The following is a 230,686-nucleotide window of genomic DNA, read 5'->3' as shown; positions in this document are numbered from 1 at the left end:
TACCTGAGAAGTGGCAAGTCAGGGCGGTGACTTATGAAGTGGATGGAAAAGAGAAGACCGTGTTTACTTCACTGCCACGAGAGAAGTACAGCGCTGAGCAAGTGGCCACGCTCTATCATGAGCGGTGGGAGATAGAGTTGGGATATCGAGACATCAAAAGCTCTATGCAGCACAATGCCATGACGTTGAGAAGTAAGACAGTCGAGCTTGTTTATCAGGAGTTATGGGGACTGCTTCTTGGATACAACCTGGTGAGACGAGAGGCCAGCCAAGCCGCGGTAGCTCATGGTCGTGCACCAAATGAAATAAGCTTCAAATACGCTTGCCAGTATATTGCGAGTCAACTAAGGATAATGAGCAAAGCTTTATCTCCGGGCAATACGCCTAAGAGGCTTAAGGCATTGAGAGGAGACTTATCTGTCCTGTTCATAGAAAAACGCCCCAGACCATCAAGACCTAGGGCAGTTAAAATGTCAAAGACCCGTTATCCGATTAATCGCAAAGCGGCTCCGCTTAAGTGAACTGCATTGCCCAAAATGGGAGGTTTTTTAGTATCCGTCCACTCTCTCATTGCGCATCTAGTGCGAGAGATTACTGAACTATCTGTTCTGGTTGGTGTTTAGGTCAGTCAGCGGTGCTTGGGCTGATACGAGTGTTGAGCTCACGGCGAAATCTCTGTAATCAGACTCCTATATCGTTAATGAGGTTATTGCGGTGGTGTTTCACGATAAATGAACGTTACGCAAGCTTCCGAGAAACCGGCTGACGATGTCATAGAAACCTCATAATTTGTGTGATTATTTGGATTAAAGTCAGAATCGCTAGGATTTGTCGTGTCCAGGATAGTTGTTTGTTGTTAACCGAGTGACATATCTCTCTTGGGTTTTCACTGTGAAAGGTTTACACATGAACACGGAAATGGAAAAACTTGAAGCAGCCGCTGTTGCGGTGGCGAATAACGGCTACTTGGTCAATGTTTCAGAAAACATGAAGGACTTCACGCCAGAGGATTACCAAACATTCTATTCCAATATGGTAGCCTGGCTTGAGCCGACCAAAACACGTCTACAGGTGGGGTTGGAGCGGTTGAGGAGGGAAAATGACCGCTCATTGGATCCGGTGATTGCGGCATTTGAACACAACATCCTCGACGAATCTGGGGAAGGGTGTGTGAAAAGCGATTCGCATGCTGTGCTCTTCAATAAGTCATGTCATACCTATTTTGAGCAGGTTTACTCTGCGCCGCTTAGCTGTTATGCGCCCAGCTTCGAAACTCTCCACCTCAGGGATGCGTCACTGTTGCTGTTTTCTAAAGACAGTTTCGAGATGATGGGAGCCTGTTTCGCCCAGGAGGTCCATGCCTTGCCCCAGTTACAGCGGATGTATCAAGGGCACCTCGCGCTCAGGGACAAATGCCATAATGACTGGGCGCAGGTCAGCCGGTTTTACGACGTTCACTTTGACGGGACGGAAGCCCGGCATGCGGAAGACCTGCGGCAAACCCTGTTTGGTGTGGTGGACACCAAGCCCAGGATGACCCTGTTCAAGTCCGGCTTTATATCCATGATTTGCCTGCTCACCCAATTCTGGAAGTCATTGGAGGTACGTACTGCGTGAATACCGCTTACCTTCCCTATTTTCTATTTGCGTTCCTGGGGGGCTGTATCATCCCGGTCCAGGCTGTCATGACCAATGCCCTCAAAAGCAAACTGGCAATCGATCAGGTTGATGCGACCTTCATCCTGTACTTGGGCGGGGCTGTCACCTCGCTCTTTTTTTCCCTGGTTATCAACAAACACAACGTCCTGTTGAAGTTTGAACTGTCCGACTGGTGGATGTGGGCGTCAGGCTGTATAGGGGCGTTTTACATCTTCTTTATGTTTATTGCCTTTCCCAAACTGGGGGTGTCGGTGTCCATCCTGTTTGTGTTCCTGGGGCAGGTGGTGCTGTCTGTGGTGATTGACCACTTCGGGTTGTTTGGGATGCCTCGCCACTCCATTTCGGTGACAAAAGCAGTGGCTTTGGCTCTTATTCTGACAGGTGCGGTGCTCATCATGTATGACAGCCAGAAAGGGGTGTAGGTGTAAGAGTTTAATAGGGATTGATGAGGCATTACAGTGGAGAATATGAGGTGATACTTGAATTTGACTAAAGTATGAGTCGCCGCGGAAATTGCTGGGACAATGCACCGATGGAAAGGGCTTTGATATTCGAGTGATGCACCGAACGATTATCAAGCTACAGCGTGAAGGGATTTTGACTAGCAGAAAGGTTTTCTATTACGGTATTTCATGGCTTCGCTATGAACTCACCGACGCAGGGAGGGCACTAGATGTTAGTCATTCCTGATTCTGAACTGGCGAAAGTTGATTGGGATGATAGGGCGTTCGTAAAAGAGCGCCTTTCCTGTTTGCCAGCGAAAGCGCAAAAAAAACTGTTCAGCCGTTACACAGCGATTCCAGACAAGTTCGCCAGAAATACTTATCTTCGTGAGCTGGTCGATAGCCTTGTTTCAAAACTTACCGTTTCTCCCGAAAAACTTAGCCTCAGCACGTCAGAAGATGAATTACAGGAAGAAGCCGAACATTTGGTGGATTCCGCATTGTCAATTCGTCGAACTATGATGGGTAACGAGGAAGAAGCCTTATCATTACTTTCTGCCATTTGCCGTGGCTACGGTGTTACCCCACCAGATGAGAACAAATACAAGCAGGAAGGGCGATTAAGGCGTCTGTCAGACAAGTCTTGGTGGTTGCGTAACCTTCGCAAGGCACAGCGGAAAAACATAGAAACCACCATGCGCCACATTGGGGAAGTGAACCGCTGCAAAGCTATTTATTGCTCAGACGAAACGCTTAACGCCAGAGCGGCACAGAAATTCCAGCATACGGGATATCTGTCAAAGACAATGATGACCAACCAATACGGACAACGCTTTAGCCTGCTGGAGCTTTCCAAAAAAGGCGTATCTGATCCAAAAATACGCAAAACCGAATTGATGGTTCGTGCGCGTGGCTTTGAAGATCTCGCCAACGAGCTAGGCCATGTTGCCACCTTTCTCACCATTACTTGCCCGTCAAAGTATCACCGCAGCTATGCCACTACCGGCGACGATAACCCCAAATGGCAAGGTTATACGCCAGTAGAAGCACAAACCTATCTCAACGAGAACTGGAAACTGGTTCGCGCCAAGTTGCAGCGAGAAGACGTGCGTTTCTATGGTTTTCGCGTCGTAGAGCCGCAACATGATGGCACACCGCATTGGCATTTACTGTTGTTTGTCGAACCTCGACACTATGACACTTTGATAAACATCATGCGTGATTACGCCATGCGCGAAGATGGCGACGAGAACGGCGCAGATAAGCACCGTTTCACCGAAGTGAAGATAGACCCAAATAAGGGTTCAGCAACGGGCTATATCGCTAAATACATCTCCAAAAACATTGATGGTGAGAATCTTGAAGCAGGTGTTTACGGTGAAGACCCAAAATGCGCAGCGGCAAGGGTGGATGCATGGGCGGCCTGTTGGAGCATTCGCCAGTTTCAGCAACTTGGCGGCTGTTCGGTAACGGTTTGGCGCGAATTACGCCGTTTAAAGGCCATGATGGGTGAAAGTAAGCTGGTGACAGAAATCCATGCAGCAGCGGATAAAGGTTGTTGGAAGACGTTTACAGACTTAATGGGCGGTGTGTTCTGTAAACGCACTGAACAGGCTATCGCGCCGCATTATGAACTCGCCGTGGATACGGCAACGGGCGTTGTGAAAACCTCGATGTATAGCGAAGAGGAGCTTTTGAAGGTACTGAAAGGCATCTCCGCAGCTGGGAAGACCATTATCACTCGAACTAACGAGTGGCATCTGTCTTAAAGACAGATGCGCTTTTACTTGGAGTTCTGTGAATAACTGTATTTTTGTATTGGAACTCTTAAAACATGGTTTGCATCTCGTAAGGAAAGCTATGTACTTGTATCTGGTTACTCTGTCTACTAGGTTGACTCCAAAGGAATTATCAATAACATGCCTTCCGGTTCGGGGAAGGGGAATGTATGAACGATATTGATGTAAGAACTACTGTTCATAATCGGCTCTTGAAAAAATACCACGAAGATGCAGACTCTATCGTTGTGGACGAGTTTGGTTTAGGGCAAGGAGTTGTAAGAGCTGATATCGTTGTTGTTAACGGTATTCTTCACGGTTACGAGCTGAAAAGTGCCAAAGATAATTTGAAGCGCTTACCTCAACAAGTAGCCCTATATTCTGCAACGTTAGACAAAGCAACTCTTGTCGTATCAAACAATCACTTGCAGGAGTCACTCCAAATAATCCCTAGTTGGTGGGGAGTGAAAGTTATTGAGCCAATGGCTAGAGGTGGGTTCAAGCTTAGAACTGCTCGTAGAGACAAGAAGAATCCATCAGTTGATTTGCATTCGTTAGCCCAGTTGCTCTGGCGAGATGAAACTCTCAAGGCTCTCGAAATGTGTGGTATTACGACTGGAGTACAATCAAAACCAAGATGGGCTTTATGGGAAAAGTTGGTTGAGGCGATGCCCTATGACCAACTTCACCAGTATGTCAGGGTTTCACTTAAATCTCGGACTGATTGGAAAGGTGTTTCACGATCATAGTTGCGTGGTGATTGACCCCTGCCTGTCGCCATGTAGAGCCTGTGCCACTTGATACTTTGTTCTCGCTTCTGTCAGATATGTGTTTATCTCCCCAGCTATATTTGTTGCCAAAGCTCCTATATTCAACGGTATCGATAAGTATCTTACAAAGTGCTTGAGTTTGACTCCAGCCCGCCCCTTTCTTACCACCGCGCCCCTTAACTTGCTCTCCTTTTACATATATCCAATGTAGTGGTGAAGAGTATCGGATGGTCGCTGAAGGGTTCATAAATTCCACAGGAGTATCGTAAGACAATGTTGCGGCAGAGAGGCAATAATCGCCATAGTTGGGGGACGCTACTATATTGAGGCTTGATAGGTTCTTCCAAAGTTGAACTTCAAGTAAAGGTTCTCTCAGAACTTTGTGTTTTTCTGCTCCACTCATAGAGTCACGGTATGAGCTAGAGGCTATTGATGTATTTTTCCAGCCTTCTAACGAGGTCATATTTTGAAGTAGAGAAACAATGGAACTTTGTCTTTTGGAAAAGTTCTTCTCGTTGACTCCCTTTAAGTCAAATATCAATCTTATCTGAGCCTGTTCTAGGCCTAGTGCTTTGTAGAGGCGGTTGTTTTCTGATTTGATGGCTTTATATTCTCTATCGTCGGCGTTAACGCGGATGCATACTGACTTGCATTTGCAATCTACGATCGCTTGGATGAGATCGTCGCTGCTTGTATCCGTTACTACTGGTTCAAGCTGGATGTTATGCCTGGTGCATAGATTATTAAGGTAAGTAATGGTGTGCACTAAATCACCAGCGTCACTTTCAAACACTGTGTCATACAGGCTTACATCCACTGCCAAGGCTTGGCCATTGAGTGTTGTAAGCATTAACTTTTCGAAAGTATTTTTTAAATGTTCCTCTAGAGTAATCTTATCTCCCCCTCCATCTCGAACTGACCTTTGCGGGATTTGTGTCAGTTCCCATGTAGGATAGACATTTTCTCTGACACCCGGTGATAACTCTTTGATCGCGTCGCACTCGCCGCGCTGAACTCGCAGTAGAGGGAAATATATAGACATGTAAACCTATTAGCCGTATGGATTAATAGTCAAAGCTATCGAATGTCGCTTGTTATGCAATCGGATTTTTATGGTTTTGCGACAAGGTAGATATGTGATGGGAGGAGAGGGCTAATCAATCTGCTACATATATGCTACACAGAAGCTGAAAAGCAAAAGGCCTGAGTGGTTACTAACCTCTCAGGCCTTTAAATATGGTGGCCCCTATGTGACTTGAACACATGACCAATCGATTATGAGTCGACTGCTCTAACCACTGAGCTAAGGGGCCGTTTAGGCGGTCGATTATAAGGGTTGGTGGCGGGGGTGTCTAGATGTAAGCATTCCTGATCGGTATGGATTTTAATCACTTGAACGGATTCTTAAATATAAAAAAGGCGAGCTGTATGCTCGCCTTTCCATTATGCCGGTTAAACCGCGTTTGGATTATTCATCCAGGAAGCTGCGCAGTACTTCTGAGCGGCTTGGGTGACGCAGTTTACGCAGTGCTTTTGCTTCAATTTGACGGATACGCTCACGTGTTACGTCAAACTGTTTACCCACTTCTTCCAATGTGTGGTCGGTGTTCATGTCGATACCGAAACGCATACGCAGCACTTTCGCCTCACGTGGCGTCAGGCCTGCCAGTACTTCGCTGGTTGCCATTTTTAGGTTATTCATGGTGGCAGAATCCATTGGCAGTTCGAGGGTGGTATCCTCGATAAAGTCGCCCAGATGTGAATCTTCATCGTCACCGATAGGGGTTTCCATGGAGATTGGCTCTTTGGCGATCTTCAGCACTTTGCGGATCTTGTCTTCTGGCATTTGCATGCGTTCTGCCAGCTCTTCCGGCAGTGGTTCACGGCCCATTTCCTGAAGCATCTGGCGTGAGATGCGGTTCAGTTTGTTGATGGTTTCAATCATGTGAACAGGGATACGGATAGTACGCGCCTGATCAGCGATTGAACGGGTGATTGCCTGACGGATCCACCATGTTGCGTACGTCGAGAACTTGTAACCACGACGGTATTCGAACTTGTCTACCGCTTTCATCAGACCGATGTTACCTTCCTGAATCAAATCCAGGAATTGCAGGCCACGGTTGGTGTATTTCTTGGCGATAGAAATAACCAGACGCAAGTTTGCTTCAACCATCTCTTTCTTCGCACGGCGGGCTTTCGCTTCACCGATGGACATGCGACGGCTGATGTCTTTTACGCGCTCAACAGAAAGACCGGTTTCGTCTTCAACGATTTTCAGCTTCTGGATGCAACGGCGAAGATCTTCTTCGTGCTGCTTGAGGCGTTCTGCGTATGGTTTATCAGAGGCCAACGCCTTATCCAGCCATGCGTCTGATGATTCATTGCCGGCAAACAATTGTACGAAGGTTTTCTTCGGCATTTTTGCTTGGTCGACACACAGGCGCATGATGATGCGCTCTTGAGTGCGTACACGATCCATGGTGTCGCGCATTTCGTTGACTAGGCGGTCGAACTGTTTTGGTACCAGACGGAACTGCTTGAACACTTCAGACAACTCGGCGATGGCGACGGTGGTCTGTTCGTGGAAGCGGCCGTATTTCTGGATTGACTGTTGCATGCCTTCGTAAGCGACGCGCAGTTCATTGAACTTTTCACGCGCCAGCTCTGGATCGATGCCAGTATCTTCTTCCGCTTCGTCTTCGCTATCTTCGTCGTCATCGTCGTCTACGTCGTCGTCTTCATCGTCCAATTGCTCGTCGGTGAGCTCTGAGCCGATGTGGGTCGCAGTAGGGGCGATGTCGTCTTGGTTAGGATCAACGAATCCGGAGATGATGTCAGTCAGGCGAAGCTCTTCAGCTTCCACTTTGTCAAATTGGTCCAGCAGTGATGAGATAGAACCTGGGTACTCGGCAACCGATACCTGTACTTGGTTTATCCCATCTTCGATGCGTTTGGCGATGTCGATTTCGCCTTCACGGGTAAGCAGTTCTACTGTCCCCATTTCACGCATGTACATGCGTACAGGGTCAGTGGTACGACCTATTTCAGATTCAACGCTGGAAAGTGCTGCTGCGGCGGCTTCAACGGCATCTTCGTCTGCGACAGTTTCAGACATCATCAGCTCATCGGCATCCGGCGCTGTTTCCACCACCTGGATACCCATGTCGTTGATCATTTGAATGATGTCTTCTATCTGATCAGAATCGACAATGTCTTCCGGTAGGTGGTCATTTACTTCTGAATAGGTTAGATAGCCTTGTTCCTTACCTTTGGCGACAAGCAACTTTAGCTGTGACTGCGGATTTTGATCCATAGACGATATCCAACTTCGGGTCTGAGTGAAGAATTTAGTATGCGGAAACGCAAACTGCCAATTTTAGCAAAATACAAGTATGCTGGCTAGTTTCTAGTCGGGCCGGTTGAGGATTAACAACTGCAATTCCCGCTTCTCTTCGACTGATAAGCCGACGGTATTCGATTTAGCTTGCAACTTGGCTATTTGTTGTTTGACACACTGGTCCAAAATTTTGTCCAGTGAGTCTAAAAATATATCTAACGCATTGTTTTCGTTGATAGGTAGTTCCCAACTTGCCAATTTGGCCAACAATGCTTCTTGATCTGTGCCGCGCCAGTATTCGAGCAGCTGTCCTGTCGTAATATTGGGACGGGACCGGCAAAGTTCAAGCATCGAGGTGAATAAATTTAAGCCAGGGATCTCAAGTTCTTCCACCCCCTCTAAGGGGGGCACATTCTCGACAAACCCTGGGTTTTGTAATAACAGGGTTATCACCTCTCTCATGGGAGTACGTTTTATTTCCGGCAATGGCTTACGCGTTTGCGCCTGTCCTTGCCGGCTGATGAGTTTTTCCAGTTGTTGCTCATCAGGTAGACCGAGTTTTTGCCCCAACATGTTACGCAGATACAGTCGAAGTGTGCCGCCGGGCACTTTATCAATCAGTGGCACCGCCAGTGTGGTCAGTTTGGCTTTACCTTCCTGACTGCTGGTATCGACCTGTTCCATCAGGGTATTAAACAGGAATTCGGACAGTGACATGGCACTGGCAAGGCGCTGTTCAAAGCCGTCTTTGCCTTCTTTCCGCACCATGGAATCCGGATCTTCACCGTCGGGCAGGAACATAAATTTGAGCTGCCGGCCGTCCACAAGGTGGGGGAGCGCCTGCTCCATAGCACGCCATGCGGCGTCACGTCCTGCGCGGTCGCCGTCGTAACAGCAGATCACGTTGGAAGTCTGGCGGAACAGGGTTTGAATGTGTTCCGCTGTGGTAGATGTGCCAAGTGAGGCAACAGCATAGTCGATGCCAAATTGCGCCAGTGCCACCACGTCCATATACCCTTCGACCACGAGCAGTTGTTTCGGCTCACGGTGGGCCTGCAACACTTCGTACAGACCGTATAACTCGCGCCCTTTATGGAATATTGGAGTTTCCGGCGAGTTGAGGTATTTGGGTGTACCATCGCCCAGCACCCGGCCACCAAAACCAATCACTCGTCCACGGCGATCACGGATGGGGAACATCACACGACCACGGAAGCGGTCGTAACGGCGTCCGTTGTCGTTTTCAATCAGCATGCCGGTGGAAACCAGTGCCTGCTGGCTGGTGTTATCCCGGCCAAAGCGGGAACGTACCTGATCCCATTCGTCAGCGACGTAACCAATGCCGAATTTTTTGACGATTTCACCAGACAGGCCACGGCCTTTCAGGTAGTCAATCGCTGTTTTCCCGGCATCGCTGCGCAGCCCTGATTGGTAGAATTGGGCAATCTGGCCCATCATCTGGTACAGGTCGCGTTTCTGGTCACTGCGTGCATACGGCCCTTTGGGGGCACCGCCGGATTGTTCCCGGGGCACGTCCAGACCAAGGGTTGATGCCAGCTCTTCAATTGCTTCGACAAACTCGAGACGGTCATACTCCATAACAAAATCGATGGCATTGCCATGGGCACCACAACCGAAACAGTGATAGAACTGTTTTTCCTGGCTGACGGAGAATGACGGGGTTTTTTCGTTATGGAAGGGGCAGCAGGCACCGTAGTTTTTGCCTTGCTTTTTAAGTTTCACCCGCGCGTCTATCAGCTCGACAATATCTAGTCGTGCCAGCAGATCATCAATAAATGAGCGGGGGATCTTTCCTGCCATAAACCTTCAGAATTCGGTAGTTAAGAGCGTTAAATACCCAAGCTATCCGCTATTTCGGTTAGCTTGGGTATCATCAGTATTTGTTACTGAGCGAATACGAACAAGCCGCGCACTCCAAAATTGGATAGCACGGCTTGTTTGCAGGTTGGGTAAACGTTAAGCCAGATTGGCTTTAACCAATTGGCTGATTTTACCCATGTCAGCTCGGCCCTGAACCTGAAGTTTCAGGACGGCCATGACTTTACCCATGTCTTGCATGGAGCCTGCACCGGAAGTTGCGATGGCTTCTTTCACCAGAGCATCAACTTCTTCGTCGCTGAGTGGCTTTGGCATGAACTCTTCCAAAACGGCGATTTCAGCCAGTTCCACATCAGCCAGGTCATCACGGCCTGCGGACTGATATTGCGCTACGGAATCACGGCGTTGTTTCACCATTTTGGTCAGCACTGCCAGCACGTCATCTTCGGTCAATGTTTTCTGACCGTCGATTTCCTGCTGTTTAATGGCAGCCATGATCAAACGGATGGTGCCAAGACGTGCTTTGTCTTTGGCTTTCATTGCCGTTTTTTGTTCGTCTTTCAGACGTTCAATCAATTCCATGCCGCAATCCTGTATTAATCGTAATTAGTACAGGCGAACGCGACGTGCGTTTTCGCGAGCCAGCTTTTTCAGGTGGCGCTTAACTGCAGCGGCTTTAGCGCGTTTGCGAACGGTAGTTGGCTTTTCGAAGTGCTCACGACGGCGAACTTCAGAAAGGATACCTGCTTTTTCACAAGAGCGCTTGAAGCGACGCAGTGCTACGTCGAATGGTTCGTTTTCACGTACTTTAACTACTGGCATGTGCCTTTCACCTCGGGGGTTAGTCAGTTATCGCTGGAGACAGTTTGACCAGCTTTGATTAAAAATGGTGCGGAATTCTAATCCGATACTAGGGTGCTTGTAAAGCATAACTGGTGAATTTGATGCCGCCCATGTAATATTGCCACCTGTTTTGAAAACTGGCAGATCGAAAGCGGATCGATCTGGGATCCAAGCAAGCTGAGGTGTTATGCGAATTCTGGGCATCGAGACGTCATGCGACGAGACTGGCGTGGCAATTTATGATGATGAAAAAGGTCTGTTGGCGCATCAGCTATACAGCCAGGTCAAATTGCATGCCGACTACGGCGGTGTCGTGCCAGAGCTGGCATCTCGCGATCATGTGAAAAAGACGATTCCGCTGGTAAAGGCGGCGCTGGAAGAGGCCGGCCTGACGCCGGAAGATCTTGATGGCGTGGCATATACCGCAGGCCCGGGCTTGGTGGGTGCACTGCTGGTCGGTGCAACCATTGGCCGCAGCCTGGCGTACGCATGGGGCATTCCTGCTGTTCCCGTTCATCATATGGAAGGGCACCTGCTGGCGCCGATGCTGGAAGATAACCCGCCGCCGTTTCCGTTTATTGCCTTGCTGGTTTCTGGCGGCCATTCGATGATTGTTGAAGTGAAGGGGATTGGTGAATACCAGATCCTCGGTGAATCGATTGATGATGCGGCCGGTGAAGCATTTGACAAAACAGCCAAGTTGATGGGATTGGACTATCCGGGCGGCCCGCTGCTTTCTAAACTGGCCGAAAAAGGTGACAGTAGCCGTTTTATTTTCCCGCGTCCGATGACCAATGTGCCGGGTCTGGACATGAGTTTCTCTGGCCTGAAAACGTTCACGGCGAACACCATTGCTGCCCATGGCAATGATGACCAAACCCGCGCAGATATCGCCCGTGCGTTTGAGGATGCGGTCGTGGATACGCTGGTGATCAAGTGTAAGCGCGCGTTGAAGCAGTGCGGCATGAAACGGGTGGTTATTGCGGGAGGCGTGAGCGCAAACCGTCACTTGCGTGCCAAGCTGGAAGAGCTGGCGAAAAACATTGGCGGTGAGGTTTACTACCCGCGCACTGAGTTTTGTACCGATAACGGTGCCATGATCGCATTCGCTGGTATGCAGCGCCTGAAAAACGGTGAGCATAACGACCTGGGTGTGAAAGCCTTCCCGCGTTGGCCCATTGATACGCTTAAGCCGATTGAAGGGTAAGAGCGAAGAGCAGGGCCTAGGAAAAGAAGGACCTAGGAAAAGCGAAGAGCGGTCCTGGGAATTTAAAAAGCGGTCCTAGGTCCTAGGAAGAACGAAAAGTAGAGCTCAAGAACAGAACAAAGCGGCGACTGATTTTCAGTGCCGCTTTTTTGTTTCTTAGTAATGTGGAATCCTGTCTGCAGTACCCAGTACCCAGTACCCAGTACCCAGTACCTAGGTCCTAGGACCTGCTCTTCCTTCCTTCCTGCTCTTCGCTTTCCGCCAGCTTCTTCTTGTTATGCCAGACTTTCTGCTCTTTCCCTCGCAGTAAGCGTTTTATGTTTTCCTGATGACGGAAAATGATCAGGCAAGAGAGCATAGCAACCGGCATAGTGAACTGGGGTTTGACCACCCAGGTAAAAAGTGGGGCGAAGAGAGAGGCAAACAGGGCGCCTGCCGATGAATAGCCTGTCACCAATACCGCAGCGGCCCAGGTTCCCAGCATCATGCCGGTAAGATCCAGACCAATAGGGGCAATAGCACCCAGTGCCGTAGCAACGCCTTTCCCGCCGCGGAAGTGAAAGAAAATCGGGTAGATATGGCCAAGACAGGCGGCGATACCAATCAGGCCAAGCAGGAAGGGATTGATGCCTATCAGGTAGCTGACCCAGACCGGGATAGTGCCCTTGAGCATGTCACACAGCAGAACTAACGCGGCAGCCAGACGTCCGCCAAGGCGAAAGACATTGGTTGCTCCGGGATTGCCTGAGCCCTGTTCCCGTGGGTCTGGCAGACTGTAAAGACGACAGATCAATACCGCACTGGAGACAGAACCCAGTAAGTAGGCAATCACGATCATCAGTAGGCCAATCGCTGTCATTCGGTCATCCACGTTGAACATTCGCTAGGGCGACAAGAACTTGTTATAGTTCGCGCAACAGACACAAAGTATCCATTTTTTATCGGGTAATGTGTAGATACAACGCGTTTTATAGATAATGATCCCAACTGCGTTGATTCAACGATGTTACGTGCTTTTGCGCATAATAGGTATCCGACCTCTGATATTTTTAAATGAACATGGATTTAGTATTTATCGAGCAGCTTGAAGTCGTGACCACCATTGGTGTATACGACTGGGAACAGCAAATCAAACAGAAGCTGGTGTTTGATATAGAAATGGCACATGACAATAAGCCCGCCGCAGACAGTGATGACGTGACCCTCGCGCTGGACTATGCGGCAGTCAGTGGTGCTGTGATCGATCTGGTCGAAAATGGCCGGTTCCTTTTGGTTGAACGAGTTGCAGAAGAGATTGCCGCCCTGATCCAATCACGGTTCTCCGTTCCCTGGGTTCGTGTAAAAGTCAGTAAACCGGGCGCTGTGCCTCAGGCGCGCACTGTCGGTGTGGTGATTGAGCGGGGCACAAAGTGACACAGGTGTTAGTGAGTGTTGGCTCGAATATTGATCGTGAGCATCATATCGCAGAAGGGGTTGCGGCACTGAGAGAGCTGGATCCGCAGTGTCGCTGCTCGCGGATTTTTGAAGCTGAGCCTGTTGGCTTCGACGGCCCCAATTTCTATAACCTTGTCGTGGAACTCCATACTGACCTTAGCCTTGAAGGCATTATGGCTGCGTTGCGTGATATTGAATCGCGATGGGGCCGTGAGCGTGATGCGATCAAGTTCCGTGACCGTACGCTGGATATTGACCTGCTGACATACGGCGAGCTGTCGCAACCTTCCGGCCCGACCCTGCCCCGCAATGATATCTATAAGTTTGCATTTACCCTATGGCCGCTGGCAGAGCTTTGCCCTGATCAGATCATTCCAGGTGACTCGCAAACCTATAAACAGGCTTGGGAGGCTTTCACCGAAAAACAACCTCTCTGGCCTGCAACGGATTTCTCCCTTTAATCACAGGTAGTTTAACGCTAATGAGTATGTTTGAAGCCTTTGCGCTGGCGCTGATTCAGGGTTTGACGGAATTCCTTCCGGTTTCAAGCTCTGCGCATTTAATTCTTCCGTCAGAAATTCTCGGTTGGCAGGATCAAGGGTTGGCCTTTGATGTTGCCGTACACGTGGGCACCTTGCTTGCGGTTATTGGCTACTTCCGTAAAGAAGTGACGCAACTTTTGGGCGCCTTCTTCCGTTCTATTTTTAAAGGCGAACGCTCTTCTGATGCCAGTCTGGCATGGATGATTGCACTGGCAACGATCCCGGCCTGTCTGTTTGGCCTGTTTATGAAAGACATTATTGAGCTTTACCTGCGCTCAGCGTGGGTGATTGCCATAACCTGTATTGTCTTTGGCCTGTTGCTGTGGTGGGTAGACGTGAAAGCCAAGTGTGAGTTTGACGAATACAACACCACGCCGAAAATGGCGCTGTGGATTGGTATTGCACAGGCGCTGGCGATGATCCCGGGTACCTCCCGTTCTGGTGCGACCATGACCATGGCGTTGTATCTGGGCTACACCCGTGAAGCAGCAGCGCGTTTTTCTTTCCTGATGTCAATTCCAATCATCGTACTGGCTGGCTCTTATCTTGGCCTTGGTTTGGTGAAAAGTGATGTGCCTGTGATGTGGGGCCCCATTCTGACTGGCGTACTGGTGTCTTTTATCAGTGCGTATGCGTGTATTCACTGGTTTTTGAAGCTCGTTACCCGAATGGGCATGAAGCCTTTTGTTATCTACCGAATCGCGTTGGGCCTCGGTCTGGCGGTATTCCTGGCGACGAGATAAAGAATAAAGGTCCTAGGAAGAGCAGGTCCTAGATTCTGGGAAAAACAGGTCCTAGGCCCTGGGAAGAGCAAGAGCAGATCCTAGGAATAGAAAAAGCGGCGACTGTTAACAGTGCCGCTTTTTTGTTTTTATTATCTTGAATAATTCCTACAGGACCCAGGACCCAGGACCCAGGACCCAGGACCCAGGACCCAGGACCCAGGACCTAAGCTCTATGTCCTTCAAGATACCCCTTCACAGCCTCAATCCTCTGTCTTGTCAGCTCTTCACGGATTGCCGGGCCTTTAAACCCTGCGGCAACGATCGGTTTTACTTCTACCGCATTGGCGGCATCAAAGGCGCCAGCCAGCCAATCAGCCTGCGGATAATCCCGTTGTTCAAACCCGGTGCGGCCTTGATGATCTGCTTTGCTTGCCGTGGCGAGTTGTGGGATTTTTTCGGGTTTTCGCCAGCAGTCATTGCGGTCGAATATCTTCACGAAAGTGGTAGCTTTTAGCTCGCCGGCGTTGTGCACATTGGTGTGTTCGGCGCAGACCAACAGGGCCGCATCACGGTAGGCGTTGGGTACGCGGATCCGTTCACACAGCGCTTTTATCGGCGCCAATCCAAGTCTGGTGTGACGTTTATGGCTTGGCCACTCCTCTTTCGGCGTCAGGCCTTTGCCCAAATCGTGAACCTGTGCCGCAAAGCGGATCACTGGATCTTCGGTGAGCTGTGCGGCTTGTCTTGCCACCATCAGGGTGTGAATACCGGTGTCGATTTCCGGGTGCCACTGTTCAGGTTGCGGGACACCAAACAGGGCGTCGATTTCCGGCAGCACCACCGCCAGAGCGCCGCAGTCGCGCAGCACACTGAGGAATACGTCAGGGTGTTGGGAGGAGAGTGACTTTTCCCACTCTTTCCAGACCCGCTCGGCAGTCAGCGCTTCCAGCTCACCACTGTCGACAATGTGTTTCATCAGTGTCAGGGTTTCATCGGCTACCCGGAAACCCAGATGGTGGAAACGCGCTGCAAAGCGGGCAACACGTAACACGCGCAGAGGATCTTCAACAAACGCCGGTGATACATGGCGCAGCAGGCGATTGCTCAAGTCTTGCTGGCCGCCGTAAGGGTCAACCAGAGTGCCATCTTCTGCCTTGGCAATGGCGTTGATGGTGAGATCGCGGCGCTGTAAGTCTTCTTCCAGTGTCACCTGTGGTGTGAAATCGCAGACAAAACCGGTGTAACCTTTGCCGGATTTGCGTTCAGTACGCGCCAGTGCATGCTCTTCGTGGGTTTTAGGATGCAGGAACACCGGGAAATCGGCACCGACTTGTTGATAACCTGCACGTAGCATGGTGTCGATGTCAGCACCGACCACCACCCAGTCCCTGTCTTTTACGTTCAGGCCGAGCAGTTCGTCGCGCACGGCGCCGCCAACGAGGTAGGTTTTCACATTACAGTCCGAAATTTAGGTAATAATGAGGGCATCATATACTGAAATACTGCATACCCAAACATTGGCGCCGTTAAGGGAGTATGAATAGCAGGAGGGAGGCTAAAAGCTGCGAACCTGCCCTTGAATACACGGTCTTACGGGCGTGTCTGTCTTTACAACGCTTATGGGCCGCGATACCTTGCAACCCATTGAGGGAACAGAGAACTATTCATGTACCAAGACTTTTTCCGGTTAACTGAATCGCCCTTTGCGATTGTGCCTAACCCCAGGTTTTACTTTTTAAGTGAGCGGCACAAAGAAGCGTTGAGCCATGTCCTGAATGGTATTGAGGACGGTGGCGGTCTTGCGCTGTTAACCGGTGAGGTGGGCACGGGGAAAACCACCACCATGAAAGCCTTGCTTGAACGTCTGCCGGAAAAGACCCAGGTAGCGATGATCCTCAACCCGAGTATTTCTGTGCTCGAGCTGCTCCAGACGCTTTGTGACGAGCTGGGCGTGGCATACAGCGAGGATGACAGCTTTAAACGCCTTTATGATGCGATTGCTGATAAGCTGTTCAACAACGAATCCAAGGGTATCCAGACGGTGTTACTGGTCGATGAAGCTCAACACCTGATGCCGGATGTGCTTGAGCAGCTTCGCCTTCTCACCAATATTGAAACCTCTTACCGCAAGCTGTTGAAAGTCATTTTGATTGGCCAGCCTGAGCTGCAACAGATGTTACGTCAGCCGAACCTGCGCCAGCTTGCCCAGCGTATTACCGCACGCTACCACCTGATCCCGCTTACGCCGGATGAAGTTCACCAGTATATTACCCACCGTATCAGCTGTGCCGGAGGGCTTGAGCCGCTGTTTGATGGCGCGGCAATCAAGCTTATTGCCAAGGAAACTGGCGGTGTGCCGCGGCTGGTGAATCTGGTGTGCGATAAATCGCTTAAGATGGCGTTTAAAGTGTCCCGCCAGAAAGTTAACAAAGAGATTGCTGCTAAGGCCTGTCAGGATGTACTGGCGTGGCAGGGGATGACTCAAACTAAGCCAGCTAGCGGGCATAAGCGTTACTGGCCGATGTATGTCGGTGTTATCGGCGGCGCAGCATTGCTGGCAGTGGCTGTCCGTGTTGGGCTGTGGGGAGGCAATAGGGAAAACGTGGCTGTGATTGCCAACGATCCCGCTCCGGCCACGGTAACAACCAAGCAGAAAGAGGAGACGCCAGTGGTCGCCGTTACCCAGCCTGAGCCCGTGGTGGCGCAGAAAGCAACGGCAAAGCCGCAGAAGCCGGTTGTTACCCTGCTATTGGGTGAGGTAGCGAGAGAAAGCCTGAGTGCGGGCACGGCGATGCAGTCCTTGTACAAGCTCTGGGGCTTTGATGCCGATGTGCTGGCAGCAGGATGCTCTACCGACGTGCGTGGTGAACTGGCCTGTTTTAAAGGCAGGCTGCCTTTTTCCCAGCTCCTGACGATTGACCGTCCTGCGGTGTTGCAAATGAACGGGCCTGAAGGGCAAAGCTGGTTTGCTGTGTTGTATGGCAAAGGTGAAAATCAGTTTGAGCTGCTGGCGGCGGACAAGCGCCTGCTGGTGAGCGGGGATTTTCTCAAGCAGCACTGGAGTGGGGAAGTGCTTGTGCTGTGGCGCCCGCCGCTCGGTAACCCGAATCACATCAAGTTTGGCCAGCGTGGTGAGCGTGTACGCTGGCTTGACCAGCGCCTGAACCTGGTGCTGGGCGACACTACACCGGTTTCCGATATATTCGGGCAGGCGCAGCGCGTTAAAGTGCGGGAGTTCCAGCGCAGCAAAGGGCTGGATGCTGATGGTATTCCGGGAGCAATGACCTTTATGGTGCTGGATGCTGTGTTGCAGATGCCTGGGCCGGTTCTGGTTACCAGTATTGATGCCACACCGGGTGAAGTGCAGGCGATGCAAGGGGGTGACATTGTCATGATGCCGCAATCTGATGTCTTTGAGCTTGCCCTTGAACCGTTGCCGTCACCAGTAACAGAGGCGATAACGGTGGAAGAGGACGAGGAGCAGACCGCGCCTGCTGACAAGGCAGTGGAAGTGGGCAGCACCTCGTTTACGGCACCGAACCAAACTCAGTTGAAAGGTAATGATGAACTGACGCTGGAAGATCTGGACTTGTCTGGATTGTCACCGGAGCTTGCCAAGAAAGTGGAAGCCGCATTGGGAAGCGATAAAAGCCGTACGTTGGATGCCAAGCTTGATCGAGCCAAGCCGCAAAGCAACGTCGTGCCGATTGCCGAGTTGCCCGATGCGCAGTTAACCCGTTTACCGCCAATGGATTTCCAGACCCATATTTATGCTTCCGATGAAAACGCACGTTGGGTGAAGGTGAATGGCAAAGAAGCCCGGGAGGGAGAGTTTGTGGCGGAGGGAGTTTTGCTGCGGGGTATTGAACCACAACAGGTCGTTGTGCAGTTTGAAGACATGCTGATTGCGATTCCTGCACTGACGACTTGGTAATTCAATCTCGTGTCTAGAATCTTATCCCAGGACCCAGGACCCAGGACCCAGGACCCAGGACCTGGGAGGAGCAGTGAGAGCCAGGCGCTATCACCTTGTGTGCTGACTCAAGACATTAAAAAAGCCGCTTCCGCGGCTTTTTTGGTCGTTCGATTATTGCCTACGCCCAACCGCTGTTGCGTTTCTTACGGCGTGGGATCAGGTGAGGTAAAATCAGGCCAAACAGCAGGCCACCACCGGCCACTATGCCACCGTAGGTGAAGTAGCGCATCAGCAGATCATCTTTCTGGGTGTCGATACGGGCACGTAATTCGCGGATTTCGGTTTGTGCATCAATCAGCTTCTGGTTCAGTTCACTGGTGTGCTGTTCAAGCTCTTTCACTTGGGCATTACGCTGTTCTAAGGAGGTAATCAAACCTTTGGTTTTGGCTTCCGTGTCACCCTGTGCCCTAGCCAGTGCTTCTTTTACCTGCTTCAGCTCTTCTTCCAGCGCTGGGACACGGATTTTCAGACCGGGTTGGTTGGAGACATATTTGGTTTCCACCCATCCCTTGCGGCCTCGATCATCAATGATTTGGCTGTAACCAGCGTTACGGTTACTGTCCACAACAGTTACTTTTGTGCCCGCATCCACGCTGCCAATAATACGGTATTGGGTACCTGGGCCAGAATGCATGTAGGTGAATAGCTCATCAGAAATGTAGTTGTCCTTTGCATACGCAGCAGGGACCGCCAACATCATCAATACAGCCAGGGCAGAGAAAAGTTGCTTCACGGAGTATTCCTTTGTTTTGATCGTGAGTATCTGTTTGTGTCAGATACTAAAAAATTTTGTGGTTCAGGTACAACAAAAGGGAGGTATAACCTCCCTTTTTTAACCGAAGACTGACATCACTGCACAAAAACGTGACTTAAATGCCTTTTTCGGATGGCATTATACGCCAAGCATAAACTGCATAACGTAGAAGAAGATCACAGCAAGCAGTGCGCCAGCAGGCAAGGTGACGACCCAGGATGCGACGATATTGCGCACGACGCCGAGGTTCAGTGCTGCAATGCCACGGGCAAAACCTACACCCAGCACCGCACCTACCAGGGTCTGTGTGGTGGAGATAGGCAGGCCAGTACCGGAAGCCAGTACAACCGTTGATGCGGTCGCCAACTGCGCAGCAAAACCACGGCTTGGCGTCAGCTCGGTGATACCTGTGCCTACGGTTGCCATCACTTTGTGGCCAAGGGTCGCCAGACCGACAACAATGCCGATACCGCCCAGTGGCAGGATCCACCAGGCAATCTGACTTTTCTCGCTGATTTGGCCCATGTGTTCAACGGTAGAAACAATGGCTGAAAGGGGACCAATTGCGTTAGCTACGTCGTTTGAACCATGTGCAAACGCCATCGCACACGCGGTAACGACCATCAGGAGACTGAACACGCGCTCTACGCCCTGATAGCCATTTTCGCTGGCCGAGTTGTCTTTGTACTTACGGCGGATGTAAAAATAACCAAACACCATCACAAGCGTGGAAAGGGCGATAGATACTGTTACCGCTTCACCGGTAGTCAGGTGCAGGCCCACGTGTTTCAGACCTTTTTTGATCGTCACCAAGGTGATAATCATCGCGGTCAAAAACATGTAAACAGGCACGAAACGTTTGGCATTGATCAGGGGAGTGTCGGTATCAAAGATCAGGCGTTGGGCGCTGACAAAAATGGCATACGCAAACACACCTGAGATAAGTGGAGTGACAATCCAGCTGCCGACAATACCCTGTACGGAGCTCCAGTCGACGGCTTCAGTGCCTACAGATACGCAGGCAAAGCCGATGATGGCACCAATAATAGAATGGGTGGTAGAGACGGGCCAGCCCATGTAAGACGCGACCAGCAACCAGGAGCCGGCAGCCAGTAGAGCGGACATCATACCGTAAACCAACACGTCAGGTTGAGAGGCGTAAAGTGAGGTTTCAATCACCCCTTTACGGATGGTGTCTGTGACTTCACCACCGGCAAGATAAGCGCCGGCAAATTCGAAGATCATCGCGATGATGATCGCTTGTTTAACCGTCAGTGCCTTGGAGCCCACTGACGTACCCATGGCGTTGGCAACGTCGTTTGCGCCGATACCGATAGCCATCATGAAACCAAAGACTGCGGCCACCACAATAATGATGGAACCGTAATTCGCTAGGATTTCCATTGTTTTACCTTGTTATCTATTCGGAAAACGGGACACTTATGAACGTGACAGCATCAGCTCCAGACGTGATCCTACACGCTGAGCCTGATCAGCAATTTCACCAATCCATTCAAGGATCTTGTACAGGAACATCACATCAACAGGGTTGTATTCATTTTCGATGGACATCAATTTCTGGCGAAGGTGGATCTGCATGGAGTCTGTATCACCCTCAATGGTATCTAGCTGGTGGATCATCTCTTCAACCAGTGTGACTTCACGACCTTTAAAACCCGTTTCCAGCAATTCATCCAATTCACTGATCACGCGACGTGCCTGTTCGGCAGCATCAAGGCAACGTTGCACATAGGCGACGAAGTCGGTGTAGAGCAAGGAAGGGATTTGGAGTTGTCGGCCAATAACACGGCCAGCAATGTCTTTAGCGAGGTTTGCCAGTTTGTCCTGCTGGATAAGCAGATCCAGCATGTCGGTACGGTCTACCGGAAGGAACAGACCGCGGGGCAATTTGAGGCGGATTTCACGTTTGAGCGCATCAGCATCTTTTTCAATCGTTGAAATCTCATGGCGCAGTTGTTCTGCACGTTCCCAATCGCCCTTTTCGCATGCTTCGAAGAAAGGGACCAACAATGAGCAGCAGTCATTGACGCGACTCACATGGCGTTGCAAAGGTTTTAGGGGGCTCTTTGCAAACAGCCCAACAATTGTATTTACAGGCATAGCCGTATCTACCTAAAAAACCTGTCCAAAGGATCAGGCTAAATATTACACCCAAACACCCACCAATGCAGGTTTCACAAGTCCGGGTAGACCAATAGTTATTTAGGCGGCGAATGTTAGCGCAATCACATTTGCATTGATACCATTTCAGATCAATGAAAGTCTCTTGCCCGCATCCACGAATATTCATATCCTTGTCTGGCTATTGGTTATGGGTCCCTTTATGGAAACTGAGATAGAGCTAAAGTTTTTTGTTTCTGGTGATTTTTACCGTCAACTCAGAGACAAAATTACTGATCTTAAAGTATTGCAACAGCGTCAGAAAAAACTGGGCAATATTTACTATGACACCCCGGACTTCCTGCTGCGACACCATGATATTGGTTTGCGAGTCAGGCGTTATGATGACGTCTATGTCCAGACATTGAAGACCGCGGGACGTGTTGTTGCCGGCCTTCACCAGCGTCCAGAATATAACGCTGAACTGGACTCCCCGGTGCCTGATCTCTCCCTTATCCCGGCAGATGCCTGGCCAGAAAGTATCGATGTTGATGCACTTGCCGCCAACCTGACCCCTTTATTTTCTACCGATTTTGAACGCCAACAATGGTTGGTCGCCATGCCTGACAGCAGTCAGGTCGAACTGGCATTTGACAGCGGAGAAGTGACGACCACAGAAGGGGGCTACGATCCGGTTTGTGAGGTGGAGTTGGAGTTGAAATCCGGTCAGACGGATGCCCTGTTTGTGCTGGCGCGTGAGCTGGCGGAGCATGGTGGCCTGCGTCTGGGCAACCTGAGTAAAGCAGCGCGGGGCTACCGGCTGGCAACGGGGTACGAAGGCGATCCGGTCAAACCGCTGACTATCGTGCCGGTTAACAGCCAGATGCATGTCGAGGATGCGTTTGTGAAGGCTCTGGAACATGCGCTGGCACATTGGCATTACCACGAGCAGATTTATGTTGAGCGTCCAGAGCAGGAAGCCATTTTTGAAATCTGTAATGCTGTTGCGCTGATCCGCCAAGCACTGGTGCTCTACGGCGGATTGATCCCACGCCGCGCCAGTGCACTGCTGCGTCAGGAACTGCAATGGTTGGAGGGGGAGTTCGAATGGGTCTATGAAGGGCGGGCGATTGAGCGTCTTCTTGGTGACAAAGGCCATTTTCTGCGAAAACTCAACGCGCAAAAGCCACTGATGGCAAAACTCTCCGAGCGCTACGATAAACTGCCTGAACGTGCACAGGTGCTGGAATTGCTGCACTCAAGCCGCTATTGCAACCTGCTGCTTGATTTGAGCCGTTGGATCCTAACCCGGGGCTGGCAACCCTTCCTGGATGATAAAGCACGTGAGAAACTGGATGAGCCTGTTCGCCAGTTTGCTGTCCGTTCTCTGGCACAATCCTGGGAGGAGCTGCTGGGCGTATTTGCTGAAAACAACACGCTGGACCGTTTCGGGTACCTCGATCAACAACCTCGCCTGACCCGTAACCTGATGTCGGGATGTTGTGTGGCGGCGCTGTTTGACAGTGAAGAACGTGAAATCTTCCGTCTGCCCTGGCTGGATTTGCTGCAAGGGATTGAAGATATCCAGTTGCTTGAGCCGGTACGACGCCTGGCTGGTGATGAAGATTTGGATGAAGAAGATCGGCACCAGATTGAAAAATGGCTGAGCCGTAAGGAAGAATCCCTACTGCATGCCATGATGCAATCGCGCCAGATTGGGGTGACACTAACACCTTACTGGGAACTGTAATAGTACGCAGAGTCTATTGATCGTAAAAGGTCAGTAGACTCTGGCACTTGGGGGCGTTACTTTTGGGTTTGTGAAGACGCCTCAGGTGATATTTGCTCCAGTTTTTTCTCAATTGCTGTAAGGCGCGTCATCATCTCATTTTGCTGGTTCAAAAGTTGTTCCAATATTTCCCGGCTGCGTGCTTTCTTTTCCTGCTCTTTCTTCTGGGGCTTAGTGATATAAGAGGCCACCAAACCGGTGATTGCACCGAAAATTCCCACACCACAAATGATCACAATGATGGCGACTGCCCGGCCGGCTGACGTGACCGGGTAATGATCTCCGTATCCCACGGTCGAGATAGTGACAAATACCCACCACATCGCATCCATCAAGCTGGTGATATTGGCTTCATCGGCCGGACTTTCCAGGACAAATATCGTTGCTGACCCTGTCGATACGATGACCGTAAGCAACAATAAGATGGTTGCCATGGTGGTCTCGTTGCGGTTTTCGTTCATATGGATGAGCAGGGAATGATTCTGCTGGATTAACCGGATGACCCGGAATATCTGGAAAATGCGGGCAAAACGCAGGGCTTCTATTACAGGAATGCTGGCAAGAATATCAATCCAATGTTTTTTCAAATAAGTGAGCTTTCTATTACTTTTGAGAAAATGTGTCGTGATTTGGAGCAAAAATATCAGGCAGATCAGCGTGTCTATGTTCAGCAATAAGGTATAAAGGGGCATGTTTTTTGGCAGTAATAACAAGGTGGTGACGATGCACAGTGAGACAAAAGAAAGCAGCAGACTTAATAATCCCATCGGACTCAGATCTAAGTTTTTTGAATCATTTTCACTCATTGCTCAATAAAATACCTGTTTTGCCGTTAATGAACGAAGGCAGGTTATCTTCACCGGCATTGATGATCGGCAGATACCCAGCGTCTGTTTTCGCTTGCATTATCTCTACTGTATCGCAGTTTACGCGATGCAACTATCAAGGAGTCTTCACGAATGTCACAGATGATATTCAGGCCTTGGGAAAAGGCCGCCGCTAACATCAAGCTTGTCCCCAAACTCATACTGTTAATGGTTTTCAGTACGTTGCTGCTGGTGGTAAAACAACTGTGGGATGCTAATACGTTTCGTGACTCTGTTAAAGAGATGACTGAAGCCCAAAGCCATAGCCTGGCGCTTCGCAGCGCGGAGCTGGCGCAGACATTGTTGGCCAAGGAGGACGGCGTTGCATTGCTTGAACACGTGGTTAAGCAAGAGAATGCAACCAGCACCATTGATCAATACATCTACCTGGTAAACCGTCAATCCGGCCAGGTATTGGCGCACCCGACGATCAAGAGGCTCGATGGCTTGAACCTGCCACTGGAAAATGGGCGCCTGCTAACAGAAGTATTCCGCAGCACCCCAAGTGGCTTTGCTTACCATCTGGCTGACGAAGCCCGTCATGGCATTGCTGTGCCTGTGGGTAACACCGATTGGATGGCGGTGTCATCACAACCTGATTCTGCTGCTGAGCAGTATTACAACGCGTATCTGATGCAGATGGCCTGGCAAACCGCCCTGATGATTGTGGCATTTATGGTGATTCTGTTTGGTGCTTCCAGCCTGATGCTACGCCAAATCAAATGCCTGACCAATGGCATGCGTAACATGGCACAGAAGAACCTGAGTATCCCTGTGGTGATGGATTGTAAAGACGAATTTGGTGCGCTTGCCCGTGAACTGGAAAAGAGCCGCATTCAGCTTGCCAGCGTGATCAAAACCCAGCGCAGTTCTTCTGAAGAGTTGTACACCATAGCGGAAGTGATGAGCGTCAGCATGGATGAAACCCGCGAGTCAGCCAAAGAACAGTTTAGTGAGATTGACCAGCTGGCATCAGCGATGAGTGAAATGACCTCGACGGTGCAGGATGTTGCCAGTCATGCACGTGCAGCATCGCAGGCAACCGAAGTGTCGCGCCAGCAGGTCGCGAACGGCCAGCAGTATGTGAGTAACACCATTTCCACCATCAACAAACTGTCTGAAGATATACGGGAATCTGCGAGTGTGGTGAATCAGGTCGAAGAGCGAGTGGAGAAAATCAGCTCGGTGGTGGTCACCATTCAGGGCATTTCGGAACAAACCAACCTGCTGGCATTGAACGCGGCGATTGAAGCGGCACGTGCCGGTGAAGCGGGCCGGGGATTTGCGGTGGTTGCTGATGAAGTACGTAACCTGGCGCAGAATACCCAGAAAGCGACCGTAGAAATCCAGGACATGATCACCCAGCTGCAATCGTCAGCACAGAAGGCCGTTGGCCTGATGGAGCAAAGCGTGGTAGAAGCAGTAGCAAGCGTCGAGTCTGTCAGCAACGCCGGAGAGGAACTGAACCTGATTGTCGAGCAAATCTGCCAAATTAATGACATGAACTTCCATATTGCGACGGCGGCTGAGCAGCAGGCCTCGGTGGCGGATGAAATGAACCAGAATCTGACCAATGTGCGTGAGCTGGTTGAAGCTTCAGTGACAGTAGTCACAGAGCTTGCCAATACATCAGAGAGCATGCAGGGCAATGCGGAACAACTGGATCTGAAAATCAAAGAATTTGCTGTTTGATGTCCGCTTAGGAATGAAGAAGCCCACCGGTTGTGTGGGCTTTTTTATGATAAATTGTCAGACATTGAAAGCGTAAAGGAAAGAACACCGATGTCGTTGCCTAGGGAACTGGAAGCGTGCGCAACCTGCGCGATAGATGTACTGGCTGAAAAACAGCCAGATAACCTTGCCAAATGGCAAGGCCGGGAGCGGGATACACTTGCCCGCACACTGGCACTGAGTGATTTTGTCACCGACTCGGTTTTACATGACGAAACCTTGTTGCCGTGGCTGAAAGCGCACCTGGATAGTGGCCAGCGCCTGACTCAGTACCGCAACGCGCTGAAAGAAAAGCTCGATAGCCAGCAGGATGAAAATGGCCTGCTCCGCGAGCTTCGGCGCTTCCGTCGCCGAGAAATGGTCTGGCTGGCCTGGCATGACTTCAACGACTCCCTCTCGCTGGATGACAGTCTGGCGCACCTCTCCAAACTGGCAGAAGCCATGATCATGGAAGCCTATGGCTGGCTGTACCGTTTCTGTTGCAACGAATGGGGAACGCCTTGCGATGTAGAAGGAAATCCACAGCCTATGCTGATCCTTGGCATGGGTAAACTGGGTGGCGGAGAGCTGAATTTTTCCTCTGATATCGACCTTATCTTCACCTATCCGGAAAACGGCGAAACCCAGGGCGCGCGCCGCAGTATTGCCAATGCCCAGTTTTTTACCCGCCTCGGTCAGCGCTTGATTAAAGCACTCGACCAGCAAACCTATGACGGCTTCTGTTACCGCGTCGATATGCGTCTGCGTCCGTTTGGTGACAGTGGCCCGTTGGTGATGAGCTTCGCGGCACTTGAGGATTACTATCAGGAGCAGGGGCGTGACTGGGAGCGCTACGCCATGATCAAAGCGCGGGTGATGGGCAAAGAACAGTTTTCCTGTTACCAGAGCTTGCGCCAGATGCTGCGTCCATTTGTATTCCGCCGCTATATCGATTTCAGTGCTATCCAGTCCCTGCGCCGTATGAAAGCGATGATCCGCAGTGAGGTACGTCGCCGTGGGCTGACAGACAACATCAAGCTTGGGGCAGGCGGGATCCGTGAAATTGAGTTTATTGTCCAGGCTTTCCAACTGATCCGGGGTGGCCGTGATCCTATCCTTCGCAAGCGTGGCTTGTTTATCACCTTACATGCTATTCGTGAGCTGGAACTATTGCCTGTACAGGATGCAGATACACTGGAAGCGGCTTACCGTTACCTGCGCCGGGTGGAAAACCTGTTGCAGGCGATAGGTGATAAGCAAACCCAGACCCTGCCGGATAACGAGCGCGACAGGTTGCGCCTTGCTGTCGCGATGGGTGAAGAAAACTGGGATCTTCTTCGTGGGAAAATCGCGTCTCACATGCAGGGCGTGCATGACATCTTCGATAACCTGATCGGTGATGAAGAAGAGGGTGAAGAAGAAAAGATCGCGACTGAATTCAGCGAGATCTGGGATGCGGCGCGCGATCCGGAGCTGGTTGCGAAGATCCTGACTGATATGACGGCGCAACATGCCGAAGAGCAAGCCAAAGCGCTGCTGCGTTTCAAGGAAGAGCTGGCAAAGCGCACTTTAGGGCCGCGTGGCCGGGAGGTGGTAAACCGTCTGATGCCGGTGATGCTCAGCCACATTGTCTGCCGGCAGGACGCCATCGCGGTGTTGGAGCGGGTGCTGAAGCTGCTTATCTGTATTGCTACCCGCACCACCTATCTGGAACTTCTGGACGAGCACCACGGCGCCATTACACAACTGGTTAGACTTTGCGGTGCCAGCCCTATGGTGGCAGAGAAGTTGGCAAGCTACCCCATCCTGCTGGATGAATTGCTGGATTTGCAACATCTCTATAACCCAACCCCGCTCGATCAATACCGTAACGAACTGTTTGATTTTCTTGCCCGCATTCCGGAAGAGGATATGGAGCAGCAGATGGAGCACATTCGCCAGTTCAAGCAGACCCAGTTGCTGCGCATCGCGGCAGCAGACATTGCCGGTGTGTTGCCTGTGATGAAGGTGAGTGACCACCTGACCTATCTGGCTGAAGCGATTGTAGAAGCGGTAGTGAATCAGGCCTGGTTCCAGATGACAGAAAAATATGGCCAGCCCTCCCACCTTGCCGGGCGTGATGGACGGGGATTTGCGGTGATTGGCTATGGCAAGGTTGGCGGTATCGAGCTGGGGTATAACTCGGATTTGGATGTAGTGTTTGTGCATGATTGCCCCGTTGACAGCTATACTGATGGCCCAAAAGAGATAGACGGTCGCCAGTTCTACCTTCGCCTTGCTCAGCGCATTGTCCACCTGTTCTCAACCCGCACGGCATCCGGTGTGCTGTATGACATTGACACCCGCCTGCGTCCATCCGGTGCTTCCGGCATGCTAGTGACCACACTGGAATCGTTCGAGGAATACCAGAACACCGAAGCCTGGACATGGGAGCATCAGGCGTTAGTGCGCACCCGTATGATCTATGGCGATGCATTGCTGGCAAAAGGCTTTTCGGACGTGCGTAAGCGTGTACTGACTAACGTGCGTGACAGGGATGCTCTTCGCAAGGATGTGGTTGAGATGCGCCATAAAATGCGCGACCACCTGGGCAGCAAAGAAAAAGGTAAATTTCACATCAAACAGGATCCCGGCGGGATCACCGACATTGAGTTTATGACCCAGTTCTTTGTGCTGGCCAATGCCCACGAGGAGCCTGCGTTAACACGCTGGAGTGACAATGTCCGTATTCTGGAAGACATGGCCCAGGCAGGCATTTTAAGCACGCCACAGGCGCTGACCCTGCGCGATGCCTATGTGGCGATGCGCGATGAAATTCACCGCCTGAACCTGCTGGACGCCCCTGTGGAAGTCGATGATGCGGCGTTCACTGCAGAGCGCGAAGCGGTGAAAGCAGCATGGGCTGAATGGATGGAGCACTAAGCTCAGGCGTGAAATGCGCTCAGTCATGAAAGAAAAAAGGCGTGAAGCGAAAATACTGCTTCACGCCTTTTTTCATTGCGATATGTTTAATCGTACAGTGAAGGCTCACCGTCAGGGCGACTTTTAAAACGGCGATGCAGCCACATATATTGCTCTGGTGCCCGCATAATAGATCGTTCAATAAACATGTTGGTGTATGCGGCGGAGGCGTTTGCATCATCATAGGGAAAAGCGTCCATTGGCGGATCCAGCGTCAAAGTGTAACTGGTACCTTCCCTGTCGCGGGTAATGGTAAATGTCGCCAAATCACATCCGCTGGCAGACGCAAGAAGATGGGTGCCTGTCGTTGTGCAAGCGTTTTCTACGGCAAATAAGGGGGCCCATGCGTACCGGTGACGGCCATAGTCGTGGTCCGGCGCGTACCAGACTAATTCCCCTTGCTTTAATCGTCTGATCATCTGTTTAACGTCGCAGCGGTCGATCAGTTTGTTTTCGCGACACCTTCCTCTGTATTGAAACCAATCATAAACGGGATTGGTGTTTGGCCGGTATACACCAAACCCGGGTGTGTGCAGGCCAAACGCACGCGCACCCAGTTCCAGGTTGAAAGAGTGCACGGCAACAATCAGCACCCCTTTTTTGCGTGCTTTGAAATCGGCAATCTGTTCAAAACCTTCATATTTTATATGCTTTCTAATTCGCCAGGCTGGCCAAAACCACGCCATACAGGTTTCAAAAAATGCCAAGCCCATATGCTCGAAGTTTTCTTTGAGCAGGGCTTCACGCTCGCCCCCTGTCATTTCTGGAAAGCAAAGCTCAAGGTTGCGTGCGGCAATTTTCTTACGACTTTTGAAAAGCTTCATGATCAGCAGGCCAAGTTTCCGTCCAAGGAAGCGTTGCACACGGTATGGTAACCAACTGATCAAAAACATCACCCCGACACCCATCCAGGTATGCCAGTACCTGGGGTGAAGGAAAGAGAATTGGAAAGTTGGTGCTTCAGAATGGCTGCTCATAGCGTGGTCGTATTTCCTGAATCAAACGGTAAAAATGAGGCGCCATTGTATACCGAAATGTTTGCAATAGTCAGGGTTCGTCGGCAGATCCTGTCAGTGGCAATGAAAGTAATGTGCCCAAGTTGCCTGAAGGTACTGGATTGCGGTGGCGCGGGTATAGACGTCGTGAGTTGTTGTCGGTATGGCTGTTGCTGTGAAGGCTTTATGATAATATCGCCGACGTTCCTTTTTCCTTGGAGAAAACAATGAAACTGACTTTGCCTGACTATCAGCAAGCTAATGTTCTGGTTGTTGGAGACGTGATGCTTGATCGCTACTGGTATGGCCCAACGGGACGTATCTCCCCGGAAGCGCCGGTACCTGTGGTGAAAATCAACCAAACAGAAGAACGTCCGGGCGGTGCAGCAAACGTGGCAATGAACATTGCAGCGTTGGGCGGGAAGGCACAACTGATTGGTCTTGTAGGTCAGGATGAGCAGGCGCAGGTGCTAAAAGACACCCTGGGATCGTTGAACGTGGCGTGTGATTTTGTGGAGCTGCTGGACTACCCAACTATCACCAAACTGCGCGTTATGAGTCGTAACCAGCAGCTGATCCGCTTGGACTTTGAAGAAGGTTTTCACGATGTGGATGTGCAGCCAATCTTGTCCCGTATTGAAGCGGCGCTGTCAAACACCAAAGTGATGATCCTGTCAGATTATGCCAAAGGCGCATTGGCAAATGTTCAGCCAATGATCCAGTTGGCCCGCAAGGCGGGTGTGGCGACGTTGGTCGATCCTAAAGGTACAGATTTTGAACGCTATCGTGGTGCGACCATGTTGACGCCAAACATGAGTGAGTTTGAAGCGGTAGTAGGGGCCTGTCGTACGGAAGAAGAGATTGTTGAGCGTGGCCTGGCGCTGATTGAGAAGTTTGAGTTTAACGCATTGCTGGTGACCCGCAGTGAAAATGGCATGACACTGATTCGTGCTGGCCACGAGCCGCTGAACCTGCCCACACTGGCCAAAGAGGTGTATGACGTGACCGGTGCCGGTGATACGGTGATTTCGGTTGTGGCAGCGTCTTTGGCGGCGGGTAAGCCGTTTGAAGATGCGTGTGCGCTGGCGAATGCAGCAGCCGGCGTGGTGGTCGGTAAACTGGGAACGTCCACGCTGTCGACGATTGAACTGACGGAAGCGGTGTATGGCAGCCACCATTCCGGTTACGGTGTCGTGACTGAAGATCAACTGAAAGCCGCGGTACAGATGGCACAGTCCCGTGGCGAGAAAGTGGTGATGACCAACGGGTGTTTCGACATTTTACATGCCGGTCATGTGGCGTATCTTAATGAAGCCGCGAAACTGGGCGATCGCCTGATTGTGGCAGTGAATACCGATGAGTCTGTTCGTGGACTGAAAGGACCGGGTCGTCCGGTAAATCCGACTGATCGCCGCATGGCTGTGCTGGCGGGGTTGGGCGCTGTAGATTGGGTGGTGCCATTCAGTGAAGAAACGCCACAGCGCCTTATCAGCGAAGTGTTGCCAAACATGTTGGTAAAAGGTGGAGACTATAAACCGGAAGAGATTGCTGGTGGTAAAGAAGTGATTGCCGCAGGCGGTGAAGTTCGTGTGTTGAATTTTGAAGAAGGTTGTTCAACCTCTGAGATCATCAATTCTATTCTGGGTGGCCACAATAAAGCGTAATGCTTATTGATGGCTGATTGAACAGAAAAAAGGCGCCCTTTCAACAGGCGCCTTTTTCATGTTTTTCAACCATTACTTTTTCGGTGGCAACAGACCGTTGTTAATATCAACCAGGTCTTGTTCACTCAGTGTCCCGATAGCCTGACGCAATTGCAGCACATTCAGGATGTAGTCATAACGTGCGTTGGACAGGTTGCGGTTGGCATCATACAGGCGGCGGGTTGCATCCAGTACGTCAACAATGGTTCGGGTACCCACTTCAAAACCGGCTTCGGTGGCTTCCAATGCTGACCGTTGTGAAATCACGGTTTGCTCATAGGCACGCAGTGCACCAATGCTGGCGTTGATGTTGTTGTAGAACGCACGCACATCTTTCACGGTTGTACGGTACGTCCCTTCCAACTGCTCAGAGGCAGCCACATACCTGAACTGCGCTTCTTTTACGCCAGCACTGATAGAACCACCGCTGTACAGAGGCATATTGAAGTTAATGCCTCCCGCTAGCTCATTATTATTGATATCACGGGATGAGTCTGTCTTGTTTTCCTGATCGGTATAGCCATAGCCTACATCAAGCGTCAATGATGGCAGGTGTCCAGATTCTGCCAAGCTGATACGTTCTTTTGCCGCATCACGGGAAATACGTTGTGCCAGCAGGTTCAGGTTGCCTTCTTCTGCGCGTTTGACCAGCTCCTCAACCGTTTGTTGGGGGCGGGTTGCCGAGAAGGTTTTGGTATTCAGGATATACAGGTCTGAATGACGGGTACCAGTGATTTCACGCAGTGCTTCGTAGCTGTTGGAGACTTCGTTTTCTGACAGGATTTCCTGTGCCAGTACAGCGTCATATTGTGCCTGCGCGTCATGCACATCGGTGATGGCAGAAAGACCCACTTCAAAACGTTGTTTGGTTTGTTCCAGTTGACGACCCACTGCCGCTTTTTCGGCGCGGACAAAAATCAGATCGTCAATAGCACGCAACACATTGAAGTACGCTTGGGAAACACGAAGAATGAGCCCCTGCTGCTCCGCCGCGTAAACCGCATCTGCCTGGCGGGCAGTGATTTCAGCGATATCCAAGTTGATCCAACTGTTTTGCTCAAACAACTCCTGCTTCAGGGTTACACCCGCCGTGAGGGTGTTTGTATCACTCACAATGTTGTCGCTGTTGCGGGAGAGATTGTAACCCGCTTGCAGATTGATTTGTGGCAGCAGTGTACCACGGTTGGTATCCACCGCCGCAAAGGCTGCATCCTTAGTGGCTGCTGCTTGCAGAAGTTGAGGGTCGCTTTGCTTCGCCTGCTCGTAAACCTGAATCAGATCATCAGCGCTTGCCAGGGGAGCGGCGGTACCCAGCGCAACCCCGATAAAAAAGGGGAGCAATTTTTTCATAGTCAGTAATCCCTGAACGTATAATTATTTGGTCAGTTATCAAAAGGTATCCGGACCTTACGGCTAGCCTTAGTTTAAACCATGGAGGCTTGCTTGGAACTGACAATGTGATGGTTTCTTGAGAAAAATTCATTGTAAAACTGTCAGAACCATAAAGGCATTCAAATAATTCTGCAATCTATACCAAAAAAGTCGGGGTATAACGTTGCAGTCTCGTCTTTTGACCATTTATTATTTGCCTCCTGATTACAGGAGTAGAGGGATACGCTGTGCCGCAGCCAAATAGCCCATCCCAGTTTGGACAGGATGATGTCACCATTGAGGCCAATGACGTTGTCTATAATGGTTACTTCAAGATGGTGAAATACCGCTTCCGGCACCGACTTTTTTCCGGTGGCTGGAGTGGACCGATTGAACGCGAGCTTTTTGAGCGTGGACATGCCGTAGCGATGCTGCCTTACGACCCTGTTTCAGACAAGGTGGTGATGGTCGAGCAAATTCGTGTCGGCGCGATGGTGGCAAGTGATTCTCCCTGGCAACTCGAGATTGTCGCTGGGATCATCGATAAAGATGAAACCCCGGAAGCGGTGGCTGTGCGTGAAGCCGAAGAAGAAGCCGGTCTTAACGTGCAAAAGCTGCTGCCGATGACCCGTTACCTGTCAAGCTCGGGTGGTTGCTCGGAGCGCATTCATCTTTACCTTGGTATTGTGGACGCTTCGCAGGCAGGTGGCGTACATGGGTTGGCCGAAGAGGATGAAGATATCCTTGTCCATGTGGTGCCGTTTATGACGGCCATGCAATGGATGAATGAGGGCAAAATTGAAAATGCCGCTTCGATCATTGCGCTGCAATGGCTGGCCATGAACAGGGAAAGGTTACGCGCCGTAGACGTATAAGCGGGCTTGTCAGGTTGTGCTGGAATGGAGGTAGGTTGAAGCAAAAGTACAGGGTTAATTTGAATGCGCTGATGCGTATGTATGAGACCAACTATGCCAAATTGCTTAGACTGATGCCGCGTGACGATGATGTGGGGATGTCCTGTGTCTACGACATCCAGGGCAATGAATACCAGATGGATATTTTAGAATCGACACGTTACACCACCTTACTGGATATCTGGCTACGTGGAGATGCCCCTCACTATTTGCGCCCCAGACTGACAGTGCGTATGTATCACGATGCACGTGTCGCTGAAGTGTGTACCACTCAGCAGATTTCTCGCATTAAGCCGCGTTATGATTATCCCAACCCGCGCATGCACCAGAGAGATGAAAAGCACCAGGTAAATGCTTTCCTTGCTGACTGGCTTGCGCATTGCCTGCGAAACGGTATCACAAAACAGAATATAATTTATTAGTTTGACGTGCATAGGCACGCATTTACGATCAAGGTTTTCAAGACGTTGCGGATAAGCCATCAACCTAGCCAATACAGCCAGACCGTCCGGTTGTTACAAATTACAGATACCCACCTGTTTGCTGATCCCTATGGCAGTCTGCTGGGGGTGAAGACTGCTGCAAGCTTTCAGGCTGTGGTCGAAAATATTCAATCCTTGGGGGTTGAATTCGATGCCATGATAGCGACCGGTGACATTTCACAGGACCATACTGCTGAATCCTACCAACGTTTTGTTGATGGTATTTCCCACTGGACGCAACCCTGTTTTTGGTTGCCGGGTAACCATGATTTCCAGCCTGAAATGCAAGCTGTTTTGGCACAATCTCCCCTTCAGCGCAGCGACGTTGTTCTGATGGGGGAACATTGGCAACTGGTCATTCTGGATAGTCAGGTAAAGGGCGTCCCGCACGGAAGACTCTCTGAGGCGCAACTGGCTCTTCTGGATCTAGCTCTGGTAACCCACTCTGAGCGCTATACTCTAGTGCTGCTTCACCATCATCCACTTCCCGCCGGCAGTGCCTGGCTGGACCAACATCAATTACATAATCGGGATGAATTCTGGACTGTGGTGGACAGACACACTAATGTGAAAGGTGTGGTTTGTGGACATATCCATCAGGCGCTGGATACACACTACAAAGGCTGTCGCGTGATGGCAGCGCCGTCTACCTGCATCCAGTTCAAGCCAGATTCCGATGACTTTGCGCTCGATACGACCAATCCAGGCTGGCGTGAGATTGAACTGCACCATGACGGTACGATTTCCAGTTATGTAGGTCGACTGAAAGGCACGGATTTTCAGCCAGACATGAATTCATCCGGTTACTAGGTCCTGATATGCCTTCCTTGCTTCTCTATATTCACGGTTTCAACAGCTCGCCCTTGTCGGCAAAAGCACAACAAATGCAGACTTGGTGTAGGTTGCATCGTCCGGACATAAAGCTGGAAGTTCCCCGTCTCGCCTGCTACCCTGCCGAAGCTGCAGCTCAACTCCAGCAAGTTGTTGAGACCTATAAAAACGACTATTGCATTGGTTTGGTGGGGAGTTCTCTCGGTGGTTATTTCTCGACTTGGTTAAACGCCAACTACGGCTTTCGGGCCGCCTTGATCAATCCGGCAGTTAAGCCTTACGAATTGCTGGCCGGTTACCTTGGCGCGCAGCAAAATCCCTATACCGGTGAACATTATTTGCTTGAGCCACACCATATGGATGAGCTTAAAGCGTTGGACGTGGCATCCATTGCCAAACCGGAAACCCTGTGGCTGCTGCAGCAAGAAGGCGATGAGGTACTTGATTTCAGAGATGCCGTCACCAAGTATCAAGGGTGCAAGCAGACGGTTGAGCCCGGTGGCGATCACGCTTTTGTCGGGTTCGACAGATACCCCGCTGACATCATTCAATTCCTGGGACTGTGATCACAACTCACAGAATAACCCCGTCAGCCGTGGCAATATTTGACAAGCTGGCGGGGCATCACTGACCATGTGACAAAATTTAGAAAACCAATCATCTATGACAGAGCAAGTTTATAACGCGGGATCCATTGAGGTTCTCAATGGTCTTGAACCGGTGCGTCGTCGTCCCGGTATGTATACAGACACGACCCGTCCGAACCATCTCGGTCAAGAAGTTATCGACAACAGTGTTGATGAGGCATTGGCAGGGCATGCACGGAAAGTGGAAGTTATCCTTCATGCGGATCAGTCCCTTGAGGTTATCGATGACGGCCGGGGCATGCCGGTGGATATCCACCCGGAAGAAGGGGTGTCCGGGGTGGAGCTGATCCTGTGTAAACTCCACGCCGGGGGTAAGTTCTCCAACAAGAACTATCAGTTCAGCGGTGGTTTGCATGGCGTAGGTATTTCAGTGGTCAATGCCCTGTCAAAACGCGTGGAAGTCTCGGTAAAACGTGACGGACAGGTATATGACATTGCCTTCGAACATGGCGAAAAAGTGCAGGAGCTGACCGTCACCGGTACCTGTGGCCGACGGGCTAAGGGCACCCGTGTCCATTTCTGGCCTGATTCCTCTTATTTTGATTCGCCGAAATTCTCTGTTTCCCGCCTGAAAAATATCCTGAAAGCCAAAGCGGTATTGTGTCCTGGTCTTGAGATTGTTTTCACCGACAAAAATACCGATGAAACCATTACGTGGTGCTATGAAAGTGGTTTGAAAGAGTACCTGGCGGAAGGCGTTAGAGGGTATGAATTGCTGCCGGAAGAGCCTTTTGTCGGAGAGTTCAGCGCGTCGAATGAAGCGGCGGACTGGGCGGTGATCTGGCTGCCGGAAGGGGGCGAGCTCATCACCGAGAGTTACGTTAACCTGATCCCAACGGCGCAAGGCGGCACCCACGTCAATGGCTTGCGCCAGGGGCTTCTGGATGCCATGCGTGAGTTCTGTGAATTCCGCAACCTGCTGCCACGCGGTGTGAAGCTGACGGCAGATGATATCTGGGATCGCTGTGCGTACGTGCTGTCAGTGAAAATGCAGGATCCACAGTTTGCCGGTCAGACTAAAGAGCGCCTCTCTTCACGCCAGTGCGCGGCGTTTGTCTCCGGGGTGGTAAAAGATTCCTTTAGCCTGTGGTTGAATGAGCGTCCACAGCTTGCAGAGCAACTGGCAGAAGTCTGTATTGCCAACGCGCACCGCCGCATGCGCGCGGCAAAAAAAGTGGTGCGTAAGAAAGTGGCCTCAGGCCCGGCATTGCCCGGCAAGCTGACCGACTGCGCCATGCAGGACCTGTCACGCACTGAATTGTTCCTCGTTGAGGGGGACTCGGCAGGCGGTTCGGCCAAACAGGCCCGTGACCGTGAATTCCAGGCCATCATGCCGCTTCGCGGTAAGATCCTTAACACCTGGGAAGTCTCCGCCGATCAGGTGCTGGCCTCTCAGGAAGTGCATGATATTTCTGTGGCACTCGGTATTGATCCTGACAGCGACGATCTGAGCGGCCTGCGTTACGGCAAGATCTGTATCCTCGCCGATGCGGACTCCGACGGCCTGCATATCGCGACCCTGCTTTGCGCCCTGTTTGTCAAACATTTCCGCGCGCTGGTAAAAGCTGGCCATGTGTATGTTGCAATGCCGCCATTGTACCGCATCGACTGCGGCAAAGAGGTCTATTACGCGCTGGATGACGAAGAGAAAGCCGGCATCCTTGAACGGTTGAGCCAGAAGCGCGCCAAAATTGATGTGCAGCGATTTAAAGGTCTGGGTGAAATGAACCCACTGCAGCTGCGCGAGACCACCATGGACCCGAATACCCGCCGTCTGGTACAGCTGACTATCGACGATCAGGAAGAAACTGACCGTATGATGGACATGCTGCTGGGTAAAAAACGCGCAGAAGATCGTCGCCACTGGTTGCAAGATAAAGGCGACATGGCTGAGCTGGTTGAGATTTTATAAGATTCTAAGATCGGACGTTTTCAATGACTGATATCACTTATGACGGTGTCGAACAGCTTCCATTAAGGAAGTTTACTGAGGATGCATACCTCAACTATTCGATGTACGTCATCATGGACCGTGCGCTGCCTTTTATCGGTGACGGCCTGAAACCGGTACAACGCCGCATCATTTATGCGATGTCTGAGCTGGGGCTGTCAGCCACAGCCAAATACAAGAAATCAGCCCGCACCGTGGGTGACGTGCTGGGTAAGTATCACCCGCACGGTGATTCTGCCTGTTATGAAGCCATGGTACTGATGGCGCAACCATTCTCCTACCGCTACCCGCTGGTTGATGGTCAGGGCAACTGGGGTGCGCCGGACGATCCCAAATCCTTCGCGGCGATGCGTTACACCGAATCGCGTCTGTCCCGCTTCTCTGAAGTGCTGCTGTCTGAATTAGGGCAGGGCACTGTCGACTGGCAGCCAAACTTTGATGGCACCATGAAGGAGCCGAAAGCGTTGCCTTCACGCCTGCCGCATATCCTGCTGAACGGCGTGACCGGTATCGCGGTGGGTATGGCGACCGATATTCCACCACATAATGCCCGAGAAGTGGCGAATGCGCTGGTGGCATTGATTGATTCACCCACGCTGGATTTAGATGGCCTGCTTGAGCACGTCAAAGGACCGGACTATCCGACCGAAGCGGAAATCATTACCCCACAGGTTGAGCTTAAAAAGCTGTACCGTGATGGTCGCGGCTCAATCAAAATGCGTGCCCGTTGGCATAAAGACAATGGCGATATCGTGATCACCGCACTGCCGCATCAGGTATCCGGTGCGAAGCTTCTGGAGCAAATTGCCAACCAGATGCGCGCGAAGAAGCTGCCGATGGTGGATGACCTGCGTGATGAATCGGATCATGAGAACCCCACCCGGATCGTGATCGTGCCGCGTTCAAACCGTGTGGATTGTGAGCAGTTGATGAACCACCTGTTTGTGTCGACCGATCTGGAAAAGAGCTATCGCGTTAACCTGAATATGATTGGCCTTGATGGCCGTCCTCAGGTGAAAGGCTTGCTGAAAATCCTGACCGAATGGCTGGAGTTCCGCCGTGAAACCGTGCGTCGCCGCCTGCAATACCGTCTGGATAAAGTGCTGGCACGCCTGCACATCCTGGAAGGTTTACTGGTTGCCTATCTCAACATTGATGAAGTGATTGAGATTATCCGCACCGAAGATGAGCCGAAAAAAGAGCTGATGAGCCGTTTTGGCCTCAGCGAGAAACAGGCTGAAGCGATCCTTGAAATCAAACTGCGCCAGTTGGCGAAGCTTGAAGAGATCAAGATCCGCGGTGAGCAGGATGAACTGAACAAAGAGCGCGAGCAGCTGGAAAAAGTGCTGGGCTCTGAGCGTCGCATGAACACCCTGCTGAAAAAAGAGATCCTCGCCGATGCAGAAAAATACGGTGATGAGCGCCGCTCACCACTGGTTGAGCGTGCAGAAGCAAAAGCGATGACGGAACGTGACCTGATCCCGAGTGAGCCGATCACTGTGGTGTTGTCAGAAAAAGGGTGGATCCGTCATGCCAAAGGCCATGATGTTGACCCAACCTCACTGAGCTATAAATCCGGCGACAGCTATCTGGCTTCTGCCCGGGGTAAAAGCAACCAGCCCGTGGTGTTTATCGGCAGTGATGGCCGCAGCTATGCGCTGGAGTCCCATACACTGCCATCGGCACGTAGCCAGGGTGAGCCAATTACCGGCCGCCTGAACATCACCGCAGGAACGGCAGTACGCCACGTGATGATGGGAGAGAATGACAATCTGGTACTGATGGCATCCGATGCCGGTTACGGGTTTGTTTGTAAGCAAGACGATTTGCTGTCGAAAAACCGCAGCGGTAAAGCCTTGTTGAGCCTGCCTCAGGCGGCAGAAGTAATGCCGCCGCAGCGTGTGGCGGATATCGAGACTGACGATATCGTGGCCATTACCAACGAAGGCCGTATGCTGGTCTTCCCGGTGAAAGAGCTGCCACAGCTGGGTAAAGGTAAAGGGAATAAGATCATCAATATTCCTTCGGCGCGGGCAAAGGCGCGTGAAGAGCTGTTGACGCAACTGTTCGTGATCCCGCAGGGGGCGTCAGTCACCTTGCATGCCGGTAAGCGCAAGCTGTCACTCAAGCCAACAGACATCGATAACTTCCGTGGAGAGCGTGGCCGACGGGGTTCAATGTTGCCGCGAGGCTTGCAGCGTGTCACCGCCATTGAGATCGCCAAGCCAGAAAGCGCCGAGCCGGAGACGACGGACGCTGAATGATAGAAAGCCCTCTCCGGAGGGCTTTTTCTGGTGTGTTAGCCAAGGTTGTTTGTATATACTAGGCGCATCCTCGTTTAGCGAACATGTGTACGCTGTAATTTTTACCTGACCGCAGGGCTGGAAGCCCGACTTTTTGCGGCTAAATGGTGTTAGGAGAATGTGAATGTACTTTATACTGCGACTGTTGGCTGTCGCGCTGTTTGCGATTGTCATGTTTGTATTCGGTTGTGGTTACTGCCTGTTCAGCCCGAGAAATCCAAAGCACGTTTATACTTTTGGCCGTTTATTCGGCAAATTGTCATCCCTGTTCGGGATCAAACTTCACCTGCGTCAGAGTGAAGCATCAAAAGCCGTGGGAACCTGTGTGTATATTGCCAACCACCAGAGCAACTGGGATTTGGTGACGGTGTCTAATGCTGTGCGCCCCCGGGCAGTGACAGTGGGTAAGAAAAGCCTGGCGTATATCCCTATCTTTGGCACCCTGTACTGGCTAACCGGCAACATTCTGATTGACCGCAACAACCGCAGCAAGGCGGTGGGTACCATTGGCCAGGTGGTTGACCAAATCAAGGACAATGATGTGTCGGTATGGCTGTTCCCGGAAGGTACGCGCTCGCGTGGACGTGGCCTTCTGCCGTTTAAAACTGGCGCATTCCATGCTGCTGTGGGGGCAGGGGTTCCAATCGTGCCTATCGTGTGCAGTTCAACCAATCACCTGAGTGCATCACGGGGTGATAACGGCCATATTATTGTTGAAGTGATGGATCCGATTTCAATTGAAGGCTACAGCAAAGAGAACGTGCGCGAATTGGCACAAAAATGCCATGACATCATGGCGGCTAAGCTGGCAGAGTTGGATGCAGAAGTAGCCGAACTGAACAAGAAGTAATAAACTACTCAACAGATTGAGTAGTGAAAAGCCTAAAGGATACGCAGCGCGTATCCTTTTGTTGTTTTTGGCGCGTTTGGTTTGTATGAGAAGTAATACACTATGCTGAGAGATCAGGTCGTTTTGGTAACAGAAAGTGGCGAGCCGACGGGGCTGGCAGAAAAACTGGCTGCGCACCAGCAAGGGTTGTTGCATCTGGCATTTTCTGTGATGATTTACCGTGAAACACCTGCAGGACGTGAGTATCTTCTGCAGCAGCGCGCACTGGGCAAGTATCACAGTGGTGGGCTTTGGACCAACACCTGTTGTTCTCACCCTATGCAGGGTGAGCCGGTTGATGTGGCGGCCAGGCGCCGCCTGAATGAAGAGCTCGGTATTGTTGCCCCGCTGGATTTGGCGCTGGGTGACAGGTTTCGCTATCGCGCTGAGCTTGATAATGGACTGACCGAACATGAGCTGGATCAGATCATGGTCAGTTGTGTGGATGATGTCGACGTGGTGCCGGACCCGGAAGAGGTGATGGACTGGCGCTGGTGGACAGAGCGCGAGATCAGCGAAGCGCTTCAGGAAAAGCCGGAGCAGTTTACCGCCTGGTTTCGTCAGGTGCTGGACAGAGTGTCTTTACAGCTCGCCGCATAGCGGTGCTCAGAAAAACAAAAAGCGACCGTATGTGGTCGCTTTTTCAATCTTGGTGTTTAGCGTTTATTTGCGTACAGCAATCGCTTCGATTTCAATACCCACATCTTTTGGCAGACGAGCTACTTCAACACATGAACGTGCTGGGTAGTGTTCAACACCGTGTTCATCGAAGAACTTGCCGTACACCTCGTTAACGGTGCCGAAGTCGTTCAGATCTTTGACGAATACAGTCAGCTTGACAATGTCGCCAACGGTCAGGCCTGAAGACTCAACCACTGCTTTCACGTTTTCCAGGGATTGGCGTGCTTGAACGGCGATATCTGGGGACACTTCACCGGTCTCAGGGTTGACCGGGATCTGTCCTGAAGTCAGTACCATGTTGCCCAGATCAACGCCTTGAATATATGGGCCAATTGCAGCAGGCGCCTTTTCAGTGTGAAGCACTTTAGTCATTAATTTATCCTTAATCTAAACAATCATGTTGGATGTGGGCTTAGTCTGCACTGAGCCAGCGCTGTCGTAAACCCAATCCATCACATTTTATCCCTGAAATAGTCGGTGATGGCGCTCATCGACAGGAAAAGCCAACAACAAGGCTGGCTTTTCAACGGGATGAAGGGCAGGAAAAGCTGCTGCCCTTAGAGGGGCGAAACCCTAGTGGTTTTCTGTCATGATCTCCCGGGAGAACACTTTCTCGCAGTATTTGCACTTCAGATACACATCGTCGGCCTTTTCGATGACATTAAAGCTGCTTTCTACGGCTTTTTCATCGTGGGTAATGCAGTTACTGTTCGGACAACAGTATATACCTTGAATGCTTTTGGGCAGTGTCAGTGGCAGTTTGGCAACCACTTCATAGTTTTCGATTTGGTTGACGGTGGCATTGGGAGCATACAGTGCCAGCTGCTGTGCCTGCTCTTCGCTGACGAAGATATTTTCAATCTTGATAAGATCTTTGGCGCCAAGGGCGGATGAAGGCAGGTTAAGACCAACCGTTACACGCTCATTGGTCTTATGCAGTTTGAACAGCTTCATCACTTTAAAGCCGATATTGGCAGGGATGTGGTCGATAACGGTGCCGTTCTTGATGGCTTCAACCTGTAGTTTGTGATCTTTTCCCATGATGTTTCTCCTGCCTTAAATGCTTCCGTTAATGACCAGTGCCAGCAATGCCTGGCGTGCATACACCCCATTTTCCGCCTGCTCGAAATAGTAAGCGTAAGGGGTTTTATCGACTGCCACGGTGATTTCATCTACCCGTGGCAATGGGTGGAGAACTTTTAGGTTGTCGCGGGCGTTGGTAAGTTGCGGGGTATCCAAAATAAAAGCGGCTTTGATGTGCTGGTATTCTGACTCGTCAAGACGCTCTTTTTGTACCCGGGTCATATAAAGGATATCGAGCTCTGGCACCACCTCTTCGATACTGGTGTGCAGACTGTAAGGAATACCTTGATCGTCGAGCTCTTCCAGAATGTAGTCCGGCATTGCCAGTGCTTCCGGCGCGATAAAGTAGAATTGGTTGTTATTGAATTTTGACAGCGCTTGGGTCAGGGAATGGACAGTGCGTCCGTATTTTAGGTCGCCCACCATCGCCACTTTCAGGTTATCCAGACGGCCCTGGGTTTCGTAGATACTGAAAAGATCCAGCAGGGTTTGGGTTGGATGCTGGTTTGCGCCATCGCCACCATTGATAACGGGAACTCCCCTTGAAAATTCTGAGGCCAGTCGTGCCGCCCCTTCTTTTGGGTGGCGCATGACAAAGGCGTCGACGTAAGAAGAGATCACCTGCACTGAGTCAGACAGGGTTTCGCCTTTTTTTCCTGAAGAGGTGTTGCCGCCGTCTGGGAAACCAATCACGGTGCCGCCAAGACGCTGAACCGCGGTTTCGAAAGACAGGCGGGTTCGGGTGGACGCCTCGAAGAAGCAGCTTGCCACGACCTTGTTTTTCAGCAAGGTAGGGTTGGGCTCAGCTTTGAGTTTACCGGCAGTATCGACGATAAGTTCCAGCTCTTCACGGGATAACTCCGGGATGGAGATGATGTGTTTGTTGTGCAGCGAGGTCGCCATGTCTTCTCTCCCTTAACAGATTCCATGTGCTGTTATTTTTGGGCAATTAACAGCCGCAGTGGTGGTACATTTTGGTCAAAAAAAAGCCTCCCGATAAGGAGGCTTTTTTGAATCCAGTAAAAACGAAAAAGGGGGCCAATGCCGGGAGTCGGCAGGTTTTAGCGGTCAACAATGTCACTAAATTTGGCATTCCGGTTCGTTTTTTTGACAAATTGCGGAGGATTATACGCCCATTTTTGTCCGGTGCAAGGCAGGAAAAGTGATATGGCTCTGTTGGGAAATATAAACCGCGCAGCTGCGCGGTTTAGTCTGTTCGATAAAAGAAGGCAGGGGTTAATGTCCCAGTGTAGCGACCATCACGGCTTTGATGGTGTGCATGCGGTTTTCCGCCTCATCAAAAACGATGGAGTACTCAGATTCAAAGACCTCTTCGGTGACTTCGAGCCCTTTCATGCCATATTTTTTTGCCACTTCTGCGCCAAGGGTGGTTTCATCATTGTGGAATGCAGGCAGGCAGTGCATAAATTTGACGTTTGGGTTACCGGTCGCTTTAATCACGTCCATGTTGACCTGATAGGGTTTCATCATCGCAACGCGCTCGTCCCAGGCTTCTTTGGACTCACCCATAGAGACCCAGACATCAGTATAAAGGAAGTCACAGCCCTGCACGCCTTCTTCCACGTTTTCTGTCAGGGTGATTTGTGCGCCGGTTTTTTCGGCTATCGCCTGGCATTCTTCTACCAGCGTTTCTTCAGGCCAAAACTGGCTGGGGGCCACCAGGCGGATATCCATGCCCATTTTTGCCGCCCCCACCATCAGGGAATTGCCCATATTGTTGCGGGCATCACCCAGGTAGGCAAATTTGATGTCAGACAGCTTCTTGCCCTGCCCATGTTCAAGCATGGTCAGGAAGTCTGCCAGGATCTGGGTGGGGTGAAATTCGTCTGTCAGGCCATTCCATACCGGGACACCAGCATATTGTCCCAGCTCTTCAACGATATCCTGGCCAAAACCACGGTACTGAATACCGTCATACATACGGCCAAGCACACGGGCAGTGTCTTTCATCGATTCTTTGTGGCCAATCTGGGAGCCAGACGGGCCGATATAGGAAACCTTTGCGCCTTGGTCAAATGCCGCGACTTCAAAAGCACATCGCGTGCGGGTGGAGGCTTTCTCAAAGATCAGGGCGATGTTTTTTCCTGTCAGGCGCGGCTGCTCATAGCCACCATATTTGGCTTTTTTTAGCTCGGCAGACAAGTCTAACAGGTGTGCAATCTCCTGCGGCGTGAAATCCAGCAGCTTGAGAAAGTTCCGGTTACGCAGATTAAATGCCATGTTTGAGGTCCCTTTCTAAAATCCTACTTGTGACCTGTTTTATGTCACGCTGATATCAGTCATGATTCTGACTCATTTTTGATTATTGATTCAACCCCTTTGAATAAATATTTATTTGTATTTGATCGCTACTTTCTTCAGGCGAGAGAAAAAATCCCGGTTGAGATGACGGTATCAGTTTGTGTGTGGGGCTGGTGCCTTAGACATCTTCATGCTCAATAGGGCAGGTCAAACAGCGCATTCTCCATCACTTGGCCTGTGTGGGTTGTCTGGAGGCTTATTGTATAGGAGAGGGAGTGAATTTGGCGTGGCAAACCACACCAATCCGTGCCATAGTGCTGCCGTTAATAAAGAGCTGGAGTGAGCCGATGTCTTACGCTGACATTATTGAAGAACAAAAAGCGGAAACCCGTGAAATTATTGAAGCGTTGCTGGAAGATGGCAGCGATCCTGATGCACTTTATACCATCGAACACCACCTTTCTGCAGACAGTTTTGCTGAACTGGAAAGCGCTGCTGTGGAAGCGTTTAAAATGGGCTTTGAAGTGTTGGAAGCGGAAGAGCTTGAGCTGGAAGATGGCAGCACAGTGATTTGCTTTGACGCTGTGATGGAATCAGCATTGGACGCTGACCGCATTGATGAGCAGGTAGAAAAGCTGGTGAAACTGGCTGAAAAGTACAACATCGATTATGACGGTTGGGGCACCTATTTTGAATCGGACGAAGAAGACGCCGAAGAAGAAGGTGAATTAGAAGAAGACGATTAACCGTCGCTGACTGAAAAAGCTGGAGCCGAAATGCTCCGGCTTTTTTTCCGCCGGGCCTCAGAGTTTTTTCAGCATCACGATTTCACAATCCGTGTGTCCGGTGTTGCCAAGTGGCGCATCGAGCCGCTCAAAGCCCATAGATTCGTAAAGATGAATCGCTTCCTTCAGGCAGGCGGTTGTCTCTAGATAGCAGGCGGAATAGCCTTGTTGGCGGGCAAACTTCATGCCTTGGGCAGCCAGACGCCTTGCAAAACCACGGCCACGCAATTCTGGGCGGAAATACATTTTCTGTAATTCGCATATGCCTTTTTCGCCGGGCAAGGGCGCAATACCGCCGCCACCAAGAATTTTACCGTGTTGCTCAATCACCCAGTAGGCCGCATTGTCGGCTTTGTAATTTTCGCTTAACACATCAAGTGTGGGGTCGGCGACACCATAGCCTCTATCGGCTGTCAGGCCATACTCTTCCGACACGCTACGGATCACCGCAGCCATAGCGGCATTGTCAGCAGGCTCTAACAGGCGAAGGGTAAATCCTTTTTGGCGTTCGCTTTGCGCCATGGCGCGGTTATAGCGGTGCAGCGAGCGGGACAGGGCTTCGATTTCATCAGTATCAAGCTGCTCAAGATACAGGGCGATTTGCTGGTTGATACCGTGGTGGTGTTCATCCAGCCGTGCTTTTCCTGCATCAGACAGGCTATATTTCGGCTGATTACTCTGGACATCAATGTGGGAAGTGACGTTGTCGTTGTTGATAAGGATGGCAAGCGTCCGGTTGGCGTTGGCCACATCTATGTTTAGCCGCTCAGCCAGTTCAGTGGCACTCATCGCTTCCTGTTCGAGCTCGATCATCACGTGGCATTGCACGGTGGTAAGGCCTGCAGTGCCGTATATGTTATCCAACAAGCCACGGTGGCGAAGAAGTTGGCGGACGAGGGATCTGATTTCAACCGGACCTGTAGGCATTGCATCTCCATTTTATACTGAGTGTGTCACTTTCCTGCGTGGTTTACTGCTATTGAGTAAGCAGACATGCGACACCGAAGCGTTCCGTATCGCACTAAATTCAGCCGTTTGATTCATTTACCCGGTATCACCCTGAACAGGGCAGGCGAAGCGATTATGATGACAGAAACGGCATCATGAACATCATACGGAAACTGCACAATAAATCAGTTAATGAAGTATTGGCTATGGAAAATAAAATCACCGAGAGTTTGAGTGACGCCTGAAATGAAAACAGGTCAGCCAAGGCTGCCCTGTTTCGTGAGGAATGCTGTGGGTGGTTATAGCACCATCGTATGGTGGTGGCATTGCATTTTCAAGCGTGATTTATGCTGCCAGACTCGTTCGTGGACATAGTACGCCATGGTGTTAATGCATGGCTCAATCATTGCCATTACGCTGCCAATCAGGATATCACCGGTCAACAGATACACGACACCGAATGCCACACTGAAGTGGACGATCGCGAAACTGATGGTTTTGCGGCCAGGATCGCTGGCAAAAGTGCGTTTCAGCCAGTTGCTTTCCCAGGCTTTTTCGTGGAAGAAAAATGCCACAGTATTGACCATAGGTTCGATCATGGCAATCAAGCTACCCAGTAGAATGTCACCGGTCAACACGTACGCAACGGTAAAAGCAACGGTAAAGTGGATTGTTGCAAAGCTGATGGTCTTTTTCATAACGAACTCCTCACTGGATGATGGATTCATTATTGCAAATAATTCTCATTTGTAAATACGGTTTCTGTGAATTGATTTGATAGGTTTAAGCTATTAAAGTGGTCGGGGTAGAAATACCAAGAAGGAGAGGAAATGGGGGCGAAAGGGAAGGCGATTGGAATGTACAAAAAAAGCTGATGGTTTCCCATCAGCTTTTGAATCATCACCTTACAGGAGGAAATTACAGTGCAGCGATCACAGCTTTCTGTTCTTCCAACTTGGTCAGGGTTTCTGCGTAACCTTCGAGTTTCGCACGCTCGGCAGCAACAACCGCTTCCGGTGCTTTCGCAACAAAGCCCTGGTTGTTCAGCTTGCCTTCAACGCGTTTGATTTCGCCCTGAGTCTTGGCGATTTCTTTGTCCAGACGTGCCAGCTCAGCATCTTTGTCAATCAGGCCTGCCATTGGGATCATCAGGGTTGATTTACCAACCAGTGCAGTCGCGCACGCCGGAGTTTCTTCACCGGCTGCCAGGATACGGATGCCTTCCAGCTTTGCCAGCGACATCAGTACCTGCTTGCTTGCTTCAACACGCGCCGCGTCTTTTTCATCAGCCGCTTTCAGCATCACATCCAGAGGCTTGCTTGGTGCGATATCGTACTCGGCACGCAGGTTGCGGATAGCGGTAATGAAACCTTTCACCCATTCGATGTCAGCCAGCGCAGTGTCGTTGAACTGCGCGTCGTCATACTGCGGCAATGCCTGCAGCATAATGGTGTCGCCTTCCACGCCGTCTACCAGCGGCTTCACGCTCTGCCAGATAGATTCCGTAATATATGGGATCACTGGATGTGCCAGACGCAGGGTCTTTTCAAGCACAGTGATCAGCGTGTGACGGGTCGCGCGCTGTTGTGCTTCCGTGCCTTTCCACAGCACCGGTTTGGTCAGCTCAAGGTACCAGTCACAGAATTGGTTCCAGATAAACTCGTACAGGGTGTTCGCGGCCATATCCAGACGGAAGTTCTCGATATGGGCATTGAACTCTTTCGCTGCCAGCTGGAACTGGGATTCAATCCACTTGTCGGCCAGTGAGAATGCCATCTCGCCGCCCTTCATGCCGCAATCCTGATCTTCGGTGTTCATCAGCACATAACGGCTTGCATTCCACAGCTTGTTACAGAAGTTGCGGTAACCCTCGAGACGCTTCATGTCCCAGTTGATGTCACGGCCAGTAGATGCCATCGCTGCCAGGGTGAAACGCAGCGCGTCAGTACCGTACGCTTCGATACCGTTTTCGAAGGTCTTACGGGTATTCTTTTCGATCTTGGCGGCCAGTTGTGGCTGCATCATGTTGCCGGTACGTTTTTCTACCAGTGATTCCAGATCAATACCGTCAATCATGTCGATAGGGTCAAGTACGTTACCCTTGGACTTTGACATCTTGTCGCCGTTTTCATCACGGATAAGGCCGGTGACGTAAACGGTCTTGAACGGAACCTGTGGCTTGCCGTCTTCATCTTTGATGAAGTGCATGGTCATCATGATCATGCGCGCCACCCAGAAGAAGATGATGTCGAAACCGGTCACCAGAACGTCAGTCGGGTGGAAGGTTTTCAGCTCAGGGGTTTGTTGTGGCCAGCCCAGTGTTCCGAACGTCCATAGCGCAGATGAGAACCAGGTATCCAGTACGTCTTCGTCCTGACGCAGGACAACGACGGGTGCCAGACCGTGTTTCGCACGGACTTCTTCTTCATTGCGGCCTACGTAGACGTTGCCGTCGTTGTCGTACCATGCAGGAATGCGGTGACCCCACCACAGCTGACGGGAGATACACCAGTCCTGGATGTCCCGCATCCACGCGAAGTACATGTTTTCGTACTGTTTAGGTACGAACTGGATATCGCCGTTTTCAACCGCTTCAACCGCAGGTTTTGCCAGCGTTGCTGTACGCACGTACCACTGGTCAGTCAGCATTGGCTCGATTACCACGCCGCCACGGTCGCCGTAAGGCACGGTCAGGTCGTGATCTTTGATCTCATCCAGCAGGCCCAGTTCTTCGAATTCCGCCACGATCGCTTTACGTGCAGCGAAACGCTCCATGCCACGGTATTTTTCTGGCAATTCGCTGCTGTAGACATCGCTTGGTTCACCATTGGTGGTGAACACTTCCGCTGCATCACGGATGTCAGCGTTGAAGGTCAGGATGTTGATCATCGGCAGCTGGTGGCGTTTACCCACTTCGTAGTCATTGAAGTCGTGCGCAGGGGTGATCTTGACACAGCCTGTGCCTTTCTCCATGTCTGCATGCTCGTCGCCCACGATAGGAATGCGGCGGTTGACGATAGGCAGGATGATCTCTTTTCCAATCAGATCTTTATAGCGTGGGTCTTCAGGGTTAACCGCCACGCCGGTATCACCCAGCATGGTTTCTGGACGGGTGGTTGCTACTACAATGTAGTCTTTGCCGTCAGCGGTTTTTACACCGTCAGCCAGTGGGTAGCGGAAGTGCCACATGTGGCCTTTCACGTCTTTGTTTTCTACTTCCAGATCGGAAATGGCTGTGTGCAGTTTCGGGTCCCAGTTAACCAGACGCTTACCACGGTAGATAAGGTCGTCTTCGTACAGGCGTACAAACACTTCCTGAACGGCTGCGTAGAAACCATCATCCATGGTGAAGCGCTCACGATCCCAGTCTACAGACGCACCCAGACGGCGCAGCTGTTTGGTGATCGTGCCACCGGATTCGTTTTTCCACTCCCAAATCTTGTCGATGAAGGCATCACGGCCGTAGTCGTGCTTGGTCTTGCCTTCTTCTGCCGCGATCTTGCGCTCAACAACCATTTGAGTCGCGATACCGGCGTGGTCAGTACCAACCTGCCACAGGGTGTTTTTGCCCTTCATGCGCTCGCAGCGGATCAGGGTGTCCATGATGGTATCCTGGAACGCATGGCCCATGTGCAGGCTGCCCGTGACGTTGGGTGGTGGGATCATAATGCTGTAGGCAGCTTTCGATGTGTCACCGTGAGGCTTGAAGTAGCCGGCCTCTTCCCAGCGCTGGTACAGCGCTTTTTCGATTGATGTTGGGTTGTATGTCTTTTCCATAGCGCTCTTGATGGACTGATTTAATGGGACATTTCTTCAATGGCGAGCGTGCGCATTTGGCGCCCCGCCATGCGGTAAATTTTGTAGCGTTCCCGAGCCTGTTGCTTGAGAGCGTCTTCGCAAGGCACGAAGTCTACCACTTGTGCAAAGGAAGGCGCAAAAGTTGCTGCTTCTTGCGCCAGATTTATCAGCACATGCCGGTGGCCGGAATGACGTACGCCGGGCCAGCCAATTTCAACCTGTGCTCCCCCCCGGGGGCCTTCGCCAACCAGATTATGCGGTACAAAACCCTCCGCAGGTTGTTGCCATAATGCTTCATCAATGGCTTCTGCCTGGGGCTTGTCTGCCGCAGTGATAAACACTTTCATACCCTGTTGGCAAAAAAGGGCAGACAACTGACAGACTTTTTCCAACATCCGCAGGGAAGGATTGTTGTGCGATTCATCCAGTAGGTAGAAGGTCGCCATGCCTGTCATTGGTTTTTCCTCTTGTGCCGTTTGGTGTGGCGGTATTTTGCTCGCTCAGTGTGCGTTGTGTTGACGGTTGACGCAACAAAAAGCCAGCAATAAAAAAGGAGGCCGAGGCCTCCTTTTCTCTATGTGCAGGTTTATTCTGCAACTTCAAGGCCGGAGCGGTTCAACAGGAATTGGACCAGTAGTGGGACAGGACGGCCTGTTGCCCCTTTATTCTGACCGCCTTTGAAAGAGGTGCCGGCCACATCCAGATGTGCCCAGTTGTACTTCTTGGCAAAGCGTGACAGGAAGCAGCCTGCGGTAATAGTGCCGCCGCCTGGACCACCGATATTTGCCATATCTGCGAATGGGCTCTTCAGCTGTTCTTGATACTCTTCGGTCATTGGCAAGCGCCATGCGCGGTCGCCAGCTTGTTCAGACGCATTCACGATTTCGTGTGCCAGTGGGTTGTGGTTAGAAATCAAACCACTGATATGGTGGCTGAGTGCCACGATACACGCACCGGTGAGGGTCGCCACATCAATCACACATTCCGGCTCGTAACGCTCGACATAGGTCAGGGCATCACAAAGAACCAGACGACCTTCTGCGTCTGTGTTCAGCACTTCAACCGTCTGACCAGACATGGTGGTCAAAATATCACCGGGGCGATAGGCGTGGCCATCGGGCATGTTTTCACACCCTGCCAACACTCCCACCACGTTGATCGGCAAGTCGAGTTTTGCCAGTGCTTTCATGGCACCGAACACTGCCGCTGCGCCGCACATGTCGTATTTCATTTCGTCCATGTTGGCAGCCGGTTTCAGCGAAATCCCGCCAGCGTCAAACGTCAGGCCTTTACCGACCAGAACAATCGGTTTTGCGTCTGGGTCTGGATGGCCCTTATATTCCATGATAGACATCATGGATTCATTTTTTGAACCTTGGCCCACAGCAAGGTATGAGGTCATACCCAACTCTTTCATTTCCTGCTCACCAATGATCTTGGTGCTGACTTTCTCGAAGTCATCTGCCAGACGGCGAGCCTGGGAAGCCAGATAAGCAGGGTTTGCCACGTTAGGTGGCATATTACCGAGGTCTTTACAGGCATTCACACCGGATGCTACTGCCAGACCATGTGATATAGCACGTTCACCCAGATTCAGTTCACGACGGGTAGGTACGTTAAAGACCAGTTTTCGCAGTGGACGGCGTGTTTCCGGTTTTACGCTCTTGAATTGGTTGAAGGTGTAGAGTGTGTCTTTGGTGCTTTCAACCGCCTGACGCACTTTCCAGTAGGTATCTCGGCCTTTAACGTGCAATTCGGTCAGGAAACACACCGCTTCCATTGAACCGGTTTCGTTCAGGGTGTTAATGGTGTTTTTGATGATTTCTTTGTATTGGCGCTCACCCAGCTCACGCTCTTTACCGCAACCGACCAGAAGCACACGCTCAGACAGCACATTAGGAACGTGATGCAACAGCAGCATCTGGCCAGGCTTGCCTTCGAGGTCCCCACGGCGCAGCAGGCTACTGATGTAACCGTCGCTGATCTTGTCCAGTTGCTCTGCAACCGGTGACAGGCGGCGTGGTTCAAATACACCGACAACGATACATGCACTGCGCTGTTTCTCGGGGCTCCCGCTTTTTACACTGAACTCCATGCGTACTCCTACATCCTAAAGACAAGTGGGGCTAAATGTTGGATAATGCCCGCTTTATCGGAACTCGAAACACTGTTCGACGTAAATTTCATTAAGCAGGTCAACACTTGGCCGAAAGATTAAAAAACAACTGATTTACCGAAAAACTATAGCGATTCGAGTAAAAAAACAAGTTTTCTAAAGGTAAAACGCCGTGATTATTGTTCGGTATTTGATCCGAGAAACAGTAAAAACGCAACTTGCGGTGCTTTTTGTGCTGTTTCTGGTCTTTTTTAGCCAAAAATTTATCCGGGTGCTGGCGAATGCGACAGATGGCTCAATTCCGGGCGGTGATGTGTTAACCCTGGTGGGGTTGTATATGCCTTCAATGGGCATGTTGATGCTGCCACTCAGTCTATATATCGGCATTTTGATCACTTTTGGCCGTCTGTACGCAGAAAGCGAAATTACCGTGATGAATGCAACAGGGATCGGAAACAAATTCCTGATCCGTGCGGCGTTATATCTGGCAATCATTACCGGCAGTGTAGCGGCGTTTAACGCGTTATGGCTGACACCTTGGGCTAACGACAAAGAAGTCAAAGTGATGGAAAGTTTGGAAGCCGATACCGGTTTGGAACTTTTAGTTCAGGGAAAAATCCAGACCACTCCGGATGGGCAGGCGGTAGTGTATGTCAATGATATTACCGGAGACGGTAAAGATTTGCATAAAGTTTTTATTGCCCAGCCAGTTCCCCGTGGCACTTTGCGCCCGAATGTCGTGGTGGCTGAGAAAGGCTTTATTTCTGAGTTGCCAGATGGTCGTCAGGTGCTGGATTTGAATAACGGTATCCGTTATGAAGGTGTACCGACCCTGCTCGACTATACCGTTACGGATTATGAAAATTATCAAGTGTTGATTGGCCAGCGTGAAGTTCGCCAGAAAAACCGGGACTGGGATGCGATGCCCACCCAGATACTCGTCAATGAATCTTCTCCCCGCGCACAGGCCGAGTTGCAGTGGCGTATTTCTCTGGTGCTCTGTATTCCACTGATGACCATGATTGTGGTGCCACTTTCTGCCGTGAATCCCCGTCAGGGACGTTTTGCCAAGCTGTTCCCGGCAGTGTTGATTTACCTTGCGTATTTCCTTTCTATCAGCGCGGCGAAATCGGCGGTTGAAGAAGGGAAGTTACCGGCCGAAATCGGCCTTTGGAGTGTCAACCTGATTGCCTTGCTGGTCGCCCTGATGCTCATCAGCTGGGATACCATGCCTGTGCGTAAAATGAGATACCGTTTGAGGAGAGCAGCCTGATGTTCAAAATCCTCGACCTTTATATCGGCCGCACCATTATTGCCACCACATCACTTTGTCTGGCAACACTGGTAGGGCTTTCTGCCATCATCAAGTTTGTTGAGCAGCTTCGTTCTGTGGGTGAGGGCTCCTTTACCATGATGACAGCGGTGCAGTATGTACTTTTGAGTATGCCCCGTGATATCGAGATGTTCTTCCCGATGGCTGTGCTCCTTGGGGCATTGATTGGTCTGGGTACCCTGGCCTCAAGCTCTGAGCTGGTGGTGATGCAGGCGGCCGGTTTCTCCAAGCTGGATATTGGCCTTTCTGTACTGAAAACTGCGATGCCGTTGATGTTGGTCGTTTTGGCGCTTGGGCAATGGGGCGCGCCGGATGCGCAAAAAGCGGCGCGTGAACTGCGTGCATTTGCGAAATCCGGTGGCAATGTCATGTCTGTCAGACGTGGCGTCTGGGCAAAAGACGGCAGTGATTTCATTTATATTGCCCGGACTGACCAGCAAGAATCACTGGTTGGTGTGAACATCTGGAAGTTTGATGACACTCAGACGCTGAAAGCCCAAGTGTTTGCCGAACAGGCAAGGTATTTAGATAAAGATAGCTGGATGTTGGAAAATGTCACCGTCACTCACTTTGATGGTCCGGTGAAGATCAATGAAACCACCGAGAAACAACTGGCCTGGAAGACCACGCTGACGCCTGAAAAACTCTCTATCGTCACGGTGAAACCGGAGGAGCTTTCCCTCAGTGGCGTATACAGTTATGTGGATTACCTGAAAGCGTCGGAGCAGGATGCTTCCCGCTATGAATTGGCGTTATGGCGTAAAGTGCTTCAGCCGCTCTCTATTGGTGTCATGATGCTACTGGCGCTGAGCTTTGTTTTTGGCCCACTTCGTTCTGTGACGATGGGGGCGAGGGTGTTGTCCGGGGTGATTTTCGGCTTTGCCTTCTATATTTCCAACGAAGTGTTTGGCCCGATGACCTTGGTCTACAACCTGCCACCATTTGTGGGTGCTATTGCGCCTAGCCTGGCTTTTATCGGGGTAACGCTTTACCTGCTAAACAGAAAGCTTTAGCGCTTTACCTAAAAAGAAGAGGGAGCCAATGGGCTCCCTCTTTACTTGACTTGAACTACTTCGTTTTCACTGTCTCGATTTTAATCACCTGACTGTTTGAGAAGTGATCCTGAAACGCCCGGTTATTCCTGTCAAACAACGCCAACAGGTTACCGATGCCAAGGCAAGATGTCGTCATGCGGATCAGTGCTTGGGTAAACGTGATATTGCCACCAAACTCACTGACGACTTTGAGTTTCCATGCCCTCATGCCAACAGTCTGACCTGCCCGGGTCCAGAAATAACCATAAAACCCTGCAGCAATGGCAAAGACATAGATAGTGAAGAAGGGACTGATTACAGGGTCTCGGGTCAGGTAGTCGCTGACATCTGCATAGCCTTCAATCGAGAAACCCAACTGCACCGCTACCGCAACTGCACCAACAACCAGCGCAATGGCTAGCATCTCAACAGCGATAAGCACGAGAAAATCATAAAGCCAGGCGCCAAAGCGTCTGAAAAAGCTGGCGCCCTTAGGTACGCTGTATTGTGGGGAGGAGTTAGCCATTGTATTGTCCTAGAAATGAGTGCTTTGTGTAGTTTACCAGCCTTACAGACCGTGTTGAATGCGTAAAAACAGGCCAGATAGTACGTGTTTATAGCAGTGTGGTGAAAAAAGAAACGATCGGAAGGGTTTTGTGAATTAGACGCTTGCTTCGATACGTTGCTTGCGTATAATTGCTCGCACTTGCCCGGGTGGCGAAATTGGTAGACGCAGCGGATTCAAAATCCGCCGGTGGTGACACTGTGCCGGTTCAAGTCCGGCCCCGGGCACCAATTTCCGGAAAGCCCCAGTCGAAAGACTGGGGCTTTTTTCGTTTTAGGTCTTTGCATATCCACCCTAAAACACTCTCTTTGTTACGATCTTTCCTTCTAAGCCTTATTTATTGAAGTGTTAACTTATTGCTCTTACCCTCCTAATTATCTTCAATATGAAAACGCCCCATAACAATTGGATTCTTTGGAGCGAACTTGGAGAGTATCAATAACTTCTTGCTGGGGGGTAAAGTGTGCTTCATTTCATTTTTCTTAGTATATCTGAGCTGAATATTGATGGAGAACTATTCATTTTTGTATTTTTTGATGGATTTATGACCGTTTGATTCGGTTTTTCGAAATTATTTGTTTTTGGCTATTGCCAATGAAAATGAACGCCCTATAATGCGCTGCATCGACACGGCGAGCCTCTAACGAGGCAGGTGAGCCGGTCAATGTTCTTTAACAATTTGACCTATGCAATCTGTGTGGGCACTCGTCATTGATAGACAAAAGATTTATCAACGAACTGAGTGACCAATTCAAATTGGTACAGCCTTGAGCTGTTTTGATTTCACGTTTTCAAACGTGAAAACCAATAAGAGCACAGTCAATTTATATCAGTATTCGTTGAGCCGCCTTTGTTCACTTTTTCAAAGTGAGGAAGGGCAGAAAAGATTCTAATTGAAGAGTTTGATCATGGCTCAGATTGAACGCTGGCGGCAGGCCTAACACATGCAAGTCGAGCGGCAGCGACATGAGCAATCCTTCGGGTGCGTTCATGGGCGGCGAGCGGCGGACGGGTGAGTAAAGGCTGGGAACCTGCCCTGACGAGGGGGATAACCACTGGAAACGGTGGCTAATACCGCATAATGTCTTCGGACCAAAGAGGGGGACTTTCGGGCCTCTCGCGTCAGGATGGGCCCAGTTGGGATTAGCTGGTTGGTGAGGTAAAGGCTCACCAAGGCGACGATCCCTAGCTGGTTTGAGAGGATGATCAGCCACACTGGAACTGAGACACGGTCCAGACTCCTACGGGAGGCAGCAGTGGGGAATATTGCACAATGGGCGCAAGCCTGATGCAGCCATGCCGCGTGTGTGAAGAAGGCCTTCGGGTTGTAAAGCACTTTCAGCCGTGAGGAAGGTAGCGTAGTTAATACCTGCGTTACTTGACGTTAGCGGCAGAAGAAGCACCGGCTAACTCCGTGCCAGCAGCCGCGGTAATACGGAGGGTGCGAGCGTTAATCGGAATTACTGGGCGTAAAGCGCATGCAGGCGGTCTGTTAAGCAAGATGTGAAAGCCCCGGGCTTAACCTGGGAGTGGCATTTTGAACTGGCAGGCTAGAGTCTTGTAGAGGGGGGTAGAATTTCAGGTGTAGCGGTGAAATGCGTAGAGATCTGAAGGAATACCGGTGGCGAAGGCGGCCCCCTGGACAAAGACTGACGCTCAGATGCGAAAGCGTGGGGAGCAAACAGGATTAGATACCCTGGTAGTCCACGCTGTAAACGATGTCTACTTGGAGGCTGTGGTCTAGAACCGTGGCTTTCGGAGCTAACGCGTTAAGTAGACCGCCTGGGGAGTACGGTCGCAAGATTAAAACTCAAATGAATTGACGGGGGCCCGCACAAGCGGTGGAGCATGTGGTTTAATTCGATGCAACGCGAAGAACCTTACCTACTCTTGACATCCTCAGAAGCCGGAAGAGATTCTGGTGTGCCTTCGGGAACTGAGAGACAGGTGCTGCATGGCTGTCGTCAGCTCGTGTTGTGAAATGTTGGGTTAAGTCCCGCAACGAGCGCAACCCTTATCCTTGTTTGCCAGCACTTCGGGTGGGAACTCCAGGGAGACTGCCGGTGATAAACCGGAGGAAGGTGGGGACGACGTCAAGTCATCATGGCCCTTACGAGTAGGGCTACACACGTGCTACAATGGTGCATACAGAGGGCAGCGAGACCGCGAGGTGGAGCGAATCCCAGAAAGTGCATCGTAGTCCGGATTGGAGTCTGCAACTCGACTCCATGAAGTCGGAATCGCTAGTAATCGTGGATCAGAATGCCACGGTGAATACGTTCCCGGGCCTTGTACACACCGCCCGTCACACCATGGGAGTGGGCTGCACCAGAAGTAGATAGCTTAACCTTCGGGAGGGCGTTTACCACGGTGTGGTTCATGACTGGGGTGAAGTCGTAACAAGGTAGCCCTAGGGGAACCTGGGGCTGGATCACCTCCTTACTGATACTATGAATGAGAGTGTCCACACAGATTGTATAGGTTGAAAATGTAAAGAGTGGTTGAGGTACCCAAACCTCAACAAAGGTTGTGTCCCATTCGTCTAGAGGCCTAGGACACCGCCCTTTCACGGCGGTAACAGGGGTTCGACTCCCCTATGGGACGCCATTGGGTCGTTAGCTCAGTTGGTAGAGCAGTTGACTTTTAATCAATTGGTCGCAGGTTCGAATCCTGCACGACCCACCATCTTCACCACTGGGGATGTAAAACAAACAATGTGGGCGATTAGCTCAGTTGGGAGAGCACCTCCCTTACAAGGAGGGGGTCACTGGTTCGAGCCCGGTATCGCCCACCACTTTTGGGGCTATAGCTCAGCTGGGAGAGCGCTTGATTTGCATTCAAGAGGTCTGCGGTTCGATCCCGCATAGCTCCACCACGCTTTAAGTGTTCTTACGAGAATATTTAAAAAGTGGTTGTTCGACAGAACACATCACATGCTCTTTAACAATCTGGAAAGCTGACTAAACAACTTTGTTTCTACGGAAATAAAGATTGTTTGTAAAAGTTCTCAAAGGTTAACTCTTAGGAGTTAACACCAAACACATTCACGTGTTCTTGGAATTTGAGTCCGGCGAAATCGTTCATGTAAATGAACACCTTGGTTGTTTGAACCTACGAAACCTCTTGGGGTTGTAGGGTTAAGTGACTAAGCGTACACGGTGGATGCCTGGGCAGTCAGAGGCGATGAAGGACGTAGTAACTTGCGATAAGCCCAGATAAGGCAGTAACAGCCACTTGAGTCTGGGATTTCCGAATGGGGAAACCCACTGGCATAAGCCAGTATCATTAACTGAATACATAGGTTAATGAGGCGAACTCGGGGAACTGAAACATCTAAGTACCCGAAGGAAAAGAAATCAATTGAGATTCCGGCAGTAGCGGCGAGCGACCCCGGACCAGCCCTTAAGCTGATTGTGAGTTAGTGGAAGCCACTGGAAAGTGGCGCGATACAGGGTGATAGCCCCGTACACGACAACGCACAGTGAGTGAAAACGAGTAAGACGGGACACGTGTTATCTTGTCTGAAGATGGGGGGACCATCCTCCAAGGCTAAATACTCCTGACTGACCGATAGTGAACCAGTACCGTGAGGGAAAGGCGAAAAGAACCCCTGTGAGGGGAGTGAAATAGAACCTGAAACCGTGTACGTACAAGCAGTGGGAGCCCTATCACCAAAGTGCTTATCCGAGCATGAAGGTGACAGCGTGAAGTGAATTCACACTGTTGTCGTTGCGTTGTTTGCAACGACAAACCTCAAAAATCAAGCAGTAGGCTTGAGTGCTTTGGGATAGGGTGACTGCGTACCTTTTGTATAATGGGTCAGCGACTTACGTTATGTAGCAAGGTTAACCGTATAGGGGAGCCGTAGGGAAACCGAGTCTTAACTGGGCGATGTAGTTGCATGACGTAGACCCGAAACCGGGTGATCTAGCCATGGGCAGGTTGAAGATTGAGTAACATCAATTGGAGGACCGAACCGACTAATGTTGAAAAATTAGCGGATGACTTGTGGCTAGGGGTGAAAGGCCAATCAAACCCGGAGATAGCTGGTTCTCCCCGAAAGCTATTTAGGTAGCGCCTCGGACGAATACTACTGGGGGTAGAGCACTGTTAAGGCTAGGGGGTCATCCCGACTTACCAACCCTTTGCAAACTCCGAATACCAGTAAGTAGTATCCGGGAGACACACGGCGGGTGCTAACGTCCGTCGTGGAGAGGGAAACAACCCAGACCGCCAGCTAAGGTCCCCAAGTTATCGCTAAGTGGGAAACGATGTGGGAAGGCTCAGACAGCCAGGATGTTGGCTTAGAAGCAGCCATCATTTAAAGAAAGCGTAATAGCTCACTGGTCGAGTCGGCCTGCGCGGAAGATGTAACGGGGCTAAGCGATACACCGAAGCTGCGGCAGTGTGTTTAGGCACATTGGGTAGGGGAGCGTTCTGTAAGCCGTAGAAGGTGTGCTGTAAGGCATGCTGGAGGTATCAGAAGTGCGAATGCTGACATGAGTAACGATAAAGGGGGTGAAAAACCTCCTCGCCGGAAGACCAAGGGTTCCTGTCCAACGTTAATCGGGGCAGGGTAAGTCGGCCCCTAAGGCGAGGCCGAAAGGCGTAGTCGATGGGAAACGGGTTAATATTCCCGTACTGCTGATAACTGCGATGGGGGGACGGAGAAGGCTAGGTGGGCCTCGCGACGGTTGTCGAGGTTCAAGTGCGTAGGTAGGTGAGTTAGGCAAATCCGGCTTGCTATATACTGAGACACGATGTCGAGACACCACGGTGTTGAAGTCATTGATGCCCTGCTTCCGGGAAAAGCCTCTAAGCTTCAGGTTATCAGTAACCGTACCCCAAACCGACACAGGTGGTCGGGTAGAGAATACCAAGGCGCTTGAGAGAACTCGGGTGAAGGAACTAGGCAAAATGGTACCGTAACTTCGGGAGAAGGTACGCTGCCCGCGGTGAAGTCCCTGGCGGATGGAGCTATGGGCAGTCGCAGATACCAGGTGGCTGCAACTGTTTATTAAAAACATAGCACTGTGCAAACTCGAAAGAGGACGTATACGGTGTGACGCCTGCCCGGTGCTGGAAGGTTAATTGATGGGGTTATCCTTAGGGAGAAGCTCTTGATCGAAGCCCCAGTAAACGGCGGCCGTAACTATAACGGTCCTAAGGTAGCGAAATTCCTTGTCGGGTAAGTTCCGACCTGCACGAATGGCGTAATGATGGCCACGCTGTCTCCACCCGAGACTCAGTGAAATTGAAATCGCAGTGAAGATGCTGTGTACCCGCGGCTAGACGGAAAGACCCCGTGAACCTTTACTACAGCTTGGCACTGAACATTGAGCCTACATGTGTAGGATAGGTGGGAGGCTTGGAAGCGGTGACGCCAGTTGCCGTGGAGCCATCCTTGAAATACCACCCTTGTATGTTTGATGTTCTAACTTGGCCCCATAATCTGGGGTGAGGACAGTGTCTGGTGGGTAGTTTGACTGGGGCGGTCTCCTCCCAAAGCGTAACGGAGGAGCACGAAGGTGGGCTAATCACGGTCGGACATCGTGAGGTTAGTGCAATGGCAAAAGCCCGCTTGACTGCGAGAATGACGGTTCGAGCAGGTGCGAAAGCAGGTCATAGTGATCCGGTGGTTCTGAATGGAAGGGCCATCGCTCAACGGATAAAAGGTACTCCGGGGATAACAGGCTGATACCGCCCAAGAGTTCATATCGACGGCGGTGTTTGGCACCTCGATGTCGGCTCATCACATCCTGGGGCTGAAGTCGGTCCCAAGGGTATGGCTGTTCGCCATTTAAAGTGGTACGCGAGCTGGGTTTAGAACGTCGTGAGACAGTTCGGTCCCTATCTGCCGTGGGCGTTGGAGAATTGAGAGGGGCTGCTCCTAGTACGAGAGGACCGGAGTGGACGAACCTCTGGTGTTCGGGTTGTCACGCCAGTGGCATTGCCCGGTAGCTAAGTTCGGAATTGATAACCGCTGAAAGCATCTAAGCGGGAAGCGAGCCTCGAGATGAGTTCTCCCTAAGGCTAAAAGCCTTCTAAAGGGTTGTTGGAGACGACGACGTAGATAGGTCAGGTGTGTAAGTGCTGTGAGGCATTGAGCTAACTGATACTAATTGCCCGTGAGGCTTAACCCTACAACACCCAAGGGGTTTTGACGGACTCAAGTAAGAACACAAAGAGTGTGTAAAGAGAGAGAGCGGTTGCTAGGACCTAGGAAGAGCAACCGCGGTCAGTTTTCCAAGATTTTAATGGGGAGTTCCCAGGGCCTAGTCACCTAGGACCGAGAACCCCGATACAGAATTTGCTTGGCGACCATAGCGCTTTGGACCCACCTGACTCCATGCCGAACTCAGAAGTGAAACAGAGCAGCGCCGATGGTAGTGTGGGGTCTCCCCATGTGAGAGTAGGACATCGCCAGGCTTCTAATTTTCTTTCGCTTTTTAAAAAAGTGAAGACAAAAAGTACGACGAGAAGGCCATCCGCAAGGATGGCCTTTTTGCGTTGCCTTGACTAACTAATCACAAATTCAAGGTATAGTTTGTAGCAATCCCTTACCTGAGATAAAGCCTGAATAAAATAATATGACTTAGAACTCATATTGGCATCGGGTTTCATGCTGAGATGATGGGAAGAGTGAGGCCATGGAGAGAAGTAATGAAAACAAAATTGGTTTTAGCGATGCCAGTTTTACTGCTAAGTGCATGTACATCCCCATTGCCATACCACTATGCCTGTGATGACGGACAGACATTTGGCGCGATGATGATGTCAGATTATGCCGTTGTTCATGTTGATGGTACTGAATACGAGCTTTCACGCATTCGTTCGGCGTCTGGCGTGTTATATGAGTCAGAAAATGGTTCAGTCAAGCTTCATACCAAAGGTGATGAGGCGTTGCTGGTTGTCGGAGAGCGATCATTGCAGGCATGCACACTGAGCAGATAAAAGCAAGGGTAGCCAAGCAGCTACCCTTGTTGCGAAAACCTTTCGGTTTGCATGAATGAACAGCACTGTTGCCAATCATTGCCCAATGATAGTTAAACGTACAGGAACTCTTTGATCTGGTGTACCAGCGCCTCGGCAGTCTCTTTGTCTTCCCACTCTACGAAAATACGCAGCAGGGGTTCTGTGCCTGAAAAGCGTGCCAAGGCCCAGCCGCCATTTTTGAAGTAAACCTTCAAGCCGTCGGCATAGCTGACTTTTTCAATTTCGTAAGCAAATTCAGGCAGGGCTTTTTCTACATAAATCTTGTTGTAAAGCACTTCACGCTGGGATGCCTTGAAGGTGCAATCGCCTTCTGCGGTATAGGCGTAGCCGTACTTTCCGTAGATTTCGTCAAGCAGCTCTGACAGTTTCTTACCTGTCACGCTGATCATTTCCACCAGCAAGCTTGAAGCAAATACCCCGTCTTTACCCTTGATATGACCTCGGATTGTCAGCCCACCAGAGCTTTCGCCCCCGATGAGTGAATCATCTGCTTCCATTTGTGAGCTGATATGCTTGAAGCCAACCGGTACTTCGAAGCTTTTTTCATTATGATCAGCGGCAACCTTATCCAGCAGGTGAGTTGTAGCAATGTTACGCACCACTGAACCTTTCCAGCCTTTGTATTCAAGCAGGTAGTAATAAAGCAGAAGCAATACTTCGTTCGGGTGAATAAAGTTGCCTTTTTCGTCGATGATGCCGAGGCGGTCTGCGTCGCCATCAGTACCAATACCAATATCATACCCTTCATGGGCAACCAGGTGCTTCAGGCGATAAAGCGTCGCGGCACTCGGTGATGGCATCAGACCACCAAAGCCTGGGTTTGCTCCGTCGTTGATGACGTCAACATCACAGCGGCCAGAGATCAGAACCGTTTGCAGGGCGTTTTTCGCCACACCGAACATAGGGTCGATCAGTACACGCAGGTTGGCTTTTTTGATCGCTTCAATGTCGATGAAATTGATGATCGAATCCACGAACTCGTTCATCGGGTTGATTATCTTGATCAATCCCGCTTCAACGGCCTCTTCAAAATCGATGATTTTGATATCGCTTGGCTGAAGTTGACTGATCTGTGTTTCAATCTTTGCCGTGATCACTTCATCGGCATCGCGGCCCCCTTTTATGAAGACTTTTATGCCGTTGTAGTCTGCAGGGTTGTGAGAAGCCGTGATGCAGGCAGAGTAGTGGGTTTCCATTTCTTTTGCCTTGAACATCACAATGGGTGTTGGCACATATTTGTCGATAAAGCTGACGGTAACGCCGTTTGCCGCCAAGACTTCTGCAAACCAGGCCGCGGCCTTGTCAGACAGGAAACGGCGGTCGTAACCAATCACAAAGCCAGGTTCAACAGCATTCTCGTTCAGCATGATGTTGGCAAGGCTCTGGGCAACAAGGCGCACGTTGTCACGGGTAAACTCTTCGCCAATCAGGGCACGCCAGCCGCCGGTACCAAATTGAATCATGGTGGAACTCCTTTAAACCGAGAAAAGGGGGCGCAAAGGCCCCGGCTTTTTGATTAACCCAGAACAACAATCACTTCGTTTACAGAACCTTCTGCCTGTGCAGGAATTGCGCCTTCAACAGGTTGACCGTTCAGGGTGACGGATTTCACGCCTTTGCTGACACCATTTGGGTTCTGTACCTTAATTTGGTACATCGCGCCGCGCCACTCACGGTTCACTTCAAAACCTGGCCAGCTGGTTGGGATACACGGATTCACGGTCAGGCCATCAAAACCGGTTTGCACACCCAAAATGAAGTTGGTAACGGCGAAGTATGCCCAGCCCGAGGTGCCTGTCAGCCAAGGGTGGTTAGCACGGCCATGGTTTACATGGTCACGGCCCATAATGAACTGGACGTAAGAATAAGGTTCAGCGACACGCGTCTCGATGATGTCGTTTTGGTTGTAGGGGTTCAGCGCATCGTAGAACTTCATGGCACGGTCACCGCGTCCCAGTTTGGCTTCAGCAACCCATGCCCATGGGTTTGGATGTGAGAAGATCGCACCGTTTTCTTTTACACCCTGATAAACACGGGTGACGAAGCCGATATCGTCATTGGGTGTCGCAAACGAAGGGGAGTTCAGGTGCAGGCCATATTCAGAGAACAGGTTCTCATCGACAGCATCCATCGCTTTCTCACCACGGTCCTGGGAGGCGAGGCCTGAGAGAACCGCCAAGGTGTTTGACTCAAGGTGGATTCGCCCTTCGGTTTGCTGTGCAGTACCAATCTTTTCGCCGTCTTTGGTCAGGCCACGGATATACCAGCCGCCCTCTTCATCCCAAAGATGGGTTTCACAGGCTTCACGCACGTTGGCAGCCATCACGGTATATTTCTGGACGTCATCGTGGTTGCCTTTGTACTTCGCCAGCTCGATAAACTCTTGCAGCGCCCAGAAGTGCAGGAAAGACACCATGGCTGACTCACCGCCGCCCAGGTTCAGGCAGTCGTTCCAGTCCGCGCGCAACCCTTTACAGATACCGGTTTGGCCGACGTATTCTGCAGAGAAATCCAGTGCCGCTTTCATGTGCTCATAAACAGTGGCGCTTCCGCCGTCTGCGTATGGGATCACTTCATCAAGGAAACCTTCCTCACCGGTTTCAGTGATGTAATTAATGATGGTGGGTACGATCCACAGGTGATCATCAGAACAGGTGTCCTCGATTCCGTGGATCTTGTCTTCGTCACTTGGGGTAGGCACAACGGTCGGTGACTTGGACGGTTTAACGTCCGCTTTCTCTGGATCGAACCAGTCTGGATCGAAAAGGTGCAGACCATAACCTGCTTTTACCTGGCCGCGCAGCAGGTCAACCAGACGCTTGCGGGTCATTGCCGGGTTTGAATGCGGTACAGAGATCGCATCCTGCGCAGTGTCGCGATAACCAAGGCCGGTACGTCCACCCACTTCAATGAAAGAAGCAAAGCGTGACCACACCACACAGGTTTCTGCCTGATACAGGGTCCATGCGTTGATCATGGTGTCCAGACCTTCGTTGGGTGATTTCACCTGGAACTTGCTGCAACGGCTGTCCCAGTGGGCTTTGATATCGGCAAATGCCGCATCTACGTTGGCGAAATCCTGATATTTCGTGCGCAGGCGCTGACCTTCACCTTTGCCAATACCCAGAATAAAGATGAAGCGCACTTCTTCACCCGGTTGGATAACGAATTGCTTGTGCAACGAACCGCAGTGGTTGTAGCAGGTTTGTACGTGGTTAGAACAATGGCCACGCTCAACAGCAACAGGGTTGGCTTCATCACGGTACAGACCGAGGAAACTGTCGCGCTGGCCATCATAGCTGTCAGGATCGAAGCTTGATGCCAGGTAGTAGAAGCCTTCGTAGTCGTTGGTGTTGTAGTACAGGTCGTATTCAATCACGCCATCGTTGTACGAAGTCCCTGCAGAATACAGGCTCATCTGGTGGTTCTGGTTATCTGACTGGATGTGGCTGAATGAGAACTCGACAAAGGAGAATGCGCTGATGGTACGTGGTTTGTCGTCGTCATTCTTGATCTTCACATCCCAGATCTGTGCGTCTTCACCTTTCGGTACGAACAGGGTTTTCTGGGCGGTAATGCCGTTGTACTCACACTTGAATTTGGAATAAGACAAGCCATGACGTACTTCGTATTTCGCTTCTTTCAGGCTCTTTGCCACGGGTTGCCAGGAGATTGACCAGTAATCGCCGGTTTCGTCATCACGCAGGTAGACATAATGCCCCGGACGGTCGAAGGTGGCGTTTGGGCGAAATTTGGTTACGCGGTTGTACTCAGGGCTGTTATAGAACGAGTAACCACCTGCGTTGTGTGAAATGACGGTGCAGAATTTCTCTGTACCCAGATAGTTGGTCCATGGCGCCGGTACATCAGGACGGGTAATGACATATTCCCGGTTGTCGTTATCAAAGAAGCCGTAATTCATGGCGTATTTCCTTCTACAAATCTCAAAAATTGAAGTAATTACCGACGATAGTTAATACCCAGACGATCCAGGTATTGCAGTTGTCCGCTAAGACGGGCCTGAAAATCAGCCCAGTCTCGCTGTTCTTTGGCGCTCCAGCACACTTCTGCAATCGCCAGAAGGCGAGGGTAGATCATGTACTCGAAGCGGCTTTGGCTGTTGATCATCTCGCACCAGAGTGCGCATTGAATGCCTTTCACCTGGGTAAATTCCTCGGGGGTGACGTCAGAATTGGCGAAAGGCTCATAGTGGTAGGCTTTCTCCAGAGGTACTTTGCAGGCCCAGTCTGTGCCTGGCTCACAGGCTGAATAGTCCTGTGCCATGTCCAGATAAGTTTCCTGACCGGGTTGGAGCACAACCGGGTATCCGTTGCGAACGCAGTCGATACCGGATTGTTCGCTTACCCAGGAGAAGATCACGGTGTCTTTGCTGACCTTGTCGCCAAACACTGCTTCCTCCCAGCCAAACATTTGCTTGCCTTTGGTGCTGAGGAAGTTCTCAGCATGGCGAAGCAGATGTCCTTGTAGATCTTTAAAATCTTTGTAGCCGTGGGTTTTCATTAATGCCCGGCAGGCTGGGCTATTCGTCCAGACACCTTCGGGGACTTCGTCGGCACCGATATGAACGTACGGTGCAGGGAAGAGTTCACACACTTCCTTCAGTACCGTTTCAATAAAGGTGTACGTGCCTTTAAGGCCCGGATTGAGGACGTTATCGGTGTAGTTCTGAATACTGCGATACACGGAGGTATCAGCGTCCTCTACCAGTAACTGCGGCAGCGACTTGATGGCGGCACGGCAGTGCCCCGGAATATCAATCTCGGGCACCACAGTAATGCCGCGCTGCGCGGCATAGGCGATAACCTCACGGATGTCATCTTTGGTGTAAAACCCGCCGTGAATTTTTGAAAGCGAGGTGTATTGAGGCTCGAGTGTTTCAAACGGACCCCGCCACGCACCGATTTCTGTGAGCTCAGGATAGGCATCAATCTGGATGCGCCAGCCTTCATCATCGGTCAAGTGCCAGTGGAAGTGGTTGAACTTGAAACGGGCCAGTTGGTTTATCAAGTCTTTTACGCGGTTCACTGGATGGAAGTGGCGCACACAATCCAGCATCATGCCGCGGTAACCGAAGCGTGGATGATCTTCAATCTCGACACAAGGCAGAGCGTAATCGAAATAGTGGCGGTGTGATGCCTGCACCGGCAATAATTGAAGCACTGTTGCAACACCATAGGTGAAACCGTTGCTGTCGGAAGCAGAAATCACCACACCTTGCAGTGTTACGCTGACACGGTAGTGAGCGGGTTTCAGTTTGGTATCCTGAAGCAGGCGGATCTGACCCTCCTGTTTAATGCTCACGTCGCGGCGCAGGTGCTTGGACATTTCATCGGCCAGCCACAGAGCGGCCGGTTTGCTGATGTCACAGCCAGAGACAATGGCCACGTCATCCGTCAGTGCAAACTGCCCTTGTTTGACTATCAGAGCTTTGGGCTGTGGGATCAGGTTGATGGCGTTGGGCGCTGGCAGTGTCAATGGGACACGTTCCGGCGTTTGCCGACCAAGGTTAATCACCGTGGTTTCTACCGGTATGGCGTTGACCCCTTCGTCTGTCGTGACCAGCAGGCAGGCGTCACCAATACCTTCATCATGGAGCGAGAACGGTTTGGTGGTATGGCTGAATTCCAGATAGAGATGGTCGTTAGCGTTTAGTGGCTCGCCCGTTTCAAAAATACACAAACTGCCAATTTGTTTTAAATTACCGTGTGACACACTGGCAGGTATCACATAACGGCTGACGGTGAAAGTCAGTTGCCAGTTTTGAATGTTGGTTTCAGACAGGTTATGAAGCACCAGCGCGAAACGACTCTCTTCGGGCTGTATATCAATAACATTGAGGTCTAGGCGAAAGTTCATGGCTTACCTCGGAAAAGGAAAAAGGTTGTGATCGCCGCGCGCCATCAAAATAGCGCCGGCCATGGCATCTGCCTGTGGGGGAACCAGCAAAGACTGAACGGCCGGGGATAGCCAGGGCACAATGCGTTCTCCAATGCTGCCCATCAGTGCGATCTGTTGGGCGCCTTTTCGATTGAGACCAAGGATCAGGCGTTCAATATCGGCGGCAGAGCCTTGCAGCAGCGCCATGGCGAGTGTGTCGCGCGCCATGGCCAGCTCGAAGATTTTCGGACTGAATTGACCGTAATCCCGGGGGGTAGCGGTTTTTGACCATGCAACAATGGCATCAATATCGTGGTTGAAATGCGCAAGGACATGATCAGACATCGCTGAAGGAGCACGAAGGCCATCGTACGCCAGCAAGGTCTCCTGGATCAGCCGAAGACCCATTACCGCGCCACCGCCTTGATCAGAGATAGGGAATTCACGGCCACCTACCACGTGCTGGTGGCCGTTTTCCAGATAGAGACCAACAGAGCCGGTTCCTGCAATCACGATCGCCCCGTTACCGCTACCAAATGCGCCCATACAGGCGCCATATCCATCCGTGTTGAGGGTCATGTGCATGTAAGGGTGAGGCAGCGCCATAAAGGCATACCAGGCTGACTTTTGCTCGGCAGCAGCAAGCGCAAGGCCGACCGACAGGGTAGATAAATCAAGGATGCCCGCTTGCTCAGCCGCCTGGGATATCGCACGTTGGATGTTTTCCATGGCGAGCTCTACTCCCAAGAGGATATTGGCGCTGCCGGTTTTGGCTTCACCCAAAAACTGACCGTTTCCGTCTACGATACGAGCTCGGCAGGATGTGCCGCCACCATCGACACCACAGTAGTAATTAGCCATAGGCGGCATCCTTCTTCTGCATCGCAATGGCTAACAGGTACCAGGCGGCGTGTGGGATCCATTGTTCCCCCCAGCGCCAGTTCTGTAGCATGTCGTCTTTTTGTCCCTGCGGGTTGAAAGCGATGTCATACTCGTTGTCAAAACCGGCGGTGATACCGTTGCAGATGCCACCTTTGGCATTGAAAAAGCCCAGATGGGGCAGGTAATCCGGGTTATTGTGGCCGTGACCGTCAAGCATACACATGTCGTAAGGGTTGAGACCCACAATCCAGTTCAGGGCATGCTGACCATATTCGCGGAGTCTGGCTTTTTGCGCGTCATCAGACACATAACCGGTGGCCATAAAGGCCATGGCGGCCAGTGAACCTAAGCGGGCATTCTCTCCTTGCCACCAGTAGCCGGTTTCATTGCGCTGGGCGATAAAGAAGCTGGTACGCTTTTCCTCATCGACATTCTTGATGTACTGGCGCGGATAGCCGAAAGGATTGTTCACTTCGGCAGTAATGTGGAGCTCAAAATCCAGCGCATGGAGAAGAATGCCTGTGAATTTTGCTTTCAGTGTGCTGTCACTTTCCACCTGAAGGTATTGCATCAATGAAATAGCGGGTAAGCCTGCTTCGGCCGCATGAAAATACGGGCGGGAGCCGTCACCATTGGCTGACCAGAAGTGATTAACGCGATCATCACTCTGTTGTTGCTCGCCAAGGCGGGTTGCCCAATAACGTGCTTCTTCAAGGTAGCGTTCACTGGCGGTGAGCGTGAACAGTTCGGTGGCTGCCAGCAGCGCGCAGTAAAAATCGATGGTGTTTTCCTGACCATCGTCCAGATAGGAAGGGTTGTTTTCCTTCAGGTGCCAGTAGCCGGTTTCTGCTGTTTGCTGGTAAGTCTCGACATCGTATTCGCCGTTCACACCGAAGCGTGCTGCAGCGGCAAGTGCGGCTATGGCAACGCCAGCCCCCTGACGAAAACCCGCCTGGTAGGCGCTGGTTTTATGGCCTTGCTGCGTCTCATAGGCACAGACTTCACGCTGGGTGGTGTCTTTGCTCCACTTATCAAAAATGGTCAGGTAGAAGAAACCTTCGGCGTCCTGCATACGAACCAGAAAATCTGCGCCAAACAGTGCTTCGTCATGCAGACGGGTTTTGGAAAATGGAGCCAGTTCTGAAGAAAGGGTATCCAGGGTAGTCAGCATATTCCAGACAACCATGGGAATTTGCTGGGGGTTTAGATAATTGGCATAAGAGAGGTGGCTGAGGTATTTACTGACGTCACCTGACGCATCATACCACCCACCATGAACATCAACGAGACGGTCGGTGCCGAAGATCGGCGTGGCGCGATCGCGTTGATCAAACGTGCCTGTACAACGCTGGGATTTAAAGTAGTGGATCACATCTGAAAAGGTGCGATCAAACAGGATACCGTCTGCGATAGAAAAAGCCGGAGACGACACGTCCCCGACTCTGACAAAGAAATCCCCACACATCTGGAGCGCAGAGAAATCAATACGGTAAACATCGCCGGTATGCCATTGGTCTACTGAACCACAAGCACAAACAGGCAGCTGCATCACTGATTGCCCTGTGTGGCAATCTACGATATCGGCGTGTGTTGCCGTTACTTCTTGCCTGGCAAGAATCAGCGCTTGCTTATTACCCAAGCGCTCGTAACCGATATGGTTGGTCAACAGCTGCATCTTACCTCCTAAAACGCTTGACGAGGATCACTCGTACAAGTAGCAGCGAACAAAGTGGTTATCGGCCAGTTTGGTGACGCCGGGCAGTGCTTCACGACATTTCTCTGTCGCATGCAGGCAGCGGCCCGCGAATGGGCAACCCACAGAATCAGGAGTCCAAAGCGGGATCTCACCTTTGTTGCCTTCCAGCTCGGTATGGATGGATTTCGACGGATCTGGCACGGCTGACACCAATAGGCGTGTGTATGGGTGCTGGGGACGGTGAATGATATCTTCGCAATCCCCCCACTCCACCATGTGACCGACGTACATCACCGCCAGATCTTCTGCGATATAACGGGCAGTGGCGATGTCGTGCGTGATGTACAGCAGGGCCATTTCTTTCTCGAATTTCATCTCCTCCATCAGGTTCAGAACACCTGCGCGGATAGAGACGTCAAGCATCGAGGTAGGTTCGTCAGCCAAAACAACTTCAGCACCCACAGCAATGTTACGTGCCAGGTTAACGCGCTGGCGCTGGCCGCCGGAAAGCTGGTGGGGATACTTCTGTGCGGTTTCTTTTGGCGGCGTCAGGCCGACCTGATCCAACAGGTCATACACCTGCTCTTCCAATTCCTTCGGGTTACTGCTCGCCTTTTTGTGAATATGCAGCGGGCGGGCAATGTGATGGAAAATAGTATGTGTGGGGTTTAGGGAACCGAATGGGTCTTGCCATACCATTTGAACGCCTTCACGGTAAGACATTAGGTCGTTCTTTTTGGTGATGGTCGCAATATCACGGCCTTTGTACTCGATAGAACCTGCTGTTGGCGCATACATCTTGGCAATCATTTTCGCGGTGGTAGATTTTCCTGAGCCGGATTCACCTACTACCGACAGACCGCGGCTTTTATACAGTTTGAATGACACGTCATTCAGTGCGCGCATCATTGGCTTGTTGAGCGCGTTACTGCTGATCGGGAAGTCCTTTACCAGGTTTTTCCCTTCAACAATCGGTTGGCCTAATTCTTTAGTCATGCTCACTCCTACAAGTCGCGAAAGCCAATTACTTGCCTGTAAACAGGTGGCAGTTGGTGAATCGGTTTGGCTCAATCTGGGTCAGGGTTGTTGCGTCCTTAAAACAGGTATCCTTGGCTTTGCTACAGCGTGTCTGGAAACGGCATCCCTGCGGAATTTCAAGCAGGTTCAATGGGTTACCAGGAATGCCTGAAAGGTGCGTCTTAGGCCCTGTCAGTGGAGGGAATGAACTTGCCAGGCCTTCGGTGTAAGGGTGATACGGGGTTTTCAGGATCTCTTTTGACGGTGCAACTTCAATCAACTGGCCGGCATACATGATGCCGATGCGATCAGTGAACTCGACCATCAAGGATAAATCGTGGGTAATGAACAGAATTGAGAAACCGAACTCTTCTTTTAGCGCATAGATCTTTTGCAGGATCTCACGTTGTACCACCACATCGAGGGCAGTCGTCGGCTCGTCCATGATGATCATCTTCGGATTCAGTGCCAGAGCAATGGCGATCACCAGACGTTGACGCATGCCACCGGAGAACTGGTGCGGGTAATCCGTCAAACGGCTTGGGTGGATATCTACGATTTCCAGTAAACCTTCGGCACGGCGTTTTGCCTGATCACGTGTCATATTGGTATGGCGCATGATTACGTCACAGAACTGCTCTTCCATGGTCAGGACCGGGTTCAGGGCGTTCATGGCAGACTGGAACACCATGGAAACCTCATTCCAGCGGAAGCGGCTCATGCGTTCATCGCTATATCGCATGATGTCTTCACCGTTGAAGAACACTTCACCCCCACTGATGTAGGCAGGCGGCTTGTGAAGGCGCATCAGCGAGAAGGCGACAGTCGATTTGCCACAGCCGGATTCGCCAGCCAGACCAAACACTTCACCTTTGCCAATGTCAAAGCTCACGTTGTCCACTGCGCGAACATCGCCCGCGTCAGTAATGTAGTCAACACATAGGTTGCGGATAGAAAGTTGTGTGTCAGTCATTATTTTTCTCCGCTCAAAACTGTAGTTTGTGGTGCAACGTCAGCCTGTTCGCGGGCTTTCTTTTCTTCCTGCTGGACCTTCTTCCAGCGCTTAAGGCCTTTCTGGGCACGTAGCTGCGGGTTCGCGATTTCATCAACAGCGAAGTTAACCAGTGCCAGTGCAAATGACAGCAGACTCAGGGCCAGGCATGGCGCCAGTACTTCCCACCAGATACCGAGCTGCATGGCAGAAGAGGTACGCACGTTATAGAGCATCGACCCCCAGCTCACGGCATTCGGGCTACCCATGCCGATGAACGACAGCACAGACTCTGTCAAGATGGCGTACATCACTGAACCGATGAAGCTTGCGCCGACCAGGGGGATAAGGTTTGGCAGGATTTCAACAAACAGGATGCGGGGGCGAGATTCGCCCAGGACTTCTGCGGCTTTTACAAATTCTTTTTCACGGATGGCCAGTGTCTGAGAGCGGATTACCCTGGCTCCCCATGCCCAGGAGGTTAAGGCAATGACCAGGGCGATGGTAAGCGGCCCTGCCTGACCGACGAAAGCGGCAACGACCATGACAATGGGAAGCTGTGGCATCACCAACATCACGTTCATCGCACCGGACAACACGTTATCGACACGTCCACCGAAATAACCGGCAGAGATCCCCATGATGGTCGCAACCACACATACAAAGATACCGGCAGTGAAACCGACAAACAGAGAGGTCCGGGCGCCGTGAACCACTTGAGACCAGATATCGCGGCCCAGACGGGTCGTTCCCATTACGTGTTCAGCATCTTTCGAAATGCGAAGACGACGTGGGTTGTCAGCCAGGTTTTCCGCTACCCAGCCATCTGGATTTGCTTGCGCTATCTTTACGACAGCGGCAGGGTACTCATGCGGGTTACCTGTACGTTTTTGTGGATCATACTTCGACAAAAAAGGGGCAAATACTGCTGCGATAATGAACATAAAAATGAGGCTGACACCAACAAGCGCTTTTGGGTTGCCCCGGATAATTGAAAAGATACCGTTCATGATTATTTGCCTCCTTTACGCAGGCGTGGGTCGAGCAATACGATGAGAACATCAGCAATGAAGTTGAAGCACAGCATGACCAGCGTCAGGATAATCAGTAGTCCTTGCAGCACCTGGTAATCGCGACCATTAACGGCGTTCAGCATTGCGGTGCCGAGACCCGGATACTGGAAAATCATTTCAACCACCAGCTGGCCGGCAACCGCCATACCGAGCGCCATAGACAGTGCAGTCACTGTTGGCAGCAGTGCGTTACGTGCGGCGTAGTTGAAAACCACGCGGTTCTCTGTCAGGCCTTTGCCCTTGGCCATGGTGATGTAGTCTTCTGCCAACAGGTTGATCATGTTGTTACGCATGTTGATCAGGAAGCCACCGATTTGGGCGATGGTTGCGCAAAACAGGGGAAGTACAGCGTGGTACATGATACCGGTGTAAGTGTCCCAGCTTGACCAGTCAAGGATGGCACCCTCGGGCATACCGTAAGAAGTCGGGAACCATTTCAGGGTGATACCGAAAACGAAAAGGATCAGCATACCGATAACCACAGGTGGTATTGCCTGCAGCGCCATAAAACCCGGGGAGACAAAAGAGTCGAAGCGGCTCCCGCGACGCCAGGCCGCAAAGATACCCACAACAGAACCGATGCAGAAAGCCATGACGACAGAGGTGCCCGCCAAGAATAGGGTCCAGCCCAGTGACTTCGCGATTAACTCATTCACTGTCATTGGGTAGAAAGTGGTGGAAACACCCAATTCCCAGGTGAAGATGCTTTTTAAGTAAGTCAGGAATTGAATATGGATGGGACCGTCTACAAAGCCGAGCAGCTCTTTCATCGCTGCAATACGCTCAGGAGTGACCTGTACGCTGGCATTGGCAAACATCATGGTCACAGGGTCACCAGGCATGGCGCGTGGCAAAATAAAGTTCAGCGTAATTGCGATAAGCAACGCGCCAAAGTAAAACAGTAATCTATTAAGAAAAAATCCCATAACTCACACCTTACGTGGCACGACAAAGCCGCAACCAAAGAATTAAAGCTCCAAGGTCAAAAGTACCGATTGTCTATCTTTGGAAAGAGGCGGCGCGGGTGCGCCGCCAGATTTAGAGATTAAGATTTAGGCTTCAGATCAAGGATGTGCAGCAGACGCTCATTGATACCTTGCCAAACCATTGGACGGCCTTTTGGATTCTCTGCATCCCACCAGCCAGTGAAGCGTGTTTCGTTGAACTGGTAGGTAGACGCCGCAGACAGTACTGGGATGACGACTTGATTGTCAGACAGGATCTTCTCGATTCTGTGTGCCATCTCCAGTTGCTCAGAGCGATCCGCTGTTGAGTAGAATTTCTCCAGCAGTCTGTCTACTTCCGCGTTCTTGAAGCGGTGCATCGCGAAACGAGGGTTACCTTCTTTCGCCATGAAGCGAGAGTGGAAGCCGGTGTCCCAAGTCTGGTGTGGATCGGGACCTGTGAAGTAGTTAGTCAGCGCGACATCAAACGTACCACCCGCCATCTCTTGGTTGTATACAGAGAAGTCAGGGGTGACGGCTTTCGCTTTGATACCTACATCAGCCAGGTTTTCAGCAGCCAGTTGTGCGGTGTTGTTCCAGTCAGTCCAGCCAGATGGTGTCTGGATAGCCAGTTCAAAGCTCTTACCTGATGGGGTTTCTACGAAACCGTCACCATTGGTGTCTTTAAAGCCTGCTTTCTTCAGAAGCTCTTTAGAGAATTCAACGTTATAGGTGTTGTATTTCTTCGCTGCTTCGTAGGTGTCTTTGTCTGACCAGCTTTGGTACAGCTCAGCAAGGCCTGCAGCAGAGTGGTTTTGAGAGCCGGCACCGTAGAATGCGATGTCAATGATGGATTGACGGTCGATAGCGGTGGACATTGCGCGACGGAAGTCAAGGTTAGTCAAGGCTTCGTTTTTCGCTGCATCTGGGTGTTCGAAGTTAACCAGCAGGTTAACCGCACTACCTACAGGCGCTGGCCAGTACTTGTGGTTTTTGTTCACAGAGGCGTAAACCGCATCGATGTCTGGGATGAACGATGACGTCCAGTCCAGCTCAGAAGCAACAATCTTAGACAGCAAACCGTCGTTGTTGTTGATCAGAGGCATGCGCAGGCAGTCGATTGCGATGCTGTCCGCGTCCCAGTAATTTGGGTTTTCACACTGAACGTACAGGTTACTGGTAAACGTGTCGATTTCGGTGAACGGGCCAGAACCTACAGGGTTTTCGTTTGCGAAAGCCTCAGGCTTGTCAATCTTGCTCCAGATGTGCTTAGGAACAGGATGCGTTTGAACCAGTTTGAAAGGTGCAGAAGAGTTCGCTTCTTTCAGGGAAATTTCAACGCTGTTGCCTTTCACTTTAACGTCAGTGATCAGAGCTGCGTTACCCGCCAGGTCAAGTGCTGAGTTTTCGCGGATCAGGTTGTAAGTGAAGGCCACGTCTTCTGCAGTGAAAGGTGTGCCGTCAGACCACTTCACACCGTCACGGATTTCGAAGGTCACTTTTTTCAGGTCATCTGAAATGGTGTAGTCCTTCGCCAGACGCATAACAGGTGTATTGCCGTCCAGCTGGTTGAAGATAACCAGTGGCTCGTAAACAAAGTCCAGAGTCGTCTTCAGGTTGTTCTGCAGGAACGGGTTGAAGTTACGGGTAAGCTGTGGGTAGAAGTCAGGTACAATAGTCAGTTCAGTTCTTTCTGCAGCGCTGACAACCGGTGCTGTCAGTACCGACGCTGCGGCCGCAACGACGGCTACTGCAAGTTTTGTTTTCTTAAGATTGGCAAGCATAGCTGTTCCTTACTAGTTGCTTTGTTCCACTTGGTTCTGACCGTTAATCAATGAGGTCAGGCCGGAACCCGCTATGAATAAACAGACAAGTGATCCTGTGTATTCACATGGCCGTGCAGGCTCAGTGCAATGTAAGGAAACTCCGGTTCCACTTTGGGGTCAATTCGGTCGCCCGTCAAAACCGTTAAATATAAAAACAGAGGCGTCAAAAACGTCAATATTAACGTTTTTAACACCACATGTTGCTTATTGATGCAGATCAAAAAACACACGTTATCAATGCGCTGCAATAGATAATGTTAGTGCTTACTTTCATTTTTCGCCTTTCAATGTAAAGGGCTAATTGAGGGTTGATGTTTGGGTGATCTCGATCGCTGTTTGTTTTCTCCGTTAATTTTTTGCTGAAAATTTGAGGCGTGAGTTTGTTGTGATTCTGTTCTCATAAACAGAAAATCAATCTGAACACGTTTGAAGATGGTTAAAAATGGTGCAGTTTTTCCGGTGGAAAGAGCAGGTGACCTGGCAGGAGTAAGAGCAAGCATATGTTGAATTTCATGCAAAAAAATAAGTGGATAATCGTGCCCTAAAGCAGCGCTATAAACGGAGTGGGGAATGTGGCAAGGTAAAGTGTGTTAATACCTTCAGGGAAGATAAAACTGCCCCCTGAAAGGGGCAGTGAGGGCTAGCGGGCAATCAGTTTTTGGAGACGCTCCCTGAGTATTTCGAGTTCGCTTCGCTCTTTGTTCTTATCGCTGCAGCGTTCCAACACAAAGTCAATCGTGCTGATCACCGTGCGCCAGCGCGGGGATTTGGGTACTGTCTCGACGTGCAGGTATTTATCCAGTGTCCGGGTTTGTAGGGTGCTTCGGTCCAGATACACACGCCACAAGCCGCTTTCTTCTGCAAGATCAAACTTGGTCTTTCCGGTTGAGTGGCTCCAGTAGCTCAGTGTCATGGTCATGACCTTTACTAAGGTTTCACGCAGTATACTGGCTTTGTCCGGCTTGTTACCTGAGAAACGGTCTGCCATACGGGTAAACTCCCCACCCAGTTCCCTGAGTTGTTGCAGTTTCTCCAGATCGCCGTCATAAGCATAATCGGCAAGGGCTGATACCGCATTCTCCAGCAGGTGTACCCGGTGTGATGAGGCTTTTTTACCGGTGTTCAGGATAAGCATCATCTGCAGGCCTGATGACTCTGGCAACGTGATGAGATCGGTCTCAATATTGACAATGTCGCCTTCTACCTTGAACCTGAACTGACCACTGTAATGACCCCGGCTTGCTTCTGGCTCAGGTAGTGCCATGGCGAGGAAATCATCCAACTGGTGGCGCTCAATCTGTTCAGCGCTTAAATGGAAAATCTCACTGCAGGCATCGTTGGCATAGGTTATACGGCCTCCTTCCTGAACGCAGATAATGCCTTCAGAGGCTGCATCTAGCATGCCGAGCAGACGGTTTTGTACTTCCCGGAGTCCCGCTTCCACTTGCTCCCTGAAATGGATTTCTTTCTGTAGAGCACGGTTTTGTGCCCGTTCCTGTTCAGTCAGAGAGGCATTGATATACGCACGGATGCGGGCACTGAGCTCATCTTTATTAAATGGCTTGGTCAGGTAATCATTCGCCCCGGCATCAAACCCTTTCACTTTGTCCTGAACCTGTCCCAGTGCGGAAAGCATGATGATCGGCAGCTCTGCCCGGCTATAGCGTTCACGAAGGTGAGTACATACTTCATAGCCGCTGAGTTCTGGCATCATCACATCGAGCAGCATCAGCGCTGGCTTTTCCATGGTGACTGACTCAATCGCTTGCCGACCATTTTCTACGGCCTTGACACGATACCCTTCCAGACGCAGGAAGTTGTTGAGAATTTGCAGGTTCACTGGTTCATCGTCGACAACCAGAATAAGGGGGCCGTCCGGATTTTCCGGCAACTGGGTGTAATCAACCGGCTCAAGCTCGGCATGTGGGGCAGCAAAGTGCACGTTGTTGGCAAGACGTGTTTTTGCTTTATCTTCTTCGGTGGCTAGGGGCAAGGTGAAGCTGAATGTTGTGCCGACCATAGGCTGGCTGGAGACATACAACTGGCCGCCCATGATATCAATCAATTGACGACTGATTGAAAGGCCGAGTCCGGCGCCCTGGCGATACTGGGTGTTGGATTCTCTGGCCTGCGTCAGTGGTTCAAAGATGTATTCCAACTGATCGGAAGGAATGCCCTGACCGGTATCCACCACCTGGATCCGTAACTGCCCTTGCAGTACCGTCGCGGAAATGATGATTTTCCCTTCGTCAGTATACTTAATGGCATTGCCTATCAGGTTGTAAAGCACTTGTTCGAGCCGCTGTCCATCAGCCCTGACAAGTGGCAGGTCAATGGGAACCTGGTTGATGATGCGTACCGGTTTTCCGCCCAACAGGCGGCTGGAAAGTTCAATCACCAGACGTACGGCATTGGCAGTGTCAACGGCTTGTGGGGAGATCTCCACATCGCCATAGCGCATCTTATGGTAATCGAGCAGATCATCTACCAGGTTAGACAGGCGTTCACCGCTGTTGATGATCATACGAAGCTGGTGCTTCTGGCGCTCCGGTAGTGGCCCTTCAGCCCCGGCAAGCATCGATTCAGCAATCCCTACCATGCCGTGAAGCGGTGTGCGAAGCTCATGGGATGTAGTGGCAAGGAAGTCATCCTTCATTCGATCTGCTTGCTGTAACTCTTCATTCTTTTGCTTGATAAGCTGAATGTTTTGCTCAAGCTCCTTATTTTGCTCGCGAATAAGCGCCAGTTTGTCACGTACTGAGCGCTGCATACGGGCAAAGCTGACCGCAAGCCGGCCAATTTCATCTTCACGATCGGTATTGTTTATCTTCTGGTCCAGATCGCCTGCTGAGACTTGCTCTGCAGCCCAGGTGAGCTTCAACAGTGGTGCGGTAATAGAATGAGACAGAAGGTGTGAGCCGATGACGACCAGTAAGATAGCGATCACCATGACGACCACAAAAATTTTTTCCAGCTGATAGATGCGGGCGAATGCCTCCTCTTCCGGTAATTCGAGAATAAGTGCCCAGGTTTTATCCTGTATCTGAACCGGTGCGTAAGCGCCGAGTACACGCTCATTGTTGGGGCTGAGGAAACTGCCGACATCACGAAGCCCGGATAGCGCCGCTTCAATGGCGTTGCTATTGATTGGGGTGAGCCTTTCTGTGCTGACAATATTTCGCGGGATCATGTCGCTTCCCACCAGGAGGGTGCTGATATACCCCTTTTCCTGCGGGGACGTTTTTAGCATCTTATCCAGTGTTGTATTTGTCAGCCGGAACAACACATAGCTGTGTAGATATCCCTGCTGGATGATGGGGGCAGCAAACCAGGCCACCATCTCGCCGTTTTCCTGCTGGGAAAAATCGCTGAAAACGATAGGCATATCGTCGTCATCAACCAACGGGGTATTGGCAATATCATGGAGTTCAGCAAAGGTTTTGCCGATGGCGGTATCACGCCATTGTTCAGACAACAGGTTGGCGGCAAACACATCATCTTTCAATGCGGAATACGCCACATTGCCGTGGATATCGACAAGCAGGATGTCAGAAAAATCCGAACGCTTCAGGTGCTCCTTGTAGGCCCAGTCATAGCGTTTGTGAAGCAGGCGATAGCGTTCGCTACCAATGAAGTTGGCATCTTGGGGTGTTTGGGCCTGGTTCTGGGGTGGGGAAACCGCGTATCGTTCACGTGCCGCTTTGCGTGCTTCTTTTTCCGTATCGCCAAGCTGATGGAAAGCGGCGATCAAACCATAAAAACGGCCACCGCTGGCAGTAGCCAGTTCAGAACGGCTGAAGGATTTTACTTCGGACTGACGCGCCGCAAAATAACTGATGATTTGCTCTTTCTTATTGTCACGAAGGAAGGAAAGGTGCGTGGTGCTCTGTTGTTCGAGATCGCTGCTGTGAGATTCCAAAAAGAAGATCGCCAGCAGGGTGAGAGGCGTAATACTCAGCACCAGAAAAGCGAGCATCAGCGTGTGCTTCAATCGCTTGAATTTCTGTTTTTTTTGCATGTTTCTGCCTGACAAATGAAAAGGCGCTATAAGTCAGCCGGGCTTGTGGAAATTGACGACGGGAGGACGACAGCGCATCTGTATGAAAGAAATCGATCTTTTGTCCTTATACTGGCTTAATTTTTGTTGGCAAGTAAGTCAATAATGAACTTCGTGTCAGTGCGCAAAATTAACGTTTTTAACGAGGGTGTATAGGTTTCTTCAAGAAGGGAGCCTTCCAGCTCCCCTCCGATTTAGCCGTTTTTAACAGCATGATAAATAGTGAATTTGTGGTTTTTCGCGGGTGTATGACAGTGTCCGAATGCGCTTTCGATAAAGGGCGGATAACGAAGGAAGCGATTAGCCACAATCATCAGTTGCCCCTGGGGATGTAAATGCGCTGGGGCTTCGCTCAGGAAGGTTTCTGTTGCCGCATAATGGGTTTTCAACCCGGCATGAAACGGTGGGTTGCTGACGATGTTATTAAACGGGGTGTTAATGTCACTGTATACATCGGAAGCGAAAACCTCGCCATCAAGGTGGTTAAAACGCAGTGTTTCCCGGGCGGAAGCGACAGCCAGGGCGCTGATATCGACCAAGGTGATATGGGTCTCCGGATAGCGTTGTTTGATGACGGCGCCAATCACACCTGCGCCGCAGCCAAAATCCAGCACACTGCCGGTCAATGTTGGCAGCGTATTTAGTAACAGTTGAGTTCCTTCATCCAATTCACCGTGACTGAAAACACCCGGTAACGAGCGGATAGTCAGTGATTGCTCACCCACATTCAACGGATAACTCTTATACCAGTCGTCCAGGGAGAAGGGAGCGGGTTCATTGTCGCATTGCCCCCAATAGAAGCTGCAACGGCGGGCGGAATCGAACTTGGTAACCTTGCCATAGGGAGCAAAAATTTTCTCGATGCTTTTTACGCCACTGCGGTTTTCGCCGACCACGACAATTTCAGTGCCTTTACCGAGGGCGGCCATCAACATCGCCAACAGGAACTCAGCTTCAGCTTTGGCTTTCGGCCAGTACAGCATCACCATATCAACGTGAGGTAATGCCTGATAGACCTCACCAAACTGGACAGCAATGCCGTCAAAGCGGCGCATCTGGTTAGCGTATGCCAGATTGGTGGTAAAAATGCTGACACTTTCTGCCGTACCCAACAATTCTGTCGCAAAAGTATCTTCCAGCTCGCCGGCAAGCAGTACATGTTTGCCTTCAAAGTAGGCGAGTTGACGGGCCGCGATTTGACTGGGGGCAGTGTAGGGCATGAATACCTCTGGCTATAAAACTAAGAGGCGCGGATTCTCCCACAAACCGGGGTGGGAGGGAATACAGCTGCGCCATTGCGGTCAGGAGTTGTCCTGCTTCTCCAAAAAGCTGTGGAATTCAGTTTCGTACATACGGAACAGCACCAGCGTCAGTGAGAAGATAATTGGCCCATAAATCAATCCCATCAGGCCATAAACATGAAGGCCTCCAATTAAGGAGAAGAAAATCAGCAGGGTATTCATGCCCGAATTACCCTGCATCAGAAGCGGACGCAGGAGATTATCAATTGAGCCAACAACAATCACACCCCAGCCGGCCAGAAACGCTGCCCATTCCCACTGGCCAATCAAGAACAGGTAGGTGGCAGCCGGGACCCAGATAAGCGCGGTGCCAACGACGGGAATAAAAGAGGCAAATGCCATCATGGTGCCCCAGAAAAGGCCGGCAAAGCCTGCCAGCCACATGGCAAAGCCCCCGACAAGCCCCTGTGCCAATGCGGTGAGAAAAGAACCCAGCACAGCAGACTTGGCGACCTTTTCTGCTTCATCCAGCAGGGTATCTTCCTGGCTGCGGGAAAGCGGACTGACATGGCGCAATGTGTTGATGATCTTTTCATGGTCGCGTAACAGGAAAAAGAGTACAAACAACATCAACAGGAAGTTGACGAAGACACCGGTTACATCGCCCAGGATCTTTGAACTCATGCCTATCATCTGTGAACTGAGAGCCGAAACGGTGGAGGCGGCTTTGGCGACCAGCTCCTGCGGATTAATAGATTCCGTGGGCAGCCATTTGTCTACCAGAGCCAGTACGGATTTGACCCAAGGCGCATCGAGTATTGCCTTGGCGCCTCCTTGTGTCAGCCATTCGTAGGCACCAGTGAAAAATGTCACCCCCTGGCCCAGGATAGCGGCGGCAACGAAAATCATCGGGATGATAATCATCACCGTCAGCAAGATGCAGGAGAGGGCGGCGGCAACGTTGGGGTGTGAGGGCAGTTTCTGCTCAATGCGGTCATGCAAGGGGAAAAACAACAAGGAGACGATGAAGGCCAGCACAATCGAGCCTATGTAGGGGGCGATCAACATATAGCAGGCATAAGCGGCCAGGGCTAATGCGCCAATCAGTATCCAGTGTCTCGGTTCGGCTTTGAATGATGCCACAGCTCAGCTCCTCAGTTTCTCGCTAAAAGGTCTGGAGAACAGTGTAGTGTGACGCTTATGATACGTTGTGACGATTCAACGAGAAAGGATAAAAATCATGCCGTGTTGTGATGGCAACTGTGAGCCTAAAAAACGACGCAGGGTGAGCCTGCCGTTGTTATGCCTTGCGGTAATTGTTGTGCTGGTGGCGTTGAACTGGCAATAAAAAACGGAGCCGGGGCTCCGTTTTCCTACACCTTTAAGGTTTATTCTGCTGCCAGTCTGGCAAACGCGCGGTCTGCCGCAGCCAGCGTTGCTTCCAGCTCTTTTTCACCGTGGGCCAGTGATGTAAAGCTGGCTTCAAAGGCCGATGGCGCAAGATACACGCCTTCTTCCAGCATCAGGTGGAAGAAACGTTTGAACTTTTCAATATCACACTGCTGCACGTCAGCAAAACAGGTGATACGCGCTTTGTCGGTAAAGAAGAAACCGAACATGCCGCCGACCTGGTTGGTGGTCAGGGCAACGCCGTGTTTGTCTGCTGCGGCTTTGAAGCCCTCAGCCAGGCGTTTGGTCAGCTCTGCCAGACGTGCTTCATTGCCTTCTTTGGCAAGTTCAGTCAGTGCCGCTTCACCGGCAGCCATGGCAACAGGATTGCCTGACAGCGTACCCGCCTGGTAAACCGGGCCTGTTGGCGCAATGTATTCCATCACATCACGGCGGCCACCAAAGGCACCGACCGGCATACCACCACCGATAACTTTACCCAGCGTCGTGAGATCCGGCTTGATGTTGTAATGTGCCTGCGCGCCGCCCAGTGCAACACGGAAGCCTGTCATCACCTCATCAAAAATCAGCAGCGCACCAAATTCATCACACAGTGCGCGAAGCCCTTCAAGGAAACCTTCCTGTGGCGGGATACAGTTCATATTGCCCGCTACCGGCTCAACGATAATGCACGCGATCTCTTCTGGATACTGCTCGAAAGCCGCACGGACAGACGCGAGATCGTTGAAGGTGCAGGTCAGGGTGTGTTTGGCAAAATCAGCAGGGACACCCGGAGATGTCGGTTCACCCAGCGTCAGGGCTCCAGAGCCCGCTTTCACCAGTAGGCAGTCCGCATGGCCGTGATAGCAACCTTCAAATTTGATGAATTTGTCGCGGCGGGTAAAACCACGTGCCAGACGGATAGCGCTCATGGTGGCTTCAGTCCCAGAGCTTACCATGCGTACCATTTCCATCGACGGCACCAGCTTGCTGACCAGTTCTGCCAGGGTAATTTCGCGCGCGGTCGGAGCGCCAAAACTCAGGCCGTTTTCCGCTGCTGCAATCACAGCATCACGGATGCTTGGATGATTATGACCCAGAATCATCGGGCCCCACGAGCCGACATAGTCGATATAAGCTTTGCCGTCGGCATCGTAAATGTAAGCGCCGTCAGCACGCTCGATAAAAATAGGGTCGCCCCCTACACCAGCAAAAGCGCGAACCGGGGAGTTCACACCACCAGGGATGGTTTTTCGGGCTTGTTGAAATAGCTCGGCTGATTTTGTCATGGTTCTTTCCTAGGGCCTGTTGACCTTGGGCCATTGATTATGAATTCACGGTTGTTACGTATTGTACGGGATACGTTTACTGGGTGCGAGATAGATGATGAGGTAGGCATCACATCCGCCCCAAACATGGTGTATATTGCGGGTTAAATTTCCATTTGATGACCAATACTTGAACGTTTTAGTCAGGTACTGGATAATGCAATCAAATAAAAAGACGTTTTGTGAGGTAGAAATGAGCGATACCACGTTGCCGTTGCAGTTTACTGAGACCGCGGCGAATAAGGTAAAAACGCTGATCCAGGAAGAGGAAAACCCGAACCTGAAGCTGCGTGTGTATATCACCGGCGGCGGCTGCAGTGGCTTCCAATATGGTTTTACGTTTGATGAAAACGTAAACGATGGCGACATGACCATTGAAAAATGTGGCGTTACTCTAGTGGTTGACCCAATGAGCCTGCAATATTTGATTGGTGGTGAAGTCGATTACACCGAAGGGTTAGAAGGTTCACGTTTCTTCGTCAATAACCCGAATGCAACCACGACTTGTGGTTGTGGCGCATCTTTCAGCGTATAAACTGTATAACACGTACAAACATCCGGTGCACTTTGACGCCGGATAGTCATCAAACGGGCTTGATGGATATGTGCCCGTTTTCTTCTCACTGCAGTAACCACGTCAGGATGAATTACTATGGCGAATGCAGGCACGAAAACGTCTTTTCTATCCCAGCGTCCCTGGATCATTTCCCTTGTGCTATTGTGCGCCCTGCTGTTTTGGGTAGGTACAGGACACAGCGATGATGGCCCGCCACCGGCAAGCAAAGAGACAGTTACTCCTCTCACTAAAGTGTCGGTCGAAACCTTTTTTTCTGAGCCTGTTACGCGCTCGATTTCATTATATGGCCGTACCGAACCTGACCGGGATGCCACCATTTCTGCCGAAGCATCAGGGCGGGTTATCAAGGTGAGTGTCAGGAAAGGTGCGGCAGTGAAAAAGGGCGATCTGCTGATTTTTATCGACAAAGGGGATCGTGAAGCCCAGATTAAGCGCGCGAAAGCCCTGTTGCAGGTTCGCCAAAAAGAATACAACGCAGCCAGTTCTTTGAGTCAAAAAGGTCTGCAGGGTGAAGTGGCCTTCTCGCAGGCACAAGCTAATCTGGCTGAGGCTCGGGCGACGGTGGAAAACCTTGAACTGGCGCTGTCGAACACGGCAGTCCGTGCACCGTTTGATGGCATCGTGGATGATATGACTGTGGAAGTGGGCGATTATCTGGGGGTTGGCGACCCGGTTGCAACATTGCTTGACCTCGATCCCCTGATCGTGACCGCAGATGTCAGTGAGCGCCATATCCGCAATATTGATGCATCGCTGCCAGCCAAGGTGTTGCTCGTTGATGGCACCGCAAAAGAAGGGCGTCTGCGTTATCAGTCGAGTATCTCATCGCCGGAGACCCATACCTTCACGATTGAGCTGGAAATTCCTAACCCAGACCAAACCCTGCCAGCGGGGATCAGTGCCGAAGTGGATTTGGCACTGGAGCAAAAACGTGCCGTCAAACTTAGCCCATCCATGCTGGCGCTCGATGAAAAAGGGAACCTTGGTGTGAAAACCCTGCGGGAAAGCAACGTTGCCTTTGTGCCTGCCAATGTGGTGAAAGCTGAGCAAAACGGTGTCTGGTTATCTGGGTTGGGGGATGAGGTAGATATAATCACCAAAGGACAAGGTTTCGTGCGCGATGGTGATGCCGTCGATGTGGTGCGCCAGTCCCCAGCACAGTACACGATAACAGGAGCATCAGATGAGAAACTTGATTGATGCTTCACTGGCACGCACACGCACCATGATCACTCTGTTGCTGGTGCTTCTGGTCGCAGGCTTTTATACCTATCAAACCATTCCTAAAGAATCTGATCCTGACATCACCATTCCAGTTATCTACGTTTCTGTCAGCCATGAAGGGATTTCCCCAGAAGATGCAGAACGTCTTCTGGTGCGTCCTGTTGAGCAAGAACTTCGGTCTATTGAAGGCATTAAGGAGATGACAGCCATCGCTTCGGAAGGGCATGCGTCTGTCACCCTGGAGTTCAATGTCGGTGTCGATCTGGATGAAGCGATGGCGGATGTGCGTGAAGCCGTGGATTTGGTCAAACCGCGTCTGCCGGATGACAGCGACGAGCCGACGGTGAATGAAGTCACTTTCGCCAACATGCAGCCGGTACTTTCTATTGCCCTGTATGGTGATGTCTCCGAGCGGGCGATTGTCAACGTGGCCCGTGAGCTTCAAGAGAAGCTTGAGGGCTTCAAACAGATTCTAGAAGTCGATATTGCCGGCGACCGGGAGGATGTGGTCGAGATCATTGTCGAGCCACTGCTGCTCGAAAGCTATGGCCTTGACCAGCAAGATATCTTCAACCTGATTTCAAGGAATAACCGTGTTGTCGCCGCCGGTTATGTTGATACCGGCTATGGACGCTTTTCAGTTAAAGTGCCATCGGTATTTGAAACCGCCAAGGATATCCTGACTCTGCCGATTAAAATTGATGGCAATCAGGTGGTGACGTTTGGCGATGTTGCCAAGGTGCGCCGTGCATTCAAGGATCCCGAAAGCTTTGCCCGACTGGATGGCAAGCCTGCCGTGGTGCTGGATGTCAAAAAACGCGCTGGTGAGAATATTATTGAAACCGTTGAGCTTGCCAAAGCGGTGATGGAAGAAGCGCGGGCATCATCGCTTTGGCCCGCCGCTCTCCAGGTCAAATACACCTGGGATGGTTCTGACGATGTGCGCTCGATGTTGACCGATCTTCAAAACAACATCCTGTCCGCTATCCTGCTGGTGGTGATCGTTATTATCGCTATTCTGGGGGCCCGCACGGCGCTGTTGGTCGGGGTATCGATTCCGGGTTCTTTCCTGACAGGGTTGGTGGTGCTCGCGCTGAGTGGCCTGACGGTAAATATAGTTGTGTTGTTCTCGCTAATTATGGCGGTGGGCCTTCTGGTGGACGGCGCGATTGTCGTCACGGAATATGCCGATCGCCGGATGCGGGAAGGCGTCGATCGTAAAATGGCATACCGCGAAGCAGCACACCGGATGGCATGGCCAATCATTGCTTCAACGGCGACAACGCTTGCAGCCTTTGCCCCGCTTCTGTTTTGGCCGGGGATCACCGGTGAGTTTATGGGATATATGCCGCTGACACTGATCGCTACGCTGTCAGCGTCACTGGCGATGGCACTGCTGTTTGTGCCAGTGCTGGGCAGCATGATGGGTAGGCCCTTGCCGCTGACTGCAGAACAACAGGCTCGCACCTATGCGCTTGAACAAGGTGACTTCTCCCAGGCCCGCGGTATTACCAGGGCATACATAAAAACACTGTCGGTCGCGATCAGACACCCGATCAAAATCCTCATTGCTGCCTTGATTGTGGCGGGTGGCGTCTTCTTTGCTTACGGCAAGTCCGGATTAGGCTCTGAATTCTTCCCGGACGTCGACCCGCCGTTTTTCAATATCAAAGTCCGCTCACACGGCGATTTATCCATCTTCGAAAAAGACGCGCTGATGAAAGAAGTAGAGCAGCGTGTGATGGGTATGGACGAAATCGAAAGTGTCTATACCAAAACCGGCGGGCAGGATGAGATTGGCATCATCCAGATGAAGCCGGTGGACTGGCAACAGCGGCGTAAGGTGAAAGAGATCATTGAAGAGTTGCGTGATAAAACCGCCGATCTTGCCGGTCTGGAGCTGGAATTCAAAAAGCCGGATGCCGGACCACCCAGTGATCATGACTTGTCGATTGAAGTCAGTGCGGCTGACAACAGCTTGATTGCGCCTGCCGCCAAACAGATCCGTGCCTTGCTTGAGCAGGATCCTGCATTCACCAACTACAGTGATACCCTGACCAAACCGGGGATTGACTGGGCCATTGATATTGATCGTGAAGATGCCGCCCGTTTTGGTGCCGATGCCCTGTTGGTGGGAAATACCGTCCAGTTCGTGACTAATGGCCTCAAGATTGGCGACTATCTGCCAGATGATGCTAACGAAGAAGTCGATATTCTGGTGCGGTACCCCGAAGAAAAACGTGATATTGGCCGTTTTGATGAACTGAGGGTGAAAACACCATACGGATTGGTGCCTATCACCAACTTTGCCCGGATCAAGCCAGAGCCAAAGCAGGGCAACATTGACCGCGTTGATGGACGTCGGGTGATCAAGGTAATGGCAGACATGGCGGAAGGTTACAACCTCAGTCTCTCCTTACCGGGCCTGAACGAGAAGATTGAAGCGCTGGGCTTGCCACCGGAAGTGATCATTACTCTGCGTGGCCAGAACGAAGCGCAGGATGAGAGTTCAGCGTTTTTGGTGACCGCCTTTATAGCGGCACTGGCAGCGATGGCATTGATCCTTATCACCCAATTCAACAGCTTCTATCAGGCATTTTTGATCCTGAGTGCTGTGCTGTTCTCCACGGTCGGCGTTTTCCTTGGCCTTCTGATCTTCCAGCGCCCGTTTGGCGTGATCATGTCCGGAGTCGGTGTGATTACACTGGCGGGGATTGTGGTAAACAATAATATTGTGTTGATTGATACTTACAATGTGTTGCGCCGCCGTGGACTGGAAAAAGTCGATGCTATCTTGCGTACTGGGGCTCAGCGTCTGCGTCCGGTACTGCTGACGACGGTAACGACGGTTCTTGGTCTGATGCCCATGGTGCTTGAGATGAACGTCGATTTGGTTAACCGTGGCGTCGAATTTGGTGCGCCAAGTACCCAGTGGTGGTCGCAACTTGCGACGGCTGTTGCTGGTGGTCTTACCTTTTCTACCTTGCTGACCTTGGTGCTGACACCGTGTCTTTTGATGCTGGCGAGAGAGCCTAAAGGAGCAAGTAAAAAAGACAAGCAGGGCAACTGGCAAGTGGAAGAGAGGGAAAGCGATTTCCCAATGCCGCTACGGGACGTTGATCCTCAGTTCTGAGGTTGCTATGCAATAACAAAAAAGCAGCGTGAGAAACGCTGCTTTTTTGTGTTGTAACGGGTGATTTTATGAAACCCCTCGCTCCAGCGTGCCAATCGATGCCAATAACTGCGCTAACTTGTTAAGCTGTGTCATCCGGTCTTTGGCCAGTGCCATAAACGCAGTTTTTTCTTTTCCTGCCAGCGATTTGGCTTCGGGTAACTGAACTGTCCGTGGGTTTTTGTGAACGCCGTTTACCAGAAACTCATAATGCAGATGAGGGCCGGTGACACGTCCTGTTCCTCCGAGGGTACCGATGGTTTGTCCCTGTTTTACCCGCTGTCCTGTTTTCACTTTGCGCTTGGTCAAATGCAGGTACTTGGTAATGTAAGTTGAGCTGTGGCGGATAAACACATAATGGCCGTTAAATTTGTTGTAGGCCGATTTCATCACAATACCGTCACCTGCCGCCCAAATAGGTGTACCTACCGGAGCCACATAGTCAGTACCACGGTGTGCCCTTACCCTGCCTGTGACTGGGTGCAGGCGACGTGGATTGAAGTTTGAACTTACGTAACGGAAGTTGACAGGCGAGCGCAGGAAGGCTTTTCTCATCGCACGCCCTTTCTCGTCATAGTATTTTCCGTTTTCAGCGCGAATCGCGGTGAAGGTTTCTCCCTGGTTGGTGAAAGTGGCGGCCAATATGTTGCCACGGCCGATTAATTCACCTTCTACCAGCTGCTCTTCGAACAACACGGAAAACTTGTCACCTTGGCGGATATCAAGGGCAAAGTCGATATCCCAGCCGAAAATACCTGCCAACTCCATTATTTGGTTGGCGTTGAGCCCCGCGCTGACACCGGCATTCCAAAAGCTGGACGTGATTGTGGCAGAGGCGAAGTTTACCTGGGTATCAATTTGTATTGATTCCGTTTTGGAAAAGAACTTGTCACCGATGCGGGTCACAATCAGCTTTTCGTTGGCACTTTTAGGTTGTATCAACTGGGTAAACAGGCCATTTTCATCAAACCCCAAATGGATTTCATCTCCCACCTTTAAAGAGGCTAAAGACTTGGTGCCCTTATCGCTGTTGATCAGGCGGTAAAGGGTGGTAGGGCTGATCCCAACGCGGTCAAAGATAACCGCCAGGCTATCACCAGCCTGTACTTTGAATTTGTGCCATTCCAGCGGCGCAAAAGCGGTCATCGGTTGCTGCTCGCTTTCGGGCGGCAGTAATGACAGGGTATCTAAGGGGATGGGATATTGTTTACCTACTTCAAACCTGGCTTCCGGGTGTGGAGCCGGTGTTTCTGAGGGGAGCAAAATCAGCAGTACTATAAAAGCACTGATCGCCATAATCGAGACTTGGTGTAGTCTGGGTAGCGCAACAATATGTTTAACAGGCATTAAAAAAATAGTCGTTAAGAAAATGGATTGTGTTGGGATGTGCCAATTCCCTTTAAAAATAGATATGGCGTCGTCACCCCTTTGGCTTCGATATCCTGAAACGTCAGGGAGTTCTGATATAACAAGTCTAACTGGTTTCAAAAACCATCGCTATTCAAGTAGTATGTCTGCTTACGAAAAAATGCCGATTCTGTGGGAGCGTTAAAATATGGCAAGCATTGAAGCCGCGCTGGCTGAAATTAAGCGTGGTGTTGAGGAGTTGATTCCTGAAGAGGAACTGATTGCAAAACTGAAAGAAAACCGACCTCTTCGTATCAAGTTGGGCGCGGATCCAACTGCACCGGACATTCACCTGGGTCACACTGTGATCATGAATAAACTGCGTGCTTTCCAGGAGCTGGGCCATGAAGTGATTTTCCTGATCGGCGATTATACCGCGATGGTGGGTGATCCAAGTGGTAAGAACACAACACGTCCACCGCTGACCCGCGAACAGGTTCTGGCAAATGCTGAAACCTATAAAGAGCAGATCTTCAAGATTCTGGACCCGAATAAAACCCGCGTCGAGTTTAACTCAAGCTGGCTGGGTGAACTGGGTACAGATGGCATGATCCGTCTGGCAGCAAGCTCAACCGTTGCCCGTATGCTTGAGCGCGACGACTTTAAGAAGCGTTACAGCAACAACCAACCTATCGCGATCCACGAGTTCATTTATCCGCTCCTGCAAGGTTATGACTCTGTCGCGCTGGAAGCGGATGTTGAGCTTGGCGGTACTGACCAGAAATTCAACCTGCTGATGGGCCGTGAATTGCAAAAACAAAACGGTCAGCCACAACAGGTGGTGATCACTATGCCTCTGCTGGTGGGTCTGGATGGCGTGAAGAAGATGTCGAAATCGGCGAACAACTATATCGGTATCAGTGACGCGCCAAATGAAATGTTCGGCAAAATCATGTCGATTTCTGACGATCTGATGTGGAACTACTACGAGCTGCTGTCTTTCCGTCCACTGGAAGAGATTGAAGGTCTGAAACAAGAGATCGCCAATGGTCGTAACCCACGTGACGTGAAGATCCTGCTGGCAAAAGAAATCATTGCACGCTTCCACTCTGAAGCTGATGCTGACGCCGCAGAAGCTGACTTTATCAACCGTTTCCAGAAAGGCGCGATGCCTGACGAAATGCCAGAGTTCTCATTTGCACAGGGTGTAGCAATCGCCAACCTGTTAAAAGACGCTGATCTGGTAGGCTCAACCTCTGATGCCATGCGTATGATCCGCCAGGGTGCGGTGAAAATTGATGGTGAGAAAGTGGATGACACCAAGCTTGTACCGGCAGCAGGTACAGCGGTTTACCAAGTCGGTAAACGTAAATTTGCCCGTATTACGCTGGCATAATCCCCAAAAAGGCGTCGATTTGGCGCCTTTTTTCTCTCTTCCCTTTAGTTTCCTCTTGAAGCTGTTAAAGCAAATAGTCGTTACGGCTTGCAATGGTATCGGTCAGGTACTCTATAAATTCCCATTCGTTACCGTCGCTATCGAGAAAATAAGCCCGCTTGCGGGCAGGGTGGGTTTTATCAAAAGAGACCTCCTGATAGCCGGCTTCACGTAAACGGCTTGCTGCTTTTTCTGCATCTGTCACCACAAAACCGATGTGATTGACGCCAAGCTGGCGGAAAGGGATACGCTCGACCGCTTTGTTGATCACCACTTCCTGCAGGGCAATGTAAGAGGTATTAGTACCAAGGTGGCACCAACCGTGATCGTCACTATAACCTTTCCCCCGGACGACAAACTCAGGCATGGCGGTTTGTAAAAACAGGATCGCATTGTCCAGATTGGTGACGGTGATGTTGGCGTGTTCGACATAACTGTTCATAGAGTGCTCCCGATTGTTTATATGATGAGGTAAGTAAAGTTATTTGTTTACATAATAGCTGTCGCACCCATTAAATAAATTAAAAACTTTACTTAATGAGTGGAAAGGAAGATGGCATTTGAAAATCTGGAAGCAATATTGTTTTTTAGTGAAACAGTATGAAAGTTTGATGAGGGAATGAAAAGCGCACCAGTCAATGCGCCTAAACGTCAGTAGTGGTTTATTTGCCCGAGCTGAAGACGGGCAAAGAGAGGTGCCAGCGAATAGCCGCGAGGCGGATAAGCAGTGTGGTGATCATTCCGGCGACGGAAGCGAGCTCAATATCAATATTGGCCGCCAGCATCAGGGTATGCATTATGCCGCCCACAATACAGGCAGTCGCATACACTTCGGTACGGAATATCATTGGAATTTCACGGGCAAGGACATCACGGATAATACCGCCACCACACCCGGTGACAACCCCCATGATGACAGCGACCATCGGGGATGCGCCGTAACTCAGTGCCTTATCGACGCCAATAGCAACAAAAACCGCCAGGCCAATGGCATCTGCCACTGGCAACACGTACCAGGGAAGGCGGCGGGGCTGCCGGATTAATAACATGGAAAGGGCACAGGTCGCGAGTATCACCCACAGGTATTGCGGTTGGTTGACCCAAAATACCGGCGTGGCTCCCAGCGCCATATCGCGGATAGTGCCACCGCCAATCGCCGTTACCATTGCCAGCACGACCATGCCGAAGGGATCCATCCGCAGTTTACTGGCCAGCAATATGCCTGATATCGCGAAAACAACTGTGCCAAACATGTCCAAGATATACAGAAGCATAATGCGCAATGTCATCCATAAAAAACAAAGGGCGGCGCGATTCTACGTGAAAGCCGCAGCCGGGCAATCCTGCGTTTGGGAATAGTGTTATTAATCGTGAACCGGATCGTTTCTGACCTTATCCAAGGCGGCGCAGATCTGCTTCACTGCTTTCAGGGCGCGTGGGGTGGGGCGGTTCAACCAATCTCCTGTCACTGCGAAAATGGCGTTGTTTTTCACCGCAGGAATAAACGCTTGCCATTTTTGCCAGCTTTCCAGCGGCCTGGCGCTGTCTGCGGGATAGAAAATGGCTTCAGGTTTTCTGACCACAATCTGCTCCATGCCCACTTGTGGGTAAGGGGCGGTGCTGTCAGCAAAAATATTCTCTCCCCCACACAGGCTAAACAGCGGCTGCGGCCAGTGTTCCCCGTTATTGGTTAACATCGGGGTCACACTGAGCTGGTAGAAATAAGGCACTTTGCTTTTTCCCTGCTGACTGGCCTCAATGCTCGCAAGTTCCTGCCTCACGGCGTCTGCACGGGCTTTGGCAAGCGCCGGATTGTCTGACCACGCGCCCAGCTTCTCTATGTTGTCAGCGGCATCATAAAGGGAATGCGGATTGGAATAGAACACCTTGATGCCGAGCTTTTCCAGCTTTGTGAGCTCCTTATCCGGATTGCCTCCTTTCCAGGCAAGCACCAGATCCGGTTTCAGCGTTACTACCCGCTCTATATTAATTCCGCGGTAGTTGGCTACTTGCTCCAGTTTCAGCGCTTCAGGTGGATAGTCACTGTGTGCGCTGACTGCGATCAGGTTGTCGCCAAGACCCGCTTCGAAGGCAAGCTCTGTGGTATGCGGAGAAAGACTGATCACCCGAAGTGGGGCAGCAGACGCCAATGTGGGCAGCAAAAGAAGCAGGAAAAAAAATCGGAACATCATAATAATCCGTGGGCAAACCACATCAGAAAACTTTGGATCACAATCCAGAGCAGGGCTTTTTGCCTGAGCGTCTGGTTCAACAGGGCAAGATGCAGGGAGGATGGTGCAATTTCGCCACCGACGTTGGGACGGACGCATTTTTCATCGTCATAAATCGCAGGTCCTCCAAGGGCAAGCTGGAACTTGGCGCCAGATGCAGCGAGCAGCCAACCGGCCCCGTTTACTGACCAGTTTTGTCCTTGCTCCCGAATGGCGGTGAGTGCAGGCTGGAAGCGGTGCCCGGCAGCGATCAGTAAGGCAAAGAGCCGTGAAGGTAGCCAGTCCAGCAGACTGAGCATGGCAGACGTCGGCAGACCAAATTGCGCGTATTCCTGCTTTCTTGGTGGCCAGGTACGGGTAAGCTGGGCAACCAAGGCATAAAGAAATGCCCCAATACCGCCGGCTACGGCATACCAGAACAGGATACCAATCAGGCCTCTTACATATCCCACCAGTAGGGTTTCGCAGCCAGCTTTGGCAATGCCAACCGGGGAGAGTGAATAGGTTTGCCGGTTAAGGGCAGTCGCGAGCAGGGTACGGGCCTGCGGTTTGTCGTCGCGGGACAGGGCGCGCTCTACCTCTAGTGCCAGATTAGTTACCGGTTTCCAGCCAAGTGCAAGCCAGAGCAGCAGCAATTCAAACAGCCAGTCTATCCAGACCAGTTGTTTTAAGGCAACCAGCAACACAGCAACCGTCAACCACATGATGGCGAGTGATAACGCGCCGGCAAGCCGCTGCTGCTCGGGGGTATCTTCGGCATGATTGACTTTGTCGGAAATGGCATCGGCCACGCGGCGCCACAGGGTGAGGGGGCTGATATCACTGGGTACGGGAAAAAACCAGTGCAAAAGAATGGCTCCCCACATCGCCAGCAAGGTGGTATGTGCCAGTAAGGCATCCAGTGGAGTGAGGAGCACTTTCATGACATTATGCGTTCAGCAGGTCGACCATCTTCTCCACCATCGCGCTTGAGCTTTTCGCTGCCAGTGGCAGGAACTCGTCAAACGTCATCGGTGATTCTTTATCAGCCACATCAGAAATGGCACGGACAACCACAAACGGCACCTTGAACTGGTGACACGCCTGGGCAATCGCTGCCGCTTCCATTTCAACTGCAATCACTGACGGGAAGTGCTCGCGGATGTAGTTCTGGCGCTCTGCGGTGCAGACAAAGGTATCTCCGGTGCAGATAAGGCCGCGGACGGCATGTAGCGCGGGATCCATCGCTGCCAGTGCCTGTTCTGCTACGTCCATCAGTTTTTCATCAGAGGTGAAGGTTGCTGGCTGGCCTGCCATCTGGCCCATGGTGTAACCAAACGCGGTCACGTCTGCATCGTGGTAAGCCACATCAGTAGAAATGACCACATCACCTAAGTTCAAGCTGCTATCAAAACCGCCGGCAGAGCCGGTATTGATAACAGCAGTAGGCTTGAAGCGTTCAAGCAGGATGGAGGTGCCCACCGCTGCGGCGACTTTCCCAATGCCTGATTGCAGCAGCACCACATTCACGCCATTGAGATCACCTGTATAGAATTTATTGCCACCGATTTCCTGAAGTTGGCAGTTGTTCATTTTGTTTTTTAGCAGGGCCACTTCCTGCTCCATGGCACCGATAATACCGATCTTCATCTTGTCGCTCTTAAACAATCAGGGAATAGCCAGAGTGTATCACGGGCAAGAAATGGGGCGAAAAAAAAGTGCCTTTGCAGGCACTTTTCTGTCGGTTTGGAGACGGCTTAGACTTTAAGATAATCGAGGATACCTTCCGCCGCCTTACGGCCTTCATCAATGGCAGTGACCACCAGATCAGACCCGCGTACCGCATCACCACCCGCGAAAATTTTGTTGTTGGTGGTCTGGTAGGCGTACTCTGATTGTGCTGGCGCTTTGATGCGTCCCCATGGGTCGAGCTCAACACCAAATGGTTCTAACCACGCCATTTTGTGTGGTTGGAAACCGAACGCCATGATCACCGCATCAGCGGGCAAGACATGCTCACTGCCTTCGATGGGCTGTGGGCGGCGGCGACCGGCTTCATCCGGCTCACCCAGTGCTGTTTTCACCACCTTGACGCCGCTGACCTTGCCGCTGCTATCCACTTCTATGCCAAGAGGCTGCAGGTTGAACATAAAGTTCACCCCTTCCTCACGCGCGTTTTTCACTTCGCGGCGGCTGCCCGGCATGTTGGCTTCGTCGCGGCGATAAGCACAAACGACGTGCTTGGCGTTCTGGCGGATAGAGGTGCGGACACAGTCCATGGCGGTGTCACCACCACCCAGTACAACCACCTTCTTGCCTGCCATGTCGATGTATTCCGGCGGATTTTCCTTCAAATCCATCACGCGGTAGGTATTGGCCACCAAAAACGGCAGGGCATCAAACACACCCGGCGCATCTTCATTTTCCAGACCTGCACGCATGGACTGGTAGGTGCCGACACCGAGGAATACCGCATCGTACTCATCAAGCAAAGACTGTAATTCGACATCTTTACCCACTTCGGTATTGAGGCAGAACTCGACCCCCATTTCAGTAAACACGCGCTGTCGGTTACGCATCACCTCCTTTTCCAGCTTGAAGGAGGGGATGCCGAAGGTCAGCAGGCCGCCGATTTCCGGGTAGCGGTCAAACACCACTGGTTTGACGCCGTTGCGCACCAAGATGTCTGCACAGGCAAGCCCGGCAGGGCCCGCACCGATGATAGCGACTTTCTTATCGGTCCAGGTGACGCCTGACATATCCGGCTTCCAGCCCATCTCGAATGCTTTGTCGGTGATGTATTTTTCCACATTACCAATGGTTACCGCGCCAAAGTCTTCATTCAGGGTACAGGAGCCTTCACAGAGCCTGTCCTGCGGGCAGACCCGGCCACATACTTCCGGCAAGCTATTGGTCTGGTGAGACAGCTCAACAGCCTCCAGAATGCGCCCTTCCTGTGCAAGCTTCAGCCACTGTGGGATGTAGTTGTGTACCGGGCACTTCCACTCACAGTAGGGGTTACCGCAATCGAGGCAGCGGTCAGCCTGTGCTGAGGCCTGCTTGTGGGTGAACGGTTCGTAGATTTCCACGAACTGGTTTTTACGCGTTTTGATCGGCTTTTTTCGCGGATCGATACGCTGCACGTCAATAAACTGGTATACGTTCTGGCTCATAGGGTCCTCCGTTACTGCGCCTGGACACGCAGCTCTGCTGCGCTCCGGCTTTGGTGGCCCAGTAGGGAACGCACGTCCGCCGCTTTGGGTTTCACCAGGTAGAATTTACAGATCCATTGTTCAAAGTCGGCGAGGATCTCCTGCGCACGGCACGAGCCTGTCAGCTCGAAATGTTGATCAATCAGACCACGGAGGTGTTCCTGATGAATCGGCAGCTTGTCGAGTGACAGTGCCTCCACCAGTTCTGGGTTGACGCGGCCGGCAAAATCGCCCGCTTCGTCGAGAACATAGGCAAAACCACCGGTCATGCCGGCACCAAAGTTAACCCCGGTGCGACCAAGGATCGCCACAATACCGCCTGTCATATATTCACAGGCGTTGTCGCCGGCGCCTTCGACCACGGCCTGTGCCCCGGAGTTACGTACTGCAAAACGCTCACCGGCCTTACCGGCCGCAAACAGCTTGCCGCCCGTTGCACCATACAGACAGGTGTTACCGATAATGGTGGACTCTTCAGGTTTGAAGGCCGATCCCACTGGCGGTTTGATCACGATATTGCCGCCAGCCATGCCCTTTCCGACATAGTCGTTGGCATCCCCGGTCAGGGTCAGGTTCACGCCGCCTGCGTTCCACACACCAAAAGACTGGCCTGCAGTACCTTGCAGGTGAATATCAAGTGGCGACGCAACCATGCCCTGGTTGCCATAGCGTTTGGCGATTGCCCCTGAAAGTGATGCGCCCACAGAGCGATCCGTGTTGCGGATGTCGAGGTAACAGCTTGCGGGGCTGCGCGCTTCAATGGCGCTTTCGAAGGTTTCCAGCAGTTTCCTGTTGAGCTCTGCCTTATCAAACGGCACATTCGGCTCGCTCCAGAACACGGTTTTCCCCGGTTTTGGTTGCGGGCTTTCCAGAATGCCGGAAAGGTCGAGCTTTAGCTGCTTGGCCGTGAAGCCTTCCACCGCTTCCAGCAAATCGGTGCGGCCAATCAGGTCGGTGAGCTTTTCAACGCCAAGCTGTGCCATGAGTTCACGGACTTCTTCGCCAAGGCCCTTGAAGAAGTTCATTACCTGCTCTGGCAACCCTTTAAAGTACTCACGGCGCAGGGTGTCATCCTGGGTAGCAACACCGGTGGCGCAGTTATTGAGGTGGCAGATGCGCAGGTATTTACAGCCCAGCGCGACCATGGGTGCAGTACCGAAACCAAAGCTTTCTGCGCCCAGAATCGTGGCTTTGATGATATCGAGGCCAGTTTTCAGGCCGCCATCCACCTGCAGGCGGATTTTGTGGCGAAGGCCATTGGTCACCAGCGCCTGCTGGGTTTCCGCCAAGCCAAGCTCCCACGGGCTACCAGCATATTTTACTGATGTCAGTGGGCTTGCGCCTGTACCACCGTCGTAACCTGAAATGGTGATAAGGTCGGCGTACGCTTTCGCAACACCGACGGCGATGGTGCCTACGCCTGGCTCGGAAACCAGCTTCACAGAAACCAGTGCATCCGGATTCACTTGTTTCAAATCGAAAATCAGCTGCGCCAAATCTTCAATGGAGTAGATATCGTGGTGCGGAGGCGGTGAAATCAGAGTCACGCCCTGCACCGAGTGGCGAAGACGTGCAATTTCAGCCGTGACTTTGTGCCCCGGCAACTGACCGCCTTCACCCGGTTTCGCGCCCTGTGCGACTTTGATTTGCAGCACATCAGCGTTAGTCAGGTAGTGCGGAGTGACACCAAAACGGCCTGAAGCAATCTGTTTGATGCGCGAGTTACGCTCGGAATTGAAACGGCGTGGGTCTTCACCGCCTTCTCCGGAGTTGGAGTTACCGCCAAGGCGGTTCATCGCAATCGCCAGTGCTTCGTGCGCTTCGGGGCTCAGGGCGCCGATTGACATGGCCGCAGAGTCAAAACGTTTGAAGAGCTCCGTGGCCGCTTCTACTTTCTCAAGAGAAATAGGCTTATCGGCGGGTTTCAGTTTCATCAGGTCGCGCAGTGACGAGACCGGACGCTTGTTCACGGTGTCAGCGTAGGTTTTATAGTCCATGGCATCGCCGGAACGGACAGCCGATTGCAGCGTGCTGACCACATCCGGGTTGTATGCATGGTATTCGCCGCCATGGACATATTTCAGCAACCCGCCATGTTCGACAGGCTTGCGTTTTAGCCATGCACGGCGGGCAAGATTGATAAGATCTTGCTGGAAATCATCAAAATCTGCCCCCTGGATCCGGCTTGCCACACCTTTAAAACAGAGGTCGACAACCTTGTCGCTCAGGCCAACCGCTTCAAACAGCTGGGCACAACGGTAAGAGGCAATGGTCGAAATGCCCATTTTGGACATGATCTTGAACAGGCCTTTGTTGATCCCGTTGCGGAAATTCAGCATGGCATCAGGCATCGATTGCTGGATGACGCCTTTTTCCACCATCTTGGCAATGGATTCGTACGCCAGATACGGATAAACCGCCGTGGCACCAAAGCCAAGCAATACTGCAAACTGGTGCGGATCCCGGGCGGATGCGGTTTCTACCACAATGTTGGCGTCGCAGCGAAGCTGGGCATCGACCAGACGTTTCTGCACAGCACCGACGGCCATGGCCGCAGGAATGGGGAGCTTGCCTTTGGCGATACCACGGTCAGACAACACCACCAGCACGGTCCCGTCACGTACCACACGCTCAACCTGATCGCAGACATCTAAAATCGCCTGTTCGAGATGTTTTTCGTCCGGATTGAAGTTGATGTCGATGATGCTGTTGCGGTAGTGCTCATCGTCCAACTCCAGAAGCTGAACCATGTCGGAGTACAGCAATACCGGGCTCTTGAATGCGACGCGCTGCGCGTGACCGTCGGTTTCCGAGAACACGTTCATCTCGCGGCCAATACAGGTTGCCAGTGACATGACGTGATTTTCGCGCAGCGGATCGATAGGTGGGTTGGTGACCTGGGCAAATTTCTGGCGGAAATAATCGGCGATATGGCGCTCTTTTGACGAAAGTACCGCCATCGGAGTGTCATCTCCCATAGAGCCTGTGGCTTCCTGCCCGATATCGCCCAGTACCCGCAGCACCTGATCCTGCTCTTCGTTGGAAATGCCGAACAGTTTTTGGTAAACCAGCAGCTCGTCATCATCCATGCTGCGTTGGCCGGCGTTGTCATCGGTCTTACGCTCTTCGAATGGTGTCAGCCGCTTCACGTTGTTTTCGAGCCACTGTTTGTAAGGGTGGCGGCATTTTAGTTCATTGTCGATATCTGCCGAATGCCACACTTCGCCTTCGAATGTGTCGATAACCAACAGCTCGCCGGGCCCGACACGGCCTTTTTCTGCCACTTCATCCGGGGCGTAGTCCCAGATCCCGACTTCAGAGGCCAGGGTGATGAGTTTGTCTTTGGTCACCACATAGCGGGCAGGGCGTAGGCCGTTGCGGTCAAGGTTACAGGCGGCGTAGCGGCCATCTGACATCACGATGCCGGCAGGGCCATCCCACGGTTCCATGTGCATGGAGTTAAAATCGTAAAAGGCGCGTAGGTCCGGGTCCATGTCCGGATGATTTTGCCAGGCAGGCGGCACCAGCATGCGCATCGCACGGAAGAGATCCATGCCACCGGCGAGAAACACTTCCAGCATGTTATCCAGACTTGAGCTGTCAGAGCCGGTTTCATTCACAAAAGGTGCCGCCTCTTTTAGATCGGGCAGCAGGGGTGAATTGAATTTGTAAGCACGGGCCCGCGCCCACTGGCGGTTTCCTTCAATGGTGTTGATTTCACCGTTGTGGGCGAGATAGCGGAACGGCTGTGCCAGCGGCCATTTTGGCGTGGTATTGGTGGAAAAACGCTGGTGGAACAGACAGATAGACGCTTCCAGCCTCAGATCTGCCAGATCCAGGTAAAAGCGTGGCAGGTCGGCCGGCATGCACAGGCCTTTATAGACTATGGTGCGCGTCGACAGACTGGTGATGTAGAAATCGCTATCTTCAGCGAGCGCTTTCTCAGCGCGGCGGCGGGCGATATACAGGCGGCGCTCGAGATCGCGAGCCCGCCAGCCCGCAGGGCCGTTGATAAATACCTGCTCGATATGCGGGACGCTGCTGGCGGCGATTTCGCCCAGCACGTCCTCGTTAGTGGGAACTTCACGCCAGCCCACAATAGACAGGGTTTCAGCGGCAATTTCCTTTTCAAACACCGCTTTGGCATGTTGCGCTTTCGCGGGGTCTTTACTGAGGAAAATCATCCCTACGCCATAGAGTTTACTGAGGGTCCAGTTATTCTCTTCAGCGATGATTCGGAAAAAGTTATCGGGCTTTTGAAGTAATAAGCCGCACCCGTCACCGGTTTTCCCATCGGCGTTAATCGCGCCGCGATGGGTCATTCGGTCAAGTGCGGAAATCGCGGTCCGGACAAGCTTGTGGCTGGCCTCACCCTCGGTATGGGCAATAAGGCCAAAGCCGCAGTTGTCTTTCTCCAGCGTCGGATCATACAGCGACATTGCAATTCTCCCTTGCGACTGCCCCAGGCAGTGACTGCAGTTTTTCTTGCCTTCTTGGCCCCCGATCATCCGTGTCCTCCCTTCCTGGAAGTGTGCTTTACCGGAAAATCAGGTTCGAGTTAGCTCGGTTAATTTATACCGACCTTTCACGTTATCGGTTAATGGCGAAGAGGTCAAACTTTGTCATATTGCATTAACTTTGCGGACTAATAGGTATATATGTCGAAAACTCTGTCTGCATACAGCATTTTGTGGCGGTTCTTTTCACTCAGTCGCAAAGATTAATGGGGTTCTTCTGAAGGGTTATTTGAAAAAAGTTGTTAATTTTTGGTCGGCGAGGCTTTGATGTGAGTTCAAAGCGAAAAAAGCCAGCCGCAGAGGGCTGGCAAAACGGGAAGATCACACTTGTTATTGTTATGCGGAAAGCATCAGTGAATCTGCTTTGGCTTCAAGATTGGTGCTGCCCATCAAGTAAGCATCGATAGCGCGGGCACATTCACGGCCTTCATTGATACAACGCACTACCAGTGACTGACCGGTACGCATATCACCGGCAGCGAATACTCCTTTCTGGTTAGTCTGGAAGTCCTGGGTAGCCACATTGCCACGATCATCCAGCACCACATCCAGTTGTGCCAACACACCATGCGGCTCAGGATGAAGGAAGCCCATCGCCAGAAAGGCCAGATCACAAGGGATGTCACGCTCAGAGCCCGGCACTTCTTCAAACGTTGGACGTTCTCCTGGGGCGGCATCTTTCCAGACGATGTCAGCCATGCGCAGCGCTTTTACATTGCCGCTGTCGTCGCTGATAAACGCTTTGGTCAGGATATTCCAGTGACGCTCACAGCCTTCTTCGTGAGAGGTTGAGGTGCGCAGGATCATCGGGTATTGCGGCCAGGGCATGTTGGCCGGGCGCTTCTCCGGTGGCATCGGCATGATTTCCACCTGAGTAATGCTGGCTGCACCGTGACGGTTTGACGTGCCCACACAGTCAGAGCCGGTATCACCACCACCAATTACCACCACATGTTTGCCTTTGGCATGGATCTCCTCGGTTTTCAGAGCCATGTTATTAGCTCGGCGGTTATTCTGACCCAGAAATTCCATCGCAAAATGGACACCTTTCAGCTCGCGGCCCGGGATAGGCAAGTCGCGTGGCACGGTAGACCCTCCAGTGAGCAGCACCACGTCATAGTCCTGACGGATTTGCTGGGCGTTCATGTCGACACCTACATGGGCGTTAACCTTAAATTCGATCCCCGCTTCTGCCATCAGGCTGATTTTGCGATCAATCACATCCATGCCGAGTTTGAAGTCCGGAATACCAAAGCGCAAAAGGCCACCGACTTTTTCATCACGCTCAAACACGGTCACGGTATGACCTGCGCTATTGAGTTGTTCGGCTGCAGCAAGACCGGCAGGACCTGAGCCGATGATCGCCACCTTTTTGCCCGTGCGGGAGGTGGGGGTTTTCGGCTTGGCATAGCCTTCACGGTATGCGGTTTCGACGATGGTTTTTTCAATGTTACAGATAGTGATTGGATCCTGGTTAATACCCAGGACACAGGCACTTTCACAGGGAGCCGGACAAACCCGGCCTGTGAATTCCGGGAAGTTGTTGGTCGAACTCAGGATGTTCCACGCTTCTTCCCAGCTGTCGCGGTAAACTGCGTCGTTAAACTCAGGGATGATGTTCCCGATTGGACAGCCGTTGTGACAGAAAGGTACACCGCAGTCCATACAACGGGCAGATTGTTGGTTAATTTTCTCACCGAACTCGTCATTCAGCACAAATTCCTTGTTGTCCTGAATTCGAACGGCGGGGTCTTTCTTGGCCGGCAATTCGCGGCCAAATTCGAGAAATCCGGTTGGCTTACCCATTTACAGCCTCCACTTCTTCCTTGTTAGCGGCTTCTTCTTTGCGCTGTAACAGCACGGCTTTGTAATCACGCGGCATGACTTTGACAATGGACTTGAGGTTCTCCTCAAGGTTTGCCAAAAACGTTTCCGCCACGGTACTGCCTGTTAACGTATGATGCTTGGTGATCATCGCTTTCAGTAAAGTGACGTCTTCTTCATCCAATGGATCCAGGTCCACCAGCTCAGGGTTGAGCTTGGATTCGAAATCGTTGAATTGATCCCAGACGTAAGCCACACCACCACTCATGCCAGCGGCAAAGTTTCGGCCAGTTTGGCCGAGTATTACTGCCACGCCCCCGGTCATGTATTCGCAGCCGTGGTCACCGATGCCTTCAACTACCACGTTGGCGCCAGAGTTCCGCACACAGAAACGCTCGCCGGCCACACCACGGATGTAAGATTCGCCCGAGGTGGCACCGTAGAAACAGACGTTACCGACAACAATGTTGTCTTCGGCGATGATGTCGCTCTTCGCATCGGGGTAAAGCACCAGCGTACCACCAGAGAGACCTTTACCCCAGTAGTCATTCGCATCACCTTCAACCGTGAACTTCACGCCTTTTGCGAGGAAGGCACCAAAGCTTTGACCGGCAGAGCCTTTGAACTTCACGCTCATTTCTTCCGGCAGACCTTGGTCTTTATACACTTTCGAAATTTCGTTCGACAGCATGGTACCGGCGCTACGGTCGGTGTTCACAATCGCGAATTCAGCGTCGACCTTGCGGCCCTCTTTGAGTGCGCTGGAAGCCGCTTCAATCAGACGGCGGTCAAGGACAGTTTCCAGACCGTGGTTTTGCTCGCGCTGGCAATACATCGCATCGCCTTCGCGTGGCTCTTCCTTGTGAAGTACCACGTTAAGATCCAGGTTCTGGTATTTCCAGTGCCCGACATCAGAGCGCACTTTCAGATGCTGAGACTGACCCACCATCTCGTTGATAGTGCGATAGCCCAGCTCCGCCATGATTTCACGCAGGCCTTCAGCCATGTAAGTGAAGAAAGTTACAATGTCTTCCACGCGGCCATCGAAACGCTCACGCAGGGTCTTGTTTTGCGTAGCGATACCGACAGGGCAGGTATTGAGGTGACACTTACGCATCATGATACAGCCTTCAACCACCAGTGCTGCTGTTGCCACACCCCATTCCTCTGCTCCCAGCAAGGTTGCGACAGCGAGATCGCGCGGGGTTTTCATCTGACCATCAGACTGAACCACGATGCGGTTGCGCAAGCCGTTTTTCAGCAGCGTCTGGTGTGTTTCCGCCAGACCCAGCTCCCACGGCAGACCTGCGTGCTTGATAGAAGACAGTGGGGAGGCACCGGTGCCGCCGTCGAAGCCGGCAATCAGAACCACGTCGGCTTTTGCCTTGGCAACGCCGGAGGCGATGGTGCCGACACCCGCTTCAGAGACCAGCTTCACGTTGACACGCGCTTTGCGGTTGGCGTTTTTCAGATCGTAAATCAGCTGCGCCAAGTCCTCGATAGAGTAGATATCGTGGTGCGGCGGTGGCGAAATCAGGCCCACTCCCGGGGTGGAGTGACGGGTACGGCCAATCCAGTCATCCACTTTGTGACCTGGAAGCTGACCACCTTCACCCGGCTTCGCGCCCTGAGCCATCTTGATCTGAATTTCATCGGCATTCGTCAGATAATAAGAGGTGACACCGAAACGGCCAGACGCCACCTGCTTGATGGCAGAGCGTTCCCAATCGCCGTTTTCTTTCTTCTCGAAACGTTCTGGATCTTCACCACCTTCACCGGAGTTTGATTTCGCACCAATACGGTTCATGGCAACCGCCAGTGTAGAGTGCGCCTCGTAAGAGATAGAGCCAAAGCTCATTGCGCCGGTTGCGAAGCGTTTCAGAATGCTCTCTACGGGTTCAACCTCTTCCAGAGGAATGCTACCGGCAGGGTTTTTTACAAAGTCGAACTGGCTGCGCAGGGTCGCGGCGTTGTCACCCTGACTGTCTACTGCATGGCAGTATTCTTTAAACTGCTTTTTGTTCTTGTTACGGGTTGAGTTTTGCAGCAGATGGATAGTTTCAGGGTTGAAAAGGTGTTTCTCGCCACGCTGTTTCCACTGGTAGACACCACCGACATCCAGCATCTGAACCGGGATTTCACGCGTCGGGTAACCCAGACGGTGACGGATCAGCACTTCTTTGGCGATGTCATCAATCGACAGGCCCTGGATACGGGAAACCGTGCCGGTAAAGTATTTATCCACCACAGCTTTGCTGATACCCAGCGCCTCGAAGATTTGTGCACCGTGATAAGACTGCAGGGTAGAAATCCCCATCTTCGAGAAAATTTTCAACAGCCCGGCGTTGATGGACTTGCGGTAGTTTTCAAACAGTGCGTCTACATTGGCTTCTGGATCCAGCTTCCTGGTGCGCTGTAAATCGACCAGAGTTTCGTAGACCAGGTACGGGTTAACAGCATTCGCACCGTAGCCAACGAGAGTGGCAAAGTGATGGGTCTCACGCGCGTCACCGGTTTCGATGACGATATCGGCTTTTGCACGCAGGCCTTTGCGGATCAGGTGATGGTGAACCGCACCTACAGCCAGCATTGCAGGGATAGCGGCGTGGTTCGAGTTCACGGCACGGTCGGTCAGCAGAATAATGGAGTAACCATCAACAACGGCATCTTCCGCGTACTGACAAATGCGCTTCAGCGCACGCTCCAGCTTGCCAGGCTCGCCACTGGCTCGGAACACGATATCCAGGGTTTTGGCCTGAAGATGATCGTTGTCGATTGCGCGCAGTTTTTCCAGCTCGCCGTTGCTCAGAACCGGTGACTCCAGCTCAACCTTGCGGCAATGCTCCGGCGATTCGGCCAACAGGTTCTGATCTTTACCCAGATAGGTTTTCAGCGACATCACCATGCGCTCACGGATCGGGTCGATTGGCGGGTTGGTGACCTGGGCAAACAGTTGCTTGAAATAGTTAGACAGGTGTTGTGACTGGTGTGAAAGCACCGCCAGTGGCCAGTCTGCCCCCATAGCGCCGAGCGGCTCTTTACCGTCTTTAGCCATAGGTACAATAATTTCGTTCACTTCCTCTGAGGTGACGCCAAATGCCTGTTGGTGATGCAGCAGGCGTTCAGGAGAAGGTTGCTGGTGCTTGGAGTCAGCTTCTGGCAGCTTGTCCAGTTGCAGCAGGTTCTTTTCTACCCATTCCTGATAAGGCTGTGCAGAGGCGATCTCGTTTTTCACTTCTTCATCAGAAATGATGCGGCCCTGCTCAAGGTCAGCAATGAAGATACGACCGGGTTGCAGGCGGCCACGGAACTGGATGTTTTCCGGCTCGATGTCTACGACGCCGGATTCCGATGCCATGATGAGGTAATCATCTTTCGTCACGGTGTAGCGGCTGGGACGCAAGCCGTTGCGGTCCAGGGTTGCACCGACTTTCACACCATCGGTGAAACAAACAGACGCAGGGCCGTCCCAAGGCTCCATGATGTTGGCATGGTATTGATAGAATGCGCGCAGTTTCGGATCCAGCTTGGCATTTTCCTGCCATGCTTCCGGCACCATCATCATCAGTACATGCGGAAGGCTACGGCCACTGAGTACCAAGAGTTCCAGCGCCATGTCGAAGTTTGCTGAGTCTGATGCCCCTTCCTGACAAACCGGCAGCAGCATCTTCAGCTCCTGCTCAGAAAACAGCTTGGATTCAAGCAGGGCTTCACGTGCCTTCATCCAGTTCAGGTTGCCACGCACGGTGTTAATTTCGCCGTTGTGCGCGATATAACGGAAAGGCTGGGCTAAACGCCAGCGTGGGAAAGTGTTGGTCGAGAAACGTGAGTGAACCAGAGCCAGTGCTGTGACCATTGATGGGTTTTGCAGGTCAAGAAAGTATTGTGGCACCTGCTCTGTGGTCAATTGGCCTTTATAGACCAGTGTCTTGGCAGAGAAAGAGTTGATGTAGAAATCGTCGCCGATATTGGAAACACTTTCCAGACACACGCGGACAGTGTAGTTACGCAGTACAAACAGTTTGCGCTCAAGCTCGTCAAGAGACAGGTGGTCGCCACCGGTCACAAACGCATGCTCGAATTGTGGCTCAGTGCTGAGCGGGTCTGCGCCAATCATGGAATTGTCGGTTGGTAATACACGATAACCAATCACTTCCAGATCCAGGCGCTTGGCATTGCGCTCGAAGATGTCACGGCATTGGTGGCGTTTGTTCTCATCTTTTGGGAACAACATGACGCCGACACCGTATTTATCAGCAGATGGCAGCTGAATCCCCAGTTTGCGGGTCTCTTCGAGTAAAAATTCGTGGGGTTTTTGTAACAGAATCCCGGCACCGTCACCACTGCATGGGTCACAGCCCTGACCACCGCGGTGCTCCATGCGGGCCAGCATATCAAGTGCCTGGGTCACAATCGCATGGGACTTTCTGTTCTTCAGGTGGGCGACGAAGCCGATACCGCAGGCGTCGTGTTCCATTTCGGGCACATAAAGCCCATCGGTGCGTAGCACTGAATCAGTCATGTTTACGTCCTTCCAGTTGACACAAATGCCTGGGAGGCATTTGTCTTCCCTTGTTGTGCCTGTTGCGGGCACAACTGAGCGGTCGCCAAGTTTAAATCAACAAAAATGTATGTATTCGCGGCAACCAAACCCGGCTGCTGTTTCACAACAGCAACCCTCTCTTCTTTGCAATCCTATGCAAAAATGCTGCACTTTCTTTTATTGACCAGATAACACACTAAAAAAGAGGGTTATATGGCAAATATTATTGCTCACAATTTAGACGCAGCTGTTGCTATCCTACATATTCGGAAAATTAATTACCATAAAAAGTTAACATTAGCGGCATGGTCTCCAAGCCTTAAAAGACTTGTTTTGCGTTTATTGTGAATATAAATGCAAATATTGGCGTTTGTAATGAATGGTTGAAAAATCCTTTATGGACAACAGGTTTATATTTGTGAAGGAAATGTAATTTACTTTCAGTGGGGTGATGAAAACTTAAACCAACATTGATTTAGACGAGGTTTTCTCTGTGGGTTTGATGCTAATATCGCGCGCTTTTTTCTTTTACCCAGAACTTCAGGCGGTCGATGATGGAACTTCATCAATTGGTGAATACCTTTGGTCAGGATCTACAACGCAGGTATGGCGAAAAAGTACATAAACTGACATTGCATGGCGGTTTCAGTTGTCCAAACCGGGATGGCACATTGGGGCGGGGTGGCTGTACCTTTTGCAATGTGTCGTCGTTTGCTGATGAGAGTGCACAGCAGCTCTCGGTGACCTCCCAGCTGGTGCAACGGGCATCAGAGGTGAACCGCGCCAAGCGCTATCTGGCGTATTTTCAGGCTTACACCAGTACCTATGCGGAAGTGGAAAAGTTGCGTGTCATGTATGAAGATGCGTTGAAACATGCGGATATCGTTGGCCTTTGCGTCGGCACCCGTCCGGATTGTGTGCCGGATGCCGTGCTTGAACTGCTGGCGGGGTATCAGCAACAAGGCTACGAGATCTGGCTGGAACTGGGACTTCAGACTGCCAATGATAAAACCCTGCAACGCATCAACCGTGGGCATGATTTTGCCTGTTATGACGCCATCACCCGAAAAGCCCGGGCGCTGGGGCTGAACGTCTGTACCCACCTTATTGTTGGCCTGCCGGGCGATACCAAGGCTGATCACATTACTACCATTGAACGAGTGATTGAGACAGGCACGGATGGTATTAAGCTTCATCCACTGCATATTGTCGAAGGCTCTGTCATGGCGAAAGCGTGGCGGGCCGGAAGACTGGATGCGATGTCACTTGAAGCTTACGTAGACAGTGCGTCAGAGATGATCATTCGCACGCCGGCAGAAGTGGTTTTCCATCGGGTATCAGCCAATGCCCGTAAGCCAACCTTGCTTGCGCCAGAGTGGTGTGAAAACCGCTGGCTGGCAATGACCGCGATCGCAAAGGCACTGAATGAGAAAGGGCCGCAAGGTAGCCTGACTGAGCGTTGTTTTTATTTCCATCAATAATGTGACCCACGTTTGATACCTCGAAAAATCAATGAGGTCTGTTCGTTTTCTTTCATAACCGTGTGGCAAGATGAAGCGTGATGTTTATGCAAAAAATGATTGCTTCTTCAAGGATGTCGGGCAAAAGGTGGAAGGATGAATGAGTGGTTACCAATCGCAGCATTATTGCTTTTGGTAGGGTGTCTGTTGGGGATGGTTTGGGTGTTTCATCGCCGTGTCATATCGATGAAAACCTGGCAGCTTTACTTATCGAACCTTCATTCCCCCAAGGCGATAATCAACCACAGTGATGGCAGCATTCTTTATGCTAACAGAAGCTTTGTACGTTTGTTTAATGTCGATGTACAAGGTTCACGCTACCGTATCCGTGGCAATCGCGAGAAGGAAACCATTGGTGCATTGCTGGCCTCGCGCCAATGGCCACACCCATTTGTTGAAATGACAGCAGACTTCCGAGCGGTTTCTGATCACCGTACCCCACGGCATGCACGTTTTTCCGGTTTGCCAGTCTGGTCGAGTGGAAAGCGGGTCTGGATTGTGTCGCTTGAGCCAAAATCTGAAGCCGTTTATAGCGAACCCTTTGCAAACGATGACAGCCAAATCTTTCGCAGCGTGATTAACTCTCTGGCCGAACTTGTCTGCTTTCAAGACAAGGAAGGGAGGATCGTTGGGACAAACCTTGCCTATGATCGCTTTTGGAAAGGCCGAGAGCAGGAAGGGCTGATTTTTTCTGCCGATGAACATGCCCGTGGCAGGCGCACCCAACAAAGCTGGACCACCAACCCTAATGGCGACAGTTGTTTGCTGGAAACCAATCAAACGGTTTTGCTGGATGATGAGAGCGAGGTTTTCGGTACCCTGAGTATCAGCCATGATGTGACTAACTGGCACATGATGCGCCAGTCGCTCGAACAGGAGATTAGAGCGCGCCAGGATGTTGAGCAACAACTGAAAAAACACAGCAATGTGCTGACCTCGATTTTCAAAGCCAGCGTGGATCCTATTGGTATCTATAACAAAGATTATGAGTTTCTGGGCGGCAATGCTGCGTTTGCCGAAGCCATGGGGGTGCCCCATGATGATTTGGAGGGGGAGCTTGCCGATGATCTGATGGAGCCGGAAGTACTGGCACAACACAAGAAGACTGATTTGCCGGTGTTGGAAAAGGGTGACACCATCAAATACGAAGATTTGGTGATGAAACGAGATGGGTCCATGGTGTGGTACGAGCTGACCAAAACCCAGTTCAGCGATTCCACGGACGATACTATCGGGGTTTTGGTCATCGCCCGCGATGTGACAGAGCGTAAGGCAACACAGCAACAATTGGCTGATGCGATCATGGAGCTGGAAGAGCTCAGTTTCGTTGATGGCCTGACGAAGGTGGCAAACCGCCGTAGTTTTGATGAACAACTGGTCAAAATGTGGCACGCCCATATCCGTGAGAAAGAGCCGCTTTCTTTGATTTTCTGCGACATTGACTATTTCAAGCCTTACAACGACAACTATGGGCATCAACAAGGTGATGAAGCATTGAGACAGGTTGCAGATGTGTTCCAACGCGTGACTCGCCGCCCCCTGGATGCAGTGGCCCGCTATGGCGGTGAAGAGTTTGCTATTCTGCTGCCAAATACAACCGAAGAGGGTGTATTGGTGGTTGCGCAGAATATTGCGGAAGAATTGCAAAAGGCGGCTATTCCACACGCGTTTTCAAAGGTGGCTGACCGGATTACCCTCAGCCAGGGTATTGCCACCTTGCGTCCGGTAGCGGGCCAGGATTACGGCGATCTGGTGTCACTGGCGGATCAGGCACTCTATTGCGCGAAAAACGCAGGGCGGAACCAGATAGTATCGGGTGGAACCCTCATCGAAGCATAAAAGGCAGGCATCGGGTGGCGGTGTCGAAATACTTTGTCGGGGGGCAGGGGAATGTGCCCCTTTTTCTTTAGCTTCCTTTGCGGCAACGTTATTATTTTGCCTGACTGACCCGCTGTAGCAGGAAACGATACAGCCTCCTTCTACTCACGTTGATCTGGAAGTTCAATGAAGCAAATAAAACTCTTAGCGCAGTACTACGTCGATCTGCTGGTCAAGCTTGGCTTGGTACGTTTCAGTATGCTGCTTGCGCTGGCATTGGTCGCGCTGGCAGTGATCGTTCAGGTTGGCATTACACTGGTATTAAATGGCACCGTGCATGATGCAGATATCGTCCGCTCTGTCTTCTTTGGTCTGTTGATTACTCCTTGGGCAGTGTACTTCCTTTCTGTGGTGGTAGATCAGTTGGAAGAATCCCGCCAGCGTTTGACGAAACTGGTTGTCAAGCTGGAAGAAATGCGGGCCCGTGATATGGAGCTGAACCGCCAGCTTACCGAAAACATTAACCAGTTGAACCTTGAGATTGAAGAGCGTAAGCGAGCAGAAGAAGCGCGTGAAGAAGCCATGGTCGATCTGGAAAATGAAGTCTACCAGCGTGAAAAAGCCCAGGTTGAACTGGCAGAGCAGACAGCTCTATTGCGGTCCTTTATTGATGCATCTCCTGATCTGATTTACTACCGCAACGAAAAAGGCCAGTTTTCCGGCTGTAACCGGGCCATGGAGGATTTGACCGGCAAGAAAGAAAAAGAGCTGGTGGGGCTGACACCGTGGGATGTTTATCGTGAAGACATCGCCAGTAAGGTGGTAGAAACTGACCAGCAGGTGTTTGATAACAATGTATCGCTGACATACGAACAGTGGCTGGAATACCAAGATGGCCGCAAGGCGTACTTTGAACTGCGTAAGCTGCCTTTTTATTCTAGGGACGGCCGACGCTTGGGACTGGTCGGTTTTGGCCGAGAGATCACTGAACGCAAGCGTTATCAGGATGCCTTGGAGAAAGCCAGCCGTGATAAAACAGCCTTTATTTCCACCATCAGCCATGAGCTTCGTACTCCACTGAATGGGATTGTTGGGCTGAGCCGTATGCTGCTGGAAACCCGCCTGTCAGAAGAGCAATTGGGTCATCTCAGGACCATCCATGTCAGTGCCATTACCCTTGGAAATATTTTCAACGACATTATTGATTTGGATAAGTCTGACCGGCGCCGGTTAGAACTGATGCCACAGCCAGTCGATTTGCCTGACTTTGTTTCTGAAATTGAAAGTATCAGTGCCCTGATGGCGCAGCAAAAAGGCCTGCGGTTTACCCTGGACCGGCTTACTGACCTGCCGCCAGCAGTCAAAGTCGATGCCACCCGCCTTCGCCAAATCCTCTGGAACCTGGTGGGTAATGCGGTGAAATTCACTAAGCAGGGGGCGGTGAACGTCACGGTCAGCTGTGATGTGGAAGAGGACACTGCGCACCTGCAATTCGAGGTGGAAGACAGCGGTATCGGTATCCCGCTGGAAGAGCAGGACAAGATTTTTGCCATGTATTACCAGGTAAAACAGGGAGAAGATAACCTCCATGCTGTGGGTACAGGGATTGGTCTGGCTGTGTCGCGCAAGCTGGCGCGGCTGATGAATGGGGATATTACAGTCGACAGTGAAGTGGGTGAAGGCAGTACTTTTACCGTGACACTGGCGGTGCCGCTGTGCGAAGCGAAAGCGAATAAAGATAAAGTGACAACAGAGCAAAGCCCGCTGCACATCTTGTTGGTGGAAGACATTGAGCTGAACATTACGGTGGCTACCAACCTGCTGGAAAGCCTCGGGCACAGTGTCGTCGTGGCAAGGAGTGGCAGGGAAGCCCTAGAGCTGTTCCCGCAGGCGCAATACGACATGTTGTTGTTGGACATTCAGTTGCCGGACATGACGGGATTCGATATTGCCAACCAGCTCCGTGCGAGCGGGGAAGCACTGCCACCACTGGTCGCACTGACCGCCAATGTGATTAAAGACAAAACTGAATACTTCAACAACGGCATGGATGACGCGATCAGCAAGCCCATCAGTGTGTCTGCGGTGACAGAAGTGATTGAGCGTCTGGCACGGCAATGCCCGGTTGCGACTGAAGCCGCCAAAGTAAAAAAACAGACAAAGCCGGGTAATGGGATGCTGGACACCTTGCTTGACTTGGATATGTTGACGTCTTATGTCGATATTGTCGGACCGGAGCCGGTTTTCCAGAGCATTGCCATGTTTGAAGAGCTGATGCCTGAGTATCTCCATATCCTCGACAGCAACATGACCGCCAAAGATCAGGATGGCATTGCCAGCGAAGCTCATAAAATCAAAGGTGCGGCAGGATCAATTGGCCTCAAGCACATCCAAAAAGTGGCGCAAAAGGCGCAATCGCCAGAACTGCCAGCATGGTGGGAAAACATTGCCGACTGGGTGGATGAAATCAAAGAAGGCTATGTGAAAGATCTGGCTGTACTCAAACAATGGCTTGAGGATTACAGCAAACAATAGCGCTGGGCGTCCATCGATTGATGGCCGTTTAGCTCGGACAACAAAAAGGCCTGCAATGCAGGCCTTTCAAGTCGTTATGGTGAGAAGAAATTAGATTTCTTCCAGCTCGCCACAGAAGCGGTAGCCTTCGCCGTGAATGGTCGCAATGATTTCCGGTGTGTCCCCGAAAGATTCAAAGTGCTTACGGATACGGCGGATAGTAACGTCTACAGTACGGTCGTGTGGTTTTAGCTCACGACCAGTCATCTTCTTCAGCAGGTCTGCACGGGTCTGGATTTTGCCCGGGTTTTCACAGAAATGCAGCAGCGCACGGAATTCAGAGCGAGGCAGCTTGAACTGCTCACCACCTGGGCTGATCAGCGAGCGGCTGTTGATGTCCAGCGTCCAGCCATTGAATACATAACGGTCAACAGAGCGCTTATCGTCTGGCATTGCACCTTGGCTCATTGCTCGGGTCAGCAGGTTACGGGCACGGATAGTCAGTTCGCGAGGGTTAAATGGTTTGGTGATGTAGTCATCTGCACCGATTTCCAGCCCCAGGATCTTGTCAACTTCGTTGTCACGGCCTGTCAGGAACATCAGTGCCATGTCGCCTTGTTCACGCAGTTCGCGGGCCAGCAGCAGGCCATTTTTGCCAGGCAGGTTAATGTCCATAATAACCAGGTGAACCTGATTGTTAGAAAGCACTTGATGCATTTCTTCGCCATCGTTCGCTTCCAGGACGGTATAACCTTCAGCCTCGAAGATGCTTTTCAGCGTGTTACGAGTTACGTGTTCGTCTTCAACAATCAGAATGTGAGGGGTTTGCATTGGCGTTACCTAATTTCTTTAAGGATTCTGGTACTGGGAAGCGAGCGTTCTTGACGGGCTCCCAATCAATCACAACGTCTGTTGACTCTGTGAAGAAAATTTACAAACAGGAAAAGTATATCAAGGGTGTTCTTTATACTTACGGACATACTTTCCTGATACAAACGCCATCCCTAGAGAAGCTAGTTGCAGATGCGAGTTGCCGCCCTGCATGTTACTGGCCAAGTCAATTTGACCAGCTAATCCTTTGGATAGCGCTGATTGTATTCATTTAACAGCGTGCTAACAATATTTAGTAATAAATCAACGCAACTTTTTTCAAATTTTATTGATATACGTCAATCCCAATTTACGTGGTCGCAAAACATGGAAATTTGCCAGAATTTCTGTGCTGGATATTACAAAGATACATTAACCTTTTCGTACTATTACCACATGTGTGAAAATTATGTAAAAACACTTTATCAGACCATGTTGCTTCACGCTGGTCAACTCGCTGAATCCTGCATTTTCAGGTTGCTTGGGTATATTGTGACTCAGAGGTTTTTTTATCCGATCTGATGTTTCCTGTTATAACAGGGGAACAGCTTGTTTGATCAGGTAAAAACACAATCAATTACACCAAAGTTTGAGTGAGCAATGCCTACTTTATGAAAGTTGGCAACGCTGAAATGACGGGATCTTGCTAGGTTTATAGCCAAGAAATGAGGTGGTCTACAGGCTGATGGATATCATCAGGATTTAACGCAAGGTGACAGTGGTTGAACGTCAAACAAAGGAGCGAGCATGGAAGATTTACTGCCAGATATCAGTGATACACATGGTGATGACGTGTTGTGGATCCCCGTGCAATGGCGGGACTTTGGTGGGAAAACCGTGTTTTCCGGTCGGGTGGAAACCTTGCGTTGTTTTGAAGATAACTCCAAAGTGCGCGATATTCTCGGTAAGCCCGGCGCTGGGCGGGTGCTCGTGGTTGATGGACATGGAAACCTGAACAAGGCACTGCTGGGGGATCTCCTGGCAGAGCGTGCGATAGAAAACGGCTGGGAGGGTATCGTGGTTTATGGCGCAGTGCGCGACGCCTGGGCGCTGGGCAAAATGAACCTAGGGGTAAAAGCCTTGGGTGTTTGTCCGATAAAGACCGAAAAGCGTGGGTTGGGGGATGAAGATGTCCAACTTCGTATTGAGGGGATATCGATTTCACCCGGCGATTATCTGTTTGCTGACCTTAATGGCGTCATGATCAGCCAGCACCCGATAGAGTTTGGTGAGCAACCCTAAACGCAAAAACCGCCTGATGGCGTTTTTTTCTGGGAAATGGCAAATGAAACTTGCGTCAACAGACGTTAGAAACGAAAGCCGACGCCAAGCTGATAGGTTGCAGACGCGGCAGGCGTCTGGTTCAGGTTATAATCGACCTTGGCTTCAAGGTTGAGTTTGTCGGTAAGCCTGAATTGGCTGCTCATACCCACCACGCCAACAGTTTCCTCATTTATCCGTTCTGCCTGAACAGTACTGCCAATGCTGAGGTTATCAGTGAAGTTGTATTGGATCCCACTTAACAGACCTTTGCTGCTGGCTGTGTAGGCTGTTTCCGTTGTCATCTCGGTGCCAAGGTATACATTAACATTTTTCAACAGCGGATAATGATAGCCTGAACTGATCGTCCAACTGTCAAACCCCTGGTTTCCGGTCGTTATCGAGTTAGAAAACCAGGGTTTCTGGTCTCCTTCATAATATTCATACAGCGGTAACGAACCCTGCGCGAATGCGAAAAAAGCCACTGATTGCAGGGTGACGGCGATAAGGATGTTTTTCATGGTGCCACCTTCCCTGATTCGTTCTTGTTGGACTGAATGTTCAGTCTAGTCCATCTGTTTTATTTTTGAGAAAGCAGAAATGGGATTTTTCGACTCCTCTTTCATGTCCCATCATCCAGCGGCAAAGGTTTACCGCTGAATGGGTTGATTGAAATTTAAGCAAATGGTATGCCCAATGTATGGCAAAGTTTTGACGTCAGCGTGTCGGGTTCACACTTTCACTGATTGGTAAACCGATAGGCCTCACTGTAAGGGAAGACATCATTAAATTGTCCTTGCTGAATATTTTCCTGCAGACCTTTCCAGTAGTCCGGCTCAAAAAGATCGGAATGCAACTCATCAAACAGCGCCCGGATTTTGGGGTTAATCAGCAGGAAGGTACGGAATTCTTCCGGAAACACGTCATATTCACCCACGCTGTACCAGGGTTCTGCCGCCATTTCATCTTCTGGTGTTCGCGGGGGGGGAATACGGCGGAAGTTGACTTCCGTCAGGTAGGATATCTCGTCATAGTCGTAGAAGATCACGCGGCTGTGTCGGGACACGCCAAAGTTTTTAAACAGCATATCGCCAGCAAAGATATTTGCAGCAGCCAGTTGTTTGATGGCATCGCCATATTCCTGAACGGCATTTCTCAGCTCTTCATCGTCAGCCTGCTCAAGGTAAATGTTTAGCGGGATCATGCGGCGTTCCATGTAGAGGTGGCGGATGTGGACCTCTCTGCTGGTGATCTTGATGTTTGACGGAGCGACGTCGAGCAATTCCTCGATCAGCGCATCACTGAACCGCTCTCTGGGAAAGATAAAGTTGCGGTAATCCAAGGTATCGGCCATACGGCCTACACGGTCATGCTCTTTAACCAACTGGTACTTCTCTTTGACCATGGCATGGGTAATGTCTTTTTGCGGGGCGAACCTGTCTTTAATGATCTTAAAGACAAAACCGTAGGAAGGCAGGGTGAATACGGACATCACCATCCCTTTTATCCCCGGTGCGATAATAAACTTGTCATCTGATGTTTCGAGGTGATACAGGAACTCGCGATAGAGTTCAGTCTTACCATGTTTTTGACACCCGATGGCGGTGTAAAGCTGCGCCGGAGTTTTATGGGGCATCAACTGATTGAGGAAATCGACCAATGCCGCAGGCACCGGGGCATACACCATAAAATAAGAGCGGGCGAAGCCGAAAATCACACTGAGTTCGTCTGCATCAGTGATACAGGCATCAACATAGAGTTCATTTTTTGAGTTCACCAGAATAGGCAAAACAAGAGGACGAACCTGGTTTGCCATGTCGATTCGGCCAATCAGGTAAGCGGCTTTGTTCCGGTAAAACGGTTCCCGAACCATGTCGATGGTGATTTCATCGGTTAACTGTGGGCCTAACCTGCGCTGCATGGCTTCGACAATCCGATGGATATCCCGGGCTTTGTTCACCCAAGAGAGAGTAAGGGGGGTATCATCCAGGATCCGTGCAATGGTGTGGATAAGAGATTGGTTGGAGGCATACCGTTTCAGCAGGGGCGTTGGGTATTTCGGGATACGTCCGCCCTGTGAGCTATTGACGAACAGTTTTTCTCGCCGGATATTACGGTGATCAAACATGCGGCAGTAAACCGAATTAAAGAAGCTTTCTGCAATATCATAACGTGGGTAGTCATCCAGCAACCGACTGTATTCCGCTTTTACTGCTTTGAGGAAGGTCCGGGTAGCATGCTGTTTATCCAGCATGGTTTTTAATTGTTGGCTGACAAGGCCGACATGGTGATCATAAAAGTTAATGCGGGTTCTTAGCGCCTTTTGCACACTTTTCCAGTCGCGAGCCTCAAAACGCTCCTGTGCCCCAGCGGTGACATCCAAAAAACGGCCATACATCGCATCAGAACCTTGCAATATGGTCTGGGCGACTAATTCCTCCATTGCAACTGCCATGGTTCCCTCCTCCGCGGTTGCTGAATTTCTGTTCAATTCAGGTCACTATGTCCTGCATATACAAACTGTGCAAGAAGTAAGCGTCGGAATATAGGGGTTTCTCATCTTTTGATTCCATGAGTTAAGAGTTGCGAATTGCAGCGTTTTTTTGAGAGATAACTTAAATTTTTGTTGACCTTGGTACCTATGTTCGGTAAAGGTTATAAAAACGCAGCACGTAAGGTGAAAAAGCCATGCTTAAAACAGCCGGCACCACAACCATTATCACCATTATTACCAACACCACTGGTGCGGGTGCGGGCTGATATGCACTGAATTTAGAAGAAGAGCCCGTACCCCTACAAGGTACGGGCTTTTTTTCACCTGTTTATAACTGAATTGACGAGTTTTGAAGGAGTTGGAGGAAAGGATGCGAGTTTTAAAGTTTGGTGGTACTTCGCTGGCAAATGCTGAAAGGTTTAGCCGTGCGGCAGAGATCATCACCAGCAATACCTGTCAAAGTGAGGTGTCGGCGGTTTTGTCCGCGCCGGCCAAGATCACTAACCTGTTAGTCGATGTGATTGATAGCACCGTCAAACACGGGGAAGCTGATCGTCAGGTTGAGGAGATCAGGAAGATTTTCTCTGCCCTGTTTGATGGCCTGGAAGCGATGGAGCAGGGCATAGATAAAGCCGCGCTGTATGAAAAGCTTGAACGCTCGGTAAACCAGCTAAAGCAATATATCCACGGTATTGCGCTGCTTGGGCTATGTCCTGACAACATTTACGCCCGCATCATCAGTAAAGGCGAACGCCTTTCTATTGCAACCATGTCGGCGTTGCTTCAGGCCCGCGGTTACAACACTTTCAACATCGATCCAGTGACGTATTTGAAGGCAAATGGGGACTATCTGGAAGCGATGGTTGATATCGAAGTCTCCTCTGAGCGTTTCAAAAAAGCACCGATCCCGGCCGCGCATATCGGCCTGATGCCTGGCTTTACTGCCGCCAATGAACAGGGTGAACTGGTCACGCTTGGCCGTAATGGTTCGGATTATTCTGCGGCGGTGCTGGCTGCCTGTGTCCGTGCAGAATGCTGTGAGATTTGGACTGACGTTGACGGTGTCTATAGCTGTGACCCACGCCTGGTGCCAGATGCGACGTTGCTGAAATCCCTGAGTTATCAGGAAGCGATGGAACTCTCCTACTTTGGTGCGAAAGTCCTCCATCCGAAAACTATTCTTCCTATCGCACGTTTCCATATTCCATGCCTCATTAAAAACACCGCCAACCCACAGGGTGCCGGTACCTTGATTGGTAATGACAGCGGTGAAGATAATCTGGCAGTGAAAGGTATCACTACTCTCAGCAAACTGAGCATGGTGAACGTGTCAGGTCCCGGCATGAAAGGCATGGTCGGTATGGCTGCAAGGGTATTCGGAGCCATGTCTTCCGCCGGCGTCTCTGTTGTGCTGATCACCCAGTCCTCTTCTGAGTACAGCATCAGCTTCTGTATTGAAGCGGAAGACAAGCCGGTGGCACAGCGCGCCCTGCAGGAAAGCTTTGAGCTGGAACTGAAAGATGGCCTGCTTGAGCCGGTAGAGTTCGTTGACAACGTTGCGATTGTGTCGCTGGTCGGTGATGCGATGCGCACCTCGAAAGGCGTTGCTTCCCAGTTCTTTACGTCTTTGGCGGAAGTGAACGTCAATATTGTGGCTATCGCACAGGGCTCATCTGAGCGCTCCATTTCGGCAGTTATCCCGGATGACAGCGTGTCAGAAGCAGTGAAAGCGTGCCACGAAAACCTCTTCAACTCCAACCATTACCTGGATGTATTTATTGTTGGTGTCGGTGGTGTCGGTGGCGAGTTGGTTGAGCAGGTAAAACGTCAGCAGGCGAAACTGGCCGGACAGGGCATTGTCATCCGTGTCTGCGGTCTGGCGAACAGCCGAGGCATGTTGCTCAACAGCAAAGGTGTGGATCTTAATAGCTGGCGTGACGAACTGGCGAAAGCGGATGAGCCTTTCAGCCTGGAACGCATGGTGCGTCTGGTTCAGCAGAACCACATCATCAACCCGGTGTTCATTGACTGTACCTCTGAACAGGCGATTGCTGACCAATACGCCGATTTCCTTTCGGCCGGTTTCCATGTAATCACCCCGAACAAGAAAGCCAACACTGCGGGCATGGCGTATTACCAGCAGCTTCGCAAGGCAGCGCGCGCCACTCGCCGTAAGTTTATGTATGACACCACAGTTGGTGCAGGCCTGCCGGTAATTGAGAACCTGCAAAACCTGATTGCAGCGGGTGATGAGCTGGAGAAATTTAACGGTATTCTGTCAGGGTCGCTGTCTCATATCTTTGGCAAGCTTGATGAAGGTCAGAGTTTCAGTGACGCGACGACGGTTGCGCGTGAAAGCGGCTTTACCGAGCCAGATCCGCGGGACGATCTCTCCGGGATGGATGTGGCACGTAAGCTCCTTATCCTTGCGCGTGAAGCCGGGATGCATCTGGAGCTGGAAGATGTGGAAGTGGAGCCAGCGCTGCCACCGGGTTTTGACGCCTCCGGTGATGTAGAAAGCTTTATGGCAAAACTGCCACAAGCGGATGCCTACTTTGAAAAACTGGCCGCTGATGCGCGGGCAGAAGGCAAAGTGCTGCGCTATGTTGGCAGCATCGAAAACGGCCAGTGTTCGGTGAAAATACAGGCGGTCGATGCCGACGATCCTATGTACAAAATCAAAGAGGGTGAAAATGCCCTGGCATTCTACAGCCGTTATTACCAACCGATCCCTCTGGTGCTGCGCGGTTACGGTGCGGGAACAGCAGTGACAGCAGCCGGTGTTTTCGCTGACCTGATGCGCACACTGGGTTGGAAGCTGGGGGTATAACGATGAGTGTGGTTGTTTACGCGCCGGCGTCTATTGGTAATGTGAGTGTCGGCTTTGATGTACTGGGTGCGGCGGTGTCTCCGATTGATGGCTCTTTGCTCGGGGACAGGGTGAAAGTGGAAGATGGCGGTAGTACGCCGTTTACCCTGAACTGTGTCGGCGGATTTGTTGACAAGCTGCCTGAGAATCAGGAAGACAACATTGTTTACCAAAGCTACCGGGTATTTTGCCGTGAAATGGAAAAACGGGGGCAGCCGGTACGCAATGTGGCCATGACCCTGGAAAAGAATATGCCTATCGGCTCAGGGCTGGGCTCCAGCGCCTGTTCGATTGTGGCAGCGCTCGATGCCCTGAATAAGTTCCATGGTGAGGCATTGGATGAAACCTCCCTGTTGGCTCTGATGGGAGAAATGGAAGCCGCCATTTCCGGCAGCCTGCATTATGACAATGTGGCACCATGTTACCTTGGCGGCCTGCAACTGATGGTCGAGCAAATGGGGATCATCAGTCAGCAGGTGCCGTGTTTTGATGAATGGTACTGGGTGATGGCGTATCCGGGGATTAAAGTCCCGACCGCTGAGGCTCGTGCTATTTTGCCTGCACAATATCGCCGTCAGGATGTGATTAACCATGGTCGACATCTGGCGGGCTTTATCCATGGCTGTTATTCTGGCCAGCCACAATTGGCGGCAAGCATGATCAAAGACGTGGTGGCAGAGCCGTATCGCGAAAAACTGCTGCCCGGCTTTGCTGAAGCAAGACATTACGCTGAAGATGCCGGTGCACTGGCAACCGGGATTTCCGGCTCGGGGCCAACGCTGTTCAGCATTACAGATGATATGGCTGTGGCTGAGCGCGTCGCCAGATGGCTACAGGACCATTACGTTCAAAACGAAGAAGGATTTGTCCATATCTGTCGATTGGATGTGAAAGGATCGACAGTGACAGGAAGTGAACTATGAAGCTTTACAACATCAAAGAAAACGACGAGCAGGTCTCGTTCGGTCAGGCAGTAAAACAAGGCCTTGGCCGCAGCCAGGGCCTGTTCTTCCCAAGCGAACTGCCAACATTTGACGACATTGATGCGTTGCTTGAAAAAGACTTTGTCAGCCGCAGCAGCGACATTCTTTCGGCCTTTATCGGTGACGAACTGACACCGGACACTGTGCGTAGCATGGTGGAAAATGCGTTTCAATTCCCTGCGCCAGTAGAGAAAGTGACGGACAGGATCAGTGCCCTTGAGCTGTTCCATGGCCCAACTCTGGCGTTTAAAGATTTCGGTGGCCGTTTTATGGCCCAATCGCTGGCAGCGGTGTCAGACGGCGGTAAAGTGACCATCCTGACCGCGACTTCCGGAGATACCGGCGCAGCAGTTGCCCATGCTTTTTATGGCATGGAAAACATCAATGTGGTGATCCTGTATCCGAAAGGCAAAATCAGCCCGCTGCAGGAAAAGCTGTTCTGTACTTTGGGTGGCAATATTCACACCGTGGCAATCAACGGCACTTTTGATGACTGTCAGGCGATGGTGAAAAACGCCTTTGATGACGCGGAGCTTCGCGCCGCTATCGGCCTGAACTCAGCGAATTCGATTAACATCAGCCGTCTGATGGCGCAAATCTGTTACTACTTTGAAGCCGTATCCCAGCTGACTAAAGCGCAGCGTGAGAATCTGGTGGTGGCGGTACCCAGTGGGAACTTTGGGAACCTGACGGCAGGTCTGTTGGCAAAAGCGATTGGCCTGCCTATCAAACGTTTTATTGCGGCCACTAATGTTAATGATACGGTGCCACGTTACCTGCAAACCGGTGAGTGGACACCGGAGCCAACCATTCCAACCTTGTCTAACGCTATGGATGTAAGCCAGCCCAACAACTGGCCGCGAATTGAAGAGCTGTGCAAGGTAAAAGGCTGGGGCCTGAATGAACTGGGTGCCGGAGCGGTGACAGATGAACAGACTGCTGAGACGCTGAAAGCCATGTTTGATGCCGGTTACCTGTGCGAACCGCATGGTGCGATTGCTTACCGCGTGCTGGACGAGCAGCTTAAGGATGGCGAGTATGGCCTGTTCCTGTGTACGGCACATCCGGCGAAATTTAAAGAATCAGTGGATGATATTCTGGGGCAGGACATTCCGTTGCCGGGCCCTCTGGCGAAACATGCCGCGATGGAACTGCTCTCTGTGGAGCAAGACGCGGATTTCGCACAACTGCGCGAATACCTGATGAAAGTGGCTGGTTAACAGCCTTGATAAAAGCAAAAACCGGCCAGTTGGCCGGTTTTTTTATGTAATTTTTACTTTCTATTACAGAGAGTTAGTAAAAGTACGGGCGATAACGTCGCGTTGTTGTTCAGGGGTCAGCGAGTTAAAGCGTACCGCGTAACCTGATACACGAATAGTCAGCTGTGGGTATTTCTCTGGGTGCTTCGCTGCGTCTTCCAGCGTTTCACGTTTCAGCACGTTCACATTGAGGTGCTGGCCACCTTCAATCTTTGCAGGTACTTCGATTGCGACTTCACGGCTCTCGTATTCGCCGAGATCGGCCGCAGGGATAACCTGATCCGCTTCGAAACCGGCTTTCGCTGCTACACAACGAGCCTGGTTGGTTTCGCTGTCCAGCAGCCAGATTGAGTTTAGCAGGTCATCGTTGGCCGCTTTAGTAATTTGAATACCAGTGATCATTATCTTCCCCTTTTTGATAGGCGTGGTGATGTTAATTTTCCATCAATAGATGAGCTGGGTACTTATATACCTTACTGCTTGTGAGGGTATTTTGATTTTAGTCAAAATACAATCAAAATATGCGAAAATACCCCCCGCCATTTCTTGTTTTGAATCAAAGAATTATTAACTATTTGGTTTCGAGTATTTTTTTAAAAAATTGGTCTTAAGTTGAAAATTACAAATGTAATTTTATTACTACATTTTTAGTGTTTGATCTGGTGATTTAAAGCGGTAACCCGGGGAAGCGACTGTGCTGGCCCAGCCGGTGCCCTGACGTGAATTGACGGAAATCAGGGGACAACACCCAGACCAGTAACCTACTATGTTGTCGGTTACGGTTTTTTAAAAGGAGAGATGATGAAGTATATCGGGGCACATGTGTCTGCATCTGGCGGTGTAGAAAATGCACCGGTGAATGCAGCGGCAATCGGTGCCAATGCATTTGCGCTGTTTACCAAGAACCAGCGCCAGTGGCAGGCCAAGCCGCTTGACGTAAAAAACGTGGCAGCGTTTAAAGCCAACTGCCAAAAATATGGCTTTGTACCGGAAGCAGTATTGCCACATGATTCTTACCTTATCAATCTCGGCGCGCCAGAAGAAGATAAACTGGAAAAATCCCGCGCAGCCTTCATCGATGAGATGGCGCGTTGTGAGATGCTCGGGCTGCCATTGCTTAATTTTCATCCCGGCAGCCACCTGAAAAAAATCAGTGAAGAAGCCTGTCTTTCGCTGATTGCAGAATCCATCAACCTTGCCCACCAGTCAGTGGCCAATGTTGTTACTGTGATTGAAAATACCGCTGGGCAAGGCACCAATCTGGGATGGTCGTTTGAACAACTGGCAAGCATCATTGCGCAGGTGGAGGATAAATCTCGGGTGGGAGTCTGTATTGATACCTGCCATGCTTTCGCTGCCGGGTATGATCTCCGTACCCACACGGCGACAGAAGCGACGTTTGTGGAATTTGATAAAACCGTTGGCTTTCAATACCTGCGCGGTATGCACCTCAATGACGCCAAAACTGCGTTTGGCAGTCGGGTTGACCGCCATCAGGCATTAGGGGAAGGAGAGATTGGGCTGGCCTGTTTTGAGGTCATCATGCAGGACAAGCGCTTTGACGGTATTCCTTTAATTCTCGAGACCATTAAGCCGGAAAAATGGGCTGAAGAGATCCGTTTGCTGCGGCAGTTTGAAGTCACGGCAAACGGGACTATTTCTGCGTAGAATAGCGTCCAAAGAAAATGAAGAGGATTGGGAAGACGATGACAAGTGCGATGACCTGGCATGATGTGATTGGCCAGGAAAAGGAACAAGACTATTTCAAGTACACCATGGCGTATGTCGCCAAAGCACGTGAAGAAGGCAAGGTAATCTATCCACCGAAGGAAGATGTGTTTAATGCCTTCCGTTACACCAAACTGAATGAGGTGAAAGTGGTGATATTAGGGCAGGACCCTTACCACGGGCCGAATCAGGCACATGGTCTTTGTTTTTCTGTGTTGCCGGGCATTAACCCTCCCCCATCGTTGGTGAACATATATAAAGAGTTAGCGCAGGATATTGAAGGTTTCACCATTCCCCAGCACGGTTATTTGAAAAGTTGGGCAGAGCAGGGAGTGCTGCTGCTTAATACCGTATTAACAGTAGAGCAGGGCAATGCACATTCCCATGCCCACCTCGGCTGGGAAACATTCACCGATCGTGTGATAGAAGCGGTTAACCTGCACTGTGACGGGGTGGTGTTCTTGTTATGGGGCTCTCATGCGCGGAAAAAAGGGCGGGTGATTGACCGCCAGCGGCACCATGTACTGGAAGCGCCGCATCCTTCACCGTTGTCTGCTCACCGGGGTTTTCTGGGTTGTAAGCACTTTTCAACGACCAATCAGATTTTACGTCAGGCAGGTAAGACACCGATTAATTGGCAACCTGAACTGGACTGAACCCATGGCATTCTGTCATTTCTTACGCCCGTGACACTGGTCGCGGGTTTTTTCATTTTTTTGATACATGTGGTGGAAATGCACAAAAAATGACCATGCTCAATTTAAGTGACATTTTGAGGGGTAGACTGAAGTTAAGGTAGGATTCATGAAGAAAGGGAGGAGCTATGTTAGTAGCCAGCATTCGTAGGGATCACCGGAACATCAGTCAGTTACTCAAGCTGCTGTCGAGGAAACTTAGGGCAATTCAGCAAGAGAAGCCGGTGAATTACGGTCTGATTAAGGACACGGTGCTTTATTTGCAAGAGCATGCAGAAAAATACCACCATCCAAAAGAAGACCTGATTTACCACTACTACCTACAACATTATCCTGATGCGGAAGGCGTTGCCCGCCTTGATGATGAACACCAAGCATTGTCAGACCTGACAGCAGAGTTTGCCGATACGGTTGAGATGATTCTGATGGACGCAGTGATCCCATTGGACTTGTTTGTCGAAAAACTTAACCGTTTTGTCGGCTGCCAGAAAGCGCATTTGGATCTGGAAGAAAAAACCATTCTGCCGGTATTGGAGCAGACCTTGACCACAGGAGACTGGACTTACCTGCAAAGCCAGTGGGAAGAGGAAGCCGATCCCTTGTTTGGCGAGCAGGTGGCAGATCGCTTTAAGGAGCTTGCTGCTGCACTGTAAAAAGAAAAGACGTATTCGCAGACAAAAAAGGCACCTAAACAGATGCCTTTTCCAGAATTCCAATGTTGTTTTTGTTAGTGAACCTGATGGTGAACCCCATTAGCGAATGCGTTAAAAATCGAAATCGCTGTCATTGAAGTCGCCGAGCATATCAATATCCTGAAGCTCTTTACGTAGGCGTTGTCTGTCTTTTAACGCCTCAATTTCTCTCCATTTACGTTTTACTGGTTTGGCTCGTCCACCGCGTTGTGGTCGCTCTTGATCTAGTACATCATCAAAGGCAAAGCTATCCATAATTCACCTCATTTTACCGTTGCGGTCGATATTTAAATATCAAACCTCCGACAAAATAAAATTGATGTGTTTCTCATTTGTTGCACTTTGGTGAAGTTTTTATGGTAGCGCAATCACTTTTATTTTAAAGGTACTGAAAATATGTGCAGTTGCAGTACGTTAGATATTAAGACAGGAAGATCATAGGATCTTACGGCCAATGTTTTCATTTAACCCTTGTCACAGCAATGGACCGGGGATTTTCAGGTTTTTTATTTCACCTTGAATAAAACACATTACGGGCTGCTGCTGGGGTAAACAGCATGTTTACTTCATGTTGTGAAAAAAATCGGCGCCGATGATTAATCTACGGAGTGAGTGAAAAAGAAGTACATTATTATGAACCTTATTTCATATTGATTTTTAAAGTGGCTACCTGCATCATTTTGAAGAAATTTGCGGAATTAGCCGCAATACCGACACAATATTGGGATTTTCGCGACGTATTCTTCTCTGCGAGTTCCACATCCACTTTCGGCAGACGCCCAGTTTGCGTCAGTCGCATCTAATTGCATTTTCCCTGATTCGGGAACGTAGACATGGCGCATAAGTTTATGCGCACAGAGAGGTAGGCTTGGTTAGTCTAATCAATTTTTTAAATGATCTGATCTGGGGATCAGTGCTGATCTATCTTCTGATCGGAGGTGGGATATTCTTTACCTTTCGCCTTGGTTTTATTCAGATCCGCCATTTTGGCCATATGTTCAACGTCATGAAGAGCAGCCGTCAGGCAGACAACGAGGGGATCTCTTCATTTCAGGCGTTGTGCACCAGTCTTGCCGCGAGAGTTGGCACGGGTAACATGGCTGGCATTGCTGTCGCCCTGACCCTCGGTGGTCCTGGCGCTATTTTCTGGATGTGGCTGGTGGCCATACTTGGTATGGCGACATCGTTTGCCGAAAGCACCCTGGCACAGCTTTACAAAACCCGCGACGATGATGGTAACTTCCGGGGCGGCCCTGCTTACTACATGGAGAAGGGGCTGGGGATGCGCTGGATGGGCGTGCTGTTCTCCGTACTGCTTATCATTGCATTTGGCCTGGTGTTTAACTCTGTACAGGCTAACTCCATTACCCAGGCAGCCTACGTGGCATTCGGTTTTGATCCCCTTTACGTGGGTGTCGTTTTGGTTTGTTTGTCTGCGTTTGTCATCTTTGGTGGCATTCGCAAAATTGCCCGCACGGCAGAGATTATCGTGCCCGTCATGGCGCTGCTCTATTTGGGCTTGGCGATGTTTATCATGTTCACTAACCTGGAAAAGGTACCGGACGTCCTGATGCTGATCTTTCGTAGTGCCTTTGGCCTGGAAGAGGCGGCATCCGGCGCCTTGGGTTATACCGTGGCCCAGGGAATGGTTCAGGGGATCAAGCGCGGCCTGTTTTCAAATGAGGCGGGTATGGGCTCTGCACCGAACGCCGCTGCCAGTGCGACACCGTATCCGCCACACCCAGCATCACAGGGATATGTTCAGATGCTGGGCGTATTTGTCGACACCATTGTGATTTGCTCAGCGACGGTAGCCATCATCCTGATGTCCGGTGAATACATGCCAGGCAGTGACATCACAGGCATCGAACTCACTCAGCGTGCGCTGTCGAGTGCCGTGGGTGAATGGGGAGGAATTTTTGTGGCTGTGGCGATTTTCTTTTTCGCTTTTACGTCCATCATTGCCAACTACTCTTATGCGGAAACCAATCTGATTTTCCTTGAGCACAACCATAAAGCCGGTCTGACTCTCTTCCGTTGTGTGGTACTCGGTATGGTGATGTTTGGTGCTATGGCTGAGCTGCCGGTGGTGTGGGTTATGGCAGATACTTCTATGGGCCTGATGGCTATCGTCAATATGATAGCGATCCTGTTACTTTCCGGTACAGTGGTCACACTGACGAAAGACTATAACCAGCAACGGGCAGGCGGCAAGGTGCCATCGTTTAACAGCCGTAACCATCCTGATCTATTGAACCAGATTGAACCCGGCGTTTGGGGGAAACCTGAGGTGGTTGAACCGGAAAACCGCCAAACTTCACAGTAGGTCATTCGGTTTCACCTATGGCAGTTATCGAAAAAAGCCACGTTTCATCGCGTGGCTTTTTTTCGTGTCAATGGTAACCTTGAACCAGATAACAGATTGAAAGGAATGACACTATGTTGATCGTGGTTTCTCCGGCAAAAACATTGGACTACCAATCACCGCTGGCGACGGAGCGTTACACGCAACCTACGCTCACGGCGCATTCAGCTGAACTCATTGAGGTTTGCCGCCGGCTGACACCCGCGGATATTAGCAGTTTGATGAAGGTCAGCGATAAAATTGCCGGCCTGAATGCTGCCCGGTTTGCTGAATGGTCGTCAGAGTTCACGACCGACAACGCGCGGCCAGCCATCCTTGCATTTAAGGGGGATGTCTACACCGGCCTTGAAGCCGAAACCTTCAGTGAGGAGGATTTCGACTGGGCGCAGGATCACCTTCGTATGCTGTCAGGGCTCTATGGCTTACTTCGTCCGCTTGATTTGATGCAACCATATCGTCTGGAGATGGGCACCAAGCTTGCTAACGCCCGTGGAGCCAACCTCTACCAGTTTTGGGGGGATATCATTACAGGTGAGTTGAATGCGGCATTGAAAGCACAAGGCGACAATGTGTTGGTCAATCTGGCATCGAACGAGTATTTCAAGTCGGTGAACCCCAAACTGCTGGAAGGACAGGTCATTACGCCGGTGTTCAAAGATCAGAAAAACGGCCAATACAAGGTGATCAGCTTCTTTGCCAAGAAAGCCCGCGGTATGATGGCTCGCTATATTATCGATAACCGCATTGATTCGGTTGAAGCGCTGAAAGCGTTTAATATGGCAGGATACGGGTTCTGCGCAGAAGAATCGAATAGCAAGGAACTGGTGTTTAAGCGCGAAGAGCTGTGATCACCGTTTAGTCGCGGAAAGAGAAAAGGTTAGCCGCAGCTAACCTTTTTTGTTTTTTGAAAAGTCAGGATTACACGGTTGGGTTAACCGGTCTGCCAGACACCTCATCGGATGTTTCTTTATCCTGAGCGCGACGTGCCAGACGACGCTCCCAGTAATCGGCATTTTTAATGCCAAGCTTCACAGGATCAAAGGTGTATTCTTCCACGCCTGCTTTCTGCTGACGTTCATAGTCGTGTAACGTTTTCAGGGCTGGCTTGCTCAGGAAGAAGATGATGATAAGGCCAACGATGTTTAGCCACGCCATCAGGCCAACGCCGATGTCACCCATTGCCCATGCCAGATTTGCTGTTTTTACTGTGCCGTAGAAAACAGCTGCCATCAGCACCACTTTCAGCACAAACATCATACCAGGAATATTCACTGTGCGGCGTAGGTACGCCACGTTGGTTTCTGCAATGTAGTAGTAGGCGAGAATGGTGGTAAAAGCAAAGAAGAACAGTGCAATCGCAATAAACGGCTTGCCCCATCCCGGCATCGTGCTTTCAATCGCCATCTGGGTGAATACTGGGCCGTTAGCCGCGATTTCTGCCGACACGTTCTGGATGATAAAGGCATCACCCGCACCGTGAACGTTATAGGCACCAGTGATTAGGATCATAAATGCTGTCGCTGAACACACCAGCAGGGTATCAATATAGATTGAGAAAGACTGAACCAGACCTTGTTGAGCCGGGTGCTGGACGTTTGCAGCGGCGGCTGCGTGGGGACCTGTACCCTGACCGGCTTCATTGGAGTAAACACCACGTTTAACTCCCCAGCCGATAGCGGCACCGACGCCTGCCATGGGGGTGAATGCATCACCTACGATCATAGCAATAATGCCTGGGATTTCTGTGATGTTAAGTGCGATGATAGCGAAAGCGATGATAATGTACGCCAGTGCCATAAAGGGCACCACAACCTGGGTGAAGCTTGCAATTCGCTTCACACCACCAAAGATGATGAAACCAAGCAAAATGGAGATAAAGGTGCCGGTGATGATTTTTGCCACACTGTAAGTACCCAATGCGGTTTCAATCATTTGACCAGAGCCGAAAGCTGTCTCAAATGCGTTACCGATACTGTTTGACTGGACACCAGGCAGCAAAACACCGCAGGCAAAGATGGTGGCGATAGCAAAGATCCATGCATACCACTTGTGGCCCATGGCTTTTTCAATGTAGTAAGCCGGACCGCCTCGGAACTCGCCGTTGTCTTCCTCCTTATAGATTTGTGCAAGGGTGGATTCGGTGTACGCAGTTGCGGCGCCAAGGAAGGCTACCACCCACATCCAGAATACTGCGCCAGGGCCACCAAAGCCGATAGCGGCAGCAACACCGGCGATGTTACCGGTACCCACTCGCCCAGACAGGGAAACCGCCAGTGCCTGAAAAGAGGAAATGCCTTTCTCAGAACTTTTGCCGGAAAACAGCAGGCGAGTCATTTCTCTGAACTGACGAACCTGAACAAAGCGTGTCACGATGGAGTAAAAAAGGCCAGCACCCAGACAGGTATATATCAGGACTGGACTCCAGATAATGCCGTTCAAAAAATCTACAACAGATTGCATTACAAGATCCCTCTAAATAACAAATAGTGGATAGATGATTTTTATCCAATGGCAGGATAATCCGAAACTTAAATGAGTTGTTAACAATTTGTTTCATTGGCGTGGCGGATTGTGAGCTTGATCTTTTGTCAACCATCCCTTGGCTGAACAAAATATTTATACCTAAACGACCTGAATTCGATCATCTTCAAGTGGTTTGGGGATATCTGGAAAGCATCTCAGATAGATGAAAAAGGAGGTGTTACCCTCCTTTTCTAGCGTTATTGGACCAAAGAATCCAATAAAAGTGTGACTAAGTGGATTTCTTTGCTGCTTTTTTCGTCGCTTTCTTGGCTTTGCCTTTGGCGACTTTGTTAGGACGCTTTTTCTTTTTCTTCTTAAACTCTGGCTTTTTATGTTTGGGTTTTAGTCCATCAATAAAGCGTTCTTTCACGTCTTCTTTCATGTAGCGGCAGATACGATCCATCATCGGTTGGTCGTGTGCTTCTACCAGTGAAATCGCATTCCCCTTTTTACCGGCGCGGGCAGTGCGGCCAATACGGTGGAGATAGACGTCTGCTTTGCGGGGCAGGTCAAAGTTGATCACGTGGTCGATGTCCGGCACGTCGATGCCACGTGCCGCTACGTCTGTGGCCAGCAACACATTGATTTCACCGCGGGTGAAACGTTCAATCGCGTACGTCCGTTTTGCCTGTGGCATTTCGCCTTGCAACCAGGCACATTTTATTTTTTCTGCGGTCAGGTACTCGCGCAGTGCCGCCAGACGCTCTCGGGTTTTCACGAAAATAATGGCGCGTTTTGCCTGTTCGGTCAGGATAGACTTCAGTAGGGCATTTTTATGTGTCATGTCATCACAGCGGTAATACCACTGGGTGATTTTTTTGCGCTCGCGGCGTGGTGGCTCCGCTTCCACTTCGACTGGATCGGTGAGCAGGGTCTTTTTGAAGCCTTCAATGCCACGACCTTCCAGCGTTGCTGAGAACAACATGCTTTGCTTACGCCAACGACATTCGCTGGAGAGGCGATCAACGGCTGGGCCAAACCCCATGTCCAGCATCCGGTCGGCCTCATCCAGTACCAGGCTTTCAATCGCGCGGCAGTCAAAACGCTCCGCTTCCACGTACTCCATCAGGCGGCCCGGGGTAGCCACTACGATGTCCTGGGTTTTACCCAGAATTTCTGCGTGCTCCTGGTAAGAGATACCGCCGGTGATAGTGATGATTTTTAGACCGGTGTATTTCGCCAGTGCGCGAGCCTGATCTGCTATCTGAATAGCCAGCTCGCGGGTTGGTGTCAGGATCAGTGCGCGTGCAGGACCCGGCTTCTGGCGGGGAAAGTCGATAAGGTGTTGCAGCAGTGGCAACACAAAGGCTGCTGTTTTCCCTGTTCCCGTTGGCGCGGAGGCCAGAATATCACGGCCATCCATACCATGAGGGATCACGCCAGCCTGGATTGCTGTTGGTCGCTCGAAGCCCATGTCATCCAGCGCTTGTAGCAGTTGAGGATCCAGTTCCAGTTCAGCAAAAGTTCGCACGCGTTGTTTCTCCACTCAAAGTTAGGGGGCGAATTATAGAGACTAATTCAGGTACGATCATCACATCTTGAGGTAAAAATCTTTGGTGAGCGCAATAAACTCATCGGTATATCTTGCCATCCCTTGAATCACCAGTGTTTTCTCTTCAACGTCAGCAGGACGGTTTTTTGATAGCGTGATCAGAAGGCGACTAACCGGTTTGCGCTCTGTCGGCTTGACCCGTACTTTCCGACAGCAAAACAGTTGGTGTGTTTGTGCCTTGGTGATCAGGTTTTCCCCTTCAACAGAAGGTAAGATCAAATGCGCTTCTCCATGGAGGGAAAGTCGCGCTTTTATCACGTTTAATAACGTGTCGTGAGACAGGGTGTTGGTATGACGAGCCTTTGCACGACGTGCATCGTTGGCTTGCTCACCTGTTGTAAAGTAGGGGGGATTACAAACAATGGTGTCAAACTGCGCGCTGCTTTCCCACGTACAAATGTCTTGATGATGGACGTCAATGCGGTCATGCCAAGCGGACTGTTCTGCATTGAAACGGGCGGTCTCTGCCGCATGAGCATCAATGTCCAGTGCTGTAATCCTGGCGGTTGGAAACCGCTGTGCCATCATCAGGGCCAGCAATCCGGTACCGGTACCGATATCCAAAATGGTGTGCCCATCTTTCGCCTCAGCCCACGCTCCAAGCAGCACACCATCTGTGCTGACAGGCATACCACAGTCCTGGTCTTCCACAGTAAAGTGTTTGAATCTAAAACCTTTCCCCACGATACCTCCAAGTGTCGTTTTTGCTGCTGTTGTTGACAGTTGCTTAAGAAATAGATGATTGTGTTGCTGCAATGTTAATGAGGAAAGATAATCAATCTTTCTCATGTGTTGTATTTTGTTTAAATTACAGTTTTAAATTCTGATTTTTAGTTTTAAATTGAATTTATAATCTATTTCTATTTGTGCTATTGTCTACGTAGTGAAACTTCGTCATTATTCTGCTTAATCGGAAATGCACAGTAAAAACAACTAAAAGGCTAACCGATTGATTACATATCAATAAGCAAACACACATAGGTAATACGAAGTGAAAGAAAGTTTAAAGGTTAGCGATATACTCGCGCTAGGGTTTATGACCTTTGCATTTTTCCTCGGGGCCGGAAATATCATCTTTCCACCTCTGGCGGGCTTTCTGGCGGGAGAGCATACTTTTTCTGCGATGCTGGGCTTTTTGATCACTGCCGTTGGGCTTCCCCTGATTGGCATTGTTGCCGTTGCTCTTGCGGGCGGTGGCTGGAAAGGCCTGACAAAGGATTTACCCACATCGGTTGCTACTCTGATGGCAGTGCTGATTTTCATTATTATCGGCCCAGCATTTGCTGCACCCCGTGCAGGGCTGGTGGCGTATGAAATGGGCTTTAAGCCATTTTTGAATGCACCCGGCCAGTTTGAATTGTCGCTATTCTCGGTAGTGTTTTTTGCCATTGCGATGTTCTTTTCGCTGTCTCAGGGAAAGCTCATTGATACCATCGGTAAACTGCTGACGCCTGCGTTGTTTGCCGCTCTGGTCGTACTGGCGATTGCCGTTGTGGTTAATCCACAGGGTGAGATCACTGCGGCACAAGGTGCGTATGTTGGGCAAGCCTTTACCACAGGTTTTCTTGAAGGTTACAACACCATGGATACCTTTGCGGCGCTGATGTTTGGTATGCTGATTGTGGATGTGATCCGCAAAAAAGGGATCACCCATCAGGCAAAAACCTGCCAATACCTGATTTATGCTGGCATTATTGCGGCGGTAGGTCTGGCCTTTGTGTATGTGTCGCTCTTCTATCTCGGGGCAACGGCAACGAGTGTTGCAGCAGGGGCGACAAATGGCGGCGCTATCTTGTCGGCTTATGTGCTGTCACTGTTTGGTCCAGCCGGCCAAATCATCCTGTCAACCATCATTGTGTTGGCGTGTTTAACCACGGTAATCGGTCTGGTATCTGCGTGTGCAGATTACTTCAGTACTCTGACTAAAATCACGTATCGCCAATGGGTAGTGATTCTGTCCATTGCTTGTGCAGTAGTGGCAAATGTGGGCTTAACCCAACTTATCGCGATCTCGGTTCCTGTACTATTTGCGCTGTATCCGGTGGCGATTGCGCTGATAGCATTAACGTTTGTTCGTCGCTTTTTGCCAAATCCACAACTGTCTTATCGTGTGGTGCTGGCGGTGTCTCTGGTATTTGCGCTACTGGATGCGGCAAAAGTGGCCGGTTTGGATGTGTCTGCGCTCGATGCTTTGCCGCTGTTTAATTACGGTATGGCATGGTTGCTGCCAACCGTCATTGCATTGTTTGTGGTGAGCTTTGCGGGGAAGCGTAAAAGCGAAACGGCGCACGCGTAAGTGAACGAAGATTAAAAAACCACCGGAAACGGTGGTTTTTTCTGTCTGGTGTTAAAGAGTTTCCTGATATTCCAACAGTACCTTTTCACACCAGGCGGCAATACGCTCATCACTCAGTTCGTACTGGCTGTCTTCATCCAGCGCCAGACCCACAAAGTATTTTCCATCGTCGGTAAGTGCTTTTGAGGCTTCAAAGGTATAACCTTCATTTGGCCAGTAGCCGATAAACTTCACGCCTGTTGGCAAAAGCGCATCATGCAGTAACCCCATGGCATCGAGATACCATTCGGCGTAGCCTTCCTGATCGCCAAGACCGAACAGCGCCACCACTTTTCCCTCCAGTTTGAGGCCGTTAAGTTGCGACCATACGGCTTCCCAGTCCTCCTGTAATTCGCCAAAATCCCAGGTGGAGATCCCCAGCAACAGCAAGTCGTACTGGTTCATTTTTTCGATCGGCGTTTCTTTGATGTTATGAATATCCACCAGATCTTCACCCATAATGTCGCGGATTTTCTCAGCCGTCATTTCGGTATAACAGGTGGTGGAGCCGTAAAATAAACCTATTTTCATGAACTTTTCCTGCTGTCATGTCGCCATACTTAACCCTGGCGAGCAACGTATACCGTTGTGGCCGGGGCTTGAATTCTACCTCTCGTTGTGGCCTATCTCTACCCCCGGAAATCGCGGGGAACTGGCGCTTTTTACTGCAGTTGTTTCGCGAAGCGAGGGTAAACCTTGCATTCAGACAGGTGTGAGGTAGTTTGAGAGAAGCAATTATCCATGGTAAGTGAGTAAATCGTGCAACAAAATACAGCATTGGTGGAACAGTTTCTGGATGCAATGTGGATGGAGCGGGGGTTATCTGAGAATACCCTGGCATCGTACCGCAACGATTTGACCAAGCTTTGCCAGTGGCTGGATAAAGATGGCGAGCTTTTGGTTACGGTGGCCTGTTCTAAACTTCAGGAGTACCAGCATTGGCTGTTCGACCTGAACTATAAGCAAAGCAGCCGTGCCCGTATGCTTTCGGCCATGCGTCGCCTTTTCCAGTATTTGTACCGTGAAAAGCTGCGTGAAGATGATCCCACCGCGACGCTCATCAGCCCTAAACTGCCTAAGCGTTTGCCGAAAGATTTATCAGAAGCGCAGGTTGAAGCATTGCTGGATGCGCCCAATGTGGAGGACGTAATTGAGCTGCGTGACAAAGCCATGCTGGAGCTGTTGTATGCCACGGGCCTGCGAGTTACGGAACTTATCAGTCTGACCACTGAAAATGTCAGTTTGCGTCAGGGGGTGGTGCGGGTGATTGGTAAGGGGGGCAAGGAGCGACTGGTGCCAATGGGAGAAGCCGCCATTGAATGGCTGGAGCATTATATGGCTCACAGCCGGCCGGCCTTGCTTGGGGAGCAAAGCTCGGATGTGTTCTTTCCGAGTCGCCGTGCTCGTATGATGACCCGGCAGACCTTCTGGCACCGCATTAAATTCTATGCAGCACTGGCAGGGATTGACGGTGAGATGCTGTCCCCCCACGTACTGCGACACGCTTTTGCGACACACCTGTTAAACCATGGTGCCGATTTACGTGTGGTACAGATGTTGCTGGGGCACAGTGACTTGTCGACGACGCAAATTTATACTCACGTCGCGACGGAGCGACTAAAACAGTTGCACCAGGAGCATCATCCTCGGGCATAATGCAACCTAACGGACATTTTTAATGTGCTCGGGATTTTTTCTCTTTTTGACCGGTCTGAGTGTGTGACAATTTGTCCGCAACCCATTTTCAGGATCAGAACACTATGAATTTTAAACAACTGATGGCGCGCATGTTGATGGCCTCAGCCATGTTGTCATTCAGCGCCCAGGCCTCTGAAGATGCTGACAAAGCTTCCATTGCTGGTGTGCTGGCGAAATATCGCCTGAACATTGAAACCATTGAAAAAGCGCCCATTGATGGCTTGTATGAAGTGGTCACCAACGGTGGTGTGGTGTATTCAAATAAAGACGGTTCATACTTTATCTATGGCCAGCTATTCCATACGACACCCACGGAATCGATTAACTTGACCGAAATTGCCCAGGCGAAACGCAATAAAAAACTGTTTGATGAGGCAGGTGTTGAAAAAGAGTTGATTGTCTATCCGGCGAAAGACGAAAAGTTTGTGGTGAATGTGTTCACCGATACCACCTGCGGTTATTGCATGAAACTGCACAGTGAAATGAAGGATTACAACGATCTGGGCATCACCGTACGTTACCTGGCGTTTCCGCGTTCCGGTGAGCGTTCGCCAAACATTGGTCAGATGAGCGCAATTTGGTGTGCTGATGACAAGGCCGATGCCATGAATAAAGCAAAAACGGGTGCGTTTAGCCAAGAAGATAATGCGTGTAAGGATATTATTCGTCGCCATATGGCGCTTGGTAACGCGATGGGTGTGAATGGCACGCCGGCCATTTTGCTGCAGGATGGTACCTTGTTACCCGGCTACATGCCTGCACCACAACTGCTTCAGATACTGATGCAAAAACAGCAGGGATAATCTGCGACTACTGCGAGCAGTACGATAGGATTTAGGGGCGCTGGCGAAAGCTGGCGCCTTTTGCATTCGGCAAAAATAGAAAGTGGACTTTCCCTTTACCAGTCAGTCGCTACAATAACAGCGTCAATCCGCATTTATCATCCAGGTAGCGAAACTGCCGGACACAGGTTCATTCCATGATTGAGATTAAACGTCGCCATGCAGCACAGGATGTTGCTTTTCCTGCTTCTATTCCGCCATTGCTTCAACGTATTTACGCCAACCGCGGGATCACCAGTGAAAGAGAGCTGGAGCGAAGCGCGCGTGGCCTGCTGAATTACAGTGAACTGTACGGCATTGAACGTGCAGTGGCGCTGTTGGCTGCAGCCATGGCAGAGGGACGGCGTATTATTGTTGTCGGTGACTTTGATGCTGATGGCGCAACCAGCTCAGCGCTTTCTGTGACGGCGTTTCGTATGATGGGCTGCACCAATGTGGATTACCTGGTGCCAAACCGTTTTGATGACGGTTATGGCCTGAGTCCGGAAGTGGTTGAACAGGCTGCGGCAAAAGGCGCAGAACTTATTATGACGGTGGACAATGGCGTGTCATCGATTGAAGGTGTGGCGGCAGCCAAGGCTCGGGGCATTCAGGTGGTGGTCACCGACCATCACTTACCGGGCGAGACGCTGCCTGATGCCGACGCTATGGTCAACCCCAATCTCAATGAATGTGGCTTTCCCTCGAAATCGCTGGCAGGTGTCGGAGTGGCGTTTTACCTCATGCTGGCCTTGCGCGCCCATCTCCGTGAAATTGGCTGGTTCGCCCAGCGGGGTATGCCTGAGCCCAACCTTGCTGAGTTGCTGGATTTGGTGGCTCTGGGCACTGTCGCCGATGTGGTGTCGCTGGATACCAATAACCGCATTCTGGTGCATCAGGGGTTAATGCGTATCCGGGCTGGTAAATGCCGTCCGGGCATTCAGGCGCTGATTGAAGTGTCCAACCGCAACATGGCAACACTGGTGGCCAATGACTTTGGCTTCGCTCTTGGGCCGCGCATCAATGCAGCCGGGCGTTTGGATGATATGTCTTTCGGTATCGAACTGCTGCTTTGCCAGAACCTGCAGGCGGCACGCCAGATGGCAAGCGAGCTCGATGCCCTGAACCAGAGCCGTAAGGAAATCGAGCAAGGCATGAAAGAAGAGGCGATGGCGATTTGTGAGCGTCTCCAGTTTGGCGAAGGCAGCAGCCTGCCATGCGGCCTTGCTCTGTTCCAGCGTGAATGGCACCAGGGGGTGATTGGTATTCTGGCCTCGCGCATAAAAGATAAATTCCACCGCCCGGTGATTGCGTTTGCCGATGGCGGCGATGGCATGATCAAAGGATCTGCCCGCTCCATACCGGGCCTGCATATGCGTGATACGCTGGACTTGATGGATACCCAAAACCCGGGGCTGATTAAGAAATTTGGCGGTCACGCCATGGCGGCGGGATTGACCATTGCTGAAGCCGACTTTACGCGTTTTTCCAAACTGTTTGATGAGGCGGTCAGAAACACCATCAGCGAAGAGGAGCTGAAAGGCGTGCTGCTGTCAGACGGGGAGTTGCTTTCCAATGAAATTACGCTGGACGTCGCTGAAATGCTGCGCTCGGGGGGCCCATGGGGACAAGGGTTCCCGGAACCTTTGTTTGATGGCAAATTCAAGTTGCTGCACCAGAAGCTGGTGGGCGGTAAGCACCTGAAAATGATGCTGGAACCTGTCATGGGCGGGCAAATGGTCGATGCCATCGCCTTTAACATTGATTTGCGCCGTTGGCCGGATCCTTCGGTGCAAATGGTAGAGCTTGCCTATCACCTTGATATTAATGAATTCCGGGGCAACCGGGCAGTACAGTTGATGGTTGAACATATGGCGGCGGTTTAGGGAAGGAAGAGCAGGTTCTGGGGCCTGAGAAAAGAAGGTCCTAGGGCTTGGAAGAGCAGGTCCTGGGTCCTGGGAAAAGAAGGTCCTAGGGCTTGGAAGAGCAGGTCCTGGGTCCTAGGAAAAGAAGGTCCTAGGGCTTGGAAGAGCAGGTCCTGGGTCCTGGGAAAAGAAGGTCCTAGGGCTTGGAAGAGCAGGTCCTAGGTCCTGGGAAAAGAAGGTCCTAGGGCTTGGAAGAACAGGTTCTGGGGCCTGAGAAAAGATGGCCCTAGGAAGAGCAAAGAGCTTGACTCTGTTCTGGCACCATCCAAAATCTTGCAGTCCCCAGTCCCCAGTCCCCAGTCCCCAGTCCCCAGTCCCCAGTCCCCAGTCCCCAGTCCCCAGTCCCCAGTCCCCAGTCCCCAGTCCCCAGTCCCCAGTCCCCAGTCCCCAGTCCCCAGTCCCCAGTCCCCAGTCCCCAGTCCCCAGTCCCCAGTCCCCAGTCCCCAGTCCCCAGTCCCCAGTCCCCAGTCCCCAGTCCCCAGTCCCCAGTCCCTTGGACCTAGGACCTAGGACCTAGGACCCAGGACCCAGGACCTTGAGCCTTTTCTCTCACTTTTATCCCAAAATTTCCCCTTTGATCCCCATCACACTCTGTATATTCCGTCCGCAATTCTGTAGAATTCGGCGGTCAAAACTCATTCCGAACATAAAAAGTGACCCATGTTTGAAATCAATCCGATCAAAAACCGCCTAGCGGACATTGCCGAACGTGCCAATGTCCTTAGGGGGTATCTTTGACTATGACGCCAAGAAAGAGCGTCTAGAAGAAGTGAATGCCGAACTTGAACAACCTGATGTGTGGAACGACCCTGAACGTGCACAGGCACTGGGACGTGAACGCGCATCGCTGGAAGCGGTGGTAGAAACCATCGACCAGTTGGCTCAGGGCGGCGAATACATCACTGAATTGCTGGAACTGGCCGTAGAAGAAAACGACCAGGAGACCTTCGACGAGATCGAGCCTGAACTGAATGATTTGGAAGACAAGCTGGCCAAGCTGGAATTCCGTCGCATGTTCTCGGGCGATCACGATGCCTCTGACTGCTACATCGATTTGCAGGCAGGCTCTGGCGGTACGGAAGCGCAGGACTGGACATCCATGATGCTGCGTATGTACCTGCGCTGGGCGGATGCGAAAGGCTTCAAGACTGAAGTGATCGAAGTGTCTGAAGGTGATGTGGCTGGATTGAAATCTGCAACTGTCCGTATCAGCGGCGAATATGCTTACGGCTGGCTGCGCACCGAAACCGGCGTTCACCGTCTGGTCCGTAAATCGCCATTCGATTCTGGTGGTCGTCGTCACACCTCCTTTGCTTCTGCGTTTATCTACCCAGAAGTGGACGAGAACATTGATATCGACATTAACCCGGCCGATCTGCGTATTGACGTATACCGTGCATCCGGCGCGGGTGGTCAGCACGTAAACACCACCGAATCTGCGGTACGTATTACTCACATACCCACCAATACCGTGGTGCAGTGCCAGAATGACCGCAGCCAGCACAAGAACAAAGATCAGGCGATGAAACAGCTTCGCGCAAAACTGTTTGAACTGGAACTGCAAAAGCAGAATGCAGAGAAGCAGGCGAATGAAGCCGCCAAGTCTGATATCGGCTGGGGCAGCCAGATCCGTTCTTATGTTCTGGATGACTCACGCATTAAAGATCTGCGTACCGGCGTTGAAAACCGTAACACCCAAGCGGTGCTTGACGGTGATCTCGACAAGTTTATTGAAGCCAGCCTGAAATCTGGTTTGTAATTTTTCACGTTTAATCAAAGGTTCACTATGACTGACCAGTTACAAGACGAAAACAAGCTGATCGCGGAGCGTCGTGCAAAACTGAACCATATTCGTCAACGCTGTAAAGCAAACGGCCACCCGAATGATTTCCGCCGTGAGCACAAAGCGGCTGATCTTCAGGCTGAGTTTGGCGACAAGAGCAAGGAAGAGCTGGAAGCTCTGGATCATAAAGTCAGCATTGCTGGCCGTATCATGGCAAAACGTGGTCCATTCCTTGCGCTACAAGACGTGAGTGGCCGCATTCAGGCGTATGCATCAAAAGATGTACAAAAAGAGCTGAAAGAGCAATACCAGGGTCTGGATATTGGTGACATCATCGGGGTCAAAGGCGCACTGCACAAATCAGGCAAAGGTGATCTGTATGTCAACATGGAAGAGTACCAGCTGCTGACCAAAGCACTGCGTCCGCTGCCAGAAAAATTCCATGGCCTGACTGATCAGGAGCTGCGCTACCGTCAGCGCTATGTTGATCTCATCGTGAATGAAGATTCTCGTAATACGTTCAAAGTGCGCTCCAAGCTTATTTCTGCTATCCGCCGTTACATGGAGTCTAAAGACTTCATGGAAGTGGAAACGCCAATGATGCAGGTGATCCCAGGAGGTGCGGCGGCACGTCCATTCATTACCCACCACAACGCGCTGGATCAACAAATGTTCTTGCGTATTGCGCCAGAGCTGTATCTGAAACGTCTGGTGGTCGGCGGCTTTGAACGCGTGTTTGAAATTAACCGTAACTTCCGCAACGAAGGTCTGTCTCCGCGTCACAACCCGGAATTCACTATGATTGAGTTCTATATGGCGTACGCGGATTACAACGACCTGATTGACCTGACCGAAGACATGCTGCGCACTGTGGCACTGGAAGTACTGGGACAGACGTCAATGCCTTACGGTGAGCATACAGTGGATTTTGGTGGCAAATACGCGCGCATGACCATGCTGGAAGCCATCAAGCATTACAATCCTGATCATGCCGATATTCAGGCGTTGACGGAAGAAGACGTGCAGGATCGCGATAAGCTGGTGGCTATTGCGGAGTCACTGAAAATCTACGTTGAGAAATTCTGGACCTGTGGCCAGCTGTTAGAAGAGATCTTCGGTGAAACTGCAGAACCGAAACTGATCCAGCCAACCTTCATCACGGGCTACCCGGCAGATGTCTCGCCGCTGGCACGCCGTAGCGATGACAACCCGTTCTTTACTGACCGCTTTGAGTTCTTCATTGGTGGCCGTGAAGTGGCAAACGGCTTCTCGGAGTTGAACGATGCGGAAGATCAGGATGCACGCTTTAAAGCGCAGGTAGACGCGAAAGACGCGGGTGACGATGAAGCCATGTTCTACGATGCTGACTACATCACTGCACTGGAGCACGGCCTGCCACCGACAGCAGGGCAGGGTATTGGTATCGATCGTCTGGCTATGTTGTTCACCAACACCCACACGATTCGTGACGTGATCCTGTTCCCGGCAATGCGTCCACAAAACCAGAAGAAAGACTGATTTGACTGGTTTTTAAACGAGCCTGAGAGGTTTCTGATAGACAAAAACACTGGATATGTCCGGTGTTTTTTTATGTTTACTATCTATCTCGAAATCGTTTGCTCAATGTCACAACTTTTGCGACATAAAGCACGTTTTTGTTCCCGTTTTTACCCTGAGCGCAGATGATGCTCGTGACATCACTTGCTGCCTTTAACGGAAGATGACCATGTTAAAAAAAACATTTTTTTCTGCCGGTGTTGCCTTGGCAACGCTGGCCTCCCCTGCAGCGTTTGCCGCTGAGACTGCTGATTTGCTGATCAAAGATGCGATTGTGTTGACCATGAATGCTGACAAGACCGTTTACCCAAACGGTGTTGTTGCGGTGAAGGGCAACAAGATTGTTGCTGTGGGCGATGAAACGCTTGCCCAAAAATATCAAGCAAAGACGGTTCTGGATGTCGATGGTGATATTGTGATGCCAGGCCTGATTAACTCGCACACTCATGCATCTATGACCGTCTTTCGCTCTTTAGGTGATGACGTGCCGGATCGCCTGCACCGTTATATCTTCCCACTGGAAAAGAAGCTGGTAAGTCGTGATATGGTGCGTATCGGTGCACAATTGGCGAACGTTGAAATGTTAAAAGGCGGTGTAACGACATATGCAGATATGTATTACTTCGAAGATGAAGTCGCAAAGACCGTGGATAAGATTGGTATGCGCGCCGTATTGGGAGAGACGGTGATTAAGTTCCCGGTGGCTGATGCGGCAAACGCCGAAGAGGGGATACAGTACGCGCTGAATTTTATTGATGCATATAAAGATCATCCGCGTATTACCCCAGCGTTTGCACCACATGCCCCGTATACCAATACCACGGAAGTATTGCAGAAAATCACTCAGCTTTCGCTGGAGCACGATGTACCGGTAATGACTCACCTTGCGGAATCTGACCGTGAAAACGAGGTGATTGCAGAGCGCAGTGGTGGCAAGTCTCCTGTGGCTTACATGGCAGAGATTGGTGCATTGACACCTAACCTTGTGGGTGCACACGTGATTAATGTCGATGAAAACGACATTGCGTTACTTAAACGGAATGATGTAGGTATTGCACATAACATGAGTGCGAACATCAAATCTGCCAAAGGTGTGTCTCCAGCACTTAAGATGTTTGACGATGGTCTACGCATTGGTCTTGGCACCGATGGCCCAATGTCGGGTAATACGTTAAGTACGATTGATGAGTTTAACCAGGTGGCGAAAGTACACAAACTGGTGAATAAGGATCGTGCAGCTATGCCACCTGTGAAAGTCATTGAAATGGCAACCATAGGGGCTGCGCGTGCGTTGCATATGGAAGATAAGATTGGCTCATTGGACGTGGGTAAACTGGCGGACATCATCGTTATCGATACCAAAGCGCCTAATATGGTACCTCTATATAATCCCTATTCTGCACTGGTGTATTCTGCGTATGCATCGAATGTGAAACACGCCATTGTAGATGGCCGTCTCCTGATGCAGGAACGAGACATCCTGACCGTGGATGAGGATGCCATCCGTGATGAAGCGTTGCAGTTTGCAGACAAAGTGCGTCAAACTGTGTTAGCCAGCGGTGAAGAGATACGTTGACTTTTCGTCACAACTTGCCTTAATCCAAAGACCGCGTCTTAACAGGACGCGGTTTTTCTTTTACCTGCATTGTGATGACTTCAAGAAAACGGATCATAGTCTATGATCTAAGAAAAATTAGAGAGAACTTAATTTTCTCAATAATAAGATATGCTCGAAGTGTTAGCCATTTTGAATGTTTTTTTAGGCAATTTAAGGCGATCTATCCTATTAATATTAATGATGATTCTGTTAATTGGTTGATGTTTTTATTGTCAGTAAATAAAACAGCAAAAGTGTCTGATGTGGGAATGGTGCTGAGTTGAGAGCCACTTTGTATCCGTATTGAGACAAACCTGCTTGTCTTACTAAATATAATGATACTCACAACATTTTGAACACATGTCGTTAATGGATGACTTAAGGCAGGCGTTATGGGTATGCAATTCAGATCTGAGGCAGTTCCAAGCTCTCTTGTTGTAGTGGGGGGGACCTATGAACCATGGTTGGCTACGTTGGAACAGGCCGGCTGGCGTTGTCACCGTTGCTATGACCTTAGGGCAGCACAATCCCTTCTTCAGGACATCGGTCCTTGTATCGGTATCGTGGACATCAGTCATGATGATTTCAGCCTTAACGGTGTCGCGTCACTGGTTAATCGAAACAAGCAGGTGCGCTGGTTGGCGCTGATCCGTGAAGATCAACTCAATAACGATGCCATTTGTCAGTTCATTGTGAGCTTCTGTATCGACTACTTCACTTCGCCAATTCCTGATAGCCAGTTGATGAGCACCATTGGACACCAGTTGGGTATGTTGAAACTTGAGCGTCATGTGTGGCCACAACTGGGCGATCATAGCGACATGGGCCTGCTGGGTAAAACGTCGGTGATGAAGAAGCTGCGCGATCAGGTCCGTCGTGTTGCACCGACAGATGTATCCGTGCTTATTAACGGTGAAAGTGGTACCGGTAAAGAGCTGGTCGGCATGGCGATTCACAATGCATCTACCCGCGCTAAAGGACCTTTTGTTTCAGTAAAATGCAGTGCACTGCCAGAAAGGCTTATCCAGAACGAGTTGTTTGGTGATGGTGACACAGAAGGTAAAGTGCAGCAGGCGCATCAGGGGACGCTGTTTTTGGACGAAATTGGCGATTTGCCATTGAATCTGCAGGCAAATCTCTTGCACTTATTGCAAGATGGCACAGTCGAAACCCACGATGACAAATACTCGAAAGAAATCGATGTACGTGTGATTGCAGCGACACACATGGATCTGGAAAAAGCAGTAGCAGAAGGCCAGTTTCGTGAAGATCTGTTCTATCGACTGAATGTACTGCGTATTTCTGTACCGTCACTGAAAGAGCGCAGTGCTGACATCCCAGAGCTGGCTGAACACTTCCTTCTGAAGTTTGCACGCCAGTACAACACACAGGCCCGCACTTTCTCTGAAGAAGCAAACAAGATCCTGACCAACTACAGCTGGCCGGGTAATGTGCGTGAGCTGATTAACCAGGTAAAACGTGCCGTGCTTCTGGCGGATAATCTGGTGATTGAAGCGGAACATCTGGACTTGCCTCGTCAGGGGGATTACAAACAAAGCCTGCGTAAGATCCGTGAAGAATCAGAGCGTGATGCGCTACTGGCAGTTCTTGAGAGTAACAACGGTCAGGTATCTGCTGCGGCGAAAGAGCTCGGTGTTTCCCGTGCCACTATGTACCGTTTGCTGAACAAGCACAGTTTGATCCCGGCGCCGCGCAGTTTTCGATAATACTCGCTAAGTTAGATAAAAACCGCCTGCATACTCAGGCGGTGTGGATTGCTAATGTGAAGTAATATGTCCTTTTAATTGTGCAGACGAGGGTTAAAAAAGGAAAAGCGTCGTTTGGCGCTTTTCCTTTGTTTATGAACGGTGGGCGTTATGGGCAGGGATTGGAATACCTTGCTCCAATCTCTTCAATGCGAATCAACAGCTCTTCTGGTAGCTCTACATGAATCGAGTCAATGTTGTTTTTGAGTTGCGTCAGCGTGGTCGCACCGATGATGTTACTGGCTACAAACGGACGGGTGTTCACGTAGGCCAGTGCCATTTGGGCAGGATCGATGGAAAATTCGTTTGCTAAATCAACATAGGCTTGAGTGGCTGCCTGTCCTTGTTCAGTAAAGTAGCGGGCGAAGCGTTCCCAACGGGTGCAACGTGCACCTTCTGGTCTTGCGCCATTAAGGTACTTGCCAGATAACGCGCCAAATGCGAGGGGAGAGTACGCCAAAAGCTCGACTCCTTCCTGATGGCTGATTTCAGACAGACCCACTTCAAAGCTGCGGTTGAGAAGGTTGTACGGGTTTTGAATCGAAACAATGCGCGGCAGGCTGTGCTTTTCTGCCAGACGGAGGTAACTCATTACCCCCCAAGGGGTCTCGTTCGACACACCGATATAACGGATTTTCCCTTCGCGGACCAACTCTGCCAGTGCATCTAAGGTATCAAGCAAGGTGACACCGGAGTTCTCCTCCTGGTGCTGGTAATTGAGCTTGCCGAAACTGTTGACGTGGCGTTGCGGCCAGTGTACTTGATACAGATCTATATAGTCTGTTTGTAGCCGGGTCAGGCTATCGTTTATTGCCTGTCGGATATTGCGGCGATCCAGTGACATGTTTTCACGGATATAAGGGACACCACGGGGACCGGCAACTTTAGTCGCGATGATCACTTTTTCCCGTTTGCCGGATTTGCTGAGCCAGTTTCCAATGTATTGCTCGGTTAACCCTTGCGTCTCAGGTGTTGGTGGCACTGCATACATTTCGGCGGTATCAATGAAATTCACGCCATGATCAAGGGCGACGTCGAGTTGCTGGTGGGCATCGGCTTCTGTGTTCTGTTGACCAAATGTCATCGTGCCCAAGCAAATTTTGCTGACTTCAAGGCTGGTATGGGGAAGAGTGTGGTATTGCATCCTTTCTCCTTGGCTGCATCTCAGAATAACCTCAATGAGATGTGCGGGGGTTTATTTTCCATCTTAGGAATTTTTCAGATCGGCACAAGGGAAAATTGCTGCAGAGCTGGGTAACCAGGAAGGCATTGAAATGTTGCCGCTGAATTTCGTGGACGCGATCAGAAATATCAATTTTAAACCTTCCACGTGCTGCTGACACCTTATACTGGAATTAACATTTGGATAACAACATGGGTAGCAGATGAAATTAAAGCAATTGAAGAGCTGGATCCAGGCTCATCCCGATAATGTGCCCCATTGCTATGTGATTGCGCATGCCGGTGGTGCGCAATATGTTGTTGAAGTCGATGTCAAGCAAAAGTTGGAGCCACTCAAAGAAGACCACACTGATGAAGTGATGCACTTTGATAGTCTGGATCAGGTATCAGAAAAATTGCGTAAAATTGGCGTGAAACAGGCCACGTTACGACTGATGGATCCTTACGACGAGTTTGGCCCTGCAGAGGCTTCTTGCAAAGAAGACATGGACATCACCCTTTAAGAGGTTGTACTGTCTGGCAACATAAAGTGACGGGCAAGGATCTTGCCGGTAAACTGGGTGCGTAGGTAAAAGCCGCGGGGGAGAGTTTTGATCGGCTGTCCATTCGCACCATAGGCTTCGGTTTTCGCTTTGCTGTTGGCGGCTTTGGGACGAAGCTGCAAGTATTCGCCATGTTTAGCGTTTATCTCGTGCACTTTACCCAGCACGATAAACTCCATCAACTCTTCCCAATCCGCTTTCAGTTGCGCTTCTTCTTCGGCAGAAGGTTGCCACAGTAGGGGCATACCGATATGACGTTCACAAACCGGGATTTCCCGCTCTCCTTCTACCGGGATCCACAGTACTTTCGACAGTTTGTTGCGGATATGGCTTTTTTCCCATGTCAGGCCCTGAACGCCGGTAAGGGGAGCGACACAAACAAAGGTGGTTTCCAGTGGTTTACCGGTATGGCTGACGGGAATTGACTTCAGCTCGATCCCTAATTCTTGAAAATCCTGTTCAGGCTTACTGCCTGCCATGGCGCCCAGACATGTTTCCAATAACATACCGACCCACCCTTTTTCCCGGCGGAGATCTGTCGGGCATTCGAGGCCATGTTGTGCAGCCAGCTCTCCCAGGGTAAATCCGGCAAGGGCGTAGGCTCGTTCAAGTAGTTCAGGCTCTGAGGTTGGGGCTGGGATCATAAGTTATCTTCATGGTTTGTCGCTAAGAGTGAACGCTATCAGCCAAACTATTTTGGATCCAGCCATTTTACAGGACCAGATAAGTTATCCACAACGATCATGCTGAATAGGGTATAAAAATGGATCATGGATGCTTATACAGTGGTTATTCTCACAAAAATAGGCGGTTTATGGATCGTTGCGGTTGTAAAATGCACAAGTGGTGTGGGTAACTTTGTTTTTGATGGATCTTTAACCACTTTAAGATCGTTCTCTTTTCCATTACAACCGCCTCATGTTTGCATTACACTGATTTCATTTATATTGTTGATATAAAAGAAATAATTAAGAAGAAAGAACATGAGGGAATAATATGAAGAACGAAGGAGACGCAAGTTTTATCCAGTTAATCGTCTGTTCTGCACAAATCTATCCACAGAAAGCGTGAATAAATGTGCGCCTAGTCTCACTTGACTGTTTATAACTCTGGGGCGGGAATGGAATTATCCCTAAAGGCGGTTGAAGTCCCCAAAAAATGCGATTCATACACAATGTTTGTTTACCACTGTGCACATAGTGTGAAAAAATCACTGGTAATAGAGATTTATATTTGAGGTCGTCCAGTGATAGATGACGATGGCTACCGTCCCAATGTCGGGATAGTAATTTGTAACAGCCACGGTCAGGTTCTCTGGGCTCGTCGATACGGACAACATTCCTGGCAATTTCCTCAAGGTGGCATTGATGACGGCGAAACACCTGAACAAGCCATGTACCGTGAGCTTTACGAGGAAGTCGGGCTCACAAAGAAAGACGTCAGAATTCTGGCAACCAGCCGACACTGGTTGCGCTATAAACTGCCTAAACGTCTGGTGCGCTGGGAGTCCAAGCCAGTGTGTATCGGTCAAAAGCAGAAATGGTTTTTGCTGAAACTGGAATGTGACGAGTCAAAAGTGAACATGTTACGCGGGGGAACGCCGGAATTTGATGGCTGGCGATGGGTCAGCTACTGGTACCCGGTTAGGCAGGTGGTGTCGTTTAAACGCGAAGTTTACCGACGCGCAATGAAAGAGTTTGCGCCAATGGCTATGCCGTTTCGTGAACGAAAAACGAAGCGTAAAAGTAAACGGGGTTCAGCGAAAAATTAGAGGGATACGTTGGGGACGCGAATGCTGACGAAACTTAGGGATATCGTTAACCATGTTGCGTCGTCCACCGACGTCAAGCAGGCACTCAATACGTTGGTGCGTGAAACCTGTTCCGCCATGGAGACAGAGTGCTGCTCCGTCTATATCGCAGACCATGAGCGTAAACAATATGATTTAATGGCGACGCAAGGGCTGAATGCCCGGGCCCGCCGTGTTTCACTCTCTTTCAATGAAGGTCTGGTTGGCCTTGTTGGCCGTCGCGCCGAACCAATAAACCTTGCCCAAGCCAGTACTCATAGCGATTTCAAACATTTTCCTGATATTGGAGAAGACATTTTTCACGCCTTTCTGGGCACCCCTATCATTTACCGCCGCCAGGTACTTGGTGTCTTAGTGGTGCAGCAGCGCGATTCGCGCCAGTTTGATGAAAGTGAAGAGTCTTTCCTGGTGACGCTGGCGGCGCAGCTGGCGGTTGTGTTTGCCCATGCCAAAGCGCAGGGGGTTTGGCCGAATAACACCCAAGGTACACTGCTTTTGAAAGGGGCAGCGGCATCTCCTGGCATCGCGATTGCCAAAGCCTGGTGTGATGTCTCTCAACCCAGTCTGGATCTGGTGTTTCCTGCCTCTTGTTTGGATATCCAAACAGAACGAGACCGTCTAGAGGGGGCGATCAGTGGTGCTATCACTGAATTTCGCCGTCTCAGAAAGCGTTTTGACAGCGAACTTAATCAAGATACGTTGGCGATCTTCGACCTTTTTATCCACCTGCTAAACGATCCTATGCTGCGTAAGGCGATGAACGAGCATATCCAGGATGGTGATTTGGCAGAATGGGCCGTGAAGCAGACCATTGATGCATTTGTTGGGCGCTTCCAGAATATGTCGGATCCTTACCTTCGCGAGCGTGCGAATGATATCAACGAATTGGGTCAACGCCTGCTTTACTTTCTTGAAAACCAAGAAATAAAGCAGTGGAACATTGAGGAGCCAATCATTCTTTTTGCTCGGGAGCTGACAGCTGTAATGTTGGCTGCTATTCCCCGTGACTGTCTTGCTGGCGTTGTGGCGGAAGAAGGGGCAGTGAATGCGCATGCGGCGATTCTTGCCCGAGCTTTGGGCATTCCTGCGGTGATGGGGGTCGAGTTCAGTGCGCAACTGGTTCACCGAAAGCTGATCGTGCTGGATGGTTTTAAAGGCCAGTTGTTGGTCGATCCGACACCACAAGTCCTGAAAGAATACGAACGCTTGCGTGATGAAGAGCTTGAGCTCCAACAAGAGGTGGAAAATGCGTTCACCAGGCAAACAGCGACGGCGGATGGTGTGAGGGTGGAAGTGCACCTGAATGCAGGGTTGAGTGCTGATACCAGTATCGCCATTAACCGTGGTGTTGATGGGGTAGGCCTTTACCGCACAGAGGTCCCTTTCTTGATGCAACGTAGCTTCCCGTCGGAAGACGATCAGGTTAACCAATACAGCGCTATTCTCGATTGTTACCCCAATCAACCGGTCGTGATGCGAACCCTGGATATTGGGGGGGACAAACCATTGCCTTACTTGAAAATTGAGGAGGACAATCCGTTTTTAGGCTGGCGGGGGATCCGTTTCACTTTGGATCATCCTGATATCTTCCTGATCCAGGTGCGTGCAATGCTGCGGGCAAGTGTGGGCCGGAACAACCTTGCTATTTTACTGCCGATGATTTCAGGCCTGTCTGAGTTGCTTGAAGCCAAAGCCTTGGTGGACAGGGCTTTTTCTGAAGTTATGGATATTTCCTGTATGCAGGGAGAAACACTGAAAAAACCGCGTCTCGGCATCATGGTGGAGGTGCCATCGGTGCTGTATCAATTGGATGCTATCGCTCCGCATATTGATTTTCTCTCTGTCGGTACCAACGACCTGACACAGTATTTACTGGCTGTAGACAGGAACAATGCCCGTGTTGCAGACGTCTATGACACATTCCACCCATCCGTGTTGGCGGTATTAAAGCACATCCTTGATACCAGTAAGCGCTTGAAACTTCCGGTGAGCGTCTGTGGAGAGTTTGCCGGTGACCCGATTGGTGCAGCATTGTTGGTAGGCATGGGTTATCGTCACCTCAGTATGAACACCCGGAGCGTGGCAAAAATCAAATATGTGCTTCGCCATATTCCCTGTGCGGCACTGGTAAAACACCATACGGCTGTTCAGCAACTGTCATTGGCGCGGGATATCAGGAACACGTCTGAAGCCTTTTTAGAGCAATACAAGCTTGGCGGTCTGATCCGGGTAGGAAAATAATTTGGGCTTCATAGACCCTCGTGGTTAATTCAATGAGTAACCAGTCAGGTCGCCTGGGTATATTGGTTTTTTCTCACGCAACATGCAGGTTAAATAGGAACTTTTTCATGTTTGAAGCCACATTGTGGTTGTTTGGTGTTTGTCTTTTAGTCGGGGGCGTTGTTGGGCTATTGGCCGGTTTGTTGGGGATCGGCGGAGGCCTGATTGTGGTACCTGCGCTGAGTGTTTTACTCCCCTGGGCGGGGGTGTCTGATGATTTAGTCATGCCGATGGCGTTAGCGACGTCGCTCGCCAGTATTGTTATCACCTCCGCCTCCTCGGCGTTCACCCATTACCAGCTTGGTAATGTCCAGCCATCGGTTATCCGGTCCTTGCTGCCGGGTATTTTGGTCGGTGGTATGCTTGGCAGTGCGATTGCCGATAAGATGCCAACCCAGTACCTACCGAAAGTGTTTGGGGTGATTGTCTTGATATTGGCACTGCAAATGGCGCTGTCCCTGCGCGTCCGGCCTGCCAGATCCCTGCCGTCTGCCATTGGTAGCATGACCAGTGGCACCATGATTGGTATGATAGCGAGCTTGGCCGGTATTGGTGGCGGTTCGTTGACTGTACCCTATCTCAATTACCACGGTGTCGAGATGCGAAAAGCCATTGGCTGTGCCTCCCTGTGCGGGGTGTTTTTGGCCTTGTCCGGCGTGGCGGGTTTTATTTTTTTTGGGTTGAACCAACCGGAGACGCTACCTGTCTATAGTGTCGGTTACGTTTACTTACCTGCGCTGATGGGCATTGTCATCACGTCGGTAATGACAACACGTTACGGTGCAAGCCTTGCCACCCGGTTACCGACGCCGATCATCAAGCGCGTATTTGCCGTGTTTTTGCTCCTGGTAGGGGCAAGCATGTTTTTTAGCTAAGGAAGACGAATACATGTCTCTGACATTTCCCCAGATTGATCCCATCTTGATTGAAATTGGCCCTCTGGCGATTCGCTGGTACGGATTAATGTATTTGGCCGGTTTTGCGTTTGCCCTCTGGTTGGCTAATCGCCGTGCTGACAAACCAGACAGCAGCTGGACGCGAGATGAAGTGAGCGATCTGCTTTTCGCCGGCTTTCTGGGCGTTGTTTTAGGTGGGCGGATAGGTTATGTGCTGTTTTATCAGTTTGACGCTTTCCTCGCCAACCCCCTTTTCCTGTTCAAAGTATGGACAGGTGGAATGTCATTCCACGGCGGATTGCTGGGTGTGATTGCTGCGATGGCATGGTATGCGCGTAAAACCAAACGTACCTTCTTTGCCGTTTCCGATTTCATTGCCCCGTTGGTACCTTTCGGTCTCGGAGCTGGCCGTTTAGGTAACTTTATCAATGGCGAACTTTGGGGACGTGCGACCGATGTGCCTTGGGGGATGGTCTTCCCAACCGGCGGTCCGGTTGCCCGCCATCCATCACAACTGTATGAGTTCGCGCTGGAAGGTGTTGTGCTGTTCCTGATCCTGAACTGGTTTATTAAAAAGCCACGTCCGGCGGGCGCCGTATCAGGGTTGTTCCTGATTGGTTATGGTGCTTTCCGATTTATCGTAGAGTTCTACCGCGAGCCTGATGCTCATCTTGGCCTGTTTGGTGATGTGATCAGCATGGGTCAGATCCTCTCCACGCCGATGATTATTGTGGGCGTACTCATGATGGTCTGGGCATACCGCCGTAACGCAAGTGCGACACGCTCTGCCTAGCCGTTTCACTTTAAGCCGCAGAACCCTGCGGCTTTCTTTATATCTTTGATTTGTCCTCCCGGTTTAACGGGAAAAATGTAAGGAAGAACCATGAAGCAGTATCTTGATTTAATGCAGGATATCCTTGATAACGGCACAGACCGTGGTGACCGTACCGGTGTCGGTACACGTTCTGTCTTCGGGCGCCAGATGCGCTTTGATCTCAGCGAAGGTTTTCCGCTGCTGACTACCAAAAAGCTCTACACCCGTGCAATTATCCATGAGCTGCTGTGGTTTCTGAACGGCGATACCAACGTGAAATACCTGCAGGACAATAAGGTCACTATTTGGGATGAATGGGCGACCGAAACCGGTGATTTGGGCCCGGTTTATGGGGCGCAGTGGCGTTCATGGGCATGTCCTGATGGCTCTACTGTCGACCAGATTGCCGAGCTGATTGAGCAAATAAAAACCAAACCAAACTCCCGTCGTCACATTATTACTGCGTGGAACCCGGCGGACTTACCGGATGAGAGCATCAGTCCGCAAGCCAATGCAGAGCAGGGCAAAATGGCACTGGCGCCTTGCCACTGCCTGTTCCAGTTTTACGTGGCTGATGGCAAGCTTTCCTGCCAGCTTTACCAACGCAGTGCCGACTATTTCCTGGGCGTGCCATTCAATATCGCAAGCTATGCGCTGTTCACCCATATGATTGCACAGCAGTGTGATTTGGACGTAGGAGAGTTTGTGCACACCTTTGGCGATGTTCACCTATATCACAACCATCTGACGGATGATATCGTCTACGAGCAGCTCAAGCGTGAGCCGGGTAAACGTCCAACCCTGAAGATCAAACGTAAGCCTGCGTCTATCTTTGATTACAAACTTGAAGATTTTGAGATTGAAGGTTACGAGGCGCAGCCTACGATTAAAGCGCCGATAGCGATTTAGGGCTTAGGAAGAGCAGGTCCTGGGGAAAGCGAAGAGCGGTCCTAGGAATTTAAAAAACGGTCCTAGGTCCTAGGTCCTAGGAAGAGCAAAGAGCTTGACTTTATTCTGGCACCATCCAAAATCTTGCAGTACCCAGTACCCAGTACCCAGTACCCAGTACCCAGTACCCAGTACCCAGTACCCAGTACCCAGTACCCAGTACCCAGTACCCAGTACCCAGTACCCAGTACCCAGTACCCAGTACCCAGTACCCAGTACCCAGTACCCAGTACCCAGTACCCAGTACCCAGTACCCAGTACCCAGTACCCAGTACCCAGTACCCAGTACCCAGTACCCAGTACCCAGTACCCAGTACCCAGTACCCAGTACCCAGTACCCAGTACCCAGTACCCAGTACCCAGTACCCAGTACCTTCTCTTATATCCCAAACACAAAAACGCCCATTAGCGGGCGTTTTCATATCAGTAGGTCAACATTGCTTATTGCGTTATCAGCATCACCAGCGAAGGAATGGCGAGAAATACCAGACCCAGGTAAGCAGCAACGGCCAGTTTGCTTTTTGCTGCTGCGTTGCCCAGCATCTCTGCACATTTCAGTGGAATATCACGCAGGAACGGTGTGCCAAAGATCAGCAAGGTAGCCAGCACGTTAAACGACAGGTGTACCAGTGCGATTTGCAGGGAAAAGACCGCGTTCGGACCGGTGACTGCAGTGGCTGCCAGCAGCGCAGTGATACAGGTACCAATGTTAGCACCCAGAGTGAAGGGGTAAACGTCACGTACTTTCAGTACATTGGTGCCAACCAGAGGAACCATCAGACTGGTGGTGGTTGAAGAAGACTGAACCAGAATGGTGACCAGAGTTCCGGACATAATGCCGTGAATAGGACCGCGACCGATCGCTTTGTGCAGCATCTCTTTAGCACGGCCAACCATCAGCGCACGCATCAGTTTGCCCATCATAGTGATTGACACAAAGATCAGAGCGATACCCAGCAGAGCCAGAACAATACCTCCCCAGCTACCAGGCAGGACAGATAGCATCTCTTTGGTGCCATTGACTAACGGCTTGGTCATTGGACCCATAAAGTCCAAGCCTTTCATGCTCAGGCTGCCTTCAAACATGAAAGGAGCAACCAGCCAACTAGAGATTTTGTCGAGCAGGCCGAACATCATTTCCAGTGGCAGGAAGATAGCGACAGCAATCAGGTTGAAAAAGTCATGAACTGTTGCACAGGTAAATGCGCGGCGGAACTCTTCTTTGCAGCGGGCGTGACCCAGGCTTACCAAGGTATTGGTGACGGTTGTCCCTATGTTTGCACCCATCACCATCGGGATAGCTGTTTCAACAGGCAGGCCGCCAGCAACAAGACCAACAATAATAGACGTTACAGTACTGGAAGATTGGATAAGTGCAGTCGTTATGATACCAATCATCAAGCCTGCAATTGGATGGGATGCGAATTCGAACAGGTTTTTCGCTTCGTCGCCCGCAGCCCATTTGAAACCACTTCCAACCATGGACACTGCAAGCAGCAGAACATAAAGCATCAGCGCCAGGTTGACCCAACGTACCCAATTCTTAGAGCTGTTAATCGGTGCAGCAGTAGAAACTTGGGAAGTCATAAAAGGAATCTCCGTGACAAGTAAATGTCAGATTTGTGCCAGTGAAAAATTTGTCGCGGATATTAGGTAGGAAATATTTCACTAATATGACAGTTTGGATACTGTGTCACCACCCACGATAGGAAAGGATCTGAAATACCTCTTCATTTTATCTCATCTCTTTAAAAATCATTGTATTACGATGTATTTGTGGAAGGGGCCTGTACAGAATAGAAAATCGCCACTTGAACCCTGTTAACGCTTATTGCAGGCTGTGAAGGTGAGTATTGTAACGAAGGTATCGATTTTTGTTGCGAAAAAAGTAACTATTTTTGTTTTATGATTCGGTTATTCCGATGTTTAATCTCTGAAGAACCGATTTTTCTTTATCAATGTTCGGTGCCTAGACTAGTAGGGACCAATTAATGTTATGGAGTGCTATAAATGACTGATGCGATTCGTCAGTTTATGAAGATGGAATCAGCGGGCGGTTTAGTGCTGATTGTTGCTGCAGTTCTGGCAATCATTATTGCCAATTCACCCTTGCAGCCATTGTATGACGGCGCGCTTCACAGCTACATAGCTGGTTTGTCTGTTGCACATTGGATCAACGACGGCCTGATGGCCATCTTCTTCCTACTGATAGGGCTTGAGGTAAAAAGGGAACTGATTGAAGGGGCCCTGAATACCAAAGAAAAAGCGATCTTCCCAGCAATTGCAGCAATAGGTGGTATGCTGGCCCCCGCTCTGGTTTATCTGGCTTTCAACGCCGGTGACCCAATTACCCAAGCGGGCTGGGCAATCCCGGCTGCGACAGACATTGCTTTTGCCCTCGGTGTGATGGCGCTGCTGGGTAAGCGTGTCCCGCTGGCACTGAAAGTATTCCTGTTGGCGTTGGCTATCATTGATGATTTGGGGGTAATCGTGATCATTGCGCTGTTTTACAGTAGCGATCTGTCGGTAACGGCACTGATTGTGGCCTTTATATCAACTGCCGTACTTTTCCTCTTGAATGCAAAAGGCGTGACATCAACCAAGTGGTATCTGTTGGTCGGTGCAGTGCTGTGGTTCAGTGTGTTGAAATCTGGTGTACACGCGACACTTGCCGGTGTTGTACTCGGTTTTGCTATTCCGCTGGAAGGGGGCAAAGACGGTAAATCACCGCTCAAGAAACTTGAGCATGCCCTTCATCCCTATGTGGCCTTCCTTATCCTGCCCATCTTTGCGTTTGCAAACGCAGGTGTGTCACTTGAAGGTGTTTCTTTTAACAGCCTGACCAATGCATTGCCATTGGGGATTGCCTTTGGCCTTATGATTGGTAAGCCATTGGGTATTTTTACCTTCAGTTGGGTGTCAGTGAAACTTGGTGTGGCACGCCTGCCTGAAAATGTTAACTTTAAACATGTCTTCGCGGTGTCTTTGTTGTGTGGTATCGGCTTTACCATGTCCATCTTCATTTCGTCGCTGGCGTTTGTGGGTGTAGACGAAAGCTACATTACCTTCTCACGGCTGGGCATCTTGATTGGTTCAACGATATCGGCTGTTGTCGGTTACACCTTGCTGAGTATGGTGTTGCCGAAATCGAATGAGGAAGAAGACAGCGATGGGAAGAAAGTGAGTATTGACTATTAGCGCAGTTCTTTTCACGGTGCCAGCGTTAGCGTCTGAGCAATACGCACACTGTTTCAACGGCAGTTCTACAGAAGTGTGGAAAGCCTTTCTTGCGGGATTGGAAATAACCCAATCCCGGCCTGAACGGGTTGAAAAAGCAGTGCAGGAACGCTCATCGAATGTCGATAAAGACACGTTTTTAGGCAGGGCGTTGGAACAACGCGCTGGTGGCCGGTATAAAACATCCACCATGACCCATAAAGATTAAGCCATAACCTTAAACGCCAGATGCAATCCTGCATCTGGCGTTCTCCTCCATGAGTTCACATGTCACATTTAAACTATAACCACCTTTATTACTTCTGGATGGTCTGTAAGCAAGGCTCTGTCTCTAAAGCCGCAGACGCACTTTTTCTCACGCCACAAACGGTCACAGGACAGATCAGGGCACTTGAAGAACGGCTCAATGGTAAATTGACTAAACGCGCGGGCCGTACTGTTGAGCCTACAGAACTTGGTCAGCTTGTTTTCAAATATGCCGATAAAATGTTTGGTCTCAGCTATGAGATGCTGGATATCGTGAACTATAGCCAGCGGGAGAACCAGCTGTTTGATGTTGGGGTTGCCGATGCGTTGTCCAAAAGCTTGGTGAGTCGGGTATTATTAAAAGCCCTGCCCGCAGATGAAGGTATTCACCTACGTTGTTTTGAGTCGACCCATGAACTGCTTCTTGAGCAGTTAGCCCAACATAAGTTGGATATGATCCTGTCGGATTGCCCGGTGGGCTCTGCGCAAAATCCGGGGCTTTTCAGTGTCAAAATCGGTGAAAGCATGATGAGTTTCTTCTGCTCTGGAGAGGTGTCTAATAAACGCTTTCCTGCAGTGATTGAGGAGCACAAATTGTTGATCCCAAGCACGCGTACGGCGATGGGACGTAAGTTAATGCACTGGTTTGACAGCCAGGGGATCACGCCTACGATTTTGGGAGAATTTGATGACGCGGCATTGATGAAAGCTTTTGGCTCATACCATCAGGCCATGTTTGTCGCTCCCACGTTTTACTCGTCGGATGTACTGGAGTTACCCAATGTCCGTGAAGTGGCCAAAGTCGAAACATTGAAGGAAGAATATTATGTGATTTTTGCTGAACGGATGATTCAGCACCCTGCGGTAAAACGTATATGCGAGGCGGATTTTAGTAAGTTATTTCACTAATATTCAACATCTTTGCAGCATTCTTGCATGCAAACCATTGTGACTGCCCTGAACAGTGATAAACTTAAGTTAATAAACACAAACAAACCTTTAGACGTATTTTTGTAGCAGGCAGTCAATATGGAATTAACACAGATGCAAGAGGCTGGACCTAAAGCTGTGCAGTTGCTGAAAGCCATGGCGAATGAGCGAAGACTCTTCATACTCTGTTATTTGCTGGAAGGGGAAATGTCGGTCGGTACATTGAGTGAGAAACTTCAACTCAGTCAGTCTGCATTATCTCAACATCTGGCTTGGTTGCGACGTGATGGTTTAGTGGCGACAAGAAAAGAAGCGCAGACGGTTTACTACTCGCTCAAAAGTGTAGAAGTACAAACTATCATGACAACATTACACCAGCTGTATTGCAGTAAGTAGTAATAATAGCAATAAAAAAACCGGCATTAAGCCGGTTTTTTTATTTCAAATCGGAGCACTATTACAGCGCTTTGATTTGAGCAGCCAGAGCAGCTTTATGACGAGCAGCCTTGTTCTTGTGGATCAGGCCTTTAGTTGCCATGCGGTCCAGGATAGGTTGCGCTTCAGCAAATGCTTTAGTAGCCGCTTCTTTGTCGCCTGCAGCGATAGCTGCAAGGGTTTTTTTCAGGTAAGTGCGCATCATTGAGCGACGGCTTGCGTTGTGCTGGCGACGCTTCTCAGATTGGATTGCACGCTTCTTAGCAGATTTGATATTCGCCAAGGGTCTAACTCCCAAATCTTATATTCGGTGACAATTTAAGGCCGAGGAATATGCCTCGTTTTACCCGAATTGTCAATTCATTTGTGCAAATATCCGCCGCATTCACCGTAGGATTGGCGTGCTGCGAACATCGCGGTTAATATGGCGGCAGATTCTACCAGCATTCTTTACCTGAAGTAAGCCCCTTATCTTTGCTTTTGTTGCGATTCAAGGTGCCTTTTCGCGTTTTATAACCACAGAGGTTATGGGCGATACGGTGATAGGTTTACTTCCTTTTGTTTTCTAAGGGGATATCGGTGTCAAAGCGATTACTTCGCTCAGGATTGATTGTCAGTGCCATGACCATGGTTTCACGGGTAATGGGCTTGGTACGTGATGTGGTCATAGCCAATTTGATGGGGGCGGGAGCCGCTGCAGACGTCTTCTTCTTCGCCAATAAGATCCCCAACTTCCTGCGTCGTCTTTTTGCAGAAGGGGCTTTTTCACAGGCGTTTATACCGGTACTGGCGGAATATCAGGCCAGTGAAGATAAATCAAAAACCCGGGAGCTGATTGCTTACGTATCAGGGACGTTGGGGCTGTTAGTGACTCTGGTGACCCTGATAGGCGTCATCGCTTCACCGGTGATCACCGCACTGTTTGGGATGGGGTGGTTTCTGGATTGGGTAAACGGCGGCCCTTCGGCGCATAAGTTTGAGTTGGCGTCACTTATTCTGAAAATCACGTTTCCGTACCTGTGGTTTATCACCTTTGTTGCCTTGTCGGGGGCGATCCTCAATACCCTTGGCCGTTTTGCGGTCTCGTCGTTTACACCGGTGTTTCTCAACATTGCAATGATTTCGGCGGCGCTATGGATTTCCCCCAAACTGGCACAGCCAGAAATCGGTCTGGCAATAGGCGTTTTTCTTGGCGGTTTTATCCAGTTCGCTTTCCAGATCCCGTTTCTTTTCCGTGAGGGAATGCTGGTGCGCCCGAAGTGGGGCTGGTCGCATCCTGGCGTGGCAAAAATCCGTACCCTGATGATCCCGGCACTGTTCGGTGTGTCTGTCAGTCAAATCAACCTGTTGCTCGACACGTTTATTGCCAGTTTTCTTGCTACCGGTTCAATCAGCTGGCTGTATTACTCTGATCGCCTGTTGGAGTTCCCGCTTGGCTTGTTTGGCATTGCGATTGCCACGGTGATCCTCCCGGCACTGTCAAAGAAACATGTTGAGCAGTCAGCCGGCCATTTTGCTTCCACCATGGACTGGGGGGTGCGCATGGTATTGCTATTGGGGGGGCCAGCTATGGTCGGCATGATTGTGCTCGCCAAGCCGATGCTGATGGTGTTGTTTATGCGTGGTGAGTTTGGGGCGGATGATGTAACCGCAGCATCACTGTCGTTGGTTGCCTATACCTCAGGCTTGTTGAATTTTATGCTGATTAAGGTACTTGCACCGGGTTACTTTGCCCGCCAGGACACCAAAACACCGGTGCGTTACGGCATTATTGCCATGGTGAGCAATATGGTCTTCAACCTTATTTTTGCTTACTTCTATGGGTATGTCGGGCTAGCGATCGCTACGGCGTTGTCGGCGCTGGTGAATGCTGCCCTGTTGTATCGGGGGCTGCACAAACAACAGGTGTACCGGGTGAGCCGGGAAACAGTGATCTTTACCCTGCGCTTGGTGTCAGGGGTTGTCTTGATGGGTGGTGTACTTTACTACTTGATGCCTGCATTCGAGCAATGGCTGGCCATGAGCTTATGGCAACGTGGGTATACGTTGGCAGGGTTAATTGCTGCGGGTGCAGGTACTTATGTCATTGCATTGGTGGTTTTGGGGCTGCGTCCGCACCAACTTCGCGCGGAAGGCTGATTGAACAGCAGGATTAGTATATAATCCGTCGGTTTTTAAGGGGAAAGCAGTGTTACCGCTATGGAATTGATTCGGGGTATCCATAACATCCGCGACAGGCACCGTGGTTGCGTGCTGACAATTGGTAACTTTGACGGTGTCCACCTGGGTCATCAGGAGGTGCTGCGCCGTGTAGTGGAAAAAGCGGGCGAACTTGGGTTACCTCCTACGGTGATGCTGTTTGAACCCCAGCCGAGGGAGCTTTTTGCAGGTGAAAAAGCGCCAGCGCGACTCACAAGGTTACGCGATAAGTACGTTCAACTCGCCAAATTGGGTGTTGAACGCCTTGTCATGGTGAATTTTAACGCCAAATTCGCTGCCATTACCCCCCATGACTTTGTTCATCGCTTGTTGGCTGAACAATTGGGTGTTAAGTTTCTCGTGGTTGGCGATGATTTCCGCTTTGGCGCAAGGCGTCAGGGCGATTTTTCTTATTTGCAAAGTCAGGCTGTATTGGCCGGTTTTGAAGTGGTCAGCACCGACAGCTTCACTGTGTCTGAGCAGCGTGTCAGCAGCACAGCAATTCGTGAAGTACTGGCCGCCGGACAACAGTATGAAGCCGAGCAAATGTTGGGGCGACCTTACAGCATCAGTGGCCGGGTTTCCCACGGTAAGAAGCTGGGGCGTACTATCGGTTTTCCTACAGCCAATGTGCCATTAAAACGCCGGGTATCCCCGGTGTCAGGTGTTTATGTGGTTCGTGTTGGCGGCATAGAAAGCGGACAGTGGCTGGGAGGCGTGGCGAATGTCGGTACGCGCCCTACCGTCAACGGGGTACGCCAACAACTGGAAGTACACCTGTTTGACCTGGAGAAAGATCTCTACGGTCGTCAAATTGAAGTGCAGCTTCTCCACAAGCTGCGCGACGAAATGAAGTTCAGCTCGCTTGATGAGCTGAAAGCCCAAATCGAAATTGATGCCCAGACAGCGCGTGCGTGGCTGGCTGGGCATGATATGAAATAATGTCTAAACGTCCATATACGGAATGAACAATCAATGAGTGACTTTAAAGATACCTTAAACCTGCCGGAAACCGCGTTTCCGATGCGAGGTAATCTTGCACAGCGTGAGCCACAGATGCTCAAGCGCTGGTATGACGAAGATCTTTACGGTGAAATCCGTAAAGCGAAGAAAGGCAAAAAATCTTTCATCCTGCATGACGGCCCTCCGTATGCAAACGGCAATATTCATATTGGTCACTCCGTAAACAAAATTCTTAAAGACATTATTATCAAGTCCAAAACCCTTTCGGACTTCGACGCACCCTACGTACCCGGTTGGGACTGTCACGGCCTGCCTATTGAACTGATGGTTGAGAAAAAAGTTGGCAAGCCAGGTCAGAAAGTGTCCGCGGCTGAATTTCGCAAAAAATGCCGTGAGTACGCAGCGCAGCAAGTTGAAGGCCAGAAGGCGGACTTTAAACGCCTGGGTGTACTGGGTGAATGGGACAAGCCATACCTGACCATGGACTTCGACACTGAAGCCAACATCATCCGTGCACTGGGCAAAATCGCCGGTAATGGCCACCTGCACAAAGGCTTCAAGCCTGTTCACTGGTGTACAGACTGTGGTTCTGCGCTGGCAGAGGCCGAGGTGGAGTACTATAACAAGGTATCGCCATCGATTGACGTGATGTTCCGCGCGGTTGATGAGGCGGCGGTGCTGTCTAAATTCAACCTGAAAGAAGGCCATGAAGGCCAGGGTGATGTGTCTATCGTTATCTGGACCACCACGCCTTGGACCTTGCCGGCTAACCGCGCTGTCGCTGTGTCTGATCATCTGGAGTACGTACTGGTTCAGGTCGAAGGTGACACACCACGCCGCTTGATTATGGCATCAGAGTTAGCGAAAGATGTGATGGACCGTGCCGGTATTGAGCACTTCCATAACCTCGGCTTCTGTAAAGGTGACGCGCTGGAACTGCTGCGCTTTCACCATCCATTCTACAGCTTCGATGTTCCTGTGATCCTGGGCGATCACGTGACGACCGAATCCGGTACCGGTGTGGTTCACACCGCACCTGGCCATGGTCAGGAAGACTTCGCGGTTGGCCAGAAATACAACCTTGAAGTGGCGAACCCTGTAGGTAGCAACGGTGTTTATCTGCCAGACACCGAATTGTTTGCTGGCCAACACGTGCTGAAAGCCAACGACAATGTTGTGGACGTGCTGAAAGCACACGATGCGTTGTTGCACTACCACGCTTATGAGCACAGTTACCCACATTGTTGGCGCCATAAAACGCCCATCATCTTCCGAGCAACTCCGCAGTGGTTTATCTCGATGGAGAAAGCAGGCCTGCGTGCCAAGGCGCTGGAAGAGATCAAAAACGTACAATGGATCCCTGAGTGGGGCCAAAACCGCATTGAAGCGATGGTGGAAGGCCGTCCTGACTGGTGTATCTCCCGTCAGCGTACCTGGGGTGTGCCTATTGCTCTGTTCGTTCACAAAGAAACGGCAGAATTGCATCCTGACACGGTTGAGCTGATTGAAAAAGTAGCACAGAAAGTGGAGCAATCCGGCATCCAGGCGTGGTGGGATCTCGATCCCGAAGAGCTGCTTGGCGCAGAAGCGGCAAATTACGAGAAAGTGCTGGATACCCTGGATGTATGGTTTGACTCTGGTGCGACGCACTACGCAGTGGTTAATCAGCGTGAAGAGTTTGCCGGTCAGGAAGCAGACATGTATCTGGAAGGTTCTGACCAACACCGTGGCTGGTTCCAGTCGTCCCTGATGACATCGGTAGCGATTAAAAACCATGCACCGTACAAGCAGGTTCTGACCCACGGCTTCACAGTTGATGGTCAGGGTCGCAAGATGTCGAAATCTATCGGTAACGTGATTTCGCCTCAGGACGTGATGAACAAGCTGGGTGGTGACATCCTGCGCCTGTGGGTAGCATCGACTGACTACACCGGTGAGATGACCGTTTCTGATGAAATTCTCAAGCGCAGCGCTGATGCATACCGCCGTATCCGCAACACTGCACGTTTCCTGCTGGCAAACCTGAACGGGTTCAATCCGGAAACGGATCTGGTGGCAGCAGAAGATCTGGTGGTAGCAGACCGCTGGGCAGTCGGCAAAGCGCTGGAAGCACAGGAAGAGATCATCAAAGCATACGATGAATGCAACTTCCACGCAGTGACACAGCGCCTGATGCAGTTCTGTTCGGTAGAGATGGGCTCGTTCTATCTCGACATCATCAAAGATCGTCAGTACACCGCAAAAGCAGGTGCCCATGCACACCGAAGCTGCCAGACCGCACTGTTCCATATCGTAGAAGCACTGGTTCGCTGGATGGCGCCAATCATGTCGTTTACGGCGGATGAAATCTGGAATGAAATGCCAGGCAAGCGCAACAAGTTCGTGTTCACTGAAGTGTGGTATGACGGTCTGTTCGGTCTCGGCGAAGACGAACAACTGAACAACGCATTCTGGGCTGAATTGCTTCGCGTACGTGGTGCAGTGAATAAGGTGCTGGAATCAGCGCGTAACGAAAAGACCATCGGTGGTTCACTGGAAGCAGAAGTGACGCTTTATGCCAAACCTGAGTTTGCAGCCAAACTGCAGGCAATGGGCAATGAGCTTCGCTTCGTGCTGCTGACCTCGAAAGCCGACGTTGTTGCGACTGACAGTGCACCGGAAGTGGCGGTAGCAACCGATGTTGATGGCTTGTCTGTTGCTGTTGCCAAGTCTGGCGCTGAGAAGTGCGAGCGTTGCTGGCACCATGTTGCAGATGTGGGCACCATCGATGGTCACAAAACCATTTGTGGCCGTTGCGTGAGCAACATCGATGGCGAAGGCGAAACGCGCCAGTTCGCGTAATGAGCAACGATAGGAAAGCTGGATGAAAGATCTGACAGCGAAACAATCAGGACTGCGCTGGCTGTGGCTGGCGCTTCTGGTGTTCGTGCTGGATATCGGCAGTAAATTGCTGGTGATGAATACGATGGGGTATGGCTGGCCAAACCGCATCGAGATATTGCCGTTTTTTAACCTGCTGTATGTCCATAATTATGGTGCCGCATTCAGTTTTCTGAGTGATGCTGGCGGCTGGCAGCGCTGGTTTTTTGCCATCATTGCCCTGAGTGTATCAGGCTTGCTGATGTACTGGATGCGTTCAACGCCTGCCAGTAACCGGATCCTGAACATTGCCTATGCGTTGGTGATTGGCGGTGCGATTGGCAATCTGTTTGATCGCCTGGTGCATGGTTTTGTGGTCGATTTTCTCGACTTTTATCTCGGGAGCAACCACTGGCCGGCGTTCAACCTTGCCGATACCGCGATCGTGGTGGGAGCGGGGTTGATTGTGTTGGAAAGCGTGATTGCCTCAAAAAAGCCGCAGGCTGAAGCGGAATAAACCCCCTTCAGCACGATAAATAAAAATTTGGCGCTGGCTGCTCTGTGGTCGGCGCCAAGTCGTATAAAAAACGTGATAACCCAAATATATTTGGGGATTTGGGGCGAATCCGCCCGATAACATAGGATGTGAGCCAATGTCGCAAATTAGCGCCAACAGTGAAGTGATCATGCATTTCACCATTAAACTCGAAGACGGTTCGGTGGCAGACAGTACCAAAACGTCAGGTAAACCTGCCAAGCTGGTGATGGGAGATGGCAGCCTGACACCGAACTTTGAAAAATGTCTGCTCGGTTTAAAAGAAGGTGAAGCCGCCAGTTTTACGCTGGAACCGGAAGATGCATTTGGTCACCCTAATCCAGACAACGTCCAGCACATGGACAGGCGCATGTTTGCCGGCGATGCGCCTGCCGAGGAAGGCACTATTATTGCGTTTTCGGGCCCGGGTGGTCAGGAGATCCCTGGCTTGATCACCGACGTGACAGGAGAATCGGTCACCGTGGATTTCAATCACCCGCTAGCGGGCCACCGTGTTATCTTTGATGTTGAAATTGTCAGTGTTGCTTAAAAGGCTACCCCATGAAAATCATGCTCGCTAACCCCCGTGGGTTCTGTGCTGGTGTTGATCGCGCGATCAGTATCGTTGAACGTGCCCTGGAGTTATACCAGCCACCTATTTATGTCCGTCACGAAGTGGTGCATAACCGTTTTGTAGTGGAAGGACTGAAAGCACGTGGTGCCGTTTTTGTTGAAGAACTGAATGAAGTGCCGGATGACAGCATCGTGATTTTTTCGGCGCATGGCGTCTCCCAGGCCGTTCGCAATGAAGCGAAGGCGCGCAAACTGACTGTCTTTGATGCCACCTGTCCGCTGGTCACCAAAGTCCATATGGAGGTGGCCCGGGCGAGCCGCCGGAATATGGAAGTGGTACTGATTGGCCATGCCGGTCACCCGGAAGTGGAAGGGACCATGGGGCAATACGCCAGCGAAACCGGTGGCATGTATCTGGTTGAAAAGCCGGAAGACGTCTACAAACTGAACGTGAAAGACCCATCGAACCTCCACTTTGTCAGCCAGACGACCTTATCGGTAGATGAAACCGCAGAAGTGATTGAAACACTGCGTAAGGTCTTTCCTGATATTCAGGGGCCGCGCAAAGATGACATTTGCTATGCGACTCAAAACCGTCAGGATGCGGTACGCGATCTGGCGACGCAGTGTGATGTGCTGGTGGTGGTCGGTTCGAAAAACAGCTCAAACTCAAACCGCTTGCGCGAGTTGAGTGAAAAGCTGGGAACGCCCGGTTATCTCACTGATTGTGCCGAAGATGTGAAGCCGGAGTGGTTTGAAGGTAAAACCAAAGTGGGTGTGACGGCAGGGGCATCAGCGCCGGAAGAGCTGGTAAACCTTATCATTGCACGGATTGAGTCGCTGGGAGGCTCCTCGGTCGAAGAGCTGAAAGGCCGTGAAGAGAACATGGTTTTCGAGGTTCCTAAAGAACTTCAGGTGAGACACGTAAATTGAACCCATGTTTGATTTTTGAGGGAGCCTGGGCTCCCTTTTCTATGCCTTGATGTTGATTCACATCACGCTTTGAAAAGGGTACAGTGGAGATAAAGTAGTGTTATCTCGCAGCGAAAGTCTGCGTTGACAGGAAGTTAAAAGGGGAAAAAGATGGTTCGCATTGCAATTGCGGGTGCTGCCGGTCGTATGGGCCGACAGCTTATTCAGGCTATCGACGCGATGGACGGTGCGGTATTGACTGCCGCGAGTGAACGCCCAGAGTCCAGTTTGATTGGTACCGACGCAGGGGAGCTGGCCGGTATTGGTAAGCGCGATGTGTCAATTGTTGATGATCTGGCAAAAGTCGCCGATCAGTTTGATGTCATCATTGATTTTACTGCGCCGGTTGCCACACTGGCTAACCTTGAACTATGCCGTGAATATGGCAAACGTCTGGTGATCGGCACAACAGGTTTTACTGATGCGCAGCGCGCACAGATTGATGCTGCTACCAACGTGGGTATCGTCATGGCACCTAACTACAGCGTAGGTGTGAACCTGGTGTTTAAGCTGCTGGAGAAAGCAGCCAAAGTAATGGGCGGTTATTGCGATATCGAGATTGTAGAAGCGCACCACCGTCACAAGGTTGATGCACCTTCAGGAACCGCAATTGGCATGGGTGAAGCAATTGCAGGTGCTATGGGCAACAAGTTGAGTGATGTTGCTGTGTACGCGCGAGAAGGTATTACCGGTGAGCGCAGTCGTGATGAGATCGGTTTTGCGACCATTCGTGCGGGTGATATTGTCGGTGAGCATACCGCTATTTTTGCTGATATTGGTGAGCGCGTGGAAATTACCCACAAAGCCTCTAACCGTATGACCTTTGCCAACGGTGCTGTACGTGCGGCGATCTGGCTGGCATCAAAAGAAGCCGGTTTCTATACCATGCAAGATGTACTGGCGCTGGACTCCCTCTAAGTCTCGGTATTTCTTTTAGACGAAAACAGTATAACTATGCAGTGTGATGTTTTCTGCTGCATAGTTTTTCCTCCTGAATGTTCATTTCATTTATTTCTTCATTTGCCTCAAAAAAAGCTCAAGTTAATTGATATAAAAGTGCTGCTTTGGCGCCTTTAGCTTTATATTGGGCAAAAGTGCAGTTAAACTGTTTCAGTAAAACGGTTGCGCGATGAGTTGACTGCGCATCTTCACCTTTGAATAGAGGTGTCGGCGAAGTGATAACCTGTTTTATGTTATTTAGGATCAAATTCAAGGGATAACTCTGGTTTTTACCCCTTTGAATGAGGAAATGACAGCTTGCGCCTATAAATAACATTCAATTTTGAGTCACTTATTGACAGGGTACGATTCGATCTCTAGAATGCGCGCAATTTGTCAAAAATCTGCTTGAGCAGAATATGACATAGGTATGGAAAGCTTTGGTGCAAAATTATATACTTTTTTTGCATTTTTATTTATCTGGAGGTTGTCTTGAGCAAGTCTGCGCTCTTAGTCCTGGAAGACGGGACTGTCTTCCACGGTGAATCCATCGGTGCTGATGGAACTGCTGTTGGTGAAGTCGTTTTTAATACCTCGATGACGGGGTACCAAGAAATTCTCACTGACCCTTCCTACTCCCAGCAAATCGTTACTCTGACTTATCCCCATATTGGCAATACCGGTACCAATACCGAAGACGAAGAATCCTCCCAAATCCACGCCCAAGGCCTGGTCATCCGTGACCTCCCACTTATCGCTTCCAACTTCCGAAATCAGCAATCCCTTTCTGATTATCTGAAAGCCCAAAACATCGTTGGCATCGCTGACATTGATACCCGCAAACTGACCCGCCTGCTGCGCGAAAAAGGGGCACAGAACGGTTGCATCGTGGCGGGTGACAATATCGATGAAGCGCTGGCACTGGCAAAAGCAAAAGAGTTTCCGGGTCTGAAAGGCATGGATCTGGCGAAAGAGGTGACCACCGCTGAAGCCTATGAGTGGAAACAAGGCTCATGGACGCTGGAAGGCGGCTTGCCAGAAGCAAAAGACGACAGCGAGCTGCCATATCATGTGGTGGCGTACGATTTTGGTGCTAAGCGCAATATCCTGCGCATGCTGGTTGACCGAGGCTGCCGTCTGACGGTTGTGCCTGCACAGACGCCTGCTGAAGATGTGCTGGCAATGAACCCGGACGGTGTGTTCCTGTCAAATGGCCCTGGCGACCCGGAGCCCTGTACCTACGCGATTGAAGCGACCAAAGTGTTCCTGGACAAAGGCCTGCCGATTTTTGGCATCTGTCTGGGTCACCAGATTCTGGCACTGGCAAGCGGCGCTAAGACAGTCAAAATGAAGTTCGGCCATCACGGTGCCAACCACCCAGTAAAAGATCTGGACCGCAATGTGGTGATGATCACCAGCCAAAACCATGGTTTTGCTGTAGATGAAGAAACGCTTCCTACAAATCTGCGCGCGACGCACAAATCTCTGTTCGACGGCTCATTGCAAGGTATCCACCGCACGGACAAGCCTGCTTTCAGCTTCCAGGGACACCCTGAAGCGAGTCCGGGGCCGCATGATGCAGCACCGCTTTTCGACCACTTTATTGAACTGATCAAGAAACACAGCGCGTAATCCGGAGTAGCAGAGAATGCCAAAACGTACAGATATCCAAAGTATTCTTATCCTTGGCGCAGGCCCGATTGTTATCGGTCAGGCGTGTGAGTTCGACTATTCAGGTGCACAAGCGTGTAAAGCGCTGCGTGAAGAAGGCTACCGTGTCATTCTGGTGAACTCTAACCCTGCAACCATCATGACCGACCCGGAAATGGCTGATGCGACCTACATCGAGCCTATCCAGTGGGAAGTGGTCCGCAACATTATCGCCAAAGAACGTCCGGATGCAGTGCTGCCGACCATGGGGGGCCAGACGGCACTGAACTGTGCATTGGATCTGGAAAAACACGGCGTACTGGCTGAATTCGGCGTGGAAATGATTGGTGCAACCGCGGATGCGATTGACAAAGCGGAGGACCGTTCACGTTTTGATAAAGCCATGAAGTCTATCGGCCTGGAATGTCCCCGTGCTGGTACGGCAAAAAGCATGGAAGAGGCATATAACGTCCTCGATATGGTCGGCTTCCCTTGTATTATCCGTCCTTCTTTCACCATGGGAGGCACCGGTGGCGGTATCGCCTATAACAAAGAAGAGTTTGATGAAATCTGCCGCCGCGGACTGGATCTTTCACCGACCAACGAACTGCTGATTGACGAATCCCTGATCGGTTGGAAAGAGTACGAAATGGAAGTGGTTCGTGATAAGAACGACAACTGCATTATCGTCTGCTCTATCGAAAACGTCGATGCCATGGGCATCCACACCGGTGACTCCATCACCGTTGCGCCAGCGCAAACCCTGACTGACAAAGAATACCAACTGATGCGTAATGCCTCGCTGGCAGTGCTGCGTGAAATCGGCGTAGAAACCGGTGGCTCTAACGTGCAATTCGGTATCAACCCGAAAGATGGCCGTATGGTTATCATCGAAATGAACCCGCGCGTGTCGCGCTCTTCTGCCTTGGCGTCGAAAGCAACCGGCTTCCCGATCGCAAAAGTGGCAGCAAAACTGGCAGTCGGTTTCACCCTTGATGAGCTGATGAACGACATCACGGGCGGCGCAACGCCAGCGTCGTTTGAACCGACTATCGATTACGTGGTGACCAAAATCCCACGCTTTAACTTCGAAAAATTTGCTGGCGCTAATGATCGACTGACCACCCAGATGAAATCTGTGGGTGAGGTGATGGCGATTGGCCGTAACCAGCAGGAATCGCTGCAAAAAGCCTTGCGTGGTCTCGAAGTGGGTGCGACCGGTTTCGACGAAATGGTGGATCTGGATGCGCCGGATGCACTGACCAAAATCCGCCATGAGCTGAAAGATGCCGGTGCAGAGCGTATCTGGTATGTCGCGGACGCATTCCGCGCAGGCATGTCTGTGGATGGTGTGTTCAAGCTGACCAACATCGACCGCTGGTTCTTGGTTCAAATCGAAGAGATTGTGAAGCTGGAAGCCGAAGTCAAAGAAGGCGGCTTTGCAGGCTTAAATGCCAAGGTACTGCGCAAACTCAAGCGTAAAGGTTTCTCTGATGCACGCCTGAGCAAGTTGTTGGGTGTGGGCGAGGGAGAAATCCGCAAACTGCGCGACCAGTTCGATATCCACCCTGTCTACAAGCGTGTGGATACCTGTGCGGCAGAATTCTCCTCTGATACCGCGTACATGTACTCTACGTATGATGAAGAGTGTGAAGCGAACCCGTCAGACAAAGAGAAGATCATGGTGCTGGGTGGCGGTCCAAACCGTATTGGTCAGGGTATCGAGTTTGACTACTGCTGTGTTCATGCATCGCTGGCGCTGCGTGAAGACGGCTATGAAACCATCATGGTTAACTGTAACCCTGAAACGGTTTCCACAGACTACGACACCTCTGACCGTCTGTACTTTGAACCAGTCACGTTGGAAGATGTACTGGCTATCGCACGGGTTGAAAAGCCCAAAGGGGTTATTGTCCAGTATGGCGGCCAGACGCCACTGAAACTGGCACGAGCACTGGAAGCGGCCGGTGTGCCTATCATTGGTACCAGCCCGGATGCGATTGACCGCGCGGAAGACCGTGAGCGCTTTCAGGCCGCTGTTGAACGTCTGGGCCTGAAACAACCCGCAAACGCCACAGTAACAGCGCTGGAACAGGCAGTAGAAAAAGCACGCGAAATTGGCTATCCACTGGTGGTGCGCCCGTCCTATGTGCTGGGTGGCCGCGCCATGGAAATCGTCTACGACGAAAGCGACCTGCGCCGCTATTTCAATGAGGCGGTGAGTGTTTCGAACGAATCCCCGGTTTTGCTGGATCGCTTCCTGGATGACGCAACGGAAGTTGATGTTGATGCGATTTGCGACGGCGAGCGTGTGGTGATTGGCGGTATCATGGAGCACATCGAGCAAGCGGGTGTTCACTCCGGTGACTCGGCATGTTCCCTGCCTGCGTACACCCTGAGTCAGGACATTCAGGACGAAATGCGCCGTCAGGTTGAGAAGCTGGCTTTTGAGCTTGGCGTCCGTGGCCTGATGAATACCCAGTTTGCCGTGAAAGACGGTGAAGTGTACCTGATTGAGGTCAACCCACGTGCAGCGCGTACTGTACCTTTCGTGTCGAAAGCGACAGGCGCACCACTGGCGAAAATCGCAGCACGCGTAATGGCAGGTCAGTCTCTGGAGTCACAAGGTTTCACCCAGGAAATCATTCCTCCTTACTACTCTGTGAAAGAAGTGGTGCTGCCATTTAACAAGTTTCCGGGCGTTGACCCACTGCTTGGCCCTGAAATGCGTTCAACTGGCGAAGTGATGGGTGTGGGCGATACCTTTGCAGAAGCGTTTGCAAAAGCCGATCTGGGCTGTGGTAAAACCTACACCGAGCAAGGTCGTGCACTGTTGTCTGTGCGTAACAACGACAAGCAACGTGTGGTCGATCTCGCAGCCAAGCTTATCAAGCTCGGCTTTGAGCTGGATGCAACTCACGGTACGGCGGTAGTGCTGGGTGAAGCAGGCATTAACCCGCGTCTAGTGAACAAGGTGCATGAAGGTCGTCCGCATATTCTTGACCGTATTAAGAATGGCGAATACAGCTACATCATCAACACCACGGAAGGCCGTCAGGCGATTGAGGACTCAAAAGTCCTGCGCCGTGGTGCACTGGCAGAGAAGGTGAATTACACCACCACGCTGAACGCGGCATTTGCAACCTGTATGGCGCACGCGGCCGCAGATCTGTCGAAAGTAAACTCCGTTCAGGAGCTGCACGCCCGCGTGGCAAAGAAATACGGTAGCTAATCAATAACTGTGTCTGGTAAAAATAACTCAATGAGTTAGTAGGAAACCGGCCGTTCAGATAGCCTCATTACCCGCCTCCGTGGCGGGTTTTTTACTGATGCTGTAACGCCTTAACGCATGGTGAGGCTTGATGTCAAAAGTGCCTGATACAACTCCCTTTCAAACTGTGTGATTGGGCTGGCGACATTGTCTGGCCGATCTTCGGTTTCCGGTATGTGGTAGTTAGTGACCAGTTGCACGACCAGCAGATCCTTCCCGAGATCGTTTTTTAATACGCCGGCAAGGTTGTAACTGCCATACAGCGAGCCGGTTTTGGCGATTAGCCTTTGTTTAAGCGGCGCATGACGGACGCTGGCACGGTACTTCAATGTGCCATCAACGCCCGAAACCGGCAGCATAGCAAGCAGGCCAAGTTGGGGATGAGCATAAACATATTGGAGTACGTCCATCAACTGGGACGCTGTCATGCGGTTATTCCGCGACAGCCCTGAACCATCCACAATCACTGCATGGGTCAAATCTATGCCTGTTTTCTCCAGCAAAATGGCTTTTATTGCCGCTGCTCCATTGGCAAAGGTCCCCGGTTGGTTGTAATAGCGGTGGCCAATTATTTTCAGCAGGTTATCGGCAATCAGGTTGTCCGAGCGTTTCAGCATGGTTTCCAGTAGGGCATCGCGGTTGTCGGATCGGTGTTTTGCCAGAAGTGTGCGCGTTCCTGTAGGCGATCCGGTTTTTATTTTTCCGTCAACGATAATGGCGGCGGTTTTAAGTTCAGCCTGAAGGATATCCTGCACATATTTTTGTGGATTCTGGATAGCAAACTTAAGCGGAAGAGGGGTACTGCGGTGGGCCAGACAACCGCTGAGCTGATAGTGATTGTTACTGTCATAATGCAATTCCAAGTCACACAGGCTTTGTTCCTGTTGTGATTGGGTGACCGCCATGGCGTCAGTGGTGACCTTAACAGGTTGGTGTTCAGGGACGAACACCCGGGTATGTGGCTGGTTTTTTTCGCTGTAGATTGCGCCCTGAACACAGTTTCGCTCCAAGGCAATCGCGCTGGAAGGGGCGCTGTAGCACACGCCCAGAATATCCCACGGCCAGCCGACGGCACGTTCATGGCCACTGAATATGCTGCCATCCAACCAAATATCGCCACGAATATGTTGGATACCTTTGGCTTTTAAGGCGCTGATCAGAAGGCGTATGTCGTTGCGGGTCAGGGTTGGGTCTCCACTGAAGGTGAACACCAGATCCTGGCCAACCTGCCCCAGGGTGGTATCAAAGGTGAAATCTGGTGGTAAAGAAAGCGTCGCAGCCAGTGCCGTGACCACTTTTTGGGTACTGGCAGGGGGTAACAGGATATCATCGTCTACCGAGACAATCTTTGCACGTGCACTGGCATCATACACCGATAACGCTAATTGACTGCCTGCCGGGAGCATAGCTTCGATTTTATTGAGTGGCACTGCGCTGGTGGCAAAAGAGAGAGGCAGCAACAAGAAGAAAATAAGCACTTGCACCATGGTGTCTCCGAGAAAGAAGGCCGATCCAGTATGGTACAAAAAACGCCTACACAGAGGTAGGCGTTTTCGGATCCTTATTAAGTTTTTAGCTTAACAGGGAATTAGAAGTCGTAACGCAGACCGAATACCAGTTCGTCTTCAGCATCAAGTTTGTGTGCTACGTCTTTTTCGTCAAGCAGGTTGAAGTTGTAAGACGCGTAGGCACGGAAGTTGTCGTTGAAGAAGTGAGTCGCATCGATTGCGATTTGATCGACTGTATCATACTTGATACCTGCCATTTCTGCTTCCTGATAGTTGTAGGTAGCAGTGAACTTAGTTTGGTTCATGGTGTAAGCTGCTGCCAATTCAAAGCCAGCTGTTTCTGTATGATATACACCTTGGCCGAATTCGCCATCTGCGAACAGACCTGCAAAGTAGAAATCACCTACAGTGTAAGATGCAGCAGCCATTGCCTGGCTTTCTGCGTCAATGTCGTTTTTACCTTGGTCAGCGTAACCCAAACCCAGTGCCAGGCCAAAATCAAAGTTATAGATCGCAGATGCAGAGTAGCCGCCAACACGATCAGTACGAACTGTGTTGTTAATGCCTTCGCTCACAGTATCAAATACATAGTTGGCTTTAACGGTCAGGCCACCAAACTCGCCCATGTAACCTAAGTTGTTATCAGTACGGTCGGCAACTGCGATTTTAGCGCCTGCACCGTTACCGTGGTAAGCCATGATATCGGTAAAGTCAGTGATTACACCCAGAGAGCCATCGTTTTTACCGTAGGTAACCAAGCCGTAGTCAGAGCCAATACCTGCAAACAGGTAACGAGTCTCATCTTTTTCACCATCAGGAACAGCATCGTTAGTGGTGAACTCTTGTTCAAAGAAACCAATACCGTATGCGCCTTCTGCGATTTGGGTAGTACCCATAACATTCAGACGAACACGGCTGTTGTCATTCACATCACCGTCTTTGATAGCTGCACGTGCTTCAGCACGGCCACCGATAGCCAGAGATGAAGTGCCATCGTTAAAGATTTCAGCAGCAGATACAGAGGTAGACGCTACTGCCGCTACCGCAAGAGCAATCAACTTTTTGTTCATTACGTTGTCCTTTATATGAATGTGAGTGTCGGGACGTTGTCTCCAAACGTCGCGATGTCTTGTTTGTAACCGCTACCGATTTCTTACTGTTAGTAAAACAATCAAAAAACAAGTAGAAAACGGTGTTTTTTATGTTTCTATGTGTTCTTTTTTCTTTTCAAAACATAGTGATAAGTTTTTTTGCTGAAGTTCCGTAAGTGGTGGTGTTTTTATAAATTTTTATGTTTAGTGGTAATAAAAATATCCCTGCATTCTTTGGTTTGTGTGATTTGCGTTGGAGAAATGTTTTTGGGAATATGGTTGTCGTAATAAGGAAGTAGGAAGGTATTTCGTCAGAATGAATTCGTTGATGATCTAAACGGATAACTTGTTTACACTGGGGTGAAACTTATTCGTCTGCTGCGCTCAAGCTTTGTCTGGGCGTGGCTTTGTTTTTGCCAAAACCTATGGTTTTGGTCACAGAGGTAATGTCATTTATGGATAAAGTACCAATGACTGTGCGTGGCGAGCAGCTGCTTAGAGATGAGCTGGACCGCCTGTTAAAACGCCGTCCGCTCATTACACAAGCAATTGCAGAAGCACGAGAGCTTGGTGACCTTAAAGAAAATGCTGAATATCATGCAGCCCGCGAAGAGCAAGGCATTTGCGAAGCGCAGATTCGTGACATTGAATACAAGCTTTCTGTGGCTCAGGTGATCGATATTGCAAAGATGCCAAACAATGGAAAAGTGATTTTCGGTGCAACCGTCACGCTTATCGATTGTCACACTGACGAAGAGGTAACATACCAAATCGTGGGCGATGATGAAGCGGATTTCAAAAAGAACCTGATTTCCGTCAACTCACCCATTGCACGTGGCCTTATTGGTAAAGAAGAAGGTGATGAAGTGGCGATCACTGTACCGGGCGGCGTCAAAGAGTTTGAAATCGAGAGCGTCAAATACATTTGATGATGGATGTCTGTTTCAACAAAAATGTTAGCGATTGTTACAGTCACCAAGGATAAAAAAGGCCGCTCAGCGGCCTTTTTTACTTGCGTGGCAATTCGATTTTGCGCTCTTCGCTTTGGCGGTAAAGTACCAGGATCTTGCCGATAACCTGTACTTTCTCCGCCTTCGTTTCACGAACGATTGCCTCTACAATCAGGTTCTTAGTGTCGCGATCTTCTGATGCCACTTTCACCTTGATTAATTCGTGATGATCGAGAGCGATTTCAATCTCTGCAAGCACGGCTTCTGTCAGGCCATTTGCCCCCATAAGAACAACCGGTTTCAGGTTGTGCGCAAGGCCTTTCAGATACTGCTTTTGTTTTGTGCTTAGATTCATTGATGACTCGATTTATTGTTTTATCGGGGTTGAAAACGTGACATTCTACCGCCATCTCTATTCAAACTGAACAAATATCCCCCTGAGATTCGCCGTAAGACATTTTCGGCGGTGTTGTGGGTCAGGTAAAACATGAGCAAAAAGAAACACTCAGCGAGCTCTAGTCGCTGGTTGAAAGAACATTTTGATGATAAATATGTTCAGGAAGCCCAGAAAAAAGGCTTTCGTTCGCGAGCTATTTTTAAGCTCGAAGAGATACAAGGTAAGGATAAACTGCTAAAGCCAGGTATGACGGTGGTGGACTTGGGGGCCGCGCCAGGAGGCTGGTCTCAATACGCCGCAGAGCAAGTCGGTGATAGTGGACAGGTGATTGCCTGTGATATTCTACCCATGGACTCGCTTCCCGGTGTCGCATTCCTGCAAGGTGATTTTCGTGAAGAGGCGGTGCTGAATGCGTTGCTTGACCGTATCCAGCCAGACATGGTGGATGTGGTGATGTCAGACATGGCACCCAATATGAGCGGCAATCTGGTTTCCGATCAGGCACGTGCCATGTACCTCGTTGAGCTGGCATTGGACATGTGTCGTGAAGTGCTAGCACCCAACGGTTCCTTTATTGTCAAAGTTTTCCAGGGCGAAGGCTTTGATCAGTACCTGGCTGAAGTGCGTAAGATGTTCAAAGCGGTTAAAATCCGCAAACCTGATTCCTCCCGTGCACGCTCGCGTGAGGTCTACATTGTGGCTACAGGGTATAAACTGTAGTACTCTACCATTATTAATATAGTTTTTGCGGGGCTAACACCTTGAGTGACATGGCAAAAAACTTGATTTTATGGCTGGTGATCGCTGTCGTATTAATGTCTGTTTTCCAAAGCTTTGGACCAGGCGACAGTGCTGGCCGTCAAGTCGACTACACTTCGTTCGTCCAAGAAATAGGGCAGGATAAAATACAGGATGTACAGTTCAACAACCGCGAACTGAAGGTGACACGTCGTGATGGCACTGGCTATGTCACCTACATGCCTGTGATGCAAGATCCTAAATTGCTGGACGACCTGATCAATCATAAAGTTCAGGTGCGCGGTACACCACCTGAAGAACCCAGCATTCTTGCGTCTATCTTCATCTCTTGGTTCCCGATGTTGTTGTTGATCGGTGTGTGGATTTTCTTCATGCGCCAGATGCAAGGCGGTGGCGGCAAAGGAGCAATGTCCTTTGGTAAGTCCAAAGCACGCATGATGAGTGAAGAACAAATCAAAACCACCTTTAACGATGTTGCTGGCTGTGATGAAGCCAAAGAAGATGTGAAAGAGTTGGTGGACTATCTGCGCGATCCAAGCCGTTTCCAGAAACTTGGCGGTAAAATTCCGACCGGTGTGTTGATGGTGGGGCCTCCTGGTACGGGTAAGACATTGCTGGCAAAAGCAATTGCCGGTGAAGCAAAAGTACCGTTTTTCACTATCTCGGGTTCTGACTTCGTTGAAATGTTCGTTGGTGTGGGTGCATCCCGTGTTCGCGACATGTTCGAACAAGCGAAGAAAGCCTCGCCCTGCATCATCTTCATTGACGAGATTGATGCGGTAGGTCGTCAGCGTGGAGCAGGCCTTGGTGGCGGTCACGATGAACGTGAACAGACACTGAACCAGATGCTGGTTGAGATGGACGGTTTTGAAGGTAACGAAGGCATTATCGTTATCGCAGCAACTAACCGCCCGGATGTACTGGACCCTGCGCTTCTGCGCCCTGGCCGTTTTGACCGTCAGGTGGTGGTTGGTCTGCCAGATGTTCGCGGTCGTGAGCAGATTCTTAAAGTTCACATGCGCAAAGTCCCGCTGGGCAGCGATGTTGAAGCATCACTGATTGCCCGAGGTACGCCGGGTTTCTCAGGCGCCGATCTGGCTAACCTGGTGAATGAGGCCGCCCTGTTTGCTGCACGTGGTAACAAGCGCGTTGTTTCTATGGTTGAGTTTGAACTTGCCAAAGACAAAATCATGATGGGCGCTGAGCGTAAGTCGATGGTGATGTCGGAAGAGACCAAAGAGTCGACAGCTTACCACGAAGCGGGACATGCGATTGTTGGCCGACTGGTGCCGGAGCACGATCCAGTATACAAAGTGTCTATCATCCCACGTGGCCGTGCGCTGGGTGTGACGATGTATTTGCCAGAGCAGGATCGCGTGAGTATGTCGCGTCAGCATCTGGAGTCGATGATTTCGAGCTTGTATGGCGGTCGTTTGGCGGAAGAGCTGATTTACGGCCCTGACAAAGTGTCTACCGGTGCGTCCAATGACATTGAGCGCGCAACTGATATTGCCCGTAAGATGGTGACGCAATGGGGCTTCTCTGAAAAGCTGGGCCCGCTGCTTTATGCAGAAGACGAAGGCGAGGTATTCCTTGGCCGCTCAGTGACCCAGAGCAAACATATGTCTGATGAGACCGCGCGTCTTATTGATAGCGAAATTCGTGAACTGATTGACCGCAACTACACTCGCGCACGTAAGATTATCGAAGAAAACATGGACATCATGCACGCAATGAAAGATGCATTGATGAAATATGAGACAATCGATGCCGCGCAAATTGATGACCTGATGGCACGTCGTCCAGTTCGTGAACCTGCGGGCTGGAGTGCGAACGATAATTCAGACAACACGCCGAGCACGCCAAATGCAGAAGCCAGCGCTGATGTGCCGCCATCCTCTTCTGGCGAAGTGGAAACAGGCAATAAGCCTGTAGATCAGGACGGCAAATCGGAAGCGTAATTGTACGTTGAACATAACAAACCCCGGGATAGCTCGGGGTTTTTCTTTTGCCAACAGAAATTTTTCACTTCGAACAAAGCCTTCTCATGAAACTTTTTAATCAATCCAAAATGCTTGATCTGTCATCACCTCAGGTGATGGGGATCCTTAATGTCACGCCGGATTCATTTTCTGATGGCGGTAAGTTTAACCAGCTGGATGCGGCATTGCGCCATGCTGAAAGCATGCTCGTCGCTGGTGCCACTATCCTTGATATCGGAGGGGAATCGACACGCCCTGGCGCCAACGATGTAGCCGAACAGGATGAACTGGATCGTGTTATCCCTGCGATAGAAGCCATTCGCTCCCGCTTTGACTGCTGGATATCGATTGATACAAGTAAAGCCTCAGTCATGCGTGAAGCTGTATTGGCCGGGGCTGATATGATTAACGATGTCAGGGCGTTGAGGGAGACGGGGGCGTTAGAAACCGCCGCAGAAACAGGCGTGCCGGTCTGCCTTATGCATATGCAGGGGCAGCCCCGTACTATGCAGGCAAACCCTACCTATCAAGACCTGTTTGGTGATATTTTCAGCTTCTTTGATGAACGGATAAAAGCATGTGAGGAAGCAGGGATTAACCGGCAAAAGATAGTCCTCGATCCCGGCTTTGGTTTTGGCAAAACCCAGGCCCATAACTACCAGCTGCTGGCTCAGCTAGACGCATTTCACCGTTATGGACTGCCTGTACTGGCCGGTATGTCAAGAAAGTCTATGATTTTTAAACTATTAGAAAAATCCCCGACAGATATTCTCGGGGGAAGTTTAGCTTGCGCCACTATCGCTGCAATGAAAGGGGCACACATCATACGCGTCCATGACGTGGCTGAGACCTCTGATGTTATCCGTGTTGTACAGGCAATGCGGGAGGCGGCGGAATTTTTGGGAGAAACACAATGACAAAACGTAAGTACTTTGGCACCGACGGTGTTCGCGGTAAAGTAGGTCAATTTCCTATCACTCCGGATTTCATGCTCAAACTGGGCTGGGCTGCTGGCCGCGTACTGAGCCAACAGGGCACCAAGAAAGTGCTGATTGGTAAAGATACCCGTATCTCCGGTTATATGTTGGAATCTGCATTGGAAGCAGGCCTGTCTGCCGCTGGTCTTCAGGCGGCATTTACTGGACCTATGCCGACGCCGGCCATCGCTTACTTGACACAAACCTTCCGTGCGGAAGCCGGGATTGTTATTTCTGCATCGCACAATCCTTACTACGATAATGGCATCAAGTTTTTCTCCTCTGAAGGCACCAAACTGCCGGACGAGATTGAGCTGGCGATTGAGGCTGAGCTTGAAAAACCCCTGACTTGTGTAGAGTCGTCACAACTGGGTAAAGCCAAACGTATCGTGGATGCGGCTGGGCGCTATATCGAATTTTGTAAAGGCACTTTCCCGTCAAGCATGAGCCTGAAAGGGTTAAAGATAGTACTCGATTGTGCTCACGGTGCCACCTATCACATCGCACCTTCTGTTTTTCAAGAGTTGGGCGCCGACGTGATTGCGATGGGCGTTGAGCCAAATGGCACCAACATTAATGATCAGGTGGGCGCCACCGACGTACGCGCGCTGCAGAAACGTGTTGTTGAAGAGCAGGCGATGCTGGGGATCGCGTTTGATGGCGATGGCGACCGTGTGATTATGGTTGACCATGAAGGTAACAAAGTCGATGGTGACCAGATAGCCTATATCATTGCCCGTGAATCGCTTCGCCGTGGTGAGCTCAAAGGTGGTGTCGTTGGGACGCTAATGACTAACATGGGCATGGAAGTGGCACTGAAAAACCTCGGCATTCCGTTTACCCGCGCCAAAGTCGGTGACCGCTACGTGATGGAGAAACTGTTGGAAAATGGCTGGACGATTGGCGCAGAAAATTCCGGCCACGTGATCTTGTTGGATAAAGTTACGACCGGTGATGCAATTGTTGCGGCACTGCAGGTCCTGGCGAGTGTTGTTGGCACTGGCATGTCACTGAAAGAGTTGTGTGATGGTATGAGCATGTTCCCGCAAGTGCTCGAAAATGTGCGTTTTAGCGGTGAATCGGATCCTCTTCAGTCTGATGCAGTCCTGTCAGCCAAAGCGGCAGTAGAAGCCAAATTGGGCGATAAGGGTCGCGTCCTGCTGCGTAAATCTGGCACCGAACCTCTGATCCGGGTTATGGTGGAAGGTGAAAACGCAGAAGAAGTTCAGGCATATGCACTGGAAATTGCAGAAGCCGTAAAAGCAAGTTGCTAAAAGCCTGACGGAGTCAGGCATTACACTGGAGCGGGAACGCTGGTTTGGTTACAAGATGTGCAAACGGAATGAAAAGTCCTGTTTTTTTCCATTTTCTACTTGTTTCACCTGCTGGCTTTGGTTAGTATTCTCCCGCTCCCAACGATGGGAGTTGCGCTAGTGAACTGAAACGATCATCTGGCTCAACAATTTGGAACATAGGTGGAACCCATGTACGAAATTCTACTTGTGATTTATCTGTTGGCTGCGCTTGGTGTCATTGGCCTGGTTCTGATTCAACAAGGTAAAGGCGCAGATATGGGAGCCTCATTTGGGGCTGGGGCATCAAACACAGTGTTTGGCTCTGGCGGCTCTGGAAATTTCCTCACCCGAATGACTGCAATTTTCGCAACAGTATTTTTTGTTCTCAGCCTCGTTTTGGGTAACTTGACTGCAAAGCAGACCGAAGTAGGTGGGGAATATGACGACTTGAGTGTGCCAGTGGAGCAGATTCAGTCAGGTGATGTGCCAGCTGCCGGTAACAACAGCGACATCCCGAACTAAAATTTTGCTGAGGTGGTGGAATTGGTAGACACGCTGTCTTGAGGGGGCAGTGCCTTAATTGGCGTGCGGGTTCAAGTCCCGCTCTCAGCACCAATTTAAAAATCCTGAATAAGGTCATGGCACTTGAATTAGTGCGTGAGGCGGCGATATAATGTGCGCCGTTCGGACGCGGGGTGGAGCAGCTTGGTAGCTCGTCGGGCTCATAACCCGAAGGTCGTCGGTTCAAATCCGGCCCCCGCAACCACTTTTAGATGATTGTTTATTGAGACCAAAACAGTCATCGGCCATGAGAAGTCGTGGCAATAGGGTCCAGTTACATTAAACCCCGACGTTCGGGGTTTTTTGTTATCTAAAGATGACCATTCGAATGGATAACTGGGCTTTTAGGCCCTTTTTTTATTTCTGGGGTTTGTATGACCGGACTAGAAAAACAGCTTCTTGCCTTGCTGGAAGCGCCTGTGAAAGCACTGGACTACGAATTGGTCGGGCTTGAGTTTGTTCGTGCAGGACAACACTCTACCCTGCGTATTTACATCGATCACGAAAACGGCATCACAGTGGAAGACTGTGCAGAAGTGAGCCGTCAGGTTAGTGCAGTGATGGATGTAGAAGATCCGATCACTGTGGCTTACAACCTGGAAGTGTCATCGCCAGGTCTGGAGCGACCACTGTTTAAAGCTGAGCATTATCAGCGCTTTGTTGGCCACGAAGTCACAATTGTACTGAAAATGGCCATGCAGAACCGCCGCAAGTGGAAAGGTGAGATCCTTTCTGTCGAAGGCGAGACCGTCACCATTAAGGTCGATGGCAACGAAGAAGCGTTCGCCCTGAGCAATATTGCCAAGGCCAACCTGGTTCCTTCATTTTAAGGTTAAATGAGGCATTAGTTCATGAACAAAGAAATCTTGGCTGTCGTAGAAGCGGTTTCCAACGAAAAGGCAGTTCCGCGCGAGCGCATTTTTGAAGCACTGGAGACAGCGCTGGCTACAGCAACAAAGAAAAAATACGATGCTGACATCGACGTACGTGTGGCTATCGACCGCAAAACTGGCGAATTTGATACATTCCGCCGTTGGTTAGTGGTAGAAGAAGTTACGCTTCCAACACGTGAAATCACCCTTGAAGCGGCCCAGTTTGACGACGAAACCCTGGAACTGGGAAGCTATGTTGAAGACCAGATTGAGTCAGTAACGTTTGACCGCATCACCACACAAACTGCGAAGCAGGTTATCGTACAAAAAGTGCGTGAAGCTGAGCGCGCGCAAGTGGTTGAACAATTCATGGAGAACGAAGGTGAGCTGATCACCGGTGTGGTGAAGAAAGTAAACCGTGATGTGGTTATCGTCGATTTGGGCAACAACGCTGAAGCGGCAATTCAACGTGACGATCAACTGCCACGTGAAAACTTCCGCCCAGGCGACCGCGTGCGTGGTTTATTATATGCTGTACGTCCAGAAGCGCGTGGTTTTCAGCTGTTTATGACCCGCTCTAAGCCAGAAATGCTGATCGAGCTGTTCCGCATTGAAGTGCCAGAGATCGGCGAAGAAATGATTGAAGTGATGGGGGCGGCGCGTGATCCTGGCTCTCGTGCAAAAATTGCGGTTAAGACCAACGACAAGCGTATTGACCCTGTTGGTGCGTGCGTGGGAATGCGTGGTGCGCGTGTTCAGGCGGTGTCTGGTGAGCTGGGTGGCGAACGTATTGATATCGTGCTTTGGGACGACAATCCGGCACAATTCGTGATTAACGCGATGGCACCAGCTGATGTTGCATCCATCATTGTTGATGAAGATACCCACACCATGGATATCGCCGTAGAAGCGGACAACCTTGCGCAGGCTATCGGCCGCAACGGTCAGAATGTTCGTCTGGCTTCTCAGCTCACTGGCTGGGAACTGAACGTGATGACAGTGCAAGATCTGCAGAAAAAACATCAGGAAGAAGCGGGACAGTCAATTGAGCTGTTCAGCAAGCACCTGGACATTGATGAAGACTTCGCAGCCGTATTGGTTGAAGAAGGCTTTACCACACTTGAAGAAGTGGCCTACGTACCAGCAGCTGAACTGCTGGAGATTAACGGTTTGGATGAAGATACCGTAGAAGAATTGCGTAGCCGCGCAAAAGAAGCGCTGACCACCATTGCGTTGGCGAAAGAAGAAATCCTTGAAGGTGCAGAGCCCGCAGAAGACCTGTTGGGTCTGGAAGGTTTGGAGCGTGATTTGGCGTTCCGACTGGCGGCGAAAGGCATCTGCACTCTGGAAGATCTGGCTGACCAAGGTACTGACGATCTTTTGGATATCGAGGGAATGGATGAAGTTAAAGCGGGTGAGCTGATTATGGCCGCGCGCAATATTTGCTGGTTCAGCGACGAAGCTTAAGCGCAGCAAAGGAGGAGCAGAATGTCAGAGGTTACAGTTAAAGCGCTGGCGAACGAAATTGATACGCCGGTAGAACGTTTGCTGAAGCAATTTCAAGATGCAGGCATTCAGAAATCGGCAGACGACAATGTAAGCCAAGATGAGAAACAAACCTTGCTGTCTCACCTCAAGCGAGAGCACGGTGATGATGGTAGCGCTCCAACTCGACTGACGTTACAGCGCAAAAAACGCAGCACGCTGAGTGTTTCTGGTGCTGGCGGAAAGAGTAAGGATGTTCAGGTAGAAGTACGTAAAAAGCGTACCTACGTGAAGCGCAGTGAATTAGAAGAACAGCGTGCAGCGCAGGAAGCTGCACAACGTGAAGCTGAAGAAGCAGCGAAGCGTGAGGCAGAGGAAAAGGCCCGTCGCGAAGCTGAAGAAGCAGCGAAACGTGAGGCTGAAGAAAAAGCAAAACGTGAGGCTGAAGAAAAGGCCAAGCGTGAAGCAGAAGAAAAAGCACGCATTGCGGCAGAAAAAGCAAAAGCTTCGAACGAGACAGCTGAAGAGACGGCTGCTCGTCAAGCAGCTGAGGCGCAAGCGAAGAAAGAAGCTGATGAACTCAAGCGTCGCCAGGAAGAGGAAGCCAAGCGTAAAGCTGAAGAAGAAAGTCAGCGCCAGCTAGAAGAGGCACGCAAAATGGCAGAATTGAATGAAGAACGTTGGAGTCAACAAGAGGCTGCAGTTGTTGAAGTAATGGAAACAGCAGATCATCACACCACCACATCAAGATATGCACGTGAAGCGGAAGACGAAGCAGATCGTCGCCAAGAAGCTGCGCCACGTCGCCGCAAGAAGAAAAAATCAGCGCAAGAGAAAGACGAGGTGTCTTCTTCCCGTAGCCGTGGTGGTAAAGGCGGTAAATTAAAAGGCCGTATGGCGAAACCAACCTCTATGCAACATGGTTTCCAAAAGCCTGCGCAGAAAGTCACCCGTGATGTAGAAATTGGTGAAACTGTCACTGTTGCTGAATTGGCTAACAAGATGGCAGTGAAAGCGACCGAAGTGATCAAAACCATGATGAAGATGGGCGCCATGGCAACCATCAACCAAGTGATTGATCAGGAAACAGCGCAGTTGGTTGCGGAAGAAATGGGCCACAAAGTGGTTCTTCGCAAAGAAAATGAGCTGGAAGAAGCGGTGCTGTCAGATCGTGATGGCAACGCGAAGCTGGAACCCCGTGCACCGGTTGTTACCATCATGGGTCACGTTGACCACGGTAAAACGTCGCTGCTGGACTACATCCGTAAAGCACACGTTGCATCGGGTGAGGCGGGCGGTATTACCCAGCACATCGGTGCATACCACGTTGAAACCGAAAACGGTATGATCACCTTCCTGGACACCCCGGGACACGCAGCGTTTACTTCGATGCGTGCACGTGGTGCGAAAGCAACGGATATTGTGGTACTGGTTGTTGCTGCAGACGATGGTGTAATGCCACAGACTATCGAAGCCATCCAGCACGCGAAAGCGGCGGACGTTCCTCTGATTGTCGCCGTGAACAAAATTGACAAAGATACGGCGAACCCGGATCAGGTGAAAAACGAGCTGGCACAGCACGATGTTATTCCTGAAGAGTGGGGCGGCGAGAACATGTTTGTTCACGTTTCTGCGAAGCAAGGCATCAATATTGACGCATTGTTGGAAGCTATTCTGCTGCAATCTGAAGTGCTGGAACTTCAAGCTGTTCGTGACGGTATGGCAAGTGGTGTGGTTATCGAATCACGTCTGGACAAAGGCCGTGGTCCGGTAGCAACGGTGCTGGTTCAGGAAGGTACGCTGAAGAAAGGCGATATCGTTCTGTGTGGCCTGGAGTATGGCCGTGTTCGCGCAATGCGTGACGAGAACGGTAATGAAGTGGATGAAGCTGGCCCGTCTATTCCTGTGGAAATTCTGGGTCTGTCAGGTGTACCACAAGCGGGTGACGAAGCGACGGTTGTCCGTGATGAACGTAAAGCACGTGAAGTAGCCCTGTACCGTCAAGGCAAGTTCCGTGATGTGAAACTGGCTCGTCAGCAGAAAGCGAAGCTTGAGAACATGTTCTCTAACATGGCTGAAGGCGAAGTGTCTGAACTGAACATTGTACTGAAAGCGGATGTACAGGGTTCAGTAGAAGCGATTGCTGAATCACTGGTGAAACTGTCTACTGACGAAGTGAAAGTGAAGATTGTCGGCTCCGGTGTGGGCGCAATCACTGAAACTGACGCAGTACTGGCCGCGGCGTCTAACGCTATCCTGGTTGGCTTTAACGTACGTGCTGATGCCTCTGCACGTAAGACCATTGATACTGAAAGCCTGGATCTGCGTTACTACTCCGTTATCTACGCCTTGATCGACGAAGTGAAGCAGGCGATGAGCGGTATGCTGGCGCCTGAGTTCAAGCAGGAAATCATGGGTCTGGCTGAAGTACGTGAAGTGTTCAAGTCACCGAAACTGGGCGCAATTGCCGGTTGTGTGGTGTCTGAAGGTACTATCAAGCGCAACAACCCAATCCGTGTACTGCGTGACAACGTGGTTATCTACGAAGGTGAGCTTGAGTCACTACGTCGCTTTAAGGACGACGTACAAGAAGTGGCAAAAGGCTACGAGTGTGGTATCGGCGTTAAGAACTACAACGATGTCCGCGTTGGCGACCAAATCGAAGTCTTTGAAGTGGTCGAAGTCAAGCGTACTATCGACTAATAACCGACGGTAACCGGTTGTTTATAAACACCATGGGGGGAAGTGCGTGGCACTTTCCCCCCATTTCTTATGAGAGAAGAGCGTTATGGCAAAAGAATTCAGCCGTACTCAACGCGTGTCGCAGCAACTGCAAAAAGAAATTGCACTGATCCTGCAGCGCGAGATAAAAGATCCACGCATTGGTATGGTGACTGTCTCCGGCGTAGAAGTGTCACGCGACCTTGCCTATGCCAAAGTGTTTGTGACTTTCCTGACCATGGGAGATCAAACCCCACAAGGCGGCCTGGAAGCACTCCATGAAGCGACGGGCTATATCCGTAGCCTGCTTGGTAAAGCAATTCGACTGCGTGTTACGCCTGAAATCACCTTCTATTTTGATGCGTCACTGACGGAAGGTATGCGCATCTCCAACCTGGTTTCACAAGCGGTGAAATCAGATGAAGCGCGCCGCAGTGATGTGGATGGAGAGGAAGAGTAATGGGTCGCCGTCCACGTCGCCGCGGACGTCCTGTTGACGGGATTATCCTGCTGGATAAACCTACCGGCATTACGTCAAACGCAGCATTGCAGAAAGTTAAAAGCATCTACTTTGCGGAGAAAGCAGGTCACACCGGTGCACTGGATCCACTGGCCACCGGTATGCTGCCGATTTGCTTTGGTGAGGCGACCAAGTTCTCCCAGTTCCTGCTGGATTCAGATAAACGTTACCGTGTGATCGCCAAGCTTGGCGAGCGTACCAATACGTCTGATTCTGATGGTGAAGTGGTAGAAAACCGTGAAGTGAAAGTCAGTCTTGGCGATCTGGAGCGTGCAATTGCCGCTTTCCGTGGCGAAACCATGCAGGTACCTTCGATGTTCTCGGCATTGAAGTACGAAGGTAGGCCGTTGTACGAATACGCCCGTAAAGGCATTGAAGTACCGCGCGAAGCCCGCAAGATCACAGTCTACGATATCTCATTGCTGCGCTTTGAAGGCCATGAAGTGGAAATGGAAGTGCATTGCTCGAAAGGCACTTACATCCGTACTATCGTGGATGATCTTGGCGAAATGCTGGGCTGTGGTGCCCATGTAACCATGTTGCGCCGCACTGGCGTCTCCCGTTATCCGTATGAAAAAATGGTGACGCTGGCGCAGCTGGAAGTACTGCTTGAACAAGCGCGCGAACAAGGTATACAGCCACGCGAGCTGTTGGATCCATTGCTTCTGCCGCTAGACACTGCGGTGCAGGATTTACGTGAAGTAAATCTGTTGCCGGTGGTAGCGAGCTATGCCCTACAGGGCCAGTCGGTGCAAATTCCTAATGCGCCAGCAGAAGGGGAAGTGCTTCGTATGACCGTGGGAGATGACCACACCTTTATCGGTGTTGGAGAAATCGATGCTGATGGTATGTTGAAGCCCCGCCGTCTGGTGCGTACGTCTCAGCAATAAATTTATGGCATGCCGAATGCGACAGCGGTTGCCTTAGCAGGGGAATCGCTGTAGAATTCGCCGCCTCGGGTGTCGGCTGAATCAGAGATTGGCTGACACAAATTAAAACCTTTTACATTTAGGAAATGACTATGTCTCTGAATGCAGAAACTAAAGCAGCAATCGTTGCTGAATACGCACAAGGCGCAAACGACACAGGTTCTCCAGAAGTACAGGTAGCTTTGCTGACAGCTTCTATCAACCACCTGCAAGGCCACTTCGCTGAGCACAAAGGTGACCACCACAGCCGTCGCGGCCTGCTGCGCATGGTTTCTCGTCGTCGTAAGCTTCTGGACTACCTGAAGCGTAAAGACGCTGACCGTTACCTGGCACTGATCGGTCGTCTGGGGCTGCGTCGCTAATAAGCCGCTGGCTTTTAAGCATCGCAATCTGAGAAGGAGCCTTGCGGCTCCTTTTCTTGTTTTATGTCCTGCCCTGTTTCCCTGCAATTCAGACTACAGTGTCAGCGTGCTTACCACGTTTCCCCGCATTGGCGGATAAACCACCAGCATCAAACGAATTATTGGGTTTTTGCGCACGAAACTTTCTGTCGCAAGTTAACGAAAATCAGATAGCCGTGTATAATGTTGGCGCTTTCATCGGACTCACAGTCAACCACGTCGACCATCAGGTCGCGACTATTGAGAAAGCTCTTCAACACCGTGAGAACTTTGTCATTAGTCGCGATTGGTGAGCCCGTTGAACGTTAAGTAATTCAGCGCACCCGTGCGCGCAACAACAAGGAATTTCTCGTGAATCCAATCGTAAAAACATTCCAGTACGGCAACCACACCGTAACGTTGGAAACCGGCGTAATGGCGCGCCAGGCGACTGCTGCCGTGATGGTAAGCATGGACGATACCTCTGTATTCGTATCAGTCGTTGGTAAAAAAGACGCGGTAGAAGGCCAGGATTTTTTCCCGCTGACGGTTAACTACCAAGAGCGTACTTACGCGGCAGGTAAAATCCCAGGTGGTTTCTTCAAGCGTGAAGGTCGTCCTTCTGAAGGCGAAACCCTGACTGCACGTCTGATTGACCGTCCAATCCGTCCCCTGTTCCCAGATCACTTCAAGAACGAAGTTCAGGTGATCGCGACCGTTGTTTCTGTTAACCCGAACGTTAACCCAGACATCGTTGCGATGATTGGTACGTCTGCAGCGCTCTCTATCTCTGGTATTCCATTCAATGGCCCAATTGGTGCGGCGCGTGTGGGTTATATCAACGATGAGCTGGTTCTGAACCCAAGCAACAAAGAGCTGGAAGAGAGCCGTCTGGATCTGGTGGTTGCCGGTACTGACAATGCCGTTCTGATGGTTGAGTCTGAAGCTGACCGCCTGAGCGAAGAGCAAATGCTGCAAGCCGTCGTGTTCGGTCATGACCAGCAGCAGGTTGTTATCAATGCAATCAAAGAATTTGCAGCCGAAGTGGCGACACCTGCATGGGAATGGTCTGCGCCTGAAGTTAACACTGAGCTGAAAGCACGTGTTGCTGAGTTGGCAGAAGCACAGCTGACAGAAGCGTACCAAATCACTGAAAAAATGGCGCGTTACACCCGTGTGGGTGAAATCAAGTCTGCGGTTGTTGAACAACTGCTGGAGCAAGACGAATCTTTGGATGCACGTGAAATTCAGGGCATGCTGAGCAGTCTGGAGAAGCAGGTTGTCCGTAGCCGTATCATCGCGGGCGAGCCTCGTATTGACGGCCGTGAGAAAGACATGGTGCGCGCGCTGGACGTACGTACCGGTGTTCTGCCACGTACCCACGGCTCAGCGCTGTTCACCCGTGGTGAAACCCAGGCATTGGTTACCGCGACGCTGGGTACCCAGCGTGACGCGCAAATCATTGATGAAATCACTGGTGAGCGTACTGATAACTTCCTGTTCCATTACAACTTCCCTCCATACTGTGTGGGTGAAACCGGCTTTGTAGGTTCACCGAAACGCCGTGAAATTGGCCACGGTAAACTGGCGAAGCGTGGTATTGCAGCAGTTATGCCATCTCAGGAAGAATTCCCGTACACCGTGCGTGTGGTTTCTGAGATCACTGAATCTAACGGTTCTTCTTCAATGGCTTCTGTGTGTGGTTCATCGCTGGCGCTGATGGACGCAGGTGTGCCGATCAAGAAATCTGTTGCGGGTATCGCAATGGGTCTGGTGAAAGAAGGCGACGATTTCGTGGTTCTGTCTGACATCCTGGGTGATGAAGACCACCTGGGCGACATGGACTTTAAAGTGGCGGGTACTGACGATGGTGTGACTGCACTGCAGATGGACATCAAGATCGAAGGTATCACCAAAGAGATCATGCAAATTGCCCTGAACCAGGCGAAGGGTGCGCGTCTGCACATCCTTAACGTGATGGATCAGGCGATCTCTTCTGCGCGTGACGATATTTCTGAGTTTGCACCACGTATCCATACCATCAAGATCAACCCAGAGAAGATCAAAGATGTGATTGGTAAAGGCGGCGCAGTGATCCGTGCCCTGACGGAAGAAACCGATACCACCATCGAAATCGAAGATGATGGCACGGTGAAGATTGCCGCGACCGACGGCGAGAAAGCAAAAGCCGCTATCGCACGTATCGAAGCGCTGACCGCAGAAGTGGAAGTAGGCCGTATTTATACCGGTAAAGTGACCCGTATCGTTGATTTCGGTTGCTTCGTGTCGGTGATCGGCACCAAAGAAGGTCTGGTGCACATTTCACAAGTGGCTGACAAGCGCATTGAAAAAGTGTCTGACTACGTGGAAATGGGTCAGGAAGTACAGGTTAAAGTGCTGGAAATCGATCGCCAGGGTCGTATTCGCCTGTCAATGAAAGAAGCGGTAGAGCAAGCGCCAGACGCCTCTGAATCTGACGCACAGCCACAAGCTGACGCATAATAACGGTTTACGCTGTAGCGTGAAACACGGTATAAAAAGGGGGCGATGCCCCCTTTTTGTTTTTCAGGAGAAAAGCGCACATGCGAAAATTTAACTGGCTGCCACTGACTATATTGGGATCGGCACTGCTGCTATCTGGCTGTGCGACTCCGTTGTCAGTGAGCAACAACCAGCCATGGCATATGTTGCCGATGGCGGTGCCATTGCAGCCAACCACGCAACAGGAAGTGCAACTCGCGCGCATCGACCAGATCTTGCTTAGGAACGATCTGGCAGAAAAAGATCGGGCACTGCTTTACTATGAGCGTGGCCTTATCAATGACAGCCTGGGACTTCGCGATCTGGCGCGTCTTGATTTTAATCGTTCCTTGTCCTACAACCCGGCACAACCAGATGTGTTCAATATTCTCGGGGTATATTTTACCCAAAGCGGTATGTATGACGCCGCCTATGAAGCGTTTGATTCCAGTCTTGAGCTGAATGAAAAGCACCAGTTTGCTGAGCGTAACCGAGGCATTGCCCTGTATTACGGTGGCCGTTATGAATTGGCTATTCGGGATTTGCTCAAACATTTTCATGACGACGAAAATGATGCCTACCGTGCCCTTTGGTTGTATCTGGCAGAGCTTGAGTATTTGGGGCCAGAGAAAGCAAAACAAGAACTGAGAGAGCGCTATAATCGCTCAGATAAACTCGACTGGGGCTGGCTGCTGGCCCGCATGTATCTCGACGATATCAGTGAAGAAGCGTTTTTTCAGAAAGTGATGAACGAGAGTACAGACAACGCCCAGTTGGCGGGAAGGCTGTGTGAAGGGTATTTCTACCTTGCCAAGCGTTATCAGGCCCAAGGGGATATCAGCTCTGCTGTAGCGTTGTATAAACTTGCCATGTCCGGCAATGTGTATGACTTTGTCGAACATCGTTACTCCATGCTGGAGCTTAGCCGTATTGCCTATGAGCTGAATAACCCGTCCTGACCCGTCTTTTCCTGTCGATACTGAATACTTTCCCATTGATAAAGAAAGAAAAAGCCGCAATGCGGCTTTTGTTGTTTCAGTGCGCAGGTTAAGACTGTATTGCCATACCTTCAATGCTGTGCCAGTAACCATTACAGAAGTGGCTTTTGGGGGCAAAACCGGATTCGCCGCGTTTGAAACCGGCCAGTACATCCAGAGTTCGCATGCTTTGTGGGCTAATACGTATGACATCGACCAAACCCTCCATTGAGGCGATGTCTGCGCTGAGGTCATAACAATACCCGGATTGGGTCTGAATGCCGTTGAGGGTAAAGACGGGTTGGCCTTCCTGGCTTTTTACCTCCAATCCTTGTGGGTAGTTGATGCAGCAGGTTTCGCACTTGTCTTTCGGACGGTTTTCTGCCCGGGCACTGAAGCAGCGGGCAGAGTAGGCCAGCGGTAAGTGACCATAAGAGAACACTTCCACTTCAAACTGGTTACGGATACCCATCGCATCAGCCTCAGCCTGCACTTTTTGCAACCACTCACGGGACAGCTCTACCGGCATGCACCAGCGGGTCATGCCTTTTTTGAGCATCACCTGCAATGCTTGTGCGTTATAAAGGTTCAATGCCGGGCCTGCGACAAACGGAATACCTTTTTCGTGAGCTAACTGAATGGCAGACACGTCGTTGGCTTCAATGATGAACTCACCGTTGTCAATATAGGTTTGCATCACCCTGACTTCGCTCGGCGCTTCCAGCAGCGCCATGGTCGACAACACCACTTGCTTGCCGCTGGCAGCCAGTTCACGACCGAGGTTCATCCAGTCAGCAGGACGCATTTCACGGCGCTTCGAACACACGGTTTCACCCAGATAGACGATATCAGCGTCGCTTCCTACCGCGGTTTGATAGAAGGTTTCAACATCGTTTTTAGGCCAGAAATAAAGAAGTGGGCCAAGTGAATATTTCATGGGTTACTCCCTTACTGCCATTGACGGTGATAGGCGCCAAGTGTGGTTTGTGCACCTTCAGAAACGCTGTCAAGGCACTGGTTCCATTGTGGCAGTACCTGATAGTTTTCCGGGTTGCGCTTGTAGCTGTCGATAGCCTGCCGCCAGGTGCGGGTGACCTGCTCAACATAGGCAGGGCTGCGCTGGCGGCCTTCAATTTTCACCGAGGCAATATTGGCTTCAAACAGCTCAGGCAAAATGGAGAGGGTATTGAGGCTAGTTGGCTCTTCCAGGGCATGGAAAGGTTCTGCATCTGTTACAAAGCGGCCTTTGCACAGGGTGGGGTAGCCAGCATTTTCGCCCGCTTTATAGCGGTCAATCAGAATGTTATTCAGCCGTGATTCCAAGCCGTCAGGGGTTTCCTGCCAGCGAACGTATTTAGCTGGTGAGCAGGCACCCACTGTGTTCGGGGATTCACCGGTCAGGTAAGAGGAAAGATAACAGCGCCCCTCAGACATGATGCACAGGCTGCCAAATGCAAAGACTTCCAGATCCACATCCGTAGTGCGAGCCAGTTGCTTGACCTGATGAATAGAAAGCACTCGCGGCAGTACCACGCGTTTGACGTTGAAATGGTCTTTGTAGAACTGAATAGCGGCACTGTTGGTGGCAGATGCCTGCACGGACAGGTGGATTTCCATGTCCGGGTGTTTGGTGGCGGTATAATCAAGCACGGCGAGATCGGCAATGATCAGTGCGTCTACGCCCAGATCGACCGCCGCATCCACGGCGTCAGTCCAGCGCTTGAATCCATCAGGATGTGCAAAGGTGTTCAACGCGACGTGAATGTGTTTGTTGCTATCCCGGACGTAAGAAACGGCTTTTTCCAGTTTCTTCCCATCAAAGTTCAGGCCTGCAAAATGGCGGGCATTGGTGCCGCCTTTAAAGCCAATATATACTGCGTCAGCACCGTTATCGATAGCAGTTTTTAAGGCAGGGAGGTTCCCTGCGGGACAAAGCAATTCCATATTTCTCCCCACGAAACGTGGTCAGCATCAAGCTGGTTGGGTGTTGAGATAAACCCCGGATTGTAAGGAGAGGTGACGGTATGGGTTTTGATATAAGGCAGATTAAGGTGAAAAATTTGAGCTGGAGGCGAGAAAAAGGTGCGTGTCGCACCTTTGGGATTTAAGAAGCCACTCTGGCTTTATGGTTATTAATCAGTAACGTTTCAAATTCGGCCCTTGGCATCGGTTTGTAGAAATGAAAGCCCTGGATAGTGTCGCATTTCAGGTTGGCCAATACGCTGGCCTGTTTGCCTGTCTCGACCCCCTCGGCGACGACTGACATATTCAGTGAGCGACCAAGGGTGATGATGTTCTCTATCAAGGTGACCTGTTTAGGAAAGGTTTCCATGTCACTGATAAAAGCACGGTCGATTTTGATCTCATCGAGTGGGAATTTTGCCAGGTAGGAGAGTGACGAATAGCCTGTACCAAAGTCATCGATAGAGAGAGCGAAGCCCAGATCTTTAATGGCATTCAGCATCTGGATAGCATGCTCACCATCATTCATAACAGCACTTTCTGTCAGTTCAAAGGTAATGAGTGACGGAGCAATTTCGGTTGCTGCCTGCAGCTTTTTCATGTGTGAGGTGAGATTCGGATTGCGGAATTGTTGGGGTGACAGGTTGATAGCCACACGCCCCGGTAATATCTTCATGTTCTGCCACCGTCGCACGGTTTGGAACACTTCGCGCATCACGTTGCGACCCAGCAGTTCAATCATGCCCGAGCGCTCTGCGACCGGAATAAAACGCCCTGGGCTGATGTAACCTTCGACAGGATGTTTCCAGCGCACCAGTGCTTCAGCACCATTGATGGTGTAATCCTTGGCGTTGACTTTGGGCTGATACCAAACCTCTAAACTATTGTTTTGAAGTGCTTTTTGTAGTTCTATTTCTAGCCAGAGACGCATGCGCGCTTCTTTGTTCATGTGCTGGTTATACGTCACCAAGCGGTTTCGACCTCGTTCCTTGGCCTCGTACATTGCAGTATCGGCGTTTTGCAGCAGACTGCGTGCATCTTTGCCGTCATCAGGGTACCTCACCATGCCGATGGAGCAGGCGAGGTATTTGCTGAAATGGTAAAGGTCAAACGGCTGGCTGATAATATCCACCACACGGCGTGACAGCTCATTGGCTACTTCATCGCTGCTGTGTTCGGGCAGTAAAATGGCGAACTCATCACCACCAAGGTGGCCGAGAATGGTGTCTGGCGGAAGTCGTTTGCGAAGGCGCTGAGCAATGTCCTGAAGTACACGGTCGCCAATATGGTGTCCCAGGGAATCATTGATGTTTTTGAAGTTATCGATGTCGAGATAAAACATCAAAAGGGGGGTGTTGCTGTTGATGAGTTGTACCAGGCGACGGGAAAATCCGTGGCGATTGTACAGGCCGGTCAGGGCATCAAACTGGGCCAGTTTTTCGAACGTCTGTTGATGATCTGGCACCGCTGCCGTGCGGGAGAGAGTGATAATGGCACCACTGCCGCCGAGCAGGCTCACCGATCCAAATGAGACATTCAGTGCGGGGTTTCCGTCAGCCTCTCTGGCCTGGCAGACCAGTTGCTGTCCGGGTTTCAGGGCATTGAGAGACGCCTCCACAGATTGGCCTTTCACTGGGGAGATCAGCAGATTTTCAATGTCTTCGCCCAGGATCTCGTTGTGACTGTCAAAGCCCAGCAATTTCCCTGCAACACGGTTAGCGCTCAGTACCACACCATCCGCGAGCACACAGCATCCGTCACCTACAAGCTGACACAGGTTTTCAAACCGGCTCTCTGAGGATTCCAGTGCACTGGTGAGTACCTGGCGTTCAGATGTATCCGCAGCATGGAAAATGATCGCGCCTTCCCGCCATTCGCTCTCAGCCAGTGGTGTGACACTGAAGTGGAAGCTGGCGTCGTGTATCCCATCGTTCAGCGCGATCTCTCCCTCAGAGCTGTCACCACGGAAGGCGCGCTCATAGTGGGGTTTGAGTGCCTCGTAAAAATGGGGGCCGAGAATGTCCTTATCGTGTTTGCCGATCAACTTGTCATGTTCCAGCCCGCTGATTTCGCAATAGCGTTGACTTACCCAAAGGTAATGGTGATGTTTGTCCAGGACGGCAAAGAGAAATGGACTGTTTTGAGTAAGACGTGAGAACCAATAGGTCAACTGCTCAACGGGCATTTAGGTACCATACATCATAGCTTATGTGGCTATATCCAATTTCGACTCCATGATTGAAACAACACTATATAATCTGAGGGCTCAGTGATAAACCTTTCTGGAATAGAGCTTTGTTTTTTTGACACAAGGCATGAAAAAATACGCGAGCAGTGTCATACAATGTCAGTTACCTTCGACTGACTCTCAATTAGGATCCCACTTTGTTCGACAAACTTCATTCAACGCTGGTGCAACAGGCACCCAATTTCCTGCGCTTTCCCGTTAAGCTTATGCCTGCGTCTGTCCAACAAAAAGTGATGTTGGAAGCCCTGAAACGTGTTTTTCGTGAGGCGCTGGATGATGGTGAGTTTGAGTTTCTTGAAGATCGCTGGTTGGAAGTGCATGTACGCGATATCGGCTTTAAAAGCTATATCAGCTATGAACATAAAAAACTGGTGGTGCGCCATGACATTGAAACGCCGGATGTACGCTTCAGTGGTGACATCAACGATTTGATCTTGATTGCTGCACGCAAAGAAGATCCGGATACCCTGTTTTTCCAGCGCCGTTTGGTGATCGAAGGGGATACTGAGCTGGGACTGGAAGTCAAGAACCTGATGGACAGCGTGGATCTGGAGTCGTTGCCCACCGCGATGCGCCAAGCCCTGTTTTCATTGGCAGAGTTTGTGCAAAAAGGGCTACAATCGCCCTCTTCTGTTAACGGGGTCCACTATGCTCATAAGATCTGAAGCTCTGGCTGATCAGTTTGCTATTGATAGGTTGCTCAAGAAAGTTTTTCCCACGGACGCTGAAGCGGAATTGGTGAAATCGCTACGTGAAAATGGTCACAACACCCTGTCTCTGGTTGCCTGCAATGATGGAGGAGACGTGGTGGGGCACCTGATGTTCAGTCCCGTATTAGTTGATGGAACAGATACCGGCGTTCAGGGATTGGCGCCGCTTTGTGTTCATCCAGATTACCGTGGGCAAGGCATTGCAGCTCAACTGGTTCGTGAAGGTTTTGATACCCTGAATGAGTTTGGTTATCCAGCGTGCGTGGTGCTTGGCGATCCAGCCTACTATTCCCGTTTTGGCTTTAAACCGGCAGAGGAATTTGGTTTGAGCTGCAAGTGGGATGTACCAGCAGATGCCTTTATGGCGTTTGAATTTGCAGAGGGGGCTTTTAATACAGTCCAAGGCCAGGTCACTTATTGTGCGGAATTTGATGCGCTGTAGCTAAATAATCACCAGGTGTTTTAAGGGCTGCGTTTGCGGCTCTTTTACTTGGTGTCGTTTATTGATGTAGTTTGATAGCATCTCTCCCGGATGGACGTGAGTGAGACTGGCATGAACGATCTGCAACGATTAAAGGAAATGGGCATTACGGTTTGGGATATCCGCCGACCAGAATGTTTTCCTGATGTCACCCCAAAAACCATTTCACTGCCTGAAAGCTGCCAATTGTTGTTGGTGTCTGAGCATGTGCCTTCCGGGCAGGATGCCTGGCTGTTTGGTAAAGTGCTTGCCAGCATGAAATTGACGCCAGAACAGGCGCTTCATTTACCGCCACAGGCACTCGGGCTGCTGGGGAAGCATCAACTGGTATGGTGTTGGTTTGCCGGGGTAAGTGCGGTGAGCCTTGATGGGGTGAACACGCTGACTTCGCCTTCACTGGCAGCACTTGATAAAGATCAGGGTGCGAAAAAGGGGCTTTGGCAACAGATAAAAAGATATGAATCCTGACATTCTTCCTATGGACAGCCAGTGGCTGGATGAGGTGGTTCGCATTGAGCAGGCAGCCCATAGCCACCCTTGGGCCGAAAGCCTGTTAAGAAAACCAGAATCCAAGTTTGGTTGTAACCGTGTGCTGGTGGTTAACCAGACGCTGGTAGGGTACTTCTTTGCCCAATGTGTCGCGGGAGAAGCCTCTTTGCTCAATATTGCTGTCTCACCGGATTATCAGGGGCAGGGATATGGCAAAATCTTGCTGCAAGCTTTCCTCGATTGTATGAAAGAGATGGGCGGGGAGGAAGCCTGGCTGGAAGTGCGTGAAAGCAATAAAGCTGCCATCAGGTTATACGAATCGCTTGGCTTTAACGAATTTGACCGGCGGTATGATTATTATCCTTCGGCCACTGACCGCGAAGATGCGCTCATTATGAGTTACTGGTTTGAGTAAAAACCGGATGAATAAACGAAAGAAAACCCGCCAGATTGCGGGTTTTCTTTCTTAGGTCGTTTGCTCTTGTTGCGGCAAAACGCACGGTGGATGGATAAACCCTTGGTAAGCGTTGATGACATCGATATTGATTTTTGACTTGCTCTCTTCATCTTTTACGCCGGTAGCAATCACGGTGATACCCTGTGATTCTGCGATGTTAGCCAGCATGTCGATAAAGAGGCGACTCTGAGCATTCTGGTCTTGGCTGAAAGCGTGATCCAGTTTGACGTAATCTGGCTTCAGTACCGTCAGGTATTCGACTTCTTGCAAGTAGCGGCCAAAGTGGTCAATGCCAATCGTCGCGCCGGCTTTTCGTATCCCTTCACTGAAGGCAATGCAGGCGCTCAGGTTGTTGCATGCGCTCGCTTCGCTGATTTCGAAACAGATCTTGTCTGCTGGCAGGATGGTTGTCAGTAGCGTTTGCAGCCAACTGAGAAATTCGTGGCTTTCCAGACTGTCATTGGTCAGGTTGAGGGCGACAGTTTCCGTGATAGGGGAAGCCTTGTGTAAACCGACCAGATGCTCTATCACCACACGGTCGAACTCGATGCCTTTTTTAAATAGCTGGATATAGGGCATCAGGCGTCCGCCGGATTGCCAGCTACCCTCGATATTTGCATGGGTGAAAATCTCCCGGTGAAGCGCAACCCCTTTGTTTCCAGACAGAGGATAAACCGGTTGTGCCAGCAAGCGTATCGCCTTGTGTTTTAAGGCGTCATTAAGCAGTGAGCGCCAGGTTTCACGACCAATGACTTGCTCCTCGGAAGCGCGGTTAAACACGAATACATCATGCTGCTTGATGGCACGTTGCAAAGCATTGTCAGCGAGGGACAGTAATTGTGTGCCGGGAAGCCCATGACCATGCACCACGCCAATGTGGAAGCCTTCATTGGTATTAAACCCTGCCATGGTGACTTCGTTGTTCAGGGTGCTGATCAAGGTATGCAGGCCTTGTTGGCATTGTTCTTCACTGCTTTGCGGCAAAATGAGGGCGATTTCGGTGTCACTGAGACGGGCGATACAGACATTAGGATGGGCACGGAATGCCGATTGCAGTGAACCCGCTAACAGTTGCCAGGTTTCATCGCGTGCCACATAGCCGTAACGACGGTAAATAATATCCATCCAGGACATGTCAGCGATAAAAACAGCGCCGGGAACACCTTCTTCCTCTGTCATCCAACTGCCCAGCTGGTGGGTAAAGTACTGGCGGTTGGGCAGGCCTGATACGGGATCATACATCAGGCTGTTATTCAAGGTTTTCAACTCTCTGTGTAGGGACTGAATGATCCGTTGGATGTGGTTCGCGAGATTATCCAGTGCCATATCCAGCGATTTAACACCAGAACGTTGTTTTGCCTGCGGTGACGTAAAATCTTGCTCGGAGAGACTGTCGAGTGTTCTGGTAACGCGTTTAATTGCCCTTTTACTACGTTTGAACATAACAGTGAAAGCACTCAGAAGCATCACAACAGCCACCCCAAGTATCAGGGAAAACTGGCTAGCCTCTCTGGCAACAACCTGGCTGGCGGCATGCGGTGAAAACGTCAATGTCAGTGAGGCAACGTCTGAGCCTTCATGAATCAGGGGAAAGGTACGTTTGACAGGCTGGATACCCATCACTGCTTCAAACCAATAGATGTTCAGAGACGTTTCTGGGCTGGACCACTCGACTTTCTCTGCAGTAACAAGATCGGTGAGCGCAATGGTGTTGAGCTCGTTAGATAGGCTGGCTTCCACAATTCTTTGAATCGAATCCGTATCGTAGTAAGCAACAAATGCAGGAAGCACTTTGGCCAGCTGGGTTTGCGCAGCATCCGCACGCAACGAAAGCTGCTTTTGCTGTTCATTTACACTGACAGTTATCTGGGCAAGCACCGACAGCAATATCAGCAGTAGGGCAAAGGCATAAATCCACACATAGGGCAGGCGTTTTTCAAACATAGAGCGTCTCTTGTTAGCGCACGATAAAAAGAGGCCGGTCGGTAAGACCGGCTCATACCGTTTACTCGACCGTAAAGATTGTCCAGCGCATGTCTGTCGTGCTGTAGCTTCCTGACAGGGTTGCCATGACGCGGCGGTTTACATCGTGTGCATATTCAGAGTCTTCATCAATCAAAGGCTCTGTGTCCCCATAACCAATGGCATCGACACGGGATGGTGCAATGCCGAAGTCGTTAATTAATGCCCGGGCGACGGCATTTGCACGGCGCTGTGATAACGACAGGTTGTAGTCTGGATTACCCACCTTGCTCGCATGCCCTTCAATAGTGACATGGGCATCCCGCTGGTCGTTCAAAAAGTCCGCCAACTGTTCGAGTTTTGCGTAGTTGCTGGGACGCAGGGCGGACGAGTCGTTGGCAAATGCCACATTCAGGCGAAAGCTTTGCTTCACCGTCTTATCGCGAGGGCAACCATCGTTGTCGACTGCTGCGCCACGAAGTGTTTCGTTACACTTTTCGCGGGCATTGATGACGCCGTCATAATCCAGATCGCGAAGGTCATTCACCTGGGGAGAGGTGTCTTGCATGGTGACAATGTCTTGTGAGCTACAGCCTGCCAACAATAGAATAGAAACAATAGCGAGTGTCTTTTTCATTATTGAACACCTCCTTCGTCGTTTTCGTCTCCTTGCCAAACCTCAGGGGTAGTGACGCGCAATGATGCCAGTAATTGGCCTGTTGCATTCAGCAACCGGTACTGAGCAATAAGATCGTCGTATTCTGCCGTGAGATACTCGCGGCGTGCCTGGAACAGTTCGTTTTCAGCATCCAGCACATCAATCAGTGTGCGCTGGCCTAGCTTGAACTGATCTTCATAGGCATTTCGGGTTTCAGTTGCCGCCTCAACGTGCTGGCGAAGGTACTGCATTTGCTGTTTCAGGAATACGCGGGCATTCCACGCCAGCGTGGTGCCTTCTTCAATATCGCGATAGGCATTGAGCTGAATCGCTTTTGATTCATTGATGTTATAAGCCGCTTCGCGCTCACGGGCTTTGTCTGCACCGCCAGAGAACAGGTTGTAGTTGACACGTACCATGGCGAGGATTTCGTCATTGTTGCCGCCGACATCCAAACTGCTTCCTGGGGAGGTGCCATCGTTACCGTCAAGGTTGTCATCCCAGCTTGCAGAAAGATCAAAAGAGACCTCTGGGTAATAATTACCTTTTGCTGCTTCACGCTGAGCTTTGGCAGCACTGATATCACTGTCGGCAGCTTTCAATGTTGGATGGGCAGCTTTGGCCATTTCCATCGCCGATTCCAGCGAGGTTGGCAACATCACGGCATCTGGCACTGGGATACGGGTGTCTTCCGGTGTGCGGTTTACGATACGCTGATAGGAAATTCTGGCATCAGACAGGTTATTTTGTGCAGAGATAAGGTTTGAATGCGCGCGGGCGAGGCGGCCTGTCACCTGAGAAAGGTCTGCGGTTGAACCCAGTCCGGAATCGGTTTTCTGTTTCACCTGCTCATAAATGATCTGGTGGCTTTCGAGGTTACGTTCGGCAAGTACTACAATCTGTTCGGCACGCAGGAACTCAAGGTACGCGCGGGCAACTTCCAGGGCTAAATCTTCTGCAGTGGCAAAAAGTGTCCATTGGTTGGCACTCGCTTCGAAAGTCGTGCGTTTAACTTCGTTGACGGTCTGGAAGCCGCTGAACAGTACCTGGCGAAGTGACACGCCGATTTCACGACGGGTCATTTCTATTTGTTCGTCAGTACCAAAATTGACAGCATCCCGTCTGGTTGAAGGGCTTTCTGTCCATTCACGGCCAATGCCAGCATCAAAATCAATGGTTGGATAATAACCTGCACTGGCTTGATGAATCTGCTCCTCGCTTGCCTTAAAGCGATTGAATGCCTGCCTGATTTGCGGGTTAGTATCCAGTGCTGTTGCTACAGCCTGCTCCAGAGACTGGGCCCCAGCCGCTGTAGGAAGCAAGCTCGCTGCGACTGCCAGAGCAGCGACACTTGTTCTGAGCGAATGGCCAACACTGTTTTTCATTACTCTCTCCTTGTTATTATTATCAACGCTCTCGGAGCGCTGACTCTTTTGCTCTTAATATTGGGTTAAGCAGGTATTCCAGCACTGTCCGCTTGCCGGTAATGATGTCCACAGAGGTCAACATGCCCGGAATGATTGGCAGCTCACTGCCGTCTTTTTTCTCCAGACTGGATTTTTCTGTCCGGATCCTGACCAAATAAAAACTGTTGCCCTCTTCATCCTGCGTGGTATCAGCGCTGATGTGCTCCAACGTGCCATTGAGGCCGCCATAACGCGTAAAATCGTAGGCGGTTACTTTGACAACAGAAGGCAGACCCGCGTGCAGGAACGCGATATCCTTCGGTGCGATCTTGGCTTCGATAAGAAGCTGATCCTCGGCAGGGACGATTTCTATCAAATCAATACCCGGTTGCACGACGCCACCAAGGGTATTGATATGAATGGTTTTGATGGTGCCAGTGACAGGAGCGGTGATAACCGCTTTGTCTACCTTGTCCTGTGCTCCGACCTGAGCTTGGGTGAGGCGGGAGAGGCGGGTTTCCAGCTCACTCATTTTGGCCCGGGTTTCATTACTGAAGGCAAGTGCGGCCTCGCGGCGTTTTAAGATAGCTTCGTCAACAGAAGCTTTGATTTTTGGCTGCATCAACCGAAGTGAACTCAGCTCACCCTTCAGATCATTGACCTGACGCTCAAGCTTGAGTAAATCGATTTCTGAAACAATCCCTTTCCTCGCCAGTGGAATGGTGATTTTCAGCTCCCGCTTGATCAGGCCGAAGCTGTTTGACAGGGTGCGGATTTTCGATTCAACTTCCTGGCTTTCTTGCTGCTTTTGCAAAATCTGGCGAGCCAGAATTTCGAGGCGGTTTTTGAGATCCAACAGACGGCCTTCGTATTCCTGACGCTGACCTTCAATTAATGCTGGCTCTGACTCTTCAAGTTCGGAAGGAAATTCAAGTGGCGACAGGGTGATGGCAATTTGCTCCCGCCAGTTTGGGGCTGCAGGGGACAGCTTAATACTGCGTAGTTCTGAGCGCATGCGAATGATATTGGCACGTAGGCTGGAGACCTCTTCTTCCTGCTGGGCAAAATCGGAGCGGAAACGGGTGTCATCGATACGTGCCAGTGGCTCTCCCTGCTTCACCAACTGGCCTTCCTGCACATACATAGCCTGCAAAATGCCGCCATCCAGACTTTGTATTAATTGCACCTGGGAAGAAGGAATAACTTTGCCTTCACCACGTGTAACGCGATCCAGGGAGGCAAAGGCTGCCCATGTAATGATGGCTACAAAAAAAGTAAATACCCCCCAGATAACAAAGCGGTAGCGCACTGGTGCATCAGTCAGCATGGCGCCGTAGACGTCATCGGTCATTTCAATGTCATCACGCTTGAGCGCGTTAGTCATGTTGACCTCCTGCATTGGCATTCAGACGCTCCAGCACTTTATCCCTTGGTCCGTCCATCACAATGCGCCCCTTATCCATGACAATGACGCGGTCAACTAATTGAAGCAGCGCCATCTTGTGGGTGATCATCACTAAGGTGCGCTCTTTTGAAGCGAACTTCATGGCGTGGATAAACTGGCTTTCTGCGTGGGCATCGAGGCTGGCAGTGGGCTCGTCCATGATAAGCAGGGGCGGGTCATTGAGCAGCGCACGAGCAAGGGCAACCGACTGTCGCTGACCCCGGGAAAGGGCTTCTCCGCGCTCACCGACTTGTTTATCGAGCCCTTCGCTGTCCTGAGAGGTGAACGTTCCCACGCCAGAAAGTTGCGTAGCACGTATTAATTGATGCTCTGTCACCTGTCTGGTACCGAACATAATATTTTCGCGTATCGTACCGTGGAAAAGCGTTACATCCTGCGCCAAATAACCCACATTGCGACGCAGATCTGCTGGGTGGATCTGTTTTGCATCCACGCCGTCGAAACGTAAGCTGCCAGTTGTTGGTTGGTAAAGGCCTGCCAGCATTTTGATAAGGGTGCTCTTGCCAGTACCGTTTTTGCCCAGAATGGCAATTTTTTCACCGGCATTGATGGTAAAGCTGGTGGGGTGAAGGGTCGTTTTTTCAGACTCCGGATAGCGAAAGCCAATGTTGTCAGCGTAGATATCGCCTTTTAAACGCTTACGGCTGATCAGGTGGCCTTTATCTGCAAATTCATCTTCCTGATCCATCATGGCATTAAGCTGGCGCATACCTGATTGGGTCTGGTTCCAGCGGCTCATAAGGCCTGCCAGTTGCGCCATTGGTGATACAGCACGGCTGGAAAGCATCACCGCAGCAATAATCCCGCCCATGGTAATTTGGGCGTCAGCGACGCGATAGACACCCAGGACAACCACGGCAACTGATGTCACCTGAACAATGAAAGACGCAAAATAGGAGACCGAGTTGGTGATTTGCTTCACCTTGAGGTTCCAGTTTGCTGTGTGTGCGGTCATCTGTTGCCAGCTTTTCTGCACGATCCCTTCTGCCACATTGGCTTTTATACTTTCGAGTGCGGAGAGGCTTTCAATTAAATGTCCATGCTTTTGGCTGGCGTATTTGTTTGACTCTTCAATGGCTGCTTTAAGTTTTGGCTGAACAAACAGGGCATAGCCAATAATCAGGATACCTGCCACGACCGGGACAACAGCGAGGTCTCCTGCAAAGAGATAAATGACAAACAAGAAAAAGAGAGCAAAGGGTAAGTCGACCAACGTAGTGAGGGTGGCCGAGGTCAGCATGTCCCGAATGCCATCAAATTCACCCAGTTGCTTGGCCATGCCGCCAACACTTTTGGCGCGCTTTTCCAGTGGAATCCCCATCAGACGGGCAAACAGGCGTGAAGACACGATGATATCGACTTTCTTACCTGCAATATCAATCAGGTAAGAGCGCATTTTTTTCATCAGGAAATCAAAACTGAAGGCAATCAGTGCACCGCTCGCCAGTACCCACAGGGATTCAAAGGCGAGGTTAGGCACTACCTTGTCATACACATTCATCACAAACAGCGGTGAAACCAGTGCGAAGATATTCACCAGCACTGACGCTATCAATGCATCGCGGTAAATCGGCGAGGCATCTTTCACTGTTTGCCAGAACCAATGGATTTTTGTGTCGTGAAGGTGCAGATCGACGCTGTTGTCACCACGATACTGACGTTTAACTAAAAACGTATAACCGGTATACATGGCTTCAAGATCCGCCAGCGGAATCTCTTCCTCGCCACCGGTTTCAGAGGTTTGGATGAGTGCCGTGCCTTCTTCGGTGTTAATCTCGCGGAGAATACAGGCTTTTTTATCAGTCAAAAGAAGTATGCAAGGCAATAAAAGCGTTGGCAGTGCCTTCAATTGTCGGCGGGAAAGTTTGGCAGTCAACCCTGCACGGGCTGCCGCCTGAGGAAACAGATCCGGTGTCAGCAGGGCGTCAGTCATCGGGAGACCCGCCGTTAGGGCATCCCCCGAGCACGGCGAACCATAGTGCTCAGTCAACAAGACCAAGCAATCTAACAACGGGTCGTCCACCGCTTGCGTTGACGCGCTAATGCGCCACTGCTGCGGCTTGCGTTTGGCAATTGCTGCGTCGGTCACCTAGTTCTCTCTATAAAAACGTAAACAATTAATAACAAAAGCCAAATAAGACATCGACCGAATGGCCGATGTCTTTAGGGCTATTGTTAATCTTGTGGTTCTTGCTGTTCAACCAGTGGTTGGAAAGTAATTGAAGAAGTTTCACCTGACTGTGTCAGTGTCAACGTGCCCTTACCTTCAGAGTAGAGTGTGTTGATTTGCACTGAACCGTTATCCAGTGATAAGCCATCCAACACAATCTTTTGGTCAACACTGCTATCACCGTTCAGGTCGAGATTCAGAACGAGTGACTTATTGCCGTCTTCTCCGACTTCCTCAAACGAAACGATCTTACTGATATCAACAGCATCACCGCTTTCTTTGACGAGAAGGTCGGTCAAATGTAGTTTGTCTTCTGACGTGTTGAAGTCTTTAGCGGTATCAACCCACAGTTCTCCTGCGACCGAATCTGCACTTCCCCAGACAAAAACATCTTCGCCAGCACCACCGATTAGCGTGTCATTACCTGCATCGCCGCGGAGCCAGTCATTGCCTGTGCCTCCATCTAAGATGTCATCGCCGGAGCCGCCTCTCAAAGCGTCGCTACCAGAGCCACCAAACAACCGATCTTCGCCTGTACCACCAGAGATGATGTCCGTTCCATCTTCACCAAAAATGGTATCGTTGCCTTTACCACCTTGTGCGACATCCGCCCATGCTTGGTACGATGCGTTTAACGTACCATCTTCCAGCTCCGCTGAGCTTGAGGATAGTGTGAAAAGCTCGGACTCTGAAGCTGCGACAAAACCAAGCATTTCCTCTTCGCTATATCCGGCGTTATCGCCGCTGTCGCCAAGATAAATCCAATCATCGCCCGCGCCACCTTCAACATGGTCATTGCCACCATAGGTGTAAATAGCATCGCTGGAATTTGAAACAAATTGCTCGCCCTCTGGCAGTTTATCCAGAGCAGGGTTGGTCAGTCCGGTTACGCCATTGAGTTGGTCCACTGAAATTAGCCCTGGGCTGGCGCCGTCAAAGATAACGTGGCCATTGACTTTGATTGGTGAACCACTTCCTGTGTCAATCATATCTATGTTTCCATAGCCAGAGTGCAGCTTGACCGTGTCGTTGGAATCACCCGTTTCAATCTTATTGCTGGTGCCTGCAGGGACAATCGTCACCGTAACATCATCGGTATCATTGTCTCTGTCACTGGCCACCACTTTGAAGTTCAACTCCTCAGTAATTGGCGCAAGTTGTTCGAAACTCCAACTGCCAGAGGCGTCAAGCTGCAAATCGCCGACAACTATCGCCGCAGCGCCTGAGCCTAAGGTTACCTGCCAGTGAGTGTTTGAAACTTGTGAGAAGCTATAGATACTAGTGTTGCCTTCGATTGAGCCGAATTGAGTAATAGCAGGCGAAGCGCCCGCACCGTCAGCACCGTATTGAACATCGATTTGACCACTGGCGTGGGCGTAGATGCTCCCATCCTGCGTCATATCAACATCGACACCTTTAATAGTGAAATCACTGCCTTGGGTTGGAGTAATTCGGAACTCATCAAATCCTGTAGGTACATCAAAGTGCACATCGGCAGCTTGAGGACCATGGTAAGTTACGTCTCCTTTGTCGAAAGAGTATGACGCGACAGGTACCCCTTCTTTGTAGAAAGTCACAATGCCGAAGACAGGCTTACTGCCATGCATCAAGGCTGTGCTGTCATTGAGCTTGTAGAGTGAGAGCGACAAGTTGTATGCAACATCATCCTGAGCCAAAGAGCCAATAAGCGTTTCAGCTTCAGCAGAAGTAGATTGGATCTCGTGCTTGTTGTTTGTCCCCATCGAACTTGCAACCCCGAGACCTTGACCATTGTTCCAAGATGGTGTGACATCGTCTCCCGGTCCTTCAGCGCTAAAGCTGATGGTGGTCTTGCCGTTCAGGTCATAAACGTGGGTGCTGTCATCATAGTTTTGGAATACGTTAACAGTCCCATTTGTTTGTGCTTGAGTTAATTGAGCGGTCACTGTGGTTTGGGAGGCTGACACATCCACCATATCGTCATCAATGCTCACAGACAGTGAGGCATCGCCAGTGACGGTTACCTTACCTTCTAAGTCACCTGTTCCCTCCACCTCAATTTGGGGTTTCAACACGCCAAGTGTATCTTCGCCGCTATTTAGGTGAGCAACCGGTTTGTGAAGTACGACACTGTATGATGGTGCGGCAGAACCAACGCCTTGCGTCAGTGAAATGGTGAGAACGTTTCCTTCACTGGTAAAGCCAATCAGCGTTGTGTAGTCGTCGCCATTCGGCCCACCAAATTTCCATTGAATAGTCTCACCACCAGAGCTCAATTCAGTCAGAGAGCCGTCGCTCGTTGCAAAAACAGGCTCACCGTTTTCGACTTTAAAAGCGACGCGAAGGTTGTCAAAATCGTCAATGCCGCCAATGTTGATTTGTACGTTGTTGTCTGACGAAGACGGTTGCTCACCATCTTCAGGTCGTGCATTGGGCAGTGCCTCTTCGCTGACTTGTGCATCGCTCACAGTCACAGTCAACTCAGTTGGCTGGTCATCTTTTCCTTCGATGGTGATGGTGACTTTTGCTATATCCAGATCACCTTTGCTATCACGAATGGTGTAGTCAAATTGGAACTGTTCAGACTGACCTTCAACCAGATCGGCTTGATCGATGGCTTCAAACTTAAAGGTACCATCCGCTTTGATGTAAAGCGTACCCTCGTCGAACGTCACCCTCGCGAAACCATCGTCTCCAAACGTCAATGGTTGGCCGTTGATTTCGGTAACACTGAAGCTGTGCCCTTCTGGGTCGCCATCGTTCTGCAACAGTGAGCCTTGTACAGTTGTCGTTGAATCCAGCGTTTCTGTTTCAGCGACAGTGTATTTGGCCTGTTCGCTGTATACCGCCACAGAAGTGATGGTGAAGTCTGATGAATCACCACTGGTTTTGTTGGAATCGCTTTCATTGAGTCGAGGTAACGCTTCGAGAACGACGGTGTAAATGCCCGCAGCTTCAATGGTAATAATGCCTTCGCAACTGGTTTTGTCGCCGAAATTAAATTCACCTGTTGCTAGAACCTTGCCGTCTTTGTCATAGGCAGTCCACTTGGCCACTTCGTGATTTCCCTGGCCGTGCTCATTGTCAAACAAGCGTGCCACGCCAATTTCAAGTTTGTCGGCTGGGGTGGTCAGAACCAATTCTAACGCTTCCGAGGTGTTTGTGCCGTGGTCATATTCAACCTGATAGCTCACATCGCCAGCATTCCCTTCACGGGCTTCATCTGCAACGCCGATTCCGTGCTTGTCGTGAACGTGTTCTGAGTTTTCAGTGACCAAATCGCCTTGTGGAACACGCTTGCCATCTTCACCGATTTTGACCGCGTTGATAGTCAGGATGCCGTTACCATCAAGGTTCTGCCACCCGTCTTCGCTCGACGTTTCAAACAAAAGCCCACTGCCGTCATCATTTGCGTTTACTTCATTGACGTAGATGTGAATGTTGGCAACGTTAGAATCATTTGCACCATCTGTATTCTGGTATTGAATCTTGACGGGGCCGTTATATTCCTCATTCGGAATAAAGCGGATGCCAACGATTTCTTCCTTACCTTCAATTACTTTTGTGATGAAAGAGAGTTTGCCCACGGATTCTGGATTGTCTGCATCAATCTTAAAACTGTTGATGATTGCAGATAAGTCATCGTTATCTGTGTCAAAATCGTTATCTAGAATGCCTTTTTTGTCTTCGGTGAAGAAAAGTATTTCAACGACATTTTCTGGGTGTTTATCATTATTTACCCAGTATGGCTGAGGGCCACTGACTTCGATATTGTCGATGTATGCACCAAAGGTGTCACTGCTAGTGGTTTCATCATCATTGGTAAAGGCGAGCTTAATTTCCGCATCATCCTGCGCTTGATAGGTCACCGAGATCGTTGTCCAGCCGTTACCCGCATCGGTACTAGAGAGTGCAGGCGCGTCATCTTGGAGTGCATCAAAAGAAATGCCGCAATTTTCACTAACGATAACTTTGTAGCTGTACTCCCCAAAGGTGAAAAGCATGTCGCTATCATCTTCGTGGTTAGGACGCGGTTTGAAATCGAAGGAGAGCGTATAGTTCTGGCCTGCGATAACACCGTCGCCCGCATCGAGAACGCGACTGATCTCGACAGACGTTACCGCGCCATGGCTATCAAACTCTGCGTGGCTGTTTCCATCTGAGGCAGTACTGCCACCAACGTTGCCAGTCTGAATTTCGAGCCCATTTGTAATGTTCCAGCCGTTGAACTCATCAACCACTACCCAACCTTTGGAGCCATTTTCTATTTCGAACGATTCTTGGAACAGAATGTTTGAATCTTTGTAGTCATCGACGGCAACTGGTGGGTTGTCGTTATCGATGATGTTGTTGGTCACATTGTCATTTGAAGTCACTTCTTCATAGGTGTTGGTGATGTTACCGGAGACATTACCCAGTGTGATGGTGACGGTTTCGCCGTTGTCAGCGAAGTGGTCATCCACCGCAGAGACCTCAAACACTTGGCCCAGGCTCACGGTCTGGTTCTTCATGCCTTGGGTGGTGACATCGGTGTTGTTGCTCGCTGCGCTGTCGTCACTTTCTTCGACAGTGACCGTTACCTGACCTTTGTTTTTATTGAGCAATGTTACCGAACCATCAGCGCTGAAGGTGGCGAGGATAGTGCCGTTGGCATCCACTGGCAGTGCCATGTACTGGATAGTGTCGCCATTTGCATCACCTTCGGTCAGGGTGCCGTTTTCTGCAGGCACAATGCTGCCGTCAGCGTTGACCACAAACAGTTTGACGGTGACGGTATCCTCGTCGCCGTAGTTACCGTCGCCTTCATCGTTGACGGTGGTGGTGACGGAGCCGTCAGCGGTGACCTTCTCGTAGGTGCCTTCCAGGTCGGTCTTCTGCTCATCGGTCAGGGAGACAGAAACCTCAAAGGACTCAGAGCCCTCGTTGAAGTGGTCATCGAGGGTCTCAGCGGTGATCTTGTCGCCGAGGTTGACGGTGATGGCGGTACCGCTCTGGGTGTAATCCTTGCTGCCGTCCGCGTTGGTGAGGGCACCAAAGTTGATGGTCACCTCGCCGGTGGCACCGGCAATGATGTCACCGTTGCTGTCGACCAGCTGCGCCACGTAGTAGACGTCGCCGCCTTCTTCGGTGCTGTTGGCTTCCAGTGGCACGCCATCCTTATAGATGATCATGCCGTTATCATCCGCCGCAAATAGCTTGACGGTGACGGTGTCACTGTCATCCACCACGGTGTTGTTGACGGTGCCTTCGAACGTCACGTCTTCAAAGCTGTTGTCAGTGACGCTGTCGATGGTCACGGACAGGTCGTCATGGCCCTGGGTGTAGGCATCATCGCCGCGGACGGTGAACTCGCCGGTGCCCGAAGAGGCATCCTTAGGTATCTCAATGGTGACGCCGTTGCTCAGGGTAACGGTGATGGCTTCCTTGGCCGGGCTGGAGAGCTCGACCTTGTACTCAATCTTGCCGCCTTCGGTGATGTTGTCGCCGTTGGTCGTTGAGCTCAGGGTGAAGGTGGTCGGGTCACTGTCATCCACCACGGTGTTGTTGACGGTGCCTTCGAACGTCACGTCTTCAAAGCTGTTGTCAGTGACGCTGTCGATGGTCACGGACAGGTCGTCATGGCCCTGGGTGTAGGCATCATCGCCGCGGACGGTGAACTCGCCGGTGCCCGAAGAGGCATCCTTAGGTATCTCAATGGTGACGCCGTTGCTCAGGGTAACGGTGATGGCTTCCTTGGCCGGGCTGGAGAGCTCGACCTTGTACTCAATCTTGCCGCCTTCGGTGATGTTGTCGCCGTTGGTCGTTGAGCTCAGGGTGAAGGTGGTCGGGTCACTGTCATCCACCACGGTGTTGTTGACGGTGCCTTCGAACGTCACGTCTTCAAAGCTGTTGTCAGTGACGCTGTCGATGGTCACGGACAGGTCGTCATGGCCCTGGGTGTAGGCATCATCGCCGCGGACGGTGAACTCGCCGGTGCCCGAAGAGGCATCCTTAGGTATCTCAATGGTGACGCCGTTGCTCAGGGTAACGGTGATGGCTTCCTTGGCCGGGCTGGAGAGCTCGACCTTGTACTCAATCTTGCCGCCTTCGGTGATGTTGTCGCCGTTGGTCGTTGAGCTCAGGGTGAAGGTGGTCGGGTCACTGTCATCCACCACGGTGTTGTTGACGGTGCCTTCGAACGTCACGTCTTCAAAGCTGTTGTCAGTGACGCTGTCGATGGTCACGGACAGGTCGTCATGGCCCTGGGTGTAGGCATCATCGCCGCGGACGGTGAACTCGCCGGTGCCCGAAGAGGCATCCTTAGGTATCTCAATGGTGACGCCGTTGCTCAGGGTAACGGTGATGGCTTCCTTGGCCGGGCTGGAGAGCTCGACCTTGTACTCAATCTTGCCGCCTTCGGTGATGTTGTCGCCGTTGGTCGTTGAGCTCAGGGTGAAGGTGGTCGGGTCACTGTCATCCACCACGGTGTTGTTGACGGTGCCTTCGAACGTCACGTCTTCAAAGCTGTTGTCAGTGACGCTGTCGATGGTCACGGACAGGTCGTCATGGCCCTGGGTGTAGGCATCATCGCCGCGGACGGTGAACTCGCCGGTGCCCGAAGAGGCATCCTTAGGTATCTCAATGGTGACGCCGTTGCTCAGGGTAACGGTGATGGCTTCCTTGGCCGGGCTGGAGAGCTCGACCTTGTACTCAATCTTGCCGCCTTCGGTGATGTTGTCGCCGTTGGTCGTTGAGCTCAGGGTGAAGGTGGTCGGGTCACTGTCATCCACCACGGTGTTGTTGACGGTGCCTTCGGCGACAGTATCTCGCAGTTCCTGCCTTGTAGCAAAACCTCTTCCTACGGCTTCCGTATCAAACCCTGCCTGGGCGATGGTTTCATCACCCGTGCGGCCAATAGATTGGAATCCCCATGAGCCAGCGCCAGATGCAGCGTTTCCACCGGCAGCAGTGGCTTCTAATACTTCTGTCGGGTCAGCGCCGCCTTCAATCAATGCCTGAATAGCCGCGATTTCATCGTCGATGGGTGTGTCGAAAATATCTTGCGCAGGAGAGTCTTGTTCACCGACTGGCAGCAGGCTTCCATCTTCGAGTGACAGAAGTGCGTTGGCACCTTCAGGAAGAAAAATTTCAGTGCCGGCGTTAAGAGCTAAAGTGTCAGTGATAGGAACATCTTTCCCGTTCACTTTAACGAATACATTGCCGTTTGCTGAAATGACTTTTGCAGCCTGAGTGGTGACGATCGAATCCATGAATATCTTCCTGCGAAAGGTAAAATAAATGCCATGCGCATCAGATTGATGCAGATATACCTCCCACAATACTATGCAATCGAGTTCACTATGAAGTTTGATGTTAAATAAAATTGCCAAAAAAGTGACGCAAATTGTAATTTTGCTATATTTCTCAACACTAAAGATCTGAACTAAGATCAATATTTTATTGCTTCTTGATGAGATACTGTTCGAAAAGTGACCGAGGGTGATGGGGTGATGTACCATTATTTAGACATTGGCAATGTTCCAAACGGGCACTTATTTTTCTTGGGAAATTTTCTTCTGGAGTGATGGAATAAGGTTTTTTCCGCCTGACGTTGAGTCTCAACCTGAGATCGTACAAAATACCCGCCGATCTGAATTCATCTATACTGCGTGCGGCCTTCCCTTTTTAACCGTACGCTGTTTAACGCGGAATAGCTTAAGCATGTCAAACTCTCCATTTCAGCAAGAAGTCGGCAAACGTCGTACGTTTGCGATTATCTCGCACCCGGATGCCGGTAAAACCACCATCACTGAAAAAGTGTTGTTATTTGGACGCGCGATCCAGACAGCCGGTACGGTGAAAGGCCGTGGCTCTAACCAGCATGCGAAGTCTGACTGGATGGAGATGGAAAAAGAGCGTGGTATCTCGGTCACTACGTCGGTCATGCAGTTCCCTTATAACGACTGTCTGGTGAACCTGCTCGATACCCCTGGGCATGAAGACTTCTCCGAGGATACTTACCGTACCCTGACAGCCGTTGACTCTTGTCTGATGGTGATTGATGCGGCGAAAGGTGTTGAAGATCGCACCCGAAAGCTGATGGAAGTTACCCGTTTACGTGACACGCCCATCATCACGTTTATGAACAAACTTGACCGTGACATCCGTGACCCGATGGAGTTGATGGATGAAGTGGAAAGTGAGCTGAATATCGCGTGTGCGCCGGTATCATGGCCAATTGGTTGTGGTAAAGCGTTTAAAGGTGTTTACCACATTCACCGCGATGAAACGATCCTGTACCAAACTGGTCAGGGCCACACCATTCAGGAGTCCCGCATCATCAAAGGTCTCGATAACCCGGAGCTGGATGAAGCGGTGGGCGAAAGCTTGGCAGAGCAATTGCGTGAAGAGCTGGAGTTGGTGCTGGGTGCATCGCACGAGTTCGATCAGGAACTGTTCCTGAAAGGCGAGCTGACACCGGTATTCTTTGGTACTGCGCTGGGTAACTTCGGTGTTGATCATATGCTGGATGGCTTGACCGAGTGGGCACCCGCCCCACTGGCGCGTCAGGCTCATGAGCGCGAAGTGGAAGCGTGTGAAGAGAAATTCTCTGGCTTCGTATTCAAAATCCAGGCAAACATGGATCCGAAACACCGTGACCGTATTGCCTTTATGCGTATTGTGTCGGGCAAATACAGCCAGGGTATGAAGATGAAGCATGTCCGTATCGGTAAGACGGTATCGATTTCTGATGCGGTAACCTTCATGGCGGGTGACCGCTCACGTGCAGCAGAAGCCTATGCCGGTGATATCATTGGTCTGCATAACCACGGCACTATCCAGATTGGTGATACCTTCACTCAGGGTGAAGATCTGAAATTCTCGGGCATTCCGAACTTTGCCCCTGAACTGTTCCGCCGTATTCGCCTGCGTGATCCGCTGAAACAGAAACAACTGCTGAAAGGGCTGGTACAGCTGTCTGAAGAAGGTGCGGTGCAGGTGTTCCGCCCAATGACCTCCAATGACCTGATTGTAGGTGCGGTGGGTGTGCTGCAGTTTGACGTAGTGGTTGCGCGCCTGAAGTCGGAATACAACGTTGAGGCGATTTATGAGCCTGTCAACGTGGCAACGGCGCGCTGGGTGGAATGTGGTGATGCGAAGAAGCTGGATGAATTCCAGCGTAAGAACCAGACCAATCTGGCGCTGGATGGTGGCGATAACCTCACTTACATCGCGCCGACTATGGTCAACCTGAGCCTGACCCAAGAACGCCATCCGGATGTAATCTTCCGCGCAACGCGCGAGCACTGATAACTGCAAGGTGATAAAGAAAGCCGTCTTTCGGGACGGCTTTCTTGTATTCTCTGTAGAGAGGCTAAGCTCAGGCATTAATACTATGATTGATACCCATTGCCATTTTGATTTCCCACCGTTCTCCGATGATCCGGCCTACTGGGTTCAGCGATCAAAGGATACCGGTATCCAGCACCTTATCGTGCCTGCGGTAGCAAGGGAAAACTGGGGCAGGGTGGCAACATTGGCAGCGTCATTTCCAGAGGTGTTTTATGCGGTCGGGTTGCACCCTGTCTGGATGGCGTCGCATCACGAAGATGATATTGAAAAGCTGGATGCGTTTTTGTCTGAATCGCCTAAAGGTTGTGTGGCCATCGGGGAGTGTGGCCTGGATTTTGCCATAGAGAATGCCGATCCAGAGCGCCAGACGTGGTTTTTAACCGAGCAGCTCAAGCTGGCTGAAAAGTACCAGTTACCGGTAATTCTGCATTGCCGGAAAGCTCACAATGAACTGCTGCAAATCCTGAATCGGTTTTCTGGTGTAAAAGGGGTGTTACACGCATTCAGTGGCAGTGAACAGATAGGGCTCAGCTATATCCGGCGGGGCTTTTTGCTGGGTATCGGGGGCACTATTACTTATGAGCGGGCGAACAAAACACGGAATGCAGTGAAAAACTTCCCCCTGAATGCATTGGTGTTAGAAACAGATGCGCCGGATATGCCTGTTTTTGGCTATCAGGGAGAGCCTAATTTGCCGGAAAGAATGCTACTTATTGCACAAACACTGGCTCATCTCAAACATCTGCCTGTCGAAGAAATTATTCACGTAACATCACAAAACTCGACAAGATATTTTGTCTTAGATGCTGATTATGCAGCGCTTGACTGAACGGTTTTGTCGTGCATAGGTCACAAAAATAGACCATTGTCACCTTTTTGAGTGAATTACACCGAATTTTTCACATTAAGTGTGATTGATGCATTCCTTCGCAACCTGTCCCATGCGTATAATCGCCGCCGGAATAACACTCCCAATTTGTCGAGACGCCAAGACTTTTTTAGGAACCCCTTTTATGAGCCTGATTATGAGCATTGTAGGGATGGTTGTGCTGCTGGGTATCGCAGTGCTGCTATCTGACAACCGCAAAGCGATAAACCTGCGCACCGTTGGCGGTGCGTTTGTCATCCAGTTTGTTCTGGGTGGTTTCATCCTGTTTGTACCCGCAGGTCAAGCTATTCTTAATGGCATGTCAAACGCGGTACAGAACGTCATTAACTATGGTAAAGACGGTATCGGCTTCCTGTTCGGTAGCCTGGTGAACTTTTCTGTTGAAGGTATCGGTTTTATCTTCGCGTTTCAGGTTCTGCCTACCGTTGTGTTCTTCTCTGCGCTGATCAGCGTGCTGTACTACCTGGGTATCATGCAGTTTGTTATCCGTATTCTGGGTGGTGCACTGCGTAAAGTGCTGGGTACCTCTCACGCAGAATCCATGTCTGCAACGGCAAACATCTTCGTTGGTCAGACTGAAGCGCCGCTGGTTGTACGCCCCTATGTGCCTAAAATGACCCAGTCAGAGCTGTTTGCAGTGATGTGTGGTGGTCTGGCATCGGTAGCAGGTGGGGTACTGGCAGGTTACGCTGCGATGGGGGTTCCTCTGGAATACCTGATTGCTGCATCGTTCATGGCGGCACCGGGTGGTCTGCTGTTCGCAAAAATCATCAAGCCAGAAACCGAAGAGCCAATCGATCAATTCGGTAAAGATGTCGATGATGAAGAAGAAGACAAGCCAGCAAACGTTATTGACGCAGCAGCGGGCGGTGCATCTTCCGGTATGCAACTGGCACTGAACATAGGTGCAATGCTGCTGGCATTTATCGGTTTGATTGCACTGATCAACGGCATGCTGTCTGGCATCGGTGGCTGGTTTGGCATCGAAGGCCTGACACTGGAGTGGTTGTTAGGGAAAGCGTTTGCGCCGCTGGCATTCTTGATCGGTGTGCCATGGGCTGAAGCGGATCTGGCGGGTTCTTTCATTGGTCAAAAGCTGGTAGTGAATGAATTTGTTGCCTACCTGAACTTCGTACCTTATGTGGGTGATGCACCGCAAGCTGTTGCCGCAACAGGCGAGGTGATGAGTGACAAGACGGTCGCAATCATCTCATTTGCACTGTGCGGTTTTGCTAACCTGTCATCTATTGCAATCTTGCTGGGTGGCCTGGGCAGCATCGCACCAACCCGTCGTCACGATATTGCGCGCTTTGGTGTGAAAGCCGTGTGTGCAGGTACCCTGTCTAACCTGATGAGTGCAACCATCGCGGGCTTCTTCCTGACATTGGCTGCGATGTAAGCATCTGGTAATCCCTGTTGAGAAACCGCCTCCCTGTGAGGCGGTTTTTTCGTTTGGATCTTGCGCTTTCACGGTAGGTAGTAATGTGGTTTCAACATAAATAGTTAACATCTGGCTTGCCTCAGGGAAGATTGATAAAATTGGTGAACACTGTCAAAGTTTCAGTAGTGGTCTTTCACTAATTTCACTACTGTTTCACAGGCAGCGGAAAGTGAAACGTCATGCCTGAAGGGTAAAACACGCACTCCCGTCAGGTGAACACCCAAAAGGGTGTGCGGCCAACAAGGAATGTTGATTGGTGCTGACAACACAAAGCGCCAAACTTCAAGGAGCCAAGTCCGCTCATCAGGTTATGTCGAGCAATGCTTCACATAGTCTGTTACTTGGTTTTGAATATTTACGACTGGAGAAAGTCATGAGCGATCTAAAAGCAGCAGCGCTTCGTGCCCTGAAACTAATGGATTTGACCACCCTGAATGACGACGACACAGACGCGAAAGTGATCGCACTGTGTAAGAGCGCGAAAACCCCAGTAGGTAACACTGCTGCTATCTGCATCTACCCACGCTTTATCCCTGTTGCGAAGAAACAGCTTCGTGAACAAGGCACACCTGACATCAAAATTGCAACTGTCACCAACTTCCCACACGGTAACGACGACATCGATATCGCTGTGGCTGAAACCAAGGCGGCAGTGGCATACGGCGCGGACGAAGTGGATGTGGTTTTCCCATACCGCACCCTGATCGCCGGCGATGAGAAAACCGGTTTTGAGCTGGTGAAACAGTGTAAAGCTGCGTGCGGCGACGTTTTGCTTAAAGTGATCATCGAAACCGGTGAGCTGAAAGACGCAGCACTGATCAAACGCGCATCTGAAATCTCTATCGAAGCGGGCGCAGATTTTATCAAGACCTCTACCGGTAAAGTGCCAGTCAACGCGACCCCAGAAGCCGCAGAAATCATGCTGACCGTTATCAAAGAAATGGGCGTTGCAGACAAGGTTGGTTTCAAACCGGCTGGCGGCGTGCGCACGGCAGAAGATGCAGCAGCGTACCTGGCGATGGCAGACCGTATTCTGGGTAGCGACTGGGCAGACAGCGCACACTACCGTTTTGGCGCATCAAGCCTGCTGGCGAACCTGCTTCACACGCTGGGTGAAGGCGAAAAAGCGGCGGAAGGCGGCTACTAAGCACTTTCCTTGGGGAGCTGACTGTTCTGGCTCCCCCTGTTTTTGATATCCAGTTTGTGAGGTCGACTATGTACCTTCCCCAGGAAATCATCAGAAAGAAGCGTGACAACATTGCGCTGACGTCTGAAGAAATTAACTTTTTTATCCAGGGCATCGCGAAAGAAACGGTTTCTGAAGGACAGATTGCCGCATTTGCCATGGCAGTGTACTTCAATGACATGACCATGGATGAGCGTGTCGCACTGACCTGTGCAATGCGTGATTCAGGCATGGTGATTGACTGGTCACACATGCATTTTGATGGTCCTATCGTCGATAAACACAGCACCGGCGGTGTGGGCGATGTGACGTCCCTGATGCTTGGGCCAATGGTCGCCGCATGCGGGGGTTACGTACCCATGATTTCAGGCCGCGGTCTGGGTCATACCGGCGGTACGCTGGATAAACTGGAAGCGATTCCGGGTTATAACATTACGCCGAGCAATGACGTTTTCGGCAAGGTGACCAAAGAGGCGGGGGTGGCTATTATCGGCCAGACCGGTGATCTGGCTCCGGCGGACAAGCGCGTATACGCGACCCGTGATGTGACTGCGACCGTCGACAATATTTCCCTGATCACCGCCTCCATCCTGTCGAAGAAACTGGCTGCAGGTCTGGAATCGCTGGTGATGGACGTAAAAGTCGGCTCCGGTGCCTTTATGCCGACGTACGAAAAATCCGAAGAACTGGCGAAAACCATCGTTGCTGTGGCGAACGGCGCAGGCACCCGAACCAGTTCACTGTTGACTGACATGAACCAGGTGCTGGCATCAAGCGCGGGTAACGCACTTGAGGTGAAAGAAGCTGTACAGTTCCTGACAGGCGAATACCGTAACCCTCGCTTGTATACTGTCACTATGGCGCTTTGCGCAGAAATGCTGACCATCAGTGGCCTGGCGAAAGACAAAGACGAAGCCATGAACAAACTGCAAACCGTGCTGGATAACGGCAAGGCGGCAGAGTGTTTCGGCAAGATGGTAGCAGGCCTGGGCGGTCCGCTCGATTTCGTTGAGAACTATCGTCAATATCTGGCAACAGCAAACGTGGTGAAACCTGTGTTTGCCAGCCGAGCGGGGTTTGTCTCCGCGATGGACACCCGTGCGATAGGCATGGCCGTCGTTGGCCTTGGTGGTGGACGCCGTGTTGCCAGCGATATCATTGATTATTCCGTGGGTGTTAGCGATGTTATCCGTTTTGGGATGCATGTTGACAGTACCACGCCGTTGGCAGTAGTCCATGCCAAGGATGAAGCAGCATGGCAACAGGCTGCAGCAGAACTTCATGCTGCGATGCGCATTGAGGATGAAGCACCACAGGCTACCCCTGACGTGTATCGTCAGATTGGCCCACAAGACGTCTAAGGAGACGATCATGAAACGCGCGATTATTTTGGTACTGGATTCTTTTGGGATCGGTGCCACCGAAGATGCCCACAAATTTGGTGATGTGGGCGCCAATACCCTGGGCTCCATTGCGAAAGCATGTGCGGCAGGCCATGCAAACAATGACGATCGTCAGGGGCCTCTGACGCTGCCTAATCTTAATGCGCTGGGTCTGGGGAAAGCATGTGAAGAGTCATCTGGCTACTTCCCGGAAGGGCTGGATCCAAACGCTGAAATCATCGGTGCCTACGGCCATGCAGCTGAGCTTTCTTCCGGTAAAGACACCCCTTCCGGCCACTGGGAAATTGCCGGTGTGCCTGTGCTGTTTGACTGGGGTTATTTCACCGACAAAGAAAACAGCTTCCCGAAAGAATTGACAGATCGCATCCTGGCGCGTGCCGGTTTGCCGGGCTTTTTAGGTAACTGTCATGCATCAGGTACCCAGATCCTTGACGATCTGGGTGAAGAGCACATGAAGACGGGCCTGCCAATTTTCTATACCTCAGCAGACTCGGTATTCCAGATTGCCTGTCACGAAGAAACCTTCGGTCTGGATCGCCTGCTAGAGCTTTGCCAGATTGCCCGTGAAGAGCTGGAAGACTACAACATCGGCCGTGTGATTGCGCGTCCGTTTATCGGTCCGGGTAAAGGCCAGTTTGAGCGTACCGGCAACCGCCGTGACCTGTCTGTCGAGCCACCTTCAGCGACCGTGCTGCAAAAGCTGGTTGACGAAAAAGGCGGGGATGTGGTGTCTATCGGTAAGATTGCCGATATTTACGCACATTGCGGCATCACCAAGAAGGTGAAAGCAACCGGTCTGGAAGCCCTGTTTGATGCCACGAAAGCGGCCATTCAGGAAGAGGGTGACAACCAAATCATCTTTACCAACTTCGTTGATTTCGACTCACAGTATGGCCACCGTCGCAACGTGGCAGGTTATGCGGCTGCACTCGAGTATTTCGACAAGCGTTTACCTGAGATCATCGAGATGTTGCGTGAAGACGATATCCTGATCCTGACGGCAGACCACGGCTGTGACCCAACCTGGACAGGTACCGATCACACCCGTGAGCACATTCCTGTGCTGGTGTATGGTAAGCAGGTAAAAGCAGGCTCACTGGGCCGCCGTGATACCTTCGCCGACATTGGCCAGTCTCTGGCGGCGTACTTCGGTACGTCTGATATGGAATACGGAAAGTCTTTCCTGTAATTCCCACATTAGATTCCGGTCGCAGCCCGATGGGCAACCCCGGAGGTTGCGGTCAGATAAGCATCGGTTACGGCCGAGATTTGATCAAAAGGAAATAAAAAATGGCAACTCCACATATCAATGCCGAAATGGGTGATTTTGCAGATGTAGTTCTGATGCCAGGCGATCCGCTGCGCGCAAAATACATTGCAGAAACCTTCCTGGAAGACGTAAAGCAAGTTTGTGATGTTCGCAACATGTTCGGCTTCACCGGTACCTATAAAGGCCGCAAGATCTCTGTGATGGGCCACGGTATGGGTATCCCGTCTTGCTCAATCTACGCGACTGAGCTGATCAAAGACTTCGGCGTGAAGAAAATCATCCGCGTGGGTAGCTGCGGTGCAGTACGTGAAGACGTAAAACTGCGTGAAGTGATCATCGGTGTTGGCGCGTCGACAGATGCGAAAATCAACCGTACCCGTTTTGGTGGTCACGATTTTGCCGCGATTGCAGACTTCGACATGACCCGCAACGCGGTAGATGCAGCGAAAGCAAAAGGTATCAACGTACGTGTGGGTAACATCTTCTCAGCAGACCTGTTCTACTCACCAGAACCAGAATTCTTCGACACCATGGCGAAGTACGGCATCCTGGGTGTGGAAATGGAAGCCGCAGGTATCTACGGTGTGGCAGCGGAATACGGCGCGAAAGCACTGACTATCTGTACCGTGTCTGACCACATCAAGACTGGCGAGCAAACCACCTCTGACGAGCGTCAAACCACGTTCAACGAGATGATTGAAATTGCACTGGAATCTGTTCTGCTGGGCGACGCAGAAGAAGCGTAAGGCCTGCTGACAGACAGCAATGAAAAAGGATGGCTTTGGCCATCCTTTTTGCATTCTGGGGAAAATTTCTTCTAGGACCTAGGACCTAGGACCTAGGACCTAGGTCCGCTCGTCGCTCTGCTAGTCGTTACTCTTCAACAGAAACGTCGAGCGCCATAAATCGCGGCGGTTGGCGAAAGTGAAGATCAACAGGGCGCCGGTGGCGATGGCCACCAGTATCATCGCACGCACCAGATTAATGCTTTGCTCAAGGCGGTTTGAGGCAGCCTTGATCACTTCCCCATGTTCCAGCGTGATCCGGATAAAGCCGGATATATTGCCGTTTTCGGCAATAGGCTCCACCAGTTGCTGGCGGCCAATGCTGGCGACCGATAGTGGGGTATTCAATCCAGTCAGCTCTTCCAGTGGCATCGCACTAAGCGAGCTTGCTACCCGTTTCCCCTTGATATCATAAACCGCTGCATCCAGGATCAATGGCTCGCTTTGCAAGTGGTTGACTAACGTCTGGAGTGACGCTACATCGTCACTGACAAGTGCCGTGTGCGCTGTTGCCGCAGCCTGACGGAGAATGACACGAGACAGTGATTCTGTCTGGTCATAAAGCATTTTGTAATTGCGGTTATTTAATTGATTACTGTACATAAACAGCATCATTACTGTGGAAAAACAGGCGACCACAACAATGAATTGCCAAAGCCTTTTTAGGCGTTTTCTATTTATTTGCAGCATAAACTGTCCAAGCTAAGGCGGTATCTAACGTGTTACCACAACAAATAAAGAGTAGGGCGCTACACGCTCCGGCTCAGTTTGCGGTTCTGACTGGAAAAAAGCAAGCTACCGCTGTGCTGTGATCACTGGCACTCTTTGTTATAGTAAGGCTATCTCTTAAAAAGGACTTTATGCAATGAGTGCATTATCTGCTTATCCGATCAAAAAGCACGTTAAATTGTTGAACCGATTCCCCACTATCCGGGATTTTCGCCCTTCCGATTGCCGCTTGGCAGGATGGATCCTGTATGGCCACTCTATCAGCCCTGGTGCACTGGAAGATCTTTCGTTTTTCCTTGGCGAAGACGTATTACCGCTGACAGGCTGGACAGTCGGTCCTTATGACGTATTGCTGATGCGCGGCCCATTGACGCCGGAGGTGGTGCAACTTTGTGATGCGCTGGCACTGGATTGTGCCGGACTTGATAACATTCCTAACCTGTATGAGCCGGGACTGGCGCTGTTTGATATGGACTCGACCGCTATCCAGATTGAGTGTATTGATGAAATCGCCAAGCTGGCTGGTGTCGGCGAGCAAGTCGCGGAAGTGACAGAGCGGGCAATGCGCGGGGAGCTCGACTTTGAAGAGAGCCTGCGCCAGCGCGTGGCGACACTCAAAGGCACCGATGTTTCTGTGCTTGAACAGGTGCGTGACACCCTTCCTTATATGCCGGGCATGAAACCGCTGACGGCTTCACTGCAAGCCCGTGGCTGGAAAGTCGCTATTGCCTCCGGTGGCTTTACCTGGTTTTCGGACAAGCTGAAACAAGACCTGTCACTCACCTATGCGGAATCTAACCAACTGGTTATCGAAAACGGCAAGTTGACAGGGGAAGTGGCGGGCAACGTGGTTGATGCCCAGCGTAAGGCGGATATTCTGGTCGATTTAGCAGAACGCTATGAACTGATGCCTGCCAATACCCTTGCGGTGGGGGACGGCGCGAACGATTTGGTGATGATGTCCGCAGCAGGCCTTGGTATTGCCTATCATGCTAAACCGAAAGTGCAGCAGGCGGCGCAGGTGGCTATCCGCCATGCGGATTTAGGGGGCGTACTTTGTGTGTTGTCGACGTCCTTGCTGCCTCAGCGCCTCGGATGGTAAGCACGTTTTGATGCAAGCCGGAGGGATGTCGTGAGACATCCTTTTTTATCTCCAGCGATGTGTTATCCGCCGATCTCCAGGCGGCGCAACACTTCATCGGTAATGTCGCTCATCTCGCCGTAGGCACAGAGTGCGGTGAATTCCACTTCAAGTTGCCGCGCCCGTTGTGTCGAAAGGCGCAGCAGTGGCTCCAACGTTTCTGGTGTCAGCCATTGGCTGCCGTTATCCAGAGGTTGTAGCCAGTTTCTTACGGCAAAAAACTTACCGCGTTTTCTCGCCTGAGAGATAAATATCTTACGTGCTTCCGGGGAATTGAAGCTTTCCAGTGGGCGGGAAGTTATGTCAACCATTGTTCCGTCAGTAAACGTCGCCGCAATATAGAACTCATGGCATATCTGTGTCTGGCGGTTGCGCTGACGGGTTACTGGGGTAGCGTATTTTGATAGATGCTCGCCAAGCACAGCGCCTAGCGACATCATGCCGGAACCTGCACTTTTTTGCAGAAGACGGCTTAACTCATTCCCCGGGAAGTTTGCACCAATGGCAGAGACGTGAAGTGTCTCGCCACGGCGGGTAAGAAAATAGGGGGTGGCTGACAGGCGTGTCAGCAGCATCTGGTGCATGGCATGCAGCAGCGGCGCATCCGGCAGGTGTTCATTGTCGAGCATCAGTTTGTGCTGGTTGTGTTCAATCAGCCTTTGCAGGTAATGACTGCGGTGTTTGCTGTACTTGTCGTCTAACAAGGCCAGTTTGATATTGACTCTGTCTTCACTGATCTGCACCACTTTGTAAGGCATTTTCCCCAACGGTGCCGCCGGATCGACGCGTTTCAGTGCGGTAAACGTCACCGACACTTCCTGGAGTTTGCTGCCGGTGAACGGCTTGTCGAGCTCGACATTGAGGCCTCGGGTGGAAAAGTCGATGGTTTGTCCTTGCAACTCTCCGGTCAGATGATGAAGAAGGGTAATTTTGGTCCGGTGTTGATAGCGTGGTTCTTTACGCTGTGGCGCCAACATTGATGGCATGGCCTCAATGGGTAAAATCGGGTCGCGTGGGTGCACAAACGGGTTGAGTTGTTTGGTAGAAAGCTTGGGTTTTACCGGGATACGGAAATCACCGTTTATCGACGACAGGGTTAGATCCTGGATGGTCGCGATATGGGTCATTTCATCAATTTGTTGAATGTGTGCCGGAGAGGTTTCCTGTAAGCGGCGTGCATCTTCCTCGCTGATCCTGGCCATGGTCACACGAAGCACGCGCCATGACGGACGTGAACTGCCCACATGCCAGAAAAGGTGACGCAGTTCTGTGCTCAGTTCTGTCGGACAGGCAGAAAAAAAGAAGATTTTCTCCCCTTGCTGATGGCTAAAGCAATACACCAGGGTTTCACAACTGGTCAGGCCATCCAGTGCAAGGTATTGCAAGCGCTTTTCAGAGAAAAGTTTGTCTATAACCGGTTGGTTACGTTCATCGTGCCAATAATCCCAAAGCGCCCGGTTCTGGTCGGTCAGCAGGCTGTATCTTAGCGTGTTACCGCAAAAAAACAGGGGCAGAGAAGGGGTCTGTTCCAGAAACACCTGCTCATACGCATGGGAGCGGGTTGTCAGGAACTTGTCTTCATTTTCAGTGCACGAGGCCAGATCGCTCGTCAGGGACTTAATCTCAATGGCCCTTTTTACTGCGTCCGTACTGCTCGTCAAACGCAGGCGAAGCCGCTGAAAGCTGTCGCCATGGAGATTCAGTTCAATCCCTACTACACGGTAATTCAGCCCGGTAAACAGCTCATGTAGTTGACACTCATCACCCAACTGTGGGAAATAGACCACCAGCATTGATCCGATTTCATAGTGGAAGGATGCAGGCAGTTTGATTTGCATGCCGGAGTTAGAGATATCAATCGTTGCGCCGTTGACCTCGGTGCCATCTGGCAAAAAGGCCTGGATACGGGTTGAAAGCTGGAGCCGGCTTTCACTGCGAGAGAGATAGTGACCAAAACGCAGCGGCACAACAGCAACGGTATTGGGTGACTCCAAAACCCGCATACCATTCTGGCGCTGGAGTTCGCGGTAGCTGTTTGGGGTGTTGTGGAGCTCTTCCCAAAGCCCCATTACCATCTTGCCTTGATAAATATCGACACGGCGGTGATACAGGTTGATGGCGACATCATCCATCCAATGATTGATGTCATGCAGGAAATAACGGCGGCATTCGCCTACCACTTTCCCCCTCAGATCGACCGGTTTACGGCAAGGGGACATCAGGCGACATACTTCCATTTTGATGATTAGACGTTCGGAAGCGTTTTTATTGGGGGTGAGTTTCGCCAGCACGGCATCAAAAGCTCCTTGCTCATACAGGGGGAGTAGCTGGTCAAACAACGCCTTGTCGTGGTCCTTCATCTCATTAAAGTCTGTTAGAATCTTGCCATCTTTAACGGCAAGCGGTGCCTACAGTTTACCCCTATTCCCTTCTGGGACGTGAAGTTATGCGCAAATTTGTGTGCAAGACACGTATGAATTGATAACAGGAGACGTCATGGCGAAGACAAAACGTGCTTACGTGTGCAACGACTGCGGAGCGGATTACCCACGTTGGCAGGGGCAATGTTCTGCCTGTGGTGCATGGAATACCATCACTGAAGTACGTTTGGCTGCGTCCCCTACAGTGGCTCGCACCGAAAAATACGCCGGTTATGCCGGGGCAACCGAGGCCAAGGTGCAGACGCTGGCGGCGATTGATCTGCAGGAAGTGCCGCGCTTTACCAGTGGTTTCAAAGAGCTTGACCGTGTGTTAGGCGGCGGCATTGTGCCTGGGGCGGCTATCCTGATTGGCGGTAACCCGGGGGCAGGTAAAAGTACGCTCTTACTGCAAACCATGTGCTGGCTTGCCAGCCAGATGCCGACGCTGTATGTCACCGGTGAGGAGTCGCTCCAACAGGTGGCAATGCGTGCCGAGCGTCTCGGGTTGCCGAAAGACAAGCTCAAGATGCTGTCTGAAACCAACGTTGAGACCATCTGTTCGATTGCACGTACTGAGCAGCCGAAAATCATGGTGATTGACTCGATTCAGGTGATGCATTGCGCCGACGTTGCCTCGGCGCCGGGCAGTGTGGCACAGGTGCGTGAATCGGCGGCAGCGCTGACCCGCTATGCCAAGCAGCACAATGTGGCGATCTTTATGGTGGGCCACGTGACCAAAGACGGCACCCTGGCAGGCCCGAAAGTCCTTGAGCACTGTATAGACTGCTCCATTTTGCTGGACGGTTCCAGTGACAGCCGTTTCCGTACCCTGCGCAGTCATAAAAACCGTTTTGGTGCAGTCAATGAACTGGGGGTGTTTGCGATGACAGGTCAGGGGTTACGTGAAGTGAGCAACCCTTCGGCAATTTTCCTCTCGCGGGGAGAGGAAGCCACCTCTGGCAGTTCAGTGATGGTGTTGTGGGAGGGAACCCGCCCGCTGTTGGTTGAGCTTCAGGCGCTGGTTGATTACAGCCAGCTTGCCAATCCGCGCCGTGTGGCTGTCGGTCTTGAACAAAACCGTCTGGCGCTGCTTTTGGCGGTATTGCACAAACATGGTGGGCTGCAAATGTCGGATCAGGATGTGTTCGTCAACGTGGTGGGTGGCGTGAAAGTCACGGAAACCAGTGCTGACCTTGCGCTTTTGCTGGCACTCATTTCAAGCTTTCGGGACCGTCCGTTGCCGCGTGATTTGGTGGTGTTTGGTGAGGTGGGCCTTGCCGGTGAAATCCGTCCGGTGCCCAGCGGTCAGGAAAGGTTGATGGAAGCGGCCAAGCACGGTTTTCAGCGCGCGGTGGTACCGATAGCGAACGCACCGAAAAAAGAGATGCCGGGCATGAAGGTATATGGCGTGAGCAAGCTTTCTGAC

Annotated in this window: 171 protein-coding genes, 8 tRNA genes, 3 rRNA genes and 1 other annotated feature (2 of these 183 only partly in view); of the genes, 106 read left to right on the top strand and 76 right to left on the bottom strand. The window is 50.9% G+C overall.

Going from position 1 to position 230,686, the window contains the following annotated elements; all coding sequences use genetic code 11:
• From VHA_RS10410 to VHA_RS10390, 5 genes are all read left to right on the top strand, one after another.
• A protein-coding gene (locus VHA_RS10410) for an IS4 family transposase (protein ID WP_040528107.1) crosses the window boundary here: on the top strand, nucleotides 1-521 show its end. 817 nt of this gene lie to the left of the window's left edge; 521 of the gene's 1,338 nt are visible here — the last part of the coding sequence; its start codon lies off the left edge, out of view; it ends in the stop codon at nucleotides 519-521.
• A 385-nt stretch (nucleotides 522-906) separates the two neighbouring features.
• Entirely contained in the window at nucleotides 907-1,617 is a 711-nt protein-coding gene (locus VHA_RS10405; RefSeq protein WP_005504024.1) for a DUF3865 domain-containing protein, read from the top strand.
• Entirely contained in the window at nucleotides 1,614-2,081 is a 468-nt protein-coding gene (locus tag VHA_RS10400) for a DMT family transporter (protein WP_040528628.1), read from the top strand. The genes VHA_RS10405 and VHA_RS10400 overlap by 4 nt, the downstream gene beginning before the upstream one ends.
• A 251-nt stretch (nucleotides 2,082-2,332) precedes the next feature.
• A complete protein-coding gene (locus tag VHA_RS10395; protein WP_005504022.1) occupies nucleotides 2,333-3,871 on the top strand; it encodes a replication endonuclease in 1,539 nt (512 codons plus the stop codon).
• Nucleotides 3,872-4,050: 179 nt separating this feature from the next.
• A complete protein-coding gene (locus tag VHA_RS10390; protein ID WP_040528626.1) occupies nucleotides 4,051-4,629 on the top strand; it encodes a sce7726 family protein in 579 nt (192 codons plus the stop codon).
• On the opposite strand, the gene VHA_RS10385 is transcribed toward VHA_RS10390, so the two are convergent.
• From VHA_RS10385 to rpsU, 6 genes are all read right to left on the bottom strand, one after another.
• Nucleotides 4,589-5,692 (bottom strand): beta family protein, encoded by a 1,104-nt coding sequence (locus VHA_RS10385; protein ID WP_005504021.1) that lies wholly within the window; start codon nucleotides 5,690-5,692, stop codon nucleotides 4,589-4,591. The two genes, VHA_RS10390 and VHA_RS10385, sit on opposite strands and share 41 nt — an antisense overlap.
• A gap of 195 nt (nucleotides 5,693-5,887) precedes the next feature.
• Nucleotides 5,888-5,963 (bottom strand) — tRNA-Ile (locus VHA_RS10380).
• A gap of 155 nt (nucleotides 5,964-6,118) precedes the next feature.
• Complete coding sequence (rpoD, locus tag VHA_RS10375; protein WP_005504020.1) at nucleotides 6,119-7,966, bottom strand: RNA polymerase sigma factor RpoD; 1,848 nt, start codon at nucleotides 7,964-7,966, stop codon at nucleotides 6,119-6,121.
• Between the two features lie 93 nt (nucleotides 7,967-8,059).
• Nucleotides 8,060-9,811, bottom strand: a complete 1,752-nt coding sequence (gene dnaG / locus VHA_RS10370; RefSeq protein ID WP_005504018.1) for a DNA primase — start codon at nucleotides 9,809-9,811, stop codon at nucleotides 8,060-8,062.
• Nucleotides 9,812-9,967: 156 nt separating this feature from the next.
• Nucleotides 9,968-10,411, bottom strand: coding sequence for a GatB/YqeY domain-containing protein (locus VHA_RS10365; RefSeq protein ID WP_005504017.1), 444 nt, complete (start codon nucleotides 10,409-10,411; stop codon nucleotides 9,968-9,970).
• A gap of 24 nt (nucleotides 10,412-10,435) precedes the next feature.
• Nucleotides 10,436-10,651: a 30S ribosomal protein S21 gene (gene rpsU / locus VHA_RS10360; RefSeq protein WP_002537656.1), complete on the bottom strand. Its 216-nt coding sequence runs from the start codon at nucleotides 10,649-10,651 to the stop codon at nucleotides 10,436-10,438.
• A 208-nt stretch (nucleotides 10,652-10,859) separates the two neighbouring features.
• On the opposite strand from rpsU, the gene tsaD reads away from it, so the two are divergent.
• Nucleotides 10,860-11,879 carry a tRNA (adenosine(37)-N6)-threonylcarbamoyltransferase complex transferase subunit TsaD gene (gene tsaD, locus VHA_RS10355; RefSeq protein WP_040528624.1) on the top strand — a complete coding sequence of 340 codons (1,020 nt, stop codon included), beginning with the start codon at nucleotides 10,860-10,862 and terminating at the stop codon, nucleotides 11,877-11,879.
• A gap of 220 nt (nucleotides 11,880-12,099) precedes the next feature.
• On the opposite strand, the gene plsY is transcribed toward tsaD, so the two are convergent.
• Nucleotides 12,100-12,738 (bottom strand): glycerol-3-phosphate 1-O-acyltransferase PlsY, encoded by a 639-nt coding sequence (plsY, locus tag VHA_RS10350; protein ID WP_005504015.1) that lies wholly within the window; start codon nucleotides 12,736-12,738, stop codon nucleotides 12,100-12,102.
• A 194-nt stretch (nucleotides 12,739-12,932) separates the two neighbouring features.
• On the opposite strand from plsY, the gene folB reads away from it, so the two are divergent.
• From folB to VHA_RS10335, 3 genes are read left to right on the top strand one after another with little or no spacing between them, the layout of a single operon-like run.
• Complete coding sequence (gene folB / locus VHA_RS10345; protein ID WP_040528623.1) at nucleotides 12,933-13,292, top strand: bifunctional dihydroneopterin aldolase/7,8-dihydroneopterin epimerase; 360 nt, start codon at nucleotides 12,933-12,935, stop codon at nucleotides 13,290-13,292.
• On the top strand, nucleotides 13,289-13,774 hold the full coding sequence (gene folK, locus VHA_RS10340; protein ID WP_040528622.1) for a 2-amino-4-hydroxy-6-hydroxymethyldihydropteridine diphosphokinase: 486 nt from the start codon (nucleotides 13,289-13,291) through the stop codon (nucleotides 13,772-13,774). The genes folB and folK overlap by 4 nt, the downstream gene beginning before the upstream one ends.
• A gap of 20 nt (nucleotides 13,775-13,794) precedes the next feature.
• Nucleotides 13,795-14,598 carry an undecaprenyl-diphosphate phosphatase gene (locus VHA_RS10335; RefSeq protein ID WP_005504012.1) on the top strand — a complete coding sequence of 268 codons (804 nt, stop codon included), beginning with the start codon at nucleotides 13,795-13,797 and terminating at the stop codon, nucleotides 14,596-14,598.
• A 205-nt stretch (nucleotides 14,599-14,803) separates the two neighbouring features.
• Here VHA_RS10335 and VHA_RS10330 read toward each other — a convergent pair whose 3' ends face one another.
• Nucleotides 14,804-16,033: a multifunctional CCA addition/repair protein gene (locus VHA_RS10330; RefSeq protein ID WP_005504011.1), complete on the bottom strand. Its 1,230-nt coding sequence runs from the start codon at nucleotides 16,031-16,033 to the stop codon at nucleotides 14,804-14,806.
• Between the two features lie 213 nt (nucleotides 16,034-16,246).
• Here VHA_RS10330 and VHA_RS10325 point away from each other — a divergent pair, with 213 nt between their 5' ends.
• Complete coding sequence (locus VHA_RS10325) at nucleotides 16,247-18,514, top strand: AAA family ATPase (protein WP_005504010.1); 2,268 nt, start codon at nucleotides 16,247-16,249, stop codon at nucleotides 18,512-18,514.
• Nucleotides 18,515-18,674: 160 nt separating this feature from the next.
• Here the strand turns inward: VHA_RS10325 and VHA_RS10320 are convergent, their stop codons facing one another.
• From VHA_RS10320 to VHA_RS10310, 3 genes are all read right to left on the bottom strand, one after another.
• Complete coding sequence (locus VHA_RS10320; protein ID WP_005504009.1) at nucleotides 18,675-19,289, bottom strand: TIGR04211 family SH3 domain-containing protein; 615 nt, start codon at nucleotides 19,287-19,289, stop codon at nucleotides 18,675-18,677.
• Between the two features lie 159 nt (nucleotides 19,290-19,448).
• Entirely contained in the window at nucleotides 19,449-20,714 is a 1,266-nt protein-coding gene (locus VHA_RS10315) for an inorganic phosphate transporter (RefSeq protein ID WP_005504008.1), read from the bottom strand.
• Between the two features lie 36 nt (nucleotides 20,715-20,750).
• A complete protein-coding gene (locus tag VHA_RS10310) occupies nucleotides 20,751-21,431 on the bottom strand; it encodes a TIGR00153 family protein (RefSeq protein ID WP_005504007.1) in 681 nt (226 codons plus the stop codon).
• A 223-nt stretch (nucleotides 21,432-21,654) separates the two neighbouring features.
• Here VHA_RS10310 and VHA_RS10305 point away from each other — a divergent pair, with 223 nt between their 5' ends.
• Nucleotides 21,655-23,181: a CYTH and CHAD domain-containing protein gene (locus VHA_RS10305; RefSeq protein WP_005504006.1), complete on the top strand. Its 1,527-nt coding sequence runs from the start codon at nucleotides 21,655-21,657 to the stop codon at nucleotides 23,179-23,181.
• A gap of 56 nt (nucleotides 23,182-23,237) precedes the next feature.
• Here VHA_RS10305 and VHA_RS10300 read toward each other — a convergent pair whose 3' ends face one another.
• Entirely contained in the window at nucleotides 23,238-24,026 is a 789-nt protein-coding gene (locus VHA_RS10300; RefSeq protein ID WP_005504005.1) for a potassium channel family protein, read from the bottom strand.
• A 153-nt stretch (nucleotides 24,027-24,179) separates the two neighbouring features.
• Between VHA_RS10300 and VHA_RS10295 the strand changes: the two genes are divergently transcribed.
• The gene (locus VHA_RS10295) at nucleotides 24,180-25,778 is read left to right on the top strand and encodes a methyl-accepting chemotaxis protein (RefSeq protein WP_005504002.1); all 1,599 of its coding nucleotides are present in this window, start codon (nucleotides 24,180-24,182) and stop codon (nucleotides 25,776-25,778) included.
• 90 nt (nucleotides 25,779-25,868) lie between these two features.
• Nucleotides 25,869-28,718 (top strand): bifunctional [glutamate--ammonia ligase]-adenylyl-L-tyrosine phosphorylase/[glutamate--ammonia-ligase] adenylyltransferase, encoded by a 2,850-nt coding sequence (glnE, locus tag VHA_RS10290; RefSeq protein ID WP_005504001.1) that lies wholly within the window; start codon nucleotides 25,869-25,871, stop codon nucleotides 28,716-28,718.
• Between the two features lie 86 nt (nucleotides 28,719-28,804).
• Here glnE and lpxL read toward each other — a convergent pair whose 3' ends face one another.
• Complete coding sequence (gene lpxL / locus VHA_RS10285) at nucleotides 28,805-29,734, bottom strand: LpxL/LpxP family Kdo(2)-lipid IV(A) lauroyl/palmitoleoyl acyltransferase (protein ID WP_040528621.1); 930 nt, start codon at nucleotides 29,732-29,734, stop codon at nucleotides 28,805-28,807.
• A gap of 245 nt (nucleotides 29,735-29,979) precedes the next feature.
• Between lpxL and hldE the strand changes: the two genes are divergently transcribed.
• Entirely contained in the window at nucleotides 29,980-31,416 is a 1,437-nt protein-coding gene (gene hldE / locus VHA_RS10280; protein ID WP_005503998.1) for a bifunctional D-glycero-beta-D-manno-heptose-7-phosphate kinase/D-glycero-beta-D-manno-heptose 1-phosphate adenylyltransferase HldE, read from the top strand.
• A gap of 72 nt (nucleotides 31,417-31,488) precedes the next feature.
• Here hldE and tolC read toward each other — a convergent pair whose 3' ends face one another.
• The gene (tolC, locus tag VHA_RS10275) at nucleotides 31,489-32,805 is read right to left on the bottom strand and encodes an outer membrane channel protein TolC (RefSeq protein ID WP_005503997.1); all 1,317 of its coding nucleotides are present in this window, start codon (nucleotides 32,803-32,805) and stop codon (nucleotides 31,489-31,491) included.
• A 269-nt stretch (nucleotides 32,806-33,074) separates the two neighbouring features.
• Here tolC and nudF point away from each other — a divergent pair, with 269 nt between their 5' ends.
• The 8 genes from nudF to idi all read left to right on the top strand — a co-directional run bounded on the left by nudF (nucleotide 33,075) and on the right by idi (nucleotide 41,443).
• Nucleotides 33,075-33,701 (top strand): ADP-ribose diphosphatase, encoded by a 627-nt coding sequence (nudF, locus tag VHA_RS10270; RefSeq protein WP_005503996.1) that lies wholly within the window; start codon nucleotides 33,075-33,077, stop codon nucleotides 33,699-33,701.
• A 35-nt stretch (nucleotides 33,702-33,736) separates the two neighbouring features.
• Nucleotides 33,737-34,162 carry a DUF1249 family protein gene (locus VHA_RS10265; RefSeq protein WP_226926514.1) on the top strand — a complete coding sequence of 142 codons (426 nt, stop codon included), beginning with the start codon at nucleotides 33,737-33,739 and terminating at the stop codon, nucleotides 34,160-34,162.
• Between the two features lie 45 nt (nucleotides 34,163-34,207).
• The gene (gene cpdA / locus VHA_RS10260; RefSeq protein ID WP_005503993.1) at nucleotides 34,208-35,032 is read left to right on the top strand and encodes a 3',5'-cyclic-AMP phosphodiesterase; all 825 of its coding nucleotides are present in this window, start codon (nucleotides 34,208-34,210) and stop codon (nucleotides 35,030-35,032) included.
• An 8-nt stretch (nucleotides 35,033-35,040) separates the two neighbouring features.
• Entirely contained in the window at nucleotides 35,041-35,619 is a 579-nt protein-coding gene (yqiA, locus tag VHA_RS10255; protein WP_005503990.1) for an esterase YqiA, read from the top strand.
• Between the two features lie 97 nt (nucleotides 35,620-35,716).
• Nucleotides 35,717-37,612: a DNA topoisomerase IV subunit B gene (gene parE / locus VHA_RS10250; protein WP_040528620.1), complete on the top strand. Its 1,896-nt coding sequence runs from the start codon at nucleotides 35,717-35,719 to the stop codon at nucleotides 37,610-37,612.
• A gap of 23 nt (nucleotides 37,613-37,635) precedes the next feature.
• The gene (gene parC, locus VHA_RS10245) at nucleotides 37,636-39,915 is read left to right on the top strand and encodes a DNA topoisomerase IV subunit A (protein WP_005503987.1); all 2,280 of its coding nucleotides are present in this window, start codon (nucleotides 37,636-37,638) and stop codon (nucleotides 39,913-39,915) included.
• Between the two features lie 163 nt (nucleotides 39,916-40,078).
• Nucleotides 40,079-40,804, top strand: coding sequence for a 1-acylglycerol-3-phosphate O-acyltransferase (locus VHA_RS10240; protein ID WP_005503985.1), 726 nt, complete (start codon nucleotides 40,079-40,081; stop codon nucleotides 40,802-40,804).
• Nucleotides 40,805-40,906: 102 nt separating this feature from the next.
• Complete coding sequence (gene idi / locus VHA_RS10235; protein WP_005503984.1) at nucleotides 40,907-41,443, top strand: isopentenyl-diphosphate Delta-isomerase; 537 nt, start codon at nucleotides 40,907-40,909, stop codon at nucleotides 41,441-41,443.
• A gap of 63 nt (nucleotides 41,444-41,506) precedes the next feature.
• Here idi and VHA_RS10230 read toward each other — a convergent pair whose 3' ends face one another.
• The 4 genes from VHA_RS10230 to argF all read right to left on the bottom strand — a co-directional run bounded on the left by VHA_RS10230 (nucleotide 41,507) and on the right by argF (nucleotide 44,848).
• The gene (locus VHA_RS10230) at nucleotides 41,507-41,896 is read right to left on the bottom strand and encodes a RidA family protein (protein WP_005503983.1); all 390 of its coding nucleotides are present in this window, start codon (nucleotides 41,894-41,896) and stop codon (nucleotides 41,507-41,509) included.
• Between the two features lie 201 nt (nucleotides 41,897-42,097).
• Nucleotides 42,098-42,565 (bottom strand): aspartate carbamoyltransferase regulatory subunit, encoded by a 468-nt coding sequence (gene pyrI, locus VHA_RS10225; RefSeq protein ID WP_005503982.1) that lies wholly within the window; start codon nucleotides 42,563-42,565, stop codon nucleotides 42,098-42,100.
• Between the two features lie 15 nt (nucleotides 42,566-42,580).
• Complete coding sequence (gene pyrB / locus VHA_RS10220) at nucleotides 42,581-43,510, bottom strand: aspartate carbamoyltransferase (protein WP_005503981.1); 930 nt, start codon at nucleotides 43,508-43,510, stop codon at nucleotides 42,581-42,583.
• Nucleotides 43,511-43,843: 333 nt separating this feature from the next.
• Entirely contained in the window at nucleotides 43,844-44,848 is a 1,005-nt protein-coding gene (argF, locus tag VHA_RS10215) for an ornithine carbamoyltransferase (protein ID WP_005503980.1), read from the bottom strand.
• A 368-nt stretch (nucleotides 44,849-45,216) separates the two neighbouring features.
• Between argF and rraB the strand changes: the two genes are divergently transcribed.
• Nucleotides 45,217-45,615, top strand: coding sequence for a ribonuclease E inhibitor RraB (gene rraB, locus VHA_RS10210; protein WP_005503979.1), 399 nt, complete (start codon nucleotides 45,217-45,219; stop codon nucleotides 45,613-45,615).
• Between the two features lie 57 nt (nucleotides 45,616-45,672).
• Here rraB and VHA_RS18670 read toward each other — a convergent pair whose 3' ends face one another.
• The 5 genes from VHA_RS18670 to pepA form a co-directional block, all read right to left on the bottom strand.
• The gene (locus VHA_RS18670; protein ID WP_005503978.1) at nucleotides 45,673-46,581 is read right to left on the bottom strand and encodes a bifunctional helix-turn-helix transcriptional regulator/GNAT family N-acetyltransferase; all 909 of its coding nucleotides are present in this window, start codon (nucleotides 46,579-46,581) and stop codon (nucleotides 45,673-45,675) included.
• Between the two features lie 320 nt (nucleotides 46,582-46,901).
• The gene (locus tag VHA_RS10200) at nucleotides 46,902-47,300 is read right to left on the bottom strand and encodes a DUF2061 domain-containing protein (protein WP_005503976.1); all 399 of its coding nucleotides are present in this window, start codon (nucleotides 47,298-47,300) and stop codon (nucleotides 46,902-46,904) included.
• A 220-nt stretch (nucleotides 47,301-47,520) separates the two neighbouring features.
• Entirely contained in the window at nucleotides 47,521-50,379 is a 2,859-nt protein-coding gene (locus tag VHA_RS10195) for a valine--tRNA ligase (RefSeq protein ID WP_005503975.1), read from the bottom strand.
• 20 nt (nucleotides 50,380-50,399) lie between these two features.
• A complete protein-coding gene (locus tag VHA_RS10190; protein WP_005503974.1) occupies nucleotides 50,400-50,855 on the bottom strand; it encodes a DNA polymerase III subunit chi in 456 nt (151 codons plus the stop codon).
• A gap of 131 nt (nucleotides 50,856-50,986) precedes the next feature.
• Complete coding sequence (gene pepA, locus VHA_RS10185; protein WP_005503973.1) at nucleotides 50,987-52,495, bottom strand: leucyl aminopeptidase; 1,509 nt, start codon at nucleotides 52,493-52,495, stop codon at nucleotides 50,987-50,989.
• A 193-nt stretch (nucleotides 52,496-52,688) separates the two neighbouring features.
• Here pepA and lptF point away from each other — a divergent pair, with 193 nt between their 5' ends.
• Complete coding sequence (lptF, locus tag VHA_RS10180; protein WP_005503972.1) at nucleotides 52,689-53,789, top strand: LPS export ABC transporter permease LptF; 1,101 nt, start codon at nucleotides 52,689-52,691, stop codon at nucleotides 53,787-53,789.
• Nucleotides 53,789-54,862 carry an LPS export ABC transporter permease LptG gene (gene lptG, locus VHA_RS10175; RefSeq protein ID WP_005503971.1) on the top strand — a complete coding sequence of 358 codons (1,074 nt, stop codon included), beginning with the start codon at nucleotides 53,789-53,791 and terminating at the stop codon, nucleotides 54,860-54,862. The genes lptF and lptG overlap by 1 nt, the downstream gene beginning before the upstream one ends.
• A gap of 55 nt (nucleotides 54,863-54,917) precedes the next feature.
• Here the strand turns inward: lptG and VHA_RS10170 are convergent, their stop codons facing one another.
• A complete protein-coding gene (locus tag VHA_RS10170; protein WP_005503970.1) occupies nucleotides 54,918-55,409 on the bottom strand; it encodes an RDD family protein in 492 nt (163 codons plus the stop codon).
• Nucleotides 55,410-55,591: 182 nt separating this feature from the next.
• Here VHA_RS10170 and VHA_RS10165 point away from each other — a divergent pair.
• The 9 genes from VHA_RS10165 to VHA_RS10125 all read left to right on the top strand — a co-directional run bounded on the left by VHA_RS10165 (nucleotide 55,592) and on the right by VHA_RS10125 (nucleotide 62,402).
• Nucleotides 55,592-55,678 (top strand) — tRNA-Leu (locus VHA_RS10165).
• Between the two features lie 660 nt (nucleotides 55,679-56,338).
• Nucleotides 56,339-57,890 (top strand): 16S ribosomal RNA (locus VHA_RS10160).
• Nucleotides 57,891-57,979: 89 nt separating this feature from the next.
• Nucleotides 57,980-58,055, top strand: a tRNA-Glu gene (locus tag VHA_RS10155).
• Between the two features lie 2 nt (nucleotides 58,056-58,057).
• Nucleotides 58,058-58,133: transfer RNA gene (locus VHA_RS10150), tRNA-Lys, on the top strand.
• Between the two features lie 33 nt (nucleotides 58,134-58,166).
• A tRNA-Val gene (locus tag VHA_RS10145) sits at nucleotides 58,167-58,242 on the top strand.
• Between the two features lie 5 nt (nucleotides 58,243-58,247).
• A tRNA-Ala gene (locus tag VHA_RS10140) sits at nucleotides 58,248-58,323 on the top strand.
• Between the two features lie 260 nt (nucleotides 58,324-58,583).
• Nucleotides 58,584-61,591 (top strand): 23S ribosomal RNA (locus tag VHA_RS10135).
• A gap of 170 nt (nucleotides 61,592-61,761) precedes the next feature.
• Nucleotides 61,762-61,877 (top strand): 5S ribosomal RNA (gene rrf / locus VHA_RS10130).
• The 16S, 23S and 5S rRNA genes sit together here with 4 tRNA genes alongside, the layout of an rRNA operon.
• 234 nt (nucleotides 61,878-62,111) lie before the next feature.
• Nucleotides 62,112-62,402, top strand: a complete 291-nt coding sequence (locus VHA_RS10125; RefSeq protein WP_040528615.1) for an MliC family protein — start codon at nucleotides 62,112-62,114, stop codon at nucleotides 62,400-62,402.
• Between the two features lie 92 nt (nucleotides 62,403-62,494).
• Here VHA_RS10125 and VHA_RS10120 read toward each other — a convergent pair whose 3' ends face one another.
• The 14 genes from VHA_RS10120 to hemL all read right to left on the bottom strand — a co-directional run bounded on the left by VHA_RS10120 (nucleotide 62,495) and on the right by hemL (nucleotide 84,747).
• Nucleotides 62,495-63,907, bottom strand: coding sequence for a phosphoglucomutase/phosphomannomutase family protein (locus tag VHA_RS10120; protein WP_005503968.1), 1,413 nt, complete (start codon nucleotides 63,905-63,907; stop codon nucleotides 62,495-62,497).
• A gap of 53 nt (nucleotides 63,908-63,960) precedes the next feature.
• Nucleotides 63,961-66,366, bottom strand: a complete 2,406-nt coding sequence (locus tag VHA_RS10115; RefSeq protein WP_005503967.1) for a glycoside hydrolase family 94 protein — start codon at nucleotides 66,364-66,366, stop codon at nucleotides 63,961-63,963.
• 38 nt (nucleotides 66,367-66,404) lie between these two features.
• Nucleotides 66,405-68,321, bottom strand: coding sequence for a beta-N-acetylhexosaminidase (locus tag VHA_RS10110; protein WP_005503966.1), 1,917 nt, complete (start codon nucleotides 68,319-68,321; stop codon nucleotides 66,405-66,407).
• Nucleotides 68,322-68,324: 3 nt separating this feature from the next.
• Nucleotides 68,325-69,203 (bottom strand): glucosamine kinase nucleotide-binding domain-containing protein, encoded by an 879-nt coding sequence (locus VHA_RS10105; protein WP_005503965.1) that lies wholly within the window; start codon nucleotides 69,201-69,203, stop codon nucleotides 68,325-68,327.
• Complete coding sequence (locus VHA_RS10100) at nucleotides 69,196-70,899, bottom strand: glycoside hydrolase family 9 protein (protein ID WP_005503964.1); 1,704 nt, start codon at nucleotides 70,897-70,899, stop codon at nucleotides 69,196-69,198. Before VHA_RS10100 ends, VHA_RS10105 begins: the two co-directional genes overlap by 8 nt.
• 27 nt (nucleotides 70,900-70,926) lie before the next feature.
• Nucleotides 70,927-71,916 carry an ABC transporter ATP-binding protein gene (locus VHA_RS10095; RefSeq protein ID WP_005503963.1) on the bottom strand — a complete coding sequence of 330 codons (990 nt, stop codon included), beginning with the start codon at nucleotides 71,914-71,916 and terminating at the stop codon, nucleotides 70,927-70,929.
• 28 nt (nucleotides 71,917-71,944) lie between these two features.
• The gene (locus VHA_RS10090) at nucleotides 71,945-72,910 is read right to left on the bottom strand and encodes an ABC transporter ATP-binding protein (RefSeq protein WP_005503960.1); all 966 of its coding nucleotides are present in this window, start codon (nucleotides 72,908-72,910) and stop codon (nucleotides 71,945-71,947) included.
• Nucleotides 72,910-73,938, bottom strand: a complete 1,029-nt coding sequence (locus VHA_RS10085; protein WP_005503959.1) for an ABC transporter permease — start codon at nucleotides 73,936-73,938, stop codon at nucleotides 72,910-72,912. The genes VHA_RS10090 and VHA_RS10085 overlap by 1 nt, the downstream gene beginning before the upstream one ends.
• A gap of 2 nt (nucleotides 73,939-73,940) precedes the next feature.
• A complete protein-coding gene (locus VHA_RS10080; RefSeq protein ID WP_005503958.1) occupies nucleotides 73,941-74,927 on the bottom strand; it encodes an ABC transporter permease in 987 nt (328 codons plus the stop codon).
• Nucleotides 74,928-75,046: 119 nt separating this feature from the next.
• Complete coding sequence (locus tag VHA_RS10075; RefSeq protein WP_005503957.1) at nucleotides 75,047-76,729, bottom strand: ABC transporter substrate-binding protein; 1,683 nt, start codon at nucleotides 76,727-76,729, stop codon at nucleotides 75,047-75,049.
• Nucleotides 76,730-77,411: 682 nt separating this feature from the next.
• Nucleotides 77,412-80,789 carry a hybrid sensor histidine kinase/response regulator gene (locus VHA_RS10065; protein ID WP_005503956.1) on the bottom strand — a complete coding sequence of 1,126 codons (3,378 nt, stop codon included), beginning with the start codon at nucleotides 80,787-80,789 and terminating at the stop codon, nucleotides 77,412-77,414.
• 233 nt (nucleotides 80,790-81,022) lie between these two features.
• Entirely contained in the window at nucleotides 81,023-82,048 is a 1,026-nt protein-coding gene (gene rsmC / locus VHA_RS10060) for a 16S rRNA (guanine(1207)-N(2))-methyltransferase RsmC (protein ID WP_005503955.1), read from the bottom strand.
• An 81-nt stretch (nucleotides 82,049-82,129) separates the two neighbouring features.
• Complete coding sequence (locus tag VHA_RS10055; RefSeq protein ID WP_005503954.1) at nucleotides 82,130-83,212, bottom strand: AI-2E family transporter; 1,083 nt, start codon at nucleotides 83,210-83,212, stop codon at nucleotides 82,130-82,132.
• Between the two features lie 245 nt (nucleotides 83,213-83,457).
• Nucleotides 83,458-84,747 (bottom strand): glutamate-1-semialdehyde 2,1-aminomutase, encoded by a 1,290-nt coding sequence (hemL, locus tag VHA_RS10050; protein WP_005503952.1) that lies wholly within the window; start codon nucleotides 84,745-84,747, stop codon nucleotides 83,458-83,460.
• A 232-nt stretch (nucleotides 84,748-84,979) separates the two neighbouring features.
• Here hemL and erpA point away from each other — a divergent pair, with 232 nt between their 5' ends.
• The 3 genes from erpA (at nucleotide 84,980) to VHA_RS10035 (ending at nucleotide 89,720) form a co-directional block, all read left to right on the top strand.
• Nucleotides 84,980-85,321: an iron-sulfur cluster insertion protein ErpA gene (erpA, locus tag VHA_RS10045; protein WP_040528752.1), complete on the top strand. Its 342-nt coding sequence runs from the start codon at nucleotides 84,980-84,982 to the stop codon at nucleotides 85,319-85,321.
• A 117-nt stretch (nucleotides 85,322-85,438) separates the two neighbouring features.
• A complete protein-coding gene (locus VHA_RS10040) occupies nucleotides 85,439-86,563 on the top strand; it encodes an efflux RND transporter periplasmic adaptor subunit (RefSeq protein WP_050778538.1) in 1,125 nt (374 codons plus the stop codon).
• Complete coding sequence (locus VHA_RS10035; RefSeq protein ID WP_005503949.1) at nucleotides 86,547-89,720, top strand: efflux RND transporter permease subunit; 3,174 nt, start codon at nucleotides 86,547-86,549, stop codon at nucleotides 89,718-89,720. The genes VHA_RS10040 and VHA_RS10035 overlap by 17 nt, the downstream gene beginning before the upstream one ends.
• 66 nt (nucleotides 89,721-89,786) lie before the next feature.
• Here VHA_RS10035 and shyC read toward each other — a convergent pair whose 3' ends face one another.
• Complete coding sequence (shyC, locus tag VHA_RS10030) at nucleotides 89,787-91,106, bottom strand: peptidoglycan DD-endopeptidase ShyC (RefSeq protein WP_040528611.1); 1,320 nt, start codon at nucleotides 91,104-91,106, stop codon at nucleotides 89,787-89,789.
• 208 nt (nucleotides 91,107-91,314) lie between these two features.
• On the opposite strand from shyC, the gene tyrS reads away from it, so the two are divergent.
• Complete coding sequence (gene tyrS / locus VHA_RS10025) at nucleotides 91,315-92,502, top strand: tyrosine--tRNA ligase (protein ID WP_005503947.1); 1,188 nt, start codon at nucleotides 91,315-91,317, stop codon at nucleotides 92,500-92,502.
• Nucleotides 92,503-92,566: 64 nt separating this feature from the next.
• Here the strand turns inward: tyrS and VHA_RS10020 are convergent, their stop codons facing one another.
• The 9 genes from VHA_RS10020 to gltB (VHA_RS09980) all read right to left on the bottom strand — a co-directional run bounded on the left by VHA_RS10020 (nucleotide 92,567) and on the right by gltB (VHA_RS09980) (nucleotide 108,826).
• Nucleotides 92,567-92,983 carry a VOC family protein gene (locus VHA_RS10020; protein WP_005503946.1) on the bottom strand — a complete coding sequence of 139 codons (417 nt, stop codon included), beginning with the start codon at nucleotides 92,981-92,983 and terminating at the stop codon, nucleotides 92,567-92,569.
• Between the two features lie 220 nt (nucleotides 92,984-93,203).
• Nucleotides 93,204-93,815, bottom strand: a complete 612-nt coding sequence (locus VHA_RS10015) for a TRIC cation channel family protein (RefSeq protein WP_005503945.1) — start codon at nucleotides 93,813-93,815, stop codon at nucleotides 93,204-93,206.
• Nucleotides 93,816-93,905: 90 nt separating this feature from the next.
• Nucleotides 93,906-94,730 (bottom strand): vitamin B12 ABC transporter substrate-binding protein BtuF, encoded by an 825-nt coding sequence (btuF, locus tag VHA_RS10010; RefSeq protein WP_040528610.1) that lies wholly within the window; start codon nucleotides 94,728-94,730, stop codon nucleotides 93,906-93,908.
• Entirely contained in the window at nucleotides 94,730-95,695 is a 966-nt protein-coding gene (locus VHA_RS10005) for a cobalamin biosynthesis family protein (protein ID WP_005503943.1), read from the bottom strand. The genes btuF and VHA_RS10005 overlap by 1 nt, the downstream gene beginning before the upstream one ends.
• Nucleotides 95,696-95,699: 4 nt before the next feature.
• Nucleotides 95,700-96,401: a 5'-methylthioadenosine/S-adenosylhomocysteine nucleosidase gene (gene mtnN / locus VHA_RS10000; protein ID WP_005503942.1), complete on the bottom strand. Its 702-nt coding sequence runs from the start codon at nucleotides 96,399-96,401 to the stop codon at nucleotides 95,700-95,702.
• A 107-nt stretch (nucleotides 96,402-96,508) separates the two neighbouring features.
• Nucleotides 96,509-97,924 (bottom strand): FAD-dependent oxidoreductase, encoded by a 1,416-nt coding sequence (locus tag VHA_RS09995; protein WP_005503941.1) that lies wholly within the window; start codon nucleotides 97,922-97,924, stop codon nucleotides 96,509-96,511.
• Between the two features lie 11 nt (nucleotides 97,925-97,935).
• Entirely contained in the window at nucleotides 97,936-102,402 is a 4,467-nt protein-coding gene (gene gltB, locus VHA_RS09990) for a glutamate synthase large subunit (protein WP_040528749.1), read from the bottom strand.
• A 414-nt stretch (nucleotides 102,403-102,816) separates the two neighbouring features.
• A complete protein-coding gene (locus tag VHA_RS09985; RefSeq protein WP_005503939.1) occupies nucleotides 102,817-104,286 on the bottom strand; it encodes a glutamate synthase subunit beta in 1,470 nt (489 codons plus the stop codon).
• Entirely contained in the window at nucleotides 104,279-108,826 is a 4,548-nt protein-coding gene (gene gltB, locus VHA_RS09980; protein WP_005503938.1) for a glutamate synthase large subunit, read from the bottom strand. The genes VHA_RS09985 and gltB (VHA_RS09980) overlap by 8 nt, the downstream gene beginning before the upstream one ends.
• A 575-nt stretch (nucleotides 108,827-109,401) precedes the next feature.
• Between gltB (VHA_RS09980) and mnmL the strand changes: the two genes are divergently transcribed.
• The 3 genes from mnmL to arcB all read left to right on the top strand — a co-directional run bounded on the left by mnmL (nucleotide 109,402) and on the right by arcB (nucleotide 114,720).
• The gene (gene mnmL, locus VHA_RS09975) at nucleotides 109,402-110,328 is read left to right on the top strand and encodes a tRNA modification radical SAM protein MnmL/YtqA (RefSeq protein ID WP_040528609.1); all 927 of its coding nucleotides are present in this window, start codon (nucleotides 109,402-109,404) and stop codon (nucleotides 110,326-110,328) included.
• A gap of 135 nt (nucleotides 110,329-110,463) precedes the next feature.
• On the top strand, nucleotides 110,464-112,206 hold the full coding sequence (locus VHA_RS09970) for a sensor domain-containing diguanylate cyclase (RefSeq protein WP_005503936.1): 1,743 nt from the start codon (nucleotides 110,464-110,466) through the stop codon (nucleotides 112,204-112,206).
• A 165-nt stretch (nucleotides 112,207-112,371) separates the two neighbouring features.
• Nucleotides 112,372-114,720, top strand: a complete 2,349-nt coding sequence (gene arcB, locus VHA_RS09965) for an aerobic respiration two-component sensor histidine kinase ArcB (RefSeq protein WP_005503933.1) — start codon at nucleotides 112,372-112,374, stop codon at nucleotides 114,718-114,720.
• A gap of 90 nt (nucleotides 114,721-114,810) precedes the next feature.
• On the opposite strand, the gene arcA is transcribed toward arcB, so the two are convergent.
• On the bottom strand, nucleotides 114,811-115,530 hold the full coding sequence (gene arcA, locus VHA_RS09960) for a two-component system response regulator ArcA (RefSeq protein WP_005503932.1): 720 nt from the start codon (nucleotides 115,528-115,530) through the stop codon (nucleotides 114,811-114,813).
• A 786-nt stretch (nucleotides 115,531-116,316) separates the two neighbouring features.
• Here arcA and VHA_RS09950 point away from each other — a divergent pair.
• Entirely contained in the window at nucleotides 116,317-116,811 is a 495-nt protein-coding gene (locus VHA_RS09950; protein ID WP_005503931.1) for a putative 4-hydroxy-4-methyl-2-oxoglutarate aldolase, read from the top strand.
• A gap of 65 nt (nucleotides 116,812-116,876) precedes the next feature.
• Here the strand turns inward: VHA_RS09950 and VHA_RS09945 are convergent, their stop codons facing one another.
• On the bottom strand, nucleotides 116,877-117,350 hold the full coding sequence (locus VHA_RS09945; RefSeq protein WP_005503930.1) for a hypothetical protein: 474 nt from the start codon (nucleotides 117,348-117,350) through the stop codon (nucleotides 116,877-116,879).
• Nucleotides 117,351-117,568: 218 nt separating this feature from the next.
• Nucleotides 117,569-119,284, bottom strand: a complete 1,716-nt coding sequence (aceK, locus tag VHA_RS09940) for a bifunctional isocitrate dehydrogenase kinase/phosphatase (RefSeq protein ID WP_005503929.1) — start codon at nucleotides 119,282-119,284, stop codon at nucleotides 117,569-117,571.
• A 243-nt stretch (nucleotides 119,285-119,527) separates the two neighbouring features.
• Nucleotides 119,528-119,646, top strand: a sequence feature (Thr leader region).
• 47 nt (nucleotides 119,647-119,693) lie between these two features.
• On the opposite strand from aceK, the gene thrA reads away from it, so the two are divergent.
• Genes thrA through thrC form a run of 3 tightly spaced genes read left to right on the top strand, consistent with a single transcriptional unit; the run spans nucleotide 119,694 to nucleotide 124,395 of the window.
• A complete protein-coding gene (gene thrA, locus VHA_RS09935) occupies nucleotides 119,694-122,153 on the top strand; it encodes a bifunctional aspartate kinase/homoserine dehydrogenase I (protein WP_040528606.1) in 2,460 nt (819 codons plus the stop codon).
• 2 nt (nucleotides 122,154-122,155) lie between these two features.
• The gene (thrB, locus tag VHA_RS09930) at nucleotides 122,156-123,115 is read left to right on the top strand and encodes a homoserine kinase (protein WP_005503924.1); all 960 of its coding nucleotides are present in this window, start codon (nucleotides 122,156-122,158) and stop codon (nucleotides 123,113-123,115) included.
• Nucleotides 123,112-124,395, top strand: coding sequence for a threonine synthase (gene thrC / locus VHA_RS09925; RefSeq protein ID WP_005503923.1), 1,284 nt, complete (start codon nucleotides 123,112-123,114; stop codon nucleotides 124,393-124,395). Before thrB ends, thrC begins: the two co-directional genes overlap by 4 nt.
• Before the next feature lie 63 nt (nucleotides 124,396-124,458).
• Here thrC and grcA read toward each other — a convergent pair whose 3' ends face one another.
• Nucleotides 124,459-124,836 (bottom strand): autonomous glycyl radical cofactor GrcA, encoded by a 378-nt coding sequence (grcA, locus tag VHA_RS09920; protein ID WP_005503922.1) that lies wholly within the window; start codon nucleotides 124,834-124,836, stop codon nucleotides 124,459-124,461.
• Between the two features lie 399 nt (nucleotides 124,837-125,235).
• On the opposite strand from grcA, the gene nfo reads away from it, so the two are divergent.
• From nfo to VHA_RS09905, 3 genes are all read left to right on the top strand, one after another.
• Nucleotides 125,236-126,102, top strand: coding sequence for a deoxyribonuclease IV (nfo, locus tag VHA_RS09915; RefSeq protein WP_005503921.1), 867 nt, complete (start codon nucleotides 125,236-125,238; stop codon nucleotides 126,100-126,102).
• Between the two features lie 38 nt (nucleotides 126,103-126,140).
• Nucleotides 126,141-126,818: a uracil-DNA glycosylase gene (ung, locus tag VHA_RS09910; protein WP_005503920.1), complete on the top strand. Its 678-nt coding sequence runs from the start codon at nucleotides 126,141-126,143 to the stop codon at nucleotides 126,816-126,818.
• 167 nt (nucleotides 126,819-126,985) lie between these two features.
• Nucleotides 126,986-127,510: a hemerythrin domain-containing protein gene (locus VHA_RS09905; RefSeq protein WP_040528604.1), complete on the top strand. Its 525-nt coding sequence runs from the start codon at nucleotides 126,986-126,988 to the stop codon at nucleotides 127,508-127,510.
• 111 nt (nucleotides 127,511-127,621) lie between these two features.
• On the opposite strand, the gene VHA_RS09900 is transcribed toward VHA_RS09905, so the two are convergent.
• Nucleotides 127,622-127,804, bottom strand: a complete 183-nt coding sequence (locus VHA_RS09900; protein WP_005503918.1) for a DUF3545 family protein — start codon at nucleotides 127,802-127,804, stop codon at nucleotides 127,622-127,624.
• A 613-nt stretch (nucleotides 127,805-128,417) separates the two neighbouring features.
• Here VHA_RS09900 and VHA_RS09895 point away from each other — a divergent pair.
• Nucleotides 128,418-129,875 (top strand): alanine/glycine:cation symporter family protein, encoded by a 1,458-nt coding sequence (locus VHA_RS09895; protein WP_040528602.1) that lies wholly within the window; start codon nucleotides 128,418-128,420, stop codon nucleotides 129,873-129,875.
• Between the two features lie 113 nt (nucleotides 129,876-129,988).
• Nucleotides 129,989-130,762, top strand: a complete 774-nt coding sequence (gene yaaA / locus VHA_RS09890) for a peroxide stress protein YaaA (protein ID WP_005503915.1) — start codon at nucleotides 129,989-129,991, stop codon at nucleotides 130,760-130,762.
• Between the two features lie 70 nt (nucleotides 130,763-130,832).
• Here the strand turns inward: yaaA and VHA_RS09885 are convergent, their stop codons facing one another.
• The 3 genes from VHA_RS09885 to VHA_RS09875 all read right to left on the bottom strand — a co-directional run bounded on the left by VHA_RS09885 (nucleotide 130,833) and on the right by VHA_RS09875 (nucleotide 134,673).
• Nucleotides 130,833-132,374, bottom strand: a complete 1,542-nt coding sequence (locus VHA_RS09885) for an alanine/glycine:cation symporter family protein (RefSeq protein ID WP_005503914.1) — start codon at nucleotides 132,372-132,374, stop codon at nucleotides 130,833-130,835.
• A 292-nt stretch (nucleotides 132,375-132,666) separates the two neighbouring features.
• Nucleotides 132,667-133,908: an ATP-dependent RNA helicase SrmB gene (srmB, locus tag VHA_RS09880; RefSeq protein WP_005503913.1), complete on the bottom strand. Its 1,242-nt coding sequence runs from the start codon at nucleotides 133,906-133,908 to the stop codon at nucleotides 132,667-132,669.
• A 60-nt stretch (nucleotides 133,909-133,968) separates the two neighbouring features.
• Nucleotides 133,969-134,673 carry a tRNA1(Val) (adenine(37)-N6)-methyltransferase gene (locus VHA_RS09875; protein ID WP_040528600.1) on the bottom strand — a complete coding sequence of 235 codons (705 nt, stop codon included), beginning with the start codon at nucleotides 134,671-134,673 and terminating at the stop codon, nucleotides 133,969-133,971.
• 307 nt (nucleotides 134,674-134,980) lie between these two features.
• On the opposite strand from VHA_RS09875, the gene brnQ reads away from it, so the two are divergent.
• On the top strand, nucleotides 134,981-136,285 hold the full coding sequence (brnQ, locus tag VHA_RS09870; protein ID WP_081456014.1) for a branched-chain amino acid transport system II carrier protein: 1,305 nt from the start codon (nucleotides 134,981-134,983) through the stop codon (nucleotides 136,283-136,285).
• Between the two features lie 51 nt (nucleotides 136,286-136,336).
• On the opposite strand, the gene fldB is transcribed toward brnQ, so the two are convergent.
• Nucleotides 136,337-136,855, bottom strand: coding sequence for a flavodoxin FldB (gene fldB / locus VHA_RS09865; protein ID WP_005503910.1), 519 nt, complete (start codon nucleotides 136,853-136,855; stop codon nucleotides 136,337-136,339).
• A gap of 228 nt (nucleotides 136,856-137,083) precedes the next feature.
• Between fldB and xerD the strand changes: the two genes are divergently transcribed.
• The 7 genes from xerD to VHA_RS09830 all read left to right on the top strand — a co-directional run bounded on the left by xerD (nucleotide 137,084) and on the right by VHA_RS09830 (nucleotide 147,432).
• The gene (gene xerD / locus VHA_RS09860; RefSeq protein ID WP_005503909.1) at nucleotides 137,084-137,980 is read left to right on the top strand and encodes a site-specific tyrosine recombinase XerD; all 897 of its coding nucleotides are present in this window, start codon (nucleotides 137,084-137,086) and stop codon (nucleotides 137,978-137,980) included.
• Between the two features lie 104 nt (nucleotides 137,981-138,084).
• Entirely contained in the window at nucleotides 138,085-138,825 is a 741-nt protein-coding gene (gene dsbC / locus VHA_RS09855) for a bifunctional protein-disulfide isomerase/oxidoreductase DsbC (protein ID WP_005503908.1), read from the top strand.
• 176 nt (nucleotides 138,826-139,001) lie between these two features.
• Nucleotides 139,002-140,729, top strand: a complete 1,728-nt coding sequence (gene recJ / locus VHA_RS09850) for a single-stranded-DNA-specific exonuclease RecJ (protein ID WP_005503907.1) — start codon at nucleotides 139,002-139,004, stop codon at nucleotides 140,727-140,729.
• 699 nt (nucleotides 140,730-141,428) lie between these two features.
• Nucleotides 141,429-142,527, top strand: a protein-coding gene (gene prfB, locus VHA_RS09845; protein WP_104439916.1) for a peptide chain release factor 2 whose coding sequence is annotated in 2 segments (ribosomal slippage) — nucleotides 141,429-141,503 and nucleotides 141,505-142,527 — 1,098 coding nt in all. Because the reading frame shifts where the segments join, the coding sequence is not laid out codon by codon here.
• 27 nt (nucleotides 142,528-142,554) lie between these two features.
• The gene (gene lysS, locus VHA_RS09840) at nucleotides 142,555-144,069 is read left to right on the top strand and encodes a lysine--tRNA ligase (protein ID WP_005503905.1); all 1,515 of its coding nucleotides are present in this window, start codon (nucleotides 142,555-142,557) and stop codon (nucleotides 144,067-144,069) included.
• Between the two features lie 208 nt (nucleotides 144,070-144,277).
• Nucleotides 144,278-145,684: an amidohydrolase gene (locus VHA_RS09835; RefSeq protein ID WP_005503904.1), complete on the top strand. Its 1,407-nt coding sequence runs from the start codon at nucleotides 144,278-144,280 to the stop codon at nucleotides 145,682-145,684.
• 413 nt (nucleotides 145,685-146,097) lie between these two features.
• A complete protein-coding gene (locus VHA_RS09830; protein ID WP_040528598.1) occupies nucleotides 146,098-147,432 on the top strand; it encodes a sigma-54-dependent transcriptional regulator in 1,335 nt (444 codons plus the stop codon).
• A gap of 148 nt (nucleotides 147,433-147,580) precedes the next feature.
• Here VHA_RS09830 and VHA_RS09825 read toward each other — a convergent pair whose 3' ends face one another.
• Complete coding sequence (locus VHA_RS09825) at nucleotides 147,581-148,615, bottom strand: NADP(H)-dependent aldo-keto reductase (RefSeq protein ID WP_005503902.1); 1,035 nt, start codon at nucleotides 148,613-148,615, stop codon at nucleotides 147,581-147,583.
• Nucleotides 148,616-148,856: 241 nt separating this feature from the next.
• Here VHA_RS09825 and VHA_RS09820 point away from each other — a divergent pair, with 241 nt between their 5' ends.
• Complete coding sequence (locus tag VHA_RS09820; RefSeq protein ID WP_005503901.1) at nucleotides 148,857-149,156, top strand: DUF6482 family protein; 300 nt, start codon at nucleotides 148,857-148,859, stop codon at nucleotides 149,154-149,156.
• Here the strand turns inward: VHA_RS09820 and mutH are convergent.
• Nucleotides 149,153-149,839 carry a DNA mismatch repair endonuclease MutH gene (gene mutH / locus VHA_RS09815; RefSeq protein WP_005503900.1) on the bottom strand — a complete coding sequence of 229 codons (687 nt, stop codon included), beginning with the start codon at nucleotides 149,837-149,839 and terminating at the stop codon, nucleotides 149,153-149,155. The two genes, VHA_RS09820 and mutH, sit on opposite strands and share 4 nt — an antisense overlap.
• A 602-nt stretch (nucleotides 149,840-150,441) precedes the next feature.
• Here mutH and rppH point away from each other — a divergent pair.
• The 5 genes from rppH (at nucleotide 150,442) to VHA_RS09790 (ending at nucleotide 155,904) form a co-directional block, all read left to right on the top strand.
• Entirely contained in the window at nucleotides 150,442-150,966 is a 525-nt protein-coding gene (rppH, locus tag VHA_RS09810; RefSeq protein WP_005503899.1) for an RNA pyrophosphohydrolase, read from the top strand.
• Nucleotides 150,967-150,987: 21 nt separating this feature from the next.
• Nucleotides 150,988-153,246, top strand: a complete 2,259-nt coding sequence (gene ptsP / locus VHA_RS09805) for a phosphoenolpyruvate--protein phosphotransferase (RefSeq protein ID WP_005503898.1) — start codon at nucleotides 150,988-150,990, stop codon at nucleotides 153,244-153,246.
• A gap of 107 nt (nucleotides 153,247-153,353) precedes the next feature.
• Entirely contained in the window at nucleotides 153,354-154,160 is an 807-nt protein-coding gene (locus tag VHA_RS09800; RefSeq protein WP_005503897.1) for a sulfite exporter TauE/SafE family protein, read from the top strand.
• Between the two features lie 13 nt (nucleotides 154,161-154,173).
• Nucleotides 154,174-154,974, top strand: a complete 801-nt coding sequence (gene lgt, locus VHA_RS09795) for a prolipoprotein diacylglyceryl transferase (RefSeq protein WP_005503896.1) — start codon at nucleotides 154,174-154,176, stop codon at nucleotides 154,972-154,974.
• A gap of 90 nt (nucleotides 154,975-155,064) precedes the next feature.
• Complete coding sequence (locus VHA_RS09790; protein ID WP_005503894.1) at nucleotides 155,065-155,904, top strand: thymidylate synthase; 840 nt, start codon at nucleotides 155,065-155,067, stop codon at nucleotides 155,902-155,904.
• A 62-nt stretch (nucleotides 155,905-155,966) separates the two neighbouring features.
• Here VHA_RS09790 and VHA_RS18445 read toward each other — a convergent pair whose 3' ends face one another.
• The gene (locus VHA_RS18445; RefSeq protein WP_202899957.1) at nucleotides 155,967-156,365 is read right to left on the bottom strand and encodes a hypothetical protein; all 399 of its coding nucleotides are present in this window, start codon (nucleotides 156,363-156,365) and stop codon (nucleotides 155,967-155,969) included.
• Nucleotides 156,366-156,384: 19 nt separating this feature from the next.
• Nucleotides 156,385-157,530: a Na/Pi symporter gene (locus VHA_RS09780; RefSeq protein WP_005503893.1), complete on the bottom strand. Its 1,146-nt coding sequence runs from the start codon at nucleotides 157,528-157,530 to the stop codon at nucleotides 156,385-156,387.
• A gap of 423 nt (nucleotides 157,531-157,953) precedes the next feature.
• Between VHA_RS09780 and nhaA the strand changes: the two genes are divergently transcribed.
• The 4 genes from nhaA to VHA_RS09760 all read left to right on the top strand — a co-directional run bounded on the left by nhaA (nucleotide 157,954) and on the right by VHA_RS09760 (nucleotide 160,752).
• Nucleotides 157,954-159,141 (top strand): Na+/H+ antiporter NhaA, encoded by a 1,188-nt coding sequence (gene nhaA / locus VHA_RS09775; RefSeq protein WP_005503891.1) that lies wholly within the window; start codon nucleotides 157,954-157,956, stop codon nucleotides 159,139-159,141.
• Nucleotides 159,131-159,388 carry a hypothetical protein gene (locus VHA_RS09770; protein ID WP_223173157.1) on the top strand — a complete coding sequence of 86 codons (258 nt, stop codon included), beginning with the start codon at nucleotides 159,131-159,133 and terminating at the stop codon, nucleotides 159,386-159,388. Before nhaA ends, VHA_RS09770 begins: the two co-directional genes overlap by 11 nt.
• A 59-nt stretch (nucleotides 159,389-159,447) precedes the next feature.
• Nucleotides 159,448-160,335: a transcriptional activator NhaR gene (gene nhaR / locus VHA_RS09765; RefSeq protein WP_005503889.1), complete on the top strand. Its 888-nt coding sequence runs from the start codon at nucleotides 159,448-159,450 to the stop codon at nucleotides 160,333-160,335.
• Nucleotides 160,336-160,455: 120 nt separating this feature from the next.
• The gene (locus tag VHA_RS09760) at nucleotides 160,456-160,752 is read left to right on the top strand and encodes an ArsR/SmtB family transcription factor (RefSeq protein ID WP_040528595.1); all 297 of its coding nucleotides are present in this window, start codon (nucleotides 160,456-160,458) and stop codon (nucleotides 160,750-160,752) included.
• A 61-nt stretch (nucleotides 160,753-160,813) separates the two neighbouring features.
• Here VHA_RS09760 and rpsT read toward each other — a convergent pair whose 3' ends face one another.
• Nucleotides 160,814-161,074 carry a 30S ribosomal protein S20 gene (rpsT, locus tag VHA_RS09755; protein WP_040528593.1) on the bottom strand — a complete coding sequence of 87 codons (261 nt, stop codon included), beginning with the start codon at nucleotides 161,072-161,074 and terminating at the stop codon, nucleotides 160,814-160,816.
• A gap of 296 nt (nucleotides 161,075-161,370) precedes the next feature.
• Between rpsT and murJ the strand changes: the two genes are divergently transcribed.
• From murJ to carB, 9 genes are all read left to right on the top strand, one after another.
• Nucleotides 161,371-162,930 carry a murein biosynthesis integral membrane protein MurJ gene (murJ, locus tag VHA_RS09750; RefSeq protein WP_005503887.1) on the top strand — a complete coding sequence of 520 codons (1,560 nt, stop codon included), beginning with the start codon at nucleotides 161,371-161,373 and terminating at the stop codon, nucleotides 162,928-162,930.
• Nucleotides 162,931-162,990: 60 nt separating this feature from the next.
• Nucleotides 162,991-163,932, top strand: a complete 942-nt coding sequence (gene ribF / locus VHA_RS09745) for a bifunctional riboflavin kinase/FAD synthetase (RefSeq protein WP_005503886.1) — start codon at nucleotides 162,991-162,993, stop codon at nucleotides 163,930-163,932.
• 33 nt (nucleotides 163,933-163,965) lie between these two features.
• Nucleotides 163,966-166,794, top strand: a complete 2,829-nt coding sequence (ileS, locus tag VHA_RS09740; protein WP_005503885.1) for an isoleucine--tRNA ligase — start codon at nucleotides 163,966-163,968, stop codon at nucleotides 166,792-166,794.
• Between the two features lie 22 nt (nucleotides 166,795-166,816).
• Nucleotides 166,817-167,329, top strand: a complete 513-nt coding sequence (lspA, locus tag VHA_RS09735) for a signal peptidase II (protein ID WP_005503884.1) — start codon at nucleotides 166,817-166,819, stop codon at nucleotides 167,327-167,329.
• A 136-nt stretch (nucleotides 167,330-167,465) separates the two neighbouring features.
• Nucleotides 167,466-167,897: an FKBP-type peptidyl-prolyl cis-trans isomerase gene (gene fkpB, locus VHA_RS09730; RefSeq protein WP_005503883.1), complete on the top strand. Its 432-nt coding sequence runs from the start codon at nucleotides 167,466-167,468 to the stop codon at nucleotides 167,895-167,897.
• 11 nt (nucleotides 167,898-167,908) lie between these two features.
• A complete protein-coding gene (gene ispH, locus VHA_RS09725; protein ID WP_005503880.1) occupies nucleotides 167,909-168,853 on the top strand; it encodes a 4-hydroxy-3-methylbut-2-enyl diphosphate reductase in 945 nt (314 codons plus the stop codon).
• Nucleotides 168,854-169,003: 150 nt separating this feature from the next.
• Nucleotides 169,004-169,810 (top strand): 4-hydroxy-tetrahydrodipicolinate reductase, encoded by an 807-nt coding sequence (dapB, locus tag VHA_RS09720; RefSeq protein WP_005503879.1) that lies wholly within the window; start codon nucleotides 169,004-169,006, stop codon nucleotides 169,808-169,810.
• A gap of 513 nt (nucleotides 169,811-170,323) precedes the next feature.
• Complete coding sequence (gene carA / locus VHA_RS09715; RefSeq protein ID WP_005503878.1) at nucleotides 170,324-171,463, top strand: glutamine-hydrolyzing carbamoyl-phosphate synthase small subunit; 1,140 nt, start codon at nucleotides 170,324-170,326, stop codon at nucleotides 171,461-171,463.
• 16 nt (nucleotides 171,464-171,479) lie between these two features.
• Nucleotides 171,480-174,713, top strand: coding sequence for a carbamoyl-phosphate synthase large subunit (gene carB / locus VHA_RS09710; protein WP_005503877.1), 3,234 nt, complete (start codon nucleotides 171,480-171,482; stop codon nucleotides 174,711-174,713).
• Nucleotides 174,714-174,823: 110 nt separating this feature from the next.
• Here carB and dacB read toward each other — a convergent pair whose 3' ends face one another.
• The gene (gene dacB, locus VHA_RS09705) at nucleotides 174,824-176,239 is read right to left on the bottom strand and encodes a serine-type D-Ala-D-Ala carboxypeptidase (RefSeq protein WP_005503876.1); all 1,416 of its coding nucleotides are present in this window, start codon (nucleotides 176,237-176,239) and stop codon (nucleotides 174,824-174,826) included.
• A gap of 101 nt (nucleotides 176,240-176,340) precedes the next feature.
• Nucleotides 176,341-177,330, bottom strand: a complete 990-nt coding sequence (locus VHA_RS09700) for a porin (RefSeq protein WP_005503875.1) — start codon at nucleotides 177,328-177,330, stop codon at nucleotides 176,341-176,343.
• Between the two features lie 476 nt (nucleotides 177,331-177,806).
• Here VHA_RS09700 and greA point away from each other — a divergent pair, with 476 nt between their 5' ends.
• Complete coding sequence (gene greA / locus VHA_RS09695) at nucleotides 177,807-178,280, top strand: transcription elongation factor GreA (protein ID WP_005503874.1); 474 nt, start codon at nucleotides 177,807-177,809, stop codon at nucleotides 178,278-178,280.
• Between the two features lie 79 nt (nucleotides 178,281-178,359).
• On the opposite strand, the gene yhbY is transcribed toward greA, so the two are convergent.
• Nucleotides 178,360-178,656, bottom strand: a complete 297-nt coding sequence (gene yhbY, locus VHA_RS09690) for a ribosome assembly RNA-binding protein YhbY (RefSeq protein WP_005503873.1) — start codon at nucleotides 178,654-178,656, stop codon at nucleotides 178,360-178,362.
• A gap of 132 nt (nucleotides 178,657-178,788) precedes the next feature.
• On the opposite strand from yhbY, the gene rlmE reads away from it, so the two are divergent.
• From rlmE to nlpI, 15 genes are all read left to right on the top strand, one after another.
• Nucleotides 178,789-179,418: a 23S rRNA (uridine(2552)-2'-O)-methyltransferase RlmE gene (gene rlmE, locus VHA_RS09685; RefSeq protein ID WP_005503872.1), complete on the top strand. Its 630-nt coding sequence runs from the start codon at nucleotides 178,789-178,791 to the stop codon at nucleotides 179,416-179,418.
• Between the two features lie 50 nt (nucleotides 179,419-179,468).
• Nucleotides 179,469-181,418 (top strand): ATP-dependent zinc metalloprotease FtsH, encoded by a 1,950-nt coding sequence (ftsH, locus tag VHA_RS09680; protein ID WP_005503871.1) that lies wholly within the window; start codon nucleotides 179,469-179,471, stop codon nucleotides 181,416-181,418.
• Nucleotides 181,419-181,504: 86 nt separating this feature from the next.
• On the top strand, nucleotides 181,505-182,356 hold the full coding sequence (gene folP, locus VHA_RS09675) for a dihydropteroate synthase (RefSeq protein ID WP_005503870.1): 852 nt from the start codon (nucleotides 181,505-181,507) through the stop codon (nucleotides 182,354-182,356).
• Nucleotides 182,353-183,690: a phosphoglucosamine mutase gene (gene glmM / locus VHA_RS09670; RefSeq protein ID WP_005503869.1), complete on the top strand. Its 1,338-nt coding sequence runs from the start codon at nucleotides 182,353-182,355 to the stop codon at nucleotides 183,688-183,690. Before folP ends, glmM begins: the two co-directional genes overlap by 4 nt.
• Nucleotides 183,691-183,900: 210 nt before the next feature.
• Nucleotides 183,901-184,233: a preprotein translocase subunit SecG gene (secG, locus tag VHA_RS09665; protein ID WP_005503868.1), complete on the top strand. Its 333-nt coding sequence runs from the start codon at nucleotides 183,901-183,903 to the stop codon at nucleotides 184,231-184,233.
• A 6-nt stretch (nucleotides 184,234-184,239) separates the two neighbouring features.
• Nucleotides 184,240-184,326 (top strand) — tRNA-Leu (locus VHA_RS09660).
• Between the two features lie 74 nt (nucleotides 184,327-184,400).
• A tRNA-Met gene (locus tag VHA_RS09655) sits at nucleotides 184,401-184,477 on the top strand.
• Nucleotides 184,478-184,646: 169 nt separating this feature from the next.
• Entirely contained in the window at nucleotides 184,647-185,102 is a 456-nt protein-coding gene (rimP, locus tag VHA_RS09650; protein ID WP_005503867.1) for a ribosome maturation factor RimP, read from the top strand.
• 21 nt (nucleotides 185,103-185,123) lie between these two features.
• Nucleotides 185,124-186,611: a transcription termination factor NusA gene (nusA, locus tag VHA_RS09645; protein ID WP_005503866.1), complete on the top strand. Its 1,488-nt coding sequence runs from the start codon at nucleotides 185,124-185,126 to the stop codon at nucleotides 186,609-186,611.
• Nucleotides 186,612-186,632: 21 nt separating this feature from the next.
• Nucleotides 186,633-189,332, top strand: a complete 2,700-nt coding sequence (gene infB / locus VHA_RS09640) for a translation initiation factor IF-2 (RefSeq protein WP_005503865.1) — start codon at nucleotides 186,633-186,635, stop codon at nucleotides 189,330-189,332.
• An 85-nt stretch (nucleotides 189,333-189,417) separates the two neighbouring features.
• The gene (gene rbfA, locus VHA_RS09635) at nucleotides 189,418-189,810 is read left to right on the top strand and encodes a 30S ribosome-binding factor RbfA (protein WP_005503863.1); all 393 of its coding nucleotides are present in this window, start codon (nucleotides 189,418-189,420) and stop codon (nucleotides 189,808-189,810) included.
• A complete protein-coding gene (gene truB / locus VHA_RS09630) occupies nucleotides 189,810-190,760 on the top strand; it encodes a tRNA pseudouridine(55) synthase TruB (RefSeq protein WP_005503861.1) in 951 nt (316 codons plus the stop codon). Before rbfA ends, truB begins: the two co-directional genes overlap by 1 nt.
• Before the next feature lie 131 nt (nucleotides 190,761-190,891).
• Nucleotides 190,892-191,161, top strand: a complete 270-nt coding sequence (gene rpsO, locus VHA_RS09625) for a 30S ribosomal protein S15 (RefSeq protein WP_005503860.1) — start codon at nucleotides 190,892-190,894, stop codon at nucleotides 191,159-191,161.
• Between the two features lie 390 nt (nucleotides 191,162-191,551).
• Nucleotides 191,552-193,681, top strand: a complete 2,130-nt coding sequence (gene pnp, locus VHA_RS09620) for a polyribonucleotide nucleotidyltransferase (protein ID WP_005503859.1) — start codon at nucleotides 191,552-191,554, stop codon at nucleotides 193,679-193,681.
• A gap of 80 nt (nucleotides 193,682-193,761) precedes the next feature.
• Nucleotides 193,762-194,658 carry a lipoprotein NlpI gene (gene nlpI / locus VHA_RS09615; RefSeq protein ID WP_005503858.1) on the top strand — a complete coding sequence of 299 codons (897 nt, stop codon included), beginning with the start codon at nucleotides 193,762-193,764 and terminating at the stop codon, nucleotides 194,656-194,658.
• An 88-nt stretch (nucleotides 194,659-194,746) separates the two neighbouring features.
• On the opposite strand, the gene VHA_RS09610 is transcribed toward nlpI, so the two are convergent.
• From VHA_RS09610 to VHA_RS09600, 3 genes are all read right to left on the bottom strand, one after another.
• Nucleotides 194,747-195,613, bottom strand: coding sequence for a U32 family peptidase (locus tag VHA_RS09610; RefSeq protein ID WP_005503857.1), 867 nt, complete (start codon nucleotides 195,611-195,613; stop codon nucleotides 194,747-194,749).
• Between the two features lie 11 nt (nucleotides 195,614-195,624).
• A complete protein-coding gene (gene ubiU, locus VHA_RS09605) occupies nucleotides 195,625-196,620 on the bottom strand; it encodes a ubiquinone anaerobic biosynthesis protein UbiU (protein ID WP_005503856.1) in 996 nt (331 codons plus the stop codon).
• 160 nt (nucleotides 196,621-196,780) lie between these two features.
• On the bottom strand, nucleotides 196,781-198,823 hold the full coding sequence (locus VHA_RS09600) for a sensor domain-containing protein (RefSeq protein ID WP_040528590.1): 2,043 nt from the start codon (nucleotides 198,821-198,823) through the stop codon (nucleotides 196,781-196,783).
• 200 nt (nucleotides 198,824-199,023) lie between these two features.
• Between VHA_RS09600 and ubiT the strand changes: the two genes are divergently transcribed.
• The 4 genes from ubiT to rimI all read left to right on the top strand — a co-directional run bounded on the left by ubiT (nucleotide 199,024) and on the right by rimI (nucleotide 200,981).
• Nucleotides 199,024-199,551 carry a ubiquinone anaerobic biosynthesis accessory factor UbiT gene (ubiT, locus tag VHA_RS09595; RefSeq protein WP_005503853.1) on the top strand — a complete coding sequence of 176 codons (528 nt, stop codon included), beginning with the start codon at nucleotides 199,024-199,026 and terminating at the stop codon, nucleotides 199,549-199,551.
• Nucleotides 199,535-200,038 carry a GNAT family N-acetyltransferase gene (locus VHA_RS09590; protein ID WP_005503852.1) on the top strand — a complete coding sequence of 168 codons (504 nt, stop codon included), beginning with the start codon at nucleotides 199,535-199,537 and terminating at the stop codon, nucleotides 200,036-200,038. Before ubiT ends, VHA_RS09590 begins: the two co-directional genes overlap by 17 nt.
• A gap of 111 nt (nucleotides 200,039-200,149) precedes the next feature.
• Complete coding sequence (locus VHA_RS09585; RefSeq protein ID WP_005503851.1) at nucleotides 200,150-200,545, top strand: DNA polymerase III subunit psi; 396 nt, start codon at nucleotides 200,150-200,152, stop codon at nucleotides 200,543-200,545.
• Nucleotides 200,535-200,981 carry a ribosomal protein S18-alanine N-acetyltransferase gene (gene rimI, locus VHA_RS09580; RefSeq protein ID WP_040528589.1) on the top strand — a complete coding sequence of 149 codons (447 nt, stop codon included), beginning with the start codon at nucleotides 200,535-200,537 and terminating at the stop codon, nucleotides 200,979-200,981. Before VHA_RS09585 ends, rimI begins: the two co-directional genes overlap by 11 nt.
• A 51-nt stretch (nucleotides 200,982-201,032) precedes the next feature.
• On the opposite strand, the gene VHA_RS09575 is transcribed toward rimI, so the two are convergent.
• The 6 genes from VHA_RS09575 to VHA_RS09550 form a co-directional block, all read right to left on the bottom strand.
• A complete protein-coding gene (locus VHA_RS09575; protein WP_005503849.1) occupies nucleotides 201,033-202,967 on the bottom strand; it encodes an EAL domain-containing protein in 1,935 nt (644 codons plus the stop codon).
• A gap of 61 nt (nucleotides 202,968-203,028) precedes the next feature.
• Nucleotides 203,029-203,622 (bottom strand): OmpA family protein, encoded by a 594-nt coding sequence (locus tag VHA_RS09570; RefSeq protein ID WP_005503847.1) that lies wholly within the window; start codon nucleotides 203,620-203,622, stop codon nucleotides 203,029-203,031.
• Nucleotides 203,622-205,028, bottom strand: coding sequence for a TolC family outer membrane protein (locus VHA_RS09565; RefSeq protein ID WP_005503846.1), 1,407 nt, complete (start codon nucleotides 205,026-205,028; stop codon nucleotides 203,622-203,624). Before VHA_RS09565 ends, VHA_RS09570 begins: the two co-directional genes overlap by 1 nt.
• Nucleotides 205,029-205,050: 22 nt before the next feature.
• Nucleotides 205,051-206,433: an HlyD family type I secretion periplasmic adaptor subunit gene (locus VHA_RS09560; RefSeq protein ID WP_005503845.1), complete on the bottom strand. Its 1,383-nt coding sequence runs from the start codon at nucleotides 206,431-206,433 to the stop codon at nucleotides 205,051-205,053.
• Nucleotides 206,426-208,603, bottom strand: coding sequence for a type I secretion system permease/ATPase (locus VHA_RS09555; protein WP_005503844.1), 2,178 nt, complete (start codon nucleotides 208,601-208,603; stop codon nucleotides 206,426-206,428). The genes VHA_RS09560 and VHA_RS09555 overlap by 8 nt, the downstream gene beginning before the upstream one ends.
• Before the next feature lie 86 nt (nucleotides 208,604-208,689).
• Nucleotides 208,690-215,913: a retention module-containing protein gene (locus tag VHA_RS09550; RefSeq protein WP_005503843.1), complete on the bottom strand. Its 7,224-nt coding sequence runs from the start codon at nucleotides 215,911-215,913 to the stop codon at nucleotides 208,690-208,692.
• 451 nt (nucleotides 215,914-216,364) lie between these two features.
• Here VHA_RS09550 and prfC point away from each other — a divergent pair, with 451 nt between their 5' ends.
• The 7 genes from prfC (at nucleotide 216,365) to deoD (ending at nucleotide 224,931) form a co-directional block, all read left to right on the top strand.
• Nucleotides 216,365-217,954 carry a peptide chain release factor 3 gene (gene prfC / locus VHA_RS09545; protein ID WP_005503841.1) on the top strand — a complete coding sequence of 530 codons (1,590 nt, stop codon included), beginning with the start codon at nucleotides 216,365-216,367 and terminating at the stop codon, nucleotides 217,952-217,954.
• A gap of 85 nt (nucleotides 217,955-218,039) precedes the next feature.
• Nucleotides 218,040-218,825: a TatD family hydrolase gene (locus tag VHA_RS09540; RefSeq protein WP_005503840.1), complete on the top strand. Its 786-nt coding sequence runs from the start codon at nucleotides 218,040-218,042 to the stop codon at nucleotides 218,823-218,825.
• 184 nt (nucleotides 218,826-219,009) lie between these two features.
• Nucleotides 219,010-220,284, top strand: a complete 1,275-nt coding sequence (locus VHA_RS09535; RefSeq protein ID WP_005503838.1) for a NupC/NupG family nucleoside CNT transporter — start codon at nucleotides 219,010-219,012, stop codon at nucleotides 220,282-220,284.
• A 415-nt stretch (nucleotides 220,285-220,699) separates the two neighbouring features.
• Nucleotides 220,700-221,473 carry a deoxyribose-phosphate aldolase gene (deoC, locus tag VHA_RS09530; protein WP_040528587.1) on the top strand — a complete coding sequence of 258 codons (774 nt, stop codon included), beginning with the start codon at nucleotides 220,700-220,702 and terminating at the stop codon, nucleotides 221,471-221,473.
• A 68-nt stretch (nucleotides 221,474-221,541) separates the two neighbouring features.
• Complete coding sequence (deoA, locus tag VHA_RS09525) at nucleotides 221,542-222,873, top strand: thymidine phosphorylase (RefSeq protein WP_005503836.1); 1,332 nt, start codon at nucleotides 221,542-221,544, stop codon at nucleotides 222,871-222,873.
• Between the two features lie 10 nt (nucleotides 222,874-222,883).
• The gene (locus tag VHA_RS09520; protein WP_005503835.1) at nucleotides 222,884-224,104 is read left to right on the top strand and encodes a phosphopentomutase; all 1,221 of its coding nucleotides are present in this window, start codon (nucleotides 222,884-222,886) and stop codon (nucleotides 224,102-224,104) included.
• A 101-nt stretch (nucleotides 224,105-224,205) separates the two neighbouring features.
• Nucleotides 224,206-224,931: a purine-nucleoside phosphorylase gene (deoD, locus tag VHA_RS09515; RefSeq protein ID WP_005503834.1), complete on the top strand. Its 726-nt coding sequence runs from the start codon at nucleotides 224,206-224,208 to the stop codon at nucleotides 224,929-224,931.
• A 120-nt stretch (nucleotides 224,932-225,051) separates the two neighbouring features.
• Here deoD and VHA_RS09510 read toward each other — a convergent pair whose 3' ends face one another.
• Complete coding sequence (locus VHA_RS09510; protein WP_005503833.1) at nucleotides 225,052-225,660, bottom strand: YtjB family periplasmic protein; 609 nt, start codon at nucleotides 225,658-225,660, stop codon at nucleotides 225,052-225,054.
• A 175-nt stretch (nucleotides 225,661-225,835) separates the two neighbouring features.
• Here VHA_RS09510 and serB point away from each other — a divergent pair, with 175 nt between their 5' ends.
• Nucleotides 225,836-226,801, top strand: coding sequence for a phosphoserine phosphatase (gene serB / locus VHA_RS09505; protein ID WP_005503832.1), 966 nt, complete (start codon nucleotides 225,836-225,838; stop codon nucleotides 226,799-226,801).
• Between the two features lie 62 nt (nucleotides 226,802-226,863).
• Here the strand turns inward: serB and VHA_RS09500 are convergent, their stop codons facing one another.
• Nucleotides 226,864-229,200, bottom strand: a complete 2,337-nt coding sequence (locus tag VHA_RS09500) for a PilZ domain-containing protein (protein ID WP_040528586.1) — start codon at nucleotides 229,198-229,200, stop codon at nucleotides 226,864-226,866.
• Nucleotides 229,201-229,336: 136 nt separating this feature from the next.
• On the opposite strand from VHA_RS09500, the gene radA reads away from it, so the two are divergent.
• Nucleotides 229,337-230,686, top strand: the 5' portion of a protein-coding gene (gene radA, locus VHA_RS09495) for a DNA repair protein RadA (RefSeq protein ID WP_005503829.1). The gene runs 30 nt beyond the window's last position; 1,350 of the gene's 1,380 nt are visible here — the first part of the coding sequence; its start codon is at nucleotides 229,337-229,339; its stop codon lies off the right edge, out of view.

The sequence above is a fragment of the Grimontia hollisae CIP 101886 genome, from assembly GCF_000176515.1.
GTDB classification, from domain to species: Bacteria; Pseudomonadota; Gammaproteobacteria; order Enterobacterales; family Vibrionaceae; genus Enterovibrio; species Enterovibrio hollisae.
Note: the sequence above shows the minus strand (reverse complement) of the source record. Positions and strands in the feature narration are given on the sequence as shown.

Coding starts and splice junctions, on each gene's coding strand:
- VHA_RS10405 (WP_005504024.1), top strand. CDS start 907: ATGAACACGGAAATGGAAAAACTTGAAGCAGCCGCTGTTGCGGTGGCG.
- VHA_RS10395 (WP_005504022.1), top strand. CDS start 2,333: ATGTTAGTCATTCCTGATTCTGAACTGGCGAAAGTTGATTGGGATGAT.
- VHA_RS10390 (WP_040528626.1), top strand. CDS start 4,051: ATGAACGATATTGATGTAAGAACTACTGTTCATAATCGGCTCTTGAAA.
- VHA_RS10385 (WP_005504021.1), bottom strand. CDS start 5,692: ATGTCTATATATTTCCCTCTACTGCGAGTTCAGCGCGGCGAGTGCGAC.
- rpoD (WP_005504020.1), bottom strand. CDS start 7,966: ATGGATCAAAATCCGCAGTCACAGCTAAAGTTGCTTGTCGCCAAAGGT.
- dnaG (WP_005504018.1), bottom strand. CDS start 9,811: ATGGCAGGAAAGATCCCCCGCTCATTTATTGATGATCTGCTGGCACGA.
- VHA_RS10365 (WP_005504017.1), bottom strand. CDS start 10,411: ATGGAATTGATTGAACGTCTGAAAGACGAACAAAAAACGGCAATGAAA.
- rpsU (WP_002537656.1), bottom strand. CDS start 10,651: ATGCCAGTAGTTAAAGTACGTGAAAACGAACCATTCGACGTAGCACTG.
- tsaD (WP_040528624.1), top strand. CDS start 10,860: ATGCGAATTCTGGGCATCGAGACGTCATGCGACGAGACTGGCGTGGCA.
- plsY (WP_005504015.1), bottom strand. CDS start 12,738: ATGACAGCGATTGGCCTACTGATGATCGTGATTGCCTACTTACTGGGT.
- folB (WP_040528623.1), top strand. CDS start 12,933: ATGAACATGGATTTAGTATTTATCGAGCAGCTTGAAGTCGTGACCACC.
- VHA_RS10335 (WP_005504012.1), top strand. CDS start 13,795: ATGAGTATGTTTGAAGCCTTTGCGCTGGCGCTGATTCAGGGTTTGACG.
- VHA_RS10325 (WP_005504010.1), top strand. CDS start 16,247: ATGTACCAAGACTTTTTCCGGTTAACTGAATCGCCCTTTGCGATTGTG.
- VHA_RS10315 (WP_005504008.1), bottom strand. CDS start 20,714: ATGGAAATCCTAGCGAATTACGGTTCCATCATTATTGTGGTGGCCGCA.
- VHA_RS10310 (WP_005504007.1), bottom strand. CDS start 21,431: ATGCCTGTAAATACAATTGTTGGGCTGTTTGCAAAGAGCCCCCTAAAA.
- VHA_RS10305 (WP_005504006.1), top strand. CDS start 21,655: ATGGAAACTGAGATAGAGCTAAAGTTTTTTGTTTCTGGTGATTTTTAC.
- VHA_RS10300 (WP_005504005.1), bottom strand. CDS start 24,026: ATGAGTGAAAATGATTCAAAAAACTTAGATCTGAGTCCGATGGGATTA.
- VHA_RS10295 (WP_005504002.1), top strand. CDS start 24,180: ATGTCACAGATGATATTCAGGCCTTGGGAAAAGGCCGCCGCTAACATC.
- glnE (WP_005504001.1), top strand. CDS start 25,869: ATGTCGTTGCCTAGGGAACTGGAAGCGTGCGCAACCTGCGCGATAGAT.
- lpxL (WP_040528621.1), bottom strand. CDS start 29,734: ATGAGCAGCCATTCTGAAGCACCAACTTTCCAATTCTCTTTCCTTCAC.
- hldE (WP_005503998.1), top strand. CDS start 29,980: ATGAAACTGACTTTGCCTGACTATCAGCAAGCTAATGTTCTGGTTGTT.
- tolC (WP_005503997.1), bottom strand. CDS start 32,805: ATGAAAAAATTGCTCCCCTTTTTTATCGGGGTTGCGCTGGGTACCGCC.
- yqiA (WP_005503990.1), top strand. CDS start 35,041: ATGCCTTCCTTGCTTCTCTATATTCACGGTTTCAACAGCTCGCCCTTG.
- parE (WP_040528620.1), top strand. CDS start 35,717: ATGACAGAGCAAGTTTATAACGCGGGATCCATTGAGGTTCTCAATGGT.
- parC (WP_005503987.1), top strand. CDS start 37,636: ATGACTGATATCACTTATGACGGTGTCGAACAGCTTCCATTAAGGAAG.
- VHA_RS10240 (WP_005503985.1), top strand. CDS start 40,079: ATGTACTTTATACTGCGACTGTTGGCTGTCGCGCTGTTTGCGATTGTC.
- idi (WP_005503984.1), top strand. CDS start 40,907: ATGCTGAGAGATCAGGTCGTTTTGGTAACAGAAAGTGGCGAGCCGACG.
- VHA_RS10230 (WP_005503983.1), bottom strand. CDS start 41,896: ATGACTAAAGTGCTTCACACTGAAAAGGCGCCTGCTGCAATTGGCCCA.
- pyrI (WP_005503982.1), bottom strand. CDS start 42,565: ATGGGAAAAGATCACAAACTACAGGTTGAAGCCATCAAGAACGGCACC.
- pyrB (WP_005503981.1), bottom strand. CDS start 43,510: ATGGCGACCTCGCTGCACAACAAACACATCATCTCCATCCCGGAGTTA.
- argF (WP_005503980.1), bottom strand. CDS start 44,848: ATGGCATTTAATCTGCGTAACCGGAACTTTCTCAAGCTGCTGGATTTC.
- rraB (WP_005503979.1), top strand. CDS start 45,217: ATGTCTTACGCTGACATTATTGAAGAACAAAAAGCGGAAACCCGTGAA.
- VHA_RS18670 (WP_005503978.1), bottom strand. CDS start 46,581: ATGCCTACAGGTCCGGTTGAAATCAGATCCCTCGTCCGCCAACTTCTT.
- VHA_RS10200 (WP_005503976.1), bottom strand. CDS start 47,300: ATGAAAAAGACCATCAGCTTTGCAACAATCCACTTTACCGTTGCTTTT.
- VHA_RS10195 (WP_005503975.1), bottom strand. CDS start 50,379: ATGGAAAAGACATACAACCCAACATCAATCGAAAAAGCGCTGTACCAG.
- VHA_RS10190 (WP_005503974.1), bottom strand. CDS start 50,855: ATGACAGGCATGGCGACCTTCTACCTACTGGATGAATCGCACAACAAT.
- pepA (WP_005503973.1), bottom strand. CDS start 52,495: ATGGAGTTCAGTGTAAAAAGCGGGAGCCCCGAGAAACAGCGCAGTGCA.
- lptG (WP_005503971.1), top strand. CDS start 53,789: ATGTTCAAAATCCTCGACCTTTATATCGGCCGCACCATTATTGCCACC.
- VHA_RS10170 (WP_005503970.1), bottom strand. CDS start 55,409: ATGGCTAACTCCTCCCCACAATACAGCGTACCTAAGGGCGCCAGCTTT.
- VHA_RS10125 (WP_040528615.1), top strand. CDS start 62,112: ATGAAAACAAAATTGGTTTTAGCGATGCCAGTTTTACTGCTAAGTGCA.
- VHA_RS10120 (WP_005503968.1), bottom strand. CDS start 63,907: ATGATTCAATTTGGTACCGGCGGCTGGCGTGCCCTGATTGGCGAAGAG.
- VHA_RS10115 (WP_005503967.1), bottom strand. CDS start 66,366: ATGAATTACGGCTTCTTTGATAACGACAACCGGGAATATGTCATTACC.
- VHA_RS10110 (WP_005503966.1), bottom strand. CDS start 68,321: ATGAACTTTCGCCTAGACCTCAATGTTATTGATATACAGCCCGAAGAG.
- VHA_RS10105 (WP_005503965.1), bottom strand. CDS start 69,203: ATGGCTAATTACTACTGTGGTGTCGATGGTGGCGGCACATCCTGCCGA.
- VHA_RS10100 (WP_005503964.1), bottom strand. CDS start 70,899: ATGCAGCTGTTGACCAACCATATCGGTTACGAGCGCTTGGGTAATAAG.
- VHA_RS10095 (WP_005503963.1), bottom strand. CDS start 71,916: ATGACTAAAGAATTAGGCCAACCGATTGTTGAAGGGAAAAACCTGGTA.
- VHA_RS10090 (WP_005503960.1), bottom strand. CDS start 72,910: ATGACTGACACACAACTTTCTATCCGCAACCTATGTGTTGACTACATT.
- VHA_RS10085 (WP_005503959.1), bottom strand. CDS start 73,938: ATGAACGGTATCTTTTCAATTATCCGGGGCAACCCAAAAGCGCTTGTT.
- VHA_RS10080 (WP_005503958.1), bottom strand. CDS start 74,927: ATGGGATTTTTTCTTAATAGATTACTGTTTTACTTTGGCGCGTTGCTT.
- VHA_RS10075 (WP_005503957.1), bottom strand. CDS start 76,729: ATGCTTGCCAATCTTAAGAAAACAAAACTTGCAGTAGCCGTCGTTGCG.
- VHA_RS10065 (WP_005503956.1), bottom strand. CDS start 80,789: ATGCAAAAAAAACAGAAATTCAAGCGATTGAAGCACACGCTGATGCTC.
- rsmC (WP_005503955.1), bottom strand. CDS start 82,048: ATGCCCTACACTGCCCCCAGTCAAATCGCGGCCCGTCAACTCGCCTAC.
- hemL (WP_005503952.1), bottom strand. CDS start 84,747: ATGACAAAATCAGCCGAGCTATTTCAACAAGCCCGAAAAACCATCCCT.
- erpA (WP_040528752.1), top strand. CDS start 84,980: ATGAGCGATACCACGTTGCCGTTGCAGTTTACTGAGACCGCGGCGAAT.
- VHA_RS10040 (WP_050778538.1), top strand. CDS start 85,439: ATGGCGAATGCAGGCACGAAAACGTCTTTTCTATCCCAGCGTCCCTGG.
- VHA_RS10035 (WP_005503949.1), top strand. CDS start 86,547: ATGAGAAACTTGATTGATGCTTCACTGGCACGCACACGCACCATGATC.
- shyC (WP_040528611.1), bottom strand. CDS start 91,106: ATGCCTGTTAAACATATTGTTGCGCTACCCAGACTACACCAAGTCTCG.
- tyrS (WP_005503947.1), top strand. CDS start 91,315: ATGGCAAGCATTGAAGCCGCGCTGGCTGAAATTAAGCGTGGTGTTGAG.
- VHA_RS10020 (WP_005503946.1), bottom strand. CDS start 92,983: ATGAACAGTTATGTCGAACACGCCAACATCACCGTCACCAATCTGGAC.
- VHA_RS10015 (WP_005503945.1), bottom strand. CDS start 93,815: ATGCTTCTGTATATCTTGGACATGTTTGGCACAGTTGTTTTCGCGATA.
- btuF (WP_040528610.1), bottom strand. CDS start 94,730: ATGTTCCGATTTTTTTTCCTGCTTCTTTTGCTGCCCACATTGGCGTCT.
- VHA_RS10005 (WP_005503943.1), bottom strand. CDS start 95,695: ATGAAAGTGCTCCTCACTCCACTGGATGCCTTACTGGCACATACCACC.
- mtnN (WP_005503942.1), bottom strand. CDS start 96,401: ATGAAGATCGGTATTATCGGTGCCATGGAGCAGGAAGTGGCCCTGCTA.
- VHA_RS09995 (WP_005503941.1), bottom strand. CDS start 97,924: ATGAGCCAGAACGTATACCAGTTTATTGACGTGCAGCGTATCGATCCG.
- gltB (WP_040528749.1), bottom strand. CDS start 102,402: ATGTCGCTGTATGATCCGACGCTGGAGAAAGACAACTGCGGCTTTGGC.
- VHA_RS09985 (WP_005503939.1), bottom strand. CDS start 104,286: ATGGGTAAGCCAACCGGATTTCTCGAATTTGGCCGCGAATTGCCGGCC.
- gltB (WP_005503938.1), bottom strand. CDS start 108,826: ATGACTGATTCAGTGCTACGCACCGATGGGCTTTATGTGCCCGAAATG.
- mnmL (WP_040528609.1), top strand. CDS start 109,402: ATGGAACTTCATCAATTGGTGAATACCTTTGGTCAGGATCTACAACGC.
- VHA_RS09970 (WP_005503936.1), top strand. CDS start 110,464: ATGAATGAGTGGTTACCAATCGCAGCATTATTGCTTTTGGTAGGGTGT.
- arcB (WP_005503933.1), top strand. CDS start 112,372: ATGAAGCAAATAAAACTCTTAGCGCAGTACTACGTCGATCTGCTGGTC.
- arcA (WP_005503932.1), bottom strand. CDS start 115,530: ATGCAAACCCCTCACATTCTGATTGTTGAAGACGAACACGTAACTCGT.
- VHA_RS09950 (WP_005503931.1), top strand. CDS start 116,317: ATGGAAGATTTACTGCCAGATATCAGTGATACACATGGTGATGACGTG.
- VHA_RS09945 (WP_005503930.1), bottom strand. CDS start 117,350: ATGAAAAACATCCTTATCGCCGTCACCCTGCAATCAGTGGCTTTTTTC.
- aceK (WP_005503929.1), bottom strand. CDS start 119,284: ATGGCAGTTGCAATGGAGGAATTAGTCGCCCAGACCATATTGCAAGGT.
- thrA (WP_040528606.1), top strand. CDS start 119,694: ATGCGAGTTTTAAAGTTTGGTGGTACTTCGCTGGCAAATGCTGAAAGG.
- thrB (WP_005503924.1), top strand. CDS start 122,156: ATGAGTGTGGTTGTTTACGCGCCGGCGTCTATTGGTAATGTGAGTGTC.
- thrC (WP_005503923.1), top strand. CDS start 123,112: ATGAAGCTTTACAACATCAAAGAAAACGACGAGCAGGTCTCGTTCGGT.
- grcA (WP_005503922.1), bottom strand. CDS start 124,836: ATGATCACTGGTATTCAAATTACTAAAGCGGCCAACGATGACCTGCTA.
- nfo (WP_005503921.1), top strand. CDS start 125,236: ATGAAGTATATCGGGGCACATGTGTCTGCATCTGGCGGTGTAGAAAAT.
- ung (WP_005503920.1), top strand. CDS start 126,141: ATGACAAGTGCGATGACCTGGCATGATGTGATTGGCCAGGAAAAGGAA.
- VHA_RS09905 (WP_040528604.1), top strand. CDS start 126,986: ATGTTAGTAGCCAGCATTCGTAGGGATCACCGGAACATCAGTCAGTTA.
- VHA_RS09900 (WP_005503918.1), bottom strand. CDS start 127,804: ATGGATAGCTTTGCCTTTGATGATGTACTAGATCAAGAGCGACCACAA.
- yaaA (WP_005503915.1), top strand. CDS start 129,989: ATGTTGATCGTGGTTTCTCCGGCAAAAACATTGGACTACCAATCACCG.
- VHA_RS09885 (WP_005503914.1), bottom strand. CDS start 132,374: ATGCAATCTGTTGTAGATTTTTTGAACGGCATTATCTGGAGTCCAGTC.
- fldB (WP_005503910.1), bottom strand. CDS start 136,855: ATGAAAATAGGTTTATTTTACGGCTCCACCACCTGTTATACCGAAATG.
- dsbC (WP_005503908.1), top strand. CDS start 138,085: ATGAATTTTAAACAACTGATGGCGCGCATGTTGATGGCCTCAGCCATG.
- recJ (WP_005503907.1), top strand. CDS start 139,002: ATGATTGAGATTAAACGTCGCCATGCAGCACAGGATGTTGCTTTTCCT.
- lysS (WP_005503905.1), top strand. CDS start 142,555: ATGACTGACCAGTTACAAGACGAAAACAAGCTGATCGCGGAGCGTCGT.
- VHA_RS09835 (WP_005503904.1), top strand. CDS start 144,278: ATGTTAAAAAAAACATTTTTTTCTGCCGGTGTTGCCTTGGCAACGCTG.
- VHA_RS09830 (WP_040528598.1), top strand. CDS start 146,098: ATGGGTATGCAATTCAGATCTGAGGCAGTTCCAAGCTCTCTTGTTGTA.
- VHA_RS09825 (WP_005503902.1), bottom strand. CDS start 148,615: ATGCAATACCACACTCTTCCCCATACCAGCCTTGAAGTCAGCAAAATT.
- VHA_RS09820 (WP_005503901.1), top strand. CDS start 148,857: ATGAAATTAAAGCAATTGAAGAGCTGGATCCAGGCTCATCCCGATAAT.
- mutH (WP_005503900.1), bottom strand. CDS start 149,839: ATGATCCCAGCCCCAACCTCAGAGCCTGAACTACTTGAACGAGCCTAC.
- ptsP (WP_005503898.1), top strand. CDS start 150,988: ATGCTGACGAAACTTAGGGATATCGTTAACCATGTTGCGTCGTCCACC.
- VHA_RS09800 (WP_005503897.1), top strand. CDS start 153,354: ATGTTTGAAGCCACATTGTGGTTGTTTGGTGTTTGTCTTTTAGTCGGG.
- lgt (WP_005503896.1), top strand. CDS start 154,174: ATGTCTCTGACATTTCCCCAGATTGATCCCATCTTGATTGAAATTGGC.
- VHA_RS09790 (WP_005503894.1), top strand. CDS start 155,065: ATGAAGCAGTATCTTGATTTAATGCAGGATATCCTTGATAACGGCACA.
- VHA_RS18445 (WP_202899957.1), bottom strand. CDS start 156,365: ATGAAAACGCCCGCTAATGGGCGTTTTTGTGTTTGGGATATAAGAGAA.
- VHA_RS09780 (WP_005503893.1), bottom strand. CDS start 157,530: ATGACTTCCCAAGTTTCTACTGCTGCACCGATTAACAGCTCTAAGAAT.
- nhaA (WP_005503891.1), top strand. CDS start 157,954: ATGACTGATGCGATTCGTCAGTTTATGAAGATGGAATCAGCGGGCGGT.
- nhaR (WP_005503889.1), top strand. CDS start 159,448: ATGTCACATTTAAACTATAACCACCTTTATTACTTCTGGATGGTCTGT.
- VHA_RS09760 (WP_040528595.1), top strand. CDS start 160,456: ATGGAATTAACACAGATGCAAGAGGCTGGACCTAAAGCTGTGCAGTTG.
- ribF (WP_005503886.1), top strand. CDS start 162,991: ATGGAATTGATTCGGGGTATCCATAACATCCGCGACAGGCACCGTGGT.
- ileS (WP_005503885.1), top strand. CDS start 163,966: ATGAGTGACTTTAAAGATACCTTAAACCTGCCGGAAACCGCGTTTCCG.
- lspA (WP_005503884.1), top strand. CDS start 166,817: ATGAAAGATCTGACAGCGAAACAATCAGGACTGCGCTGGCTGTGGCTG.
- fkpB (WP_005503883.1), top strand. CDS start 167,466: ATGTCGCAAATTAGCGCCAACAGTGAAGTGATCATGCATTTCACCATT.
- ispH (WP_005503880.1), top strand. CDS start 167,909: ATGAAAATCATGCTCGCTAACCCCCGTGGGTTCTGTGCTGGTGTTGAT.
- dapB (WP_005503879.1), top strand. CDS start 169,004: ATGGTTCGCATTGCAATTGCGGGTGCTGCCGGTCGTATGGGCCGACAG.
- carB (WP_005503877.1), top strand. CDS start 171,480: ATGCCAAAACGTACAGATATCCAAAGTATTCTTATCCTTGGCGCAGGC.
- dacB (WP_005503876.1), bottom strand. CDS start 176,239: ATGGTGCAAGTGCTTATTTTCTTCTTGTTGCTGCCTCTCTCTTTTGCC.
- VHA_RS09700 (WP_005503875.1), bottom strand. CDS start 177,330: ATGAACAAAAAGTTGATTGCTCTTGCGGTAGCGGCAGTAGCGTCTACC.
- greA (WP_005503874.1), top strand. CDS start 177,807: ATGGATAAAGTACCAATGACTGTGCGTGGCGAGCAGCTGCTTAGAGAT.
- yhbY (WP_005503873.1), bottom strand. CDS start 178,656: ATGAATCTAAGCACAAAACAAAAGCAGTATCTGAAAGGCCTTGCGCAC.
- rlmE (WP_005503872.1), top strand. CDS start 178,789: ATGAGCAAAAAGAAACACTCAGCGAGCTCTAGTCGCTGGTTGAAAGAA.
- ftsH (WP_005503871.1), top strand. CDS start 179,469: ATGGCAAAAAACTTGATTTTATGGCTGGTGATCGCTGTCGTATTAATG.
- folP (WP_005503870.1), top strand. CDS start 181,505: ATGAAACTTTTTAATCAATCCAAAATGCTTGATCTGTCATCACCTCAG.
- glmM (WP_005503869.1), top strand. CDS start 182,353: ATGACAAAACGTAAGTACTTTGGCACCGACGGTGTTCGCGGTAAAGTA.
- secG (WP_005503868.1), top strand. CDS start 183,901: ATGTACGAAATTCTACTTGTGATTTATCTGTTGGCTGCGCTTGGTGTC.
- rimP (WP_005503867.1), top strand. CDS start 184,647: ATGACCGGACTAGAAAAACAGCTTCTTGCCTTGCTGGAAGCGCCTGTG.
- nusA (WP_005503866.1), top strand. CDS start 185,124: ATGAACAAAGAAATCTTGGCTGTCGTAGAAGCGGTTTCCAACGAAAAG.
- infB (WP_005503865.1), top strand. CDS start 186,633: ATGTCAGAGGTTACAGTTAAAGCGCTGGCGAACGAAATTGATACGCCG.
- rbfA (WP_005503863.1), top strand. CDS start 189,418: ATGGCAAAAGAATTCAGCCGTACTCAACGCGTGTCGCAGCAACTGCAA.
- truB (WP_005503861.1), top strand. CDS start 189,810: ATGGGTCGCCGTCCACGTCGCCGCGGACGTCCTGTTGACGGGATTATC.
- rpsO (WP_005503860.1), top strand. CDS start 190,892: ATGTCTCTGAATGCAGAAACTAAAGCAGCAATCGTTGCTGAATACGCA.
- nlpI (WP_005503858.1), top strand. CDS start 193,762: ATGCGAAAATTTAACTGGCTGCCACTGACTATATTGGGATCGGCACTG.
- VHA_RS09610 (WP_005503857.1), bottom strand. CDS start 195,613: ATGAAATATTCACTTGGCCCACTTCTTTATTTCTGGCCTAAAAACGAT.
- ubiU (WP_005503856.1), bottom strand. CDS start 196,620: ATGGAATTGCTTTGTCCCGCAGGGAACCTCCCTGCCTTAAAAACTGCT.
- VHA_RS09600 (WP_040528590.1), bottom strand. CDS start 198,823: ATGCCCGTTGAGCAGTTGACCTATTGGTTCTCACGTCTTACTCAAAAC.
- VHA_RS09590 (WP_005503852.1), top strand. CDS start 199,535: ATGCTCATAAGATCTGAAGCTCTGGCTGATCAGTTTGCTATTGATAGG.
- VHA_RS09585 (WP_005503851.1), top strand. CDS start 200,150: ATGAACGATCTGCAACGATTAAAGGAAATGGGCATTACGGTTTGGGAT.
- rimI (WP_040528589.1), top strand. CDS start 200,535: ATGAATCCTGACATTCTTCCTATGGACAGCCAGTGGCTGGATGAGGTG.
- VHA_RS09575 (WP_005503849.1), bottom strand. CDS start 202,967: ATGTTTGAAAAACGCCTGCCCTATGTGTGGATTTATGCCTTTGCCCTA.
- VHA_RS09570 (WP_005503847.1), bottom strand. CDS start 203,622: ATGAAAAAGACACTCGCTATTGTTTCTATTCTATTGTTGGCAGGCTGT.
- VHA_RS09565 (WP_005503846.1), bottom strand. CDS start 205,028: ATGAAAAACAGTGTTGGCCATTCGCTCAGAACAAGTGTCGCTGCTCTG.
- VHA_RS09560 (WP_005503845.1), bottom strand. CDS start 206,433: ATGACTAACGCGCTCAAGCGTGATGACATTGAAATGACCGATGACGTC.
- VHA_RS09550 (WP_005503843.1), bottom strand. CDS start 215,913: ATGGATTCGATCGTCACCACTCAGGCTGCAAAAGTCATTTCAGCAAAC.
- prfC (WP_005503841.1), top strand. CDS start 216,365: ATGTCAAACTCTCCATTTCAGCAAGAAGTCGGCAAACGTCGTACGTTT.
- VHA_RS09540 (WP_005503840.1), top strand. CDS start 218,040: ATGATTGATACCCATTGCCATTTTGATTTCCCACCGTTCTCCGATGAT.
- VHA_RS09535 (WP_005503838.1), top strand. CDS start 219,010: ATGAGCCTGATTATGAGCATTGTAGGGATGGTTGTGCTGCTGGGTATC.
- deoC (WP_040528587.1), top strand. CDS start 220,700: ATGAGCGATCTAAAAGCAGCAGCGCTTCGTGCCCTGAAACTAATGGAT.
- deoA (WP_005503836.1), top strand. CDS start 221,542: ATGTACCTTCCCCAGGAAATCATCAGAAAGAAGCGTGACAACATTGCG.
- VHA_RS09520 (WP_005503835.1), top strand. CDS start 222,884: ATGAAACGCGCGATTATTTTGGTACTGGATTCTTTTGGGATCGGTGCC.
- deoD (WP_005503834.1), top strand. CDS start 224,206: ATGGCAACTCCACATATCAATGCCGAAATGGGTGATTTTGCAGATGTA.
- VHA_RS09510 (WP_005503833.1), bottom strand. CDS start 225,660: ATGCTGCAAATAAATAGAAAACGCCTAAAAAGGCTTTGGCAATTCATT.
- serB (WP_005503832.1), top strand. CDS start 225,836: ATGAGTGCATTATCTGCTTATCCGATCAAAAAGCACGTTAAATTGTTG.
- VHA_RS09500 (WP_040528586.1), bottom strand. CDS start 229,200: ATGAAGGACCACGACAAGGCGTTGTTTGACCAGCTACTCCCCCTGTAT.